Source organism: Ignatzschineria sp. F8392, assembly GCF_002252045.1.
GTDB lineage: Bacteria > Pseudomonadota > Gammaproteobacteria > Cardiobacteriales > Wohlfahrtiimonadaceae > Ignatzschineria.
In genome coordinates, this window is sequence record NZ_NEFF01000003.1 from 1 (window position 1) to 230,686 (window position 230,686).

185 protein-coding genes, 3 tRNA genes and 1 pseudogene (1 of these 189 cut by a window edge) are annotated in these 230,686 nt (G+C 42.9%); 85 read left to right on the top strand and 104 right to left on the bottom strand.

What is annotated here, in order from left to right; genetic code table 11:
• Positions 1-612 precede the first annotated feature (612 nt).
• On the bottom strand, positions 613-759 hold the full coding sequence (locus tag B9T19_RS10600) for a hypothetical protein (protein WP_158214363.1): 147 nt from the start codon (positions 757-759) through the stop codon (positions 613-615).
• A 103-nt stretch (positions 760-862) separates the two neighbouring features.
• Here B9T19_RS10600 and B9T19_RS06030 point away from each other — a divergent pair, with 103 nt between their 5' ends.
• Together B9T19_RS06030 and B9T19_RS06035 are read left to right on the top strand one after the other, a co-directional pair.
• Complete coding sequence (locus B9T19_RS06030; RefSeq protein WP_158214364.1) at positions 863-2,572, top strand: PhnD/SsuA/transferrin family substrate-binding protein; 1,710 nt, start codon at positions 863-865, stop codon at positions 2,570-2,572.
• Entirely contained in the window at positions 2,569-3,180 is a 612-nt protein-coding gene (locus tag B9T19_RS06035) for a response regulator transcription factor (protein ID WP_094567719.1), read from the top strand. The genes B9T19_RS06030 and B9T19_RS06035 overlap by 4 nt, the downstream gene beginning before the upstream one ends.
• Before the next feature lie 87 nt (positions 3,181-3,267).
• Here the strand turns inward: B9T19_RS06035 and B9T19_RS10605 are convergent, their stop codons facing one another.
• The gene (locus B9T19_RS10605; protein WP_158214365.1) at positions 3,268-3,420 is read right to left on the bottom strand and encodes a hypothetical protein; all 153 of its coding nucleotides are present in this window, start codon (positions 3,418-3,420) and stop codon (positions 3,268-3,270) included.
• 211 nt (positions 3,421-3,631) lie between these two features.
• Complete coding sequence (locus tag B9T19_RS06040) at positions 3,632-3,820, bottom strand: hypothetical protein (protein WP_094567720.1); 189 nt, start codon at positions 3,818-3,820, stop codon at positions 3,632-3,634.
• A 329-nt stretch (positions 3,821-4,149) separates the two neighbouring features.
• Here B9T19_RS06040 and recQ point away from each other — a divergent pair, with 329 nt between their 5' ends.
• Positions 4,150-5,979 (top strand): DNA helicase RecQ, encoded by a 1,830-nt coding sequence (gene recQ, locus B9T19_RS06045; RefSeq protein WP_233146809.1) that lies wholly within the window; start codon positions 4,150-4,152, stop codon positions 5,977-5,979.
• A gap of 76 nt (positions 5,980-6,055) precedes the next feature.
• Here the strand turns inward: recQ and B9T19_RS06050 are convergent, their stop codons facing one another.
• The 4 genes from B9T19_RS06050 to B9T19_RS06065 all read right to left on the bottom strand — a co-directional run bounded on the left by B9T19_RS06050 (position 6,056) and on the right by B9T19_RS06065 (position 10,014).
• Positions 6,056-7,312, bottom strand: coding sequence for a class I SAM-dependent methyltransferase (locus tag B9T19_RS06050; RefSeq protein ID WP_094567721.1), 1,257 nt, complete (start codon positions 7,310-7,312; stop codon positions 6,056-6,058).
• A gap of 29 nt (positions 7,313-7,341) precedes the next feature.
• Positions 7,342-7,608 (bottom strand): hypothetical protein, encoded by a 267-nt coding sequence (locus B9T19_RS06055; RefSeq protein WP_094567722.1) that lies wholly within the window; start codon positions 7,606-7,608, stop codon positions 7,342-7,344.
• 140 nt (positions 7,609-7,748) lie between these two features.
• A complete protein-coding gene (locus B9T19_RS06060) occupies positions 7,749-8,234 on the bottom strand; it encodes an aminoacyl-tRNA deacylase (RefSeq protein WP_094567723.1) in 486 nt (161 codons plus the stop codon).
• 202 nt (positions 8,235-8,436) lie between these two features.
• Complete coding sequence (locus tag B9T19_RS06065; protein ID WP_094567724.1) at positions 8,437-10,014, bottom strand: DEAD/DEAH box helicase; 1,578 nt, start codon at positions 10,012-10,014, stop codon at positions 8,437-8,439.
• Between the two features lie 208 nt (positions 10,015-10,222).
• Here B9T19_RS06065 and trxA point away from each other — a divergent pair, with 208 nt between their 5' ends.
• The 7 genes from trxA (at position 10,223) to B9T19_RS06100 (ending at position 19,306) form a co-directional block, all read left to right on the top strand.
• Positions 10,223-10,546 (top strand): thioredoxin, encoded by a 324-nt coding sequence (trxA, locus tag B9T19_RS06070; protein ID WP_094567725.1) that lies wholly within the window; start codon positions 10,223-10,225, stop codon positions 10,544-10,546.
• Positions 10,547-11,390: 844 nt separating this feature from the next.
• A protein-coding gene (prfB, locus tag B9T19_RS06075) for a peptide chain release factor 2 (RefSeq protein ID WP_233146810.1) occupies positions 11,391-12,492 on the top strand; the annotation gives its coding sequence in 2 pieces (ribosomal slippage) (positions 11,391-11,465 and positions 11,467-12,492; 1,101 coding nt in all).
• A gap of 343 nt (positions 12,493-12,835) precedes the next feature.
• A complete protein-coding gene (locus B9T19_RS06080; protein ID WP_094567727.1) occupies positions 12,836-14,161 on the top strand; it encodes an MFS transporter in 1,326 nt (441 codons plus the stop codon).
• 156 nt (positions 14,162-14,317) lie between these two features.
• Entirely contained in the window at positions 14,318-15,676 is a 1,359-nt protein-coding gene (gene radA / locus B9T19_RS06085) for a DNA repair protein RadA (RefSeq protein WP_094567728.1), read from the top strand.
• Between the two features lie 158 nt (positions 15,677-15,834).
• A complete protein-coding gene (locus B9T19_RS06090; protein ID WP_094567729.1) occupies positions 15,835-17,082 on the top strand; it encodes a sugar transporter in 1,248 nt (415 codons plus the stop codon).
• A 161-nt stretch (positions 17,083-17,243) separates the two neighbouring features.
• Complete coding sequence (locus tag B9T19_RS06095; RefSeq protein WP_094567730.1) at positions 17,244-17,870, top strand: LemA family protein; 627 nt, start codon at positions 17,244-17,246, stop codon at positions 17,868-17,870.
• Positions 17,871-17,965: 95 nt separating this feature from the next.
• Complete coding sequence (locus B9T19_RS06100) at positions 17,966-19,306, top strand: YgcG family protein (RefSeq protein ID WP_094567731.1); 1,341 nt, start codon at positions 17,966-17,968, stop codon at positions 19,304-19,306.
• A gap of 773 nt (positions 19,307-20,079) precedes the next feature.
• Here the strand turns inward: B9T19_RS06100 and B9T19_RS06105 are convergent.
• The 4 genes from B9T19_RS06105 to B9T19_RS06120 all read right to left on the bottom strand — a co-directional run bounded on the left by B9T19_RS06105 (position 20,080) and on the right by B9T19_RS06120 (position 24,859).
• Positions 20,080-20,523: a biopolymer transporter ExbD gene (locus B9T19_RS06105; protein WP_094567732.1), complete on the bottom strand. Its 444-nt coding sequence runs from the start codon at positions 20,521-20,523 to the stop codon at positions 20,080-20,082.
• Between the two features lie 8 nt (positions 20,524-20,531).
• On the bottom strand, positions 20,532-21,260 hold the full coding sequence (locus tag B9T19_RS06110; RefSeq protein WP_094567733.1) for a MotA/TolQ/ExbB proton channel family protein: 729 nt from the start codon (positions 21,258-21,260) through the stop codon (positions 20,532-20,534).
• A gap of 275 nt (positions 21,261-21,535) precedes the next feature.
• Positions 21,536-22,387, bottom strand: a complete 852-nt coding sequence (locus B9T19_RS06115; RefSeq protein ID WP_094567734.1) for an energy transducer TonB — start codon at positions 22,385-22,387, stop codon at positions 21,536-21,538.
• 252 nt (positions 22,388-22,639) lie between these two features.
• A complete protein-coding gene (locus B9T19_RS06120) occupies positions 22,640-24,859 on the bottom strand; it encodes a TonB-dependent receptor domain-containing protein (RefSeq protein WP_094567735.1) in 2,220 nt (739 codons plus the stop codon).
• Positions 24,860-25,300: 441 nt separating this feature from the next.
• On the opposite strand from B9T19_RS06120, the gene B9T19_RS06125 reads away from it, so the two are divergent.
• Positions 25,301-26,728, top strand: coding sequence for an MFS transporter (locus tag B9T19_RS06125; RefSeq protein ID WP_094567736.1), 1,428 nt, complete (start codon positions 25,301-25,303; stop codon positions 26,726-26,728).
• Positions 26,729-26,879: 151 nt separating this feature from the next.
• Here B9T19_RS06125 and B9T19_RS10610 read toward each other — a convergent pair whose 3' ends face one another.
• The 10 genes from B9T19_RS10610 to def form a co-directional block, all read right to left on the bottom strand.
• Positions 26,880-27,032: a hypothetical protein gene (locus B9T19_RS10610; protein ID WP_158214366.1), complete on the bottom strand. Its 153-nt coding sequence runs from the start codon at positions 27,030-27,032 to the stop codon at positions 26,880-26,882.
• Positions 27,033-27,307: 275 nt separating this feature from the next.
• A complete protein-coding gene (locus B9T19_RS06130) occupies positions 27,308-28,198 on the bottom strand; it encodes a prephenate dehydrogenase/arogenate dehydrogenase family protein (RefSeq protein WP_094567737.1) in 891 nt (296 codons plus the stop codon).
• Between the two features lie 212 nt (positions 28,199-28,410).
• On the bottom strand, positions 28,411-29,496 hold the full coding sequence (gene tal / locus B9T19_RS06135) for a transaldolase (protein WP_094567738.1): 1,086 nt from the start codon (positions 29,494-29,496) through the stop codon (positions 28,411-28,413).
• A gap of 536 nt (positions 29,497-30,032) precedes the next feature.
• Positions 30,033-31,199, bottom strand: a complete 1,167-nt coding sequence (locus B9T19_RS06140; RefSeq protein WP_094567739.1) for a lytic transglycosylase domain-containing protein — start codon at positions 31,197-31,199, stop codon at positions 30,033-30,035.
• A gap of 129 nt (positions 31,200-31,328) precedes the next feature.
• Positions 31,329-32,711 (bottom strand): argininosuccinate lyase, encoded by a 1,383-nt coding sequence (gene argH, locus B9T19_RS06145; protein WP_198959059.1) that lies wholly within the window; start codon positions 32,709-32,711, stop codon positions 31,329-31,331.
• Positions 32,701-34,887 (bottom strand): ATP-binding protein, encoded by a 2,187-nt coding sequence (locus B9T19_RS06150; protein WP_094567741.1) that lies wholly within the window; start codon positions 34,885-34,887, stop codon positions 32,701-32,703. Before B9T19_RS06150 ends, argH begins: the two co-directional genes overlap by 11 nt.
• Entirely contained in the window at positions 34,887-35,588 is a 702-nt protein-coding gene (locus B9T19_RS06155) for a DUF4390 domain-containing protein (RefSeq protein ID WP_158214367.1), read from the bottom strand. The genes B9T19_RS06150 and B9T19_RS06155 overlap by 1 nt, the downstream gene beginning before the upstream one ends.
• Positions 35,589-35,627: 39 nt before the next feature.
• Positions 35,628-36,962 (bottom strand): 16S rRNA (cytosine(967)-C(5))-methyltransferase RsmB, encoded by a 1,335-nt coding sequence (rsmB, locus tag B9T19_RS06160; RefSeq protein ID WP_094567743.1) that lies wholly within the window; start codon positions 36,960-36,962, stop codon positions 35,628-35,630.
• Positions 36,963-37,895 (bottom strand): methionyl-tRNA formyltransferase, encoded by a 933-nt coding sequence (gene fmt, locus B9T19_RS06165; RefSeq protein WP_094567744.1) that lies wholly within the window; start codon positions 37,893-37,895, stop codon positions 36,963-36,965.
• Positions 37,896-38,064: 169 nt separating this feature from the next.
• The gene (gene def, locus B9T19_RS06170) at positions 38,065-38,589 is read right to left on the bottom strand and encodes a peptide deformylase (RefSeq protein WP_094567745.1); all 525 of its coding nucleotides are present in this window, start codon (positions 38,587-38,589) and stop codon (positions 38,065-38,067) included.
• Between the two features lie 861 nt (positions 38,590-39,450).
• Between def and B9T19_RS06175 the strand changes: the two genes are divergently transcribed.
• From B9T19_RS06175 to B9T19_RS06190, 4 genes are all read left to right on the top strand, one after another.
• The gene (locus B9T19_RS06175; RefSeq protein WP_094567746.1) at positions 39,451-40,653 is read left to right on the top strand and encodes an acetate kinase; all 1,203 of its coding nucleotides are present in this window, start codon (positions 39,451-39,453) and stop codon (positions 40,651-40,653) included.
• A 45-nt stretch (positions 40,654-40,698) separates the two neighbouring features.
• Complete coding sequence (gene pta, locus B9T19_RS10905) at positions 40,699-42,375, top strand: phosphate acetyltransferase (RefSeq protein ID WP_094567747.1); 1,677 nt, start codon at positions 40,699-40,701, stop codon at positions 42,373-42,375.
• Between the two features lie 329 nt (positions 42,376-42,704).
• Positions 42,705-43,148 carry a type II toxin-antitoxin system RatA family toxin gene (locus B9T19_RS06185; protein ID WP_094567748.1) on the top strand — a complete coding sequence of 148 codons (444 nt, stop codon included), beginning with the start codon at positions 42,705-42,707 and terminating at the stop codon, positions 43,146-43,148.
• A complete protein-coding gene (locus tag B9T19_RS06190) occupies positions 43,129-43,497 on the top strand; it encodes an RnfH family protein (RefSeq protein WP_094567749.1) in 369 nt (122 codons plus the stop codon). The genes B9T19_RS06185 and B9T19_RS06190 overlap by 20 nt, the downstream gene beginning before the upstream one ends.
• Before the next feature lie 115 nt (positions 43,498-43,612).
• Here the strand turns inward: B9T19_RS06190 and B9T19_RS06195 are convergent, their stop codons facing one another.
• Positions 43,613-44,089, bottom strand: coding sequence for a tRNA (cytidine(34)-2'-O)-methyltransferase (locus tag B9T19_RS06195; RefSeq protein WP_094567750.1), 477 nt, complete (start codon positions 44,087-44,089; stop codon positions 43,613-43,615).
• 150 nt (positions 44,090-44,239) lie between these two features.
• Positions 44,240-45,868 (bottom strand): CTP synthase, encoded by a 1,629-nt coding sequence (locus tag B9T19_RS06200; protein ID WP_094567751.1) that lies wholly within the window; start codon positions 45,866-45,868, stop codon positions 44,240-44,242.
• A 283-nt stretch (positions 45,869-46,151) separates the two neighbouring features.
• Between B9T19_RS06200 and tkt the strand changes: the two genes are divergently transcribed.
• From tkt to B9T19_RS06230, 6 genes are all read left to right on the top strand, one after another.
• On the top strand, positions 46,152-48,122 hold the full coding sequence (gene tkt / locus B9T19_RS06205) for a transketolase (protein ID WP_094567752.1): 1,971 nt from the start codon (positions 46,152-46,154) through the stop codon (positions 48,120-48,122).
• A gap of 497 nt (positions 48,123-48,619) precedes the next feature.
• Positions 48,620-49,015, top strand: a complete 396-nt coding sequence (yajC, locus tag B9T19_RS06210) for a preprotein translocase subunit YajC (protein ID WP_094567753.1) — start codon at positions 48,620-48,622, stop codon at positions 49,013-49,015.
• Between the two features lie 120 nt (positions 49,016-49,135).
• Positions 49,136-51,985, top strand: coding sequence for a protein translocase subunit SecD (gene secD, locus B9T19_RS06215; protein WP_094567754.1), 2,850 nt, complete (start codon positions 49,136-49,138; stop codon positions 51,983-51,985).
• Positions 51,986-52,390: 405 nt separating this feature from the next.
• Positions 52,391-55,678, top strand: coding sequence for a DNA translocase FtsK 4TM domain-containing protein (locus B9T19_RS06220; protein WP_094567755.1), 3,288 nt, complete (start codon positions 52,391-52,393; stop codon positions 55,676-55,678).
• Positions 55,679-55,812: 134 nt separating this feature from the next.
• A complete protein-coding gene (locus B9T19_RS06225; RefSeq protein ID WP_094567756.1) occupies positions 55,813-57,204 on the top strand; it encodes a M17 family metallopeptidase in 1,392 nt (463 codons plus the stop codon).
• A gap of 361 nt (positions 57,205-57,565) precedes the next feature.
• Positions 57,566-58,894, top strand: a complete 1,329-nt coding sequence (locus B9T19_RS06230; protein ID WP_158214368.1) for a D-alanyl-D-alanine carboxypeptidase — start codon at positions 57,566-57,568, stop codon at positions 58,892-58,894.
• A 644-nt stretch (positions 58,895-59,538) separates the two neighbouring features.
• On the opposite strand, the gene B9T19_RS06235 is transcribed toward B9T19_RS06230, so the two are convergent.
• A complete protein-coding gene (locus B9T19_RS06235; RefSeq protein WP_094567757.1) occupies positions 59,539-60,528 on the bottom strand; it encodes an ornithine cyclodeaminase family protein in 990 nt (329 codons plus the stop codon).
• 404 nt (positions 60,529-60,932) lie between these two features.
• Complete coding sequence (locus tag B9T19_RS06240; protein WP_233146811.1) at positions 60,933-62,219, bottom strand: MFS transporter; 1,287 nt, start codon at positions 62,217-62,219, stop codon at positions 60,933-60,935.
• Positions 62,220-63,229: 1,010 nt separating this feature from the next.
• Here B9T19_RS06240 and B9T19_RS06250 point away from each other — a divergent pair.
• Entirely contained in the window at positions 63,230-64,699 is a 1,470-nt protein-coding gene (locus B9T19_RS06250; RefSeq protein ID WP_094567759.1) for a DASS family sodium-coupled anion symporter, read from the top strand.
• Between the two features lie 94 nt (positions 64,700-64,793).
• Here B9T19_RS06250 and ung read toward each other — a convergent pair whose 3' ends face one another.
• On the bottom strand, positions 64,794-65,474 hold the full coding sequence (gene ung / locus B9T19_RS06255) for a uracil-DNA glycosylase (RefSeq protein ID WP_255406350.1): 681 nt from the start codon (positions 65,472-65,474) through the stop codon (positions 64,794-64,796).
• Positions 65,475-65,568: 94 nt separating this feature from the next.
• On the opposite strand from ung, the gene B9T19_RS06260 reads away from it, so the two are divergent.
• Complete coding sequence (locus tag B9T19_RS06260; RefSeq protein WP_094567761.1) at positions 65,569-65,952, top strand: CrcB family protein; 384 nt, start codon at positions 65,569-65,571, stop codon at positions 65,950-65,952.
• Between the two features lie 762 nt (positions 65,953-66,714).
• On the opposite strand, the gene ychF is transcribed toward B9T19_RS06260, so the two are convergent.
• The 5 genes from ychF to B9T19_RS06285 all read right to left on the bottom strand — a co-directional run bounded on the left by ychF (position 66,715) and on the right by B9T19_RS06285 (position 72,658).
• Entirely contained in the window at positions 66,715-67,809 is a 1,095-nt protein-coding gene (ychF, locus tag B9T19_RS06265; protein WP_094567762.1) for a redox-regulated ATPase YchF, read from the bottom strand.
• Positions 67,810-67,833: 24 nt separating this feature from the next.
• The gene (gene pth, locus B9T19_RS06270; RefSeq protein WP_094567763.1) at positions 67,834-68,394 is read right to left on the bottom strand and encodes an aminoacyl-tRNA hydrolase; all 561 of its coding nucleotides are present in this window, start codon (positions 68,392-68,394) and stop codon (positions 67,834-67,836) included.
• Positions 68,395-68,431: 37 nt separating this feature from the next.
• On the bottom strand, positions 68,432-69,085 hold the full coding sequence (locus B9T19_RS06275; protein ID WP_094567764.1) for a 50S ribosomal protein L25/general stress protein Ctc: 654 nt from the start codon (positions 69,083-69,085) through the stop codon (positions 68,432-68,434).
• Between the two features lie 78 nt (positions 69,086-69,163).
• A complete protein-coding gene (parC, locus tag B9T19_RS06280) occupies positions 69,164-71,413 on the bottom strand; it encodes a DNA topoisomerase IV subunit A (RefSeq protein ID WP_094567953.1) in 2,250 nt (749 codons plus the stop codon).
• A 579-nt stretch (positions 71,414-71,992) separates the two neighbouring features.
• Entirely contained in the window at positions 71,993-72,658 is a 666-nt protein-coding gene (locus B9T19_RS06285) for a protein-L-isoaspartate O-methyltransferase (protein WP_094567765.1), read from the bottom strand.
• Positions 72,659-73,165: 507 nt separating this feature from the next.
• Between B9T19_RS06285 and glyA the strand changes: the two genes are divergently transcribed.
• Positions 73,166-74,425: a serine hydroxymethyltransferase gene (gene glyA / locus B9T19_RS06290; RefSeq protein ID WP_094567766.1), complete on the top strand. Its 1,260-nt coding sequence runs from the start codon at positions 73,166-73,168 to the stop codon at positions 74,423-74,425.
• 107 nt (positions 74,426-74,532) lie between these two features.
• Complete coding sequence (locus B9T19_RS06295) at positions 74,533-75,210, top strand: YdcF family protein (protein WP_094567767.1); 678 nt, start codon at positions 74,533-74,535, stop codon at positions 75,208-75,210.
• Here B9T19_RS06295 and B9T19_RS06300 read toward each other — a convergent pair.
• Positions 75,204-80,627, bottom strand: coding sequence for an SEL1-like repeat protein (locus tag B9T19_RS06300; protein WP_094567768.1), 5,424 nt, complete (start codon positions 80,625-80,627; stop codon positions 75,204-75,206). The genes B9T19_RS06295 and B9T19_RS06300 overlap by 7 nt on opposite strands.
• Before the next feature lie 256 nt (positions 80,628-80,883).
• On the bottom strand, positions 80,884-82,281 hold the full coding sequence (dbpA, locus tag B9T19_RS06305; RefSeq protein ID WP_094567769.1) for an ATP-dependent RNA helicase DbpA: 1,398 nt from the start codon (positions 82,279-82,281) through the stop codon (positions 80,884-80,886).
• 265 nt (positions 82,282-82,546) lie between these two features.
• Here dbpA and B9T19_RS06310 point away from each other — a divergent pair, with 265 nt between their 5' ends.
• The gene (locus B9T19_RS06310) at positions 82,547-83,122 is read left to right on the top strand and encodes a hypothetical protein (protein ID WP_094567770.1); all 576 of its coding nucleotides are present in this window, start codon (positions 82,547-82,549) and stop codon (positions 83,120-83,122) included.
• Positions 83,123-83,305: 183 nt separating this feature from the next.
• On the opposite strand, the gene B9T19_RS06315 is transcribed toward B9T19_RS06310, so the two are convergent.
• From B9T19_RS06315 to B9T19_RS06340, 6 genes are all read right to left on the bottom strand, one after another.
• Complete coding sequence (locus B9T19_RS06315; protein WP_233146812.1) at positions 83,306-84,145, bottom strand: MetQ/NlpA family ABC transporter substrate-binding protein; 840 nt, start codon at positions 84,143-84,145, stop codon at positions 83,306-83,308.
• 96 nt (positions 84,146-84,241) lie between these two features.
• Positions 84,242-85,501 (bottom strand): acyl-CoA dehydrogenase family protein, encoded by a 1,260-nt coding sequence (locus B9T19_RS06320; protein WP_233146813.1) that lies wholly within the window; start codon positions 85,499-85,501, stop codon positions 84,242-84,244.
• A 290-nt stretch (positions 85,502-85,791) separates the two neighbouring features.
• Complete coding sequence (locus B9T19_RS06325; RefSeq protein WP_094567772.1) at positions 85,792-86,466, bottom strand: methionine ABC transporter permease; 675 nt, start codon at positions 86,464-86,466, stop codon at positions 85,792-85,794.
• A gap of 4 nt (positions 86,467-86,470) precedes the next feature.
• The gene (locus B9T19_RS06330; protein ID WP_094567773.1) at positions 86,471-87,586 is read right to left on the bottom strand and encodes a methionine ABC transporter ATP-binding protein; all 1,116 of its coding nucleotides are present in this window, start codon (positions 87,584-87,586) and stop codon (positions 86,471-86,473) included.
• 18 nt (positions 87,587-87,604) lie between these two features.
• The gene (locus B9T19_RS06335) at positions 87,605-87,823 is read right to left on the bottom strand and encodes a hypothetical protein (RefSeq protein ID WP_094567774.1); all 219 of its coding nucleotides are present in this window, start codon (positions 87,821-87,823) and stop codon (positions 87,605-87,607) included.
• A 608-nt stretch (positions 87,824-88,431) separates the two neighbouring features.
• Positions 88,432-90,507, bottom strand: coding sequence for a bifunctional (p)ppGpp synthetase/guanosine-3',5'-bis(diphosphate) 3'-pyrophosphohydrolase (locus B9T19_RS06340; protein ID WP_094567775.1), 2,076 nt, complete (start codon positions 90,505-90,507; stop codon positions 88,432-88,434).
• 661 nt (positions 90,508-91,168) lie between these two features.
• Here B9T19_RS06340 and B9T19_RS06345 point away from each other — a divergent pair.
• Positions 91,169-91,513, top strand: a complete 345-nt coding sequence (locus tag B9T19_RS06345; RefSeq protein ID WP_094567776.1) for a hypothetical protein — start codon at positions 91,169-91,171, stop codon at positions 91,511-91,513.
• Between the two features lie 186 nt (positions 91,514-91,699).
• Here the strand turns inward: B9T19_RS06345 and tsaA are convergent, their stop codons facing one another.
• The 8 genes from tsaA to B9T19_RS06385 all read right to left on the bottom strand — a co-directional run bounded on the left by tsaA (position 91,700) and on the right by B9T19_RS06385 (position 101,588).
• Positions 91,700-92,557, bottom strand: a complete 858-nt coding sequence (gene tsaA, locus B9T19_RS06350; RefSeq protein ID WP_094567777.1) for a tRNA (N6-threonylcarbamoyladenosine(37)-N6)-methyltransferase TrmO — start codon at positions 92,555-92,557, stop codon at positions 91,700-91,702.
• Entirely contained in the window at positions 92,557-94,599 is a 2,043-nt protein-coding gene (ligA, locus tag B9T19_RS06355; protein WP_094567955.1) for an NAD-dependent DNA ligase LigA, read from the bottom strand. The genes tsaA and ligA overlap by 1 nt, the downstream gene beginning before the upstream one ends.
• Before the next feature lie 232 nt (positions 94,600-94,831).
• Positions 94,832-95,851 (bottom strand): cell division protein ZipA C-terminal FtsZ-binding domain-containing protein, encoded by a 1,020-nt coding sequence (locus B9T19_RS06360; protein WP_094567778.1) that lies wholly within the window; start codon positions 95,849-95,851, stop codon positions 94,832-94,834.
• Between the two features lie 143 nt (positions 95,852-95,994).
• A complete protein-coding gene (locus B9T19_RS06365; protein WP_094567779.1) occupies positions 95,995-97,146 on the bottom strand; it encodes an RDD family protein in 1,152 nt (383 codons plus the stop codon).
• A 76-nt stretch (positions 97,147-97,222) separates the two neighbouring features.
• A complete protein-coding gene (locus tag B9T19_RS06370) occupies positions 97,223-97,870 on the bottom strand; it encodes a UbiX family flavin prenyltransferase (protein ID WP_094567780.1) in 648 nt (215 codons plus the stop codon).
• Between the two features lie 201 nt (positions 97,871-98,071).
• The gene (modD, locus tag B9T19_RS06375; protein ID WP_094567781.1) at positions 98,072-98,923 is read right to left on the bottom strand and encodes a ModD protein; all 852 of its coding nucleotides are present in this window, start codon (positions 98,921-98,923) and stop codon (positions 98,072-98,074) included.
• Between the two features lie 189 nt (positions 98,924-99,112).
• The gene (gene hslO, locus B9T19_RS06380) at positions 99,113-100,009 is read right to left on the bottom strand and encodes an Hsp33 family molecular chaperone HslO (RefSeq protein ID WP_094567782.1); all 897 of its coding nucleotides are present in this window, start codon (positions 100,007-100,009) and stop codon (positions 99,113-99,115) included.
• Positions 100,002-101,588, bottom strand: a complete 1,587-nt coding sequence (locus B9T19_RS06385) for a TerC family protein (protein ID WP_094567783.1) — start codon at positions 101,586-101,588, stop codon at positions 100,002-100,004. The genes hslO and B9T19_RS06385 overlap by 8 nt, the downstream gene beginning before the upstream one ends.
• 339 nt (positions 101,589-101,927) lie before the next feature.
• Between B9T19_RS06385 and mutS the strand changes: the two genes are divergently transcribed.
• From mutS to B9T19_RS06415, 6 genes and pseudogenes are all read left to right on the top strand, one after another.
• On the top strand, positions 101,928-104,642 hold the full coding sequence (mutS, locus tag B9T19_RS06390) for a DNA mismatch repair protein MutS (RefSeq protein WP_233146814.1): 2,715 nt from the start codon (positions 101,928-101,930) through the stop codon (positions 104,640-104,642).
• Positions 104,643-104,720: 78 nt separating this feature from the next.
• On the top strand, positions 104,721-105,494 hold the full coding sequence (locus tag B9T19_RS06395; RefSeq protein ID WP_094567784.1) for an alpha/beta fold hydrolase: 774 nt from the start codon (positions 104,721-104,723) through the stop codon (positions 105,492-105,494).
• A 131-nt stretch (positions 105,495-105,625) separates the two neighbouring features.
• Positions 105,626-106,157 (top strand): annotated as a pseudogene (locus B9T19_RS10910) (TIR domain-containing protein).
• Positions 106,158-106,242: 85 nt separating this feature from the next.
• A complete protein-coding gene (locus B9T19_RS06405; protein WP_094567785.1) occupies positions 106,243-107,400 on the top strand; it encodes a toll/interleukin-1 receptor domain-containing protein in 1,158 nt (385 codons plus the stop codon).
• A 1-nt stretch (position 107,401) separates the two neighbouring features.
• Complete coding sequence (locus tag B9T19_RS06410) at positions 107,402-107,995, top strand: hypothetical protein (RefSeq protein WP_094567786.1); 594 nt, start codon at positions 107,402-107,404, stop codon at positions 107,993-107,995.
• A 1-nt stretch (position 107,996) separates the two neighbouring features.
• Entirely contained in the window at positions 107,997-108,704 is a 708-nt protein-coding gene (locus tag B9T19_RS06415; RefSeq protein ID WP_094567787.1) for a TIR domain-containing protein, read from the top strand.
• A 54-nt stretch (positions 108,705-108,758) separates the two neighbouring features.
• Here B9T19_RS06415 and B9T19_RS06420 read toward each other — a convergent pair whose 3' ends face one another.
• Together B9T19_RS06420 and B9T19_RS06425 are read right to left on the bottom strand one after the other, a co-directional pair.
• On the bottom strand, positions 108,759-109,625 hold the full coding sequence (locus B9T19_RS06420) for a toll/interleukin-1 receptor domain-containing protein (RefSeq protein ID WP_094567788.1): 867 nt from the start codon (positions 109,623-109,625) through the stop codon (positions 108,759-108,761).
• Between the two features lies 1 nt (position 109,626).
• Complete coding sequence (locus tag B9T19_RS06425; RefSeq protein WP_094567789.1) at positions 109,627-110,112, bottom strand: hypothetical protein; 486 nt, start codon at positions 110,110-110,112, stop codon at positions 109,627-109,629.
• 344 nt (positions 110,113-110,456) lie between these two features.
• Here B9T19_RS06425 and B9T19_RS06430 point away from each other — a divergent pair.
• Positions 110,457-110,540: transfer RNA gene (locus B9T19_RS06430), tRNA-Leu, on the top strand.
• Between the two features lie 159 nt (positions 110,541-110,699).
• On the opposite strand, the gene B9T19_RS06435 is transcribed toward B9T19_RS06430, so the two are convergent.
• Together B9T19_RS06435 and B9T19_RS06440 are read right to left on the bottom strand one after the other, a co-directional pair.
• On the bottom strand, positions 110,700-111,173 hold the full coding sequence (locus B9T19_RS06435) for a hypothetical protein (protein ID WP_094567790.1): 474 nt from the start codon (positions 111,171-111,173) through the stop codon (positions 110,700-110,702).
• Positions 111,174-111,177: 4 nt separating this feature from the next.
• Positions 111,178-111,714 carry a Panacea domain-containing protein gene (locus tag B9T19_RS06440; protein WP_094567791.1) on the bottom strand — a complete coding sequence of 179 codons (537 nt, stop codon included), beginning with the start codon at positions 111,712-111,714 and terminating at the stop codon, positions 111,178-111,180.
• A gap of 274 nt (positions 111,715-111,988) precedes the next feature.
• Between B9T19_RS06440 and B9T19_RS06445 the strand changes: the two genes are divergently transcribed.
• Entirely contained in the window at positions 111,989-112,393 is a 405-nt protein-coding gene (locus B9T19_RS06445; protein ID WP_094567792.1) for a type II toxin-antitoxin system HicB family antitoxin, read from the top strand.
• 114 nt (positions 112,394-112,507) lie between these two features.
• Here B9T19_RS06445 and B9T19_RS06450 read toward each other — a convergent pair whose 3' ends face one another.
• Positions 112,508-112,828 carry a hypothetical protein gene (locus tag B9T19_RS06450; RefSeq protein WP_094567793.1) on the bottom strand — a complete coding sequence of 107 codons (321 nt, stop codon included), beginning with the start codon at positions 112,826-112,828 and terminating at the stop codon, positions 112,508-112,510.
• Between the two features lie 163 nt (positions 112,829-112,991).
• Between B9T19_RS06450 and B9T19_RS06455 the strand changes: the two genes are divergently transcribed.
• Positions 112,992-113,324: a hypothetical protein gene (locus B9T19_RS06455; protein WP_094567794.1), complete on the top strand. Its 333-nt coding sequence runs from the start codon at positions 112,992-112,994 to the stop codon at positions 113,322-113,324.
• 123 nt (positions 113,325-113,447) lie between these two features.
• Here B9T19_RS06455 and B9T19_RS06460 read toward each other — a convergent pair whose 3' ends face one another.
• A complete protein-coding gene (locus B9T19_RS06460; protein ID WP_094567795.1) occupies positions 113,448-114,128 on the bottom strand; it encodes a PadR family transcriptional regulator in 681 nt (226 codons plus the stop codon).
• Between the two features lie 194 nt (positions 114,129-114,322).
• Between B9T19_RS06460 and B9T19_RS06465 the strand changes: the two genes are divergently transcribed.
• On the top strand, positions 114,323-114,742 hold the full coding sequence (locus B9T19_RS06465) for a RidA family protein (RefSeq protein ID WP_304441089.1): 420 nt from the start codon (positions 114,323-114,325) through the stop codon (positions 114,740-114,742).
• A gap of 749 nt (positions 114,743-115,491) precedes the next feature.
• Here the strand turns inward: B9T19_RS06465 and B9T19_RS06475 are convergent.
• The 3 genes from B9T19_RS06475 to B9T19_RS06485 all read right to left on the bottom strand — a co-directional run bounded on the left by B9T19_RS06475 (position 115,492) and on the right by B9T19_RS06485 (position 119,927).
• Entirely contained in the window at positions 115,492-116,688 is a 1,197-nt protein-coding gene (locus B9T19_RS06475; RefSeq protein WP_094567797.1) for an SGNH/GDSL hydrolase family protein, read from the bottom strand.
• Between the two features lie 230 nt (positions 116,689-116,918).
• On the bottom strand, positions 116,919-118,409 hold the full coding sequence (locus B9T19_RS06480) for an SGNH family hydrolase (RefSeq protein WP_094567798.1): 1,491 nt from the start codon (positions 118,407-118,409) through the stop codon (positions 116,919-116,921).
• A 9-nt stretch (positions 118,410-118,418) separates the two neighbouring features.
• Positions 118,419-119,927, bottom strand: coding sequence for an MBOAT family protein (locus B9T19_RS06485; RefSeq protein WP_094567799.1), 1,509 nt, complete (start codon positions 119,925-119,927; stop codon positions 118,419-118,421).
• Positions 119,928-120,580: 653 nt separating this feature from the next.
• Here B9T19_RS06485 and B9T19_RS06490 point away from each other — a divergent pair.
• Positions 120,581-121,303 (top strand): hypothetical protein, encoded by a 723-nt coding sequence (locus tag B9T19_RS06490; protein ID WP_094567800.1) that lies wholly within the window; start codon positions 120,581-120,583, stop codon positions 121,301-121,303.
• Between the two features lie 38 nt (positions 121,304-121,341).
• Here B9T19_RS06490 and B9T19_RS06495 read toward each other — a convergent pair whose 3' ends face one another.
• The gene (locus B9T19_RS06495) at positions 121,342-121,995 is read right to left on the bottom strand and encodes a HEPN domain-containing protein (RefSeq protein WP_094567801.1); all 654 of its coding nucleotides are present in this window, start codon (positions 121,993-121,995) and stop codon (positions 121,342-121,344) included.
• A 292-nt stretch (positions 121,996-122,287) separates the two neighbouring features.
• Positions 122,288-123,202, bottom strand: a complete 915-nt coding sequence (locus B9T19_RS06500; RefSeq protein WP_094567802.1) for a phospholipase D family protein — start codon at positions 123,200-123,202, stop codon at positions 122,288-122,290.
• A 358-nt stretch (positions 123,203-123,560) separates the two neighbouring features.
• On the opposite strand from B9T19_RS06500, the gene B9T19_RS06505 reads away from it, so the two are divergent.
• From B9T19_RS06505 to B9T19_RS06515, 3 genes are read left to right on the top strand one after another with little or no spacing between them, the layout of a single operon-like run.
• Positions 123,561-123,986 carry a hypothetical protein gene (locus B9T19_RS06505; RefSeq protein ID WP_094567803.1) on the top strand — a complete coding sequence of 142 codons (426 nt, stop codon included), beginning with the start codon at positions 123,561-123,563 and terminating at the stop codon, positions 123,984-123,986.
• Positions 123,979-125,580: a DEAD/DEAH box helicase gene (locus B9T19_RS06510; RefSeq protein WP_094567804.1), complete on the top strand. Its 1,602-nt coding sequence runs from the start codon at positions 123,979-123,981 to the stop codon at positions 125,578-125,580. Before B9T19_RS06505 ends, B9T19_RS06510 begins: the two co-directional genes overlap by 8 nt.
• 12 nt (positions 125,581-125,592) lie before the next feature.
• Complete coding sequence (locus B9T19_RS06515) at positions 125,593-127,368, top strand: ATP-binding protein (protein WP_094567805.1); 1,776 nt, start codon at positions 125,593-125,595, stop codon at positions 127,366-127,368.
• Positions 127,369-127,377: 9 nt separating this feature from the next.
• On the opposite strand, the gene B9T19_RS06520 is transcribed toward B9T19_RS06515, so the two are convergent.
• From B9T19_RS06520 to B9T19_RS06530, 3 genes are all read right to left on the bottom strand, one after another.
• Positions 127,378-128,208: a phosphoadenosine phosphosulfate reductase family protein gene (locus B9T19_RS06520; RefSeq protein ID WP_094567806.1), complete on the bottom strand. Its 831-nt coding sequence runs from the start codon at positions 128,206-128,208 to the stop codon at positions 127,378-127,380.
• An 11-nt stretch (positions 128,209-128,219) separates the two neighbouring features.
• Positions 128,220-131,423 carry a hypothetical protein gene (locus B9T19_RS06525; protein WP_143436863.1) on the bottom strand — a complete coding sequence of 1,068 codons (3,204 nt, stop codon included), beginning with the start codon at positions 131,421-131,423 and terminating at the stop codon, positions 128,220-128,222.
• 136 nt (positions 131,424-131,559) lie between these two features.
• A complete protein-coding gene (locus B9T19_RS06530; protein WP_157953537.1) occupies positions 131,560-132,492 on the bottom strand; it encodes a DUF4007 family protein in 933 nt (310 codons plus the stop codon).
• A 145-nt stretch (positions 132,493-132,637) separates the two neighbouring features.
• Between B9T19_RS06530 and B9T19_RS06535 the strand changes: the two genes are divergently transcribed.
• Together B9T19_RS06535 and B9T19_RS06540 are read left to right on the top strand one after the other, a co-directional pair.
• The gene (locus tag B9T19_RS06535) at positions 132,638-133,792 is read left to right on the top strand and encodes a cysteine desulfurase family protein (protein ID WP_094567809.1); all 1,155 of its coding nucleotides are present in this window, start codon (positions 132,638-132,640) and stop codon (positions 133,790-133,792) included.
• 154 nt (positions 133,793-133,946) lie between these two features.
• Positions 133,947-134,669, top strand: a complete 723-nt coding sequence (locus B9T19_RS06540) for a YoaK family protein (RefSeq protein WP_094567958.1) — start codon at positions 133,947-133,949, stop codon at positions 134,667-134,669.
• 169 nt (positions 134,670-134,838) lie between these two features.
• Here the strand turns inward: B9T19_RS06540 and B9T19_RS06545 are convergent, their stop codons facing one another.
• From B9T19_RS06545 to B9T19_RS06555, 3 genes are all read right to left on the bottom strand, one after another.
• Positions 134,839-136,155 (bottom strand): Na+/H+ antiporter family protein, encoded by a 1,317-nt coding sequence (locus B9T19_RS06545; RefSeq protein ID WP_094567810.1) that lies wholly within the window; start codon positions 136,153-136,155, stop codon positions 134,839-134,841.
• Positions 136,156-136,422: 267 nt separating this feature from the next.
• Positions 136,423-137,967, bottom strand: a complete 1,545-nt coding sequence (gene hutH / locus B9T19_RS06550) for a histidine ammonia-lyase (RefSeq protein WP_094567811.1) — start codon at positions 137,965-137,967, stop codon at positions 136,423-136,425.
• Between the two features lie 892 nt (positions 137,968-138,859).
• On the bottom strand, positions 138,860-140,026 hold the full coding sequence (locus B9T19_RS06555) for a mechanosensitive ion channel family protein (protein ID WP_094567812.1): 1,167 nt from the start codon (positions 140,024-140,026) through the stop codon (positions 138,860-138,862).
• A 354-nt stretch (positions 140,027-140,380) separates the two neighbouring features.
• On the opposite strand from B9T19_RS06555, the gene B9T19_RS06560 reads away from it, so the two are divergent.
• From B9T19_RS06560 to B9T19_RS06570, 3 genes are all read left to right on the top strand, one after another.
• Positions 140,381-141,361, top strand: a complete 981-nt coding sequence (locus B9T19_RS06560; protein WP_094567813.1) for a cytochrome c — start codon at positions 140,381-140,383, stop codon at positions 141,359-141,361.
• Positions 141,362-141,717: 356 nt separating this feature from the next.
• Positions 141,718-142,371 (top strand): NTP transferase domain-containing protein, encoded by a 654-nt coding sequence (locus tag B9T19_RS06565; RefSeq protein WP_158214369.1) that lies wholly within the window; start codon positions 141,718-141,720, stop codon positions 142,369-142,371.
• A gap of 164 nt (positions 142,372-142,535) precedes the next feature.
• A complete protein-coding gene (locus tag B9T19_RS06570; RefSeq protein WP_094567816.1) occupies positions 142,536-143,513 on the top strand; it encodes an XdhC family protein in 978 nt (325 codons plus the stop codon).
• A 663-nt stretch (positions 143,514-144,176) separates the two neighbouring features.
• Here B9T19_RS06570 and B9T19_RS06575 read toward each other — a convergent pair.
• The gene (locus tag B9T19_RS06575; protein WP_094567818.1) at positions 144,177-144,494 is read right to left on the bottom strand and encodes a hypothetical protein; all 318 of its coding nucleotides are present in this window, start codon (positions 144,492-144,494) and stop codon (positions 144,177-144,179) included.
• A gap of 33 nt (positions 144,495-144,527) precedes the next feature.
• Positions 144,528-145,466 carry a transglycosylase SLT domain-containing protein gene (locus B9T19_RS06580; protein WP_157953539.1) on the bottom strand — a complete coding sequence of 313 codons (939 nt, stop codon included), beginning with the start codon at positions 145,464-145,466 and terminating at the stop codon, positions 144,528-144,530.
• A 502-nt stretch (positions 145,467-145,968) separates the two neighbouring features.
• On the opposite strand from B9T19_RS06580, the gene aroQ reads away from it, so the two are divergent.
• The 3 genes from aroQ to accC all read left to right on the top strand — a co-directional run bounded on the left by aroQ (position 145,969) and on the right by accC (position 148,341).
• Positions 145,969-146,442 (top strand): type II 3-dehydroquinate dehydratase, encoded by a 474-nt coding sequence (gene aroQ, locus B9T19_RS06585; protein WP_198959061.1) that lies wholly within the window; start codon positions 145,969-145,971, stop codon positions 146,440-146,442.
• A gap of 61 nt (positions 146,443-146,503) precedes the next feature.
• Positions 146,504-146,971, top strand: coding sequence for an acetyl-CoA carboxylase biotin carboxyl carrier protein (gene accB, locus B9T19_RS06590; RefSeq protein ID WP_094567821.1), 468 nt, complete (start codon positions 146,504-146,506; stop codon positions 146,969-146,971).
• A gap of 14 nt (positions 146,972-146,985) precedes the next feature.
• On the top strand, positions 146,986-148,341 hold the full coding sequence (gene accC / locus B9T19_RS06595) for an acetyl-CoA carboxylase biotin carboxylase subunit (RefSeq protein WP_094567822.1): 1,356 nt from the start codon (positions 146,986-146,988) through the stop codon (positions 148,339-148,341).
• A gap of 113 nt (positions 148,342-148,454) precedes the next feature.
• Here the strand turns inward: accC and hemH are convergent, their stop codons facing one another.
• The 11 genes from hemH to B9T19_RS06645 form a co-directional block, all read right to left on the bottom strand.
• Positions 148,455-149,402, bottom strand: a complete 948-nt coding sequence (gene hemH, locus B9T19_RS06600; protein ID WP_094567824.1) for a ferrochelatase — start codon at positions 149,400-149,402, stop codon at positions 148,455-148,457.
• 68 nt (positions 149,403-149,470) lie between these two features.
• Positions 149,471-149,614 (bottom strand): hypothetical protein, encoded by a 144-nt coding sequence (locus B9T19_RS10615; RefSeq protein ID WP_158214370.1) that lies wholly within the window; start codon positions 149,612-149,614, stop codon positions 149,471-149,473.
• A gap of 602 nt (positions 149,615-150,216) precedes the next feature.
• Positions 150,217-151,197 (bottom strand): malate dehydrogenase, encoded by a 981-nt coding sequence (locus tag B9T19_RS06605; protein ID WP_094567826.1) that lies wholly within the window; start codon positions 151,195-151,197, stop codon positions 150,217-150,219.
• Between the two features lie 337 nt (positions 151,198-151,534).
• Positions 151,535-152,617, bottom strand: coding sequence for a phospho-N-acetylmuramoyl-pentapeptide-transferase (gene mraY, locus B9T19_RS06610; protein WP_094567827.1), 1,083 nt, complete (start codon positions 152,615-152,617; stop codon positions 151,535-151,537).
• 268 nt (positions 152,618-152,885) lie between these two features.
• Positions 152,886-154,247 carry a UDP-N-acetylmuramoyl-tripeptide--D-alanyl-D-alanine ligase gene (murF, locus tag B9T19_RS06615; protein ID WP_094567828.1) on the bottom strand — a complete coding sequence of 454 codons (1,362 nt, stop codon included), beginning with the start codon at positions 154,245-154,247 and terminating at the stop codon, positions 152,886-152,888.
• Positions 154,234-155,769 carry a UDP-N-acetylmuramoyl-L-alanyl-D-glutamate--2,6-diaminopimelate ligase gene (locus tag B9T19_RS06620; RefSeq protein ID WP_094567830.1) on the bottom strand — a complete coding sequence of 512 codons (1,536 nt, stop codon included), beginning with the start codon at positions 155,767-155,769 and terminating at the stop codon, positions 154,234-154,236. Before B9T19_RS06620 ends, murF begins: the two co-directional genes overlap by 14 nt.
• Before the next feature lie 86 nt (positions 155,770-155,855).
• Entirely contained in the window at positions 155,856-157,580 is a 1,725-nt protein-coding gene (locus B9T19_RS06625) for a penicillin-binding protein 2 (protein ID WP_094567831.1), read from the bottom strand.
• Between the two features lie 291 nt (positions 157,581-157,871).
• The gene (locus tag B9T19_RS06630; protein WP_094567832.1) at positions 157,872-158,192 is read right to left on the bottom strand and encodes a cell division protein FtsL; all 321 of its coding nucleotides are present in this window, start codon (positions 158,190-158,192) and stop codon (positions 157,872-157,874) included.
• Entirely contained in the window at positions 158,189-159,130 is a 942-nt protein-coding gene (gene rsmH, locus B9T19_RS06635) for a 16S rRNA (cytosine(1402)-N(4))-methyltransferase RsmH (protein ID WP_094567834.1), read from the bottom strand. Before rsmH ends, B9T19_RS06630 begins: the two co-directional genes overlap by 4 nt.
• A gap of 697 nt (positions 159,131-159,827) precedes the next feature.
• Complete coding sequence (locus tag B9T19_RS06640) at positions 159,828-160,253, bottom strand: hypothetical protein (RefSeq protein ID WP_143436864.1); 426 nt, start codon at positions 160,251-160,253, stop codon at positions 159,828-159,830.
• A gap of 194 nt (positions 160,254-160,447) precedes the next feature.
• Positions 160,448-161,023 (bottom strand): pilin, encoded by a 576-nt coding sequence (locus B9T19_RS06645; RefSeq protein WP_094567837.1) that lies wholly within the window; start codon positions 161,021-161,023, stop codon positions 160,448-160,450.
• A 212-nt stretch (positions 161,024-161,235) separates the two neighbouring features.
• On the opposite strand from B9T19_RS06645, the gene B9T19_RS06650 reads away from it, so the two are divergent.
• Positions 161,236-162,081, top strand: coding sequence for a M48 family metallopeptidase (locus tag B9T19_RS06650; RefSeq protein WP_094567839.1), 846 nt, complete (start codon positions 161,236-161,238; stop codon positions 162,079-162,081).
• A gap of 69 nt (positions 162,082-162,150) precedes the next feature.
• On the opposite strand, the gene B9T19_RS06655 is transcribed toward B9T19_RS06650, so the two are convergent.
• The 11 genes from B9T19_RS06655 to B9T19_RS06705 all read right to left on the bottom strand — a co-directional run bounded on the left by B9T19_RS06655 (position 162,151) and on the right by B9T19_RS06705 (position 171,724).
• On the bottom strand, positions 162,151-163,140 hold the full coding sequence (locus B9T19_RS06655) for a DNA polymerase III subunit (protein ID WP_094567841.1): 990 nt from the start codon (positions 163,138-163,140) through the stop codon (positions 162,151-162,153).
• On the bottom strand, positions 163,127-163,798 hold the full coding sequence (gene tmk / locus B9T19_RS06660; protein WP_094567960.1) for a dTMP kinase: 672 nt from the start codon (positions 163,796-163,798) through the stop codon (positions 163,127-163,129). The genes B9T19_RS06655 and tmk overlap by 14 nt, the downstream gene beginning before the upstream one ends.
• Positions 163,799-163,848: 50 nt before the next feature.
• Positions 163,849-164,907, bottom strand: coding sequence for an endolytic transglycosylase MltG (gene mltG / locus B9T19_RS06665; RefSeq protein ID WP_094567843.1), 1,059 nt, complete (start codon positions 164,905-164,907; stop codon positions 163,849-163,851).
• 16 nt (positions 164,908-164,923) lie between these two features.
• Positions 164,924-166,165, bottom strand: coding sequence for a beta-ketoacyl-ACP synthase II (gene fabF, locus B9T19_RS06670; protein WP_094567845.1), 1,242 nt, complete (start codon positions 166,163-166,165; stop codon positions 164,924-164,926).
• A gap of 255 nt (positions 166,166-166,420) precedes the next feature.
• Positions 166,421-166,654, bottom strand: coding sequence for an acyl carrier protein (gene acpP, locus B9T19_RS06675; protein ID WP_094567847.1), 234 nt, complete (start codon positions 166,652-166,654; stop codon positions 166,421-166,423).
• Positions 166,655-166,777: 123 nt separating this feature from the next.
• Entirely contained in the window at positions 166,778-167,512 is a 735-nt protein-coding gene (gene fabG / locus B9T19_RS06680) for a 3-oxoacyl-ACP reductase FabG (RefSeq protein WP_094567849.1), read from the bottom strand.
• A 280-nt stretch (positions 167,513-167,792) separates the two neighbouring features.
• Positions 167,793-168,509, bottom strand: a complete 717-nt coding sequence (gene zapD / locus B9T19_RS06685; RefSeq protein ID WP_094567850.1) for a cell division protein ZapD — start codon at positions 168,507-168,509, stop codon at positions 167,793-167,795.
• A gap of 206 nt (positions 168,510-168,715) precedes the next feature.
• Positions 168,716-169,399 (bottom strand): dephospho-CoA kinase, encoded by a 684-nt coding sequence (coaE, locus tag B9T19_RS06690; protein ID WP_094567852.1) that lies wholly within the window; start codon positions 169,397-169,399, stop codon positions 168,716-168,718.
• A 170-nt stretch (positions 169,400-169,569) separates the two neighbouring features.
• The gene (locus B9T19_RS06695; protein ID WP_158214371.1) at positions 169,570-170,253 is read right to left on the bottom strand and encodes an A24 family peptidase; all 684 of its coding nucleotides are present in this window, start codon (positions 170,251-170,253) and stop codon (positions 169,570-169,572) included.
• Positions 170,254-170,441: 188 nt separating this feature from the next.
• Positions 170,442-171,500, bottom strand: a complete 1,059-nt coding sequence (locus B9T19_RS06700) for a type II secretion system F family protein (protein WP_094567855.1) — start codon at positions 171,498-171,500, stop codon at positions 170,442-170,444.
• A gap of 139 nt (positions 171,501-171,639) precedes the next feature.
• Positions 171,640-171,724, bottom strand: a tRNA-Leu gene (locus B9T19_RS06705).
• A gap of 149 nt (positions 171,725-171,873) precedes the next feature.
• On the opposite strand from B9T19_RS06705, the gene B9T19_RS10620 reads away from it, so the two are divergent.
• A complete protein-coding gene (locus B9T19_RS10620) occupies positions 171,874-172,017 on the top strand; it encodes a hypothetical protein (protein ID WP_158214372.1) in 144 nt (47 codons plus the stop codon).
• Between the two features lie 615 nt (positions 172,018-172,632).
• On the opposite strand, the gene B9T19_RS06710 is transcribed toward B9T19_RS10620, so the two are convergent.
• The 3 genes from B9T19_RS06710 to tpiA all read right to left on the bottom strand — a co-directional run bounded on the left by B9T19_RS06710 (position 172,633) and on the right by tpiA (position 173,833).
• Positions 172,633-172,717, bottom strand: a tRNA-Leu gene (locus B9T19_RS06710).
• Positions 172,718-172,742: 25 nt separating this feature from the next.
• Positions 172,743-173,057 (bottom strand): preprotein translocase subunit SecG, encoded by a 315-nt coding sequence (secG, locus tag B9T19_RS06715; RefSeq protein WP_094567856.1) that lies wholly within the window; start codon positions 173,055-173,057, stop codon positions 172,743-172,745.
• 26 nt (positions 173,058-173,083) lie between these two features.
• A complete protein-coding gene (gene tpiA / locus B9T19_RS06720) occupies positions 173,084-173,833 on the bottom strand; it encodes a triose-phosphate isomerase (protein ID WP_094567857.1) in 750 nt (249 codons plus the stop codon).
• Positions 173,834-174,011: 178 nt separating this feature from the next.
• Here tpiA and B9T19_RS06725 point away from each other — a divergent pair, with 178 nt between their 5' ends.
• The 9 genes from B9T19_RS06725 to pckA all read left to right on the top strand — a co-directional run bounded on the left by B9T19_RS06725 (position 174,012) and on the right by pckA (position 185,023).
• Positions 174,012-175,064 (top strand): rod shape-determining protein, encoded by a 1,053-nt coding sequence (locus B9T19_RS06725; protein ID WP_094567858.1) that lies wholly within the window; start codon positions 174,012-174,014, stop codon positions 175,062-175,064.
• A gap of 123 nt (positions 175,065-175,187) precedes the next feature.
• Positions 175,188-176,045 (top strand): rod shape-determining protein MreC, encoded by an 858-nt coding sequence (gene mreC / locus B9T19_RS06730; protein WP_094567859.1) that lies wholly within the window; start codon positions 175,188-175,190, stop codon positions 176,043-176,045.
• Positions 176,029-176,523, top strand: a complete 495-nt coding sequence (gene mreD, locus B9T19_RS06735; protein ID WP_094567860.1) for a rod shape-determining protein MreD — start codon at positions 176,029-176,031, stop codon at positions 176,521-176,523. The genes mreC and mreD overlap by 17 nt, the downstream gene beginning before the upstream one ends.
• A 172-nt stretch (positions 176,524-176,695) precedes the next feature.
• Complete coding sequence (gene mrdA / locus B9T19_RS06740; protein ID WP_094567861.1) at positions 176,696-178,813, top strand: penicillin-binding protein 2; 2,118 nt, start codon at positions 176,696-176,698, stop codon at positions 178,811-178,813.
• Positions 178,810-179,946 carry a rod shape-determining protein RodA gene (rodA, locus tag B9T19_RS06745; protein WP_094567862.1) on the top strand — a complete coding sequence of 379 codons (1,137 nt, stop codon included), beginning with the start codon at positions 178,810-178,812 and terminating at the stop codon, positions 179,944-179,946. The genes mrdA and rodA overlap by 4 nt, the downstream gene beginning before the upstream one ends.
• Complete coding sequence (gene mltB / locus B9T19_RS06750; RefSeq protein ID WP_094567863.1) at positions 179,947-181,071, top strand: lytic murein transglycosylase B; 1,125 nt, start codon at positions 179,947-179,949, stop codon at positions 181,069-181,071.
• On the top strand, positions 181,071-182,123 hold the full coding sequence (locus B9T19_RS06755) for a septal ring lytic transglycosylase RlpA family protein (protein ID WP_094567864.1): 1,053 nt from the start codon (positions 181,071-181,073) through the stop codon (positions 182,121-182,123). The genes mltB and B9T19_RS06755 overlap by 1 nt, the downstream gene beginning before the upstream one ends.
• A 14-nt stretch (positions 182,124-182,137) precedes the next feature.
• Positions 182,138-183,307 carry a D-alanyl-D-alanine carboxypeptidase family protein gene (locus tag B9T19_RS06760; protein WP_158214373.1) on the top strand — a complete coding sequence of 390 codons (1,170 nt, stop codon included), beginning with the start codon at positions 182,138-182,140 and terminating at the stop codon, positions 183,305-183,307.
• 105 nt (positions 183,308-183,412) lie between these two features.
• Entirely contained in the window at positions 183,413-185,023 is a 1,611-nt protein-coding gene (gene pckA / locus B9T19_RS06765; protein WP_094567866.1) for a phosphoenolpyruvate carboxykinase (ATP), read from the top strand.
• 335 nt (positions 185,024-185,358) lie between these two features.
• On the opposite strand, the gene B9T19_RS10785 is transcribed toward pckA, so the two are convergent.
• The 4 genes from B9T19_RS10785 to B9T19_RS06780 all read right to left on the bottom strand — a co-directional run bounded on the left by B9T19_RS10785 (position 185,359) and on the right by B9T19_RS06780 (position 189,558).
• A complete protein-coding gene (locus B9T19_RS10785) occupies positions 185,359-185,493 on the bottom strand; it encodes a hypothetical protein (RefSeq protein WP_255406354.1) in 135 nt (44 codons plus the stop codon).
• A gap of 78 nt (positions 185,494-185,571) precedes the next feature.
• Positions 185,572-186,612, bottom strand: coding sequence for a methyltransferase (locus B9T19_RS06770; protein WP_094567867.1), 1,041 nt, complete (start codon positions 186,610-186,612; stop codon positions 185,572-185,574).
• Positions 186,613-186,614: 2 nt separating this feature from the next.
• The gene (locus tag B9T19_RS06775) at positions 186,615-187,343 is read right to left on the bottom strand and encodes a pseudouridine synthase (RefSeq protein WP_094567868.1); all 729 of its coding nucleotides are present in this window, start codon (positions 187,341-187,343) and stop codon (positions 186,615-186,617) included.
• A gap of 4 nt (positions 187,344-187,347) precedes the next feature.
• Entirely contained in the window at positions 187,348-189,558 is a 2,211-nt protein-coding gene (locus tag B9T19_RS06780; RefSeq protein WP_158214374.1) for an ATPase, T2SS/T4P/T4SS family, read from the bottom strand.
• A 205-nt stretch (positions 189,559-189,763) separates the two neighbouring features.
• Between B9T19_RS06780 and B9T19_RS06785 the strand changes: the two genes are divergently transcribed.
• From B9T19_RS06785 to B9T19_RS06795, 3 genes are all read left to right on the top strand, one after another.
• The gene (locus tag B9T19_RS06785; RefSeq protein WP_094567870.1) at positions 189,764-190,795 is read left to right on the top strand and encodes a PhoH family protein; all 1,032 of its coding nucleotides are present in this window, start codon (positions 189,764-189,766) and stop codon (positions 190,793-190,795) included.
• A gap of 3 nt (positions 190,796-190,798) precedes the next feature.
• Positions 190,799-191,326 carry an rRNA maturation RNase YbeY gene (gene ybeY, locus B9T19_RS06790; RefSeq protein WP_094567871.1) on the top strand — a complete coding sequence of 176 codons (528 nt, stop codon included), beginning with the start codon at positions 190,799-190,801 and terminating at the stop codon, positions 191,324-191,326.
• Positions 191,327-191,504: 178 nt separating this feature from the next.
• Entirely contained in the window at positions 191,505-192,005 is a 501-nt protein-coding gene (locus B9T19_RS06795; RefSeq protein ID WP_094567872.1) for a hypothetical protein, read from the top strand.
• Between the two features lie 54 nt (positions 192,006-192,059).
• On the opposite strand, the gene cmoB is transcribed toward B9T19_RS06795, so the two are convergent.
• The 5 genes from cmoB to cfa all read right to left on the bottom strand — a co-directional run bounded on the left by cmoB (position 192,060) and on the right by cfa (position 196,650).
• A complete protein-coding gene (cmoB, locus tag B9T19_RS06800) occupies positions 192,060-193,013 on the bottom strand; it encodes a tRNA 5-methoxyuridine(34)/uridine 5-oxyacetic acid(34) synthase CmoB (protein ID WP_233146819.1) in 954 nt (317 codons plus the stop codon).
• 64 nt (positions 193,014-193,077) lie between these two features.
• Entirely contained in the window at positions 193,078-193,848 is a 771-nt protein-coding gene (gene cmoA, locus B9T19_RS06805; RefSeq protein ID WP_304441092.1) for a carboxy-S-adenosyl-L-methionine synthase CmoA, read from the bottom strand.
• A 270-nt stretch (positions 193,849-194,118) separates the two neighbouring features.
• Positions 194,119-194,865 (bottom strand): Sec-independent protein translocase protein TatB, encoded by a 747-nt coding sequence (tatB, locus tag B9T19_RS06810; protein ID WP_094567874.1) that lies wholly within the window; start codon positions 194,863-194,865, stop codon positions 194,119-194,121.
• 67 nt (positions 194,866-194,932) lie between these two features.
• Entirely contained in the window at positions 194,933-195,184 is a 252-nt protein-coding gene (gene tatA, locus B9T19_RS06815) for a Sec-independent protein translocase subunit TatA (protein ID WP_094567875.1), read from the bottom strand.
• A gap of 320 nt (positions 195,185-195,504) precedes the next feature.
• Complete coding sequence (cfa, locus tag B9T19_RS06820; RefSeq protein WP_094567876.1) at positions 195,505-196,650, bottom strand: cyclopropane fatty acyl phospholipid synthase; 1,146 nt, start codon at positions 196,648-196,650, stop codon at positions 195,505-195,507.
• 769 nt (positions 196,651-197,419) lie between these two features.
• Here cfa and gpmI point away from each other — a divergent pair.
• The 9 genes from gpmI (at position 197,420) to B9T19_RS06860 (ending at position 210,206) form a co-directional block, all read left to right on the top strand.
• Positions 197,420-198,955, top strand: a complete 1,536-nt coding sequence (gpmI, locus tag B9T19_RS06825; RefSeq protein WP_094567877.1) for a 2,3-bisphosphoglycerate-independent phosphoglycerate mutase — start codon at positions 197,420-197,422, stop codon at positions 198,953-198,955.
• 348 nt (positions 198,956-199,303) lie between these two features.
• Positions 199,304-200,659: a S41 family peptidase gene (locus tag B9T19_RS06830; protein WP_094567878.1), complete on the top strand. Its 1,356-nt coding sequence runs from the start codon at positions 199,304-199,306 to the stop codon at positions 200,657-200,659.
• A gap of 181 nt (positions 200,660-200,840) precedes the next feature.
• Positions 200,841-203,669 carry an excinuclease ABC subunit UvrA gene (uvrA, locus tag B9T19_RS06835; RefSeq protein ID WP_094567879.1) on the top strand — a complete coding sequence of 943 codons (2,829 nt, stop codon included), beginning with the start codon at positions 200,841-200,843 and terminating at the stop codon, positions 203,667-203,669.
• Between the two features lie 468 nt (positions 203,670-204,137).
• Positions 204,138-204,263, top strand: a complete 126-nt coding sequence (locus B9T19_RS10790) for a hypothetical protein (RefSeq protein WP_255406355.1) — start codon at positions 204,138-204,140, stop codon at positions 204,261-204,263.
• 280 nt (positions 204,264-204,543) lie between these two features.
• Positions 204,544-204,795 carry a FeoA family protein gene (locus B9T19_RS06840; RefSeq protein WP_094567880.1) on the top strand — a complete coding sequence of 84 codons (252 nt, stop codon included), beginning with the start codon at positions 204,544-204,546 and terminating at the stop codon, positions 204,793-204,795.
• Positions 204,796-207,144, top strand: a complete 2,349-nt coding sequence (feoB, locus tag B9T19_RS06845) for a Fe(2+) transporter permease subunit FeoB (protein WP_094567881.1) — start codon at positions 204,796-204,798, stop codon at positions 207,142-207,144.
• Complete coding sequence (locus B9T19_RS06850) at positions 207,141-207,416, top strand: FeoC-like transcriptional regulator (protein ID WP_094567882.1); 276 nt, start codon at positions 207,141-207,143, stop codon at positions 207,414-207,416. The genes feoB and B9T19_RS06850 overlap by 4 nt, the downstream gene beginning before the upstream one ends.
• Positions 207,417-207,634: 218 nt before the next feature.
• The gene (dcuC, locus tag B9T19_RS06855) at positions 207,635-209,023 is read left to right on the top strand and encodes a C4-dicarboxylate transporter DcuC (protein ID WP_094567883.1); all 1,389 of its coding nucleotides are present in this window, start codon (positions 207,635-207,637) and stop codon (positions 209,021-209,023) included.
• A gap of 163 nt (positions 209,024-209,186) precedes the next feature.
• Positions 209,187-210,206 (top strand): MBL fold metallo-hydrolase, encoded by a 1,020-nt coding sequence (locus B9T19_RS06860; protein WP_158214375.1) that lies wholly within the window; start codon positions 209,187-209,189, stop codon positions 210,204-210,206.
• Positions 210,207-210,254: 48 nt separating this feature from the next.
• Here B9T19_RS06860 and B9T19_RS06865 read toward each other — a convergent pair whose 3' ends face one another.
• Both B9T19_RS06865 and B9T19_RS06870 read right to left on the bottom strand, forming a co-directional pair.
• The gene (locus tag B9T19_RS06865) at positions 210,255-211,349 is read right to left on the bottom strand and encodes an adenosine deaminase (protein WP_233146815.1); all 1,095 of its coding nucleotides are present in this window, start codon (positions 211,347-211,349) and stop codon (positions 210,255-210,257) included.
• Between the two features lie 405 nt (positions 211,350-211,754).
• Positions 211,755-213,401, bottom strand: a complete 1,647-nt coding sequence (locus B9T19_RS06870; protein WP_094567886.1) for a lactate permease LctP family transporter — start codon at positions 213,399-213,401, stop codon at positions 211,755-211,757.
• A gap of 415 nt (positions 213,402-213,816) precedes the next feature.
• Here B9T19_RS06870 and lldD point away from each other — a divergent pair, with 415 nt between their 5' ends.
• On the top strand, positions 213,817-214,959 hold the full coding sequence (gene lldD / locus B9T19_RS06875) for an FMN-dependent L-lactate dehydrogenase LldD (protein WP_094567887.1): 1,143 nt from the start codon (positions 213,817-213,819) through the stop codon (positions 214,957-214,959).
• A 179-nt stretch (positions 214,960-215,138) separates the two neighbouring features.
• Here lldD and B9T19_RS06880 read toward each other — a convergent pair whose 3' ends face one another.
• A complete protein-coding gene (locus B9T19_RS06880; protein ID WP_275665788.1) occupies positions 215,139-215,528 on the bottom strand; it encodes an iron-sulfur cluster assembly protein in 390 nt (129 codons plus the stop codon).
• A 263-nt stretch (positions 215,529-215,791) separates the two neighbouring features.
• Entirely contained in the window at positions 215,792-216,238 is a 447-nt protein-coding gene (sufU, locus tag B9T19_RS06885; protein WP_094567888.1) for a Fe-S cluster assembly sulfur transfer protein SufU, read from the bottom strand.
• Positions 216,239-216,567: 329 nt separating this feature from the next.
• On the opposite strand from sufU, the gene accD reads away from it, so the two are divergent.
• The 12 genes from accD to B9T19_RS06945 form a co-directional block, all read left to right on the top strand.
• Entirely contained in the window at positions 216,568-217,437 is an 870-nt protein-coding gene (accD, locus tag B9T19_RS06890; RefSeq protein ID WP_094567889.1) for an acetyl-CoA carboxylase, carboxyltransferase subunit beta, read from the top strand.
• A gap of 175 nt (positions 217,438-217,612) precedes the next feature.
• Entirely contained in the window at positions 217,613-218,920 is a 1,308-nt protein-coding gene (locus B9T19_RS06895; protein ID WP_094567963.1) for a folylpolyglutamate synthase/dihydrofolate synthase family protein, read from the top strand.
• Positions 218,913-219,644 carry an SPOR domain-containing protein gene (locus B9T19_RS06900; protein ID WP_094567890.1) on the top strand — a complete coding sequence of 244 codons (732 nt, stop codon included), beginning with the start codon at positions 218,913-218,915 and terminating at the stop codon, positions 219,642-219,644. The genes B9T19_RS06895 and B9T19_RS06900 overlap by 8 nt, the downstream gene beginning before the upstream one ends.
• Positions 219,645-219,783: 139 nt before the next feature.
• Positions 219,784-220,428, top strand: a complete 645-nt coding sequence (locus B9T19_RS06905; protein ID WP_157957419.1) for a CvpA family protein — start codon at positions 219,784-219,786, stop codon at positions 220,426-220,428.
• Positions 220,421-221,110: a bifunctional 2-polyprenyl-6-hydroxyphenol methylase/3-demethylubiquinol 3-O-methyltransferase UbiG gene (ubiG, locus tag B9T19_RS06910; RefSeq protein ID WP_094567892.1), complete on the top strand. Its 690-nt coding sequence runs from the start codon at positions 220,421-220,423 to the stop codon at positions 221,108-221,110. Before B9T19_RS06905 ends, ubiG begins: the two co-directional genes overlap by 8 nt.
• 135 nt (positions 221,111-221,245) lie before the next feature.
• Positions 221,246-221,968, top strand: a complete 723-nt coding sequence (locus tag B9T19_RS06915) for an SDR family NAD(P)-dependent oxidoreductase (RefSeq protein WP_094567893.1) — start codon at positions 221,246-221,248, stop codon at positions 221,966-221,968.
• A gap of 84 nt (positions 221,969-222,052) precedes the next feature.
• Positions 222,053-223,621 (top strand): pitrilysin family protein, encoded by a 1,569-nt coding sequence (locus B9T19_RS06920; RefSeq protein WP_094567894.1) that lies wholly within the window; start codon positions 222,053-222,055, stop codon positions 223,619-223,621.
• Positions 223,622-223,656: 35 nt separating this feature from the next.
• Positions 223,657-225,003 (top strand): pitrilysin family protein, encoded by a 1,347-nt coding sequence (locus tag B9T19_RS06925; RefSeq protein ID WP_094567964.1) that lies wholly within the window; start codon positions 223,657-223,659, stop codon positions 225,001-225,003.
• Between the two features lie 348 nt (positions 225,004-225,351).
• The gene (locus B9T19_RS06930; RefSeq protein WP_094567895.1) at positions 225,352-227,307 is read left to right on the top strand and encodes an ATP-dependent DNA helicase; all 1,956 of its coding nucleotides are present in this window, start codon (positions 225,352-225,354) and stop codon (positions 227,305-227,307) included.
• Positions 227,308-227,422: 115 nt separating this feature from the next.
• A complete protein-coding gene (gene plsY / locus B9T19_RS06935; RefSeq protein ID WP_094567896.1) occupies positions 227,423-228,025 on the top strand; it encodes a glycerol-3-phosphate 1-O-acyltransferase PlsY in 603 nt (200 codons plus the stop codon).
• Between the two features lie 151 nt (positions 228,026-228,176).
• Positions 228,177-229,817, top strand: coding sequence for a 23S rRNA pseudouridine(2605) synthase RluB (gene rluB / locus B9T19_RS06940; protein ID WP_094567897.1), 1,641 nt, complete (start codon positions 228,177-228,179; stop codon positions 229,815-229,817).
• A gap of 338 nt (positions 229,818-230,155) precedes the next feature.
• Positions 230,156-230,686 carry the 5' portion of an ABC transporter ATP-binding protein gene (locus B9T19_RS06945; RefSeq protein WP_094567898.1) on the top strand. The gene runs 414 nt beyond the window's last position, so only the first 531 of its 945 coding nucleotides appear in the window; its start codon is at positions 230,156-230,158; the stop codon falls past the right edge of the window.

Genomic DNA, 230,686 nt, shown 5'->3' on the forward strand with positions numbered 1-230,686 from the left:
GCAATGGTAATCTACGGCAACTCATCGACATTTATAAAGATAAAACAATTCGGGCAATCGAATGATTGCCCCCTGCCGGCGCGAGATTGATAAAAGAACGCGATGGTGAGGACCGGCAGCGTTCAGCCTCTTTTTTCAATCAATGATACTTAAGAAGGCTTTTTGAACGGCGGGAACCGACTATTTCACTCTTTTCGCCACTGCATGCCCGCCAATCGGCGCTTTCAGCACCGAGAATGATGTCGTTAAGGTAACGATTTTTGCCGGCATGCAAATTGTGAAAGAATGCAATGGTAATCTACGGCAACTCATCGACATTTATAAAGATAAAACAATTCGGGCAATCGAATGATTGCCCCCTGCCGGCGCGAGATTGATAAAAGAACGCGATGGTGAGGACCGGCAGCGTTCAGCTTTTTTTGTTTTAAAAAATAATCGGTGATAGAAGATCAGAGGAATCGATGGGAGAATCCTTATAACCTCGCTATAATAAAGAATCGATCCGCCATTTTTTGCTCAAACCCCTACCCCGATCATTCACACTATGAAGATATCTAAATTTCTATTCCCCCACCTCAAAGGAACTCGATTGTTTCCGAAATCACGTCGATTTCAATCCTTGAGATTATTGTGGGTCATGTTGAGTGCGATGAGCAAAGGCTTCACCATTTTTCTACTTAGCGTATCGATTTTAGGACAATGGAGTATCGCTTCTTCATCACTCTCCGATTCAGCTTCTGATTCGGCACCAAATTCCATATCTCATTCCACATCCCATTCAACATCTCCCCCTATCTCCCAAATAACCGCTAAAGATCAGACGCTTTCTGAGATATTTTCCACACCTTATCGCTGTTCGCTGATGACAGATCGCACCGATCGTGATCGCCTTCCTCGCGTGACAATCGGTGTCTTAGCCCCTTATGGCGATGTTGCTGCAGAGAAAGAGTGGTGCCCTTGGATTACAGCACTCAATCATGAGATTCCCGACCTTCATTTCGTCCTTAAACCCCTTCAACTCAATAATATTGAGTCTGAGGTTGCAAGTGGCGCGATCGATCTGCTTCTCTCCCATCAAGGAGTCTTTATGAATCTTCGCTCAAAAACCTCCATGCGCTGGATGGCGAGCCTTGAAGAGAATATCCACTTAGAAGAGAGCCACGCTAAGATTGGAAGTGCCATCTGGGTAAAGGAAGAGAGCCCGATTCAGACACTCAATGATCTTCGCGGTAAGAGAGTCGATGCGGTCAGTCAAAATGCATTGGGGGGATTTCTCCTCGCTTACCATGAAATGATTCAAAACTCACCAACATTAGCCAAAGAGATCGCCTTTCAATATCGCGGTTACCCAATAGAAGCGCTCTTTGACTATTTGGCAACAGATGAAAATGATGCCATTATTGTGCCGGCCTGCCTCTTTGAGCGCCTCGAACGGCAAGATATCCTCCCTGAAGGGCAGTTTCGCCTCATTAACCGAAAAGAGATGAATGATTTTAACTGCCAGACCAGTACCGCTTTGCTACCTAGCTGGTCTCTTGCAGCACTCGATAGTATCGATCAAGAGAGCGCTAAACGCATTCAGACCGCTCTTTTTCAATTTGATGATCCTGATCTTCCCTCCTGGCAACTCCCCTATACGCTTTCGGAGATCAATCAATTAGCGGCAGATATTAAACTTTATGAGGAGCGTGAAACCCTCTTTGAGACCCTCTTTCGCCTTGCAATCACCCATAAGATCTGGCTTCTCTTCTTTGCTCTCTTTCTTCTGATTCTTCTCATCAACCATCTTTGGCTGAGTTATGCCGCAACTAAACGCCGTAAAGCGCTCGATAGTGCCTATAAAACGATGCATGATTATGAGATGATGCTCTCAAAAGCAGATCGTATGAATATTTTAGGCGAGATGGCAAGCGGCATTGGCCATGAACTCAATCAACCCCTCTCTACCATTCGCAATTATGCTGAGGGGAGTATTATGATTCTTAAAAAGAGTGACCAACAGCATCCCCTCTTAACGCCGCTACATAAGATTAATGAGCAGGTCTCACAATGTCACAATATTATTAAGAATCTGCGCTCATGGGCAAAGCCGGAAGAGAATAGCATTCGAGAAGAGGTCAATCTCCGCACCTTTTTAGAGCAGATTATTGAGATCACCCGCCTGCGCATGCATGGTCATATCGATATTCAGGTGGATATTCCCGAGCATTTCAATATTGTAATAACGCCCTCTATTTTAGAGCAGGTGTTAGCCAACTGCTTGATGAATTCCGCACAAGCAGGTGCTACAGTGATCGATATTCGTCTTAAAATCTATCCGCAGTATATTAAACTCTTTCTCTTCGATAATGGTCCCGGCTTTACGCAAACAGAGATCGATGCCCCCTTTGTTCCCTTCCGCACCTCTAAAAAAGATGGTTTGGGTTTAGGCTTAGTGATCTGCCAACGTTTAATCGAGAGTTTAGATGGGAAATTACGTATCGATAATCGCCGTGATGGTGTAAGAGGCGCCGCGGTTCGATTGATTCTATCGAGAGAGCTTACCCCAACTGATCCCAAGGAGCAGCCATGAGTACTTTAACTGTCCATATTGTTGATGATGAACCCGATGTTCGCGAGTCATGCCAATTTTTAGTATCTGCGCTCAATTATCCGACCGCGCTTTGGGAGGATGGTCGCGCTTTTATTGAAGGGGTTGATCTTACCCTACCCGCTATTGCGATTGTCGATCTTCGAATGCCGAAAATGTCGGGAGATGCGGTCATTACGATGTTAAAAAATCATCAAAGCCCCATCGGAGCCATTATCCTTACCGGTCATGGTGAGGTTTCTACCGCGGTGAAGACCTTAAAAGAGGGTGCTGTCGATTTTTTAGAAAAACCGATCGATCTCGATACCTTAATGAATGCCCTTAAAAATGCAGAGAAAGTAGCGCTTGCGCGGGCAAAGCGTAATGAGCTACTCTCCCGATATGCGCGCCTCACAGAGCGAGAACAGCAGATCGCCGCTCTTGTCTATGAGGGGCTGACTAATAAGGAGATTGCCCAAAAAGAAGCGATCTCCGTACGTACAGTAGAAGTGCAACGTGCAAGTGCGATGAAGAAGTTAGAGACAGAATCTCTTGCGGAATTTATCTCTACCCTCAATGAGGTCGATAATCTCCTCAAGCCGAGTGAGTAAAAGAAGATCGCCCTCTGCCGGCGCGTAGTTTCTGGAAGAGCGAGATAGTAAGATCCGGCAGCCTTTAGCCTCTGTTGTTTGATTGTTTCAAGCAATAAGAGAGTCTGTAGAGCGGCGGGAGAGAACCATCTCGCTCTTATTACGACTGCACGCCCGCAGGTTGGCATCTTTGATGCCACGAATGAGTATCGATAGGGTAATAATTGTTAGCGATGATAGAAGATCATCATCTGCCGGCATACGATTTCTGACAGCATGCAGTGGTGGTCTCCGGCAACTCAGCAATCTCTTTTGTTGTCATCAATGAAATCAGATAATGTTTTCGGCGATAGAAGATCACCCCCTGCCGGCGCGAGATTGATAAAAGAACGCGATGGTGAGGACCGGCAGCATTCAGCCTCTTTTTTCAATCAATGATACTTAAGAAGGTTTTTTGAGCGGCGGGAGCCGACTATTTCGCTCTTTTCGCCACTGCATGCCCGCCAATTGGCATCTCTGATACCGAAAAGTCATCACTATTTATATTTAAAATACTATTTGAGAGATCATTACCGGCGATAGAGAGATCGCCCCCTGCCGGCGCGAGATTGATAAAAGAACGCGATGGTGAGGACCGGCAGCGTTCAGCCTCTTTTTTCAATCAATGATACTTAAGAAGGTTTTTTGAGCGGCGGGAGCCGACTATTTCGTTCTTTTCGCCACTGCATGCCCGCCAATTGGCATCTCTGATACCGAAAAGTCATCACTATTTATATTTAAAATACTATTTGAGAGATCATTACCGGCGATAGAGAGATCGCCCCCTGCCGGCGTGTGACTACATAGATTCAGACCGACATCTTTGGTGCTGAGAAGAGGTTACAAAACTCTTGATTGATAGATTTGTTACCTGCTTTTATTTGGAACTGCTATATACTTGATAGGGCAATTCTGCTACTGTTTATACGGTTTTATTGAGGGAGTATTTCATTGACTGCAACGTCATTGACACAAAAAGCGAAGGATGCGCTTGCAAAATATTTTGGCTATAGTGAATTTCGCCCTGGCCAACAGCGCCTTATCGAGGCGATCTTATCGGGCAAAGATGCTTTAGGTATTATGCCAACAGGCGGTGGGAAATCCCTCTGCTATCAGATCCCGGCACTGCTCCTTCCCCATGTGACCCTTGTGATCTCCCCATTAATCTCCTTGATGAAAGATCAGGTCGATTCTCTTACTGAGATCGGAATCCCGGCAACTTTTATTAATAGTACATTAGATGAAGAGACTTTTCTTGAGCGCCTAATAGCGATTCGACAAGGTCGCTATCAATTGATCTATATCGCCCCGGAACGACTCAATAGCCAGCTGATCCGTAACCTCTTCTCCGCCGTTAAAGTGAGCTTTATCGCCGTTGATGAAGCGCATTGCATCTCTAAATGGGGACACGATTTTCGCCCCGCCTATGGAGAGATTATCGATTTTCTTCACCAACTTCCCTATCGCCCTCCTGTTGGCGCCTACACAGCAACAGCAACAACCGATGTGATCGAGGAGATCAAAAATCTTCTACAACTCCAAGATCCCGTAGAATCGATTATCAGCTTCGATCGTAAAAATCTGATCTTTGAGGTCTTAAAGATCTCCAATAAACGCGATTATATCCTTAACTTTATTCGCCGATTCTACCCCAAAGATTCAGGCGTCATCTATTGTGCGACTCGGAAGAATGTAGAGCTACTCACCCAATTTTTACAAGATGCCGGCATTAATGCTTTAGGCTATCACGGAGGTATGAGTAGTGAAGAGCGAGAAAAACATCAAAATGCCTTTATCTATGATGAAGTGGAGATTATTGTTGCCACTAATGCTTTCGGGATGGGGATCGACAAATCAAATGTCCGCTTTGTGATCCACTACAATATGCCCCAAAATATGGAAGCCTACTATCAAGAGGCAGGAAGAGCAGGAAGAGATGGGGAGCCGGCACATTGCCTACTACTCTACTCACCACGCGATATCTCTAACCAGAAATATCTCATTGAGAATAATGAGTTTCTAATCGATCCTGAACGAAAACGAATTCTCTACCAAAATCTGCAATCACTCATCGATTATTGCCACTCTGAAGAGTGCCTGCGCGCTGAGATTTTACGCTACTTCTCTGAAACCCCCACTTTTGAAAGTTGTGATAATTGCGGCAACTGCACCAATACGACACCGAAGATCAATATCACTATTGAGGCGCAAAAGATCCTCTCTTGCGTCTATCGAGTAGAACAAAATTATGGTATTACAACGGTCACACAAGTCTTAAAGGGTTCGAAAAATCGCCAAATTATCGAGCGCGGTTTAGATCAAGTCTCCACCTATGGCATTATGAAAGAGTATCCAGAGCGAACTATTCGGGAGATGATTATGACATTAATCGCTCGAGGTTATCTCTATCAAACACCTGATGCGCGCCCTATTTTACGACTCAAATCGGCGGCTAAAGCGATCTTAAAGGGGGAGAAGCAACTCTTCTATCGACAAGATCTCATCAGCCATCGCACTGTTACCGATCCCGGCAGCCACTATAAATCCCCCTTCTATGAGCCGCTCAAAGAGCTCCGCCTCTCCCTTGCGCGCGAACGCGATATTCCGGCATATGCGATCTTTACCGATGCTACTTTACGGGAGATCTCAGAAAAGCGCCCTAAAACTCCAGGAGAGTTTCTCAATATTCGAGGGATCGGCATGAAAAAGCTCGATCAATATGGCTCGCTCTTTATCGAAAAGATCAAAGAGTTGGAAGCAGGTGAGAGCTCTGCAAGCTAATCTCTCAGCATGCGAATCTAGTTTAGCACTCACTAAAACTTAGCAAACAGCTTCTTTTAAGATATCTCTCTGTAAGTTAGAGATGGTGCGCATAATCGTAGAGTGCAAAACCTTGCAATGCTTCATCAAAGTTTTTCCCCACTGCTAATACCTTAAAGCGCTCTCCCATCTCTTCAGGATGAACTAATTGCTGCACCTTTTGTGAGAGCTCATACCAACCGATATCATTCTTATCGCTCTTTTCTGCCAAAGCTTCCTGCTCTACTTTAACCATCTCCTGCAAACCATTGCCCATCAAGAAGTAAGCTTGCGCGGTATATCCTAAAAAGTTTAATCCCATCTCCACAAGCAAGGTTGCCACTTGAGTAAAATTCACATTTGCGGTGAGATCTTGCAATCCAGGATAGAGATAGAACTCTTCATGAGCACGATGTTGATAGTGAGCAATCAGAGTACCGGTCGTTCGCTCGGGTCGATAATATTCTCGCTCGTCATAACCGTAATCGATAAAGAGCGCAACACCTTTTTCAAGATGTTCAAAAAGAGGTGGTAACCAACTCTCAAGAGCAGGACAATACTCTGTCTCGGTTCCTTCTAACAGGGTATAACCCTTATCGAGAAGCGATTGATAAAAGCGCTGTAATGCCGCATCAGCCGGTCGCAAGCGAGAGACAAAACGCACACTGCGATTCTCATCATCTAACTCAATATCGACATCGATATAGTGGGGTTTTCCCTCATGGATCTTAAAGCGTTCAACTGTTAGTGCATCGAGCACCTCATTGGCAATAATCACCCCATTCCACGCTGCTTGTGGCGGCGTATCGATCCATTCAACCTGATCGATATATTCCGGTAGACTCTCGGCAATTAAGGCTCGCTGCCGTGCTTTTAGATCGGGAGAGACCTCTAAAATCAGATAGCGTGAAGGAAGCTCATCCGTGGCTTTAAGTGCTAAAAGCAGATCTCGCGCCATTGTGCCATTACCGGCGCCGATCTCCAAAATATCAAAGTCTTGCGACTTGGTCTCATCCATTGATGCCATCAAAGTGGCAATCTCTCTGACTTGATTCGCTAATGATCGAGAAAAGAGATCAGAGATAAGTGGCGCTGTAATAAAATCGCCCGCCTCACCAAAAACGGCTTGTGGACCGGTATAGTAACCAAGCTGAGGATGGTAGAGTGCTAAGTTGAAGAAGCGAGAAAATGGCATCGGCCCCGATTCACGAATCTCATTGATGATCTCTAAGGCTAATTCTGTTGAGCGCGCTAACGCCTCTTCCGATGGAATCGGTAACTCTTCTTCAATCTTTTGATGACTAAAATGTTGCACCACGCTTCTCCTCTAACTCAATCAATCTACTAAAGTGCATCAACCTTACCAAATCCGCGACTATTGCGCTCCACTTTTACCATCTGACCTGGGAAGATCTCCACAGCGCCCGAAACAATAACCGGAATATGCCCACGATCTTCCGTCTCAACACTAATTTCGGAATCGCCTGCTTCATTGATCATGATAGAAGCAACACGTCCCTTTCCACGATAACTTCCCTGTCCATCATTAAGCCCTGCAGCACAGCCGGTCATCATTAAAAGAAAGCTGCATAATAGTCCTACTTTTTTCATTCTCTTTATTCCTTTCTGATCAATTTTTATCATTTTTCATCGTTTTGCATCGTTTTGCATCGTTTTACATTATTTTTAATAATAGTGAGTCGCTATCACCACCGTGATGCGACATTTTTACTATTTTGTCACACTTCCTACTATTTCGTTACCGAAATGGGCACAACCCCGATATGGGTCAAGAGCGCCGGAGTAATCTTAATATTCATCCCACGCTTTCCCCCATTAATATAGAAGCTCTCAAGCTGAAAGATACTCGCTTCGGCATAGATGGGAAGATCAGCCTTAATTCCAAAGGGAGAGGTTCCACCAAATTGATAGCCGGTCCATTTATGGGCATATTCATAGGGCGCCGGGCGAATACTCTTTACCCCTAAAATTTTCCGCAACTTTTTTGTATCGATTGTCTGATCGCCATGTTGCAATACCATATAGCCGTGATGCTTCTCATCCATAAAGACGATACTTTTAATCACCTCATAGGCTGGAACGCCCAGAAAGTTTGCCATAAACTCTGCTGTGCCCTCTATCTCTCCGGTGCATTGATAGAGTTCATAGGGTAATTGATGCCGATCTAGATAGAGCGTAGCCGGCGTCTTAACGCGTTCCGATTCTGCTCGTTTCATCGATAATTCCTCTAAAAGAAGAGATCTCTCCTATCCTGCCATCGGCCCGATAAGAGAGATCTAATTTGTATATCCCATTTCGTATATTTAACTTATAGCTCTAACTGGTTATTCTAACGGACAAATAACTGACAAATAACTGATAACTAACTGATAGATCTAGCGTTAAATAACTCAATAATCTAATTTGGAAGACTAACCGCTACTCACCTTGAGGTGCCAACGCATCTGCTTTCGGCGCACGATTAGAACGATTGCCACTATTGCGACGTGGACGACGAACGTTACGACGAGGGCGACGTTTAGGAGCAGAAGATTTCTCTTCACCACTATTAGCGTTCTCTGCTCCGGCAGCAGGTTGTGCGTTCTCTTTTTGAGGCGCTTTTTCCGCACTATTTTCAGGTGCTCTCTCCGCTACTGGTGATGGCGCTTTCTGCTCTTCATTGCGATCATTTCGATCAGAGCCTTTCTCCCCTTTCTCATCATCTGGACGACGGCGACGAGGTGTTCGACGTGCTGAACGATTATCCCGCTCATTGCGGTCACCGGTGCGACGATTATTACGCGGAGTTCTACCACGACGATCACGACGTTTCGGCGCTTCCACTTCTGGCGTTACTAGAAGCTCCTCTGTAATCACCGCAACAGGAATCTCCTCTTTAATATAATCTTGGATATCCATCAATGAGTAGACATACTCTTCACAAGCAAAGGTGATTGCCGTGCCTTCTGCTCCTGCACGCGCGGTTCTTCCGATACGATGAACATAATCTTCCACATCTTGCGGAAGGTCGTAGTTAAAGACATGAGATACATCAGGAATATGAAGACCACGTGCGGCCACATCAGTTGCCACCATGATGGAGAGCTCTCCATTTTTAAACTCTTCTAGGAGCTTCTCTCGGCGATTTTGTGGAATATCTCCTGAAAGAACCGCCGCTTTATAACCATTAGCATTGAGCGATTCAAAGACCTCATCAGCGGCACGTTTTGTATTAACAAAGACGATAGAGCGCTCTGCTTTCTCATGCTTTAAGAGCCCAAAGAGCAGTTTAATCTTCTCATCAGAAGCAACATGATAGAGACGCTGTGTAATACGTGAACCGGTCACCTGCTCTGACTCAACTTTAATCAGTTTCGCATCATTCATATGCTCATAAGCAAGCTCTAAAATTCGTTGAGAGAAGGTTGCCGAGAAGAGCATATTTTGGCGCTTTTCAACCTTCGGCATTTGACGCAAAAGGAAGCGAATATCATTGATAAACCCAAGATCAAACATTCGATCGGCTTCATCTAAAACAAAGACCTCCACATTGCGGAGATTGAGTTTCTTCTGCTTAAAGTAATCTAAAATTCGGCCAACAGTCCCGATCACAACATCAGGATCAGCATCTAATGCCTCATTTTGCGTTCCATAAGAGGCGCCGCCATAGAGCAAGGCATATTTCAGGCCGGTATAGCGTCCAAGCATCTCGGCATCGCTATGGATCTGCACTGCCAATTCTCGCGTTGGGGCCATAATAATGGCATAAGGGCCTTTCTTACCCTCTTCTACCGGCACTGTCATGAGGTGGTTTAAGGTCGCTAATAGGAAAGTTGCAGTTTTCCCTGTCCCTGTTTGCGCTTGACCGGTGACATCTTTGCCCGCTAATAGATCGGGGAGTGCCTTCTCTTGAATTTCGGTACAGTAGACATAACCGTTATCTTCCAAGCTCTCTTTCAGTGAATCATGTAAATTTAAATCTGCAAACTTCATAGAAGTTAATAGTGGTTTTCCCATAGGTATTGACCTGAGTCCTCAGTTAATCTGTTCTTCAATTAATTATTCAATAAATTATATTAATGACAGTGGTTGAAATTTTTATCACGTTCGAACCTTGTCATTTCCCCATTTTTCGGGTGTAATACCTAGGTATTATCATATTTTATAAAGAAAATTCCAAATCTAATTTTGGATATCTTGATCCATTTCTCAGGGGAGAGTAACAATGAGTAACTTAGTAAATGCAACTGATGCAACCTTTGAAGCGGAAGTTTTAAAAGCAGAACTTCCTGTTCTCGTCGATTTCTGGGCTGATTGGTGTGCGCCATGCCGTATGATTACACCTATTATTGAAGCAGCTTCAGAAGAGTATGCGGGCAAATTAAAAGTGGTCAAACTTGATGTACAAAACAACCAAGACACTGCTGTTAAGTTCCAAATTCGTGGAATTCCTGCATTAATGATCTTCAAAAATGGCGAAATTATTGGTCAACACGTTGGCGCGCTTAACAAAGCACAATTAGCACAATTTATCGACAGCCATCTCTAGTCGAGAACGATCTTACATTCTTCAGTAGAGATCTCGATTATCTCAATCGAACCTCTTACAACAGAAGAGTCTTTAAAAGCCGGTCAATGACCGGTTTTTTTATGGATGATTTTTTATTGATGATTCTTAAGAAGATTCATTGAACGGCGGGGCCGACTATTTCGTTCTTTTAACCTGTGCATGCCCGCCTACTGGCATCTTCGATACCTTCTGCCGGCGCGTGATTTGTGGAAGAATGCGATAGTAAGGATCGGCAACTCACCAGCTTTAATAAAGGGCAGTAATATTCCGGCAATCGAATGATTGCCATCTGCCGGCGCACGATTTATGGAAGAACGCGATAGTAAGGACCGGTAGCGTTCAGCCTCTTTTGTTTAATGGATTCAACCCATAAGAGAATCTGTTGAGCCGCGGGAGAGAACCATCTCGCTCTTATTACAACTGCATGCCCGCAGTTCGGCATCTTCAATGCCGAGATATCCTATTGAGATATTAATGATATCTACCGACGATAGAAAGATCATCCTCTGCCGACAATAGAAGATGCCCCTCTGCCGGCACAAGCTTGATGGAAGTACGTGATAGTAAGATCCGGCAGCGTTCAGCCTCTTTTGTTAATCAAAGCCTCTATAAAGATACTTTTCATTTATCAGTTATCCTTAAATCACGTATAATAAGTTCCTTTAAACATTTTTTATTACAAGCCTTTTAGTTAAGAGAATCCTTTTGCACCCTCCTCTTCATGATTCTTTATCTTAACAATGCTTGTATCTATTCCCCCTCACTACTGATCTACAAGCTGAAGGATCAATCAACTTATAAGATAGATGGAGTAATTATCTAGATGGAACTTATCAATACACTCAATCACACCATTAAAGATCTCTCCGAGAGAGCCGCTGACCTTCGGAGGTATCTTTGACTTCGATCTCAAGCAGGAGCGCCTCACTGAAGTCTTAATGGAGCTAGAAGATCCCAATATCTGGTCTGATAACCCTGATAAAGCACAAAAACTTGGGCAAGAACGCGCAACACTTGATGATTTTGTCAATGGCATGTTATCACTGCAAAGCGGTCTCGATGATGCCAAAGATCTTGTTGCTTTAGCAAAAGAGGAGAATGATGAAGAGACCCTTTTGATGATTGAAGCAGATCTGCTCGATTATCAGAAGCAGATTGAGCAATTTGAATTCAAGCGTATGTTTAGTGGTGAGATGGATGCAAGTAATGCATTTATCGATATCCAAGCAGGTGCCGGCGGTACCGAAGCGCAAGATTGGGCTTCGATGGTGCTTAGAATGTATCTGCGCTGGGGCGAACATCATGGTTTTAAAACAGAGTTATTGGAAGCCTCTCCCGGCGATGTTGCCGGCATCAAATCCGCAAGTATCCGCTTTGAAGGGGATCATGCTTATGGTTGGTTACGCACCGAAACAGGGGTTCATCGCTTAGTGCGAAAGTCACCTTTTGATTCCAATAATAAGCGCCATACCTCATTCTGCTCAGTCTTTGTCTCCCCTGAGATTGATGACAATATTGAGATCGATATCGACCCTTCAGATCTTCGAGTCGATGTCTATCGCGCCTCGGGTGCCGGCGGACAGCACGTTAACGTGACCGAATCAGCTGTTCGTATTACCCATATTCCCACCGGCGTCGTTGCTCAATGTCAAAATGAACGCTCGCAGCATCGTAATAAAGATGTCGCAATGCAACAATTACGTTCAAAACTCTATGAGTTAGAGATGCAGAAGAAACGAGATGCCGCAGAAGCACTGCAGGATTCCAAAGCGGATGTGGGCTGGGGAAGTCAAATTCGCTCCTATGTTCTCGATCAAGCGCGCATTAGAGATCTTCGTACCGGCCATGAGGTGGGAAATCCACAACCTGTCCTCGATGGTGATCTTGATGACTTTATCGAAGCGAGCCTGAAAATGGGGCTATAATGTGATTATTCACCATCACGATCGATAACAACTCCGGCAATTGAGACAAACAGTATTATATAGGTGAAACTATTCACCTAATAGCAAACAATTTCAAAAGGAAGATGCTACAATAGCCCCCGGAACGAAAAAGAGAAAGAGCAGTCTTACCCGCTGCTCTCTTTTTTCGACCATTATTATACTTTTTTATAGTATGTTTAATAAGAAATAATGACGTAACACTCAATCGATAATCGATCGATGGTCGATGATCTCTGATCGAAATGAATTCCGATATTCAGACTCAATCAGGAAAATAAGATAAACAAGATCGATAGAATCACTACTAGGAACTGTTAAAACGATGTCAAAAATAGAAAATCATGCTGAGAATCGAGACGAAAATCGAGAAAATTTTACGCCTCAACTGAAGAGATGGTATTACGGCTGGACCATTGTCATTGCCGCGGCACTCTTAACGATGTTTACCGTTGGAATGCGCATGAGTATCGGCCCTTTTGTGATTCCAATGAGTGAAGGATTAGGTATGAGTCGCAGCACTCTTTCAGCAGTGATTGCTTTTGGAATGCTGATCTATGGCTTTGGAATGCCCGTTGCCGGCTTCTGCGTCAATCGTTATGGGACGCGCACAACCTTAATCCTAGGGGCAATTATGGTCTCTATCTCACTCATCTTGACAGTCTATAGTCATAATATCTGGATCTTTGCCTTCAGTTATGGAGGGTTACTCTCCTTTGGACTGGCATTTACCAGCCCTGTTGCCTTTACTCAATTGATCAGTAGCTGGTTTATCGCTAAACGAACCATGGCGCTACTCTTTCTTTCCACCGGATCGATGGCGGGCATTGCGATTTTAACGCCCCTTTTTAGTCAGACTATCCAATCTTTTAGCTGGGAGAGTACCTTAATCGGCTATGCAGTTCTCTTCTCCATTGCCACCCTATTCGTTGCTTTTGCCATTATCCGAGGAACGCCACCGGAGTATGGTGATTTAACAACAGAACATGAGATTGAAGCGCATCAAGCCAAAATAAGTGCTCGACAAAAGTTGATGAAGGGGGAGAGTTATCGCTTACGAGAGGTCTTCTCAACCTACCCTTTCTGGCTCTTAGTGGTCGGCATCTTCGCTTGTGGTTTTAGTATGAGTCTTTTAGGTACTCATGCTGTGCCGATGTTGATCGATCATGGTTTTAGCCGCGATGTGAGTGCTTTTGGCGTTAGCCTTATTGGTTTAGTGGCAATCTTTAGCACCGTGATGTTAGGAAGAATCAGTACCCATGTGGATCATAAATATATGTTAGTGGCGATCTATGCTGTACGCGGTGTTGCCTTCTTTCTGTTAGTGATGGTATTAACGCCATGGCAGCTCTATACCGTCGCGATTGTTGGCGGACTTGTTTGGGCAGGAAATATGGGCATCTCTTCAGGAATGCTTGCCGATATCTATGGCGTTAAATTGGTGGGGATTCTCTATGGTCTCGCTTTTATCGGCCATCAAATTGGCGGGACATTAAGCTCTTGGTTAGGCGGTTGGGCTTATGAGACCTATGGCTCGCACTATATCACCTTCTGGCTAGCAGGATTCTTCCTCATTGTGGCGGCGATCGCTTCCATGATGCTCCCTAAAAAAGCACAATATGAGAGTTCCATCGCGAAAATAGCCCGATAAGATATGAGTAAAGATGCGAGAGAAAGTATAAGAGAAGATTAATCGGACTTAAGCGCTTATGTTAAACTCTCCCTTCTGATCCTGCTCCATCGTGATACTGCATCACTTTCTAAATAAGGGTCATGATAAGTTTCTAATATCTGTAAGGAGAAGTATATGAGCCGAGCTAAAACCCAATTTGTCTGTCGTGATTGTGGTGCGATCGCCCCTAAATGGGCGGGACAATGTTTAGAGTGCAAAGCGTGGAACTCCATTGAAGAGATGGTTGTGGAACAGACGCCGACGCGCCTATCGGGCTATTCAGGAACCGCCGGAGCCACCGGCGTACAGATCTTAACCGATGTGCAAAAAGAGAAGCTCACCCGCTTCTCCACCGGTCTTAATGAACTCGATCGCGTCTTAGGGGGCGGATTAGTCTTCGGCTCTGTTGTCCTAATCGGGGGTGATCCAGGAATTGGTAAATCCACCATCCTGCTCCAGAGCCTTATTCATCTGAGCCATCAGGGGAAAAAGGTGCTCTACGTTACGGGGGAGGAATCCCCGAGCCAAGTAGCATTACGTGCAGAGCGCCTTCAACTTGATGGCTCTAAATTACAGCTTCTATCTGAGACCAATGTGGAGAAGATTCTCCGTGTTGCCGAGCCGATGGATCTTGATGTTATGGTGATCGACTCGATTCAGACCATCTTTACAGAGCTCCTCAACTCAGCCCCCGGTAATGTGGGGCAAGTGCGAGAGAGTACCGCCCTACTTACGCGATTTGCAAAGCGAACAGGAACATCGATCTTCCTAGCAGGTCACGTGACAAAAGAGGGAGCAATTGCCGGCCCGAGAGTCTTAGAGCATATGGTCGATTGCGTTCTCTATTTTGAAGGAGAGGTCGATTCCCGCTTCCGTATTATGCGCTCCTACAAAAATCGTTTTGGTCCTCTCCACGAGATTGGTGTCTTTGCTATGACCGAAACAGGCCTTCGCCCTATTAGCAATCCTTCAGCCATCTTTCTCTCACGTCAACCAGATCGAAGTTCCGGAAGTGTGATTATGGTGACCCGAGAAGGTACGCGTCCTCTCTTGATCGAGATTCAATCTTTAGTGGATGATTCCCTCGGTGGCCAACCGCGACGCGTCACTTTAGGTTTAGAGCAGAATCGACTCACCATGCTCCTTGCCGTTCTCCATCGTCATGCCGGTATTGCCATGCTCGATCAAGATGTCTATGTCAACGCGGTAGGCGGTGTTAAAGTGACAGAAACGGCCTCAGACCTTGCGGTCATTGCGGCAGCTTATTCAAGCTTTCGTAATCTGATTCTCCCCTCTGATCTTGTCGTTTTTGGAGAGATCGGTCTTGCCGGCGAAGTTCGACCTGTTCCGCATGGTGAAGAGCGACTGAAAGAGGCAGCCAAGCATGGCTTTAAACGCGCTATCGTTCCAATAGCGAATAAACCGAAGCATCCTATCCCCGATATGGAGGTGATTGGTGTTACGAAGATCAATGAATTGATGGATCATCTCTAATCGATAAGTGGGCTGAATCAGATAAATAATTCAATCAATTGATTCAATCCCCCCTTTTCTTAACCCTCAACTATGAAGTGGGGTAAAATGGCGTTGTCAGAAACAGATATGATCTGTAGCGCTGATTTAAAATCACTCATAAAGGGAAGATCTCATATATGACAGCACCATCGACCGTAACGATAGAGCAGCAACAGAGAGAGAATCAACACTTCAATCTCGCTTGGATTCGGGTAATTGCCCTAGCAATCGCCGCCTTTGTCTTCAATACGACAGAATTTATCCCAATCGCCCTCTTAACTGATATCGGAGCAAGCTTCGATCTACCGGCAGAAAAGGTGGGGATTATGATCACCATCTATGCTTGGGTTGTGGCGCTCGCCTCACTCCCCTTGATGCTTCTGGTAAGCAACTTTGAACGAAAGCGACTCCTCACCTTTGTCTTTATTGTTTTTGTCATCAGCCATCTGGTGACCTTTATGGCCTCTAGCTTTACCATCTTAATTGTTGGGCGAGTCGGTGTTGCTCTCTCTCATGCGGTCTTCTGGTCTATTACCGCAGCACTTGCGATTCGTGTTGCCCCTTTAGGTAAAAAATCACAAGCTTTAGGTATTTTAGCGACAGGAACGGCACTTGCGACCGTTTTAGGTATTCCACTTGGGCGTATTATTGGGCAGTTAGTGGGCTGGCGCTACACCTTTTTAATTATTGGTATTGCCGCCCTAATCACACTCATTGTGCTCTACATCGTTTTACCCCGCTTACCTAGCCAAAATGCAGGCTCAGCTAAGAGTCTTCCGATTCTCTTTAAACGCCCTGCACTTGTAGGTATATTTATCTTAACGGCGATTGTCGTCACGGCACACTTTACCGCCTATAGCTATATTGAACCCTTTAGCGAAAGCATTGCTAAAATATCCCCCAATAAGATCACCATTTTGCTCTTAATATTTGGTGGCGCCGGCATTTTAGCGAGTATTATCTTTAGTAAACTGAATAATCAACATCCGCTCTCCTTTCTTCCGCTCTCAATTTTAGGGCTCTCTATCTCTCTATTTTTAATCATGCCGAGTACCTATCTGGCCGATGGACTCCTCTACCTCTCCCTCTTTTGGGGAATCTCCATGACCTGTATCGGCTTAGTACTCCAACTCAAAGTATTAGAGCTCGCCCCGGATGCAACCGATATCGCCATGTCGATCTTCTCGGGCATCTTCAATATCGGCATTGGTGGGGGTGCTTTAGTGGGAACTGTAGTCATTAGCCAGATGGGCCTTACAAGTCTCTCTTGGGTTGCTTTTGCCATCAGCCTTGTCGCTCTTCTCTTGACGCTCTTTCTCTTTATCCGTTATCGTGCGATCTTTATTAAAGCGAGTCAGACAACAACGGATGTCATTATCCACTGATAGTGATGATCGATGGTTGATCGATTGATGATTGATGATTGATGATTGATGATTGATGATTGATGATTGATTATCAATATTTGTTAAATTTTTAGATCTGTTAGAGATTATTAATATTCATACAACATTTTCATACAACATGAATGGGAACTTTACTTTAAATGAATGAGAATACGCCAACTTTAAAAAGCCGACGCCCTCTCAACTGGGCCTTTATTCCTATCACCCTAATCATTATCATTCTCGGCTTTGTCGGGGCGGGTTACTACAATAGTGTGCAGAATCTTGATGAAGAGCAGAAAGCGGCCGCCGCTGAAGTGATCAATCAATATAAACGCCGAGCTGATCTGATCACAAATCTCTCCAATACAGTCAAAGGATATGCTAAACATGAGGAGCAGATCTTTACCGATATTGCCAAAGCGCGTGCCTCACTCAATAAGATGGCGATCTCTCCGGCAGATTTAGAAGATCCTGAAAAGCGCATCGCTTACGAAAAGGCAGAAGCAACCTTAGGGACACAACTCTCTCGCCTCTTAATGATTGTTGAGAATTATCCAGATCTTAAAGCGAGTCAGCTCTATCAAAACTTGATGATTCAACTTGAAGGAACAGAGAATCGTATCGCCGTTGCGCGCAATCGCTATATTGATGCAATCCGCAACTACAACACTACAATTCGTCGCGTCCCTTATCTCTTTATTGCAAAAATCTTCGGCTATCGCCCGATTCCACAATTTAATGTGGATGATCCGATGATCGATCAAGCACCTGTTGTTGAGTTTTAATATATTTAACGATCCAATACCCACTAGAAATGCCCCTTAGGAATACTCATTAGAAATGCTCGTTAGGAATCCCCATTAGGATATTAGGTGATGTGATGTGTAATAGAATAGAAGCGATGCTCTCCCCCTCTTCTCATCATGATCAGAGCGGTCATGGTGCTCATGATATGTCCCAAATCGGGAGAAAAGATTCTCTCTCATCACCCTCATCACTCTTATCTCTCTTTCTGCATCTGCCGCTCTATCTCCTCTTAATCCTGCTTCTGAGTACATTTTTTGTACTACAACCGATCTCGGCAGAGGGATTATCCCGCTCTACCGTCAGCAAAATTGAGCAGAGCATTCCTCGCTTAGATGATGGGGTGATGGATTATGCCGGGCTTCTCTCTACAGCAGAGAGAGCAGAGATCAATCGTAAAATCTGGCAACTTGAGAAGCATTCCGGATCGCAGCTTGCCGTCCTTATTCTGCCCGATCTTCAGGGGAATGAGATTGTTGAATATGGCGTTGCGGTAATGGAAGCGTGGCAACTAGGAAGAAAAGGGGTTGATGATGGGGTTCTTCTTCTCATTGCGTTAAAAGAGCGCGCTATGCGTATTGAGGTAGGTTATGGCTTAGAGGGGGCTATTCCCGATCTTATTGCCGGTCAAATTTTAAATCAATATCTAACGCCGGCTTTTCGTGCGGGGAAGTTTGCCGAAGGGATTGAGCTTGCTGTCGATGCAATTATTGCCCAAATTGAGGGAGAGCCACTCCCCTCGCTCAAAGAGGTTCCTTTAAGTGCATCTTCAAATAGTGATGAGGTGGTCGATTGGGATCTGACGCTGACCATTATCATTATAGTCATAATGGTCTTCTCTCCCTTTCTTATTCCGCTGATACAGCGATTACAACAACGATCGAGAAGGGTTTCTAATGAGCAGAAAGGAGTTCTCTTTGAAAGTCGCGAACCTCATAATTCACCGATTAATCATTCTAGCGATCTGCAGCAAGATTCTCTTAAAACATGGGCAGATCATTATCGCTCTCAAAATCAGAAGCGCTCATACTCAAGCAGAGAGCCCTCTATCCCATCATCAAAAAGAGAAAGTAGACATACTTCCTCTAAGAAGGTTAAAAAAATCAGTTGGATGGAAGCTTTCTTCCGCTCACTTCCTAGTGCGATCTTCATCGGTTTTTTTACCTCTATCGCATTTCATCTTGCGATTGGGATCTTGATAGGACTTCTTCTCCTACTCTTTCAGACTGCGGGCCTTGCGCTAGGTTTTATTCGTGCGCCGATTAAAATTCAAGGTGGCCGAGGTGGTCGTGGCGGCGGAATGGGTGGAGGTTATCGCGGTGGAGGTCGATCAAGTGGCGGAAGTAGCCGAAGTAGCGGAGGCCGAAGCGGAGGTGGCGGTCGAAGCGGTGGCGGTGGCGCAACAGGGGGTTGGTAACCCTAATCTACGGCGAAAGAAGATCTTCTTATTTGTTGAAATAATATAAGCTGAACGCTGCCGGATCTCACTATCGCGCTCTTCCGCAAATCTCGTGCCGGCAGGGGGCAATCATTCGATTGCCCGAATAGTTTTTATCTTTATAAATGTTGATGAGTTGCCGGAAATGACCGCTACATCCTTCCACAGTTTGCATGCCGGTAAATATCGCTACTTTAGATATCATCCACGGTGCTGAAAGCGCCAAATGGCGGGCATGCATTGGTTAAAAGAACGAAATAGTCGGTTCCCGCCGCTCAATAAACCTTCTTAAGAATCATTCATCAAATTATTCATCAAAAGAGAAGAGGCTGAACTCTGCCGGATCTCACTATCGCGCTCTTCCGCAAATCTCGTGCCGGCAGGGGGCAATCATTCGATTGCCCGAATAGTTTTTATCTTTATAAATGTTGATGAGTTGCCGGAAATGACCGCTACATCCTTCCACAGTTTGCATGCCGGTAAATATCGCTACTTTAGATATCATCCACGGTGCTGAAAGCGCCAAATGGCGGGCATGCATTGGTTAAAAGAACGAAATAGTCGGTTCCCGCCGCTCAATAAACCTTCTTAAGAATCATTCATCAAATTATTCATCAAAAGAGAAAAGGCTGAACGCTGCCGGATCTCACTATCGTATATTTCCAAAAAACACGCGCCGGCAAGAGAGCTATTCCCATTGCCGGCGATCTAATTATCCCATATATCTACATATCCGCAGATTACAGATCATATTAAGGTTGGGCGCTTCCCTCTTCTGGAAGAGAGACAAAGCCGATATTGGCTAATCCCACCTTACTTAAAATTGTCACGATCTTTGCCACCTCTTGATAAGGGACTGAAGAATCGATATGTAACTGAATCATCGGTGCCTTTTCGCTTCCCTCTTTAATCGCTGTTAAACGAGGTAATGCTGACTCAAAGTCGATCGCTTCATCATTGATAAAGAGCTCATTATCAGCATTGATGGCGATTAGTACCGGCTTTTCTGGATCTTGTACGACCACTTCCTCTTTTAGATCCACCGCTTCTGGCAATTTTAACTTCACCGATTGAGTCACAAGAGGCGCTGTTAAAATAAAGATTACCAAAAGAACCAACATAATATCGATAAGGGGAACCATGTTGATCTCGGCTCGCGATTCGTAACCCTTATCTCTTAAACGTCCAAATGACATATCTCCCCCTACGCTTCACTATCGAGTGATGTTGTGGTTTGATTCGCTTTAGATTTTGTTTGAGGTGAGCGATCTAAGATCGAAAGAAGTTCAAAGGCAAAAGAGTCGAGATTTCCCATCTGTAGACGATTACGACGCACCAACCAACTATGTGCCATTACCGCAGGGATCGCGACTGCTAAACCTAATCCGGTCATAATAAGCGCCTCCCCAACAGGTCCTGCAACTTTATCGATTGTGCCGGCACCCGTTGAACCGATCTCAATCAATGCATGATAGATTCCCCAAACTGTTCCAAAGAGCCCAACAAACGGTGCGGTAGCCGCAATCGTAGCTAATATGGTAACCCCATTTTCAATGGTTAATTGAATCTTATCGAGCGTCACGCGCAAAATAGAGGTGAGGTACTCTTTCCGACTACTATTACTCTGGATATTATCGAGTCCTGACTGATATCGATGTAACGCCTGAAACCCCTCTTTAGCAAGAAGCTCCTGCGGTGTTGTGGGCTTAGAGGAGATCAATTTCGCAGCTTCATTGAGTGTCTTTGCATGCCAAAAGTCGAACAGAAACTTCTTCCCTTTTACGCGATCTACGATCCCTTGAAAAAACTTCAAAAAGATCACTAACCACGAAAGGATCGACATAATAATAAGGATCACAAAGAGTGTCTTTGTCACAAGATCACCCTGCTCAATAAAGCTGATAAATCCTAAATTTTCTACCACAGGTTCCATTTTATTCCTTTTCTGTCCACTTAATATCTATCAATGATTCTACGATTGATTATTTGCTGAATTTTTTCACTTAATTTTTTACTTAAGGATTTACTAAATTGTTTTATCTGACCATTTACTCAATCTTTTCTTGATCGATCTGATTTCATTCTTAATTTGTTACTTATTATAGGGAGCTTTCCCTAACCTTTCATCTTTTAAACTCAAAGCCCATTTAGAGTAATCCTATTTAGAGTCATGTTGAGGATCGATCAATAGCGCCTACTGTCGGATCTCTACATCTTAAAGAGATATTGAATCTTAACCTGAATAGGTGTTGCCACGCCGTTAATTCGATAGGGCTTTAGACGAATTCCTTGTGCCGCTTTAGTTGCCGCGTTATCGAGAAGATCATGCCCTGATGAACGAGCGATACGAACATTTTGTGCAGCGCCATCGGTGCCGATCGATACAATCAGATCGACCTGCCCTTGCATCTTCCGTTGCCGTGCTGCGCGCGGATAGTTTGGCGTTGGCTTACTTAAAACATTAACTTCACTCTCGCTATAGACCGCCTTGGCCTGCTGAACTGCTCGCGCATTCTCAGCTGCTTTCTGTGGCTTTTTCGCCACTTTAGGCGCTTCGCGCTTTGGCGTTGGTTTTGGACGGTTCTCAGCAACCTTCTGCACCTGCTTTTCTGAGCGCTCTTTTGTCGCAATCACAGGAGGTGCTTCTGGCTTTTGAATCGGCTCGGGAGTTACAACGGGTTCTGGCACTATCTCTGGCTCCGGTATAATCTCCGGCTCCTTCACCTCTTCAGGCTCAACTTTTTCCGGCTCAGGTGCTATCTCCTCATCAATCGGCTCTTCAATAACTTCTTCAATCACATCAGACTCAACTGCTTCCGCCTCAATGGCCGAATCTTCTGCATTTCCCTCTTTCTCATCGGTAATGCCGGCAAGTTGCACATTGTACATTGTCAACATCGTTGCATCGCCCTCTTGCATCACCATCTGCTGAGAGCTTCCTGCCGCCGTTAAGCCCATATAGACCCCAGCATGCACCAAGCTGACACAAAGTAGCGCCACAATTAATGTTATCTTATTGCCATTATTGATCATGTTTACTTTTGCGGTTGAATCAATCATTTCTCGATCTCATTGCGATTGAGGGAAGTTTTATTCTTACTAGAGAATTGCCCTCTCTATCGCCATGAAACAAGTGTAACGATTAAAGTGATAGAAAAATAGTGATCTAAAGGATTAGCCACAACTAAAAGATAAGCTAATTGGCGGCTGATCTTAGAGCGCCGATCTTGCAAAGGAGAGCAGAAGATCAGCGCCATTTTAAGATCACTTTAAGATCACGCCCTAAGAAGCCCTAGGTTCATCTAGGATCGTCTAAAACTCATAATTGAGTTTTAACCAGAGCTTACGCCCCTCTTCTACGCGAGCGTAGCGGTTTTGATACCCTTTTCCACGTAGACCATAAGCTTCCGGTTCCTGATAATCGATAAAGTTCTTATTAAAGAGGTTGTTGACGCCAAAGTTAATCGATAGATCACGCGCAGGCTTATAACTTGCCCCCACATTGACGAGTGCATAAGAGCGATAGAAGAGCTTCTTATCGAGGGCAAATGTAGTTGCCTTACCTTTTTCATTAACGCCATGGCCCATCTCTAAGCCTCGATACTCTTTGGCACGGAAAGAGGCCTCTGCCCAAAGACTCCATTCTGGTGTAATCTTCCAATCCCCTTTTAAATTGACCATATGACGGGGTGTTTTGCTAAAAGGAATACGACGTCCGGCATCATCACGATATCGACTCTCTGTATAGGTATAGTTCGCACTAAGAGCTACGTTCTCCAATGCTTGATAACGCGTACCTAACTCAATACCATATAATTTAGCGTTATCTAAATTTTGATATTGGCTAATTTTACCTGCATCAGGCCAATCACTCTTGAGCTTACTACAACGAGCGCTCGTATCATTTTTGCAGATCTCTATAGAATCGATTTTATCCTTAAAGCGGGTATAAAATACGGTCGCGTTGAAGTTAAAATCATCTAAATTGGTATAGGAGAAACCTAATTCAGCCGATGTTGAGGTTTCAGGTTTTAAGTTTGGATTTCCTAAAATAGGCGCTGTTCCCTGCCCTGTCACCATCACAACATCATCATGGAGTTGTTGAAGATCAGGTGCTCTAAAGGCACGACTCACGCCCCCTTTAACCTGCCAATTGTCATCAATATTCCAAACAAGGTAGGCACGCGGACTAAAGTGACTTCCAAAATCCTCATTTTTATCGTAACGAAGACCAAAAGTGGCAATAAGGTCATCATTAATCATCCACTCATCTTCTGCAAAGAGTGCCCATTGATACTGCTTAATATCTAACGGTGATTCTACTAATGTATCTTTCAATGCTTGATGACGATATTGCATACCGGCACTGATAAAGTGGTCCCCGAGACCAAACATCCATTTATTATCGAAGATGATATTGGTATATTTGATATCGCGCGGCAAGCCATCATGAGGTTTAGGCGACTTGGAGATGGGATTTAAACGCCCGATTGTTTTTGTTTGATCCCAGAGAAGTCCTGACTCCACAACGACAGCATCTAAATCAATTCTATGGGTAAGACCAACTCGATCCCGTGTGAAACGAAGATGATCGGAATACCCTCCTCCCGCATTTCCCGGCTTCACATCTTTATGGAGCGTTCCTAGCTGCCCTTCACTATTATCGTAACGCTGTACACCACGGTCATAGCTAAGAACAAATTCTTGATTCTCCGGTGTAAAACTTAAGCGTGCGCCATAATTAAAATTTCGACGCTCACCAAAGCCCCCTAATTTATAGAGAGGCGTATATTCATCTTTCGCAGACTGATAAGTCCCTTTGGCATTTCGTTGTGTCTGAAAACTTCCCATTAAGGCTAACCCTAAAAGATCAGTTTTTATCGGCCCACCGAGATAGAAAGAGGTCGTATTGCCGCCGGGATATTGACTATCTGTCGGCTCTTCGATCGCAACGCTCACCTGCCCTCCCCATTTATCGGGGACTTTTTTAGTGATCACGTTAACAACACCACCTAACGCATCTGAACCGTAGAGCGTCGACATTGGGCCTCTTACTACTTCAATACGCTCAATTGCTGAACTTGGTGGAATAAATGCTGAATCCACATCACCAAAGCCATTCGGACGAGCGCCCGATGTATTTTGACTCAAACGCTGTCCATCGATCATCATCAAGGTATATTTACTCTCTAAACCTCGAATACCGATATCAACGCCACCCGTTTTGCCACCGCGCGTGATATTCACACCTTCAATATCTCTCAACACATCCCCGATATTATTAAAAGGTTTTTCATTAATAACATCTTGACCAATCACAGAGATCGATGCCGGTGCATCCTTCACCTCTTGCGCAAAACCTGAAGCTGTGACAACTAATGACCCGAGATCGACCGCACTAGCTAACTCTGACTGATCGATCTTGCTCTGTTCGAGAGGGATTTCATCAGCTTGTGCTGTCCATATAAGTGTTGAGGTTGCCGCCATCACAAGTGCAAGGCGCAACCGTTGGGAGAGTATATTTCGACGCATGAATACCAATTCCTTATTAATTCATAAGATAAAACAGAATAAAACCACTAAACCTAATCATAAATTTCATAAAATTTTGTGTGAAAAGACGATTGAGCTCTTAGATCTTTTAGATCACTATGTGATGTTAATCATTATCATTATGATTACTATCAACGAGTGCTATCCTTTCACTAATAGGAATTATTATCATTCTGTTTCACATTGTCAATGCCAATGATAACTATTTTCAATTGCATCTAATAGCTGATTAAAATTCAGCCAAGATATGCGCTCTTTTTTTACATTTATCGATGATGCGTTATGATATAGGGGCTTGAAGTTACACCTATTTCTATCGAATGAGCCTTTTTCAAGTAGAAACATCCTTATAAGTGCTCAATTAATAATCAACAATCATGAATCCCTATCATGGATCTCCCTTCTGTAGAGCTAAAATTTATGCGGACAATTACCACATTCTCTTCTCTCTATCTCGCAACACTCTTCATGCTCTTTGCAAATGGTCTATTGACGACCTATTTAGCACTCGACCTTGAAGCGCGTGGCATCACCGATATCTTAATCAGTAGCCTCACCTCAGCCTACTATGCAGGCTTAGTCATTGGTGCAAAATTGGGGCATAAACTAATTGCGCGTGTGGGGCATATCCGTAGTTATGTCGCTAGTGCTGGTGTGACGGCGGCAACGGTTATTCTTATTGGTCTACTCGACTACATTGAGTTTTGGCTCGCTGCACGCTTTATTATGGGGCTGATGATGATGGTGCAATATATGGTGATTGAGAGTTGGCTCAATGATCAGGCAGAGCCGACACAGAGAGGAATCGTCTTTGGGATCTATATGGCGGTCAGCTCCTTAGGCGGTTTATTAGGTCAATTGGCATTAACGGTCATTGATCCGATCGATATTCGTATTTTGATGATTGTTTCGATGTTCTTTTCGCTCTGCCTTGTTCCTTTAGCGGTCACACGTGCTATTCACCCAACACCACTGAAAGCCGCACCACTCAATATCGGTTACTTTATAAAGACACTGCCACAAGTGTTGATTATCACGCTCTTTGCCGGCATGATGGTGGGTTCTTTCTATGGATTAGGGCCCATTTTTGCAACGCGTTTAGGGCTTGATACGCAAGAGGCAGGAAGTTATATGGCAATCGCTATTGCCGCATCACTCATTATTCAGTGGCCATTAGGACTTCTCTCTGATCGGATGAATCGTCTTCTTCTGATCACAATTGTGGCGATTCTACTTTTAACGCTCTCGATTTTGATCAATCTTCCCTGGATCACCAATCTCTATATCGGTCTTATTAGCTTCTTTGCTATCGCTCTGCAATTTACCCTCTATCCTCTCTCCGTTGCGATTGCCAATGATAATATTGATGAGGATAAGCGGGTCTCTCTGAGTGCTATTTTGTTGATGCTTTTTGGCGTCGGCGCTGCTATCGGTCCTTTGATCTCGGGCTATCTGATGGAGCGTTATGATGCAAGAGGACTCTATCTCTTTACCCTTGCTATAGCGATTGCCATCATCTGGATGAATCTTCTCAAGGCGAGTCGTCGTCTCAAAACCGATGTGGAAGATTCCCTTCCCCACGTTATTCTCCCCGATGGACATCTCTCCCCTATTGCGGCAGCAACTTTAGACCCACGTATCGATGAAGATGCCGTTATTGAAGCGATGCATAACGAAGAGGCTGAAGAGATTAAGGAAGCTTTAAGAGAGGAGATTGAGGCGGCTGAAATTGAGAAGAAGAAATCGAAAATCGAACGCAATGCTCTACTTCCCTTCGGTGAATATAGTTACGCGGCCTTCCTACAAGAGTATGGCGCACCTGTAACGCCTAAAGAGAATGATGAGTAGAGATTGCCAACTTGCCGACACAAGCTTTATAGAAGTATTTAGTAGTAAATATAATTTCCGGCGATTGAAGATCGCCCTCTGCCGGCGCGAAATTGATGGAAGTACGCGATAGTGAGATCCGGCAGCCTTTAGCCTCTGTTGTTTGATTATTTCAAGCAATAAGAGAAGCTGTAGAACGGCGGGAGAGAACCATCTCGCTCTTATTACGACTGCATGCCCGCAGGTTGGCATCTTTGATGCCAGAAATGAGTATCGATAGGGTAATAATTGCTACCGATGATAGAAGATCATCATCTGCCGGCATACGATTTCTGACAGCATGCAGTAGCGATCTCCGGCAACTCAACAGCTTTTATATCAAACAACAAGTATTAGTACCCGGTGATTAAAATCGCCCTCTGCCGGCGCGAAATTGATGGAAGTACGCAATAGTAAGATCCGGCAGCGTTCAGCCTCTATTGTTTAATTGATTCAACCCATAAGAGAATCTGTAGAACGGCGGGAGAGAACCATCTCGCTCTTATTACGAATGCATGCCCGCAGGTTGGCATCTTCAATCTGGCATCTTCGATGCCGTATCTACGGCTCTTTGTAGAAATTATCCCGAGCATGTTTAGCGCGAGCAAAAACCTTACGTAATAGTTCACGATCTTCATCTTCTAATGCATGGCGTAGAGCATCAATCTTCTTCTGATAAGCAACTAAGACTTCTAAGATCGATTCTCTATTTTGCAGACAGATATCTGCCCAAAGATCGGGATCTGATGCTGAGATACGAGTAAAATCTCTAAATCCTCCCGCAGCAAATCGGAAGATCTCGGCACGATCATCAAGATTCGCTAAGGTATCCACCGTTGCATAAGCTAATAGATGCGGAATATGAGAGGTAGCGGCTAAAACCTGATCATGATGCTTAACGCCCATCTCTTCCGTCATCGATCCCGCTGCTTTCCACATATCATGAATTGTTCTAACAGCATCGTGACTATTCTCTAAATGGGGAATCACCAATGTCCGGCGATTATCGAAGAGAGAGTCGAAAGAGTTCTCAACACCATGCTTCTCTGTACCGGCAATAGGATGCGCCGGCACAAATCGCTCTGGAAGATAACCGAGTTCCGCCTCAATACTCGCTAATACCGATCCTTTTGTCGAACCGACATCGCTTACGACGGCACTCTCTTTAAGATGAGGCGTAATCTCCTTCATGATCTTCCCCATCGCTGTAATCGGCGTTGCGAGGATGATAATATCGGCATCTTTTGTCGCTTCAACAGGATCAGTATAGATCTCATCTGCAACCCCTAACTCATAAGCACGCTGTAATGCTGCTTCATCGCGATCATAAGCAATAATCTTACCGACAGAGTTACTACGCTTTAACGCACGTGCAAGTGAACCACCAATGAGACCAATCCCCATGATGGTAATTCGCTCTTTAAAAAAAGGCTGAGAGAGTTCTATCTTCATACTGTCCTACTTTCCAAAAAATCATCAAGAAATCAACAAACTCTATGAGTCTACTCGATTTCTTTCAATATTACATCCTCACTTTACCCGGTAGACTAAGAATCCATCCAGTTTAGCGCTTATTATCTTATCAAAACTCCTCTTATCAAAATCCGATCAGGATAAGATTAGAATGAGATTAGAATCCGATTAGCGTCCGATTACGACGCTGTTTATAGGCGCTGCTTCTCAATGGTTGAGAGAAGTGAATCAAAAGCTGTCACAAACTGTTCAACACCCGCTGTTTCGAGCGATTGGCAGATCTCTTCAAGATCGATATCGAAATCTTTCAATTCAGCTAAGCGAATTTTTGCCATCTCAAGATCACTCTCAAGCTGCGGATAAGGTGTCACACTCTCTTCTAAAAATGCATTATAGGTCTTAGGCGGCATCGTATTGACCGTCCCTTTCCCCATCAGATGATGCACATACATTGTCTCTTGATAACTCGGATCTTTCACTCCTGTTGAAGCCCAGAGCAATCGCTGAGGTTGCATTCCCGCTTTTAAGAGTGATTTAACACGTTCATGCGTCATCTCTGTTAAGAAGTGTTGATAAGCCATCTTCGCATTATCAATCGCAATATGCCCTTTAAGATGGGGTGCTGTAGTCGCGATCTGACTATCGATTACTGCATCAATTCTGGAGATAAAGAAACTCGCAACAGAGGCGATTTGCAAAATAGGAAGCCCTACTTTCACTCGTGCTTCTAAACCTTTAAGGAAAGCTTCTAAAACTTCACTATACCGTTTAACAGAGAAGATCAAGGTTACATTGACATTGATCCCTTCGGCAATAAGTGCCTCAATCGCAATGAGACCTGCTTTAGTTGCCGGTACTTTAATCATTAAGTTAGGGCGATCGATCTCTTCCCAAAGCGCTTTTGCTTCAATAATTGTGCCATTGGCATCATTTGCAAGGTCAGGAGAAACTTCTAAGCTAACATAACCATCTCTATAGCGGGTCTCTTCATAGGTTGGGAGAAAAAGATCACAAGCGGATTGGATATCCTCGATCGCTAATTTAAAGAAGAGTTCACGTGCTGAAAGCTCATGATTGGCAGGATCTTGAATCGTAGGAAGATAGGCCTCACCGCCGGCAATTGCTTTTTCAAAAATGGCAGGATTAGAGGTCACCCCTAGTAATCCCTCCTTTTTGGTCATTCTTGCAAGCTCACCATCGTGACCTAACATCTTACGCTCAATATTATCAAACCATACACTTTGGCCTACAGCCGCTGCTTTACGAATATTTCCCATAACTGAATATGCCCTTATTGACCTACTTATTGACCTACTTATTGACCTAATTAACGACTAACTTCTCACGACTAAAATTGTAATCCGTTACTCAACTACTTACTACTCAATTGATTGCCATTTACACTCTCTTGAAACAGCTTATTGAGCTTCCATTGAAGTTCTATTGAACCTCTTATTTAATCACGACTATTTAACAACAGCTATCTTCCCTAGCTATATTCCTACTATTTATACAAATCAAAACAGAAGCTGAACGCTGCCGGATCTTACTATCTCATATTTCCATCAATCTCGCGCCGGCAGAGGGCAATCATTCTATTACCTGAATATTACTGCTCTTTAATAAAACTGATGAATTGCCGGAGATCACCATCGCACACTTTCACAATTTGCATGCCGGCAAATATCGTTACTTTAGATATCATCCTCGGTGCTGAAAGCGCCGACTGGCGGGCATGCAAGGGTTAAAAGAGTGCAATAGTCGGCTCCCGCCCCTCAATAAATCTTCTTAAGAATTATCTGTTGAAATAGTATTAAGGCTGAATTCGACTCGGTTGATAGAATCTTCCACGCATCCGCTTCATTGTTCCTTTGGGAAGCCAAATATCGTAATGACTTGGAATCTCCGCTCGATTGGTCTCTATATTACGTAACCATGCAGGATTGAGCTCAATTAAGGTCGCCTCCGAAACACCGGTCTCTTTTGCTAAATCACGCAAGAACATTGGCGTTAGAAGCTCAATCCCCTCAATACTACTCTTAGGATAACGGTAACGGAATCCGGGGAAATAATGCCCCGGATCTTCAGCAATCTTCTTCGCTGCTAAAAATTCGGCATAGAAATTGCGAGAAGCAAATTTAAAAGCACCCTCACTATAATTAAATACCACTAAACCAATATCATTCCCATATCGCTCCTGCGCTCGCATCGAGTGACCAACACCAGCATTATAAGCAGTGATGGCTAATGGCCAATAGGGAACTAAATTGTAGTTATAAGCCATCAATTTTACAGCCCCTTTTGCCGCATGACGAGGATCATAACGAGAGTCGATCACATTCGCTCGCATCGGCATAAAGCTTCGCGCCGTTGACGGCATAAATTGCCACATCCCTGCCGCTCCTACCTTCGATCTTGCCCCCATATTAAAGGAGGATTCTACATGTGGAAGATAAGCAATCTCCTCCGGCAATCCGGCATCTCTAAAGAGCTTTTTAAAGTAGACAATATAGGGCTCACTACGCTCTAATCCTCGGCGAAACTCCGATTTTAAACCTCGCTGTCCCCGTAATCGATCCGCAGCACCGTAAAGCGCCTCTTTTCCACCCGCTTTTAGAAGCATCTTTTTAATCCGCTCCTGATTTTTACTCAATTTCATCGGCGTATTGAGCGATGCTTCGATCGCTAAAAGATCATCACGAATCAACTCTGAGATGGTATCCCACGTCATGCGATCCCCTTGTCTGATCGGCGCTAACTCATAGACCACATCAAGGTAACGATTATCATGAAACGCGACAAGATTATTATCCCAACGCGCATAGACATGCACCCAAAAATTGACCATCGGCTCCAGTGCTTTTGGCTCATCAAAACCATTTTTAATACGAGGACCACCGGCACAACTGGCAATAAAGAGTATCAATGCAAAGAGAAAGGTGAGTCGTTTAAAACGGCTAAAAAGTGGGGATAGAAACATCTTAAAATTGCCCTATAAAGCGTAGGAAGGGAAAAGGTAGAGAGATGAGCGCTATAAAAGGAGAAGACGATAGGATTAATAATGCCTATCGCCTCTCACCTCTCAATAACGAGAACTAAACAATTAGTGCTAGATAATCGCTTTTGCTCGCTCAATCGCTGCTAAGACCTGTTTCGGTGCAGTACCACCGTAATGATTACGTGCCGCAACAGAACCCTCTAAGGTGAGATATTCAAAAACATCTTCATCGATTAGATCGGAGAATTGCTGTAATTCTGCAAGCATCATCTCTGAGAGATCTCGCTCTGTCTCAACACCTAAACGGACGGCATTTCCAACGACCTCATGCGCATTTCTAAAAGGCATCCCTTTACGAACAAGATAATCTGCTAAATCGGTCGCTGTTGAGAAACCTAATTTTGTCCGCTCATACATATTCTCTTTTTTACTAGAGATCGCCGGGATCATATCGGCAAAAGCACGAACAGAGCCTAAAACAGTATCAACGATATCAAAGAGTGGCTCTTTATCTTCCTGATTATCTTTGTTGTAAGCTAAAGGCTGGCTCTTCATCAGTGTTAAAAGAGAGAAGAGATGACCATAAACGCGCCCTGTTTTTCCTCTCACTAATTCAGGAACATCGGGATTTTTCTTCTGCGGCATAATGGAGGAACCGGTACAGAAGCGATCTGGAAGGTTAATAAAATCAAATGCCGGCGTTGCCCAAAGGACTAACTCTTCTGAGAAACGAGAGAGATGCATCGCTAAGATAGAAGCTACTGCCGCAAACTCAATGGCAAAATCACGATCAGAAACGGAATCGAGTGAGTTTTCAGAAGGCGCACTAAAGCCTAACAATTTTGCCGAAAGATGGCGATCGATCGGATAAGTTGTTCCCGCTAATGCCGCAGCACCTAAGGGTGAGATATTAAGACGCTTACGGCAATCTTGAAAACGCTCACGATCTCGCTTAATCATCTCAAACCAAGCCATCAAATGGTGACCAAAAGTGATCGGTTGCGCCACTTGAAGATGGGTAAATCCTGGCATAATGGTGTCATATTCACGCTCGGCAACAGCAAGAATTCCCTCTTGAAGACGTTTTAACTCAAGATCGATATGATCGAGTTCTTTACGTAACCAGAGACGAATATCGGTTGCTACCTGATCATTACGTGATCTTCCGGTGTGAAGTCGTTTGCCGGCAATCCCAATCTTTTCTGTTAAGCTCGACTCAATATTCATATGGACATCTTCAAGCTCAATCGACCAGGGGAAATCTCCCGCTTCGATCTCTGCTTTAACCGCAGCAAGCCCCTCTTTGATCAGATTGAAATCCTCCTCTGATAAGATACCTTGCGTATAGAGCATCTCTGCATGAGCAAGTGATCCGGCAATATCTTCGGCATACATTCTCTGATCAAAATCGACCGATCCTGTAAAGGCTTGAACAAATGCATCGGTACTCTCAGAGAAACGTCCGCCCCACTGTTTATTCACTTTATTCGACATTATCTTTTCCTTCTTCTAACTCTTCATAGAGAGGAAGCACCACTTCAACGCGTGTACCGATCTGCTCTTTACCTGAATAGATGGCGATCTTTCCGCTATGCTCCTCTACAATCTTCTTCACAACTGATAAACCTAATCCGGTTCCCTTCTCTTTTGTTGAGACATACGGCTCAAACATTCGATTAATTAAGGATTCATCAATACCGCTCCCATTATCGCTAACGGTTAAGCGTAGATGAGCTTCATCAAGCTTGGAGATCTCAACATAGACCTTTCCTAATAATTGATCCTTCTCCTCCTGACATGCTTCAATCGCATTCTTAATCAGGTTATGGAGTAGCTGCCTTAAACGAATCTCATCCCCATTAACATAGAGGATCTGTGCCGGTTTTTGTAAAATAACCTCAACACCTCGAACATAATCACTATAGAGGAAAGTAACCTCCTCTGTTAAAGCATTTAGATCGATCTTTTTCAGATGAAGCTTCGGCGCTCTTGCATATTGGCTAAAAGCATTAACCATCTTCTTCATCGCATTAACTTGCGTAATAATTGTCTGGGTCGATTTTTCAAGGAGGAAACGATCATCAACCTCCAATTTCCCTTGTAACTTAAAGGCTAATCGCTCAGCAGAGAGCTGTATCGGCGTTAAAGGATTCTTAATCTCATGCGCAAGTCGCCTTGCCACCTCACCCCAAGCCGCTTCCCGCTCTGAATTGATCAATTGGGTAATATCATCAAAAACAATAGCATAACCGCTAGGAAGACTGCGGTTCTCTAAGGGTTCTGAGACACGTACAGAGAGTATCTGCGCAATCCCCTTCTCAACACGCATCACCTCTAATCGATCGTTCTCCCCACGCTCTCGCTTCTCAAGATAGTTTTGTAGCGGTATAAAGAAGAAGTGAAGCGATTCATCAATTGTTTCAGGCGCTGAGAGTGAGAGCTTCTGCAATAAAATACGATCGGTCTTTAAAATCGAGAGTGCTGCCTCATTAAAGGTACGAATATTCCCATCATTATCGAGGACTAAAACGCCCGAGGAGAGATTCGCTAATACCGCCTCAAGATAGGATCGCTGTGCAACTAAGAGCCGTTGTGAAGCTTTCTCCGCCTCATTGGCTTGACGCAACTTAATAATCATCTCATTGAATGATTCTGTTAAAAATCCGATCTCATCATTCGATTTAACAACAATCTCCCGATCAAAATTCCCCTCTGAAACCGCTTTTGATGCGAGCGAAAGCCTACGAATCGGATTGACTAATCGTCTTGTGGCAAAGTAAGACCCCCCTAACGCTAAGAGAATCGCTAATAGTGAAACAAGTGTTAAGATGGCAATTAACTGCCCCTTGAGGGATTCTTGCAAGGTCTTATATTGCTTATAGCTCTCTACCGATGCTTGGGTCGATAACCCTAATTGCGTATAACGTTGCGGGATCTCATAGATTGCTTGTACGACACGAGGGATATCGGAATCGACTCGAATAATAACGCGCACCTGTAACTCATCATCCCCGACCGGCTCGAGCCAGACATAATCCATATCATTAAAGACACTCATCAAGACGATATCGTTGGGAAGCTCCGGAAGATTGACGGTGGTATTACTAGAACTTGTGGCTAAAATCCGTCCACGATGATCAAATACGGTAAGATCGAGCGCATTGGCATCAAAACGAAGATTCTCTAACTCATAAGCAAGATCGAGCGAGTTGAGATCTCCCACCCGCTGACCGATCGATTGGGTGATCTCCAAAGCATCTAAGCGGCGCGTCTCTAAGGCCGATTGAGCTAAGGTTAAGGCGTCATCGAAACCTTGATCGAGCGACTCATCAAACCAGCTATCGATTCCTCTTTGAATCATAATGCCGGCAAAGAGAAAGAGAATCACAATAGGAACGACCGATAAGCCGGAGAAGAAGATCATCATCCGCGCATTGAGCCTTGCGCCTAAACGCTTTTTCCGCACCCCTTGCAATAGCTGGATCAGAAAGTAGACCACAAGCGACATCAAAGAGAGAAAGCAGATGACGCCGGCAATAATGATCCAGGTATAGTAGCGTGAGTAGAGGACAGCGGACTCAATAGAGCGCACCATCACCCCCAAAATAATCACCAATAGAAGTGATAATAGTAGAAAGAGGGTAAAAGCATGTTTTCGAATAAGACTCATCACTTGATTAACTCCCACTGAAACCAATCGGAGCTTAACCACCAATTAGAAGAGAGATAGGCGGGAATGCGAAGAGGTGTTGGCAATGCTTCAATATCGAGCCATAATTTTGCCCTTCCCACATATGCTGCTAGATCAATCCCTTCACTACTCTTCATACTGATAATAATCTCCGCCGGCGTTGAGATCGATAACAGCGCTAAACTTAAGATAGGATAACTATGCTGTTTTTTTGTCTCTAAATCTCGCACCACAAATTGCTTTGAAAGCCCATGATAGAAGAGAAGATAACGCACCTCTTTCTGATAACTCTGCTGTGTAAAAAAGCCTCTCTTCTCAAGCCGAATATCGTAAACAAAGGTGAGAGGTATCCCATTGAGAAGCATCTGCTCTTGCTCATCACTCATTATAATCTGGCTCTTCACCTTCAAAAGAAGATCGATCGCTTCTAATTGACCGTTATTGAGAAGCTCCTGATCCCGAATTCGATCCATCTTTCTGCCGGGATAGTAATACTCATTTTTGATGCTTTCAATACTTAATGAGGAGGCGCGCTGCAATGTTGTTGCAAAAAGTGGTGTGGAGATTAGAAACATTATCAAGAAAAGAAGGGGCAATAAGCGTGAGCACCCCAGCGTTAAAAGACGCTGAGAGCGATTTCCGAATAATGTACGGTCTGTACAGTTCATAATCCGTTGCACCGCGATCTTTCCCTCCCCATACTCTTACACTATAACTGACTACTGCTTCTCTAAAAGAGCATAGTAGAAGCCATCTAGACTCTCTTCTGACTTAAAGAAGCGAGGCAAAATCTGAACACCCACATCACGTTGCTCACCAAAGGGGAGTGATAGAGCTCTCTCTTTCGCCTCAGGATGATTTTTTAAGAAGTGACGAATCTGCTGCTCATTCTCATCTTTGAGGATAGAGCAAGTTGCATAAAGAAGGCGTCCTCCTGTTTTTAAAAGGGTCCATGCATGTTCAAGAATCTCCCCTTGCAGCTCTCTTAACTTTTCAATATCTGAAGCTTTGCGAAGACGCTTAATATCGGGGTGGCGATGCATAATGCCGGTTGCAGAACAAGGAACATCGAGCAAGATGGCATCAAAGCATTGCGCGCTCTCATAATCTTGACAAGCGATTGCTTCAATCTCAACAAACTCCGGAATCGCTCCCATCACGCGCTCAATATTCTCTTTCACACGAAGTAAACGTTCTGCGGAACTATCGAGCGCCACCAAGCCCTTCATTTGAGGCATCGACTCTAAAAGCGCTGTTGTTTTGCCCCCGGGAGCTGAACAGGCATCAAGGAGATACTCTCCACTTTGAGGTGCTAAAAGTTGTGCTGCAAGTTGTGCCGAAGCGTCTTGAACACTCACCTCGCCCTCCCAAAACCCTGGGAGCTGATCAACACTCACCGGTTGATCTAAGACGATAGCACTCTCAACAAATTGATGTGCAACCGCCTCAATACCACTATTGGCAAGTTTCTCTAGATATTGCTCGCGACTTCCCTTTGTTAAATTGACGCGCAAAATCATCTCAGGATGGAGTTGATAGAAGGTACCAATCTCTTCTAAAGCCACTTTTCCCCATTGATTCTCAATTCGTTTAGCAAACCACTGAGGGAGATTGCTACGTCCGGCTACACTCTTTGCCGGTGGGAGTTTTCCACGCTGGATATTGCGCAAAATCGCATTGGTTAATCCCGCAGCCCAAGGCTTATCCATCGCTTTAATCAAATTCACCCAGTTATTGAGGATCGCATGCTCAGCAGTTGCCATCTCTGTGAGCTCATAAGCCGCTAAGATCTGGGCTACCTTAACTTCGATCTCTGAGTTTTTGATTGGTTTCGACAACATTTGTGAAAGCCGATCCTCAAGTGCGTCATATTGTCTCAAGGCGCCAAAGAGGAGATGCTGTGTAAAGCGGCGATCATTCTCATTGAGTCGCTCACTGCATCTTGGTAATGCATCGGTTAGCGACTCTCCCTCTAGTACAGAGCAGAGTGTCTCTACTGCGACAAAGCGGGGATCTTTCATTAATTTGGGATATAGCGCTTCATTGATGGCCATTTATTGTGCTACCTTCTGATCGATTTCATTACCTTTGATGAAGAGCGCGCTCTCCATTCTTCTTTTACCTGCAATCTGCAGCTCTAATACTTCTAATAGATGACCATCGCCGGCAGTGACATAGAGCGACTCATCTTCAACATGGAATGTTCCCGGTTTTGAATCACTCTTTCGATCGGTCTCTAAGACACGATAGAGCTTAAGGAGCACGCCCTCTAACTCCGTAAAAGCGCCGGGAAATGGATTAAATGCATGAATCTTACGCGCAATTGCCGCACAATTTTCATGCCAATCGATTCTCGCTTCCTCTTTACTAATCTTCTCTGCATAGGTAATACCCGCTTCCGGCTGTGGCGTTGGTTTACGCTCACCGGCAATCACTTCAGGAATCGTCGCTAATAGGAGCGATGCTCCCACCGCTTTGAGGCGATCGTGGAGTTCACCTGTTGTCATATAAGGGGTAATCGCAATGCGCTCCTCTCCCCAAACAGCGCCGGTATCTAAACCTACATCCATCTGCATAATCGCAACTCCACTCTCCTGATCTCCTGCCTCAATCGCACGATGAATCGGTGCGGCACCACGCCATCTCGGTAAGAGTGAAGCATGAATATTGAGACAACCATACTTTGGCATCTCTAAGATCGCTTTTGGCAAAATCAGTCCATAAGCAACAACAATCATCAGATCAGCATTGAGGGAGGCAAATTCCGCTTGCGCCTCAGGACCTCGTAATGAGAGAGGCTGATAGACAGGGATATCATGAGCAACGGCCACCTCTTTTACGGGCGTAAATTGCACTTTTTTTCCTCTTCCTCGCGGACGATCAGGTTGTGTATAGACCGCAACAACCTCATGTTCTGAATCGATCAATGCCTCTAACGTAGGCACTGAAAACTCCGGCGAGCCTGCAAAGATAACTCCTAAACCCATTATTTACCCCTTTCTCCTAAACTCTAAACCCTAGATTTTTAGATCCTAATACTCGCTAATACTCTACGCTAACACTCATTTTTCGACTATAGATTCACTAATAGATCCCTAAAATGCCGTAAAGTACCGTAAAATATCGTAATAATGCTGCATTAATGACGTTGCGGTATTACTGATTCTGCTCTAATTCACGCTCTTTGAGTACCTTCTCTAACTTCTTCAAGATTCGTTGCTGCTTTAAACGTGAGAGATAATCGATAAAGAGCACTCCTTCGAGATGGTCATACTCATGTTGAATACAGCGCCCTAAAAGACCATCTGCCTCAAGCTCAAAGAAATCACCATTAACATCTTGTGCGCGAACTCTGACCGCAACAGGACGAATCACCGGGCCGCTATAGAGTGTTGGAAGTGAGAGGCATCCCTCTTCTGCGGCATCGGTCTCTTCCGATACTTCTAAAATCTCAGGGTTGATAAAGACTTTAGGATCATTGCGCTCTTCAGAGCAATCCGCAACGAAGACTCGCTTTAAGACATTAACCTGATTGGCCGCCAAACCGACCCCTTTTTCGTCATACATCGTCTCTAGCATATCCTCAACAAATTGCTTCAACTCGGCATCGAAAGTGGTGACCGGCGCAGCCTTTTCACGCAAGGTAGGATGAGGAACTGTAATTACATCTAAGATTGCCATAAAACTCTCTCTTCTTTGATCTATCTTCTAAAATCATATCGCTATAAAAGAGGGCATTTTACACTAAATCGGGAGCGCTCGGTAGCTTTCCAAAAAATTTACTCTACGGCATAATTCCGCCTCCCTTTCTCTCTCAATCGACCAAAATGTTAACTACTTTATTATTGTCTCAAATCGATAAAGTCTCTCGACATCGTGGTTACTTTTTCAGCAATCTAAAGCATATAGATCAAGCCGAGTGCATCTTGTTCTCCCATAAAAGGGAATCCATGCTATAACAGGAATTTAGCCTAAATCAGATACTCAAGGGTAGATAGGGATGGTCGATAGGGATACTCGATAGAGTTAATTGAGAAAAATGCTTGAGAGAGGCAATTACTGCGACATTATCAGATTGTTACCTTAACTTTTGCTATCACATTCTCAAAAAAGATAAAAAGTTTTCAACTCTTTTTTTGGGTTTTTGCAATTTATAGGGTATTAATTAGAGAGGTATGAAAAATATTATCTATTCGATCTATTCGATCAACTCATTGATAAATGCTCGATATATTTCATTCGATCATTTTATTCAAAGATAAAGTCGATAATTGAATGAGTGATAAAAAAATCGTGATAAAAAATCGTGATAAAAAATTAAAACTAAAATAAATAGCGTTGGATTATGGCAGAAATGGTTAAGTTCTCCCTAGTACTTAATGATTTCAACTTAAAGCCCTCCCCTTACCTATCCTTATCAGGTGTCGTGAAATAAGAGTAGGCTTAGACCCTCACTACTCTTATGAGAGCTGAAAGAGCGATGATCCAATCAATAACAACAATATGTTCACCGAACATTGAAAGCTTAGGAGTCAAACAGTTATGTATGCTTTAGTCATCAATTGCGGAAGTTCCTCACTTAAGTTTGCGTTGATTCATGCAAAAGAGCGCAATACCGTTATTAGCGGGGGCGCAGAGCAGCTCGATACGCCCGACGCCACCTTAACGATTAAATACCATGGGGAGAAGATTAAGAATAAACTTGAAGATCCCACTCACCTAGGTGCATTTAAAGAGGCCTTCCAATTTCTCCAAAAAGAGGGTTATGCCGACAAGATCAAAGCTGTTGGCCATCGTGTTGTCCATGGGGGAGAGTATTTCCAAGAGTCCGTTGAAATTACCCCTGAAGTGATTGAGATCATCAAAAAATGTGCACCATTAGCACCGATTCATAACCCAGCGAACTTAACAGGGATTTTGGCCGCAAAAGAGGTTCTCCCGGAACTGCCACAAATTGCTGTATTTGATACCGCCTTTCATCAAACTATGCCTGAAGAGGCATATCTCTACGGCCTTCCACTTGAAATCTACGAAAAATATAATATTCGTCGCTATGGATTCCATGGAAGTAGCCACCGCTATATTACAGAACGCACCTCTCGCATTCTCGATATCCCCCTCGAAAAGCTCAATATTATCAGCTGTCACCTCGGCAATGGTGCCTCTATTGCTGCGATTCGTGGAGGAAAATCGGTCGATACTAGTATGGGATTGACACCGCTTGAAGGGTTAATGATGGGAACTCGCTCCGGATCGCTCGATCCTGGCCTTATCCCCTACCTTGTTGAATGTTTAGATTACGATATCTATGAGATGGATAATCTTCTCAACTTCGATAGCGGACTTCTCGGTATCTCCGGCGTTTCCAATGATTGCCGTACCTTAGAAGCTAAAGCAAAAGAGGGGCATAAACGTTGCCGCTTAGCACTTGATATGTTCGGTTATCGCGTTGCCAAAACAATCTCAGAATATCTCCCTGCACTACAGCGCCTCGATGCCATTGTTTTCACGGGCGGAATTGGTGAAAACTCAGCCTATGTTCGTGAACTCATTATGAGCCAACTAGCATTCTTAGGTTATCGCTTTAGCAATCCTTCTAACAGCTACTGTACCGGCGGAAAGGAGGGTGTTATCGCCACAAGTTCCAACTTCGGTAAAGCTTTAGTTGTCTGTACGGATGAAGAGGGAATGATTGTTCAAGATACCTTAGAAATTATTGCAAAAAAAGAGAAGCAGGCATCATAAATCGATCAAGAACGATTAAGACCGATCAAAAGGAACATTGTATCTATGAAAACATTATTTGTCGCACCTACTGGTGATATTAAGAGCTTAACCTCAATTTCACTGGCATTAGTTGAAGCGCTGCGCAAGGCGGGGTTAAGCGTTGGATTTGTTCGCCCTATTGGTGAAGATAATAATCGCTCTGAGCAGCTCTACCGTGAACTCTTCAATGATGAGTCCCCCTCCCCCATTTTGGAAGGAGAGGTGAATAATGCAATTCGCAATGGCAGCTATGATGATCTTTTAGAAGCTGTTGTCGGCAGAGCAACAGAAGCCGCTAAAGGGCACGATATTGTTGTCGTTGAGGGCTTAACCTATCATAACACGCGCCCCTATACGCACGATCTTAATGCCGATATCGCTCGCACACTCTGTGCGGGTGTCGTCTTTGCTGGAAACTCCCTAGCAAATACGCCCGAAGAGGTTGCAGCTCACTTTGACCTTAATGCCTATATCTATAGTGAATCCCATATCTGGCTTGCCGGTTATATTATCAACCATGTCAAAGATCCTAAAGCGATCGAAAAGACGGTCACTTTCTGCCAGACCGATTTCTGTCGCTCGCTCGATACTCTCGGTATTGTGCCTGAAAATGAGTCATTAAAGGATGATCTTGCTGCGATTCGTTTTATTGCACAACACCTTAATGTTGAACGCTTAGTAAAAGAGCTGAAGACACAAGGAACAGATCGCATGCCACCATCTGCCTTCCGCTACAAATTGATTCAGAGCGCGCAAAAAGCAGATCGCCGAATTGTACTTCCTGAAGGAGATGAACCCCGTACGCTTCGTGCCGCTGCAATCTGTGCTGAACGAGGCATTGCTCGCTGCGTACTTCTTGGTGATGTTGCGGCAATTGATGAGGTTGCCAAAGCACATAATATCCATCTGCCCGAGCATGGCATTGAGATCATCGATCCCAAAACATTGGTAGAGAGATATGTTCCCGGCTTTGTTGAGCGCCGTCAACATAAAGGAGCAACTGAAGAGAGTGCTCGAGAAGCACTGAAAGATAGTGTCGTAGTTGGAACGATGATGCTTGCAGAAGGGGATGTCGATGGCTTAGTTTCGGGTGCTGTTCATACAACTGCCGATACCATTCGCCCAGCATTTCAGCTAATTGGCACTGATAAAAACTCAAAACTGGTCTCAAGCATCTTCTTTATGTTGATGAAAGATCAGGTTCATGTCTATGGGGACTGTGCCGTTAATCCCAACCCGACACCGGAGCAACTCGCCGATATTGCGATTCAATCTGCTGAATCTGCCAAGATCTTTGGCATTGAGCCTCGTGTTGCAATGCTCTCCTACTCAACGGGAACATCAGGTGCCGGAGAAGAGGTCGAAAAGGTTGCAAAAGCAACAGAGATTGCCAGAGAAAAAGCACCCGATCTGCTCATTGATGGTCCCCTTCAATTTGATGCAGCTAGCGTCTTAAGTGTTGGCCAACAGAAAGCCCCCAATAGCCCTGTTGCCGGGCGTGCAACGGTCTTTATCTTCCCTGATCTCAATACCGGCAATATCACCTATAAGGCAGTTCAACGCAGTGCTAATGTCGTCTGCATCGGCCCGATGTTGCAAGGTTTAGCAAAACCAGTCAATGATCTCTCGCGCGGCGCTCTTGTCGACGATATTGTCTATACCATTGCGATTACGGCATTACAAGCAACACCCGAAGCTTAAAGAGCGGAATAAAGCGCAACTCCGGCGCATCTTCAAGAGATTGATTCTAGATTTGCGTTAGAATTTGATATAATAGCGAGCTACCTAAAACCGGTAGCTCTCTCTTTATCTATTCGCTTAATCTGTATACTTTATCGCTTTGTACTATCTCTTCATGTTATCTCTTTAACAAAACTTATCGGAAGAGACCGGCCAGTAGATAAAAGTTGATAGAGCGTCGATAAGAGGTCGATAAAAGATCAATAGAAGATCGCTAGAGAGCCCGCAGAGAGTAGAGAAGAATAGATTAATTCATTGAAGCAACAAATATTGATAAATTGAGGAATGCTGTGCCTGTCATACGCCGATCACAAAAAGAACCATTTTCTGCAAAACAGATGTACGATTTAGTCAATGATGTGGAATCATATCCTACCTTTCTTCCTTGGTGTAAAGGATCTCGCATCCTTAAATCGACACCAACTATGATGGAAGCCTCTATCTTGACTGCGAAAGGTCCGCTTAACAAGTGGTTTACTACACGCAACACTTTGGTAGAGAGTGAGAAAATCACCCTTAACCTAGTGGATGGCCCATTTAAGCATCTTCGGGGAGAGTGGCGTTTTAACGACCTTCCTGATGGTGGATCAGAGATTCATCTCATGATCGATTTCGATTTCTCTTTTGGTCCTGCAAGATTACTTTTGACTCCAATCTTTGAAAATATTGCCGGCAGTATGGTTGCCGCCTTTAGTGCTCAAGCAAAGGTGCGTTATGGAAAACTTCTCAGCTAATTCCCCCCATAATCGCGAGACAATCAAGCGCTATAACCGTACTAATGATCAATTTATAACGGTTGAATTTATCTTAGCGCTTCCCGATCGTCAGCCTACTGAAAAACAGAAGTTTCAAGAAGGAATCACCTTAAAAGATGCTCTTCCCTTCTTTGCACTCTATCATGAAGCCTGCAAGGTGATTGATTCTCCCCAATTTGGGATCTTTGGCATTAAAGTCGATCAAGATCACCCCCTTAAGGAGGGCGATCGAATTGAAGTTTATCGCCCCTTGATTATCGATCCCAAGCAAGCGCGACAAATTCGTGCCGCACGAGATCCTCGCTTCAAAAGAAAAGGGGATAGTTAAATCCCCTCTCTTAAATCCCTCTCATTTAAAACTTAGCTTCAAGCATTTTCCTCAAGGTACCTCTCTTCTTCCAAGCGCCCTCTTTTAAAAGCGCCCTTCGCTTCCCTCTATCTCTTTAATCACTTCCCTTAAACTCAAATTGTCGCCATGCCTCATAGATCGCAATCGCAACAGAGTTGGAGAGATTAAGGCTTCTCCCGGCATTCTCCACCATAGGAAGGCGTAGACGTTGCTCACCAGGGAGTGAAAAGATCAATGCTTCAGGCAATCCACGCGTTTCAGGTCCAAAAATCAGCGCATCTCCCGGCTCAAATTTTGCTTCAAAGAAATTTCTACTTCCCTTTGTCGTCATAGCATAGAGTCTATTAGGCGATACTGCCTCAAGGCACGCTTCTAAAGATGGCCAAACACTCATTGTTGCCCACTCCGCATAATCGAGCCCAGCACGACGAAGCGCTTTCTCCTCTAACGAAAATCCAAGTGGTTCAATGAGATGTAGCTCAGCACCACTATTAGCACAGAGCCGAATAATATTTCCGGTATTAGGCGGAATCTCTGGCTCATAGAGAATTATCGATAACTTCTGATTCATCTTCTAATATTATCCTTTATGGTTTTATCCTTTATAGCTGATAAAAAAGAACCTAGAGGGATCTCGCTATCGACCACACTCTAGGCTCTTTCTATATTCTTATATCTTCTATTGTTAGCCGCTATTGTTAACTGATACTCTTAACTTTGACTATTCGTCACTACCCTTCTCTTCTTGCACTGCTTTTGCAGCATTAACAAAAGCGATAAAGAGCGGATGCCCATCTCTAGGCGTCGATTTAAATTCAGGATGAGATTGCGTTCCAACAAACCAAGGATGATCTTTCAGCTCAATAAAATCGATCAATCCACGATCATTAGTACGACCTGAAACAACAAAGTTACCATCTTGCAATTGATCGAGATAATCAAGATTAACACCATAACGATGACGATGACGTTCATTCACATCAGCGCGCCCATACGCTTCATATGCTTTTGTCCCTTCAATCAAAGTTGCAGGTTGCGCACCCACCGTCATATAGCCTTTAAACTCATCTGTTTCGCTATCGCGCTGTGGATCTAACATCTTAATAACAGGATATTCAGAAGTAGGATCAACTTCGCTCGTATTTGCGCCATCAAGCCCTAACACATTACGTGCATACTCAACAACCGCTAACTGCATGCCTAAACAGAGCCCTAAGAAGGGGATATTATTCTCACGGACATATTGAATCGCGCGAATCTTCCCTTCCATTCCACGCTCACCAAAGCCACCAGGAATTAAGACAGCATCCATACCGGCAAATGCCGCAGATAGCTCCGTCTCATCCATATCTTCTAAGGAGGCAGCCTCTACATAGTGAAGCTTAATCTTTGTCTTTGTCTGAATTCCCGCATGAAATAGTGCTTCATTGATCGATTTATAGGTATCGGTCAATTCTGTATATTTACCAACGATCAAAATATTTGCCACACTATCAGCAGTAGCGATATTTTCTAATACCTGATCCCACTCAGAGAGATCGGCCTCTTTCGCTTGAATATTAAATTGCTCAAGTACGATACGATCAAGACCCTGATCATGAAGAAGTCCAGGGATTTTATAGATCGAATCAGAATCAACACAGGAGATAACTGCTTCTTGGGCAACAGAGGTAAAGAGTGCAATTTTGCGACGCTCTTCTGCTGGAATCGGCTCTTCTGTACGGCAGATCAAGATATCAGGTTGAATACCGATCGAACGCAACTCTTTTACCGAGTGTTGTGTCGGCTTTGTCTTTAACTCACCCGATGCACGTAAAAATGGTACTAAAGTTAAATGAAGGAAGAGCGCATTACGAGGTCCTACCTCTGTGCGAATTTGGCGAATTGCTTCTAAAAATGGGAGAGATTCGATATCGCCAACCGTGCCACCAATCTCGATCAGTGCGATGTCGGCACCCTGCGCCACATTGTAGATACGATGCTTAATTTCATCGGTAATATGAGGAATCACTTGAACAGTATTACCGTGATACTCACCTGCTCGTTCACGCTCGATAACGGTTTTATAAACACGTCCCGCACTGACGCTATTGCGACGGCTCGCCGTCATACGGATAAAACGCTCATAATGACCTAAATCGAGATCTGTCTCCGCGCCATCATCGGTCACAAAGACTTCGCCATGTTGAAATGGGCTCATCGTGCCGGGATCGACATTGATATAAGGATCCAACTTCATCATTGTAACCTTAAGTCCCCTAGCTTCTAAAATGGCACCTAAAGAAGCTGCCGCAATACCCTTGCCTAAAGATGAAACAACGCCACCTGTGACAAATATAAAATGTGTCATGAACCCACCCTGAAATTGATGTGAATAAAAAGTCTATCAGGGATCATATTTTAACTCATTTTCGAAAAAAGTTCGATAAATAATTATCGTGCAACGATCGTCTAATTAACGCACAAATAACACACAAGCATTGATTCTCTCACAATCATCCTTAGAGAGAAGTGACGGACACTTTTCAGTCAAAATGGGCGCTCTTTCCTATGGGATAAGTAAGATTTTTTATTGAAAGTTGAGTATAATTAGGGCTTCTATTTTCGAGTGCTTTAAAGGTTAATGAAATATTATGTCAAAGATGAATAAACAATGCGCAAACGCTATTCGTGCGCTCAGCATGGATGCTGTACAAAAAGCAAATTCTGGTCATCCCGGCGCACCGATGGGGATGGCAGAGATGGCGACAGCTCTCTGGGGGCTTAATCTCTCACATAACCCCAACAATCCCCACTGGATCAACCGCGACCGCTTTATCCTCTCTAATGGGCATGCATCAATGCTGCTTTATTCTCTTTTACACTTAACAGGTTATGCGCTCTCAATCGATGATCTCAAAGATTTCCGTCAACTCAATGCTAAAACAGCAGGCCATCCTGAATATGGTTTTGCAGATGGGATCGAAACAACAACAGGGCCTTTAGGTCAAGGTATTGCCAATGCTGTCGGTATGGCGCTTGCAGAAAAGATGATGGCGGGAACTTATAACACAGATCAACATACCATTATCGATCACTACACCTATGCATTCTTAGGTGATGGTTGCATGATGGAGGGGATCTCTCATGAAGCTTGCTCTCTTGCCGGTACCTTAAAACTCAACAAATTGATCGCACTCTATGATGATAATGGCATCTCGATCGATGGAGACATTCGTGGTTGGTTTACCGACAATACTAAAGAGCGCTTCTTAAGCTACGGTTGGAATGTGATCGGTCAAATTGATGGTCACGATATTGCAGCTGTTGATGCGGCGATCAAAGAGGCGAAAAAATCAGACAAACCAACACTTATTATCTGTAAAACTCTGATCGGTAAAGGTTCCCCCAATAAAGAGGGATCAGAAGCGACTCATGGTGCTCCTTTAGGCCCTGAAGAGATTGCGGCAACTAAAGCGAGCATTGGTTGGAACTATGGTCCTTTTGAAGTTCCAGAAGAGATCTACCAAGCTTGGGATGCTCGCGATACTGGCGATAAAATGGAAGAGGAGTGGAATAACCGCTTCGATGCTTATGTTGCGGATCACCCCGAAAAAGCCGATGAACTTCTTCGCAGAATTGCAGGTGAACTTCCCGATAACTTTGAAGAGATCTTTGCCGCAGCGCTCAAAAGCGTCAATGAGAAAGAAGAGAATATCGCAACACGTGTAGCGAGCAAAAATGCACTCGATCTTTTAGCGACTGATCTTGCAGAGATTGTGGGCGGATCTGCTGACCTTACCCCATCGAACAATACCTTCTTCAAAGGAAGCCGCGATCTCGATATCACAACCGGCGAAGGCAACTATATCCGCTTTGGTGTTCGTGAGTTTGGTATGGCGGCTATTATGAATGGTTTAGCACTCTATGGCGGTTTTATCCCTTATGGTGCAACTTTCCTCGTCTTCTCCGATTATGCACGTAATGCGATCCGCATGAGCGCACTCATGGAGCAACGTGTGATCTATATCATGACCCACGATTCCATCGGTCTTGGTGAAGATGGTCCAACCCATCAACCTGTCGAGCATGTTGAATCTTTACGCCTTATTCCTAACCTCTATGTATGGCGTCCTTGTGATGCGGTTGAGACATTAGTTGCTTGGGCAGATGGTCTCAAAGCTGAAGATCACCCCACATTACTCGCCCTATCCCGCCAGAATCTTCCTCACCAAACCCGAGATGCCGAGAGCTTAAAAAATATTGAGCGTGGTGGTTATACTCTTCTTGAGAATGATCAGGCCGAGATCACACTTCTTGCAACAGGTTCTGAAGTAGAGTTGGCGATGAAAGCTGCGAAAGAGCTTAATGCTCGTGTTGTTTCAATGCCGTGTGTCGAGCTCTTTAGAGAGCAAGATGAAGCTTATAAACAGGCTGTTTTAGGCGATAAGAAGATCCTTGCCATTGAAGCAGGTGTCACTCGTGGTTGGTATGAGTTTGCAGATGCTGTGATAGGAATCGATACTTTCGGGGCATCGGCGCCAGCCAAAGATCTCTCCCCACACTTTGGCTTCACAGTAGATCATGTGATCCAAAAAGCGCAGATGCTCTTAGCAAAAGCGTAGAAGAGTCATCAAAATAGTAAATTAGTGAGATAGTTAGTGAGATCGTTGATGATTTAGTAAAGTAGTTAAGAAATCTCATTAAACTACCGCTTACGAGAAATCGAGAGAAAGCCACCGGAAATCATCTTGTGGCTTTCTTTATACCTGTTAACATCACTTCTCCCCCTTTATTTCACAACACTCCTGCTTGCAAACTGATATGGGATCTTGAGTCATACCGTAAAAGTGGCATAATTGAATCGAATGAAGTACCACTGACAATGAGTGCCTCTACTTCGATCAAAATTTCGCTCAAATGAGTAGAAGTTTTAAGCGTTTGCAATAATATAGTGTTAGAATGATCAACTATTCATTTTTATAATTGTATTTTTATAGTTGCATTTTTGTAGTTACATTGTTGTAGTTATATTTTTGCAATTATATTTCTGCAATTACATTTTTATATTCATAAATTTTTTAATTTCGAATCATATAAATCATATTTAATGGGAGCATTTATGAAGCGTTTACTGATTGCTTTAACTGCCTTAGTTTCTCCAGCATTTGCACAAGCTCAAGAGCAAAGCATTTTTCCAACCCTAATTCTGTTTGGGGGAATGTTTGTTGTGATGTATTTCTTGATGATCCGTCCACAACAAAAGCGTGCAAAAGCACATCGCGAATTGATCAACTCACTTAAAGTGGGTGATGAGATCCTTTTAAGCTCAGGTTTTGTTGCAAGAATTCGTGCGCTTGATGAGAACTATGTGAGTGCAGAAATCGCTCCTAACGTTATTATCAAAGCACAACGTCAAGCGATCAGCTCACTTCTTCCAAAAGGAACTTATCGTGAGAAGCTTGATGCAACCCCTGAAAAAGTAGAGAAAACAGAAAAAGCAGAAAAAGCTGAATAATTTTAGAATCGATATTCAGATCGATCAATATGACAATAAATCGCCTTTCTGGCGCCGGCGCCTCTACTCTGTAGAGGCGTTTAGGCTTTTTGATTCACACACTAAAAGTAACCCAATATTATGCTAAATCGATATCCGCTTTGGAAAAATATTCTGATTTTTGGGGTCATTGTTCTCTGTACTATCTTAGCGCTCCCCAACCTCTTTGGGGAAGATCCATCTATTCAAATCTCCCCCACACGAGATACCCAGATCAACTCTGAATTAGTCGCTCGCGTGGATACTGTTTTGAAAGAGAACCACTTCGATGTTAAACGTATCGAAGAATCCCAAGATCAAATTCTTATTCGTTTTAAAGATACGGAAGAACAATTAAAGGCGAAAGACCTCCTTGATGGTGTTCTCCAAGATCAATACCTCACTGCCCTCAACCTTGCTCCCGACATGCCGGAGTGGCTCTCTTCACTTGGGTTACAACCGATGTATCTAGGTCTTGACCTGCGCGGTGGTGTTCATTTCCTCCTCGAAATTGATATGGAGGGGTTAATTACCCAATTGACCAATACCTATGCCGAGAGCATCCGGAGCCATCTTGCAGATAAGGGGCTCACGCCGCTGATCGATATTACAGACCCTCAAACAATTGCCATCAGTTTTGGGAATGCTAATGAAGCCAATCGTGCGCGTCAACTACTCTCAACCAATCAAGCCTTCTTAGAGCTCTCCTTTGATAGTAGTGGCAATCGCGTCATCGCTAAAATTAGCAATAAAGAGATCAATGAACGAAAAGCAAGTGCAGTGGTCCAAAATATCACCACGCTTCGAAATCGTGTCAATGAGTTAGGAGTTGCCGAGCCTATTATTCAGCAACAAGGACTAGATCGTATTGTTGTTCAACTCCCCGGGATTCAAGATACCACTCGCGCTAAAGAGATTTTAGGAACAACTGCGACATTAGAGTTCCGTATTGTTGATGATCGCTCCGCTACTGAAGCATATAAAGCGTTAGAGACGGGTCGTGCGCCATTAGGAACAAAGCTCTATCTGACTCGTGATGGAGTTCCCTACCTCTTAAAACGCCAAGTGATCTTAACAGGAGACTCTATCGTTAAGGCAACAGCAGGACTCAATCATGAGACTAACTTGCCGGAAGTCTATATCACGCTCGATTCGAAAGGCGCTGACCGCTTTGCTGAGGGTACAAAAGCCAATGTGAAAAAACCGATGGCGACCGTCTTTATCGAAAATAAGTTACAGACAACTTTTGATAAAGAGGGTAATGAGATTCGTAAAAGTATCACAACAGAAGAGATTGCCAACGTCGCAACGATTCAACAGCAGCTCTTCTCCAACTTCTCGATCTCAGGTATCAACTCACTTCAAGAAGCAAACAATCTTGCAATTACCTTAAGTTCAGGGGCATTAGCTGCACCCATCCATATTATTGAAGAGAGAACGATTGGACCGAGCGCCGGTAAAGAGAATGTTCAACGCGGTGTTGATGCATCACTCTATGGGCTCTTGATGGTGATGGTCTTTATGATCTTACGCTATCGTGGTTTTGGGATGGTAGCAAACGTTGCGTTACTCGCAAACCTTGTTCTGATCTTAGCGGTTCTTTCACTGCTTCAAGCAACTTTAACGCTCCCGGGGATTGCCGGTATTGTCCTCTCATTAGGGATGAGTGTTGATGCCAACGTCTTGATCAATGAACGGATTCGAGAAGATCTGCGAAAAGGCAGCACACCGCAACAGGCGATCAACAATGGGTTTGGGAAAGCATTCGGCACAATTATGGATGCCAACTTAACGAGCCTCTTCTCAGCTATCGCCCTCTTCTTTATTGGTTCAGGCCCTATTAAAGGCTTTGCTGTTACTCTCTCTGTAGGGATTATCACCTCTGTCTTTACTGCCGTTTACTTCAATAGAGCGATTATCAATCTTCTCTACGGAAGTCGTCGCACCATCAAGAAACTCTCTATCGGCGGTCGCGAGCGACTCCATATCTTCTCAGGAGAGACCACCTACAACTTTATGCGCTATGCTAAGCTTTGGATTGGCGCTTGTATCGTGGTCTGTATCCTTGCAGTAGGAATCTCTGTCACGAAAGGCTTCAAATTGGGGCTCGACTTTACAGGGGGAACGGAGATTGAGGCGGTCTATGAAAAACCGGTAGAGATCGATGCTGTTCGTGAGCAGTTAGAGGCGATCGGCTTTGATTCTGTCGTGGCACAACATTTCGGTTCAGCACGTAATGTCTTAATCAACATTCCTACGACCGATGATATTGAAGAGTCCACCACAATCACTGAGGACCTAACACTCGCCTTAACACTTCCTGATAATCCAATGACGATTCAAAAGATCGACTATATTGGCGCCAAAGTGGGGAGCGAATTAGTATCTGATGGGGTAATGGCATCAGCACTTGCGATCTTCCTAATCCTTGTCTATATCTGGTTTAGATTTGAGTGGAAGCTCTCTATGGGGACAATTCTCTCCACAGTCCATGATGGTCTCTTTGTGGTTGCGGCATTCTCTATCTTAGGATTAGAGTTTGATCTAACCTCACTTGCGGCGATCTTGGCGGTGATCGGTTACTCCGTCAATGACACGGTTGTTATCTTAGACCGTATCCGTGAGAACTTTAGACTCAATCGTACCGATACCCCTAAAGAGATTATCAATGCCTCGATCAATCAGACACTCTCGAGAACGGTAATGACATCACTGACCACCTTCTTAGCAGTCTTAGCACTCTATCTCTTTGGTGGCGAAGTGATTCACTCCTTCTCGCTCATTATGTTAATCGGTATCGTGATTGCGACCTACTCTTCAATCTTCATTGCCGCAGCAGGAGCCTACGTCTTAGGGCTTAAGCGGGAAGATCTTATTCCTCCGCCTGTTGCTAAGGAAGATGGGATCGTTATCGATGAGGGAGATAGTCAGAGCAACTCAACATTGCCCTAGAGTAGCACCCCCTTATCAACTATTTGATAGATCCCTATAAGGATCGCTAAAAAACCTTTACATCTCGCAGGTGTAAAGGTTTTTATTCATGGGGCAATTTGCTAGAATAGGGAGTCTTATGAATCAATGAGGCAAAATAGGTTCGGTTAGATCGACCGGCCATTAAATCACCGATTGAAGCATAAAACAGATTGTTATACAGATTGTTATATTAGATTTTTGTACTAAATTTTATACTAGATTTTTATAGTAGATTTGGTAGTAGATTTGATAGTAGATTATTAAATTGTAAATTCTTGAAGTTAACTCTCTCCAAAGGATCTTCATCAATCTCTAAGAGAGTTCCATAAAGTATTCACTGTTATTCACTGTTACTCACTTTATTTGCAATAAGGATGGCTCATCTTGCGGCAAGTTGTTCCCAAAAAACCGAAAGCCTCTACGCTTTTTCTGACGGCATTTTCAAAGACGGTAGGAATCGTACTATTTATTGCAACGCTCATTATTGCGCTTGCAATGTCACTGAGCTTCTACAGTTATCATCCCGATGATCCCGCTTGGAGTAGCGCAACCACTGCTGAGGTTGTCCATAATATTATGGGCGAGCGTGGGGCTTATTTCGCCGATATTATGCTCTCTGCCATCGGCAGCACCGCTTGGCTTTTCCCCCTTTTTCTGATCGGCTTTGGCTATCAGCTCTTCTTGAAAAGAAAGATCTTAACAGTCACCTTAGATAAGATCAGTTTTCGACTTTTAGGCGTCCTCATTACAATCTTCTCTCTCTCAGCACTACTCGATCTTCATAGTGGCAATGGTGGGATGATGGGCGGATTTATTGGGACAGAACTTATCAATATTCTCAGCACTGCTTTCTCCATCGATCCTGAGCTTTTAACCTATGGTACAAAGATCCTCTTTGCGATCTTAACCTTTATCGGCTTCTATCTTGTTACCGGCTCAGGCCCTATCGGTTGGATGGATTATTGTGGCGCCTTCATCCTGATGCTCTGGTTCTCTATCTTCCCCTCAAAAGAGGTAGAGGCAGATATTGTTAATCAACATCTCCCTGATCATGATGGCAATATTGAGCAAGAGACGATCGATCGCATGCTCAATGAGACTGAAGGACGCAAAGCACCAAACTTCTTCAATAAGATCTTTGCCGGTGCTGATGATGGCCTTGAGGGTAAACATCAAGATTTTATTGAGATCGATGAAACAATTCTCAAAGAGGAATCATATGAAAACTATGAATCTAATGCCGATTTAACAATGCCGAATACACCTCTCAAAGAGGAGGAGCTCAGTAGCTACCATTATCAACCTCTTGAGGAAGAGAACCAACCTGCGGAAGATCAAGACGAAATGAAAAAAGCACAAAACAACATCCCCCCTATTTTCCGTAACTTAAAAAAAAATCATAACGAACCCACCGCGACAGAAGAAGCAATCGTAGAAACAGCGAAAACAGCTGAAAGACTCGACATCAATCCACTAGAACCCAAGCTTGATGAGGTTTGGGATGATTTCATTCGTGCGCCCCAATCTTCACAAGAAGACGAGATAGTAGAGAGCGCTACTGATGAGGTGATTGAAGAGGAGGAAGAGAAGAAGAGTATCCCCTCTATCTTCCGTAATCTCTTTAAAGCGCGCCGTAAAACCAAAAAAGTGGAAGAGGACCTCCCTGTTAAAGTTGAACCTTCTCTCGATTCTCTCAAAACTGCGGCAGTAGTAGCGAGTGCCTCAGCGGATACGCTGCCTCATGAGCAAGAAGAGAGAGGGGGAGAAAGTGGAGAAGATATTGACGCTTTTACAGCACAAGCAGATCAAACAGAACAAATAGATAGTGACAATCAAGATCTATTAGAGAGCGATCCACTTCAATTTACCCCGCTTCAATTTGCCATCACTGATCCTTCAGAGGTACAAGATGAGAATCACCCAATGGAAGATCAGCCGACATTAGAGCATGAGGAGCGAGAGATTCAGCCGCTTGATCTCATCGTTGCAGATCTTGAGATAGAAGAGAGTGAGAATGAAGCCGTCGAGGTCATCGCACCGGCATTTGAAACACCGCAAGAGAAAACACCGACACCTGAGGCACCCAAAGAGCGCTATATCGGCCATGAGATCGACCCTAAAAGTGGTATGCCCATCCCCGTTAAAGCGCCTAAAGAGTTTCCGATGGCCGGTCGTCTGCCGGGATTAGATCTTTTAGGTAATCCCCCTCCTGTGACCGAAAGTTATGATGAAGCGGAGCTTGCAGAACTTGCCTCACTCATTGAGGAGCAGTTTAAGCACTTCAATATTGAGGTCTCTGTTGTCAATATTGAACCCGGCCCGGTAATTACTCGATTTGAACTCGATCTCGCGCCTGGTGTGAAGATTGCGCAGATCAATAATCTCAATAAAGATATTGCGCGAGCGCTCTCGGTAACGAGTGTCCGTATTGTCGATATTATCCCCGGAAAACCCTATATCGGTCTTGAAATTCCTAATAAGAAGCGACAAATCGTCTACTTTAAAGAGGGGCTCTATGCCGAAGCGTATCGCAATAGTAAACATCCCCTTACGATCTTGCTTGGGAAAGATGTTTCGGGCAATCAAGTTGTGGCCAATCTTGTTAAGATGCCCCATCTTCTTATTGCCGGGACCACAGGCTCAGGGAAATCGGTTGGACTTAATACCATCTTATTAAGCCTTCTCTATAAAGCTCGTCCGGAAGATCTTCGTCTCATTCTCATTGACCCGAAAATGCTTGAACTTTCGGTCTACGATAACATTCCACACCTTTTAGCGCCGGTTGTGACCGACATGAAAGAGTCTGCAAATGCGTTACGCTGGGCGGTGATGGAGATGGAGCGTCGCTATCTTCTGATGAGTAAACTTCGTGTCCGTAATATCGATGGCTTTAATCAGAAGGTGAAAGAGGCCATTGCTGCCGATAACCCTATTGCTGATCCACTCTGGGATGCATCGCGTGAGGTCTCTGACCATGCGACAGCACCGCTCCTCAAACCTCTTCCCTACATTGTGATCGTTATCGATGAGCTTGCCGATATGATGATGAGTGTAGGAAAAGCCGTTGAGGAGCTGATCGCACGCTTAACCCAGAAAGCACGTGCTGCCGGGATTCATATGGTTGTAGCAACACAGCGTCCATCGGTAGATGTTATTACCGGCTTAATTAAGGCCAATATTCCAAGCCGTATCGCTTTCCAAGTCTCAAGTAAGATCGACTCTCGTACCGTTCTCGACCAGCAAGGTGCGGAGAACCTTTTAGGTCATGGAGATATGCTCTTCTTCCCTACCGGTGCGCCCTTCCCTCAACGGGTTCATGGTGCCTTTGTCGATGACAATGAAGTCAATCGCGTCACCGATTTTCTCCGCTTAACAGGCGATACCGATTATGTGGATGATATCTTAAAAGATCCTACAGAAGAGATTCCAGGACTCTCAGAGAATGCCTCTGGCTATGTTGCTTCACCTGATGATGTGGAAGATGTGCTCTATGATGAAGCGGTGAAGATCGTTTTAGAAGATCAGCGCCCCACCATCTCCTATGTTCAACGAAAACTTCGCATTGGTTACCAGCGAGCAGCTCGTCTTATTGAGGCGATGGAGGAGCAAGGGATCATCTCTGCTCCTGCCGCAAATGGTAACCGAGAAATTTTAATTCATTATGAAAAATAGTCTTCTTATCTGAATCTTATAGCAATTTTGCCTCAATCAATTGTGAGGCAATTTTGTATCAACTTTATATCCATTTTATATCCATTGCTTATCAATTTTAGATAGATAGACTTTTAACAGGAAAGTGAGAAAACATGATGTTACAGACCGAATTAGATCATCTTTATAGTGAACAGGAAGCGGATGCTATCCCTCTCAGTTTTGCAAGCACTCTCTCTGAGATAACGCTAACAGATGCACAACGAACGCGATTAAAGCGAGAAAAGGAAGATGAGACAATTCATGCCGGAGAGATCATTCCGCTCTATGACGAGCAAGGAGAACTTAAAGAGGTGGTTGTCGGTTACAATGAGAAAGAACCTCTCTTCACCTTGGGCGATAGCTATCAAAAACTCCCTTTAGGCCACTACCGCCTTCCTGAAACATTGGGAGAAGAGGCGCTCTATAACCATCTCCTCGCCTTTGGTTTAGGGGCTTATCAATTCAATCAATATAAACAAGCAAAGCAACGCGCAATCTCCTTCTACCTTCCTGAAAATGTTGCAAAACGTGTTAAAAATGCTTTGAGTGCTCACTACTTAATTCGCGATTTAATCAATGAGCCAGCAAATACCTTAACCCCCGATAATTTTGTAACACAGATTCGTGCAGAACTCTTAGGGTTTCCCGTCACCATTAAAGAGATTGTGGGAAGTGAACTCTTAAAGCAGAATTTCCCACTGATCTATACCGTAGGTGCCGGCAGTAAATATCAACCTCGCCTTGTCGAAATTATTGCAGAAAAAGAGGGAGCCCCACAATTAACCCTCGTTGGAAAAGGGGTCACTTTTGATACCGGCGGACTCGATATTAAACCCTCTAATAGCATGCGTTATATGCAGAAAGATATGGGGGGTGCAGCGCATATGCTCGCGCTTGGAAAATGGATACTACAAGAGGAGTGGGATATCTCTCTTCGTATCCTCCTCCCGATTGTTGAAAATAGTGTCTCCGATCGCTCTATGCGCCCGGGTGATATTGTCAAAAGTCGTAATGGTATGAGCGTTGAGATCGACAATACCGATGCGGAAGGACGCTTAATTCTCTGCGATGCATTGACCTACGCATTAGAAAAACCATGTGATTTCCTAATCGACTTTGCCACATTGACTGGTGCCGCTCGCGTCGCTCTCGGTACGGAGATCCCGGCACTCTTTACCAATGATGATGCTTTTGCGCAGATCATGCAAAAGAGTGGTGAGAAGAATTGTGATACCGTTTGGCGACTCCCCTTCCATCAAGCCTACAATGAATGGATCGATGCAGAGACAGCGGATGTTAGTAACTCAGGAAGCGTCCCCTTTGCCGGCGCGATTACAGCAGCACTCTTTCTTGAACGCTTTACGAAACAGAGCAATGTTCCTTTTGCCCATGTCGATCTGATGGCTTGGAATATTCGTCATCGCCCAGGTCGCCCTAAAGGGGGAGAAGCGATGGGGCTTCGTGCGGCATTTGATGCCCTTAAAGAGCGTCTCAACTGTCAATAGGATCAGCCTAATAGATCGGCATAGTAGATCGGTCTTATAGATCGATCTGCTGGATCTGACAAGATCAATAAAGCCCTCTATTGAGTCGCAGACAAACAATGAAAACCATAGTATCTGGGGAGTTTTATAGAATCCCTTCTCATGACTATGGTTTTCTCAATTAAATAATTGTACACTGAAATAATAGCTCTTTTTTTGACAATGACTCTTCAATGGGAAACAATCTTATCATTGAGGATCAATATAAGAGATGGGGTTCAAGCTTTTTAATGATCTCTTTTGAAGTTAAAGAATCACCGAAGTTGACCACCTCTCATACCTCCTGACTATTTCCCTCAACCTAGAATCGTAAATTGCGCCAATGAAAAAGACACTCCGATATCTCCTAGCAGCAAATCTACTGATCTGCACGCTATTGTCTCTCGCCTTTGCCGAGACAGGGTTCTCCGCTTTTGTGGTTGATCATAGAACAGGTAAGCCACTCTATGAACATGATGTCGATGCAAGACGCTATCCGGCATCATTAACAAAAGTGCTAACGCTCTATATTGTCTTTGAGGATCTCGCAAAAGGTAAGGTCAATCTCAATACCAAAGTCCCCTTCTCCGCAAAAGCAGCGGCTCAACCCCCCTCAAAAATTGGTGGGAAAGAGGGAACCGCAATCACATTAGAGACTGCCATTAAAGCTTTAATTGTTAAATCCGCAAATGATGTGGCGCTAGCCGTTGCCGAAAAGATATCTGGTTCTGAAGAGGCTTTTGCTCGCCGAATGAATCAGACAGCAAAAAAATTGGGGATGCATAGTAGCCACTTTGTCAATCCTCATGGATTACCGAATGATAACCAATATACAACCGCTCGAGATATGATCAAATTAGGGATCGCGATTCATAATCACTTCCCACAATATTATCATCTCTTTCAGACCCCTTCATTTGAATATGCCGGCGTCACTTTCCGCTCCCACAACCGCGTTAATCGAGATTTCCCCGGTGCAGATGGGATTAAAACAGGTTATATTCGTAAATCAGGATTTAATCTCTTAACCAGCGCTAAACGCAACAACAATCGTGTTTTCGCTGTTGTTTTAGGGGGAAGAACCACACAGCTACGGGATGATTTGATGATCTCACTTCTCGATCAGAGCTTTAATGATGGTTATAAGGGACGCTCTATTCGTGAAATCTCCCCTTACATCACAAAAGATATGACCGTTCTCTTCACTCCCACAAAAACGAAACCGAGTGATAAAACGCAACTCTTCGATAGCAAAAAAGGGCGTCGAAGTGGTTCTACCGCAATCGTTAAAGCACCACCACCACCGAAAAAAGAGCAGGTCAAACCTGCTGAGGTTGTCGCGCCGATTCCGGCATTAGTTTTAGAATCCTCTTCCGATCAGATTATCGCCGGCACAGGAGATTACTCACCCGGCACCGCTCCCATCCGTGGGCCGATTGTGAGCGCTTCAGGACTGAGTCATGCGGTACAAGTAGGCGCATTTAAAGATTACAATGCCGCACGCAATGAAGCACGCAGTGCTTATGAAAAGGTGAGAAGCGGTACCGTTCAAGTCTTTAACACCGGCGAATATTATCGCGCGCTTCTCTCAGGATTTAATGAGAGCGAAGCAGAGAGAACCTGCCAAAGCCTACGACAGAAGAAGACCGATTGTTTTGTAATAGCGCTTTAAGTGTTATCTAAATCATCAGTAAAACAGTCTGAACGCTGCCGGATCTTACTATCGTGTGCTTCCACAAATCATGTGCCGGCAGATGGCGATTTTCCGACTGCCGGCGATTACATTTTAAATAGTAATGATTTTTCTGGTGTTGAAAGCGCCAAATGGTGGGCATGCACTTGTTATAAGAACGAAATAGTGGGCTCCCACCGCTCTAAAAACTCTCTTATTTGTTGAAACAATATAGGTTGATGAGTTGCCGGAAATGACCACTGCGCGCTTCCACAGTTTGCATGCCGGCAAATATCGCCGCTACTTCAGCAATATCATCCTCGGCACTGAAAGTACCGAATCGCGGGCATGCATCAGCTAAAAGAACGAAATAGTCGGCTCCCGCCGCTCAACAAATCTTCTTAAGAATGATTGATTGAGATAAAAATGGCTGAGCGCTGCCGGATCTTATCATCCCGTACTTCCACAAATCATGTGCCGGCAGTAAGCAATCATCCGATTGCCAAAATAGTTCTTATCTTTATAAAAGCTGATGAGGTGCCGGTTCTTACTATTGTGTGCTTCCATCAATCACGTGCCGGCAGATGATGATTTTCCGATCGCCGGCAAATATCGCGACTACTATGATCTAAAAAAGCTTAATCCTAAATCTCTACATCAACGCCCACATTTTCTGCTAATGCAGAGTGATAGACACCTTGCGCCACAGCTAGATCAAAGTAGGCGGAACCGACTGACTTAAAGAAGGTGATCGCGCTTTCGTCCTCTCTTCCGCTGATTTTACCGGCGATAAGATCTTGTAACTCACCTGAGATCTGATCGAAAGACCACCCCTCTTTTTCGACAGCATGGATAAACTCTCCAGCCTCTTCCGTTGCACCATGAAAATCATCAACAACAATCTGAGCAGTACGTGTAATAAAGTGAAAATCGACCTCCTGCATATCCGGTAGATAAGAGCCCACGCCATTAACATGAGTTCCCGGCTGAATATCCTTGCCATCAAATACCGGCGTTTTAGAACGTGTCGCACAATTGATAATATCAGCCTCTTGCACTGCTTTAGAGCGATCAAGTGCGATCACAATCTCAATATCCGAATTGATCGGATAATCTCGCAATGCTTGTGCAAATCGCTCTGCATTTTCAACCGTCGGATTCACAAGATTGATCTTAGTGATATTACGTACTTCCAAAACACCTAAAACCTGCTCAAAGGCCATCTTTCCCGTTCCAATCACCGTTAAAATATGGCTATCACGGCGAGCAAGATAATCGGTAGCAAGACCACTTAAAGCCCCTGTTCGAAGACGAGTTAGATAAGAAGCATTGAGTAGCGCAAGATGATCACCATTAGTGGCATCCGATAGCAGGATAACCCCTTGTGTCGTATTTTTTCCTTGCAATGGATTATTGGGAAAGATTGTCACTGCTTTCATACTCATCAATTCATTTTCTAAATCTGCACAAGGCATATAGAGAACGGAGGCGTGTTCCTCTGGGAATTCGATCACTGTACGAAGAGGATTTTCCACCTTTCCGGCAGCTTTCGCCTTCAATATATTAGCTACATCGCGTAGTGCTTCCGGCATCTTATAGGTTGCGGCAATCTCTCTCTCATTGAGAATTCTCATTATTATCTCCTCATATTTTATGGTGGATCTTCTCTGTTAAATCTAGCGGAAACAAACAATAAAACAAACAATATCTTGCTCCCTTAATATGGATATACAGACTCAGATTCAGATTTAGATTCAGATTTAGATTTCAAATTAATACACTACCTCAATAGTTTATTCTGATCTAACATCTCCTGACCTAACAGATAGAAGATCGCTCTTAAAAAATCTTACCGCCCTAAAAAGAGCGGTAATACGATTACTTCATAGTAAATGATCCTCTCTATATGTTCTATCTGTCAATGTTAGAGGGTAATCAGTCACCTTATATTTATTCAATTACTATTGTTATTCGATTACTATTGAAACAATTATTATTGAACCCACTCAATCTCCACAATAGAGATCTAGAATAGCGATTACGACTCACTAAATGAGCTCCTCTTATTCTTTGCAAAGGCAATCGCCACAAGCGAGATCACTCCCGTTAACATAATATAGATAGCAATAGGCACATAAGAATCAAAATAGCTTAAGAAGGTTACGGCAATAAGGGGCGCCGTTCCACCTGCAAGCGCCGCCCCAATCTGATAGCCTAACGTAACGCCGGTATAACGAATTTCAGGGGCAAAGATCTCCGAGAAGAAAGTCCCTAAAACGGCAGTAATCGGCGCCCAAATGATTCCCAATCCTAAGATAGTGGCAATCACCAATAAGATCACTGATCCTTGATTCACCATCCAGAAATAGGGGAACATATAGAGAATCATCACAATTGTCCCAACCACGTAGAGCTTCTTACGCCCAACTCGATCAGACAACGCGCCCATCATAGGAATTAAGATTGAGGTGATAACACTTGCAACCATTACGGCTGTTAAAGTGGTTGTCTTACTAAACCCTAAATTGATCGTAGCATAAGAGACGATAAAAGTACTGAAGATATAGAAAGGTGCCGTCTCTACAAATTTTGCGCCTATTGCGATCAATACCTCACGCCAATGGTAGCGGAGTGTATCGATGATCGGCATCTTAGGGACTTTCCCCTCTTTCTGCACCGCTTTAAATGCTGGCGTCTCATCGATCCCATTACGAATCCAGAGCCCTAATACCACTAAGAGCGCACTTAAAATAAAGGGTATTCTCCAACCCCACTCTAAAAATTGCTCATCGGGAAGTAGCGTCATCAATGAGAGGACTAATGTTCCTAAAACCATACCGATCGGAATTCCAACCTGTGGGACACTTCCGAAGAATCCACGTTTCTCCTTAGGCGCATACTCAACTGCTAAAAGAAGCGCACCGCCCCACTCTCCACCGATCCCAATTCCCTGAAGCAGACGAAAGAAGATCAGAAGAATCGGCGCCCAGATTCCAATCGTATGATAAGAAGGGAGAAGCCCGATCGCCATTGTTGCGATTCCCATCAAGCTCAATGTGAGCACTAAGGTCTTCTTTCGTCCGATACGATCACCAATATGGCTAAAGAGCACACCGCCAAAGGGTCGGATAAAGAAGGTGAGCGCAAAAGAGGCGTAAGAGAGAATAAGACCGATAGCAGGGTCATCACTTACGAAAAAGATCTGATTAAAAACTAAAGCGGCAACGGTTCCATATAGGAAAAAATCGAACCACTCAATAACACTTCCTGTCAGACTTGCGATCAAAATCTTACGCATCGTCTTAGGATCATGCGTATTCTCCATACTTCTCTCCTCTTTCTATTCTTATTATTTTGGTTATTTGGTGTTTGGTGTTTGGTTATTTTTATAATTTTTTATTTCTATCTTACTTCTATCGTGCTTCTATCGTGCTTCTATCTTGTTTCGTTATTCTTTTCCGATAATTCTGACAATTCTGAATAATCCTGATGATGCTGTTGATGCTGATGATCCTGATCTCTCACCTCGCTTCTTATTAAGGCGCTGGGCTCTCCTCTTGCCCTTATTACTCTTATTACTCTTATTACTCTTATTACTCTTATTACTCTTATTACTCTTATTACTCTTATTACTCTTATTACTCTTATTAATCTTATTGCTCTTATCGCTTTTCTAATACATTGAGAGTAATACCTTAAGAATAATGCCTTAAGAAAATTTGATCTCGATCGCCCCTCCTCTCTTTTATAAGCTAAATCACATAAAATAAGCAACCTAAAAAGTGATCTATAATTGCGCTACTTTTACCACTTTTACCAAATAACAACTAAAAAACGACTACAAAAGAAGATTTTACGCATAAGAGATCAAAAGAAATCTCTATGCCACAAAAGCGATAAAATATTATCAACCTCAAATCAAATAATCACTAATAAATCAAATAATAATCTATCTTAAAATCCCACACATAAATCAAGATCAATATCGATTCACTCATCTATTCACTCGTAAGTTTTGATAAATAGCTATTTTAGTAAAGAACTAAAGCGAGTACCTACTAGATAAAAGATATAAGTGATAAAAAGAGAAAATGGGATATTAAATAGCTATAAGTAAATACAATAGCGCCTTGAGATAAAATAGCGATAACAGACCCTCTATACTCTCTTATAATAGTAATGATATATATTAAAAATATATATAAGATATATGATGTATCTATGATGTATATGTGGGAGATCTATGAGGTATGTAACAAAATATCAAAGTAAGAGTATCGAGCAATATCTTAACGCTATCATTATCAAATAACTTAAAATAATTTAGGGAATAATATGATCACACTTAAGCCTGTCAAGCCAATACCGGGCGCTATCGCATTGGGTCTTACGCTTCTTATTTGGTTTGTTATCCCAACGCCTGAAGGGGTTCAAGAGAATGCGTGGCAACTTCTAGCACTCTTTATCGGCACAATTGCCGCTATTATTGGTAAAGCGCTCCCGATCGGGGCGATCTCTGTTATTGCAATCTCGGCGGTCGCTTTAACACAAGTCACCCATCCTGGCGATGCCACCGCAGCGCTAAATGATGCATTAAGTGGCTTCTCCAATAACCTAATCTGGCTGATTGGAATCTCGATGATTATCTCTGTCAGTCTCAATAAGACTGGTTTAGGGGCGCGTATCGGCTACTGGTTAATCTCTCTTTTTGGCAAACGCTCTTTAGGAATTGCCTATTCACTCACCTTTTCAGAACTTATCTTAGCGCCCGTAACGCCTAGTAATACGGCGCGAGGTGGCGGAATTATTCATCCTATTATGAAATCGATCGCCGATAGTTTCGATTCACAACCTGATGATCCCGCCTCTTCAAAGAAGATTGGCCGCTTCTTAGCACTTGTTAACTACAATACTAACCCCATCACATCAGCGATGTTTATTACGGCAACGGCCCCCAACCCCTTAATTGTTAATCTGATTGCCGAAGGATTAGGCGCTGAATTTCGCCTCACTTGGAGTGCGTGGGCGATTGCGGCGATTATCCCTGGGCTCTTATCACTTCTGATTATGCCTTTAGTGATCTATTTTCTCGTGCCCCCCACTATTAAAAAGACACCGAATGCACCACTCTTTGCAAAACAAAAAATGGCAGAGCTTGGCAAGATGTCCCTGCCGGAGATAATCACAGCGGGCGTCTTTATTCTTCTTCTTCTAATGTGGGCAGAAGTACCAGATCTTCTCTTCGGGTTGCAGATCAATGCCGCAACAGCTGCCTTTATTGGGCTCTCGATCCTTCTGATCACCGGCGTCCTTACCTGGGATGATGCACTTAGCCACAAGAGTGCTTGGGATACCGTTATGTGGTTCTCCGCGCTCATTATGATGGCAACCTTTTTAGGAAAGCTGGGGCTTGTCAAATGGCTCGCCTTAACGGTTAGTCACGGAATTGATGAGCTGAGCCTTGGCTGGATTCTCTCGATGCTCATTCTTGTGCTGATCTATGTCTATACTCACTACTTCTTTGCAAGCACAACAGCTCATATTACCGCTATGTTTGGCGCCTTCTTAGCTGCAGGAGTTGCTTTAGGTGCGCCGCCGATGTTACTTGCGCTCACATTAGCATTCTCCTCATCATTGATGATGTCACTAACTCACTATGCAACAGGAACCGCACCTATCATCTTCGGTTCTAACTACGCAACATTAGGTGAATGGTGGCGTGTGGGTTTTGTGATGAGTGTCGTTAACCTTGCTATCTGGTTCTATGTCGGTGGTCTTTGGTGGAAAGTACTCGGCTATTGGTAGTTGTAGCCGCACTAAAACTGCGACAATGAGCATAATAGGCTGGCATAACAGCAATAAATAGGAAGAGAGAGCGATACAACAGTGTGGCGACTTTTTAAAGTTGCCACTCAATCGCTCCCTTTCCTTTATCGAGGAGATATTGATTGCTCTTAGAAAAAGGCTTAGAGCCAAAAAATCCACGATAAGCCGAAAGGGGTGAAGGATGGGCTGCATCCAAGATTAGATGCCGATTTCGATCGATCGTTTCCCCCTTCTTCTGGGCATGATTTCCCCACAAAATAAAGACAAGATGTTGATAGTGATCTGCTAAATAATCGATCACTGCCGTTGTAAATTGCTCCCAGCCGATCTTCGCATGAGAATGCGCTCTACTCTCCTCAACGGTTAAAACAGTATTGAGAAGAAAGACGCCCTGCTCACTCCAAGCAGTGAGATCTCCCGTTTGCGGCGGCTCAAACCCAGGGATATCGGTTGTTAACTCCTGATAGATATTTCGCAATGAGGGGGGGATTTTAACGCCAGGTTGAACGGAGAAGGCTAAGCCATGGGCTTGCCCTAAACCATGATAAGGATCTTGTCCTAAGATCACCACTTTAATCTGATCGGGCGCAACTTGAAATGCGCTAAAGATCGATTCCATCGGCGGAAAGACACGAACGCCCTTCTCGATCGATTGGGCAATTCCCTGCTCTATTTGGCGAAAGTAAGATTTTTCCATCTCGCTTTTGATAAACTCTCTCCATTGCGGATCGATCTTTGTTAAATCAAACTTCACATAGACTCCTAACATGATTGCGTAATATGATGCTCATCGCCCTCAATCGTGCGATCAGGGTTAAAAGTCTCTATTGTAATAAGGCGCACTCAATATGCCAAACTTAATGCAAAATCTTCTTCTCGTCATGCTCGGTGCTTCCCTAGGGGGTGCTTGTCGCTATCTCTTTACCCTTATTGAGACGCAGCTTTCGACGCCGACCCAGATCTCAACCCTTCTTGTTAATATCATCGGTGGCTTATTAGCGGGCATCATTGCCGCTTATCTACTCTCTAAGCCCGATCAAGCGCTTCGTCTCTTCCTCATTGTCGGCTTTTGTGGTGGGCTCACCACCTTCTCAAGCTTCTCTCTAGAGGCGATGAAGCTACTACAAAATCGAGAATTTCTCACCGCTTTTCTTCTAATCATCTTTCACTTTATCGGCGCAATCGGCGCAACCTTTATCGGCTTTATCGTCACTCAACGTTTTATCTCCTAATTGCCACTAAAGTGGCGATATTTGCCGGCGCGTGATTTGTGGAAGAACGCGATGGTAAGATCCGGCAGAGTTCAGCCTGTTTTATTGATGAATGATTCTTAAGAAGACTTGTTGAGCGGCGGGAGCCTACTATTTCATTCTTATAACAAGTGTATGCCCGCCAATTGGCACCTTCATTGCCGGAATGAGAAAACTAAAGCGATGCCTACTGCCGGCGCGTGATTTGTGGAAGAACGCGATTGTAAGATCCGGCAGAGTTCAGCCTGTTTTATTGATGAATGATTCTTAAGAAGACTTGTTGAGCGGCGGGAGTCTACTATTTCATTCTTATAACAAGTGTATGCCCGCCAATTGGCACCTTCATTGCCGGAATGAGAAAACTAAAGCGATGCCTACTGCCGGCACGTGATTTGTGGAAGAACGCGATGGTAAGATCCGGCAGAGTTCAGCCTGTTTTATTGATGAATGATTCTTAAGAAGATCTGTTGAGCGGCGGGAGCCTACTATTTCATTCTTATAACAAGTGTATGCCCGCCAATTAGCATCTTCACTGCCGAATAAGCAAAAAAAATCACTGCAAAAGTGCAGTGATTCTTCTCTCAAATATGAAGGTAAACGAGGTTTTACCGTTTCACATAATGACTATTAGTAACTATCAATATCTATCAATATCTATCAATAACTATTCGTAAATAATCAGTCATTCATCACTAATAGCGAATAAACGTTGAAGCGTTAAACCTCAATATTGAATTTCAACGTTTAAACGTTGAAACGGAAGTGGATAATATCGCCATCTTGCACGATATAATCTTTCCCTTCAAGACGCATTTTACCCTTCTCTTTCGCACCATTTTCACCACCGAATTCAACAAAGTCATCATAGGCGATTACTTCTGCACGGATAAATCCATGCTCAAAGTCGGTATGGATAACGCCGGCGGCTTGTGGGGCGGTTGATCCCTTTTTAATGGTCCAAGCACGAACTTCTTTAACCCCTGCAGTAAAGTAAGTTTCAAGATCAAGAAGCTGATAACCACCGCGAATAACGCGATTTAAACCCGGCTCTTCAAAGCCCATATCCGCTAAGAACATCTCTTTATCTTCATCTTCTAATTGTGAGATCTCTGCCTCTATCGCAGCACAGATTGGTACCACAAAAGAGTTCTCCTCAGCGGCATATGCCTCTACCGCTTCAAGAAGGGGATTATTCTCAAAACCATCTTCATTGACATTGGCAATATACATCACAGGCTTCATTGTAAGAAAATGAAAATCTCTTAAGAGTAGACGCTCATCCGCATCTAAACCTAAAGAACGAAGACTTTTTGCCTCATTCAGTGTTGGAATAACCTTCTCTTTTAAGAGCGCGACTTGTGCAACAGCTATCTTATCGCCCCCTTTCGCAACACGCTCAAGACGCTGAAGACCTCGCTCTGCACTTGCAAGATCAGCGAGAGAGAGTTCTGTATTGATCACCTCAATATCATCAATAGGACTCACCTGACCGGAGACATGGACGATATCATCATTCTCAAAACAGCGGACAACATGTGCAATCGCATCCGTTTCACGAATATTGGCTAAAAATTGATTTCCTAACCCTTCCCCTTTTGAAGCACCGGCAACTAATCCAGCAATATCAACAAAGTCGATATAGGTCTGCTGTACGCGCTCAGGATTGACGATTTTCACCAAAGGTGCAAGACGCTCATCTGGAACATTGACTCGCCCAACATTGGGCTCAATGGTACAGAATGGATAGTTTGCGGCATCAATGCCCGCATTTGTTAATGCATTAAAAAGTGTCGACTTACCAACATTTGGAAGACCTACAATCCCACACTGAATAGCCATAAAATTTCCTTTAACTCAACTGTTCTATCGGCGATGAAGCTCATTCATCGCTTTCTCATATTCACCTGCTACAAATTGCGGCAGAACCGCTCGAGCAGCATCTATCGCTTGGAAGATCTCAGCTTCATCCTTCTCTGGCGTCTTTGTTAAAACATAGCTCGATACCAATGAGGCGTGTCCAGGATGCCCAATGCCAATGCGAAGGCGCATAAAATCACGAGAACCTAATCGCTCTATAATACTCTTTAAGCCATTATGTCCTCCATGACCGCCCCCTTTTTTAAAGCGAGCAACACCCGGCGCAAGATCGAGTTCATCATGAACTACTAAAATCTCTTCTGGCATTATCTTATAAAAGAGCGCAAGTGCAACTACAGCATCACCACTTTTATTCATAAAGGTCTCCGGTTCTAAAAGATAGACCTTTTGGGAACCAAAGAGTTGCTCTCCGACCAATCCTTTAAAGCGATTATTGAGAGAAAGTGGCGCATTTCGAATACTATCAATAAACCAAAAACCCGCATTGTGGCGGGTTTTTGCATATTGAAGTCCTGGATTTCCAAGACCTACAATCATTTTAATCATTATCTATTACTCAGTTCAAAGTAACAAGAGTGATGAATTACTCTTTATCTTCAGCTTCTTCTGTTGCTTCTTCAGCTGCTTCTTCGCCTTCTTCAGTTGTCTCTTCAACTGCAGCACGTGGCTCAACAATTGCAACAACAGGCTGATCATTCATCTCTTCTTCGTTCATGATATTAACGAACTCAACACCTGCGATCGCTGGAATATCAGAGATCATGAGGTGCTCACCAACATCTAAGTTAGCGATATCGATTGCGATCTCATGTGGAAGATCTTTCGGTAAACATGAGACTGCTAATGTCGCTTCATGAAGGAGAACGATACCACCGTTAACAACACCTTTTGCTTTCTCTTCGTTAAGAAGAACAACAGGGATATCAACAACAATCGCTTCATCTGCACGTACGCGCATAAAGTCTAAGTGAGTGATGATTGGCTTGTAAGGGTGACGTTGAACATCACGGAGGATCGCAGACTCTTTTTTACCATCGATAATCACATCAACGATTGAAGTGTAGATATCTTCATGACGGAAGCGCTTTAAAACTTCGTTATGGTTTAAAACGAGGCTTACAGCATCTTTATCTGCGCCATAGATAATTGCAGGAATATTACCTTCGCGACGTAGGCGGCGGCTCGCACCTTTACCCATATCCGAACGTACGGTACCTTCAAAATAGTAATTTGACATTGGTTAGCTCCAATTAAAAGTGTTTAAAATGTGTTACAACCGCGACCAGTTGTAACTATCAAGCCCGAAATTATAAGTCTATTCTGCTCTATTTGCAATCGTAATCGACTTTAACTTCAGATTAACGCGTAACTCTTCCCCTCTTTTTCCACGCTCATCGATCAGAGGCTGCCATTCACTTGGGGTTAACTTAAAGCGACGCTTACCATACTCCACCTCTAAAGTATCCTCATTAGAGAAGACTAAAGTGGCCACAAGGGAATCCTTCTTCGCCTTAAATTGTGCGCCGGGAATACCAATAATCTGATTACCCTTTCCTCTTGCAATTTGTGGCAATTCACGCAGAGGTACCACCAAAAAGCGTCCTTGTTCACTAACCGCAATCACCCATTGATTCTCAATATCTTCAATCTTTTGAGGCGGAAGCATCATCGCACCATCATTAAGATTGATCATCGCTTTCCCCGCACGCTGACGGGTTAAAAACTCACTATAACTGCCGATAAAGCCATAACCATTTGTGGCACTTAAGAGATAGTGACTCTCCTCTTTATCGAGGATAATTTGCTCAATCTTAGCACCATCTGCTAAATTGATCCGCGCGGTAATAGGCTCACCCTGCGTTCTAGCTGTGGGAAGTGTATGGGCCGGCGTACTGTAGCAACGACCGGTACTATCAAAGAGGACCAGTTGCTGATTATTCCGCCCGATACAGGCGGTCAAAAAGCCATCTCCTGTCTTATAACTTAAGCCTTCAGGATCGATATCGAGGCTCTTCGCCGCACGTACCCAACCCATCTTCGACAATACAACCATCACCGGCTCACTCGAGACTAATGTGGATTCATCAATCGCTTCCGCCGCCTCTCGCTCAACAACTTTAGAGCGTCGATCATCACCATACTTTTCAGCATCTTCCGTAATCTCCCGCTTAATCAAAGCATCGATCATCGCCGGATCATTAAGATGCGCCATAATCTCCTCTAATTTAGCTCGAAGTTCAGCCTCTTCCCCTTTAAGCTTCATCTCCTCTAATTTGGCAAGCTGACGCAATTTTGTCTCTAAAATATAATCTGCCTGCGCTTCACTGAGATCAAAGCGCGCGATCAATTCCGCCCGAGGCTCCTCCTCAAAGCGGATAATACGGATCACCTCATCGAGATTTAAGAAGGCGATTAAGAGCCCTTCTAGGAGATGTAGCCGTTTTTCAATACGATTTTTATGGAATGTTAAGCGACGAACCACCGTTCCACGACGAAACTCAATCCATTCCCGTAAAATGTCCACCAATGATTTCACTTTTGGCTTCAGATCGAGACCGATCATATTCATATTGACGCGAAATGACTTCTCTAAATCGGTAGTCGCAAAGAGATGATTCATCACCATCTCAACATCCACACGACTCGAGCGAGGAATCAAGACAATACGAACTGGCTCATCATGGTCTGATTCATCACGAATGTCTTCAATCATCGGCAATTTTTTAGATTGCATCTGAGCGGCGATATCTTGCTGAATCTTCTCACCGGAGACCTGATAAGGCAATTCATAGATAATGATCTCATCATTCTCAACACGGTATCTTGCACGAACGCGGATCGAACCACGGCCCTTCTCATAGATACTCAAAAGCTCCTCTTTAGGAGTGATAATCTCTCCTCCCGTAGGATAATCGGGTGCCGGAATAATCTTATGGAGTGCTTTGCCGGTAAGATCAGGATTGTCGATTAGTGCGCAGACCCCTTTCGCCACCTCTCGTAAGTTGTGTGAAGGGATATCGGTGGCCATTCCCACTGCGATCCCGGTTCCACCATTGAGGAGGATATTAGGAACACGTGCCGGCAGAAGTTTAGGTTCATCGAGCGAACCATCAAAATTAGGAACCCAATCGACCGTTCCCTCCCCTAGCTCTTTAAGGAGAAGCTCCGCATAGCGGGAGAGTTTCGATTCGGTATAACGCATCGCCGCAAATGATTTGGGGTTATCGAGCGAACCGAAGTTACCCTGACCTTCAACTAATGGATAACGATAGGAGAAGGGTTGTGCCATCAATACCATCGCTTCATAACAGGCACTATCACCATGGGGATGATATTTACCTAAAACATCCCCGACGGTACGGGCTGATTTTTTAGGCTTACTGGCGGCATTGAGGCCTAACTCACTCATAGCATAGATAATACGTCTCTGAACCGGCTTTAATCCATCGCCGATATAGGGGAGCGCACGATCCATAATCACATACATCGAGTAGTTTAAATAGGCCGTTTGCGCAAAATCGGCAACAGGTTGTACTTCAAAGTTTTTATTCGCTAGATGGCTCATAATCTTCCCATTTGTCCACATTAATCCACATTTATTCAATTCGCTCAATGGCTTCAATTGTGTCTTACAGCTCAAATAATCGATATATTTCAACTAATATATATCGATTGAGATATCTCAAATTAGATATCTCAACTTGATATCTCAACTGTATGTCTCAACTCTTTAAGAAGAGAACGCTTCCTTGTAGAGACAAGAAAGAAGTAGGTTTATATCATTTTATGACTTTTAATAAAGTAAAACTTGCTCAAATAGTGACTCAACAAACGCTTTAATAGTGCTGATAAAGCCTTAAAACCCTTTTAGGGCAGTCAAACAGATCAAATAGTCATAAGATCAAACTTCATTCAATAGACAATCTCAATAATCAATCTCAATAACCAATTAAAAACTGAGCGCTGTAATTGCATAGCGTGATAAAACAAAACCCATCTAATCCCAGAAGATAGATGGGTTTAGGGATACTCTATTTAAGAATCCATTCATGATCTGTTCATGATCTTGAATGATCTATTCATGATTTTTTATAAAGAGTATCTACTGTTAGATATTTCGTGACCTATTCTCTTAAATATCGACTTAAAACTCAAACTGAGGTTTATCCTCAAAGCCGATCAAGCGCTCTAAATCACGCTCATAGACAGGTTCGGTTCTAATTTCTCCGGCAACTTTAGTAAAGAGTGTTACATGCATCGCATTTTTCTGACCCACTGTTGCTAAGATACGTCCCTTCTCATTGAGAAGCTCAAAATATGCAGCTGGCATCTCAGGAAGTGAACCGGTAAAGATCACCACATCAAAAGCACCTAAATCTTGGTAGATATCGCGAATATCACCTGTTTGATAGGTGATGTTAGTATAACCAAGCTCACGGGTAATCGCTTCTGCATTGACATTGAAGCGCTCAACAATATCAACCGCAACGACTTCATTTCCTAAACGCGAAGCGCACGCTGCTAAAAATCCGCTACCACTTCCCACAATAAGAACGCGCTCATGATCTTCAATACGGATCTCTTGAAGAAAACGACCTTCATACGTAGGGGGTAACATCAAATGGATCTCATTGAGTGGAATTCTTGTCTCTGAAAAAGCAAGACCTTCATACTCTTTAGGGACAAAATGGTTACGGGGCACCACATCGAAAACCTCAAGTACTCGTTGATTGAGGATATTCCAAGGTCTCAACATCTGCTGAATCATATTTGTGCGAGCTTGTTGGATTTTAAGTTCGTTATCTAACATTTTTCCACCTTTCCAAAGCGAATAATCATCACCGAAATCTTCTGCGCAATTATTAACACGGTTGATCTGTTTTTTAATCTCTGTTGATAGCTTAATTCTTGATAGCTTAATCTTAAGAAAGCGACCGCTCTAAGCTACAACACTAAAATAGCTTTATAAGCCTCACATCATACCACCATTCAAAAGCTCATTGAAATTATTCAATCACAAATCGACATCCATCAACTTCTCGCACTCTTTATCTTCCTGTGTCTCCCTCATCTCTTCTTACTTCTCTTCTTACTTCTCTTCTTACCTCTCTTCTTGTCTCTCCTTCCAACGCCTCTTTTGATTCTCCCTTCCCTCTTCCATTCTCTTTAATGCAAGATATTTTCCCTAAAGAATAAACCTAAAGCGATGCCGGTAAGAATGCCCTTAGAGAATGACAATTAAGTTGCAAGCTTATGCCGGAAAAACTAAACTAAGAGCGCACCACATCTTTTGTTCTTAACCCCTAAGGAATGATTCATGTTTAAAAATATCTCATTAAAAGAGTTTGATCCCGCCCTTTTTGAGGCTGTTGAGCAAGAAAATAGACGTCAACAAGATCATATTGAATTGATCGCTTCTGAAAACTACTGCTCTCCGCTTGTGATGGAACTTCAAGGTTCACAACTGACCAACAAGTATGCGGAAGGTTATCCCGGCAAACGTTACTACGGCGGCTGTGAATTTGTCGATATCGCTGAAGATCTTGCCATTGAGCGTGCGAAAAAGCTCTTTGGTGCAGATTATGCCAACGTTCAACCCCATTCAGGTTCACAAGCAAATGGTGCTGTCTATTTAGCACTCTTAAATCCTGGCGATACCGTTTTAGGAATGAGCCTCGATCATGGTGGTCACTTAACCCATGGGGCGAAGGTTAACTTCTCAGGCAAAACCTATAATGCAGTCCATTACGGCGTCGATAACAATGGCTTGATCGATTATGATGAAGTGGAACGCCTTGCGCTTGAACATAAGCCTAAAATGATTGTTGCGGGCTTCTCTGCATACTCAAAAACTTTAGACTTCAAACGTTTCCGTGAGATTGCCGATAAAGTAGATGCTTATCTCTTTACTGATATTGCCCACGTTGCCGGTTTAGTTGCGGCAGGTCTCTACCCTAACCCGATCGATTATGCTGATGTGGTGACAACCACAACCCATAAAACACTTCGTGGTCCACGCGGTGGTCTCATCCTTAGTAAAAATCGCCCTGAACTTGAGAAGAAACTCAATTCAGCAATCTTCCCTGGAATTCAAGGTGGTCCACTGATGCATGTGATCGCAGCAAAAGCGGTTGCATTCCTTGAAGCGCTACAACCTGAGTTTGTTGAGTATCAAAAGCAGGTGATTGCCAATGCAAAAACGATGGCTCGCGTCTTCCAATCTCGTGGCTATAAGATTGTCTCTAACGGTACTGACAACCACTTAATGTTAGTGGATCTTATCGATCGTGGTTTAACTGGAAAACAAGCAGACGAAGCTTTAGGTCGCGCTAATATTACCGTCAATAAGAACTCTGTTCCTAATGACCCACAATCACCTTTTGTGACATCAGGTATCCGTATTGGTACACCGGCAATTACTACACGCGGTTTTAAAGAAGCGCAATGTGATCTTCTTGCTAACTGGATCTGTGATGTTTTAGATAATATCGATGATGATTCTGTGATTGAGCGCGTTGCAAAAAATGTCGTTTCACTCTGTGACAAATTCCCTGTCTATCCAGATTCAGTGGTATAAAGTCATCAGACGATAAAACGCAGCATTAGAAAAAAGGTTATCCTTCTTAGAGGATAACCTTTTTTATCAACCTTAAAATATCAATTAGCATTCAGACCAAAACCAAGATGCCAATCCAATCTTCAGCTAGACGCGCCCCTCTACGACTCTGCTCGCTTCGACGCGCGCGACTCCTTTTAGCGCTTCTCCTCTCTGCTCTCCTACTATTTTTTATCATCAGCAATATAATGATCGCCACTCAGAGCTCCCAATATCGGCAGTTAACCGCTGAGGCTGAAGAGAGAATCGATCTGATCCTTGTCCTCGGCGCTAAAATTGAGGGAGAGCCCCTCAGGCCGACGGAAACCTTGAAGGAAAGGCTCGATCTTGCCTATCACTATTGGCAACAACATCCGGAACTGCTCATTATCACTTCAGGCGGTTATCCCGATCAGTTAACAGAGAGTGAGGCGATGGTGATGAAACGCTATCTTCTCGCACGCGGCATCCCTGACGAGCAGATCTTTGTTGAAGAACAATCCACCCGTACTGCCGAACAATTTATCAATAGCGATCGGATCCTCCGGCAGCAAGGGATTGAGATTAAGCATCCACTCATTATTACCAATGATTTTCATCTCCCCCGCGCGATGATGTTAGCCCAACGAAGCAATCTCCCTTGGGAGACAATAGATGGCTTAGGAAGTGATACACCCTCAAGAGTAAAACCTTGGATCATCGCCCATCTACGAGAACCGCTTGCCTATCTGCACTCTTGGTTACGAGATTTTCCAAAGAGTCAGTAAACCCCCCATTCTTCATTTGACTCATTTGACTCATTCGACTCATTCGACTCGGTGGGTTCATTGGACTCAGTGGACTCATTAGGCTCACGCACTAGCTCAGTCTCTGTTGCTTTCGCGTGACGAGCCGCAGCTTCTGCTAGAGCCGCTTCATAACTCCAGTGATCTAGCGCATCAATAGCAAGTAGATCCCCATGTTCAGCGGCTAACAGTAGTAGACGATATGCCTCTGCAAAATCTTCAATGGTGAGATCCCGCAATAAACCACGATAGAGAATCTCCGCTTGCTTATACTTTGCTAAGGCATGATGGCTACCTGTGGCAAGATCGGTCTGATCGTAATAATCGAAAGCACGCTGATAATCGGGCTGAATTCCCTCCCTACCAAAATAGAGCAGATCGCCGGCAAGATGGGCAGTATTGCTATCACCTAATGCGGCACCCTTTTCAAAGTAGGCGAGTGCTTGTGCGTAATCTTGTGCAATACCATACTCCTCTTCCCAATAGAGATGACCTAGTCGATTATAGGCATCTGCAATCCCCGCTTCACCGGCTAACTGGTAGTAGTAGAGTGCCTTTGGAATATTCTGGCGCACATAACGCCCCTCTAAGTAGTAGCCCCCTAAACGGTAAGCGGCATGCAGATCCCCTTCATCGAAACTTTGAAGGGTCTCCATCACAACCCAACCATCAGAATAATCCCGAAGATCTTGATATCGCTGAGCAAGCTGCATTAAAGCATGCTTCTGTAACGATGTTAGCTTATCAAAGCGATCGTTATTCTGATTGAAATGATCCTGATCGAGCTTCCCTAATGTCGCACTATAGAGATAGATTTCACTTAAAGGGGCTAATAACCCTATCGAAAGCGCTCTGGTCGATTCATTCTCCTGCGTTCCTCCACTCGCTTCTACGCGTTGATATTCGTTTTCTGCCATCTCTAAAAGCCTTGTCACAATACGATCATCCACAGCAAATGCTAACGATTGCGCATACCAATACTTCACTTTTTGTGGATTACGAATAAAATCGACCCCATTCTCCTCCCAGAGAGCCGCTAACATAAGGCTCATCTCCGCCCGCGTACTATTATCAAGAACTCCTTCGATCTCATAGTTTTTCAAAAACTCACGATAAGCGCTTGGACCTACGGGATATGTCGGTGCAATGGCTAAATATTGCTGATAGAGAGCTTCTAAAGTATTAAGCTCCGCTAAACTGATTGTGTCATATGAACGGGGAAAGAGATGGCGGTAGAGACGAATCAACGAGATATAATCCCCCTCGTCGCCCGCTTCTTGCCAGAGTTGTAATGCTTCTTCTTGCGCCTCCTCCTCTCTAAACTGATAGAGCGTATCGGCAAGCACTCTCTTTAAGATGGGGAACTCTACACTATATTGCAATGCAAGTGCTCGGCTCTTCTCAAAATCGGGGGCAGATATAACCACTTCATCAACAACATACTCTCTCTGATAGAGAGTTAAGAGTTGTTGAAATGCGGCAATTCGTATCTTTGAGCTATTTTGAGGATCTATTGCAATCTTTTCTAATTGGGAGATGGCAAATTGCAGACGCGCTAAACTGATCTGATCACTCTGCATCAAGAGCATCTCTATAAGCCCCAATTGAAAATCGGGAGCTTGATACGCAGGATATGCCGCCTCACGCTGACTTCGATCGAGCAGATTCTCTAGATAGTGATGACGCGCTTCCCCCTCTAATAACTTTAATAACCCTAAATGAGCCTCAAGTACCCCGAGGGCTAAAGCCTCTTCATAATAACTTCTCGCCATTTTAAGATCATAAGGCTTTCCATAAGAGCGATACTCATTGAGATGAAGTTCCCCTAACGCTAAAATTGCCGTAGAATCGCCGGCAGCCGCAGGTTGATAGAGCGTTCGATAGCGTTCAACGCGATCTTCAATGGTCGCCTTAAAGCGAGGAGAAGCCGCTTCATACCATTTTAGGGCTAACTCCCAATCGGGAGCGATAATGATCTCGCCTGCCTCATCAATGATCCCTTCTTGCGCCATCACACCAAAATAGAAGGCCGCATCTCGGTCGCCACTCTCAGCGGCACGCTTTAACCAATGATATGCAAGCTCCTGATTCTCCTTAACACCGGCGCCATTACTGTAAGCCCGCCCAATTGTGAGCATTGCTTTGCTATTACCCTTCTCGGCAAGAGGCATATTTTTATCAAAGAGATCCATCTGTCGAAGATCGTAATAGGCGCTACTATCGGGATCATTTGCCATCGCAAATTGATAATATTCCCGCGCTTTCTTCCGACTTTCAGGAATACGATCCCCTTTCAGATAACGATCGGCTAACCGTTGAGTCTCCCAATCCCGATGGGTGAGATGAACATAGGCGATATGATAACGATTAAAACGTGCCAAGGTGGCCTCATCCATCTCCATTTCTGATACATATTGATCATAATAGGCACGCATAGCACCGATAGAACCCGCCTCTGCCGCCTCAATAAGGAGCTGATCTGCTCTTTGAAGATCGATCATCGCGCCATACTCACCATAACGATAGATCTGTGATTGTAGAAAGAGCGATTCGGGATCTTTTTTCGCAACACCTTGCTGAATCTCTTGATACCGCTCTAAGCGTGCTTTTGCCTCTTCTAGATGATATTTCGCAAATCGATAATCGGGATCGCTCAATTGTTGATAATAAGTGATTGCCAGACGATCACTCTCGCCCGGCGCTAACATTAAGGGAAGATCTTGATCATAATAGATCTCCGCTAAACGATAGATTGCTTCATCCTCTTTCAGTTGAGCTGCTTTTTCTAGCCAGAAGAGAAGATCTAACTGTGAGCCACCTAATGCCTCAATCAAGAGCGCATCCTCTTGTTGATAGCGATCTGCAAGAAGATAGATTGCCGGCAGATAATCACGCTCAGCCAATTCTTTTATTGTTGAATATGCCGTTAGAGCTCGCTCTGCCATTTCAGGCGCATTAGCATTAGTATTAGCATTACTTTGCGCTAGCGCTTCAAGTGCTAGATAATATTGGGCAAAATTAGGAATCTTGGCCGATTGAGCGACATAATATTGTTGAAGTGCTAAAAAAGCTTTCTGGTTGCCGGGCAGCAAGCGTTCACCATACCAACTTTGTAGCGATGGAAGTTCCTCCATAATCTGAAACAGACTCTGATAAGCACGTTCAGTCTCATCCCTATTGAGAAATCGAGAAGGATCATCAAAATGATTCTGAAGATCTAAAAAGGCCGCGTTAAGCTCTTCTTCTGTTAAAAGAAGTGTCTGAATCTGTTGTAGATTATGGCCTGCCGAACGCAAATAGGCTCTTTGAATCTCCTGATCGATACCTATGTGACCAGAGTCTAACAGCATCGGCGCATTGGCTAATGCAATCTCTGCTTCTGCCGCATGAAGATGAGCCTGCTCACTAAGATCAGAAGCCCCCCGATAATAACTTTTCGCTAACGCTAATGCCTCGTTTAACGCCTCCGATAGACTCGCTGCTAATGTTGGCTCCTCTTCAATTTGCGCTAACAATGCCCAATATTGCGCCATATAACGATCAGCCAAAAGATAGCTGTAACGTGACTCATAGCCCTCAATCCCAAGCAGAATTTCTAAGCGATCTAATAGATGCTCATAAAGCTGTGCTGAAATAGTAGCATCAACTAAAAGAGCGCCATCTTGCTTCGCGGCATATGTGACCTTATCGGTAAGCTCAGGCGTAAGCTCTACCTCAAAGAGCTCTAAGAGCATGAGGGGTGAAAGCACAATCGGTGAAAGATCTGCACCAACATTACCACCATCAACATTCCCATCATGATTAGCTAGAAGCGCTCGCTGAAAACCATCACTCTCAAGGTAGAGCGCTATCACACCTTCTAATCCTTGCAAAGTGCTATCGATCGCCTCTGATTGTAAGTAGTAGCCCATCGCAACGCTAGGATCTCTCTCTACCCCGAAACCTAAGCGATAATAATCGGCTAAATCGAGCAGCAATTGTTGATGAGACTCCACATTTTCAATCCCCTGTTGTAATGTCTTCAATGCCATCTCAGGATCTTTCGCAACACCTAATCCCTGCTTATAAGCTTCTGATAATTCAAGATAGGGTTGTGATTCATTCTGAGCTACCTGTTGCCACTGAATCAGCCAGTCGTAGAGCTCTTTCTCAATCATTGCAAGTGGTCGGCTACTCTCATTCCACCATCCGACATTAGATCGCTCATCATAGAGGCGATCAACCACCGCTTTGATAGAGCGTGAATCACCTAAATGAGCACCTTGCAGTTCATAAGTGGCAATGATCGAACTATCATCATTCCAACCATAGTTAAAAGAATCACTTAACCAATGGATTGCCGGCAGATAATCGCTCTCTGCGGCTCGTTGCATCGTCTGAAAGGCCAATGCGCTCTCCCCTTCTAGCTGCATTAACGCTAAAGCGTAGAGCGCCTCTCCCGTCCCTAAATGGGCTAACATCTCTTGATAGTGGCTGACTTTAAGGGGATCTTTTTCGACGCCTTCTCCTACCTCATAACGATAAATCAGTTGCAATAGTGCAGATACAGAACCTTCTGCCGCCATCTTCTCTAAACTTTTTTGATATTGCGCTTGTTGCTGAGGCGTCATAACGCGATAGTGAGAATGCTCCTTAGGGAAAAGATCGGAGATCTGCGCTAAAATCATAAAATTCTCTAATAAGATCGCTTCATAATAGGCGGCTTTAATCGGATCGGCTTCTAAGCCATATCCTCCCTCATTGTAGAGCGCGGCAAGCCCCATCACAGCTGGAATAAAGCCTTTCTCATAACTCTCCTCTAAGAGAGATACTGCGCGCAAGTAATCAGGTCCTGAGGGCTGAAAAGGAAGCGGATAGAGAAGCGTACTTGCCAAAACCATCCCTGCTAATCCTGCATTCTCCCCCTCGCCATTTGCGATCTGTGTCAATTGACTTAAGAGATGTAATGTCACCTCTTCTGTAAAAAATGTTTCCGGCATCCCCTCCTCTTCTAACAACTTAATCGCTAGGATGATCACTGCATCATCAATGCCGGCATGACTTGCCTCTAAAAGGAGCTCTAACCCCGATGCATCACCACTTGTCGCCGGAAGTTTTCTCTCCGCCCGAAGATAACCTAAGTTATAGAGCGCCTCCCCATTTCCTGCCTCTGCCGCTCTTAAGAGCCACGTTTCAGCCTGTTGATCATCTTGAGGAACACCGATCCCATAGTAATAGAGCATTCCTACGATAAAGGCCGCATTACTATCCTTTTTCGATTCTTTCACAAAAAGTTGGTAAGCCTTCTCCTTCTCGCCTACCACTAAGGCATCAAATCCCGAAGAGATTCCCCCCATTGCCGTCGGTGAAGAGAGATAGAGTAGTGAGGTGAGTGCAAGTGATAGGGTTAATTTTTTCATAAAGGCCTGATGATTGATCTGAAGTGATGAAGATGTGTGATAAAGATGTGTGATAAAAAAGGATGGATAAGTAGAAGAGATGAGAATAAGAAACGCAAAAAAATAGTGGGAATTATGACATAAATTCCCACTAAAATATCTAAGCCAAATGGCTAAAGTAAACTAAGATGATCTAGATCTTAATCTTAATCTTAATCTTAAAGCATCGAGCTAGTTCAACTCGTTAAACAAACTAATTAAACATCTAATTAAGCATCTAATTAAACGATCTTAAAACTCTTGCTCGACATTCAATCCCTTTAATCGGCCGACGCCAGATCTGATCAACAGCGACTTTAGCAAGCGGTGCCTTAATGGCAACATAGGCTTTCATCGGCAAAAGAGTGATCTTACCGACATCACTTCCACTAATAGCCTCATTCGCAGTTAATGCCCCTAAAATATCGCCGGCACTAATCTTCGCTTTCCGCCCTTCATTGATCTCAATAGTCACCATCTCTGCATGTAGCGGTGCGGGCGTTCCCTTCAGCTCTGTGGCTGAGATTCGTTGAAATTGCTGCTCTAATGCCGCTTCAATCATCTCTATTCGCTCCTGCTTATAGCTTAACGAAAAGGTGAGTGCGAGCCCCTCTTTGCCGGCACGCCCTGTTCGACCAATGCGATGGACATAGACTTCAGGATCGAAGGGAACATCAAAATTGAGCACTAAAGAGAGATCATCAATGTCGAGTCCTCTTGCCGCTACATCCGTTGCCACTAAGACAGGACAGCTTCGATTGCTAAATTGAATCAGAACTTGATCCCGATCTTTCTGATCAAGATCTCCATGGAGTGCTAAGGCATCGATTCGATGGCGCTGTAAGAAATCGGTAACTTCAATGGTCGTGGCAATGGTATTACAGAAGATCACAGAGGATTGTGGTCGATAGTGGTAGAGAATCTCCGCGGTTACTGCCGGCTTATCTCTTCCATCTTCTACGAGAACCACACTCTGTAATATTTTCGGGCGATTCTCCACTAAAGCTTCCACAACAACCTCTTTCGGTCGATGTTGAAATTGGCGGCTCATCCGACGAATATCTTCAGGAAATGTTGCTGAGAAGAGGAGTGTTTGCCGCTTTTTAGGGATATAACGAATAATCTCCGCCATCTCATCTGCAAATCCCATATCGAGCATGCGATCCGCCTCATCTAAGACTAAAACTTTAGTATAAGAGAGATCGAGCGTCCCTCTTCCTAAATGATCAAGAAGTCGCCCCGGCGTTCCCACCGCAATGTGAGGTGCATGTTGTGACAGTGAATGGATCTGATGCCGAATCGGCACGCCACCACAGATCGCAGAGATCTTCAGATTAGGAAGATAACGACCTAAGCGACGAATCTCCTGACGAACTTGTTCAGCAAGCTCTCTTGTCGGACAGATCACCAATCCTTGCGTTGTAAAATGCTTAAGATCGATCGATTCCAATAAGCCAATTCCAAAAGCGGCGGTTTTACCACTTCCTGTCTGCGCCTGACCGATCAGATCTCCCCCTTTTAAAATCGTAGGGAGAGAACTTGCCTGAATCGGCGTCATCTGGTGATAACCTAACTCCTCTAAATTTCGAAGTTGCGCTTTAGGAAGGGAGAGATCAGAAAAATGTAAAGTTGACACAGATAGGACTCACTTATCAATAGAAACAAAGAGAGATGATACTGAAATTTAGCCAGAATAACATCTCTTATTCCTCTCTCCTGCATCTCAAATCCCACCAAGCCCTCGATCCTGACCCTGATCATCAACCTTATGTAACGATAGTATGATTGACAACAAATAGATCGGCATAGGATCAATAGGTTATAATAATGATCTTTTAGTTAGCCCTCTCTAATCAAAATTTTGAAAAGAGAATCTGATATTTAAAGCGGAGAGAAGATCGATGGGTTCAATCAATAGTAATGGCATTCTACTTTTAATCACGATCTTTACCCTCATACCGATGATCAGCTCCCTATTTTCGCAGGAATATAATACTTTTCTTCGCCCGACTGCTGGCATCTCCATCAATGCCACTTTTGGCTTCTTTGCACTCATCTCAAGTGAGCTTCTCTTACTCTTTCTCATCCTGATCGGCTCTGCAATCGGATATTTTCTCTCGGTCTATATTATTGAAGTGGTCTATCATTATCGATTTGGAAATCCCAAAAAGCCCGAGCCACCCGCCGGCAATCATTCAGACTTACAAACCGAATTGGAAGAAAAACACTCTCCAGCAAAAGCAGTGAGAGAGATGCAACTACAACTCCCTGCGCAGCCGGCAACACCCCTGAAAAAATCGAGATCATCCCCTAAAAAGGGGAAAAAGGTAGCACCAGAAGTGAAAACCCTGATCGATATCATTGAAGAGGGATCAGTGAGTGAATATCTTCAACAAAGGCGAGAAGCACGACGGAAAGCGGTATTAACGAGAATCGAACAGCAACAGAAGCAGAAACAACAGCCGCAACAGAAATAAAAAAAGGGGTAAGTGAAAAGTAGAAAGTAGAAAATAAAAAAGAGTACTCATCACATGATAGAGACGTAAAAAAAGGGGCGATGCCCCTCTCATTCTCTGATGTAAGCTGATGTGATACTGATGTGATGCGGATACTAACGCTTAACTACATCCGATATCATGAAGCCTATGATCAGAGCAATCCTATCGCTCCCAGGCTTTTGGGAGAATAAAACCATCGAAAAGCGGTTCACTTTTAATATAACTCTCAAATTCCGAAGCTTCATAAGCTGACTTAAGTGCCTGCGCCCACGGTTTTTCTACATCATCTTCCCTAATAACAATAATGACAACATGTTCTGCCGGCGTCTTCTCAACAACCAGCCCATCACTAATTTTTAAACCAGCACTTGCAACATAGTTACCATTAATCACGGCATAATCCACCTCATCTAGAACACGTAAGCCTTGCGCTGGATCTAAAGCTATCACTTCAATACCATTGAGCGATTTAATATCATTGACACTAAATCTTGAGACATCATCATTTGTCACCTCAACCCAGCCAATCGATTCTAATATTCGAGCGGCTCTCTCTCCATTAACAGGATCATTAGGAATTGCAACTCTCATTCCCGCTCTAACCTCATCTAAAGATTGATATTTATTAGAACGTAAAGATTGTGGTGCGCTAGCAGTATCCGCAAGCTTTACCATATTCCCTTTAAGCTCCTGATTCATCTTCTTCATATATGCTTCACTCTGATGACCGGCAACATCAATATCTCCACCGATTAATGCTGGATTGATCTGCATATTTTGTGAAAAAATCTTCACACGAACATCATATCCCTCTTTCTCTAAAATAGGTTTTATCCCATACTCAAATTGCTCAGCATAAGTAGAGGGGCCGAATCCTAAAACGATCGTCTTCTCATCTGACTTTCCACATGCCATCACTAAGAAACCAATCACAATCACTAATGCCCATCGACTAATGTTCTTATAAAACTGTACCCCTCTTTTTGATAATCGCTTTCTCAAATACTCCGACCAGACCCTCATCTTTATTCCCCTTATTTTTATAATTACGTATATACAATTACATACAACTTCGATCAATTTTTGGCGATAATCGCTCTAGAACGCCAAAACATTCTTTGCCAGTTGGGTGTAGACCATATCTTCCATCGGCGGATTATGGAGACCGGCGCGGACATCACGATAAGCACGTGAAAGTGGATGGGATTGTGAAAGACTTCGCGCTCCAACAATTCGCATCGCTAAATCGACAACCTTTAAGGCATTATTCACAGTGGCGATCTTAACAGCACTCAATACTTCCCCCATCGTTGAACGCATTGCTTGATCCGCCTCATCCCACTCTTTGGCAACACCGAAGAGAAAATACTCCATCTCCAATAAAAGGACGCGAATCTCCCCGAGTTTCTGCTGAACTGTCGGAAAACTCCCAACCGGTGCCGGCATTGCATTTGAGCGATAGTGATTCGCAAAATAGAGTGCCTCTTCATAAGCTCCCGTTGCGATGCCAAAATAGACTGCCGGAATATGGAGTAGCCAACCTTGTGGTTGTTTCTCCCCGGGGATTAAGTATTGCGCTAAATCATCGGCATCTAAGAGAACATCCTCTAAAACAAGATCATGGCTGCCGGTAGCACTCATCGAGATCGAGTCCCAACTCTCTTCAATCGATACGCCGGGAAGATCTCTTCGTACCAGAAAGCTTGCAACCTGATCGCTCCCCTCAATTGAGGCACTGACGGCAAAAAAGTCTAAAACAGGTGAGAGCGTTGTAAAGGTCTTTCGTCCATTTAAGCGCCAATGATTCCCCTCTTTTACGGCTTTTGTCTCGGGTCTTCCTCCTCTTGTGGGGCTTCCGGTTGCTCTCTCTGTTGCCGCATTATTGATCAATGCACCTTGTGAGATCACCGCTTCTGCAAAATCGCGATAGAGCGACTCCTCCCAGAGCTTATTCTCCCCAAGATGCTTACTAATCCCCATATGCCAACCAATTGCAAGCCCTGTTGAACCATCATTTTTAGCAATCTCCGTTTGTAATCGAAGCATCTCTTCTAAAGAGATCCCGCCACCACCAAGTGATTTAGGAATCGTTAATGCCGGAAAATGGATCGCTCGCAATAACCGATAATTCTCAAAAGGAAAGGTGCCGGCTCGATCATGCTTCTCCGCATTCTCTTTAAAATATTGTGCAATTTTTGCCACCACCGCTAAGCGCTCACAGTGAGTTAATGTTAGAAGGTTGATCTCTCCATCAAAAGCCTTTTTAAGGAGTGGATCAGTTACTATTTCGGCTTGAGAGGGAATCTGTGATCCCTCCCCACATTGCTCTTTTACTTGCTGTCTCATTTGCTGAGTCATACTTTCTCCAAGATGAGTTGATCGAATGCACGCTAAAGAGCGCACAGCCATTAAGATTAAAATAGATGAAATTAAATAGAATTAAATAGAATTAAATAGAATTAGACCAGACTAGATGACCTTGTTGATGTTGTTAAACATGGTAATAAATATGCTCCCACCCTTCGATGCCTTCTATAAGACCGCCTCTTTATCTCATCCATCAATATCGATCTATAGATCTATATCTATATCGATAATAAAAAGAAAGCTACCAAAGAGCGGGATCTGAAATATTATCTAGAATCTTATTAGCGATAACGTTTTGCTAAAAAGTTCCCTAAAGATTGAATCGTCTGTACAACAACAATCAGGGTGATCACAGTGTAGAACATCGCCACATTATCATAGCGGTGATAACCGTAGTTAATCGCTAAATCGCCAATACCGCCGGCTCCTACAGCCCCAGCCATCGCCGTAGCGCCAATCAAGCCAATAATTGCGGTGGTAAAGTTTAAAATGAGTGAGCCACGCGCTTCAGGTAAGAGAAACTTCCATACCGTTTGAAATGTGGTTGCGCCCATTGAGTTTGCCGCTTCGATAATCCCTTTATCCACTTCAAGGAGTGAACTCTCCACTAAACGGCCAATAAAGGGGGAGATATAGACCACTAACGGTACAATCGCCGCTGGTGTTCCGATCGATGTCTGAACTAACCACTTCGTAAAGGGAAGAATCGCCACCAGAAGAATAATAAAGGGGAGCGATCGTGTAATATTGACTACCCAGTTGAGAACCATATAGATGCTATTATTGGGGCGAATCCCTCCGGGGCGCGTTAACACCAGAGTAATACCGATCAATGAGCCGATAATAATACCGATAAAGAGCGAAACACTCACCATAACAACTGTTTCCCAACAGGCTTGTAAAAATTGATCTAAAGTAATCTGCGTCGGGAATTTTTCTAAATACCACTCCAACATCTCTCTACCCCTCTACTCTATTTGTGGATTTTTTGCCTTGCGCTTTCTGCCCAAGATCATCACTATTTAAGACTCGCTGACTCATATTGATCGATCTTTTAGATCCTTCATGCGTTACACGAACCCCATGGAATCGGAGAAATGCAATCGCCTCCTCCACCTTCTCCGGCGCTCCCTTCATCTGTACAAAGGTACTTCCCAAAATATTGCCCTCAATCTCAATCATATTGGCAAAGAGAATATTGATCACCACATCCCCTTTTAAGATCAACTCATTGATCACCGGCTCCTGTGCAGAACGCCCTAAAAATTCAAATCTGTAGATATCTTTGATAGAGGGATCATCTAAATTCGCGAGCACGCGCTCTGGAATAGAATCGCCAATTACAGTACGAACAAAGCTCTTTGTTGTAGGTTGCTCTGGATTTCCAAAAAGATCGATGGTACGCCCCGTCTCAACAACACGTCCCTTCTCCATTACTGCAACCTTATTACATAGATATTCAACCACCTCCATCTGATGGGTAACCATCATAATCGTGACACCTTGCTCCCGATTGATCTTCTTTAAAAGATCCAAAATAGCGATAGTCGTTTGTGGATCGAGCGCTGAGGTTGCCTCATCGCAGAGAAGGATTTTGGGGTTATTCGCCAATGCCCGTGCAATACCGATTCGCTGCTTCTGCCCACCCGACAATTCCCGAGGATAAGCATGCTTTTTATCCGGAAGCTCAACAAAGTTTAAGAGTTCCTCAACACGCGCATCGATCTCCGCCTTTGAGTGTTTACCATTGAGAGTAAGTGGTAGCGCAATATTCTCAGCAACACTCTTGGTCTCTAAGAGATTGAAGTGCTGGAAGATCATGCCGATATTCTTTTTGGCTAAACGGAGCTCTTTCGGTGTATATGAGGCAAGATTTCGACCATCGACAATCACCTCTCCGCGTGTTGGACTCTCAATATCATTCACAAGACGAATTAAGGTACTCTTTCCCGCTCCGCTATAGCCGATAACACCAAAAATATCACCCTTTTCGATATGAAGATTGACATCCTTTAACGCTTCCGTCTCTACACCATTGCGCAGGTATGTTTTATAAATATTTTTAAATTGAATCACTGGGGTCTCTCCATTTTATTAACGAGGTGTAAAGAGAATTGAAATAAAGCCTGAAATAGGGATTGATAAAAATGGCAACAGCGTGCCATCGAGCAAAGCATTCGCGAAGTCATCATCAACCGAGGAATCATCATACTCATCGATAACACAACGAAATGCGCCACGCCAATAAGGGGGCCTACTCTTCTCAATAGCGGTCGCTCTATCTCTCCACTCATCTCTATTGTTCCTTTTCAATTCAATTAAATCGCTCTTTAGATGCAATCGTTCAGCTACTTCTATTAACGCTTTGACTAACGCTGTAACTAACGCTTTGCCTGACTCTTTGGCGGATTAATCCCACCTTCAACTTTCACCAGGTGATAAACTCAACGATTGCTGATCAAAACGATCTCACTCTACCCATTAGTGTCATCATCAAACTCGATGACAACCCACAATTATTCAATCTTTTACGTGAAAGCGCAATCTTCACGAGTACTCTTCTCACAGATGATTGTTTCTCAACTCTCAAAGAAGGCTTTGCCGATCTCCTCAATCAATGGTCGATTAATGTTCGATCAGAGTTCGATCACTGCTTAATAGGGATTCGATCAATACTTTTCGTTCATTCTTTTAGAGAGTCTCTATAATAAAACATACTTATCATATAAAAACAATAGGTGATTGGTTTTTTCCCACTTCTCTTCTACCGCTTAATCTATTTGCCAGTAGAGCCTAATAGATCTGCCTAATAGGAACTTTGATCCAAAAAAAAGAGCCTACTTTAAAAGTAGACTCCTCATGATCCCGTCAGCATCTCTTCTGATGCCGCATGACTGATTGAAGTGCCGATACTGCAGCAACTATTTTCGATACGCCTGTAAAACTGCGGGGATCTGATTGATTCGATCTAAGAGCCGGCTCAATTGATCAACATGATTGATCTCTAATGTAAAGCTGATCGAACGCGTATCATCGGCCTCACTCTTCATATTCATATTGGTGATCTTCAGATGCTCGGCAGAGACTAATTGACTGATCTCTTGTAAAAGATCGACATTAGCATAGGCCGTTACATGAATATCCGCCTGCACTACGCGCTCATCTGTTGAGCCCCAATCAACATCGATCTCCCTTTCTGGATGTTGTTCCAACATATTGCGATAGTTAACACAGTTAATGCGATGGATCGTCACACCACGATTGATTGTAATATAACCGCCAATAAGATCGGGAGGTGCAGGTTTACAGCAGGTCGCGATAGTGGTTAATAATTTCCCCATCCCTTTCACCTGAATACCACTTTGTGCCTTTTTACTCTGTGGGCGCACCATCAATTCTGGATCGAAATTATTCTTCGGCTTCTCCCCCGGCAGACGCGATAGAAGTTGCGCTATCGTGATCTCTCCGGCACCAATATTGGCATAGAGATCATTAAGGCTCGTGCAATGTAGACGGCTTGCCAGACGTCTCAACTCTTCATCACTTAAACGGACATTGAGGCGCGAAAGCTCCTTTTCCACCATCTGCTTGCCCGCTTGAAGATTACTCTCAATCTCTTGTGCTCTAAACCAAGCACGAATCTTAGAACGTGTTCGACTAGAGCCGGTATAGCCCAAATGGGGTGACATCCAGTCGCGACTTGGATTAGGGAGTTTTCCGGTTAAAATCTCAACGACATCACGATTTTGAAGCACGTAGGTGAGTGGAACAATAGCACCATTGACCTTCGCTCCTCGACAGCGATTCCCTAAACCGGTATGAATTTTATAAGCAAAATCGAGAGGCGTTGAGCCGGCAATCAACTCAATCGGCTCGCCGGCAGGGGTCATCACAAAGACATTCTCATTGAAGATACTCTCCTCTGTGATCTGCTCTTCCCCCTCTTCTAAAACGCGATCTAAGTGATCTCGTAACCAGTTAAGATCCGCTTGATCGATCGAAGTTCCGCGCCCCTCTTTATATTTCCAGTGAGCAGCAACGCCCTTCTCAGCATCATTGTGCATCTGATGCGTCCTGATCTGTACCTCCAAAGTACGATCTTCAGGCGCTAATACCACCGTATGGAGAGATTGATATCCATTAGGTTTGGGATTGGCAATATAATCATCAAATTCTCGTGGAATAGGGGTCCAAAGATCATGAATCATCCCCAATACGGCATAACAATCAGCGGTACTATCGACTAAAATACGCACTGCTCGGATATCATAGAGCTGCTCAAAAGCTAAATTTTTCTGCCGCATCTTCCGTGCAATACTGTAGATATGCTTCACGCGCCCGGTCACTTCACCTTCAATAGCGTGCTGCTCGAGAAGCTTTTCGATCATCTCGATCACATCAAGAATATATTGCTCTCGCACCTGACGCTTACCATCCAATTTTGAGGCGATCTCGCGATAAAACTCGGGCTCTAAAAAGCGAAAAGCGTAATCCTCTAGCTCCCACTTAATTTGAGCTAATCCTAAACGATTAGCGATCGGTGCAAAGATGGTATTGGTATTTTGGGCGATAAGACGCTGCTTCTCCTCTTGGGAATCACGCGCATTTCGCATCACAATCACCTGATAAGCGAGCATCACCACAATCACGCGCACATCTTCGGCAAAAGCTAAAAACATCTTCCGCAAAGTCTCAGGTGACTTCTCATGAGAGATCGCTCCTGATGTTAAGAAATTGACAACGCCGAGATATTGGATAAATTTTCGTGTGCCTTCAGGCTGCTCTTCAACAGGAACGCCTAAAACAAAGAGGATCAGAGCGACTTGCGGCATCGCCTCAATCTCTAACTGTTCCAGATAGAATGCCGTTTCTAATGCCATCTTAAAAAGAGGATGCTCCTGATGCTTGATACAGGCCGCATAATACTCCGGCTTCCACGTCGCTTCTTTACTTTGTAGCCACTCAAGGAGAGCGGTCAATGTAATTGACTTTGACACATCTACTTCTCCATCTCTATTTATTTTTATATCCAAAAATAGTAAGCAATTCGCCCGACTATTGCAATGATCCGAGAAATATTTAGCAGGGAGAATAGCGCACAAATGGGCGTTTTAGCAGAGTATCAACTCTGATCTTAGCAAAAGTATCGATATCACGCGATATTGATGCCCACATAACGTCGCTCAATCTCAATATTCAATCAAACAATAGAGTGGTCGATACGCTCTTCAATATGCTCTTCAATATACAATCGCTCGACCTATCATCAAGGCACGATAAGAGATATACAATCTCTCTTCAACACTATAATATAGATAATAGAAGAGATAAAAGATAATACCGATGAAAATCATGATTATCGGGTGATTGAAGGTGATTGAAGGTGATTGTAAGCGATTATCGCAGTGATGCTAGTAAGCCGTTATGATGAATAGTAACAATCAAAAACAATAACCCTTAATAATCAGTGACAATAATCAATATTATCAATAGAAAATTATCAAACAACATCACTCAATAATATTATTAAACAATATCGATGCATAATATATTTAATAATAGATCAGTAAGAGATGAATAAGGCGGAACAAGCGCCGATAAAAGCTCTTCTATTTCGTGGGGATCTCCCCTTTTTAAGCATTCCTATAAGGAGCTCATATGTTTAAATTAGTGATTCATATTAGTGATCTCGATAAGTGGCAAACAGTCATTAACAACATCAATAATAGTGTAAAAGGGTTACGCGAAAGCTACACCATCCATGTTGTTGCTAATGTGAATGCGATTCAAGGATATCTCGATCCAAAAATTCGTGAACAGATCACCGCAATTGATGATCCTAATATTCACTTCTTTGCTTGTAACAACTCCCTCATCGGACAAAATGTAACGCCTGAGATGCTCAACCCCGATACAATTCCCTCTAAAATCGGAATCGTTCCTGTAGGGATTATCTCCATTGTGGAAGATCAAAACAATGGTTTTGCCTATCTGAAACCTTAAGGCTTCACACCTCCCATATCACATATCACATCCTTCATATTGTGGCATCTGTCATAGACCTGATATCTCAGACAAGATGGTGATCACGACTAAAATCAAGAACAAAAAAAGACCCCTTAGGATCTATGGATCTTAAGGGGTAAACTACTCACTCAATAGGAATTAAAAAACGAAGTTCGCTTTCCGTTAAGTATCCTTCATTTTAGGATCAGCAATATTGATCTTTATCACTCTAAAGCCGATCGTTTCCCTATTTGGCTGATTTTTAGTCGTATATTCCAGATCTGATGCCATGTCGCCTTGAAGATCGATCTTCTGAAATTGAATATTCCAATGCAATAATCTTACGCCATAGATTCGAGAGAAATCATGATGAAATTGTGGCAGTGGATTTTGCGATACCACCTCGATAATCAATCTTTTCAGATCGGGCGCAAGCGGAAGAATTAATTGTAGCGCCGATTCCGCCTCATCACTAAAGAAAACAGGGTAACGTTCCGGTGGCATCAAGGCAAAATCGCTCTTTGCCTCAACAATCGCATCAGCAAAAGGGATATAAGGTTTAATGCAGTAGATCGGCGTCTTCTCTACAAGATCATGTCCTGAAACGGTAATTTTTCCCGCCGGAAAATCGATCGATTCAATCTTTACAGCAGATAAGCCCAAACCATTAGGTCGAAAAGAGCTACGCGTGGCAAAAACTCCCATTCGTGCATTGCCCCCTAAACGTTGTGGGCGAACGGTCCCCTTTCCTTTCCACTCATTTTGATGAAAACCAAAAGTGAGCCAAAGATGGCTTGAGAGCTCTAATCCTGTGAGATAGGTCTCATGATCGAAGGGAGGAATCAGATGAATCACCCCTTCTGCCGCTGGAACAATACCGGCTTGTCGCGGCACGCCAAACTTTTCAGGAAAACAGCTCTCCATCCACGCGATCGGCTCAATTGTGCGGCTATTTTCCCGGCGCCATGACTCCAGATCTACTCTCTTCTGATCTGCTCTCTTCCGATCTGCCAACTTCTGATCCTCCGATTCTAGACACATTACAATCCCTCAATCATCTCTAAGAAGCGTTCTTCGCTGATCACCTCAACGCCATTTTTTTCTGCTTGCGTCAATTTACTTCCTGCCTTCTCCCCGGCTAATAGACGCGTAGTCGATTTAGAGACAGAGCCGGTCACTTTCGCCCCGAGAGAGATCAACTTCTCCTTTGCCCCATTTCGATCAAAATGACTTAAAGTTCCGGTAATCACCCAAGTCTCCCCTAAAAATGGGAGCGCTGCATTCTCTGCTTGTGTCACCTTTTGTGGATATTGGATCTCAATGCCGGCATCTAAAAGCGCCGCAATTAATGCTTGATGATGCGGCAATGCAAAAAACTCGACAATACGCTGTGCCACAATCGGACCGATATCCTCAAGCTGCATCAACTCAACCTCGCTACTCTTCATCAGATCAGAAAGACTCTCATAATGATTGGCTAAGGTTCGTGCGGTCGCTTCCCCCACTTCACGAATGCCTAATGCATAGATAAAGTTGGCAAATGCCGGCCTCTTGCTCCCTTCAATAGAAGCGATCATCTTTTCTGCTGACTTTTCACCCATTCGTGGAAGCTCCAAGAGTCGCGCCTTTTCAAGATGGTAGAGATCCGCAATCGAATCGATCACTTTCTCCTGCAGTAGGACCTCTAACCAACGGCCACCGATACCATCGATATTCATCGCCGTACGGGAGACAAAATGTTTCAATCCTTCCAATTTTTGAGCATCACAGGTTAAACCGCCACTACAGCGAGCGATTGCCTCTCCTTCAAGGCGAATAATAGGAGAGCCACAAATGGGGCACTCAGTGGGGAAAAGAATCGGCTTGACCAATTCAGGATCACGATTCTCTAAGACAACACGAATCACTTTAGGGATCACATCGCCGGCACGATGAATCATCACCTCATCATTGATCATCACCCCTAAGCGTGCGATCTCATCTTGATTATGGAGTGTCGCATTTGCAACAACAACACCGCCCACTTCAACCGGCTCTAAACGCGCAACAGGCGTAATCGCTCCCGTTCGTCCTACCTGAAAATCGACATCTAAAAGACGTGTACGCGCCTCCATCGCCGGGAATTTTACTGCAATTGCAAAACGTGGCGAGCGGGAAACAAATCCTAATCGCTCTTGCAATAGAAGATCATCCACCTTAATCACGACACCATCGATCTCAAAAGGGAGCTGATCTCGCGAAGATTCAATTCTCTGATAATATCCAACAATCCCCGCTAAAGTATCAATCTTCTCATTGAGTGGGGAGATGGGAATCCCTAAAGACTCGACATAACTTAACCACTCCGAATGGCGAGTAATCTCTACCGGAAGCGCTTCATAGAGCCCAACACCATAGCAGTAGAAGCTCAATTGCCGGGAGGCGGCAATCTTAGAATCGAGCTGTCGAATTGATCCTGCGGCGGCATTTCGAGGATTTGCAAAAGGCTTCTGCCCTCTTTTAAGCTGCTGCTCATTGATCTTCTCAAAGACCGATTTACGCATAAAGACTTCACCACGGACCTCTAATCGAGCGGGGAAATCGCCCTTTAATTGATGGGGAAGACTGCGGATGGTACGAATATTTTCTGTCACATCTTCACCGGTAATGCCATCCCCCCGTGTTGCCGCTTGGCGCAGAAGACCATTTTCATAGATAATACTCACCGCTAAACCATCGAGCTTCGGCTCGGCAAAGTACTCAATCTCGGTCACCATTCCACCAAGACGCTCTAAAACGCGCTCATGAAAATGGGTGAGATCCTCGGCATTAAAAGCATTATCTAAAGAGAGCATTGGTCGCTCATGTCTAATTTCGGTAAAGCCAGAAAGAACGCGCCCTCCCACCTTCTCTGTCGGCGTATTGGGATCTTTATATTGTGGATATTGCGCCTCAAGATCCTTTAACTCATGAAAGAGCTGATCAAATTCATGATCAGGAATTAAGGTCTCATCAAGGACATGGTAGTTATAATTTAAACGATTGATGGTCTCTGTTAATTCAGCGATCCGCTCTTTGATAGACTCTTTGGTCGACTCATTCATTGACGCACTCATCGATTCCTTCTTCTCTGGGTTCATCTCTCTACTCATCTCTATCCTTTCTGCTCTTATCGATTCAATCGACTGCTTCTAAAATGATTCCTGGTTTCTAGTTTCTGGTTTCTTCTATAACCACTTCTTCTATTCATCTTTTCTGAAATGATTATAAAAAAAGTGCTGTTATTGTAACAGCACTTCCTCACTTTCGTTCTTTTGCAAAACAATTCACCGGCAATTAACGGCGGCGCTGTTCATACGCCTCATAAGCACGCTCCCACTCCTCATTATCGAGCTTATTCACCTTATGGAAGAGCTCAATCAGATCCTCACGACTCATCGGTCGCTGATGGGTATCTAGAATCGTCCCCCCTAATGCGGAGTTAAAGTGGTAGATGCCGGCAAGGAGCTGCTCAATCGTACTAATATCGGGATCAGGTCCAGGGATTTTGGAGAAGAAGATGAGTCCCGGCGTTGTATCATCAAGATGATGGCGCACAAGTTCCTCATCAAATACCCCTTCTCCCAATAGATGACCAATTGAGTACATCGGCTCATCCCCATAATGGGTGGTTGTTAGAAGTTGAATAAATCCACCATTCTCTACCCGAAGATCGAGCTCATGCGCTACTGTTAGGATCTCTTTAAAGGTATAAGGCTGATCAGGTGCGGCACTTAAAATCAGAGCGACAGTCTCTACCGCCGCAGGGCGCATCAAATTACCATCATCACTATAATCATCGAGCTCTGCACGATTGCCTCGGAAAAAGTCGGAGACTTTCTGTAAAAAACCACTCTTAGGTGCTTCATCATCTTGACGCAGGGGTGCATCGATCACCATCTCTTCATCTGCCACAAAAGTAGGTTCTGCACTCTCATAGCCACTCTTATTACCACCCTCATTGCCTGTCGATTGTCTCAATTCTATCGGATCGCTTTCCTCTACTGCCGCATCAGCACTCACAGCTTCAGTTCGCACGACAGACTCTCTAGCGAGATTATCACCCCGATCATCTCCTTTTGGACGATAGGAGAGATCATCATGATCGATTCCCGGCATCTCTTCAAAGGTGAGGTTTTCTACCGAAGGTTCTTTCATCTCAACCCCTTCCGCATTCTCACCATCGATAAAGAGATCCTTTAAATCAGGCTCTACTTTATCTGCAATTTCCTCTTTGACATTATTCCGCTCAAGGCGAACCCAATAGACGGCTGCCGCGATCAAAAGAAGCGCAATTAAGATATAGACAATGATCATAATAGTGATGACTTCCTACTAAATTAAGATGGCAAAGTAATAGCGATGTGCATTGCATCTCATATCAACACACAATTACTAAATATTACCCTATTTTTCATCCGATTACTCCCTCTCAGAGCGATTTTTGTGAAATATAGAGATTAACGACGCTCCTCTTGAGGGAGAGATCCTACAATGGTTCCGGCAAAGAGATCATAGAGAGTTCTTCTAAAGAGCGGATCTCTAGTTGCCCAGAGAAGCGTAAGCAGAAAGAGAATGCCACCAATGATCGGAATTGCTGTCAAGAAGTTGATGCCGATATAGAAGAGCATTGTTCTAAAGATCGCAATATTCCAACTCATCAATCCACCCGTTCTTAAACTATAGACACGCATATTGAAGAGTCGTTTACCTAGCGATGCGCCATAGAGCTTCTCTAGCAGAATAAAGTAGAGAACAAAGGTGAGGCTCACCCAGATAGAGAGTACCGACATCATCTCCTCTAAAACCGGTTGAAGCTCGGGATTTGCCATCAGATCTTCAACAGAGAGATGCCCTTTTGCTAGGGTAAAATACTCCTGAAAGGGTGCTGTATCAATCAGATTGAGCATCCCCAATAGATAGATCACAACAAAAGAGAGAAAGGAGATAATCAGGTAATCGAGAATAAATGCTAATGTTCTTCGCCCTAATCTTGCCGGCATAAAACCTGCAAGGGAGGGAGGAATCAACATCGCTTTCACTTGCGCGAACATCTTCTCAATATTCTCTTTACTCAAATCATTCAGATTGAGTTGCGGGATCCCCTGTTGCTGAGAGTTTCGATGCTCTTCACCACTCTCCTCTTGCCGACGAAGATCATCCTGATTGCCTTGCGCCTCCTGATGACTCGATGAATCTGCAACCCCCATCTCTTGTGAAGAAGATCTCTCTTCAGAGACGTGATCCGTTTGACGAGTGTGGGGAGTGTCAGAATCTGCTGCTGTTGAATGATCGTTCACAGAAGCTTCATGCACAGCGCTCTCATCGAGTTTGGGGCGTTCAACGTCAGTAGCACGATCACCAATAGAGAGATCGACAATCTCTAGACGCAACCCTTGCGCTTGGAAGAATCCCTCAAGCTGAGCCACCTCATCTGCGGAAGCCTCCTCCCTTAAGGTAACGCCACCAGGAACAAACCATTTAGAGATCTCTTCGGGTGCGACATTGTATGCTTTTGCAATCGCTAAAATGACCTGCTCTTTCGCAAATCCCGGTAATAGTTCGCCTGTAAAGCGAACCTGATACTTTCTACTCTTCTCTCTATTACTCATTGATCTTTTCCAATCTTATCTGTGTAATTTTATCTGTGTCATTTTAGCACACCTTCCAATAAGGTTTTAAAGTGCTCTACTCTCCCCAACGTGCCATCAATTGATGGGGTATATCGAGCTGATCTAAAATACGCGCCACCATAAAGTCAATAATATCTTCAACCGATTGGGGCCTGTGATAAAACCCTGGATTTGCCGGCATAATCTGCACATTCATCTGACTTAAGCGCAACATATTCTCTAAATGAATCTGATTAAAGGGGGCTTCTCTCACCACTAACATTAAGTTTCTACGCTCTTTAATCATCACATCTGCCGCTCTTTCGATCAGATTATTCGATTGCCCCGAAGCAACTGCCGCTAACATCCCCATCGAACAAGGGCAGATCACCATAGCATAAGAGGTATTTGAGCCGGAAGCTAAGGGCGCTGTCCACTCCTTTTCACTATAGAGCTGAATCAAGTCAGGGTCAGTGATCGAAAATCGCTGCATCAAGCGCTGCTTCTGCTCCGCCCCTCTACTGCCGAGGTGAATATCCATCTCCAATGCAAGGACCATCAATGCCGCCTGTGTTAAGAGGACATTGACGGGATAACCCGATTGTACTAAGACCTCAATCAGACGCAATCCATATTGCGCACCCGATGCACCTGAGAGCGCCACGGTCACGCGATCTCGCTCTCGATAAGGTTTCTCCGGGGCTTTATAGTAACGATCACCCATTTTCAGACGCTTCCCTTCCTGATTCTTAAGATTCTGATTCCTAAGATTATAATTTGATAAAACTGAATAAATATTCGACAAAAAATCGATAAAAGTTCGAGAAAACTCGATAGATAAAATTGTATAAAATTACATAGAATTACATAAAATGGCTTCAAAGAATACCTTCAAAGCACGGCTTCAAAGAATAACTCTGAAGCGTTATTTTGATGCTTCACACTCGATCTCCACCTTAATATCGAGCGCTTTAGCGTAATAGGGGGCTGTTGTAACGATACCATTCACCCCTGTCTGACAATATTGCTCAATATTACTCCCATTAATACCGCCTGCAGCTAAAATATGGAGATCGGGATAATGGATATGCAACTCCGCAACAGCCTCTTTTAACGCCTCAACAGAGAGCTTATCAAATTGAATAATATCAACGCCCATCTTCGCAAAACGACGCGCCTCTTCCATTGAATCAGCCTCAATCACAATTCGCTTCTCACATGCAAGATGGCGAATCTCGGCAATCTTCGCAGCTAATGCTTCATCACTACCTAAAAATTGGCGATGCTGTTTAAAGATCAAAATCGTCTCAGAGAGTCCTAAACGATGGGGAACGGCGCCGCCGGCAACAATCCCACTGATCGCTAAGGTTTTAGTGCCGGGGATACTCTTACGCGTCGTCAAAAGCGCAACCTTAGGAGAAGCCGCTTCACAGATATCCACCATTTTACGCGTCATCGTCGCAACGCCGGAGCTATAATCGAGAATATTTTGCCCCACTTTCCAGAGCGTATGAATATTAGCGCCACTTCCTCTTGCTTTAAGAAGCTCATCTCCCGCCGCAATCCTTGTGCCGGAACGCTTCATAGAGAGAAGCTCAATATCGAGATGACGGCAGAGCTTTGCCACAACCTCTGTACCGGCAACAACCCCATCCATCCGTGTAATATAGCGGATCTCTGCCGGTGCCTGATCAATCCCTAACAACTCAGATGTTAGATCGATATAGGGAATATCTTCTTCAATAAGACGCTCTATCGCGGCCGTTGTCACAAACATAGGTTGCTCCTCTCTCTTCACTGGCTCTCTTCACCAGCTCTCTTATAAAAAAGCGCTCTATGATGCTTCACAGAACGCTCTCACTATTGATAAATTTTGACTCATCATTTTTGCTTCAATCGATTAGATAGAAGTTTGATGTCAGTTTAATCTAAATTGGATGTCAATTTGATGCAAAATATTGCTCTTTTAAGCATCTAACTTCTGCTGCTCTTCCGGTGTACAGAGTGAGAAATCGATATCATTCTCACTAAAGAGATAACGCTTACCACAGAAACCGCAATCGACATAGACACTTCCTGATTGCTCTTCTAAAAGCTCCCGCAATTCACTCTCACCTAAATGGTAGAGCATCGTCAACGAGCGCTCTTTTGAACAATTACACTCAAAATGGAACTGCTCTGGTTCAAAGAGACGAACCGCAAGCTCCTCATCAGTCTCATAGAGGCGATAGAGTAACTCTTCTGTTGAGAGCGTTAATAACTCCTCTTCTGTTGCCGTCTCTGCAAGCATAATGGCACGATTGAAGAGATCTTCATTATGAATCTCTCCAGGAAGGCGTTGAATCATCAATCCCCCCGCCGCTTTAGGACCTGTTGCTAAGAAGAGGCGTGTCGGTAACTGCTCCGATGTCTCAAAGTAGTACTCGATCGCTTTTGCGATACTCTCCTCAGTCAGAGAGATCACCCCTTGATAGGGCTGTTTAAAGTGGGGAGCATCGATTGTAATCACCACTCTTCCTTCACCGCAGAGCTCTTTTAAGGTTGTTAACCCTTCAACATCGCCATCGATTTTAGCCGTTGCGCGCAAACCATGAAGATGGTTGACTTGAACCACTAAGAGACTGACAGGACCATTCCCTTCGATCTGTACCGTTAATCGACCTTCAATCTTGATCGTTGCCCCTAAAAGCGCTGTTGTTGCGATCAACTCACCCAATAACTTTTCAACATTCTTAGGATAGTGACGACGGACGAGATGCTCGCGCCAAGTATGCTCTAACAAGACGCGCTCACCCCGAATCGGTAATTTATCAAAGATAAAACGATCTAAATGATCCACACTCTTCTCTCTATTATTAATCATGCTCTTCCTCTATATTGTCACTGCTCTCTTCAAGCCGCTTTACATTGACCATTAAGATTCGCTTATCATCTACATCTGTCACCGCAAAACGGAAACCTTCGATATCTAGAGAATCGCCCTTTTCAGGAAGGCTATCGAATTGATCCACCATCAAGCCTCCCAGTGAGCTGTAATCACCATCTTCATCAACTAGCCCACGGATATTGAGTGTCTGCTCTACCAGTAATAGATCGCAGCCTGCATCGATATTCCACTCATCATCGGAGACCTTCTCAATTGAGAGCCCCTCATCTTCATCAGGGAACTCTCCGGCAATTGCTTCAAAGACATCTAATAGTGTAATAACCCCTTGAACACCACCAAAATCATCGGTAACGACAACCAGGTGCGCTTTACTCTCCCGGAAGATATCCATCATCTTCAAGACACTCGTTGAGCGGTGGGAGAAGATCACATGTTTAATCGATTCCTCTTGAATGCGCCCATGTTCGATAAGATCCATTACAATATCTTTCGATCGCGCGACCCCTTTCACATTATCTAAGGTGCCATCACAGATCGGAAATTGATTATGGGGATTCTCATTCATGCTTTCAAGCAGGCGCTCTTTAGAATCTTGGATATTGATCCAGGAGATCTCATTTCTAGGTGTCATAATAGAGCGAATCGTTCTCTCCCCTAATGTTAAGACGCCACTAACCATGTTGCGCTCATCCTCACCAAAGAGGATTGGCGTCTCTTCATCTTTCTTCTCTTCACTATCCTCTTCATCGGACTCTTCTGGCTGATTGCCTAATAGACGAAGAACAAGGTTCGCAGTCCGCTCACGGCGTGAGTATTGGTTATTAGCGCTCTCTTGCTTACGATTGATCCACTGATTGATCAACTCAATAAAGAGGGAGAAGCCGATCGCGGCATAGATATAACCTTTCGGTACTTCAAAGCCAAAACCTTCTACCACTAAGGTTAGACCGATCATCAAGAGGAAGCTTAAACAGAGCACCACAATCGTCGGATGCTTATGGACAAAGATCGTTAAGGCTTTTGCGGCAAAGATCATCATTCCCATAGAGATGGTGACCGCTAAAATCATCACCCAGAGGTAATTGGCAATACTTGTTGCCGTAATCACCGCATCAAAGGAGAAGACCGCATCAAGCACAATAATCTGTAGAACGATGGGCCAAAATTTTGCATAGGTTTTAGAGCGATTACTCAGCTCAATCTCCCCTTCAATTCGCTCATGAAGTTCCCGTGTGGCTTTTTGAATCAAGAAAAATCCGCCCAAGACCATTATAATATCCCTAAATGAGAAGGGATGATGGAAGATGGGATCAACAAAGAGTGGTTCTGTTAGCGTAATCAACCAGCTCATAATAGAGAGCAGAATGATGCGCATTATTAAGGCTAAGGAGAGCCCGATCACACGGGCTCTGTTACGCTGTTGGGGTGGAAGTTTATTGGCAAGAATTGCAATAAAGATTAGGTTATCAATCCCTAATATCACCTCTAATAACAGAAGGATAACGAGCGATACCCACACTGATGGATCAATCAACGATCCCAAAAATACTTCCATGATTCTCCTTCTAAGAATATATGGTATACAAGTTATGCAAAGAATGTCGCTAAGCATTAAGCATAACGCTTAGTCGAAATTAGATAACAGACAGTAGCGTTTATTTTACACCATTTTTAAAAAACTTAATAAGCGCAATCAGATTTAAGCCTGATTTTAGAAAATGAGATAAAAATGAGATAAAAGTGGAATATAAAAGCAAAATAAGAATGAAACGAAGAGTGATATGAAAGTCTGATACGAAAAGCTGATACGAAGGTCTGATACAAAAGACTTAATCAAGCGATTCATTAAGCAGAACATTTTGATAACTGATTTTAATAAAAAGAAGCAAGACGAATGACAGAGAGAAAGCAAGATCTAAAAGCACATACCCCGATGATGCAGCAATATTGGGAGATTAAAGAGCGCTATCCCAATATGTTGCTCTTCTATCGTCTCGGCGATTTCTATGAGCTCTTCTATGAGGATGCCAAAAAAGCCGCACGACTCCTCGATATCACCCTCACCCAGCGGGGTAACTCTGCCGGCGCGCCCATTCCGATGGCCGGAATTCCCCATCACTCCTCTGAGAGCTACCTTGCACGTCTTCTCAAACAGGGAGAATCGGTAGCGATCTGCGAACAAGTAGGAGAAGTGACGGGGAAAGGGCCGGTTGAACGGGATGTCGTGCGGATTTTAACGCCAGGAACCCTCACCGATGATTATCTTCTAGATGCTAAAAATGAGAGTATCACTGTCGCCCTCGATCAGGTCGATGATCAATGGCTTATTGCTTGGATCAATCTTGCCGCGGCTGAATTTGCTGTGATGCCACCTCTTTCAGAAGAGGCGATGACAGCAGAGTTACTTCGAATCAAACCTTCTGAAATTGTGGTGCGTGAATCGTTAACAGTTCCGGGTAAGATTCGCTCGCTCTGCCACTTCACCCCCTATCCCGATTGGCACTTCGATCAAGCGCGTAACTATACGCTACTTTGTGAACACTTTAAGACACAGAGCCTACAAGGCTTCTCCATTGCAGATCACGATTTAGGAACACAAGTTGCCGGCGCCCTTCTCACCTATGTGAAAGAGACGCAGAAAGATCCCTTAAATTATATTGATCAGATTACTCTCGAATCGATCGATGATGCGGTGATTCTCGATATGACAACGCGCCGTAATCTCGAAATTGAACGCACGCTCTATGGTGAGACCAATCATACCGTGCGCGCGCTCCTCGATGAGTGTCAAACGCCGATGGGATCACGCCTTCTCTCGCGCTGGCTCAATCGCCCATTGAGAGATCATCAAGTCCTCAATCAGCGCCTCGATCTAATTGAAGCATTAGAGGCAGAGAGAGAACATCAGACGATTTTAGAAGCATTGGCAGAGATTGGTGATCTTGAGCGCCTTGTTACCCGTATTGTCTTAAAAACCGCGCGCCCCCGCGATCTTACTCAGCTTCGTAAGATCTTACAAAATACACCACAGATTGTAGAAGCGGTCGCCAATAATGAGGAGATTACAAAAATCGATCCTCTCTGGCTCGATTGGCTCAAGCCTCAAGCTGAACTCTGTGATCTACTAGAGCGCGCCGTCGTCGATGAACCGCCTCTCTTAATTCGAGATGGCGGTGTTATCCGGGAGGGTTACAATAGCGATCTTGATGAGCTCTTAAATCTCAGCACCAAAGGAGATCAATACCTACTCAATCTGGAGACAGAAGAGCGTGAGCGCCTCAACATTCCCACCTTAAAAGTGGGTTACAACCGTGTTCATGGCTACTATATTGAGGTCTCCAAAGTTCATTCTGATAAAGTGCCGGCAGAGTATGTGCGCCGGCAGACATTAAAAGATGTTGAACGCTATATCTACCCAGAGCTCAAGGAGTTTGAGAATAAGATTCTCTCTGCTAAAGAGCGTTCCTTAGCACTCGAAAAAGCGCTTTGGGATCAGCTTCTCAATGAGATAGAGCCCTATCAGACAGAGCTCCGCCTCTTAAGTGATGCGCTTTCCCATATCGATATCTTTATCACCTTAGGAAAATTGAAGAATCGTTACAATTGGTGCCGCCCACAATTTAATAAAAAATTAGGAATCGAAATTGTTAAAGGGCGCCATCCGATTGTTGAGCGAACATTATCACGCCCCTTTATTCCCAATGATCTCACTATCAATCCAGAATCCAATATGTTGATTGTGACAGGGCCTAATATGGGGGGTAAATCGACCTATATGCGCCAGACGGCACTCATTGTACTGCTCGCACATATCGGTTGCTTTGTACCGGCAGAACGTGTTGAGCTCGGCCCGATCGATCGCATCTTTACCCGTATCGGTGCGCAGGATGATCTCAACTCAGAACAATCGACCTTTATGGTGGAGATGACAGAGACCGCCACTATCCTCAATGCCGCAACGGCGCAGAGCCTTGTCTTAATGGATGAAGTTGGGCGCGGTACTTCAACACTCGATGGACTCTCCCTTGCCTGGAGTAGCGCGGTCTACCTAACCGAAAAAGCAAAAGCGATGACCATCTTTGCCACCCACTACTTTGAGATGACAGAATTGGAAGAGCTCTATCCAACAGTGCGCAATCTCCATCTCGATGCGGTGGAGTATAAAGATGAGATTATCTTTATGCATGAGGTTAAACCTGGTGCCGCTTCAAAGAGCTACGGCTTACAAGTTGCCGCCCTTGCCGGCGTACCGAAAGTAGTGATCAATGCGGCAAAAGCAAAATTGGCAGAATTAGAAGAGAGCTTCCAAGCTGCGACTCAAAGGCATCAAAAAGCAGAAGATGCAGATAGCGCAGTAGATAGAGAAGCAGATAGAAAACAAGCCTCTTCAAACAGTACCAACGACAACGCGCAGAAGCTCAATAAATCCCCATCACAAACGAAAAAGAGTGCACCACAATATGAGAGCCCTCAAGCGGAGCTCCCTCTCTTTATGGAAACAATTCCCTCTGAAGTTGAAGAGGAGATCAAAAATCTCGATCCTAATGATTTAACGCCAAGAATGGCACTCGATCTGATCTATCAATGGCAAAAGAAGTTGCGCTCTTAATATGAAAAGTGATATTGAGGATCAGGTTAATACATCAAATCGACCTATTACAAAACAATCAGTAACAAAGAGAAGATAATGACACAACTACTCAACTATAAAATCACTCAACCAGAAGTGAAGAAGCATGAAACACCTATTCTGATCATGCATGGCCTCTTTGGGGATATGAATAATCTTGGAATGATTGCCCGTGGATTAGAGGAATATACGGTCATTCAGATCGATGCGCGCAATCATGGAGAATCCTTCCATAGCGATGAGATGAATTATGATCTTATGGCGCAAGATATCGTCACCCTGCTCGACCATCTTCAGATCGATAGAGTCATTCTTATCGGTCACTCAATGGGCGGAAAAGCGGTGATGACCGTCACGAAGTTAATTCCTGATCGCGTGGAGAAGATGGTTGTGATCGATGTCGCGCCGGTCGATTATCAAGAGCGCCGGCATGAAGATATCTTAGCCGCACTTAAAGCGGTAGAAGCAAGCGGCATTATCGATCGCCGAGAAGCGGCTGAACTGATGAAGGAGTATATCTCCGAAGGGGATTTTGTGATCCAATTTCTTCTCAAATCCTTTAGAAATGGTACATTTCGCTTCAATGTGCCGGTGATCGACAAACAATATGAAGAGGTTTCCGGCTGGAAAACAATTCCCACATGGCCCGGCAAAGTCCTCTTTATCATCGGGGGCGATTCCAACTATGTGCAAAAAGAGTATCAAGCAGAAGTAGAAGCCCAACTCCCCAATGCAACCGCCGTTATTATCGCCGGCGCCGGACATTGGGTTCACGCACAGAAGACAGACCTTGTCATAAAAGCAATTTTAACTTTTTTGGATCGGGCGTAAAAAAACTATTAATAGTATAATAATTCTTATCAATTTAACAAAACAATATACTTTAAAAAAGTAACTAAATTATAAATACATCAAATAATAAAACAACATACGGTATTTATGTGATAATTTAAAATAAAACAATTAATTATAATAATGTAACTTTAGGGGAGGGTTATGGTGAGAAAAGTTTTTTTAGCTTTCATTATCAACCTGATAATTGGAGGGTATCTCAGGTGAGAAATATTGGTGTAATTGAAGGTAACCAGCCAGCAAAAGATAATGATTGGGAGACAGTGATCGGCGGGGGTGATATTCAAATAAAAAAAATGGATAGCTGATCAAATGAAAGGTCGAACTTGTACCGTTATTCTTGCAGGTAAAAATACGGCTAATCGTAAGTGGATTAATCATGAAATTGTTGAATCTTGGAATAAAGGAAAGTGAGTTGTGGTGATTTATATTCACAACCTAAAAAACTCACAAGGAGAACAATCAAGCAAAGGAAAAAATCCTTTAGATTTTATAAATTATAGATTTACAGGGAAAAAATTATCTGAAATTGCTAAAGCGTATGATCCACTTTGTTCAACTAGCAAGTCTGCTTATGAGTATATTGAAAAACACATTGAAGGATGGATTGAAGAGGCTATAAAAATTAGGAATTCAAATTGACTTTTATAGTTGTAAGGCAGCTTTTCATGTAGTTTAAAGCTACTTTTAAAATGATTATTATTCTCAATAATTTTAGGAAAAATATATGGATCATGTCTATCAGCTTGTATTATTAGGAGATAAAGAAGGGTATGAAAAATCGGTTGTTAATCAGTTATTAAAGCAAACTAAAATTCTTGGTATACAGGATAAATTTATTAAAATTATTGACAACCTAAACTTTGACGAGTATTCGGCAAGCAATCCTACATATTGTTTATATTTTGCCTCATCCGATCTTGAAAAAGATTCTGTTTTCATTAATACCCTAATAAAAGATGCAACTTTAATATTACCCGTTATAGACGACCTTAATAAGTGCTCTGAACTAATCCCTAAATCATTAGAAGCTATTAATGTTTTTGAATTAGATGACACTACTATATTAGAGCCTTTAATTAGTCGTATTTTGGAAGGTTTTAGCCTTTTAAGAGAATCTAGAAGACTTTTCATTAGTTATAGGCGTAATGAATCAAGTCAAATTGCAATTCAATTATATGAAATATTAGAAAAAGCAGGGTTTGATGTATTTTTAGATACCCATAGCATTAGACCGGGAGAGCCTTTTCAAGAAGAGCTTTGGCACAGAATGACAGATAGCGATATTGTTATTTTACTCAATACTCCTAATTTTCTTGGTAGCCAGTGGACAATAGAAGAACTAGCTAAAGCAAGCGCAATGAGCTTAGGTGTTATTCAAATCATATGGCCTGATTGTAAACCTTTGAGTGAATCTAATCTTTTTAAAACTATTCAACTACAAAAAAAATCCATTAATAACCAAGGGTATCTTACCGAAACTATTATTAAACAATTAATCTCTGATACAGAAAGTCTACGTACAAGAACATTGGCTGCAAGACAAGATAATTTGACTACAGAATTTATTAATATCTGCCAAGATAAAGGACTAAAACCAACATTACATCCATATAAGTTTATTACGCTGACAATGGGCAATACCAATTATTTAATCATCCCTGCTGTTGGAGTTCCATATTCCTTAACTAGTCATGATATCTATGAACTAAAACAACAAATTCGAAAAGAGCCTATAGAAGAAATATTTCTCTTATATGACCATACTCATATCAGAAAAAAATGGTTAAAACATTTAGATTGGTTAAGTGAATATCTCCCAGTGCAATCATTAAAATTATTAGAGATAGAAAAATTTATTAATGCGCATAAGCAGGAGGCTTAATATGCGAAAAAATATATTTTTATCAGCAAGCATTCCGTTGCCAGAGCGAGATCCTAAATTCATTAATAGTGCTGATATTTCAGCTATACGAGATTCAATTAATGCATTAACCAAGTATGTTGTCCCTAAAGCTCATTTAGTTTGGGGAGGACATCCTTCTATAACCCCCCTTATTAAGTATACTTTAGATCAATTAGAATATGACGTGAAAAATCATGTAACACTTTATCAGTCTAGGTTATTTGAAAAACATTTTCCTAAGGATAACGACTCATTTGCAAATATTAAACTGATTAATAGTGTTGGTGATGATAGGGGAAAGAGCTTATTTGTAATGAGAAAGGCCATGTTACAAAACAAAAAATTTATCGCAGGCATCTTTATTGGTGGAATGGAAGGGGTTATTGAGGAAATGAAATTATTTCAAGAATATCATCCTGATACACCTATATTTCCAATAGCAACTACTGGTGCGGCAGCTCTTGAAATTTATAATATGAGTCCGACTGTTTATCCTGAAGTGTACAAAAATGAGCTAATACACAACTATGCTTATCTGTCATTATTTATTAAATTACTAGGAGATCTGATATAACATGGGTAAAAAAGTTTTTATTTCATATAAATATGGTGATACAAATGTTGCACCTTTGAAAGGCTTATTAGAGGAATGTATAGAACCAACAAAAGTTAGAGATTATGTAACTGAGTTACAAGAATTACTTGGTGGTGAAGAACATGTAAATAAAGGTGAAAGGGATGATGAAAGTTTAGAAGAATTTAAAGATGACACTATCCAAGGAAAACTAGCTAATAAAATTTTTGACAGCACGGTAACAATTGTTTTAATTTCACCAAATATGAAAGAGGTTCTACAAGTAGAAACTGATCAATGGATCCCGTGGGAGATATCCTACTCATTAAAAGATAAAAGTAGAACCGATAAAAGAGGGAATATTCAAAGAAGCCCCATGAATGCTGTTTTGGCAGTAGTTCTACCAGATAAACAAGGCAGTTATCAATATTATATTGAAGAAAACATTTGCTCTAAGTGTAATTGTATAACCTTAAAAACTAACATTTTATTTGGGATCCTTTCTAAAAATATGTTTAATATTAAAAAGCCAAGTTATTCTGATTGTTCAAATCATGATGAAAACTCTGTTTACATAGGTGAATCTTCTTATATTTTATCTGTTAAGTGGTGTGATTTTACTCAAAATGTTAATCATTATATTGATCGATGTCTCACAATTAGAAGTAATTATGAAAATTATAGTGTTGTCAAAAAGTTAAGCATATAAACAAGAGAACTCAATGGAATATTCTGCCATTTATTTTTTTTAAAATTACCTTTTTTATTGTCTAGGATTACCATTATTTTCTACCTCCTTATATAAACTATCAAGAAGTTTTCCAGCTTGTATTTTTCTTGAGTCCTCTATATTGGGTATAAATAATTCCCTACTATAATCAGTATGGTTACCGGGAAGAGTATTAAGCCAATTTTTAAAATTATATTGAGATAGTGAATAATCTAAATCTGGTTTATCATAGTCGAATTGAATAGGTCTACCATCCATTGCGATACTAGCACTCTCATTTTTATATGTTGATTCCTGAGTGATTGAAGTTCTAATTTTATCTTTTCGTTGAACTTGATTAGCAAACACCAACTCAGAATATATCCAAGGAGATCTTACTGATTCTTTGTTAGGACTATTTAGGACATCTTTAACTTTTACTGCTCTTTCTGAACCTAAGAATAAAAACAATTCACTTTGATCAATCATCTTATGAAGAGCTGTATTTAAAATCATATAGATATTTGCCGTTGTATGGTTTCTTTGATAGTAGTTGTATGTCTTAGATGATTCTTGCCAACAATATTCTTCATCAATTACTTTAAGTAAGTTACGTGCATTTTCCCACACTAGAGAATCAACAAAAACGTTTAATCCATATTTTTCTAGATAAATCGCTAATTTAATTACATCATCTTCATCCTTATGAGCATGTGAAAGAAAAATATTATTATCTTTAATTGTCGGGAATAGTTTTTCTTGTATTCTATCAGCACTAAAAATCTCATTAGAATCATCTAATAAGTATGCTTTTAAAGGCTCTAAATAAGCACTATCTATTTTTTCTTTATATGCGCGAACCTCTCTAGCCGCTATATATGGTGCATATGAAAAATTGCTAATTTGAATACTTTTATACATATTACTTTCCCCCTAAACAATAAAAAATCATAACTACAAAAACGATCATACATAAGGGTAAATAAAAAATAATGACTGAAGGAGAAAGCATTGCTCTTCCCATCTCTGTACAGCTTAAACATCCTTGTGATTGCCGACTTATTAAATATATATCATCTTTTTTGAGCTCACCTTTATGTAGTTTTCGTACAAATGAATCGTATATTTTTTTAAAACATCGTTCTAAGTAAAGGTAGTAACTGTCCAGTAAGAAAAAAACCACTATAGGAATACATGAGAGAAACATATACTTACTGCCATTTTCTAATCTCAGCGATAATAAAATGAAAGCAGAAGTTAATGTGATACACCAGTTTTTACATGTCGAGCTTTTGTCAGATAATCTTGAAATGATATCTTGTAAAAATCCCAAATGTGTTTGGATTGCTTTAGATTCAATATGTAAACATGTTTGTTTTGTGTCCAGATTTGCTCCATGTTCTTGCATGACTCTACCCCTATCCTCCAATTATTTATATTAGCTACGTGCTTCACTAAACAAAATACTAACATAGCATATTAAATATAAAGAATGATAATGTTAAATTTTGCTATTTAAATTATTTTTAATAATGCCATAATCGGCTTAGTTTGAGTACACTGAATCGAAGTAAAACAACTGTTACCATTGATTCAGGATAGTAAAACAAACTTACAGAAAAATGATTTTAACTATGAAAAAGCTTACCCTAAAGTTATAGCTGAACTTAAGCTTAGGTTTGATTTAATCAATGACTAAAATTTTCATTGACAAAAAAGACCTCAAGGTTCTAAAATAGTCCTCTTAATAGCGCCGAAGTGATGGAATGGTAGACATGAGGGATTCAAAATCCCTTGCCGAAAGGCGTAAGAGTTCGAGTCTCTTCTTCGGTACCATTTTTAATAAAAAGAAGCTTGCATATCAATAGCTTGCAAGCTTCTTTTTTGTTTTAGGGGATATAAAAGGGGCTATTACTCCAAAAAAACTCCCCCTAAAAACACAAACCAAAACTAATGATTTCTATCATCATTATCCTGATAGAAAAAATATAGCAATCAAAACTCATAAGAACACAAATTTAAGAAATCATTTAAGCTACTCGTAATCCTTTTTTTATTTATTGGAGCCATAACTGTCGATTCATTAATAGCAGCTATTACCTCTCTTACACTATTAGGAAGTAGCTCTCCTTTATATATCTCTCTATAGTTACTAACAACCATCTCTTTTAAATTAGTGATCTCATAACATTCGTGAGCATCTACACAATTTAAGTGCGAATCATATTTTAAAAAATCATAATCTTCGCTCTTTAGACTTACTTGACACCTTAATAACTCAGGCCTATTTGGTATAAATTCATGGATACGTGAATTTATCAAAAGTACTAATAATGGATCTATATTACAAATAACTTGATACTTATATTTAGGAGGAGTTGTAACGGGACAATAATAATATATCACTGCACCCGGCCTTAGTTTCTCCTCTTTCTTTTTATCTGATAAGAGACTACTAAATGGCGCCATTTACTTAACCTGCTAAATACTCCGATAACTCTTTTGGATTTTTAGAATAACGAATAACATCTTCAATCGAGATCTCATCATTCAATCTGGCAGTATGGTATAAGTCATCATGACTAAAAGCCTCTAACTCCGTAAATGAGAGATCCTTTATTTTTTCTATAGCACAATCTAAAGCAGTGATATCGCTTTGGCTAAGATACTCTAAGTTAGCGGGTCGCTTGGGAATCAGCCTATCGAGCTCTATCGGTGAGTTTCCTTTGATATATAGCAAACTATGCAAAATTTCATCTTGATTTTTAAACTGTTTATAACTATTTTTCCCGTTTCTAGCGAGCTTAATCATGTCATATATCGAAGATAATACCGGACCATTTTTCATTGCGATAATCTCATCATTCACAACAAATCGTCCATAATCTTCTAGATGATACCTGTTGGCAAAATAGATAATTTTTCCAACATGATACATCCACTCCACTTTTGAGGAGACATATAAAATAACCTCTAAAGCCTTTAGTTCATCAAATTTAGAAGAAATCATCTTATTACCTCTATCTTACTATTTTAGAATGATCTCATTATTCACGACAAATCGCCCATAATCTCTATAGTCTATAGTAATCTATCTATAAGAATCTCTAATTATAGTATACATTCTCTTCACTCATCACGACTCCAAACACTGATACTTCTTCAGATAATCTACTATAGTTAAGAAATGTCACATAAAGCTTACAAGAAAAATTCTGTATAAGAGCAGCTGGTATCTAACTTAATCTTCAAATGCTAAATATAATCTTACACAGGAGAAAACGATGTTATTTCACTTAGTCATTCATAAAAATGAAAATAGCACCTATGGAGTGACTATCCCCTCCTTAGCGGGTGTTTTTTCTTATGGAGATACACTAGAAGAAGCTGTATCGAACGCAAAAGAAGCGATCGAATTTCATCTTACAGGGATTCTTGAAGATGGTCTTGAACCTGAATTTAAACACTTCACATTAGATGAGATTAAGGCACATCCTGATTATCAAGGGGCGGATCTGATCTCTGTTGATATTGATACCTCTTCTTATACGCTTAAACCTGAGCGCTTCAATGTTAGTTGGCCGAAGTATCTAATTAGAGAGGTCGATCGCTATACCACTTTGCATCCTGATACTCGTTCGAGCTTTCTAGCTAAAGCGGCTAAGAAGTATATTGAGCAGAATACTTAATCGATAGCCCATAGATGCCCATAAATCTCCCATAAACCAGCCTTCAACTTGAATCGATACCCCAAAAATTAAGCAGAAATTTTGGGGTGTTTTCTTATCTTAGCGCTTTACCCATTACTCCAAACACTGATACTTCTTCACATAATCGATGATGGTCAGAGGCGCGTTCTCTTTTTTAGCGCTTTTATCGACACGCTGATCGATCAATCTCGCGCCCTTCATGCCCCAGCCTTGGCAGATTCTATTGGCTTCTTCATCAGCTTCTGTATCGGGAGCGGTGACTATCTTTTTAAAGCCTTCTACCCCTTCGGCATAGATCTCAACGATCGCTTCTGATCTGCTTGCATGTCCAACGCGCCATTCGACCTCTTGTGTTGCGCAGCCCATCAGTAATAAGAAGGTGACAATAGATAGTGGTAAGAAACGCTTTTTCATTCGATACTCCTCAACTCAAAGATCTGATTAAATAACTCGATAACTACCTATATACCTTATAAACTCATTAAGTAACAATTTAAAATGATAATGATTTTAGTAATCTCATTTTAAGTAATTTTTAGATGATTTTTTTAGGCAATTTAATTTATAAGGAACTCCTATGCATCACTATATTGATTCCGCCGATCTCGACATGCTGAAAGAGGGGAAAGCAACGCTCTCGATTCAGACAGAATATGACTATGAGGGAAAGGTCTACAAAAGCCCTGAAACAGTAGTATCTATCGACCAGAAGATGGATCTTGCATTGATCAATCGAACCATTAATGATATCGCTCATGTTATTGCCACAGAATCGATCGCGATGATTGATGCCTTAAAGATGGTCTCTACAGAACATCGGCTCACGCTCTTTCTGAAGGATGATGCCGGCGATTTATTGAAAGCCCCTACGATACATCCCCTACTGCTTTTAGCTTCATTTGGGAGATAATGGGAAAGATAATGGGAAAGATAATTGAGGGGATTGAGAAAGATCGAGAAGATAAAAAGGAAGCCTTAGAGCTTCCTTCTCTTTTTTAAAATATTTTTCGGTACTTAAGAAACTTAAAATAACTTAAAGTAGTGCTTTAATTTTAGCGATCGCCTCTTCTAAAATCGAATTGATCTCGGCCTCATGCTCGGCATTTTGATTCTCTTTTAAAAGTAGGCGGAGTTCTTTGAGTTTTGCTCGATGGGGGGATTCTGCGCTTCTTTGTTCTACCGCATATGCTTGCTCCATCGCATTGATCAGCTCTCCTTGTGCTTTGAGCCAAGAGAAGAGCACTTCTGCCTCATCAAGCTTTTCACTAATCTCCTCTTTACCCTTTTTCGTAAGGGAGAACTCTTTTTTAGAGCCATCCATCGTTACCTCAGCTAGCTCACTCTCTTCTAGATATGCTAAAAGAGGATAGATCATGCCGGGGCTCGGTTTGTAGAAGCCCTTTGAGCGTTCTTCTAGCTCTTTAATAATCTGATAACCGTGAAGTGATTGCTCTGACAGAAGCATTAAGACCAGTAGCTGTAGCTCTTCACTACTGATGCGTCTTCCGCCACCAAAGCGACCATGACCGCGCCCCCTTTCTCTTCTTCGTCCGCCACCGCGACCGCCCATTTCAAAGCGATCATCTCTACGGCAATGTTCTGAAAAATGATGGCGCCCCCTTCTGCCGGCACCTCTTCCGCGCTGATGGCCTCTTGCAGAGCGATCTCCACAAGCTAATAGATCATATTGCATTCTTGATAATTCTCTCATCATAGACTCCTTCTTGCTGATGATTTTATATCGTAAGATATAGTTGATATATGTATCTTAAGATATATCTTGAGATATGTAAACCATTTACTCTATTTATTCAGTGACCCACTCTCTCAATCTATTTCTTTCTCTTCAGTCACCCTTCGTTATAATCTCTTTTTACAATCTCATAACCATTATTGAGGAGTCTTATAATGCTTAAATTGATCAATCCCCCCACCGTTTTTAATAGCTTACAGTATGGTTTTAGTCAGGCTGTTTTAACGAAAGGTTGCCGGCAACTCTTTCTTTCTGGGCAAGTTGCTACCGATAAAGATCAAGTAACGATCGCAACAACAATGGGAGAGCAGACACGTGTCTGTTTAGAAAATATCGAAAAAGTATTAATCTCAGCAGATACCACCAAGCACTCAATTGCGATATTACGTCTCTATATCAAGGAGAGTGCCAATACGCCGGAGGCACAAGAAGAGATCTCAATGGCATTGAAAGCTTTCTTCGGTGAACAGATGCCGGCATCTTCTTGGATTGTGGTCACAGGATTAGCACTTCCTGAATGGTTGATTGAGATTGAAGCGCAAGCTGTGATCAATGATGAGGCGGATGTTGAATAGTTCTTCAGAAGAAGATCCTTAAGACGATTCATGGAGCGACCGGAACCAACTATTTCCCTCTTTTCACCTCTGCATGCCCGCCCATTGCATGTCTCTATTTGGCATCTTTGATGCCGAGACAATATCATTAAAGTAACGATTATTGACGATAGAAGATCGCCTATTGCCGGCGTACAGTTTTTGGAAGCATGCAATAGTGAGGACCGGCACCTCATCGGCCTCTTTTCTTTTGATGATTGATTCTTCAGAAGAAGATCCTTAAGAAAATTCATGGAGCGGCGGGAGCCGACTATTTCACTCTTTTCACCGGTGCATGCCCGCCTTTTGGCATCTTTGATGCCGAGGAGAATATCATTAAAGTAACGATTATTGACGATAGAAGATCGCCTATTGCCGGCGTACAGTTTTTGGAAGCATCCGATAGTGAGGACCGGCAACTCATCGGCCTCTTTTGTTTTGATGATTGATTCTTCAGAAGAAGATCCTTAAGAAAATTCATGGAGCGGCGAGAGCCGACTATTTCCCTCTTTTTACCGATGCATGCTCGCGGTTTGGCATCTTTGATGCCTACTGCCGGCGTGCAGTTTTTGGAAGAATGCGATAGAGAGGACCGGCAACTCATCGGCCTATTTTGTTTTGCTCTTTTGTTTTGATATAAAACAACAATATAAAATAACGATAAAAAAACCTCTCTATCCGTGAGGAGTAGAGAGGCTTCTATCATATTGACTTTCGAACTTTAACTTCGATTAATGACGTACATTTAAGAGTTGCATAAGGTCTTTATAGAGCATCTTCGCACTGAGACGATAGCCCGCGCCGGTAAGATGAACTTTATCCTTGCCGGCAAGGGATTCTGCTTCCCATTGATCGATACTGCACTTACCGCCCATCGCCATCTGCCAATCCCAATAGAGCGTATGTTCTGAGCGCGCCACAGACTTCTGCACCGCTTTAACGATCTTATAAGATGGAGGCTGACGATCGACACATTTACCGGAAGCATCACGTAATAGCGCATCGCCCGGTCCGACCATTAAGATCACGGCATTTGGAAGACGCTGACGTATTTTACGAATACTCGCCACTAAATTTTGACGATAGAGATTCTTATCGAGTCGATCATTAAAGGCTTCATTTGTACCATACTCTAAAATCACAAGATCACTCTCTGTTGCCGCAAGCTCTGCTGTCCATTCAGGGGACCAACGATTCCAGATTGAAAGCTGCGCACCATTGGTCGCGATGGAAGAGACAATCGCGCCGGGACGATTCGCTCGCTGTAGCCAAAATCCGCCCACTTCGATCCCCTTCTCGCCGGCAACTAACTTAAAGGGTAATACACCCTTCATCTTTACGATCTGCCAGCTATTACTTTTCAGCGGTAAGGTGATATTAGTCCGTCCAAAAGTGCTATAGAGAGAGAGCGATTCCGGTACCTCTTCACGCACAACCATACGAATATTCCACGACTCATGTGGGCTCATACTATTGCGCGGTAAGAGATCAATATAACCGCCGGCCTTAGTGGAGCGCGCTACATAGCCACCCATCGGATAAGCGGGATGATCGTCGGTTCGGCTATTGATCAGCTGCCAATTTTGTGAGCGCCAAGTCACCTCTGCATGACGTTGACCTCTTACATCCATCGGTGTTACCCAACCGATACCGGCATTTCCAAAGCGTGCTTGTAATTGTGTCCGAAGCTCACCGGTGAAGAAATCTGCAGCCGAGTGGGAATCCCCAAATTGTGTGACCGATAATACTTCATGACCGCCGGCAGCAAGACGCGAAACTTTCTGCTGTAATAGAGAGAGATTCGCCTCACCGTAATTGGTAATCCCGGGGCCAATCTCTCGGCGATAATCACCAATGCCGGCACTACTACACCCAGCAATAATGATCATCATTAGGGCACCGAGTGCCCAGTTTTGTAATTGTTTCATTCTTATTTTAAACCTTTCTTAAACATCTTTTAAACATCCCTTCAACATCTTTTGTCGATCTTCTGAATATCTTTTAAATATCTTTTAAATATCTTTTCAATATCTTTTCAATAGACTTCAAACGCTGTTTAAAGGTCTGCTATCAATATCTCGTAGCGCTGTTCACTCACCGATTTTAAACCTTTTAACATTTAGCGTACTAAATTCTTCACTTCTATCGGTGAAATAGATTACTCGGTAGGCTCAATAGGTGATCCATCCGCCCATTCCCATAGGAGCACTTCCGGTGTTGTCCCCTCGCTCTTAAGAGGCTTCTCAACACTTTTCTCCCTCTTTTTCTCTGCTCGTTTCTCTACCGACTTGTCTACCGATTTGTCTATCGATCGCTCCGATCGGCGCGGTGAATATTCTCTTTCAAGTTCAATTTCCGGCGCACTCTGTAGCTGTAATGGTGGTGCAATATGCTGACTTTCAAGCTTTTTATCCCCTTGCGCGGGCTTTACGGTCGATTTTTCTGCTTTTGGTGCGGCAGAAGTTGTGGCATTTCGCCCATTTTTCTCCGCTTCTCCCTGCGCTCTACTCTCTTTCACCATCTTCGCTTCTTTCACTTCTTTCAGTTCTGAAGATGCGGATTCAGTGACTGACTCATTCACTAATTCTTGATTCTCTTCCGCTTCATCTAACGCCTCTTGAGGATTAATGGAGAGAAGATCGATCACACGATTCCCCACCATTCGTTGTCCGGCAACGGTAAAGTGGATTCCATCATTGGCTCGCACCCGTTGCTGCCCTTTATCGGTCACCACATGTGCGGCATAGCCGGCATCACTACAGCCTAAAATCTCACTCGTAGGGAGATAGTAACCATTAAAGCGCTCCACTTCTGCTTGATAGAGGCGATTGAGATAGATCATATCATTATGCAATTTATCTTTACGCATACAGGGCGCACCAAGCCAGATCACCGGAATATCATGCGCCTTCGCAGATAAGAGAATCTGACGAATTCGCGAACGATAAGCGCGTTCCCACTCTGCTGATTTAAAGCGAAGATACTGCTTGCGCCCCGGCACCGGGAAATCCCAAGGATCATTCGCCCCAAGATAGACCACCATCACGCGGATATCTTGGTCTTTCGCTAAGGTCTCCTCAACCACTTTAGGCCAGTTGTAGAAGTTAGGATAGGAGAGACCGGTACTCTGCTTACTCAGATCAACGCCATCAATCCCCTCTTTCTGATAGAGCGCTTGCTTAATACGTGGCGCTACCCCCTGCATCATCGAATCGCCCACAAAGAAGAGCTTATCGCCGGCACGAACCTCTCGATCTCCCGGCAGTTGCGGAAATTGAGGACCAACAAACCCCATCACCAGCACCTCTTCAGCCTCAGAAATCTCTACTTCCGGCGCCGCTTTCGACATCTCTTTTGACACCTCTTCCGGCACCGCTTTCACTATCTCCTGCTTGGCTAAATCTTGCTGACCGGCAGATTGCCCTGCTAACAGATCGTAATCGCTCTCCTCTCGCGCATCTGCTTCCTCATCCACTTCTGCGATAGAATCGACAAATTCGGGCTTCTTGCCGGTGATCCAGCGTTCAATCTCCATTAGAGGAGAATCTTGATGATAGCTCTGCATCCAGTAGGTATTGACCGACTCTCTAAAGAGAAAGAGCATCCCGGCAACGGTAATTATTAAGATATAAGCGACTTTAGCTCTCATATTCACTCCTTAGAAACTGGCATAGATAAATTGCGGAATGCCTGATGGCGCTAAATAAATCGCTCCCCATAAGATGAGAATATAGAGGATCGGCAATAAAAACCAAGGGATTCGGCGACTTAGACGCACAAATTGTGCCGGCACTTTCACCAAAATAGGATAGAGAAAGAGCGTCACCGCTAAGATCGCTAAGAGAACGCCAAGCGAATGGTATGGAAAAGCTTCCAACGTAAAGTTGGCAAAGAGAGATTGCAGATAGCTAAGCGAATCCTCAAAGGTGACACTCCGGAAGAAGATCCACCCTAAGCAGACATAATTGAAGGTTAAGAAGCGATTAAAATAGGTGCCATACGTCACACGACCATTCTCGCGAAAATGTGCCCGAATCTCGGTACGACTCAATCCCGCCGCCGCTAAGCGCTTCTGCCGATAACGATCTTTAAGATTTAAGAAGACCACGCCGACACCATGGATTAAACCCCAGATAAGGAAATTGAAGGTCTCTCCATGCCATAGACCAGAGAGCACCATCGCAATTAAGACATTGATCTGCGTGCGCGTCACCCCTTTACGACTACCGCCGAGGGGAATGTAGATATAATCTTGAATCCAGCGCGAAAGGGAGATATGCCAACGATCCCAAAAGTGTTTTAAATTAGTTGCCAGATATGGCGCTCTAAAGTTTCTCGGCAGTTGAAAGCCTAAGAGAATCGCAATCCCGGTCACTAAGTTGGTATAACCGGAGAAGTTGAGATAGAGCTCTGCAGCATAAGCATAAACACCAAGGAGAAGATCGACCGTATGCATCGATTGTGGCGTATCAAAAGCAGGTTTTACCCACGCTTGCGAGAAGTAACTACTCAACCAATAGACCTTAATAATCGCCAATAAGATTAGCGCAAAGGCACGGTGATACCCCACAATCTCACGCGCGGTTGTTCGTTGAATTTGAGGAAGAAAATGATTCGCACGATTGATTGGTCCTGCAATCACACTCGGAAAGAAGGCAAGAAAGAGTGCAAAATCGAAGAAGCTGATCGGCGCCATACCTCGCCATGATTGTGGCTCGAGTGGTTTTTGACGCTGATCGACGGCGCGCTCATAGAGCGATACAAGATAACTGATTGAATGAAAGGTATAAAAAGAGATCCCGATCGGGAAGATAATCTCCGCCACCGGTAGTGAGAGATCGATCCCCCATTCCGAAAGTCGATAGACAAATTGTGGCGCAAAAAAGTTAAAGTATTTAAAGAGCGCTAAGTTCCCAACACCCACGACAATAGCGCTGATCAGCCAAAACTTTGGGGATCGCCCATAAATAATACCGGTTGAGAGCAGATAGATAACGGTGGTATAGCCCCCTAAAATCAGGGCGAAATCGACACTAAATAACCCGATAATCCAATAACTTGCCACCAAAAGCAGGCCATTTTGGATCGCCACGCTCCGTCTAAATAGCCAATAGAGAAGAAAGAAGAGAATAAAGACAACGGCAAACTCTATAGACAGATAACTCACAATCCAACCTTACATATCGATTTTAATTTTTATAGCGCTTGAGGAATGCTCTACCGCTGATTCTTTCTTATTTTAACACGCTTAAGCTCTACTCAATGCGCTCAATCAAAGCGTTTTATTCTACGTGTTTATCAAGGAGATTCAAGCTTCCGCATTGATTTTAATATCGATCTTTTTTCTCCCCCGCTTCTCCAAAGAGACGATAGTAACGCGCAATGATTATCACAATCCTTGCCAAGGGGATTACAAAGCAGATAGATCGAAATTTTCTGCAAAGAAATACTCCTCTCCCCCTCTGCCAATATCGCCGAATTGGTGCTATATTGTGCTGGTTGTAACGATTAAAACGATAAGCATCAATATAACCATGCCGATACTCACATCACAGTCGCTCCCTCTTCCGCTTGAGAATCGTTCAGCGAAGGGATAAAGCAGACTAAGAGATCGCAATCAAGGTTATATCGCCCCAATCTCCTTCAATATTCGCCGGTTGCCACTTTAAAGCATCGCTCCTCTATTGCGTCTGCTTGAAAGTGCCGTTGTTGAGGATGAAAGTTGAAATAGTGAGATTGAGATCGAGTTGTATTGTACAAAAATCATGCTCATTGCGAGTACGTTTAGATATTATTCGATTCCGTAAAGGAAATTTCACCATGGTAAAAAATAGATTGAGAGAGAAACTTCTACCGCTTATCAGCGCGTTGCTCCTGATGCCTAGCTTCACTTTTGCCCAAAAGATCACCGTCGAGGAGATCTTCACCCCCGACTTTATCGGTGCGGATACCGCTTATCTAGAATATTTTACCGGCCCTGCTCGCGTCACACGGGATAATGGTAAAGAGTATCTTCTTGCCGGTTGCCGCATCAATACCTACACCGCTAATGGTTCGATCCGCGCGTTAGAACTCACCCTTTCGCCCAAGTGTAGCTTCGATCTTAATAACTTTATCGCCCACAATGAAGAAAACCCGGCACCATGGCCGGCTAATCGTCTAAAGTTTGGGGAATTACCGGCACCCACCACCTACTTTGCAGATTGCTTCGGCATCGCCTGTGGTAATGCCTTCGATCCGGTGATCTACGAGCATTATAGTGGTTCGCGCGTGGAGAATTTTATCGAAGTCTTAGCAAGCTCCACCCAAGCCTCTTATGGCTGGACCTCTCAATGGGCGGCGGCAATGGCAGAAAAAGAGGGGGAAGATTGGATGATGTATGGCCAATACAATTGTGATCCTTACAAACATCGCAAAATCGCCGAGCGCTATCTCACGCCCGATCCGATCGATAAAGTGATGATCGGCTACGATCTGATTCTCTTAAAAGATCTCCAACAAGATTGTAGCGAAACCAGCTTTGATCTAGGAGAAACGCGCTAACCTGCCGGCAACCCGCCACAGAGCCGATCACAAATAGATTAAGCTTCGGTAATATAGGGGTAGTAAGGTCTGCCCCACTCCTTCTCACAAGGATCATCTAAAATCACCTGCAGAAAGAGCTCGGTATAAACAGTGAGAAGATTACAAGCATTCTTCAACGCCGGACGATTCGCCCGACTGTTATAAGTCGCCCCGCCGTGAAAAACCTGATTCCGCAATGTATAGATTCGATTAAAGAGCATCACTAAAAGATTAGCCGAATCTTGCTGCTCTAAAGATCGCTTCACCTGCTCTCGCTCCTTCTCTAAATCCTCTTTCAATGCCGCTTCACTAAAGAGCCCATTGTGATAATCCCAAAAGGATTGGAAGACATAGCGATTATTAAGAAAGACCCGAATATCCTCCGGATACTTCTCCCACGTTAAACGATAGAGCTCATCCCCCGCGCGCAGATTAATCAGATGCAGAAATTGACGAAATGCCGACTTATCGCTCTCCACAAAGGTGAGATCTTTCGCATAGATCGCATTAAAGGCGATCCAGAGCGAGATAAAACGCACATCAAGATCCTCCTCCGACGCTTTCGCTTTCTTCAACCAACTCAAACAACGATAAGCCCGAAGATTCACCGCCGTAGGGATCTCATCCTTAATAAGATTAAATCGTGATTCAAGATGGGTAAGATTGGACATCTTTAGCTCCTTTAATTATCAGAATGATTATTCCGCCCTCGATCAGATTATCAAACACCCCGAAGATCGATCCGCAAAGCGACTAAATGCTCTCTGATAATGATAAATCAAAGAGCATTTATAGTTTCTATTATTTTTAAAGCAATTAACTCATCAATAATATTCAATTTTTATAAATATTCCTATTTATTTAGTGGAAATAATGACTCAGGAGATGATTTATTGGGGATGGATAGGTAAGAGGTTATTCTGATAACTTTAGAAAAAGTGAGACTAGATCTCCCAGAGCAAATTACAACTCTAATTTAAGACTTTCAGTATACCTATATCGTTCATAATTAAGAGGAAGACACTTCTTGTCTCTATAGTAAGAAAAAATATTTTTTGTAGTCTCTTTTGCACAAGGCTCATCTAAAGATAATTTTTCCATCAATAAGTTCTTAAGCTCGCCAAACCTTATCAACTGCTTTCCTTCTCCACGAGCTAACACTTCTTTGACTAAAAAATGATGAAGTGTAGAAGTTATAAATAATGAGCGATCGAATGTACCATCCTCTTTTAATCCAAACAAAAGGCTATCATGAAAATATTTTTCTTTATCTTGAGTCAAAATGGGAATAGACAGATCACATTTTGGTAAAACAGAATAATTTAAATGACTTATATAATCCTCTATATCCCAAAAAGACCAATCTATAGAGTCAAGATTCTCTGGTTTTATCTTAGTTAATTGAAAGTTCGCAAGAGATTCCTCAATCTCTTTTATAATCCTATCAGTAACTGCTACCGAGTAATGTAAGACCTTATTTAGCTCAACAATATAGTTATCAATACAATCTGCTTTATATAAAACTTCGATATTACTTGATGCTGATATAGATAAACCATTATTTGTTAGATTCGCACTGCCTATATAAATCTCCTTATCATCAAAAATATAAGCTTTTATATGAAGATTACGAACTAAATAACATTTAACGCCTAATTTATATAGCTCTTTGATCGTCTTTATACATACTATGTTATTAAAGAAATCTTGTTTGTTCCCTCTAAAATATAAAGATATATCTTTAATTTCGATCTCTTCTTTATTAAAGACTGTAAATACTCCTGAAGTTAAATAAGCTGTAATAAGTTTAATGCTTGAAGCGCTCTTGAAAGAGCGCTTCAAATGTATAGGAATTTCTCTATCAAAAATTAATCCCACTCAATATCTCCCCGTAAAATCCAGAAGTAACGCATTATAAATCTGCTAAAAGAAGCCTTTTAATTAGCAATTACTCCTACACCTTTCTCAACTTATCAATAAATAAGTTTTCCAATAAAGTATTTGAAACAAGTTCAAAAAACATACAGCCACTCCACTAACAATATCTCAAATTTAATAGTTTTTTCTATTTTTTACATAAAATTAAATTTTAATTTCAATGCCACCTACAAATTAAAAAAATATAATATTGAATAAACTTGATTAAAACCTTTAAACAATACTGATCATTTGGTTTACGGCTAAATATCAATTATCATAAATGCTTTAAACATCTTAAATTATCACAACAGCACATATGGATAGAGAAATTTTTTACATTAATTATATACTTCAAAGTAGCAATGAGAGACTCACCACTGGCGATATCTCAAAAAAAATTTTTGAGATTTTTGAACATAAAGTATCAAAAAAAATTGTTCAAAATTATCTCTGGAGTTTTTTTAGAAATGAAATAAATTATAATCCTAATGATTACTCTTACGAGCTAGCAAATAAATCAGAAAAATCGAAAATTCTAAATGATATTTCTATAAAAAGCATTCCTGAACTACCAAGAGCTATAAATGTCGAAGTCCGAGGGACAAATATCATTATCGAATATAACTCTACCCTCACCCTTGAAACAGTTCTCAAATCATTAGCTGATATCTATATTCATGGATTTAACAATAGACATGATCTAATAAAAAATTTAAACAGGGTAATCAACTCATATGAATAAAGATATCGTAAAACTATTAGACTGCTTACCTCAAGGTAAAAAACACTCTTATTTTGATAGAACCTACATTACAGGCTTAACAAATTTTTTTGATGCTCATGATGAAGTAAATGATATAAATTTAGATTATATTCTTGCATATAGCTTTAATGAACTATTAGATAAGGAAGTTTTTCTTAATGATATAAAACTTTTTTATAATCAGCATATACTCAACATAATGAATTGCGATGAGAATGAAATTCTTGAGCTATCATCAGAACAAATGCAAAAAAGAATAAAATCTGCATTCAATATTATAGAACCCCATGATCAAGAAGCTGAAACTAAACGTTCAAAAAATGTAAGTATTTCCACCAATTGTGAATATAAACTTCACCCATTCCAAGAAAGAATGAGAAAAAGGGTTGTCAATTTAATTTTTAATAATCAAAAAAGATTTCTAATTCATATGCCAACTGGATCTGGTAAAACCAGAACAGCTACAGAAATTATTTTAGACTTTATTAGGCTTTCTGCGGCAAAAGCTCTTCTCAACGAAAACTATAAAATTTTATGGATAGCACAATCTAATGAGTTATGTGAGCAAGCTTATGAAACGTTTAAGTATATTTATGATAAAAAAGGTACTGAAGACATACAGATTCAACACTTTTATGGAAATAATAACTTAACTGATGATATAGAGAATCACCCGGCCATTATCTTTTGTGGAATTCAAAAACTATTAAAAAACTACTCTAAAGATAGCGTGTGGCAAAGAATTAGGAATAATAATTACTTAGTCATTGTTGATGAAGCTCACCGATCTGTTGCTTCACAATGGAAAAAAGCTTTAGATTTTTTTGTAGATAATTCTTCTACCTATCTATTAGGCCTCACGGCCACTCCTGGATCAGGAAGTATAGATGATCAAACATCTGGCTATACACTAGCTAATTACTTTGATAACAATAAATTAACTATAACAGATGAGCTATATAAAGATATCGAAAAACCGATTCATTATCTAATATCGCAAGGATTTTTGGCTAAAATAAAAAGAAAAGAAATTGAGTCTGAATATATAAATTCTAACCTCTCAATTAAATCAGTATCACAAGGATCTTTTGACTTTTCTAAAGAAACACTAAAAGAATTATCTATTAATCCTAGAAGGAATAAATTCATTTTAGATATAATAACTGATAATTTAAAAAAAGATGGAAATAATAAAATACTCGTCTTTAGCTGTGGCATTGAACACAATAAAATCTTGCAATCGTTATTAAGTTTTTATGGCATAAAAAGCGATTATATCGATGCAAAAACAAAAAATAGAGATTTAATTATTGATGAGTTTAAACACGGTGATTTAAGCGTATTATTAAATTTTGGTGTATTGACGACAGGCTTTGATGCACCTAAAACAAACATTTGCATAATAGCTCGCCCAATTAACTCAATAGTAATGTATTCTCAGATGGTTGGAAGAATTCTGAGAGGCCCTAAAAATGGCGGAAATACTGAAAATATCTTATATACAATAAAAGATAACTTCAATCATGGCGATTATGATGCAATGTTTAATTCTTTTAATGATTTTTATAATTAGGTAACAAGCTATATGACAACTAATAGACGCCCATTAATGGGTACTAGTAATATTTTACAACTACAAGATAATGGTTATAAAAGTACTGTTTCAGCTATTTCTGAAATTATTGATAATTCCATTCAAGCTAATGCAAAAAATATAGATGTAATATTAATAAGAAATAATACTAAAACATCATCTGAAGTTATAGAAGAAATTCTTATTCTGGATGATGGCGAAGGCATGGATCAAGATGTTTTCGATAAAGCTCTTCAAATGAGTAGTGGCACACGAAAAAATGCTAAATCAGGCTTAGGAAAATATGGACAAGGTCTACCAAATGCATCAATTTCACAGACAAAACGAGTAGAGGTCTATACCAAAGCAAAAAACTCCCCCCTTCTTTTTAATTATATAGATTTACAAGAAATCTATGAAAGTGGCGAACCGTTTTTACCAAATGTTACTAAAGTTTCAGAAATCAATATCCCTATCTTTAAAGAGAAATTATTAAATTTCCCGGAACATGGAACAGTTGTAAGATGGGTAAATCCTAACAAAGTCCGCCCTAAAACAGCGAAAACATTAGGAACTCATATTGAAAGAGTTGCTGGACGAACTTACCGATATTATATTCAGGGATTTCAAGATAAAAATGGGATGGAATATAAATGTAACATCAATATTCTAGTCTTTGATTATAATGGGGAAAAATATTCTAAACATGATTTCCTCTGCAAACCCAAAATCAAAGCTTTTGACCCGATGTTCTTAATGAAAGATACCCAAGCTGGTTCAAAGCCGACAAGTCTATTATTTTCAGAACCAGCAGAAAGAATCTTTACAGTAGAATACGATAATCAAGAAATAGAAACTGAAGTAACTATAAAGATATCTTACTGCCCTAGATCTGAACGTAACAAACATGGTAGAAATGCTGGGAGTAGCGACTTTGGAAAAATGTACTTACAAAGAAATCTTGGCAGTGGTAATGACTATAAAAATATATCAATAATTAGAGCGGGGAGAGAAATAGATACAGGAGGATTTGGCTTTGTACGCGATGTTTCTGATCCAAGAGAGCGTTGGTGGTCTGCTGAAGTAACAATAGAGCCAATTATTGATTCAATAATTGGTATTGATAACAAAAAACAACAAGCATCTAATCTTAAGTTTTTAAATAGTGAAGAAGTTTCTGAACAAGATCATCATGAGATTCTCCACTGGATCAGTACTTGTTTAGAACAAAATATAAAAAGTGTTAAGAATACTATTAAAGCCGATGATGCGACAGGGGCTAATGGTGGCACTTCTGATAATCCTGAACCTAAACTTCCAGGAGGAGGGGTTTCAGAACCCGGTACTCCAGCATCACCAGAAAAACCTAGCAATCAAGAACTAGAAGGCGCACTAAAAGAATTAGTTGACTGGATAAAGCCTCGCTACCCTGATTTAAGTGACGAAGAAATGAGAAGAGAAGCAGAATATGCATTATCTTTACGAGACAACCATATCTTTGTTAAATCTGATTTAGGTGATACTGCGCTCTATGATTTTAAAGTATTTGGCAATAAAGTACTGATTGAAATAAATGTGATGCATCCTTTTTATGATAAATTCATGAGGTCTTTTGAAGAAAAAGAAGACTATACTTCTGAAAGAGCCATTCGCCTTTTAATAGGTGCAATGGTAAATGCAGACATCCAAGTTCAAACAAACGATAATAAAATTATTTCAGACAGAAAAAAAGTCAAAAATAGAATGTTTGAAACCTTAGATGACTACATCACAGATCTATATAGCTAGTTAATGGAGTTACTTATGACAGGCCAAACAGCCCTTAGATGTTCCATATAGTTCATCAAGGTCTATTACTTCATTTTCTTGGAGCGGGTTAGCAATTCTTCTTGCTTTAGCTCGCTCCAACCTTCTTTCATAGTCGGCTTTAATCTGAGCGATTCTTTCTGGCTGAGCTAATTCCTCTAAAGATTCTCTTTCAGACCAAGTAAATGGGCTTTGGTTTTCCATAGCATGTTTTTCATATGCTTTCGCTTCTTCAAACGCTTCCGGATGACGCTCTAATAGCCCTACCCACTCGATCTTTCTTTGGAAGAAACAGAAAGTGCAACCACTTCGAGAGCGCCATTTATAATAATCTGGCATTCCTAATCCTGAATACTCCAGGATATTAATAATATCTTGTTTATCTAAGCCATCCTCGCGAAATGGAAGCTTAACGTATAAGTTATCTTGCTTAGCTCGATATCCCTCTCGATAATCTTCATCCCCTCTAATAGCGACATAAGAATAGACGGTATAACCATCATCTAAAAAAGGTTTTACCCAATCCTCAAAAGGCTTTAACTTCATTTTGATCGTACACCAACGCGCCTGTGGTGATGGCAGATAGTTATTATGTTGCATTAACCAAAAATCAAAATCTCGATCAGGATTAATCCTTAAAATAGGTTTTCCTAAATACCCCTCTAATTTAGAGAGGTATTCATAAACTTCAGGAAGCTCTTTACCGGTATCTGTAAAAAAGTAGTCTATATCAATATCTGGATAGTTATCACGCATATAAACCGCTAAAGCAGCACTATCTTTTCCGCCCGAGATACCTAATACATGTTTAACTTTTTCCATTTTAATATTCCCTATTTTTCTTCAGATAACTCTAAACTCAGCTCCAATAGAGCTGCTCTTAGGACATCAATATCATACTTATCTACTAGCTTTTCTCTCACTGCCTTTTTGATTGTATCAATAGCTGGTACAGCTTCAGCAGGTAGTGAAAAATCAATATCTTGTTGAATATCTTCACCATTAAAAGAAGACATAACAACAAATGAACGCCGGCTACTCGGACGTCCTTTTAAGTGGGTATAGAGCTCTGCTCGCTTAAAGCCATCACATAATACCCCAAGCTCTATAACCGCTCTTTCAACATCTAAATCGATCCAATCTCTAATTGGCTTATTTGCCGCTAAACTCGCAATGCCGGCAATATCTTCTCTATTATTAGGATCAAAAACTGATAAGCGCGATGCTAACGCATCAATTCTAAAGTCTCCTGTAACATGATTAACACTTTCAGCCCTTTGATGTAATGCTTCTAAATCAATCGAGTCAAGATCAATCTGCAAAGCAGTATAAAGAACTCCTGACAGATTATTAATCAAATTAGGATATGCATCTTCTAACTCTTTTAAAGAATCGATCAATGGTCGTAGACCTTCTTTATCTAAATTATCTATCGGTAAATTATAGAGATTAGCAATATCTTCAAAAATGAGTTTATTCGGATCGCTCGCACCTTTTAAAAGATCTCTTAATCTCATCGTCGGACGTGTTAACTTCTTAGTACGCATAATCCATGGATTAAGATTATTAATGAAAGCAACTAACTTCCGCGAGATATCTAATGTATTGGGCTGACAATATTTAAATGACTTAAACTCTTTACTTAAATCATGATGCAACTGTCGCACATAATCTTGGCGACTTTCACTCATATCGATATATTTAATCTCTACATCATTTGATTCTTTAATTAAATAATCGACAAAAAGCTCTGAAATCTCCGGCAAATACATACCTTGTAAATAAGCGGCAATATTTCCTTCTTTACTGAGGATATAAGTTAGAAATAGAGATGAATGTAATCCCTTTTTAATGCCGTACGGAGACTGCTCCCAGAATTTGTAAATCTCTTTGACTGTACATTTATCCCTCTCAGCAAGGAAAAGATCTGTATCATCCCACAACTGTAATAATTTAGAGTCTTTAGGCATTCCTAATAGATAATACTCACTACCATACTGTTTCTGATAAATTCCAGTCTGCTCTAAAAGGATCTTATAGAGTCCCCACTCTGCCGGATATTTACCTTCTTCAAAGCCGAGATCCTTCTCCCCTCTATTAAGCACCATTCGTCTTAACAAGGCATTTACTGCTCCATTAGCACTTCCTGATGGCTTATTATTGTTAAGAAGCTCTGTATGAATTGATAAAGACTTACTGAAAGCTTCAGTTGCCAAATCAGATGCAACTCTACTCATAGAAGCATCACTAAGCTTTCCAATTAATTTGTCAGTATACCACTCAGTTTCTCTCTTTAAGTCTGCAATAATTTCACGTATCGCAAGACTCAAATGGCTCTTTCTATTTTCAATTTCATGACGCGCAATTCGGTCACCAATCAAACTTGGAGTATTCTTTTCAATCCATTCAAGCGCAAGCAACTCTTTTGCATAATTATTAATAACTTCAAAATATGGAGTTAAACTTAAAACAATAGGTTGTGTTTTATTAAAGTTATCACGTTCTTGGAGTGCTAATTTTGCAACATCATATTCTGTTTTAGTTTCTGGAATAAGGATAATCCAAGCACCGAATTTCGTATTATCGAGCTTAGCTTCTATCTTCCCTTTCTGCTCTTGCCAAACATTAAATGGGATTAAAGAGAGTTCCATCCAACGCATTGTCCCGGTTTCGTGATAATGTTTTTTAGCAACAATAGGCTGAAAAGATGCAATCTTATTTAACTTCACATAATCAACACTAACAACCTGTTGTAATGCATCTGTAAGAGCTGCATCAATATCAAAGTCACTACCATCGAACAGAACATAACCGCTCTTATCATAAGCCTCTCGAATTAATGAGAGATCACACAATTTTTCTAATGTTTCATCAATGTCACTGCTACTTAAACTAAAAAGATCATTCTCATCTTTCTGATTTGAGATAAAGAGAGATCTAATAATCTTATTAGAAGCAACTAAACCTGTATTCCCTCTGAAGATCTCCAATAAAGAGATAAGCTTTAAAATAGTAGCGGCTAACTCAACATCAATCTTTGATACTGAAGCCTGAGCATACAGTTTATCGAGAACCTCTTGAGCTAAGATCCAACGTCGAGAATCTGCCGATCTAGAGAGAACAAAGTCGAAATTACTCTTAATGTACTCCCAAAAGCGATCAATCCCATAGAGTTTATTTTCACTATAAGGCGTACTATTTAAAAAGTTTTGGAAACTCCCCGGCTCTTCTGAGCTTAAGAAAGTAAAAATACTTCTCTGGTTTTGGCCAAAGCTCTTTAGTGAAAGTGGCCCTAAAAGAAGCGCTATGATCGGATTTAAAGGCCAACATGCAGATAAAAGCTCTTTGTAACTTATTTCATTGATAGGTCTATTTTTCTTGATCGTCTCGATTGTTGCTTCAGTTAAAGCTGAATCGAGATTCTTTGGCTTCTCTTTATAAGTAATTGTCTTACCAATGAGGTCTAATTTCTCCTCATTTGAAGTATCAATAACTAAATCTGAAAAACGCCCATGAATTTTATACCACTCATCTTGAGTGTTTTTATTAAGGCCTGATGCATACTCAATAAAACTTTGATGCAAAATGCCAATAAAGATAAAGCGACCATCGCTATTATTAGCTAATTCAGCAACCTGTTGAAATAGATAGATATCATGATGAGAATCTAATGTACTATGTTCTAGCAATTTCCCCATCTCATCCACAATTAGAATAAAACCATCATCTTTTGCGATACGTTGACGAATATCTTCTAAGATTGCGTGAGATGTCGGCTCACAGCCTAAAGCATTAGATAAAAGCAATAGCGGCGAAATTGGCTCGCCCACTACCGGTATAATAGTTCTCTTCTTAGAAGATGAAATATAAGAATTTTTTTGCAAATCCTTATTAGTAATCTTCTCATAACAGATCTTATAAGCTTCTTTATTACTTGAAGCTAATAACTCACTTAAAAAGAGCGCAAAGCTCGATTTCCCTGAGCCATAAGGTCCTGTAAAAGTAAATGCGCCCTGCCCGTTTTGGGTAGCGCTCACAATATACTCTAAGTTTTCTTGATTCGAGGGGGAAAGGATAAAGTCCTTTAAGAATAAAGTATTTCCCTTATCATGGCTTAAGTTTGTTGATTTTTTGAAGTTCTCATTAATCTTCACATACTTATTAAAAAAGTTCTTAGATTCCATCTCTATATACTTCCCTTACTAGCTCATCACACTTCTCAATCAAATGCTCTAATTGAGTTCTCCCTTTTAGTGCCAATTGGCGTAGTCCCGCAGTCTCTGACCACTCAACCTGATCTTTAAAAAGATCTGAAGTTTCATAGATATAACTGACAATACTATTCTCATCTAACAGGAATACTCGACCTGGACTTAATGGCTCATATGCTAAAACACTCAAACTTAAAGTTTTTTGATTCTCATAACGAACCTTCCAACACTGGAAAACAGCAGACCAGAAAAGTACTGCCGGCAATGTTGGTTTTGCACCTCGATTACTCGCAAAGAAACCTTGCTTATGAATAGGAACAATCAAGCTTAATTCAGTTAAAGGAGATTCAACCGCATTATCTGTATTTTGCGAAGCTCGATACATATAGAGACGAATAATACACTCAACATCACGTTTCAATGTTGTTGCTGAAGGAACCGTATATCCTTCTTTATTACAATAATTAACAACCTCATTTTGTAATGTTTTACGATCTAAATTCAAAGAGTTATTAATATTAAAATACCAATAATAGGTTACTAATTGCGGATTAGTTGCGAGTGTATAATGCAAAATCCATAACGTCATAGGATTTTCTAAAAAGGGATCAAAACCATTATCGTCAAAAATCTCTTTTGCAAAATCAGTTAATACATTATCATCGACTAATCCTGAAACATTGCACCAATGTCGCATAGAGCCGACCATATTTTTTCCTACCCCAAATTGTGCAATTGCTTCATTTGCAGAAAAAACATCTTTTGCATTCTCTCCTCGTTCTTCCGCATTTTTCAATGCATCAAAGCTTTTTTTAAGCCATCCGTAACGCATAGGAAAGGTTTCATGCCCTGAAAATATAGGGCGCTTTACATCTTGTTGAGGTATTCTTAACATTGAAACTACCCGTTCTAAAATCAAAATCATAGCAAAATTACTAAATGTCTCTTTTCTGGAACTCCGTTCCAGAAACTCAATATTACATTAAAAAAAATTACTTTTCTGTAATTTTAGTTATTTATACAGCAAAAGGTTATGAATCATGATCTATCTAGATAACAATGCAACGACCCCTTGCGACCCTGAAATAATCGAGCGAATCAATGCCTTACTATTAGATCGGTCTATCGCAAACCCCTCTTCTAATCATGCTTTTGGTTGGAAAGCTAATAAAATATATGAAGAGACGAAAGAAAATATCGCAACTATCTACAATGCCCTTCCTAACGATATTGTCATTACATCAGGAGCAAGTGAGGCTAATAATCATGCGATTATGGGGACGATTCAATCTGCTGTATTAAGTTCTAATAACAGAAAAAAAATATTAATTTCAGCAATTGAACATAAATGTGTTTTAAATACAGTACAGTTTGCAAAAGAACTATTTAATTATGAAGTAGAGATTATCCCAGTTAATGAAGATGGAATAATCGATCTATATACATTAGAAGCAATGCTTTCAGAAGATGTTCTTATGGTTTCAGTAATGGCCGTGAATAATGAGATTGGAACTATTCAACCGATATCAAAAATAGGAGCTCTCTGCCGAAAATTTGGCGCAATATTTCATGTCGATGCTGCACAAGCTGGATATGAAAAAATTGATATTATTGAAAGCAATATTGATCTACTCAGCATCTCAGGGCATAAGATATATGCACCGATTGGCGTTGGTGTATTAATCGTCGACTCAATGTTAACAATGAAGCCTACCCCTCTTATTCATGGTGGCTTGCAACAGGAAAATCTCCGCTCAGGTACTATCTCTCCCCACTTATGTGATGCGATGGGTCTTGCTATCGCTAAAATGGATTACTTGCGGGAATCAGAAAAGATAAAACTAGAAAACCTAAGAACCCTTCTAATTAGTGCGCTTCATCAAGAAGGTATCTCTTTTGCGATTAATGGATCGATGCAACACCGACATCCCGGAAATCTTAATATCTCTCTATTGGGCTATTCTAATGATCTTGTTGTCCAAAAATTGCAGCCTGATTTTGCAATTTCTACCGGTTCAGCCTGTAACGCCGGCGTCATTCAATCATCTTATGTTCTTGAAGCATTAGGTCTTTCTGAAGAACGAATCCAGAGCGCGATTCGTATCGGTATCGGTAGATTCAATACAGAGGAAGAGATTCTTCTCTTTGCTCAAAGGCTTGCTGAAGTATTAAAAACAATGCCCTCTATCAATTAAGCTCAAGACAAACTGCCGATACTATCGATGATCAATTATTGGGATCTATTAAATCCGATATAATGGCAATCATAATCTGATATGGTCTTTTAATAGAGATTGCCGGCGCGGTCGATTTTCGATCTTGCCTATTTGATAGAGGATGGCACTGAAGATGCGTTTTGAAAAGATACTCAACCCCATTAGAACGCCAAAGACGCCGGTGGTGGAATCGCCGATGATGGCGTTTATTTTGGCGCTGATTGCGGGCTGTTTAAATGGATATACCTACCATAAAATTAAGGCATTTAGCACACTGCAATCGGGAAACTTTATTCTCCTTGGAGATAGTGCGGCAACGGGCGATTGGGAGCAGTTTAGGCGGATTATCTGGGTTGGGATCGCTTTTGGATTGGGCTCGATGACAACTGCGTTTATCGCCTATCTGGAAGAGGAGCGCCGGAAGACTTGGGCTTTTGTGATTCTCTCTTTTGAGGTATTGCTTCTGACGATCTTAGGGACCGGCATTTTAGATGGCTACCTCACCATTACCCATATCTGCCTTATTATCTCCTTTATTGCCGGCATGCAGGGAAATGCCTTTCATAAAGTGGATGGCATGACCTACGGTAATGTCGCTATTACGCCGGTGTTGCAGGAGGCTTTTAACTTTTTAATGCTAACGCTAGTCGGGCGCCTTCATGCATTGATCAAGAGCTTGATCTTCTTCTATGTGATTGCCGGCTTTGCCCTCGGCGGATTTATCGGCACCATTGCTACCGCGCACTTTAATGAGAAGATGCTCTTCTTCCCGGCATTGGTCCTTCTTTTGGTATTGATCTATCTGCTCTATGCTAAAGATGATGAGGGAGAGCCGATCGATTCTCACTATAGTTAGGATCTGATCATGAGTAGCGATCTTTAGGATTGGTCTTTAAGATTGGTCTTCAGCCGGCGCTGCCATCAATACTATAAAATAAATCTTCAAACAGAAAAGCCTTAGCAGGTGACTTTTAAATTGATCACATTGCTAAGGCTCTTTTATTGCTCTTTGGTAATGATACTTTCTACATAAAGAACATCACACCTGCTAATCCCGCGATAATTAGGGGAATATTGTAGTGTAAAAATGTAGGTACACAGGTATCCCAGATATGGTTATGTTGACCATCGGCATTCAATCCGGCAGTAGGACCTAAGGTAGAATCTGACGCAGGTGAGCCGGCATCGCCGAGTGCTGCGGCAACGACAATCAGCATCGTTGTTGCTTCTACAGAGAATCCTAACGCGATACTAAAGGGAACGTAGATAGTGGCAATGATCGGAATTGTCCCAAATGAGGTTCCAATCCCCATGGTGACTAATAATCCAACAATCAACATCATCGCAGCGCCCCAGAATTGGCTACCGCCTACAAGATCTTTAGAGACCTGAACGATATGATCAACTCCACCGGTCTCTCTTAAAAGATGCGCATAACCCGATGCGATTAACATCACAAAGGCGATAAAACCCATCAATCTTACCCCATCTAAAATCGCACTATCTTGCGCTTTAAATGGAATCGCTTTAAAGAGCACCATAACCCCTAAACCGATCAATGCACCTAACGGTAATGAACCTGTCCAGAGCTGTACAACAAAGGCACTGAGCGCCCCTAAAATCGCGCCGAGATGTTGTAGCGTGAAGTGATCCGTCACGGCTAATGCCGACTCTTTTGAAGCAATAATGGGAAGATTTTTATAATTACGCTTTTTACGATAGCTGATAAAGATCGCGATCAATAAGCCGACCACCATACTCAATGCGGGAATCCAAACATATTTCCACACTTCGGTATTGGCCACTTCCATCCCATTGAGCGTCATATTCTCGGCAACAACACCGTGGAAGATAAGCCCAAAACCAAGGGGTAATGCAACATAAGGAGCTTTAAGCCCAAAAGTTAAACAGCAAGCTGCCGCCCGGCGATCCATCTTAAGATCATTCATCATCTTCAAAAGTGGCGGAATCAAAATGGGGATAAAGGCGATATGGACCGGAATCACGTTTTGAGAAAGACACGCAACACCCGCTAAAATCAGTAAGAAGATCTTACCGCGCTTTCCAACGACTCGCTCCATCTTATTGGATAAAATGGTGGTCAAGCCTGTTTGGGCAATACCTCCGGCAAGCGCACCGAGCAAGACGTAACTCAAGGCGGTATTCGCCTGCCCTCCCATTCCTGAGACGATCAGATCCATCGTCTTACTGATATCGAATCCACCGACTAAACCACCGACGATTGCAGAGATCATAATCGCTAATAGAATATTAACGTTAATCAAACAGAGAACAATCATCAAAACTACTGAAATAAGAACTGGATTTAATAAAATTTCCATATTCTCCCCCTCCTTAAATTTTCATTTCGCTTCGAAAAGCGTTCGATTATTATAATTTTTTTACATATGAAATTGGTTGAATTTATTGGAATTGCTATCTATTTATATTTTCTCTCGATCGATACTTTTCTCCTTATGCGACAAAAGAGTGCCGATGCCACTGGTTATCTGCATTCGGCGATCTCTTAATTAAATTTAAGTCGAATTTAAATGGATGTTCTGAATCTGATTCAGGTTCAGATTCAGGTTCAGAGGAAAAAGCTAGAATTAATCTAGCTTCTTACCCAATGTTGTCTCCACCTGAGCGATCAAATCCTCACTAATAAGATCGATCACACGATGCATATCAACATAAGCGATACGATCTTCCGCTAAAGGTGCAACTTGCTTGCGAATCGCTTCATAGGCAACTTGCGTCCCTTTTCCGAGCGCTTTGCCGGCATCACGCTGATTGAGATCGATCGCCTGACATGCGAGCATCATCTCCATTCCTACAACAGATTTTGCATTGAGATAGATATCACGCGCTTTACGTGCCGCAATGGTTCCCATACTGACGTGATCTTCCTGATTGGCAGATGATGGGATCGAATCGACACTTGCCGGATGTGCTAAGACCTTATTCTCAGAGACGAGAGAAGCCGCCGCATATTGCACAATCATATAGCCGGAGTGTAATCCCCCCTGCTCTGTTAAGAATGCCGGAAGATCATTATTGAGAGCTGGATTCACAAGACGCTCAATTCGGCGCTCACTCACATTGGCAATCTCTGCAAGAGCAATGCCTAAGAAGTCGAAGGCGAGAGCCATCGGTTGCCCGTGGAAGTGGCCGCCGGAGATCCCCATTCCCTTATCACGCAGAATGATAGGATTATCGGTTACGGAGTTGATCTCGATCTCAACGCGCTCTCGCACATAGTTAAGCGCATCGTGACTTGCACCTTGAATTTGGGGGGCGCAACGCAAAGAGTAAGCATCTTGAACGCGCAGATCCCCTTGATGTGTTGTTCGCTCACTGCCGGCTAAAAGGGTGAGAAGATTAGCGGCAACGCGCTGTTGTCCGGGATGTGGACGAAGGGCATGCAATTCTGGAATAAAGGGATCGGTAATCCCATTGAGCGCTTCAATCGTTAAACTTGTGGCGATATCGCTCGCTTTAAGGAGCGTGATGGAATCGAAGACGGTTAAAGCGCCGACCGCAGTCATCACCTGTGTCCCATTGATGAGCGCTAATCCCTCTTTTGAGGTAAGCTCAATCGGCTCAATCCCTGCACGCGCCATCGCTTCACGACCGGCAAGCATCTCACCCTCATATTCTGCTTCCCCTTCCCCAATCATCGGTAGAACCATATGAGCAAGCGGTACTAGATCGCCACTTGCGCCGAGAGAGCCCTTCTCATAAATTTTGGGATGAACGCCTCTATTGAGCATCTCGATCAACGTCTGCAGAGTACTTAAACGGATGCCAGAGAAACCTTTGGCAAGATTGTTGATGCGCAGTAACATAATCGCACGCACCACTTCACGGCTAAAGCAGTTACCAATCCCGCAAGAGTGGCTAATGATCAGATTCTTCTGCAGATCTTTCGCTTCCTCTTTGGAGATATGGACAGTACTAAAGTTACCAAAGCCTGTGGTAATGCCGTAAACAGCTTCGCCCGATTCAACTAACTGATCGACAAATTGACGTGACTTTTCCACCTCTTCAATGGCTGATGCACTCAATTCTATCGGCGCATCTTCCCGCGCAACACGGACAATATCCTCTAACGTTAAACTATGACCATCAATCTTGATATATTCTTGTGACATACTCTTCTCCTTCTATTGAGAATTGTTAAGAAGCTCGAGAGATTTGTGTAATAACTTCACGCCCCTATCTCGATTCTTTTCCTCATTCTCATCTATTTATATTTGTTGTTTTATTAGTTGTTTATTAACGGTTTATGGGCTGTTTATTAGTTGTCTATTAGTTGTTTATGGATTTTTTATCGGTTATTTCATTATCTCGATACAACTTTGATGCATTTGCGACATTGCAGTGCCGCAATAAGATCCATTTAGAAGGTCAGAAGGAGAATCTCGATCGATCGAGAGCGATCCACAATATTGCTTAGTCAACAGATGACGATATTGCCGAATGAATTGCCTGACGAATTGCCTCACAAATTGTCTAGTCAATTTCTATCTCCTCCTATTACTCCATCTAAAATGAACGCTTCGATTTCTCTTTATTATTTAATTCGCCATCAACAGACGCTAAAATCAATGTGTTACATCTTAATAGTGTGATCTCTTCTTATATTTTCTTTATCGTTACTTTATCGTTACTTTATCGCTATTTGTATAGACATTTATAGATCACCCCATCACTTAATCACGATTCAAAAATTACGGCAACATTTTTTCGCAAATTTTAAGGACAAAAAAGAGGAGAAAAGAGAATTTATATCGTTAAATCAATCGATTAGAGAAAAAGAGGACTTTTAAAAAAAGTGACCAAAAGGCAGAAAAAAGGAAACACTTTTCAAAAAATAGCGTTTAATATCAAGCTATTACACTACTATAGCAGTACAGCAATACAGCCCTTGAGAAGCAGATTTTGGGGAGATAACAAATAACCCCATAAAATCACTTTATGGGGTTATCACTTACTGGAAAAGAGCGACTTTAGTATTATCGAGTATCATCTCGCTTTATCACTTTAGGATTTTGGCGTAGCTGCCGGCGTACTATCAACCTTGCTCGCTACTGCATCTGCCTCTGGAAGAGGAGCTGCCGGCATCTCTGGTTGCTTCACCTCAACTTTCAACGCGCCCTCATTATTATCAAGATAGAGAAGCTGTGTCGTATCGGCAAAATCAGCACCATTTTTATGGACGATCTCAATAATCTTCAGATAGACCTCTTGTTGCGCCTCTAACCACTCTGCCCATTTTACCGTCTTGGTAAAGCAGTAGATCATAATATTGAGGGAAGATTCCCCAAAATCATTAAAGTAGACTAATAGCGTCTGCGTTAGATCGATCTTAGGATTCTGCTGCAACATGGTTCGGATATCATTCACCACCGCATCCATCTTGTCGGCATCTTCATAACGCAGGCCGATCTCCGTATTGATCCGGCGATTGGTCATTCTCCCGGGGTTCTCAACACTAATTGAGGAGAAGAGCGCATTAGGAATATAGAGCGGACGATTATCAAAGGTCATAATCTTGGTACTGCGCCAGCCGATCTCTTTAACAACCCCTTCAATCTTACGATCTGGGGAGTTGATCCAGTCACCGATATTAAAGGGGCGCTCAAAGAAGAGCATCACGCCGGAGAAGAAGTTACTTAAGACATCTTTACTCGCAAAACCGATCGCAATGCCACCAATGCCCCCAAAAGTCATCAATCCAGAGAGACTCAAGCCAAAATGCTCGCCAAAGAGAAGCAGAACCACTAAGAAGATTGCAATCTTTAAGACGCGGGTAATGATCTTTGCCGAGGTTTTATCCGCCCCCTTCTCAATCTGCGAACGCTCTAAACTATTAACCATAAAGAAGAGCGATTGAATCAGAATTAATCCAATTAGAATCATCTGTACAATCACAACCATCTTCGCCGTGATCACCTTGATGTGGAAGTCGATCAATGCCATCTGCAGATATTGGGAGAGAACAAAGACAGCAAAGGCTAAAACCCCGCCCAAAATAAAGTGACTTAAGATGCCATTGGTGGTCCAACGCTTTTTACGCACAATAAAACGAATAATAAAGTAGATAAAAAAGAGGAATAATAGTATCCCCAAACCGATCCCATATTTAATCACCAAGGGGTTGCCTAATATCTCTTCTATACCGAATGGATCTGTTAATGTCTCTTTCATATTCTTTTACTCCTAACTATCGACCTTCATAGTGTACACCGAGCCTCCCATAATCCCAATGGAGAAATCTACGCTTTATATATGCTTCAGATAACAATTGAGTTTCTCAAAAACGAAACTTTAACGATCTCTATTTAGATCCTAGTCGATCTTGTCGATAATACTGAAACGACATAAGATATGTTTTATATTATTAATATTTAATGTAAATTATTGACACAGGCAATAATCGTATAAAAAAACAAGCAACGATTGTAAATTGATTAGTCAATAGATGCTTCTAACATATATAATATATTAACTATATTTCACAGTAACTAACAATACTGAATGAGCTCGCGCTAGGAGTTAATCATGCCTCAAAAAAAAGAGAAACCATTATGGCTGAGGATTTTAGCTATATTCACTCTAATTTCAGTCATTATAATCACTCTCTTAACATTACAAGAGAACCGTACGCCTACTAAGCCAAAACAATTTTATCTTCCTTCAAAAGCGAATATTGAGCAAGGTCGCTATCTAGCTATTCTAGGAAACTGTGCTACTTGTCACACAGCAGATAAAGCACATCCTTTTGCCGGTGGAGTCCCCATTAATATACCGATAGGGACAATTTATGGCAGTAATCTTACCCCCTCTGCAGACTTTGGAATTGGCCGTTGGAGCGAGAGTGACTTTTTCAATGCCATGACACACGGAATCGCACCCCCCTCACGAAATCTCTATCCCTCAATGCCCTATCCTTACTTTCAAAACCTCACACGCACCGATAGTAATGCACTCTATGCTTACTTTATGACGCTTCCTGAAGTCAATAGTGCGCCGCCTCAAAATAAAATTCGATTCCCCTACAACCAACGTCTTCTCTTAAAACTATGGAACCTCTTCTTTCTCAAGAGTCAGCCATTGCCGACACTTTCAAAGGGTACATCAAAATCATGGAAGCGAGGAGAATATCTGGTCAATACCGTCAGCTATTGTGGTATGTGCCACTCACCGAAAGGAAAATTTGGCCAACTAGATCGGGATCACTATCTCGAAGGAGGTAGCTTTAATGGCATTGATGCACCCAACATCACACCAGAAGCGCTAACTAAAAAGGGATGGAACCTTGATAATCTAGAGCGCTATCTACAAAGTGGCGTTGCCCCACAAGGGGTAGCATCAGGACCGATGGCACAAATTATTAAAGAGAGCACATCTCAAATGAAGCCCTATGATCTTCATGCAATTGCCACATTTTTACTAGGAGAAGAGGAAGATGAGGAAAATGAGGAAGATCCGGAAAAAGAGATAATACTCGATTTAAATAGTAGCGAAAAGCATAAAATTTGAAGCAAGAAGCTTAACAACATCCTCTCGATCATCTCCTTTCGTAATAGTGGGAATGTGCGTATTCAGCCTTTTAAGAAATAACCTAATCTTCCTTTATCAATTCGTTATAAATTTAGCATCCCAAAAGGTTGTTCCTTACATGGCTACAGTCTATATTGATGCTATTGATGTACTATCTCTAAGCAGTGCTCTTCTCTTTAATCATTGAAGCCTGCTTCTTGCTCTTACTCCATCTGAATTGCATCTTGTTACACTTTAAGCTATCTAGATCATCGCTAATGATAGTGAGTGATATCTGGTTATCTAACGCTATCATCAATTTTGCTGAGCGCCTCTCTGCAAAAGGAGTCTTATCTATGGCTATTGGTATCTTTATTATGGCTGCCGGCATGAGCCGTCGCTTTAAAGCAGAGAGTAATCAACATAAACTGCTCGTATCGCCCCCGCTATTTGAAGAAGCCCTTCTTACGATCACCTATAATCGTGTTAAAGGGGCCTTTAAAGGGGAGGAGATTGCGATTATCACCAATCATGCAGAGCCGGAAGTCACAGCGCTCGCCCGCTCATTGCATCCCCAGATCCTCACCATCGAGAGTGATGGTTTAGGCGAGAGTATCGGTTTAGCGGCCAAAGCGCTACTGCTTGCCGATGATGCTCCTTTTAAAGCATTAGAGGGGATCTTTATCCTGCCGGCGGATCTTCCCTATCTCTTAACAGAGACACTGATTCTACTCAAAGGGTATCTTGAAAAGTCGGAGCATCCTATTATTCGCCCGCTCTTTGATCATATGCCGGGGCATCCTGTTGGCTTTAAAGCGATGCTCTTTCCAGAATTAGCACAACTCTCCGGCGATCTAGGCGCACAAAAGCTGCTAAAACCGGAGATGACTCGAAATATCTCCGTCTTCGATCCCGGCGTTATTTGGGATATCGACACCCCGGAAGATCTACTCACCAAACCAGGCGATCATCAATGGTATACAGCGCCCTATCTTCGGGTGAATCGGTAATTTTAAGATAATTTTATAAATGGGAGAGAAGGTAATCTCGCATCTATAGAATGTAGAAAATAATATAACAATCGCTACAACGATCACTATAAAGATTACTATAAAGATCATGGCATCAGATCCCATCTACAGATCATCAAAAAGGAATCATCACGGAGGAGAGAATGAAACAACTCGATCTACTTGTCATTGAGACGGCGGAGATGTGGCTTACTCAAGGAGAGACAATTTGGCTCTGCACGGTACTTCGCACCTATGGCTCTGCACCGCGCTCTCCGGGTGCGCTCTTTGCCGCTAATAGTCGGGGGGAATATGTGGGTTCTCTCTCCGGCGGTTGTATCGAGGAGGATCTCCTTGCCAAAATTAAGCAAAATTGGTTTCAACAGCAGAGTGAGCTCATTATCTATGGTGAGATGAGTGATCATTTTCGCCCTAATCGACAGCTTCCCTGTGGTGGGACGATCGATGTACTACTTGAACGGCTTACACCCACATCTACAAATCGAGCCTATCTACAAGCGATGTCTCGCGCTTTTACCGGCAAAGAGAAGCTGATTAAAAGGGTTATATTGGGGGAGTCGGCACAATTATCAGATCACTCTGATGAAGCTTCTTCGCAGATTGAAGAGATCGATGGTGTAATTACACTTCCTTTAGAGGCTGAGAATCGAATCTTTATTGCCGGTATCTCCGCCGTGGCCCTCTACACAATCGATTTTGCCACGACACTAGGCTTTAAGGTAATTGTAGCCGATGATCGGCAAGAGGAGCTTCGACAATTAGAGAGCTCTCCTCTGCTTGAAAGGATAACGCTATTGAAGACCTTTCCAGCGACTTATCTTGAAAATGAGGGTGCTTCGGAGCAGACGGCGATTCTTTCACTAACACATGATCCCCGCATTGATGATTTTACAATGATCGCCGCTTTAGCAACGCCGGCATTCTATATCGGCGCAATGGGGTCAAAACGCAATAGTACTCATCGTTTAGCACGTCTACGGGAATGCACCGATTATCAAGAGCATGATCTCGCTCGAATCCACGCCCCAATCGGTCTTCCTATCGGCAGTAAAACACCGGCAGAGATCGCCCTTGCCATCGTTGCAGATATTGTTCGCGTAAAAAATGGGATCTCCCTCTAAGAAGATCCCTGATCTTGTTTGTAACAGAGATAGAAGCTGAACGTTGCCGGTCCTTACTATCGCGTACTTTCACAAATCACGCGCCGGCAGTAGGAGATCTTCTATCGCCAATAACTTTCTTATTTTTTTGAAATAACATAGGTTGATGAGTTGCCGGAGATTACCATTGTATCCTTCCATAATTTGCATGCCGGCAAATATCGCTACTTCAGCAATATCATCCTCGGCACTGAAAGTACCAATTCGCGGGCATGCATAGGCTAAAAGAACAAAATAGTCGGCTCCCGCGGCTCCACGAATTTTCTTAAGAATGATTGATTGAGATAAAAAAGGCTGAACGTTGCCGGTCCTTACTATCGCGTACTTTCACAAATCACGCGCCGGCAGTAGGAGATCTTCTATCGCCAATAACTTTCTTATTTTTTTGAAATAACATAGGTTGATGAGTTGCCGGAGATTACCATTGTATCCTTCCATAATTTGCATGCCGGCAAATATCGCTACTTCAGCAATATCATCCTCGGCACTGAAAGTACCAATTCGCGGGCATGCATAGGCTAAAAGAACAAAATAGTCGGCTCCCGCGGCTCCACGAATTTTCTTAAGAATGATTGATTGAGATAAAAAAGGCTGAACGTTGCCGGTCCTTACTATCGCGTACTTTCACAAATCACGCGCCGGCAGTAGGAGATCTTCTATCGCCAATAACTTTCTTATTTTTTTGAAATAACATAGGTTGATGAGTTGCCGGAGATTACCATTGTATCCTTCCATAATTTGCATGCCGGCAAATATCGCTACTTCAGCAATATCATCCTCGGCACTGAAAGTACCAATTCGCGGGCATGCATAGGCTAAAAGAACGAAATAGTCGGCTCCCGCGGCTCCACGAATTTTCTTAAGAATGATTGATTGAGATAAAAAAGGCTGAACGCTGCCGGAGATGACCACTGCGAGCTTCAACGATTTGCATGCCGGCAAATATAGCTACTTCAACAATATCACCCTCAGCGCTTAGTTCGTTCCGTATGCTAAGGTTGCAATCTCTTTGGGCATAATCATCACTGAAGAGCCATCTTTTGTATAGAGATCACTTGGATTGAGATACTTGATGGTATGCTCTTTTAATCCATAACGACGTGCAGCTTCTAAGAGCTCTTTTTTATTGGGGGATTTCACCGCAATAATTTCCGGGATTGATTCGACCGGCACTTCGAGTTGCGATTTCTCTAATGCTAATTGTGAAAGCGCTAAAACACGAGGAATATAAGCTTTAGTGATGGGAGGTAGATCTAAATTCCAGAAATTCACCGGCTTGCCTGCTGCACGATTCTTCTTCATACTCCGAAGAACTCGCCCTTCCCCAGCATTGTAAGCAGCTAACGTCAAGAGCCAATCCCCATCAAAACGGCGATTAAGGTATTCTAGATAATCGAGCGCGGCCTCTGTGGCACGAACGAAGTTTAAACGCCCATCTGACTTTTGTGAAATCTGAATACCAAAAGTCTTTGCTGCCGCAGGGCCTAATTGCCAAAGCCCAATATGTTGACCATTACGCGCATTAGGACGATAACCACTCTCCACTAAAGGAACAAAAGCAATCTCAAGCGGCAAACCACGTCGCGCTAACTCATCAACAACATAATTGAAGACCACAAGCCCATCACCATCAAGATGCGTGAAGACTCCGGCATTTTTTGTCTCATAATTTTGGATCATGGCACGAACGCGGGCGTGATCTTTATCTCCCATTCCCATTCCATTGTTGAGTTTTGTGGTAAGGAGTAGATCCGGTTCGTAAAGTTGTGCGCGCTCTCGCCCAGAAGCGAAAGTGAGGGTGAGCAGCGATGCCATTAGGCAGAGTGTCAGAAAAAATAGCTGCAGTGAAACCCGGCGCCAAGAGGTGATACGACCTAAATAATCGATTGAAAAATAACTCTCTTTTTTAGTCATCCCATTCATTCTATTTGTTAAACAGAAAAGGAGTATAACTGAGATTGATCAAAAAAACCGCTTTATTTTTTTTATCAGAACGATTTTATACCTATAGTTAATCCTTTTTTAATCCTTTTTAAATCTTTTTTCATAAGGCTTAAAAAGGTGATAGAAGGTTATTAAAGAACGCTTGAGGCGCGATGAAGAAATGGTTAAAAAAACATTTAAAACCCCCAGCTAAACGACTTTAGCTTCTAACTTTCCTCTAACTTTAATGTCTATTTGTAATATCTATTTACGACTATTTTGCCTATCTGCGTCTATTTATGCCTATTTATTAGCCGACTGAGCCATAGATCTCGCTGTAATAGAGGGTAGATGCCCCTCTCTCTTAAATTTAAGATGCATTCTAAGTAGCGCGAAAGAGAGATCTTTAAAATAAAATATGCCAAATGAAAAGCCTTAATGGTATAAAGGAATATTTAGGCACTCTTAAAAATTATGCGGTAAAATGTCACTTATGATAAATCAAGAAAAGCACAAAAAAATCCTTCTGATCAATGGAGTTAACTTAAACCTCTTAGGAATGCGTGAGCCTGAAATTTATGGCCACACAACACTTGAGATGCTTGAGTCGCACTTAGTTGAGTGCGGGAAGGCGTGCAATATCGATTTAATCACAATGCAGAGTAATCGCGAATATGAGATTGTCGAAGCAATTCATGCAGCAAAGCAGAATAATATTGAGGGCATTATTATCAATCCCGGCGCCTTTACCCATACAAGTATCGCCATTCGTGATGCTTTTCTCGGCGTAGAGATACCCTTTGTAGAGATCCATATCTCAAATGTCTTTAGGCGAGAGTCTTTTAGACACACCTCTTACCTATCAGATATCGCTAGCGGCGTCATCGTCGGATGTGGTCTTTATGGCTATGAACTTGCACTACTCAATATTACGAATATAATCTCTAACAAATACTCGAACAAATAGATCGAAATAAGGAGATTCCTCTATGGAATCTCCTTATCATTTTACATAGGAGCTAATCTTAATGGATATTAAAGAAATTGAAAAACTCGTAGAACTCATTGATAACTCATCCATCGATGAAATCGAGATTACAGACGGTGAAGAGTCACTTCGTATTAGCCGCTTTCCAAAAGAGACGCAGGTATTTACCGGTCAGATGCCAATGATGCAGCCACAAGCTGCGCCTCAAACAAATGTGCAGATGCCATCCGTAGCGACAACTTCAGCGCCAGAAGCAGCTCCTGCTGAACTCTCTGGAAAAATTGTTCGTTCACCAATGGTGGGAACATTCTACCGTGCAGCTTCCCCTACGTCAGACCCATTCACAGAAATCGATGCGCAAGTTAATGTTGGCGATGTTGTCTGCATTATCGAAGCGATGAAGATGTTTAACCAAATTGAAGCGGAAGTTTCAGGAAAAGTTGTGAAATTCTTAGTAGAAAATGGTGAGCCTGTAGAGTTTGATCAGCCTCTCATGATCCTTGAATAAGGAGCTATTTAGAGATGTTAAAGAAAGTATTAATTGCAAACCGCGGAGAGATCGCGCTGCGAATTCTAAGAGCTTGTAAAGAGCTTGGAATACAGACAGTTGCCGTTCACTCAACCGGTGATAAAGATCTTAAGCATGTGCGCCTTGCAGATGAGTCTGTCTGTATCGGTCCACCTGCGCCAGGTCTGAGCTATCTCAATATTCCGAGCATTATTGCTGCTGCTGAATTAACCAATGCCGATGGTATCCATCCCGGTTACGGTTTCTTAGCAGAGAATGCTGATTTTGCAGAACGTGTTGAGAATTCTGGATTTACCTTTATCGGCCCTACTGCAGAGACAATCCGCATTATGGGAGATAAAGTTTCCGCCAAGAAAGCGATGATTGAAGCAGGGGTCCCTTGTGTTCCCGGCTCTGGCGATGCTTTAAGCGATAATAAAGAAGAGAACCTCCGTCTTGCACGTGAAGTTGGCTATCCGATTATTGTTAAAGCTTCCGGCGGTGGCGGTGGTCGCGGGATGCGTGTTGTAGAGTCTGAAAAAGATCTACTTCGCTCTATCGAATTGACTAAATCAGAAGCTCTTGCTGCTTTTGGGAATCCAGAAGTCTATATGGAGCGCTACCTTCAAAAGCCTCGCCATATTGAGATCCAAGTTTTAGCAGATGGCCAAGGCAATGCGATTCATCTCGGTGAGCGTGACTGTTCATTACAGCGTCGTCATCAGAAAGTATTGGAAGAAGCGCCAGCGCCTGGTATTACGGCAGAAGAGCGTGCACGCATCGGTCAAGCGTGTGTTGAAGCGTGTAAACGTATCAACTATCGTGGTGCAGGAACTTTTGAGTTCCTCTATGAAAATGGTGAATTCTTCTTTATTGAGATGAATACCCGTATTCAAGTTGAGCATCCTATTACAGAGATGATTACAGGGGTTGACCTTGTTCGTGAGCAACTTAAAATCGCAAGTGGTATGCCGTTAACCTTAACGCAAGATGATATTAAGTTTGAAGGTCATGCGATCGAATGCCGTATCAATGCGGAGCATCCTGAGACCTTTATCCCATCACCGGGCTTAATCACCAATTATCATCCACCAGGTGGTCCAGGGATTCGCATCGATACCCATATCTATGCAGGTTACACTGTTCCGCCCTTCTACGATTCGATGATTGCAAAAATTATCTCTTACGCACCAACGCGTGATATGGCAATTGGTCGCCTTAAAAATGCGCTTCATGAGCTCATTATTGAAGGAATCAACACCAATGCTGAATTGCATCTTCGTATCTTAAATGATCCTGTCTTCCTTAAAGGTGGCATGGATATTCACCATCTTGAGAAGATGTTGAAAGAGAGCAAAGTAGAAGCATAATAGGATCATTACAGTCAAAATAGAAAGAGAGCGATCGAATTAAACCGATCGCTCTCTCTTTTTGTCGCTTATACTTATATTCTTCAAGCCCTATTCAAAGCTCTGTTCAAGCTCTATTTAAGAACCTCATCCTTCATCATCTCGATATGGAGATCATCACTATTGATGCAAGGGATAAAGGTATAGGCTTCCCCGCCTGACTCCATAAAGAGTTCATAATTCTCCATCGCCATCTCTTCTAATGTCTCTAAGCAATCGGCACTAAAGCCGGGGCAGAAGACGGCAATCTTGGTAATAGCATTGCCGGGCGCTTCTTCAAAAAATTGTGCGGCATAAGGTTGGAGCCACTCTGCACGTCCAAAGCGTGATTGGAAAACGGTCTCAAAGCGCTCTAAGGGTTCTCCCATTCGCTCTGCGATCAGGCGAGTTGTCTCTAAGCATTGATCATAATAGGGGTCACCATCGAGATAAGTTTGACGAGGCATACCGTGATAAGAGAAAACATACTTATCGAGCTCAAGACCTTTTGTCGATTCGCGGATACGTTCAACACAGGCATCGATATAGTATGGGTTTTGATAATAGGCACCCAAGACTCGTAATGCGGGGAAATAACGAAGCTCTCGTAGTACCTCGCCAACCTTATCCATCACAGATGCTGTCGTTGCTGCAGAATATTGAGGATAGAGGGGAAAGATCACGATCTCATCGACCTTATCGGCAATCAACTTCTTAATCGCCGATTCGATCGAAGGGTTGCCATAACGCATCGCAATTTCAACTTGGTAATTATTCGGCAATAATTGCGTTAACTTCTCCGCTTGCGCCTTTGTAATATTGAGTAATGGCGAACCATTATCCCAAACCTCTAGATATTTCTCCGCCGACTTTTGTGGGCGAGTATTGAGGATAATCCCGTAAAGAATGGGATACCACTTCCATTTAGGCTCCTCAATCACGCGAGGATCTTTCAAAAACTCTTCAAGATAGACCTTCAGCGCCTCTTTTGTAGGAGCATCGGGAGTCCCTAAATTTGTTAATACAACACCAATTTTCTTCATTCTTAAATCTCTACTTTATCGTCGTGAATTTTATGTGAATCATTGCATCAATAAAAAGGGGTATCCCCTTACGGCATCATCTCTTCTACGTCATCGGTTATCATCGATATCATCAATGTTTCGATCTCTCTAGCACTTTTGAGATAACACATTACATAATTCTCTATTCTAACAGTAGCAGCAAGAAGTTGGCTAATGATTCTCATCATCATTTTCAATCACCCTCTTTCAGATATCCAATTGAGAGTTCGCTACTTGCCGATACCTCATCAGCCTATTTTTTCATGAAGATTCTTAAGAAGGTTCATGGAGCCGCGGGAACCGACCATTTCGTTCTTTTCACCTCTGCATGCCCGCTGTTCGGCACTTTCAGCACCAGGATGATATCGCTAAAGTAACGATATTTGCCGGCATGCAAATTTTGGAGGGATGCAATGGTCATCTCCGGCAACTCATCAACCTATATTATTTCAAAAAAATAAGAAAGTTATTGGCGATAGAAGATCGCCAACTGCCGGCGTGCGATTTATGGAAGTACGCAATAGTGAGGACCGGCAGCGTTCAGCTTTTTCTGTCTCACTTTTTTATCTCAAACAATGATTCCTAAGAAGGTTCATGGAGCCGCGGGAACCGACCATTTCGTTCTTTTCACCCCTGCATGCCCGTAAATTGGCATCTTTGATGCCGGCACTAAAACTACATATTACCTACGAAAATATCCATAAAAAAAGCTAATGTGATCTGATCGATCATCATTAGCTTATTTAATACTTGATATTTTAGGACGCCGCTATTAGCAACGCATCAACATTGATTAACCTAAAAGTGATTTAACTGCTTCTGCTTCTTCACGAAGTTCTTTCTCAGTTGCATCCATCTTCTCACGTGAGTAGTCAGAGATCTCAAGACCTTGAACGATCTCAAAATCACCATCTTTACAGATACATGGATATGAGTAGATGATTCCTTCTTCGATACCATATGAGCCATCAGCAGGTACTGCCATAGAGACCCAATCGCCCTCTTTCGTACCTAATGCCCATGAACGCATATGATCGATTGCAGATGATGCCGCAGATGCCGCTGAAGATGCACCACGTGCTTTGATAATCGCTGCACCACGTTGTTGAACTTGTGGAATATACTCGTTTTCATACCAATCACGCTCAATTAACTCAAGCGCTGGCTTACCATTAATAGTTGTAAAGGTAAGATCAGGATATTGTGTTGAAGAGTGGTTGCCCCAGATTGTCATCTTTTTGATGTCATTGATGTGTGAACCTGTCTTCTCTGCAAGAAGGCTTAAACCACGGTTATGGTCTAAACGTGTCATTGCATGGAAATGACGTGGGTTAAGATCTGGTGCATTCTTCATTGCGATCAATGCGTTTGTATTTGCTGGGTTACCAACAACTAATACTTTAACATCACGGCTTGCGTGATCATTAAGCGCTTTACCTTGTGGACCAAAGATCGCACCGTTTGCTTCAAGAAGATCTTTACGCTCCATACCTGGACCACGTGGACGCGCACCAACGAGCATCGCATAGTCAGTATCTTTAAATGCAACGTTAAGATCATCTGTTGCGATGATATCTTGCACTAATGGGAACGCACAGTCATTGAGCTCCATCACAACACCTTTAAGCGCTTCTAACGCTGGGGTGATCTCTAGAAGCTGAAGGATAACAGGCTGATCTGGACCTAACATATCGCCTGCTGCGATACGGAATGCCATTGCATAACCGATATTACCTGCTGCACCTGTGATGGTTACTCGTACTGGTTTTTTCATATTTGCTTCTCCTCATAAATAGAATGCACTGTCATTAAAAACTTTTGATAAAACTTTTTGATAAAGCTTTTGAGTAAAGCTTTTTAATCTGTGTCGAATGAATGTTTGTAGTGAATATGTAATTTTTCTATTATACGCCATTCAGTCGTAATGTCTTCTCTATTGTCTATCACTTTTATAAAAGTAATATCACAATCAATGTCTCAACTAATGTCTAAACTAATGTCTAAACTAATGTAGCAACAAATGTTAACGGTACTGTAAATTTTTTAAAATCTTTCAAGGAAATAGTTCAAAGAAGTCTTTCAGAAGATTTTAAAGGGCATTGAAGGAGATATTAGCGAAGCTTAATCGAAGCTAAACCGACCAATACTAGGATAAAGGTAAAGATCCAGAATCGGACAATCACGCGCGGCTCCGGCCACCCTTTTAATTCAAAATGGTGATGAATCGGTGCCATTCTAAAGAGACGCTTTTTGCGCAACTTAAAGGATGCAACCTGTAGAATTACAGAAAGTGTCTCCATCACAAAGAGCCCACTCATAATAAAGAAGACAAGCTCTTGACGCACAATAACCGCAATGACTCCTAATACGCCCCCCAATGAGAGCGCGCCCACATCTCCCATAAAGACCTGAGCGGGATAGGTGTTAAACCATAAAAAGCCCAAGCCCGCCCCCACAATCGCAGCACAAATTACTAATACCTCTCCTGCGCCTTCCACATAAGGGAGCGAGAGATAATCTGCAAAGACCATATTGCCGGCAATATAAGCAAAGATCGCTAATGCCCCGCCTACCATAATGGTCGGCATAATCGCTAAGCCATCTAAGCCATCGGTCATATTGACCGCATTACTCGCACCAACAATAACAAGATAGGTAAAAGGGATAAAGAGAATCCCTAAGGGGATCGCTAAATCTTTAAAGTAAGGGATTAAGAGATCGGTATCTGAAGGTGCTTCTGCCGTAAAGTAGAGCGCACATGAGGCAAGTAACCCTGCGGCACTGAGATAGAGATACTTCTCTTTTGCCCGCAATCCTAAGGATTGCTTCTTCACCACTTTACGATAATCATCCAGGAATCCAACTGCACCAAAACTGAGCAACACAAAGAGCACGACCCAGACATCAAAATTGGTCAGATCTGCCCATAAGAGCGTCGAGATCAGAATTCCAAAGATAATGAGGATTCCCCCCATTGTCGGCGTTCCCTGCTTAGAGAGGTGACTCTCCGGGCCATCATTACGGACAAATTGACCGATCTGCTGCTTTTGAAGATAACGAATAAAACTTGGGCCAAAACCGATACTAAAGACAAGCGCCGTCAAGGCCGACATAATTCCGCGCATCGTGATGTATTGAAAAACACGTAGCGGCGACCAGTAATCAGCCAAGAGAGAGAGAAGCGCATACAACATAGTGGTGAATCCTTTAAACGAACTATTCTAATGAAGTAGTGAGTGGAGTGTAACTTGAGTTACTATTTGAGTTACTATTTGAGTTACTATTTGAGTTACTATTTGAGTTACTATTTGAGTTACTATTTGAATTTCTAATTGGGTTTTTAATTGAGTTATTAGTTAGGCTCTTAATTGAATGATTAATTGAGCTCTTAATTGAGTTATCAATCGAAGGATAAGTTCAACTCTTCTAGCATGATTCATGGTTCCATGAGTCATTATGCAATTACTCATCATCGCGATACTCACGCTCCCGGAGAAGCGCTTCATAAAAGTATTGCATATTCATGCTATTAGAACCTTTTAGAAGTATCGTTAAGAGCGTTGAGTCCTCATAAGTTGCAATCGCCTCTTTAAGCGTATCAAGCAATGATTGATGATCGGGAAAACTGATAGCGCCATCGCCAAAACCTTCAACACTTGCCTTAGTCAATTCCCCTAAGGCAAAGAGCTGGCTAAAACCTGCCTCTTTCGCATAGTGGCCACATTCACGATGGATTGCGATCTCCTCTTTTCCTAATTCTCGCATATCCCCTAAAACTAACCAGCGAACGCCGGCATTACAGGCATCAATTCCTGCTTTTAAGGAGTTAGGATTTGCATTGTAGGCATCGTTGACTAGTTGCACATTCTCTTTGAGCTTCACAACTTGTAATCGCCCTTGAACAGCTTCTAAGCGCTCAAGCCCTTTCTGAATCGTGGTGATCGACTCGCCGGCGGCAACTGCAGCGGCAGAGGCGGCTAAGGCATTGAGAATATTGTGGCGTCCTAACAATTTTAATTCGATCTTCCGCTTCTCATTGAGGGGTTTTAACTCTAACTCAAAAGAGCGTCCTTCAATCTGATGCGCCATCACATCGGCGGTCGATTTAATACCAAATGTGAGACTCTTAAAATCGATCACATCTTGTAGCCACTTCTCCGCAAACGCATCATCGGCATTGATAATTGCCGTTCCCTCTTTCGCAAGACCTAAAAAGATCTCCGCCTTTGCTTCAGCAACACCTTCAAGAGAGCCAAATCCCTCCAGATGACAAGCACCGGCGTTATTTAAGATCGCAATATCAGGCTTTACAATCTTTGTTAAATACTCAATCTCATGAGGATGATTCGCCCCCATCTCGATCACGGCATGCGTATGATGTTTATTGAGGCGAAGTAGCATCAATGGACAACCAACATGATTATTGTAGTTGCTCTCCGTTGCTAAAACATCGTGGTTCAGTGAGAGGATCGAGGTGATCATCTCTTTCAGTGTGGTCTTACCATTCGATCCCGTTAAGGCGATCATCGTTCCTTGCCACTCTTTACGCCAAGCTTTGGCAATTTTCCCTAAAGCTTTTTGGCTATCTTTAACAACAATCTGTGCAATCTGTGCGGAGGGGACAAAGCGCTCAACAACGGCACCAATCGCCCCATTGAGTTCAGCGCTCTCTAAATAATCGTGAGCATCAAAGCGATCCCCTTTCCATGCAAAAAAGAGCTCACCCGGCTTGAGTTTACGCGTATCACTTGCGCCTCCAAAGAAGTAGGCATCCTGCCCGATCAGCTCACCATTCATAATTTTAGCGGCATCAGATAGCTTCATACGATAACTCCTCGTTATTCTTCTCTACTTCAGCAAAGTCGGAGAAATAGATCTCTCTATCTCCTAAAATTTGGTAATCTTCATGCCCTTTTCCGGCAATCAGAATAATATCGCCCGGCGCACTTCTCTGAATTGCAGTTGCAATTGCGGCCGCTCGATCTGCTTCAATCAATATATTTTCACTTGTAGGATCGCTCAATCCCGCCTGAATATCCTCAATAATTGCCATCGGCTCTTCGAAGCGAGGATTATCACTCGTGATAATGATCTTATCGGCATGCGCCTCTGCAATCGCCGCCATCAATGGCCGTTTTCCTTTATCACGATTGCCGCCACAACCAAAAACTACAGAGAGCGAACCCTCATCGAGATGATCTCTTAAGGAGATAAGCGCCTGCTTTAACGCATTGGGTTTATGGGCATAATCGACAACTGCAACCGCCCCATTTTTAAGATGGAGCATCTCCATACGCCCTTTTACATGGGTAATATGGGGAATAATCTCCACAACCCACTCAATACGGAGACGAAATGAGAGAAGAACCGCGATCGCTGCTACTAAGTTATAGGCATTAAAAGCGCCATAGAGCGGACTTGCAATCGGGTAAGCCGCGCCCTCAAAGTTGAGCGTAAAGCGCAGCCCTTCCGCATGAAGCTCTAGATTCTCAATATGGAGGTAGCGAGGATCATCAACAGGTTTCGTCCCAAAAGGGAAGAGTCGCACCTCAGGACGTTCCTGCTTTAAGCGCTGATAGAGTGTCGCTCCAAAGGGATCATCGAGATTGATAACACTATTTTTTTGAGGATACTCTAAAAAGAGGCGAGCCTTTGCAGCACCATAAGCCTCTAATGTGCCGTGATAATCGAGGTGATCACGATTGAGATTGGTAAAGACAGTGGTCTCAAAAGTTAATCCCTCTACCCGCTTCTGATCGAGCGCATGTGAGGTAACCTCAAGCGCGATCGGCAAGCGCCCATCGATCAAGACACGAACATTATCATTCTGATCGATCTCTGCGAGAGATTGATAGAGCGCTAAAAGGTCGGGCGTTGTATGGGTATTCTCCTTTAAATTATGGAGAAAGCCGATGCCATTTGTTCCGATTAAACCACAATCGATATTGAGTGCTTCAAACGCTTTCACAATAAATTGGGTCACCGATGTTTTTCCCTCAGTGCCGGTCACACCGATTAGTGCAAGCCGTGCTTGTAACTCTTCGTAGTAGCGAAAGGTGAGAAGACGCATCAATTGATCGACCGATGCCACTTTAAAGGCGGGAATCGTTGTGGGATGAGGGATCGTTCCGTGAGGATCTTCATAAAAAATCGCAGCAACACCGATCGTTTCAAGTGCCGGGAGATAATCGAGGCCGTGACTGCTCTCCCCCTGCTTTGCAAAAAAGAGATCACCCTCTGCGGCATAACGGCTATCCGATGCCAAACCAGCAATCTCAAGGGTTAAGAACTCGGCAGGAATATCCCCGATGATGTTGGTTTCTTCTAAAAGTGCTGCTAATTTCATCCATCACTCCTCTGCTTAAAATTCACTGCTACTTCACTGCTACTTCACTACTATGCAACTGCTAAGATCGCTCTTCACCCCTCGCCCTACTTCGCAATGAGCTTAATATTGGGCTCATCGAGCAATGCATCAGGTTTAGTTCCCATAATTCTTAAGGTGCTGCGCATCACATCACTAAAGATGGGCGCCGCTACTAAACCACCGTAATAACCATCTTTTCGAGGCTCATCAATCATCACTGCCACAACATATTGAGGATCGGAGATCGGTGCGACACCCACAAAGAAGCTACGATGGTGCGTACTACTATATTTACCATTGACGATTTTACGAATCGTTCCCGATTTTCCACCTACTCTAAAGTTAGGTACACGCGCACGCCAACCGCCGGCTCCTTTCGATTTATCTGTTGCGGCTTCCAACATTAAGAGAACCTCGCCTGTAACGCGAGGGCTAAAGACCTCAACCGTTTCAGGATAGTAATCATTCTTCACAATACGAAGGGGTCGATATTGCCCCTCATTACCGAAGACGGTATACATCTGCGCTAATTTTAAGGTATTGACACTGATGCCATAACCATATGCTTTTGTGGCATATTCAAAGGGATCGACTTGCCAACGACGAAGGGGACCGAGTCGCCCCGCCTCTTCACCGGTTAAGCGCAATTGGCTCTTTTGACCGATACCGATTTTGTCATAGATATTGTAGAGAATTGAGGGTTCAAGTGTCTCGGCAATGCGTACAACACCGATGTTACTCGACTTCATCAAGACCGTCGTGACATCCATTGAATCTGAAGAGGAGACATCGCGAATCACATTTTTACCCACGCGATAACCACCACGCCCTGTCTTTACAATCGAATTGGGGCGCCATTTACCAGATTCTAAACCTGCGGCAACGACAAAGGGTTTAATGGTCGACCCCGGCTCAAAGATATCGGTAATGACCCGATTTTTCAGAAGCTCTGCTCGGCGTTCATCTAAACGATTGGGGTTTCCTGCGGGTTGATTCACCATCGCGAGGATATCCCCTGTTCGCATATCAGCAACAATCACTGCGCCGGCAACCGCTTCATGCTTAATCATACCTGTCTTCAATGCGCGATAAGCAGAGATCTGAATACGGCGATCGATCGTCAAGGTGAGATCTTTACTCTCACGGAAATTATCCATATCGATAATCTCCTCGCGCTCGATCACACGCCCTTTCGCATCTTTTAAGATTCGCGTTGTTGTATCATCCCCTTTAAGCCAATCTTGATAGGAGAGTTCTAACCCTTCGATCCCATCATCATCAATATTGGTAAACCCTAAAAGGTGAGAGGTGATCTCCGCATCGGGATAGTAGCGTTTATACTCCACCTGATCGTAGACCCCGGGGATTTTAAGATCCATTAAGACTTGTGCTTCATGGGGAGGAAGTTGACGCTTTAGCCAGTAGAATCGTGATTTTTGACGAGAGAGGATGAGCTGTTTAATCTCCTCTTCGGAGCGCCCTAAAAAGTAGGCCAGCTTAGGAATTTCATGGAGGTTTTGACTTAAGATACTCGGATCGATCCAGATGGAGCGAACCTCAGTTGAGAGTGCAATCGGCTCTCCATTTCGATCATAGATGGTGCCACGAACAGCAGGATTCTTTACATGGCGAACAAAACGATTATCCCCCTGCTCTAAGAGGAAGTCAGTCATATAATATTGAAGATAGAGGGCTCTCGCTACAACGGCAAACGCTATAAGTGTAAAAATCCCTAAGACGAATATTTTCCGCCAATTACGCTTCTTTAGCGATTTCAATACGCTCTTCATTCGTTCTCTTTTACTCGCTTTTTTTATGCTCTATTTTAAGTTGTATCGATCTAGATCTGATGCCTGATGTCTGATGCCTGATGTCTATCGAGTGAGGAGTATTTTTCATAGAGTTTATAATATAATTTATAACAAAAACTCACAATAAAACTCATATTTTAACATCCACAATAGTATATTTACAACAGTAATACCCTACTCACCTATTCACAATGAGATATTTACATTATAAAAAACAGAATAGAAAGACCGGCACACAAAGCGCCGGTAACTTCCTCACTATCATGATACTTATTGTGCATTAACCCCTTTAGGGTCAAGTCCAACATATTTCACATCGGTATTGGTCTCAATCACATAGACAATAGCGCTCTCATCAGGAACTACCATCTTCAACTGCTCTCTTGTCTCGCTATCGAGAAGCGCTTCTGTAATTAACATGCTCTCTTCTAACTGCAAGCGACCATACTCTTCACGTAGCGCGATATTCTCCCGCTCGATCTTATCGATCTCATTCCACAGTCTGTAGCTCTGTTGAATCGTCACTGAACGATAGATGCCCAATGCAACAACCCCAACCATAACTGCAATAATTAACTTATCTACTCTCATAGAACCCTCTCTGCAATCCGCAAGATTGCACTTCTAGAACGCACATTTGCCCGGCACTCTTCATCGCTTGCTTTAATTGGTTTCCCAATCACTTTCAGCGCCGGTTTACCTGTACTAATTAAGACAGGAAGATCTGGATAGAGATCTTTCACTCTCGATTGATCCCGCATAAAGTGTTTTACAATTCGATCCTCAAGGGAGTGGAAGCTAATAACGGCTAACCTTCCCTCATGACCTAATATCTCCACTGATTGGGCTAATGCAGCTTCTAACTGCTCAAGCTCTCCATTAACTGCGATACGGATTGCTTGAAAAACCCGCGTTGCCGGATGAATACGCCCCTCTTTAAAGGGCATTGCATCACTAATAATATTGGCAAGCTGTAATGTTGTTGTGATGGGCGTTTCTGCTCTCTCTCGCTCAATTGCTCGGGCGATTCGATGGGAGAAACGCTCTTCACCATATTTCTTAAAGACTTCGGTCATCTCTTCCACGCTTGTTTGGGCCACCCAAACTTCGGCGCTTAGCTCTGCTTTTTGGTCCATACGCATATCTAAAGGCCCCTCTTTCATAAAGCTAAAACCACGTTCTGCCTCATCAAGTTGGGGGGATGAAACGCCAATATCCATTAAGATACCGTCAACCTCTGAGATTCCGATCGATTCTATAAGCGCCGCTATATTTCCCATCTCTCCGCGTAGAAAACGAAAATTCTCATATTGCGAGAAATGCTCATTGGCATAAGCCTGTGCTGTTAAATCTCTATCGATGCCGATTAACAACCCTTCACTGCTCAGATGTTTTAAGATCTCACGGGAATGTCCTCCGCGCCCAAAAGTAGCATCTACATAGACTCCATTGGGTTTAATATTGAGTGCAGTGATCGACTCTTCTAAAAGAACCGAAATATGTTTATCCGTTGGGTTGCTCACGATCATCCTTATATCTCTATCATTAGAGCAAATATTACACTTTCTATAAAATATTTTCCACTTTTCGCCACTTTTCTCCACTATTTTGTTTTTATGTCAATATTTGTCGGTCTTAATCTGCTCTTTTCCAAATAAAATAGCGCTCTCCACGCAACTTAAGTTCATCTAAAAATAGATATGATTTTGATAATAAAATGCCGGCGATTTGGAATTAATTATTTTCTATCGGCGTGGGATTTGTGGAAGCACGCGATAGTGAGGACCGGCAGCGTTCGGCCTATTTTTATAAATGATTCTTAAGAGAGGTTGTTGAATGGCGGGAGCTGACTATTTCATTCTTTTTACAACTGCATGCCCGCCTACTGGCATCTTTGATGCCTACTGCCGGCGCGGAATTTGTGGAAGCACGCGATAGTGAGGGCCGGCAACCTTCGGCCTATTTTTTATAAATGATTCTTAAGAGAGGCTGTTGAATGGCGGGAGCCGACCATTTCATTCTTTTTACCGGCATATGCCCGCCTATTGGCATCTTTGATGCCTACTGCCGGCGCGGAATTTGTGGAAGCACACGATAGTGAGGACCGGCAGCGTTCAGCCTATTTTTTATAAATGATTCTTAAGAGAGGCTGTTGAATAGCGGGAGCTGACCATTTCATTCTTTTTACCGGGATATGCCCACCTATTAGCATCTTTGACGCCGAATCTATCGACGACATTGTAAAGGGGTGATCGGCATCGGGAGATCTCCTCCACGGCACTCCACATTTCCCCGCGTTAATTGGTCGAGGGAGTTAAATGAGAGCTGTAATGTCCTATTCGGAAGATTGATCAACATTGGAGAGAAAGTTACCTCAAGATAATTTCCCGGATAGATAATAATGTCCGCAATATTGGAGGTACGCTCTGCTAAAAAGGCATTTGAGACAGCAAGAGGCGTTGTCATCTGCTCAATCGTCAAACTCAGCGCGACCTCTGATATTAAGGTCTTCGCCTCCTCTAATGCTTGGTCAATACGACGACGCTCCATAATGTCACGCGCAATAATCGCCACTAAAGCCAAAACAATTAGCCCTAAAATTAGGGTGATCATCCATTCAGGTTTTACTCTACGCAATAGCAATGTCTTCACAATTAACGGCTCTATTATCAAAAATGATCAACACAATAAAAGAGATAACCGATCAAAAATAATCACTATTCTCGATCGGTTGCCAATATCATTTCTCTCAATCCCTACTCTTAAAAGGCGAGCTATTTCTCACCTATTAGGGAGATTTAAGAAGAATTATATCATACCCCTAACGCAATGCCTCAGAGAAGATATTATTGAGGAAGACACTCTTTCGGAAGATGATCTTTCGCAATATTGTCACTCTGACATTGCCAATAAATCGATCCGCCTCTACTCTCTGCCGTTAAGAGCAATTTTGCCGAATCGCCCCCTTCTCGACGAATCTCATCATTGTAAGTAATAGTGATCTGATTCCCATCAAGCGCGATCGATTCCACACTATTCCCTCGATAACTCTCCGCTTTGTCTAATCCTAAGAGATCATGAGCATTCTCTTTTGGCCAATCCCCATTGAGAGCATAGTAGAGCTCAGCCTCTAGTTGAATACCTTTTGCTAAAGTGAGACCTTCTGTAATCTTTGCTCGTTGCAGGTAGTTACTGTAGACCGGAATCGCAATCATACTAATGGTCGCAATTAAAGCTAACACAATTAGAAGCTCCATCAGGGTAAAACCGCCCTCTGCCATCATGCGATCTTCCACCATACAATCTTCTCTCGATCGTCCCTCAATGGTCTGCCTCTCTTCCGGTGAACCCACAATCGCCTCCGCTACAAAAGTCACGCAGGATAAAAACCATTCTCTAAAAAAGTTGATCATCGATCTCATGTAACCTCCTACTATTTTCTAGCGCTTTTCAATAAGATCGCCCCTAAAAGTAGTACAATAGATCCATTTACGGTGAAGGGTAAGATGCCGGAAGAAAAATCTCCCATTGAGCCGATCAACTGCTGATTCTCAGCTCATAGTAGAGATAGCCAACCAAAAAACCAATAGGTCAAAGCATCGAAGAATATAACTTGTTTAGGAGCGTAGAAGCGATGAAGATTAAAACGATATTGAGGCAGATAAGAGCCGTTATTCCCTCTCAGAGCAATCAACAGAAGAAATTATTCTCCATTGTGGCGGCAACATTAATTATCACTGCTTGTGCAAGTAGTACTCACGCAGGATTAACGGGTGTTACGCGCTCACAACTACAATTGATTCCGGCCGCAGAACTCAATGCGCAATCGAAACAGGCTTATCAAGGGATGATTCTTGATGCTAAAAAATCTGGCGCAGTCGATCATAATTCCCGCACGGCACAACGCGTTAAGGGTGTTTTTAAACGATTAGTACCCCATACGCAAAACTTCCGCCCCGATAGTGATCAATTTGAGTGGGAGATCAATGTGATTCGTAGCAATGAGCTCAATGCTTTTGCCATGCCAGGTGGAAAGATGGCGGTCTATAGCGGTATTGTTGAGCAACTCAATCTTACCGATGATGAGATTGCCGCAATTGTAGGGCATGAAATGGCTCATGTCTTGCGAGAACATAGTCGTGAGAAAGCCTCCCAAGCATTAGTCAAAACTTCGGGGATCTCCATTATCGCCTCCGTATTAGGTGTTGGAGAGATTGGCAATGAATTGATGCAACAAGCAGGAGATGTCGCCTTCTCTCTCCCCTTCTCCCGAACGATGGAGAGTGAGGCAGATATTTTAGGATTGGAATTGATGGCGCTTGCCGGCTATGACCCCAATGCGGCGGTCACCCTCTGGCAGAAGATGTTAAATGCCTCCGGCGGTAGTAGTAGCTCTATTCTCTCTACCCATCCATCAGGACCGGAAAGAATCACAACACTAAAATCGCAGATTCCTAAAGTGGCCCATCTAGTTAACTAAGAGAGAAGGAGAGAGAGGGAGAGGGGGAAGAATAGGCGTTACCGGCACCTACAGAAACCGGCAATGAGACTAGCCAAAGAAAGAGACAAACCAAGCCTCTAATGCCCAATCGGTTCGTGTCTGCTCCTCTCGCAATCGATTAATCTCAACTAATTGCTCATATTGCGTTAAACGAAATTGGGGCGAAAGACGCGCAAGATAGAGAAAGAGCGGCTCTAATGTAGGAAAACGCTCTCCCGCGGTGGGATCAAAGGAGTTTCGAAGAAGAAAAAAGAGAAAGCCAAAGGTGAGCGCTTCTGTCTCAAGAAGAAGCGTTAACTCTCGGCTTGGGAGCGTCTCGCCTAATAGTAATCGCTCGAGACTCTCTTGCAACGGCTGTAGCTTCTCAATATAGCCCTGTTGTAGATAGTTGAGCGCTAAAAAAGGCGCATCAAAGGTCACCGCTAAGAGCAACCGTAAATGCTCCTCTTTTAGGGAGTAATGCCCTGTAATCTGCTTCTGTAGATAGCTGAGAGAATCCTCCTCTGAAGGGGACTCTACAAAATAGAATTGGCACCGACTTCGAACGGTGATCGGTAACTTCTCCGGCTCACTACTCTCTAAGAGAAAGAGCAGATCGTGAGGCGGCTCTTCAAGCACCTTTAAAAGACTATTAGCGGCATTCAGATTCATTCGATCCGCCTGCTTAATCACCACTACTTTCCGACCGGTCTCCGGCGTGAGTTGCGCAAAATGGTGAATTTTACGAATATCATCCACCTTAATTTCACTCTCGCCTGCGATGATATAGAGATCGGGATGAAACGCCGATTGCAGCCAGCGACAACTTTGACACACGCCACAAGCATGCCCATCCTGAGGATTCTGACATAAAATCCGATTAACAAGCGCATCCACCAGATACCGTTTACCGACGCCGGACTTTCCATAGATCAAGAGCGCATGGGGTGGATAAGGGCTTTCGATTCGCTGCATTAAATCGAGATAACCTGCCTGAAGCCAAGGGATCTCTTTAAAGCGTATTAAGTCCATCATCTCTTTTTGTTCATCTTTCATCATCTCCTCCTCGTGCTTGATAAGCGGGGAGACTCTCAATCTTTTTCAAGATCGCATCGGTAACCTGATCGATCGGCGCCATTGCATCAATAACGCAAAACTGCGTAGGTCTTGCTTGAGAGAGTGCCTCAAATCCGGCAGATACCTTCTCAAAAAAATGAATATTTTCCGCCTCAAAGCGATCCTTCTTGCCACGAGATTGAACGCGCTTCATCCCCTCAACTACAGGAAGATTGAACCAAAAGGTACAATCAGGGCGAAGATCCCCTTGTACAAGTTGTTCTAAGGCCTCAATATCGCTCAAGGGGAGACCACGCGCATAACCTTGATAGGCATAACTCGATTCGGTAAAGCGATCACAGAGAACCCATTTTCCTGCCTTCATCGCCGGCAATATCACCTTTGCAATATGCTCTGCTCGCGCTGCAAACATTAAGAGCAATTCTGTCATCTGGGACATCTCCTTTGTGAGGAGTAACTCTCTGACCGACTCACCTAGAGGCGTACCTCCTGGCTCTCGTGTTGTGACAACATCGATTCCCTGCGCCTCTAAAAATGCTTTTACATATGCAATCTGCGTACTTTTTCCGGCACCTTCAGTTCCTTCAAATGTAATAAAAGAACCCCGAACGGGGCTCTTATTCTGAAGGGAGTTTTGTATAGATGACTTCACTTCCGGTCTCTCTGCTACTTTCTCTTGCTTGATCACTACTATTTCCCTCTCATTCGATCGCGATACTGCTTGACCGCTCGATTATGCTGATCTAATGTCTCTGAAAAGAGATGTTCACCAGAACCATCCCCCTTTGCGACAAAGTAGAGCGTCTTACCCGGTTTTGGATTTGCCGCCGCATAGATCGCCTCTCGACTTGGCATCGCAATTGGCGTAGGGGGAAGCCCATCACGAGTATAAGTATTGTAAGGGGTATCACGTTGAAGATCGCTCTTATAGATTACACCACGATATTGATCCCCTAAACCATAGATAACGGTCGGATCAGTCTGTAGACGCATCCCCTTCTGGAGTCGCCGCACAAAAACACCGGCAATCTCTGGTCTTTCACTGGCAACTCCCGTCTCCTTCTCCACAATAGAAGCTAGCGTTAAGAGCTCCCCCTTATTTTTAATAGGGAGATTCGGCTGACGCGTCGCCCAAGCCTTATCGACCACCTCATTCATCGCCGCGTAACTACGCTTCAAGAGTTCAGCATCACTATAATTTTTAGGAAACAGATAGGTATCGGGGAGAAAATAGCCTTCATAAGGTTTTCCCTCTAAACCGATCGCTGCCATCACCTCTTCATTACTTAAACCCTTTAAGGTCTGATTGAGATGGGGGGATTTCTCCAAAGCTTGCCGTAGCTGAGAGAAGTTCCACCCCTCAATAATGGTAAAGTTATATTGCAAGACACGACCACTGGTAATAATTGAGAGAAGTTCAAGAGGATACATCTCCGGTAAGAGCGCATATTCCCCGACCTTCAACTTACTCGCATCACCGGTAAATCGGGCATACCATTTAAAGTAGAGAGCATTGCGAATAATATTTTTACTACGCAATATCCCAACAACATCATCAATCGTCATCCCCGGCTTAATCTCAAGAACGATCCCATCTTCCGGCAAATTCACAGGGGTCTGCAAAAAGTCCTCTAGATCTTTAGAGACAACAAAGAAGCCGCCTAGCAAAATAATTAAGAAGATAATAACGCTTACTTTCGATAGAAGATAACGAAAAAAGGTCTGAATAACTCTACCCAATAATCTCAAAAGAAAACCTCTTCACTTAATCTATTTTTTTAAAGATCAGGCTACCATTTGTCCCGCCAAAGCCAAATGAGTTAGAGAGAACGACCTTCAACTCTGCCGGCTCTGCCTTATTGGCAATGATACGATACTCTGCCACTTCTGGCTCGGGATTATCTAGATTGATCGTAGGAGGAATGATTTGATCTCTCATTGCAAGAATGGAGAAGATCGCCTCGATCCCACCGGCAGCACCTAAAAGATGACCTGTCATCGATTTAGTTGAACTGATCGCAACATCTTTTGCCGCATCACCAAAACTGTTTTTGATCGCTTTGAGCTCCATCAGATCGCCGACAGGGGTTGAGGTTCCATGAGCATTGATATAATCGATCTCAGATGGATCAATTCCAGCATCTTTAATCGCTGCATTCATACAGAGTGATGCACCTTCACCATCGGGAGAGGGGCTTGTAATATGGTATGCATCTGAACTCATTCCAAAACCGATCAACTCACAGTAGATATGTGCGCCTCGGGCTTTAGCATGCTCATACTCTTCTAAAACGATCACACCGGCACCATCCCCTAATAGAAAACCATCACGATCCACATCCCATGGGCGAGATGCTTTTTCCGGGGCGTCATTACGACGGGAGAGTGCTCTAGCTGCAGCAAATCCTGCAACTCCTAATGGCGTTGTTGCCATCTCCGCACCACCTGCTAACATCACATCCGCATCCCCATGCTCGATTAAACGCGCCGCAAGACCGATCGAATGTGTTGCAGAAGCACAAGCAGTAACTGCCGCAATATTAGGTCCTTTCAATCCCGTCAAGATCGAGATCTGTCCTGATACCATATTCACGATCGACCCAGGTACAAAAAAAGGGCTCACCTTATTGGGCCCACGATCGATTAATGTTGAGTGATTCTCTTCAATTCCTGGCAATCCACCGATACCTGATCCAATTAAAGCACCAACACGCTCTGCATTCTCTTCTGTAATTTCAAGTCCAGAATCTGCTAAAGCATCTAAGCCAGCAGCAATACCATACTGAATAAAGAGATTAAGTCTTCGCGCATCTCTAGGAGAGATATATTTCGATATATCGAAATCTTTTACAGGGGCAGAAAATGTTACAGGGGAATTACTCACATCAAAATGGGTAATCGGTGCCGCTCCACTCTTCCCTGCTAAAATATTTTTCCAAGACTCTTCATAACTATTTCCTACAGGCGTTACTGCTCCTAGCCCTGTAACAACCACTCGTCGTTTCATTTAAAGCCCCCTTGTCTGTCAGCTTTATCTATATCCATCAAGTAAATCGGTATTATCTGTCAATAATCTACAGTTGAAAGTTTTACAATTAAAATTTCTACAATTAAAAATTCTACACTGAAAAACTATCGATAAAAAAAAGCGACTGTATAGAGCTTAATATAAGTCCTAAACAGTCGCTTCTATTTACATATGCATTTGAGCAGAGGCTTGTTTCCTAACATCTACCCAAAATCACATTCTGTAAATCAACTACTATAGGTTAGCATTTACGTAGTCGATAGCCTGCTGAACTGTAGTAATTTTTTCTGCTTCTTCGTCTGGAATATCGCAGTCAAACTCTTCTTCAAGAGCCATTACTAACTCAACAGTATCAAGAGAATCTGCACCTAAATCGTCTACGAAAGATGCTGAATTCACAACTTGCTCTTCTTTAGCATCAAGTTGTTCCATAATTACTTTTTTGACTCGTGCTTCGATGTCGCTCATAACTTTAAATCCTTAAATTATTATAACAAAATGGCTCGTGCCAATTCTGTACTAAAAAAACGACTGTTGAATTAACAGTTCACCAAAATTAATACAATGGCAATTATAACTAATAAAAAATCATTAGTCCATCAACATACCACCATTAACATTGATGGTTTCGCCTGTAATATAGGCAGCAAGATCGGAAGCTAAAAAGGTGACCGCCGCTGCAATCTCTTCAGGTTCCCCAAGTCTACCAGCGGGAATATTGGCTAAAAGAGACTCTTTAACAGACTCTGGTAAATCTTTAGTCATATCGGTATCGATAAAGCCTGGCGCCACGCAATTGACTGTAATTCCACGTGATCCTACCTCTTTTGCCATCGATTTTGTAAAACCAATCACACCTGCTTTTGCCGCCGCATAATTCGTTTGACCGGCATTACCTGTAATACCAACAACAGAGCTGATGTTAATAATTCGACCATATCTCGCCTTCATCATCGGACGAAGAAGCGCTTTTGAGAGTGCATAGACACTTGTTAGATTGGTTAAAATAACATCATTCCACTCATCATCTTTCATTCGCATTAAGAGTTGATCGCGGGTGATGCCGGCATTATTCACCAAAATTGCAGGAGATCCCTTCTTTTCAGTAATTGCTTTTAAAACTGACTCAATGCTCTCTTGATCTGTAACATTGAGTACTAATCCTTCACCTGAATCTCCTAAATAGGTGGAGATTGTTTCAGCCCCTTTCTCTGATGTTGCCGTACCAAAGACATAAGCGCCTTCACGGGCAAGACTTTCGGCAATCGCCTTTCCAATACCGCGCGTTGCGCCGGTGACTAATGCAATCTTTCCATCTAAACTCATAAATACCTCATTAAAATAAAGGAATTAACGACTCAACCACTCCTCTTTTAAGCGATTGAACATAAAATCATAAAATTCTATCCGGTCTACCTGATCTTACCTAATCCTACTTGATCTTCCTGATCTCTCTGGTATCAAAAGCTATCCAACATAAATGATGAACGATAAACAATAAACGCTCATATACCATCAACATCTTAGATCACCCCGAACAATCAATCTCTAATAATCAACCTCTAATAACGCTCAAAATAGACTTAAATAGACTTAACGCAATAGGTTAAGCACCACAAATTTCCACCTTCAAGGTAATATCTGTATCCACTTGACGAGGAGGCTCCCAAGGTGTTGATTGCGCCACTAATCGAATACTCAATTGATGACGGTTCCCACTAAATTCTGGAAAGAAATCATAACCATCGGTATTGAGGCGCAGTAGCCCTGCCTTCCACTTCACCGATCGATAGTAGAAGCCATGCTTAAAGACACACTCCTCTTCAATCATCTTGCTACGAAGATGCTTTAAGACAAAACGGACGGCATGCATCACATTGTCGATTACAGACATCCATTGATAAAAGTGCTGTTTCCGTAGCTCGAAGGGCATATTGAGCCAATTATGCAATACAGGAAGATCAAATGCACAGATCCCACCAACAATGACAAATCGTTGGCGCAATGTATTGAGGAAGACATTCTCCTTAACATCATCATAAGCACGAAATGATTGCCGGCTTAAGATATTCTTGAGCTCTACAGCTTCAAGCTGATCATCCCCTTCAAGCTTATTCATAGAGATCATCTGATCGAGCTGTTTGATCAACTCAATTTTTGTATCATTTTTAGAGACCAGCGTGACGAGATCTAACAATGCGCGAACGGCAGCGATAGTACTATATTCTGAATCATGCTCAATATAGACCACTGCCTGCTCTGCTAACATCTCGATTCTTAAAAAGCGTCTGATACCTTCTGTTAATGGAAACTCGTAAATCATTCTGATCCTTATCTATTATTTCACTATCTCGCTCTGGAATATTGCTAATAACCCTCACCGCATCAACTCCCACCAGCTCTCATTTTGACCACTTTTAAGCAGTTACATGATCTGCCATTGCGCTATTGCATCATTGCATGAATGCATCATTCAACTACTTAACTGTATAACTGTATAACTGTATAACTGTATAAATTATTACCCTTTCAAGTTAGAGCTACAGGCTCTCGATAGTACAGGTGAAGTTTATCAAGTTGCCGTTCCACAAACTGGTTGTTTTCATTGATGATAATATGATTACCTAGCTTTCGTCGATCTAAACGGGAGATTTGCGCATTAATAATCTTCTCCGCTAAATCTTTATCAATACTATCACGAGCCATTAAGCGCTGTAACTGTAATTGATAAGGAACCTCAATTACTAACACATCATCACACAACTCTAAATAGGGGGAATTTTGGTCAATCACAGGGACAACCACCACAATGTAGGGCGCATGGTGAGATTGATTGATCTGCTCCTCAACTGCACTACGAATACGCCCATGCAAAATAGCCTCTAACTGTTGCTTCGCTTTTTCATCATTGAAGATCAACTCACGCATCTTTGGGCGATCAAGCTCACCCTTCGCGGTAAAGAGCTGATCACCAAAAGTATCCCTAATCTCGGCAAGCGCTGCTCGACCACGAACATTACTGCTTTGCGTCAACTGCCGGGAGATCTGATCGGTATCGATAATTATCGCCCCTTTTGAAGCAAGATAGTCGGAGACAAAGGTTTTACCACTTGCAATTCCTCCGGTCAAAAGCAGACGCCTTGCTCTTTGAGCCAAATCTCCCTGCTCATCACCTTGATCTACTCTCGCTTTATCATCTAACGCTTCGCCCATCTTCTCCCCCTGCGATATTACACCACAACGCTCCACATATTCACTACATTACAAAACTATGCAATAATCCATACACAGTAGCGCTCATCACGCCCATCTCTTACCATTTTTATACAACCCAATAAGAGAATGCACGCCAATTGATGCGATCAATCCTCTCTCTTTTTCGTTCAATTGCCGAAAATTTGTAGGTTAAAGTAGAGAATTATACCTGAAAAACCTAATGCCGGCGCAAAGGGTATCACTTTATCCCCCAAATTTTTGGCGATTTTCACCTCTAACGCTCGCTTTAAACTCCCCTCTAATTTCTCAGCTCGCCTCTGCAATAGAATGCCTTTTAGAGTGATAAAGAATCCATATCCCAATCCTAATAGCGCACTTAATAGCAGAAGTTGCGATAAATTTTGTACCCCAACCCAGGCTAAAAGTGCTGCAAAGAGTTTAATATCTCCCCGCCCCATAATCTCCCTTCTCACAAAAAGTACCCCACTCCAGTAACAGACCTCAAAGAGAAGATATCCACCCATAACGCCTAAAAGAGCAGATTCGAGCGCAACAGGCCCTAACTGCAAAAGAGAGAGGAGAATACCGCACCATAGTAGCGGATAGAGAAGCGGATCAGGGATGAGATAGTAGCGCAGGTCAAAGAGGATCAACGGCATCAAAAGGAGAAGAAAGAGGCGGTCCTGCCACTGAAGTTGATAATTGAAGAGAAGAGATAAGCTCAGCGAAAGAAGGAGTTGTAGAGAGAATAAAAATAGAAAAAATCGCAGAAAAAGCCTTAAGAGAGTACCAAAAGAGAGTATCTCTTCCCCTCTTTTATAAGATGGAGAGAAAAGTAATGACAAAAGCATTGAAAACGTTCCCTGCTGAAAAAGGAACAAGTGCCGATTACTCAGATTCCGAGGCAAATGACGATTAAAATGCAAATTATAGATCCCTTTACGAATCCACCAAAGCCAAGCGTAGAGAAACAGAATCCCTAACGCAACCAATGCCGACAAGAGTAACTCTTTTACCATCATTTTCTACCATTTTAACTTTAGAGCGCAGCACCAATATTGAAAAGGGGTAGATAGAGTGCTATCAAAATAACTCCCACAAGCGTCCCGATCAATAGCAAAGAGAGGGGATCGATCAGCGCAATCAATCCTTCGATACGCCCTTTAAGTCGCGCGCTATGATAATCAGCAATCCGCCTCATAATGATCTCTAACTCCCCACTCACCTCACCAATCGAGATCATGGTTAATGCAACATCACTCATCAATCCACTCTTCATAGCGCTTTGATGGAGAGAGTTTCCGGCGCTTAGACCCACAATCATCGCTTCTAACCTCTCTTTTTGGTAACAATTCTCCACACTATTTGCAAAAAGCTTCATCGCATTAACTAGCGTGACACCACTTTGCAACATCAAATGGAGTACAACTGCACAACGAACAATCAACCCTTCCTGTAGAATTGAGCCTAAAAAGGGGATCTCTAAAACCATTCGATCAAAAGCGTATCGAAAGCGTCCCTGGGCATGATAGAGACGAACAATACCCCAAAAAAGGATTAAGAGTAATGTGATCCCATAGAGCAATTGGGGAGAGAAGAGAAAGTGGGAGAAATCGATCACCTTTTGTGTCAATAGAGGGAGCGGCTCACCACTTGCGCGATAGATCGACTCAAATGTGGGAACAATTGCCGTCAGAATAAAGAGAAGAACCCCTAAAGCGACAATAAAAACCGTTAGAGGATAGCGTAATGCTTTACGAATCATCATGCCTCTCTCCCTCTCAGTCCGCTCTAACGATTCAAGATAATGAAAAATAGCCGGCAACTGTCCTGACTGTTCACCAACACGGATTAGAGCAAGATAGAGATGTGAGAAGCTTTTGGGAGCTTTTGCCAAAACGGTAGAGAGTGCTCGCCCTGCCATCACGCTCTTTTCCAGCTCTTGAAAGAGAAACTGCAATCGTCGGCGCTGGCTATAGTTTGCCAGTAGTTGTAATGCTTTCGTTAAAGAAATTCCGGCATCTAGAAGCAGTGCCATCTGTTCGGTAAAGAAATGTCGCTCCTGCCAGCGCAGCTCCAATCGCTCTAAAGTTTGCATATCTTACCCCCTATCATTCCAAGCAAGCATCGTTAAGCTTAGTGAAGTGGAGAAATTTTCGGGAAGCGATAAGGTGAGGTACTGATAAATAACAGACAAGAAAAAAGCTCTAGTATCTCTACTAGAGCTTCTCTTTGTATGGTACCGACGCCCAGATTTGAACTGGGACGCAGTTACGCACTACCACCTCAAGGTAGCGTGTCTACCAATTCCACCACGCCGGCATTGCTCAATCAACTTTTTTAACTGCTTGCTGAATTGAGGAAAACAATATTACAACCCTTCCAACAAGAAAACAAGTATGTGAGAAAAAATAGTGCAAAATATCGCTATATTAAGATAACTCTATATTAAGGTAACAAGAGCTGTTGAGATGCCGGATCTTACTCCTGCACGCTTTCATCAATCACGTGCCGGCAGTGGGCATCAAAGATACCAAACCGCGGCATGCACCAGTAAAAAGAATGCAATGGTCGGCTCCCGCCATTCAACAGCCTCTCTTAAGAATCACTTATAAAAAAATAGGCTGAACGTTGCCGGTCCTCACTATCGCGTACTTCCGGAAATTGCGCGCCGGCAGTAGGCATTAAAGATGCCAAACTGCGGGCATGCAGTGGTGAAAAGAGTGCAATAGTTGGTTCCCGCCGCTCAATGAATCTTCTTAAGAATCATTCATCAAAAAACAGGCTGAACGCTGCCGATCCTCACTATCGCATATTTCCATCAATCTCGCGCCGGCAGAGGGCAATCTCAATTACCGGCAAATATTTGTTAGATAGAAAATATTCCCGGCACCATCGATGCCGAATGGTGGGCATACACTAGTTAAAAGAATGAAATAGTAAACTCCCACCACTCCACAGATTTTCTTATTTGTTGAAACAACATAGGCAGATGAGTTGCCGGTAATTAGCGATACTTTATCATCGGCAATGAAAGCGCCGATTGGCGGGCATGCAGTGGTGAAAAGAGTGCAATAGTTGGTTCCCGCCGCTCAATGAATCTTCTTAAGAATCATTCATCAAAAAATAAGCTGAACATTGCCGGTTCTTACTAAAAATATATTCAACAAAATGTATTTAATAGAAAAATAAAAAAATCCTAGATAGCTTTCACTATCTAGGATCTCTGTTGGTACCGACGCCCAGATTTGAACTGGGACGCTGTTAGGCACTACCACCTCAAGGTAGCGTGTCTACCAATTCCACCACGCCGGCATAACTTTTAAAATCTGCTGCAGAGTTACTTCGTTACAGGCTCACTGCCACCAATCACAGGAACTTCCTGAATTGGGAGTGAATCGATCACACTACTGCTAGCGCTAATCTTACCTGAATTAAACATCATTACAAGACTTGTAATGAAAAAAAGCGCAACCATCCACTTCGTAAGACGTGCGAGAAAGTTCGCTTTCCCCGCCGCACCGAACACCGTACCTGATGCGCCCTGTCCGAAAGAAGCACCTATATTCGCGCCCTTACCTTGCTGTACAAGTACTAATGCAATAATAATAAGACATACTACAACATGAAGAACATAAATTAGATTTTCAAGCATCTTTCTTACTCTACCTTATCCTAAAATTAGGCTAAAACAATCTTTGCAAACTCTTTAGCTTTCAACGATGCGCCTCCAACGAGAGCCCCATCAATATTCTCTTGTGCAAAGAGTGATTCTACATTTGATGCATTCACGCTACCGCCATAAACCACTCTTACAAGGTTCGATATTTTATCATCGTAACTTTTTAAAGTACAGAGAATAAAATTATGAACACTCTCCGCCTCTTCTGGCGTCGCTGTTTTACCTGTACCAATTGCCCAAACAGGTTCATATGCAACAATTGCTTCTTTAAAAGCTTCAATGCCAATAGCATCGATAACAGAGGTTAACTGCTGCTTAATCACCGCTTCTGTTCTGCCCGACTCACGCTCTTCTAACGTTTCACCAACACAGATAACAGGAATCAGACCTGCATCAACAACTGCTTTCATCTTCTTGGCAACATCTGCATCTGTTTCGCCATAGAGCGTTCTCCGCTCTGAATGACCAATTAAGACATAACGGCAACCAAAATCTTCAACCATCGCAAGAGAGATCTCTCCTGTAAAAGCCCCTTTTGCTTCTGCCGAAACATTCTGAACACCTACTTTAATATTACTGCCTTCAGTAATAGAAGCGACCTGCTGAATATAGATCGCAGGGGGGAATACCACCACTTCCGCATCAGCATCTTTCACAAGCTCCATCAGCTCATTGAGAAGCTCACGATTCTCCGCAAGTGATCCATTCATCTTCCAGTTACCGGCAACAAACTGCTTTTTACGATCCATCTAATTCTCCTTCAAGACTCGATAACAATAAAAATTTTCTAAATATTTTAATCATCTGGCGCCATTAATTGCTATAATCGTACCTTATTTTCTAGGAGCCTGCCTACTTTATAAAAGATTCATAGAAGATTGATAGGTAGGTTAATAAAGTCAACCGAATTCACATTGAGTATTAATTATGATCCCAAAACGTTTGAAGGCTTTTTTTTCCAGAGATCTCTCCATCGATCTTGGTACGGCAAACACTCTGATTTATATGCGCGGTCAAGGGATCGTGTTAAATGAACCTTCTGTTGTCGCCATTGAGCGCGATCTTAAAACGGGTCGTCCGCGTCTCTCAGCGGTAGGTCAAGAGGCAAAATTAATGCTTGGTAGAACGCCTGATACGATCGAAACAACACGCCCCCTTAAAGATGGGGTTATTGCCGACCTTCCTAAAACAGAGATTATGCTGGAGAATTTTATCAACCAAGTTCTCAAACGCAATATTCTCTTAGGTCGCCCTAATCCTCGCGTAATCGTCTGTGTTCCATCCGGCGCAACCCATGTTGAACGTCGCGCCATTAAGGAAGCAGCTGAAAGTGCCGGAGCGCTTGAAGCACGCCTCATTCCAGAACCGATGGCAGCCGCATTGGGCGCCGGCATTCCTGTGCATGAAGCGACGGGATCGATGGTTCTCGATATTGGTGGGGGAACCTCTGAAGTTGCCGTCATTTCCCTAACAGGAATTGTTTACGCTAACTCAGTTCGTATCGGTGGAGATACGTTTGATGAGGCAATTATCAACTATGTTCGCCGCAACTATGGGATGTTGATTGGTGAGCCGACAGCAGAACGAATCAAAAAAGATATTGGAACGGCATTCCCCACTGCTGAGGTTCTTGAAACACAAGTGCGTGGACGTAATTTAAGTGAGGGCTTACCGCGTACCTTCTCTCTCACCTCGAATGAGATCTTAGAAGCCTTAATGGAACCGCTACAAGGAATTGTAAGTGCCGTACAATTAGCACTTGAATCAACACCTCCTGAACTTGCCGCTGATATCTCTGAAAGAGGCATCGTCATTACCGGTGGTGGCGCACTACTTCGTAATATTGATCAATTGATCTCTGAAGAGACCGGATTAGATGCACTTATTGCTGATGATCCTTTAACCTGTGTTGTTCGTGGTGGTGGAAAAGCACTCGAACTTCAAGGGGTCTATGGCTATAACGCCTTTGGCTTAGAGTAGAATTTAATAAGCGATAAAACCCCTATCTTGAATCACTTCTCGGTAGGGGTTTCTCTATCATCCCGCCTTCATCGGCACCTCACCTTTTACCATTTTTTTGCAAAGTAGACGGGCTAATATTTTATGGATAAGCAAGATAAAGGGCAGGAACAATTTGAGTTCCAAAGCTTTGGCCTTAAAGGAAAGACGATTCTTTTCTGCTTGCTCTCGATCGCGCTGATGTTTCTCGATCATCGAACGAGCTATCTTCGCCTCCCTAAATATTATCTAGAAGAGATTATTCATCCTCTCTCACTTATTGCAGAAGCCCCCTATCGCGGTATTGAGCGGCTCAAACAGTGGTATACCGAAAAAGAGGAGCTTCTACAAAGAATCGCAACATTAGAAGAGAAAGAGCTCTATCTTGCTTACGAAACGCAACAGATGGCGGCATTAACCGCCGAAAATAGACGTCTTCGCCTACTACTACAATCCTCCTCAAAGCTTGATCACTCCACCATTATTGCGCAACTGATCAATATTAACTCCGACCCCTATCGCCATATTGTGCTTCTCAATCGCGGCGCGAATCAAGGTGTAGAGGAGAATCTTCCCGTCTTAAATAATCTTGGAATTGTTGGGCAGACGGTCTCTGTCTCCCCCTCTTCGAGCAAAGTGATTCTCATTACTGATCCTCACCACTCACTTCCGGTTGAGGTCAATCGTAATGGCATTCGAGGAATTGCTAATGGAAATGGAAAGCTCAATGAGATTGAGATCTCCAATATCGCTTTTGATGATGATGTAAAGGTGGGCGATCTTCTAGTGACATCAGGGTTAGATGAACGCTTTCCGCAAGGCTACCCTGTTGCTGTCATTAAGACAATTACCGTCGACTCGACAGGATACTTTGCTAAAATTATCGCAACCCCCACTGCAAAATTAGATCGGATTCGTGAGGTCTTAATCTTAACGCCGGGAGAGTATGATGACCTTCCTTAAACGATTGATTATTATTTTAATCACTTTTGGTATCTCGATCGTATTAGATACCATCTCAATGCCCAATTTTTTTGAGGCGATTCGTCCTAACTGGACCACAATGACAATGCTCTTTTGGGCGGTCAAACTCCGAAAACACTTTGGTGTTGGTTCAGCATGGCTAATGGGGCTGCTACTCGATATCTCTAAATCCTTTGTCTGGGGTTTACATGGTTTTACCTTTGCCCTGCTCTGTTATATTGTGAAGCGCTACTATCCTCGAATAAGGTCCTTTACATTGCCGGAGCAGACAATTCTTATCCCCTTTCTTTTTGCTGCCCAATCACTCATTACAATCTGGGTGAATGGTATTTTAGGCAACTCAACCCCTAGTTTTACCCACTGGGTCATGCCCATTGTCGTCTCAAGTCTCTTCTGGCCTATTCTTAATATTCTTCTCAATGAGATCTGTGAAGTTTTTGGTATTAACGATAAGTAAAAACAGAATATTCTACAGAATATCTGAGAAAAAATATCTGAGAAAAGGATCTGAGAAAAATATTTAAGAAAACGATAAGAGAGGGACGATAGAATCAATGGTCATAGAATCAATAGTCAATACCCCAACAAAAAGCTAAAACCATCGAATGGATAGATGAATCGATAGACCTATGAATGTAACGAGCAATAAGAAGAAAACAAATAGCAACTCTCTCTTTTTAGGGCGAGCGATCTTATGCGCTATCCTGGTTCTCTGTGGCTTTCTCTTTCTGATTGGTCGCCTCTTTCACCTTCAGGTGATCGAACATGAGCTCTATACCACTCGCTCCAATGATAATCGCATTAAACTTCTCCCACTCCCACCCACTCGAGGACAGATCTTCGATCGTAATGGGGAGGTTTTAGCGACCAATGTGCCGATCTACAATCTCGAGATTGTCCGGCAAGATCTCACTCTCCCCCTCGATCAGGTACTCGAAGAGATCAATGCGCTTGTACCGCTCACAGAAGAGGAGATCAAACAGTTTGAGCGGGGACTTCGCAGAGCTAACCGGCAGGAGAGTGTTGTTCTAAAGAAGGGGCTTACTGAAGAGGAATCTGCCCTTATTGCCATCAATCTCCATAAGCTTAATGGTGTCAATCTTCAAGCTGATCTAGTTCGTATCTATCCTTATAAGAATCGTGCTGTCCATGCTATCGGCTATGTGGGAAGAGTCGATACTCGCGATCTCAAAGAGATTGAGGAGCAAGGCTTGCAACATGAATATAGTGGCATCACTCATATCGGCAAAAGAGGCGCCGAGAAGAGTTTTGAACATATTTTACGAGGCTCCATGGGTTTTGAGACGGTGGAGGCAAGCTCTTCAGGCCGAACGGTCCGCAAAATCGATGAAGTCCCTCCTGTGCCGGGGAAAAATATCTACTTAACTCTCGACCTGCGTCTGCAGATTCTGGCAGAAGAGGCGCTAGAAGACTATGATGGCGCTATCGTTGCGCTTGACCCTCAAAGTGGGGATGTCCTCGCCTTTGTCTCAAAGCCAACCTATGATCCCAATCTCTTTGTCGATGGAATCACCCATAAAGATTTTAATGAGCTCAATAATGATCCTTCCACCCCTTTTCTCAATCGTGTTATGCAGGGACTCTACCCCCCTGGATCGGTGATTAAACCCCAGATCGGTCTTGCCGGCCTTGAGAATGATTTTATTACAGAGAATACCATCATCAACTGTAAAGGATATTTCTCTGTTCCCGGCAATAATCATAAATTTAGAGATATGGGCTACTATGGTCCCTCTGATCTACGAAAATCGATCGAGCGCTCCTGCGATGTCTTCTTCTATGAGTTAGCCTACAATATGGGCGTGACCATTATGACTGATTTTCTAAAACCATTTGCACTTGGAACCCCCACCAACATCGATCTCTTAGGAGAATCGAAAGGGGTTGCACCAACGCCGGAGTATAAACGTCAACGCTTTAAACAACCTTGGTACACCGGAGATACCATCACTGCCGGCATCGGTCAAAGTTATTGGCTGACAACGCCACTACAGATCGCACAAGCTACCGCCATTGTCGGGATGCGAGGTGAGGCTTTCGAACCCCATATTTTAGGGGCAACAGCGATGCCTCCCTCTAATCAGAAAGAGTTTGTGATCCCCAATCCTATCAAACCGATCGTCCTTAAAGATGAGAAGTATTGGGATGTGGCGATCGATGGAATGGTCGCTGTTGTTCATGGCGCTAAAGGAACAGCAAGAGCAACAAAATCAGATCGCTATAAAACAGCGGGAAAAACAGGAACGGCACAAGTGAAGACAATTGCCCAAGGGGCGAAATATGATGCCAATAAACTCGATCGCCGTCATCGAGATCACGCTTGGTATGTCGCTTTTGCGCCGGTAGAGTCCCCTAAAATCGCTATTTCAGTGATTGTTGAAAATGGTGGGTCGGGCTCTCGCGTTGCCGCGCCGATTGCTAAAAAGCTTCTAGATGCTTGGCTTCTCGACTTTGATACACCTTATGCCAAAGAGACTCTCGCTCGCGTTAAAGCGGAAGAGGGGGCATTTGCCCATGAAGAGGAGATGGCGCTTCCTCTCTTAGAACTTGAATCGATGCCCTATCTCGAAGAGATTCCTACAGAGAAGCAAGAGGAGAATTCATCTCCTAATCAACAGATGCCCGACCTTAAATCATTGATGAATATTCGCTTAGGTTCAAAAACTCCCAAGAACAATCTTCTCTTAGAACGAAGTGAACCTTATCAGAAGGAGGATGAGCTATGAGACATGAAGAGCTCTACCATACCATCGAGGTGAAGCCAAAAGGATTACTCGCCTTCTTTCATCTCGACACTGTTTTAACCTTTCTTATCTCTATGTTAGCGCTCTTTAGTATTGCGGTTCTCTGGAGTGCATCAAACCACAATACAGCCTATATCACCTCCCAAGCGCTCAAAATCGCAGTTGGCTTTGTGATTATGGTATTTATCGCCTTTCTTCCCCCTGAGCGACTTAAGCAATTGACCCCTATTATCTATATTGTCGCGCTTCTCCTCCTGCTTGCCGTGATCTTTATCGGGATTGAGGCCAATGGCGCCTATCGTTGGATCGACCTTAAGCTCTTTCGCTTCCAACCCTCCGAGATTGCCAAGTTAGCTGTTCCCATGATGGTGGCCTACTATCTCCATAAACGTAAAATTCCCCCAACCTTTTTTAATGTTGTCGGTTCACTCCTTCTCATTGCGCTACCGGTCGCTCTAATCTTCCTTCAGCCCGATCTTGGAACGGCCATTATCGTGCTCTTCTCCGGCATTATTGTGCTCTTTTTAGGCGGATTGCAGTGGCGCTATATCTTAATCGCTTTTGGATTAATTGCGATCGCACTCCCCTCTCTCTGGTTTTTTGGTATGAAGGAGTATCAGAAAGATCGAGTGGAGACATTTCTCAATCCAGAGCTTGATCCGCTCGGCAAAGGATATCAGATTATTCAATCGAAGATCGCTATCGGCTCTGGCGGCATCTATGGGAAAGGTTGGGAGAATAGTACTCAGGTCTCACTTCAGTTTCTTCCTGAAGCGACAACAGATTTTATCTATGCCATTATTGGTGAAGAATTTGGGCTAGTCGGTTCTGTTCTTCTCTTAATCTGTTATCTTATGATCATTTGGCGCGGACTCTATATCTCCTATCATGCTCGAGATAGTTTCTATCAATTAGTGGGGGGAGCGGTCTGCCTCGTGTTCTTTTTCTATGTCTTTGTTAATACCGGAATGGTCAGTGGTGTACTCCCTGTTGTAGGTGTCCCACTGCCCTTTATTAGTTATGGAGGGACCTCAATTATGACTCTCTTTATCTCCTTTGGTATATTAATGAACATCTATTCACATCCCGCATCTATTACAAAGAGGATTCAATAAATGAGATTACGACTTTTAACAGTAACATTGATCAGCGCAATGACGCTCTCTGCCTGTGCATCTAATAGTGTGAAAGAGAGCAATTTATCGCAATCTCAAGCGAGCGAACCAGCCCATATCCAAAGATCGATGCAACAATCTGCCCCCAAAACAGCGGCAGTGACAAATAACAGCACGCTTCCTGAAAAGAGTAACTTAGCAAATCGTACTGATGTACAAGAATTTATCAATAAAGTGAGCCGGGAACAGAATCTCGACCCACGCTGGATGAGTGAAATCCTCGATCATACCAACATTCAACCAAAAATTATTGCAGCGATGAATCGACCGGCAGAAGGGGTGATGAATTGGGGCAAATATCGTCCGATCTTCCTCACTGAGAAGAGAATCAATGATGGCATTAAATTCTATAATCAATATAAAGATGCCTTCTTACGCGCAGAAGAGATCTATGGGGTCGATCGCTTTGTGATTGCCGCTATTATCGGTGTTGAGACCGGCTATGGACAAAATAAGGGATCGTGGAAAGTTGTCGATGCGCTCTCGACACTTGCTTTTGAGTATCCAAGACGCGCGAGCTACTTCTCTGGAGAATTAGCAAACTTCTTTAAGATCCTTAATGAAAATGGTGGCGACCCCTTCAGCTATCGCGGCTCTTATGCCGGCGCTATGGGATATCCACAATTTATGCCATCGAGCTACCTTGCTTATGCTGTCGATTTTGATGGGGATGGCAAACGTGACTTATGGAACAATCCTGTTGATGCTATCGGTTCTGTTGGAAATTATCTAATGAAGAGCGGTTGGGTAAGAGGTGGCAAGATCGCAGAAGAAGTTCAGGTCAGCAAACAGAATCTTGCTTATCAACAATTGAAACAGAGTGGCCGTTTAACGCCCCCTAAAGAGAACATCCAGACGTTACGTAATGCCGGCGTGATCATTCCTAACGGAACACCTAACGCTAAAGTGACACTCTTTGAATTTGAAGTCAGTGCAGAACCTAAAGTAGATGAGTGGTGGATCGGTTACCAGAACTTCTATGCCATTACCCGCTACAACCACTCTAAACTCTATGCGCTTGCTGTCTATCAAGTCGCTGAAGCAATTAGAAGAGGGGTTCGTTAATGCAATTAGGGAACTTAGGCACTTATCGAAAGATTGTTTTGGGCTCGCTGCTACTTTTAGTGGTTGCGAGCTGCTCCTCAACAGGTCATAAGCGATATCGAACCACGGTTAAAGGGGCAACTCCTCAAGAACATCCTTTGAGTAAATCGGGCAATCCTGCAAGTTATGTCGTCTTCGGAAAGACCTATCGTGTACTTCCCACCTCCAAAGGTTATAAAGAGAAGGGAATGGCCTCTTGGTATGGCGATAAGTTCCATGGAAAACCCACTTCAAGTGGTGAGCCCTATGATATGCACGCTTTTACAGCAGCTCATAAAACGCTCCCAATCCCCACTTATGTTATTGTCACCAATACCGAGACCAATAAATCGATCACGGTATTAGTCAATGATCGTGGCCCTTTTGTTAAAGGACGCATTATCGATCTCTCTTATGCTGCGGCAAAAGAGCTTGATGTGGTGAAAAATGGTACTGCACCAGTTCTTGTTGAAGCCATTGGACCTCACCAATATCTTGACCCTTCTAAAAAACCGAAAAAGAATCCCGTTGCAATGGTTGAAGTCGGAGGAGCCGATACCGGAAGAGGTGGTACGCCACAGACGGCAAAATTGGAAGAGAGTACAATCTCCTATAAAGGAGAGCCGATTGAAGTTGTCTGGCAGGAACCGGCAGGGTCAATATCCACGTCACCAATAGATCCGTCATCAATGGATCCGTCATCAGTGGATCAATATCCAACACCACAATTTATAGAGAGCAGCTATCAGCACCAAGATTATGCTCTCACCAATTCACACGCTCCGCAAAACACCCAAAATAGTGCTACATTTACCCCTCAAGCGCCAAGCTACCATATTCAACTAGGCTCTTTTGGCAGTGAGCAAAATGCCATCAATTTCCAGCAAAGTATGGCAAATAGGCTACAGCAACCAACAGAAGTAAAGTATGATAAAGGGCTCTATCGAGTCTATATTGGAAACTATCGTAGTCGAGAAGAGGCAGGAAATGTTGCCTTCTCTCTCCCTGTATCCACAACTGTTATCCACTTTTAAAAATGAAAACAACTATGTTTAAAAAAATCTTTAAATTTTGCGCAATAGCGGTGACAACTGTTTCACTCTCCTTTGCGCAATCACCTAGCACATTACAGCTTCCTGAGTATGCCGTAAAATCTTGGATTATTATGGATTACGATACCGGTGCCGTATTAGCAGAATATAATAGTACTATTCAATTTGAGCCTGCGAGCATCACAAAAGTGATGACTGATTATGTGATCGCTGATGCAATCGATAAGGGAATCATCAGCCATGATGACCAAGTGCTCATCTCTTCAAAATCTCGCAATATGCCAGGATCGAGAATGTTTGTTGAAGAGGGGACACTCGTCTCTGTCGATAACCTTTTACAAGGCTTAATTGTTCAATCGGGCAATGATGCGGCTGTTGCGCTTGCAGAACATGTTGCGGTCTCTGAAGAATCATTTGCCATGAAGATGAATGAGAAAGCGGCTGAACTGGGGATGAAAAAGAGCCACTTTAAAAATGCAAGTGGTCTCCCCGATCCGGAACATATCACAACCGCTTATGACCTTGCGATTCTCTCTCGCGCGCTGATCAACAATTTCCCTGAACACTACAAATATTACTCCCAAAAGAGCTTCACCTGGAATAATATCAAGCAGAATAATCGCAATACGCTACTCTGGGAAGACCCTTCTGTTGATGGAATTAAAACGGGCCATACCAACAGTGCCGGCTACTCTCTTGCATCGAGTGCAGAGCGCAATGGTTTTCGTGTAATTGTCATTGTTATGGGAGCGGATAGTGAAGCCTATCGTCAACGCGTTTCTCGTGAACTCATTAACTTTGCATTTAATAACTTTGATCGCAAACAGCTCTATAGCGCCAATGAAGTGATTGCTGAGGCAAATGTCCTTCACGGCATTGAAAAGAGTGTTCCTGTCGGTGTCAGCGAGAGCATCACAGCGACCCTGCCCCGCGTTCAGTATGATAATCTTAAAGCACAGATCCATGTTAACCCCGGCTTAGAAGCGCCCATTACGAAAGGGGAGCAAGTTGGAAATTTAGAGTTCTATATCGATAAGCATCTTCTCTACAGCTTTCCCGTTATTGCGCTCGATAATGTAGAAAAAACAGGCATTTTCCATCGTCTATGGAATAGCTTCTTAATAAAACTCAACAATAAAATCAATAAGTTCAAAGAAGCGCTCTAAATTTAGCCACTTTTTTGTAGTATTTTTGTAGTTTATTAGTTATCATACTTCCCCATAAACAAGGTGTGTTTATTTTTTGAATTAAATTTTTAGGAAACGAGAGACATGTCACAACAGATTATTGACGATCTAAAAGCACAAGGTATTACCGCAACAGAAGTTATATACAATCCAAGCTATGATGTTCTTTTCAAGGAAGAGACTGATCCAAGCCTTACAGGCTATGATAAAGGAACTGTCACAAACCTAGGTGCCGTCGGTGTAGATACTGGTATTTATACAGGTCGCTCGCCTAAAGATAAATATATTGTCCGTGATGAAACAACTAAAGATACCGTTTGGTGGGCAGATTCCGGTAAAGGAAAAAATGACAATAAACCTATTACTGAAGAGGTATGGGCACAATTAAAAGAGCTTGTTCTTGATCAGTTATCAGGCAAACGCCTCTTTGTTATCGATGGTTTCTGTGGTGCTAACGAAGAGACTCGCCTTGCAGTTCGCTTTGTGACTGAGGTTGCATGGCAAGCGCACTTTGTTAAGAACATGTTCATTCGCCCAAGCGAAGAAGAGCTTAAAAACTTTAAGCCTGACTTTACCGTTCTCAATGGTGCAAAAGTGACCAATAAGAACTACAAAGAGATGGGTCTTAACTCTGAAACTTTCGTTGCGTTCAACTTAACTGAGAATATGCAGTTAATTGGTGGTACATGGTACGGCGGCGAGATGAAGAAAGGTCTCTTCTCTGTTATGAACTACCTTCTCCCATTAAAAGGCATCGCTTCAATGCACTGCTCTGCAAACGTGGGTAAAGATGGCGAAACAGCGATCTTCTTCGGTCTTTCAGGAACAGGTAAAACAACTCTCTCAACAGACCCTAATCGTCAATTAATTGGTGATGATGAGCATGGTTGGGATGATGATGGTGTCTTCAACTTTGAAGGGGGTTGCTATGCAAAAACAATCAACCTCTCAAAAGAGCATGAGCCAGAGATCTACGGTGCGATTCGTCGTGATGCGCTTCTTGAAAACGTTGTCATCAAAGAAGATGGTTCTGTCGATTTTGATGATGCGTCAAAAACAGAAAATACTCGTGTTTCATATCCGATCTACCACATTGAAAACATTGTAGAGCCTGTATCAAAAGCAGGTCCTGCGAAGAAAGTTATCTTCTTAACTGCAGATGCTTTCGGTGTTATCCCGCCGGTATCGAAATTAACACCTGAGCAGATGCAATACTACTTCCTTTCAGGCTTTACCTCTAAACTTGCAGGTACTGAGCGTGGTATTACCGAGCCAACACCAACTTTCTCAGCATGTTTCGGTGCAGCATTCCTTCTTCTTCACCCAACACAATACGCTGAAGTATTGGTAAAACGTATGGAAGAAGCAGGTGCATCAGCATACTTAGTGAATACCGGTTGGAATGGTACAGGTAAACGTATCTCACTTAAAGATACACGTAACATTATCAATGCAATCTTAAGTGGTGATATTGATAAAGAAGAGACAGAGATTATTCCAATCTTCAATCTCGAAGTGCCAAAAGCAGTTGCAGATGTTGACTCAACAATCTTAGATCCACGTAACACCTACGCAGATCCAGCTGAGTGGACAGAGAAAGCAGAAAAACTTGCTGAACTCTTTGAGAACAACTTTGACAAGTATACCGATACAAAATTAGGTGCTGAACTTGCTAAAGTGGGTCCTAAGAAGTAATTAAGGTATCAGTTATATAAGATCTATCTTTCACAGATAGCATCAAACTAAAAAGCAGAAGCCCGAAGATAAACACTTCGGGCTTTCTTTTATCCTCAATTTCCCCCAACATCATCGGTGCCAAACTGGCAGGCATGCAGTGGCGAAAAGAACGAAATCTTCACGGCATCAAGGATGCCAAATGGTGGGCATGCACCGGAGAAAAGAACAAAATAGTGAGCTCCCACCGCTCCACAATCTCTCTTAAGAATCATTTATCACAACAAAAAAGCTTGGACGCTGCCGGATACAACCATCGCGTACTTTCATCAATCACGCACTGGCAGTTGCCGATCTTAATCGCCGGCAACAATATCATCTGTTAGATAAAAAACTTCCTCGGCATCAAAGATGCCGAATGGTGGGCATGCAGTGGTGAAAAGAACGAAATAGTAAGCTCCCACCGCTCCACAGACTCTCTTAAGAATCATTTTTCACAACAAAAGAACCTGAACGCTGCCGGATACAACCAGCGCGCTCTTCCTGTGCCTCTCTTACGTAAGTGAGGACTATTTTACCCGCTCTAGCTTAAGAATCTTGAAATGATTATTAGAGGCGATCTCTGTTGCTTTCACATATTGTGCATAGCAGACCTCCTCTATGGCTAAAAATTTATTCACTACAAAGTAGGCAATACCTCGGCGACGTAAGAGTCGCTTACTATTCTCAACGAACTTGACCGTTAGCTCTTTAGAGGTACCAAATCCTTGATGAAAAGGGGGATTACAGATAATCCGATCAAAACTACGATCTTCTAACTCTGAGCCACAATCATCGAGCGTTACGAGCGCCTCAATCCCCATGCTCTCAAGATTGTGCGCTGCAAGTTGAACGGCAGCAACATTACAATCGGTTGCCACCAACTGTTCAATCTTGCTATTTTTACCAACAGATGCAGCGAGATAACCATAACCACAACCGAGATCTAATACTTTCCCTTCTAACGCAAAAGGATCGTTATTGAGAGTCTCTGCTAAAAAACGGCTTCCTTCATCAATCTTTTTATAACCATAGATTCCGGGCTTACTGATAAAGGTGAGATCTTGCACTTCATCTCTAATCTCTAAAAATTGACGATACTCATCCCCTTTGAGATCGAGAGTTTTTCCACCCTCTTTGATAATTCGCGCATAACGAAGCCCTTTCCCTAAAAGTTCAAGCTCCGCTAATGCCCCCATCTTTTCAGCATGCTTTATAACGCTCTTAATCCCTTCCTGATTATTACCCGTTAAAATGAGGCTTCCCCCAACTTTTAAGATGCGTGCCGCAGATTCTAAAAGATAGTGCGTTAAAACTTTCGCCTTATTGAGTCTAAAGAGAATAAAATCAAAATATTCATCAGGCGCACTCTCTAACTCAAAATCACTCAAGTTACCATCAAAACCAATCACTTCGAGCGCATGATCAATATCCTTACGATTGGTGATGTAACGAATATTATCCCGCGCACTGATGCCGGAGAGCTCAAAACTCTCATCTGCAATCAATAACCCCTTCCCCTCACCTATTAACGCACTATCTCGAAAGAGCGCAATACTTGCTTCAGCCATCTCTAAAATCCTTTAATCTCTGCTTCTGTCAAAGGGCGATATTCACCCTCTCGTAATCCATCTAATGTTAGATGACCAATTTGTGATCGATGCAATCTCTCAACATGATTTCCCACAGCGGCTAACATCCGCTTGACCTGATGATAGCGCCCTTCAGTTAAGGTTAACTCTATCTCCCGCTCAGAGAGAAGCGCTACCTGTGCCGGCTTTGTGATCTCATCATCCCCCCGTAATGCAACGCCTGTTTCAAGCTGATCAATCATCTCAGATGTCATCGGACGCGCAAGCTCAATCTTATAAACCTTCTCAATATCCTCATCCGTGCGATGTGTTGGATGAGTCACACGATGAGACCATGCGCCATCATCGGTGATTAAGACCATTCCTGTCGTATCGGCATCTAAGCGACCGGCGATATGAAGCCGCTCAAGCGAATGTTCTCCCTCTAATAACTTAAAGAGCGAGATATGACCATCATGACGATGACTTGAGACATAGCCCGCAGGTTTGTAGAGCATAAAATAGCGAGGTTGACTGCTATAGAGAAGAGGCTCACCATCAATCTCTACTCGATCCGATTCCGTGACCTTAAAATTGCGCTCTCTGATCTCCTCACCATTCACACTAATCCAACCATTGCGAATGATCTTTCCTGCCTCTTTGCGAGAAACCTCCATCGCTAGCTGGAGATATTGATCGAGACGATAGCTCTCTTGCACTTTTTCTACCATCTCACTACTCCGTCGTCACCCGTAAAATCTCTTCTAATGCGGTTCTACCAGCTAACACCATTTCAATGCCGGCAGTTCTTAAATTCTTCACCCCTTCGCGCTCCGCTTGTTTTGCAATCTCTAAAGGAGAGGCGCCCTCTAATAAGAGTTGTGAAACTCGCTTTGAAACCGGCATCACTTCAAAGATCGCAAAACGGCCACGATATCCATCATGACACTCCGAACAACCACTCGCCCGATAGAACTTACTCGCCGCTTGCATCGGAGTGAAGCCTAATGTCTCAAGATAGGCAGAATCAACAATATCCTCCTCTTTACAGTGACAGAGCTCACGCACTAGACGTTGAGCAATCACGAGATCTACCGTCGAGGCGATATTATAGGGTTCAACTCCCATATTTTTGAGACGAACAAGACTCTCTACAGCACTCTTCGTATGAAGCGTGGAGAGGACAAGATGCCCTGTCTGTGCTGCTTTAATGGTAATATCAGCCGTCTCATAATCACGGATCTCACCGACCATCAAGACATCGGGATCTTGTCGTAAAAATGCCCGTAAAGCTTCAGCAAACGTTAAGCCAATTTTAGGGTGTACCTGAAGCTGATTGATCCCCTCTAGATTGATCTCTATCGGATCTTCTACCGTTGCAATATTGCGCGAAACATCATTGAGGTAGTTGAGGCAAGCATAGAGCGTTACGGTCTTACCAGATCCGGTAGGACCAGTAACCAATATCAAGCCTTGTGAGCGCTCAATCGCCGATTGCACCACACTCTTTTGTGCCGAAGTTAAACCGATTTTATTAAGGGAATAATTGATCTCCGAATTATCGAGCAGACGGATTACCACCTTCTCTCCCCATAAAGTGGGGATCACCGAGATTCTCGCATCGACCTCTTCCTCTTCTAAACAGAGCGTAATATGTCCATCTTGAGGTAAGCGCTTCTCAGCAATATCGAGCTCCGCCATTACCTTTAAGCGCGAAGCTAAAGTATCGCGATACGCTTCTGGCACCACATAGACCTTATGGAGAATGCCATCGATACGAAAACGGACACGATAACTCGACTCATAAGGTTCAAAATGAATATCAGAGGCTTTCTGTGTAATCGCATCGAGGAGCACAAAATTGAGATAATCAACAACGCCATCACTCTCTTCAATGGCTAATTCTGTCGCTAGTTGCGACTCTAGAGAATTCTGACCCTCTAGCTCTATCGCTTGTGCCACCTCTTCTTCTGTCTCTCGTCCTGTCTCTTGTTCTGTCTCTTGCTGTATCTCAGCAAGAACCGATTCTAAAATCTCGGTTGAATCTTCTAGTACCGGCGTCGCCTCATCGGATATCGATCCATCGGGCACTTCTGCCATAGGCGCAATAGAGGAATGGGGAGTAGCGGACTCCTCTAATGCGGCGAGTGATACCATCTCCTCGAGTTCTGATGATTCATCCTCATCATCGGCTTGCGACTCAATCTCAGAAAGATCGAGTGCAGAATCACGTAACACCTCCGCACGCGGATCATCCTCTTCCGTTTGCGAGAGTTGATCGGACATCAACGCCATCTCCGCTTCAACCGCGGTATCAATTTGTTCTAAGTTGATACGATTGTCGATCACAAAAGATTGATCATCGCCTGCCTCACCCCCATCAAGAGAGTGAGATAAAACCTCTTCTACCGCTGTTTCTTCTACCTCAGCCCCCGCTTCTAACGCTTCATTTTCTATCTCTAGAGCAGGCACTTCAGGCAAGAGTGTCTCTTGTTCCGGGAAAGTGAGGAGATCAATCATCGCTTTAATCTGATCGCTATCTCCTAACCAATACTCAATTCTGCCAGGATAACGAAGTGCTAAAGTATCGAAAAACTTCTCATTTCCGGGATCTGCTGTAACGACAACCAAACGATCAGGAAGTAGAACCAAAGGGACCCCATATTGCGCTAAGAGCTCCTCTTTAGTTGCAAAGCCGACAAAGTCAAAATTCTCAATAGGTTGAAAATAGGCTAAATCCACAACAGGTAACGGCTCCTCTAACGCGCTATTTGCCGCTAATGCCGCCTCAAAAATTGCCTGACTCGTCAGTCCATGAGCTCTTAACTTCCCAACCACTGAACGTTCATTTTCATACATCTTTGCTGAAAGAAGGGGGATCGCCTCTTTAGCCATCCACTTCAACTCAATAAGCCCCTGAATCAACGGATTATGTTCCAATTTCACACGTAACCTCTGCATTAAATATTGAGCAACTTTATCATTCGTCTTACACTTCAACACAAATATAGTTGCGCAAATACCTTGTATTATCGCTTTTCGCCCCAAAATTGTAGCTATTATAACACTACTTCTTGAGTCTATAGAGCTCATAATGATAGAGTTATAAAGCATTTTTTCCGGATTTCGATAGAGGATAATAGAAGAACGAATGACTACAATCACACTCGCCTTTGAGGGCGATAATGAGCGCTTATCAAACCTGTGCGGCAATCTTGATGAGCATCTTCGATTAATTGAGAAGCGCGTAATGGTTGATATTGGCAACCGTGGTGCTGAATTTCAGATCGCCGGCAATGGAGATGATGTCAAAAGTGCGAAAGAGATCTTAGAGGAGCTCTATCGTCAGACAAAAGAGAAGTGGTTAGAACCGAATGATGTTCACCTTGTCATTCAAGAGTTTGGCCCTGAGTTTAAAACGCTCAAACAGGATAAAAAAGATCGTGTCATTAAGACAAAAGCGGGCTTAATTAGAGGGCGAACGCCGGCGCAGAAAGAGTATCTCTACAATATGGGCAAGCACGATATCAACTTTGGGATCGGCCCTGCTGGTACCGGTAAGACCTTTCTTGCCGTCGCTTCTGCCGTAGAAGCGCTTCAAAAAGATGAAGTTCGCCGTATTATCCTTGTCCGCCCTGCTGTTGAAGCGGGAGAGAAGTTAGGCTTTTTACCTGGTGATTTAACGGAAAAGATCGATCCCTATCTTCGTCCTCTCTACGATGCACTCTATGAGATGCTCGGTTTTGAGACCGTCAATAAATTGATCGAGCGCCACACCATTGAGATCGCTCCGCTCGCCTTTATGCGTGGAAGAACCCTCAATGATGCCTATATTCTTCTCGATGAGGCACAAAATACAACAATCGAGCAGATGAAGATGTTCCTTACTCGAATCGGTTTTGGTTCAACAGCGGTCATTACCGGCGATGCATCACAGGTAGATCTACCGCGCCACGTAAAATCGGGGCTAAAACATGCGCTCGATATCTTAGAGAATGTCGATGGAATCTCTATCAGTCACTTCTCATCGGTAGATGTTGTCCGTCATCCGATGGTGGCAAAGATTATTGATGCCTATGAAAAGGCCGATAAGATCGAACGAGAGAGAGCCGAGATGAAAGCCGTAATTAACGCGGCAAGAGATGCCGAAAAAAGTAGTAAAGCAACCGCTGAGGAGCAGTAGCAGATGACAGATACAAATACAGATACAGATACAGATACAGATACAGATACAGATAATCTACAAGATAGAGAACTCTCCCTCTACACCGAGCGCGTAACCACAATCGATACCGCAAGTGATGAGCAGTTACAACATTGGATCACCACTGCACTACTCCATGCCGGCTACCAAAAACCTGCCGAGATCAATATTCGCTTTACCGATAATGAGGAGATTCAACAACTGAATCGTGATTTTCGGCAGAAAGATCGCCCGACAAATGTGCTCTCTTTCCCCTTTGAGGTCCCCGATTTTCTAGAGGAGGAGATCTTCACCTTAGGAGATATTATTATTGCGATGCCGGTCATTGAATCAGAAGCACAAGAGCAAGAGAAGCAGATTGAGAATCATCTAGCCCATATGGTCGTTCATGGAACACTCCATCTCTTAGGATTTGATCATATCGAGGATGAGGAAGCGGAGGAGATGGAAGCCCTTGAGATCGCAATTTTAGCAAAGCTAGGAATCGATAATCCCTATCAAGAACGTTAAAAATCGGTATAATTGTGAAACCCCATAACCTTTTTCTCTGCTTTTATTTTCCGCTTTTATTTTCTGCTTAAAAAAAGGGGGGCCGTGGGCAAGTCACCATCACTGATGAGCTCTTCACTATTTTATCGAAATTTATCGCTATTTTATCGATATTTGCTAACTGAGTAGATGAGTAATTATGACAAATACAGTACAAAAAAATAATCGCACCGCAATCTTTATTGTTGCGTGGATTGGACTCTTTATCTTTAACTTTCTCTTTACTCGCTTAACGACGATGGTGCCGGTCTCCGTCATCTCGATCTTTATGTTTTTTACTGCCGGCGCTCTCTATAAAGATAATCCTACTCTACGCCCCTTTGCCTTAATCGGCATTGTGATCGGCATCCTCTTTATTGCATTGACCTATTTTGGCACCATCTGGTTCCGTTATGAGGTTGTCAGCCTTCTCGATATTCGAGGACCTCAAGCATTTCAAATTGGTTTCTACCTACTCGCTTTCCTCAATGCCGCCGCCTTTACCACAATCGGCCTTGCGCTCTTTAAGGCGCTACGAACAATGCGCGGCATGATCATCACCTTTCTCATCACGGCGCTGATCTATTTTCTTATCAGCTACCTCTCAATGGATCTGATCAAGGTGATTATGGAGATGTCAGCACAGATCCCACAAGGTTAAGTCAATAGGAATTAACAGTAGAAAAGAGAAAAACATAGGTAAGCCCCGTCATTATTAACGGGGCTTTCTTGCATGGATCACCGCACGAATCGGTGCAGGATGCCCTTCTATCGTTCGAGAATCATCTTCCGGATCTAAAAAATCGGGTAAGGAGAGATAATCCATCCACTCGGTAGTTCGTTGCTCCTCGATCGTTGTCTTTGCCAGATCAACACACTGGACATCGACAAAGCCAACACGCTCTAACCAGAGAATTAGCGCTTCAACAGAGGGAAGGAACCAGACATTACGCATCTGCGCATATCGATCTTCCGGCACTAAAACCTGCTCCTTATCTCCCTCAATAACAATCGTCTCTAAGAGAAGCTCACCGCCGGGGCGCAGTGTTCCCTTTAATTGATAGAGATGGTCGATCGGTGATCGGCGATGGTAGAGAACACCCATAGAGAAGACTGTATCGAAGAGCTCAAGCTCTTCTGGCATCTCCTCTAATGTCATCGGTAGTTGCCAAATGGGTGCTTCCGGCAGATACTTTCTGATAGCTAAAAATTGGTAGAGAAAGAGCCAATTAGGATCGATACCGATCACACTCTTCGCTCCGGCACCTAACATACGATAACCGTAATAACCATTTCCAGAGCCAACATCGAGAATATTTTTATTTCTCAAATCGATATGTTGACTCACTCGATTCCACTTAAAATCAGAACGCCATTCAGTATCGATATAGGTATCACAGAGCTGAAAAGGTCCTTTTCTCCAAGGCTTCAATCGTTTTAAGGCATCTTGTAAGATCGCTTCATCACACGCTCCTTTTAAGATCACCCCCGATGCTAGATCAGCTGTGAAATCTTCAATCTCAGGAAGATCTAAAAGCGCATGCTCCCAACGTGGGCTATCACCATGTTTTTTTCGGAGGCGCTCCGCTAAAAATGAGGGCAATGTTGCGCTAAATCGCTCCATCTTCTGCCCTTTAAAATGATTGAGTAATTGATCGAGATAAATCATCTTATCCATATTCTCTCTTCTATCTGTTGTCTGTCTGTTGTCTGTCTGTTGATCATCTATAAAGCTACTTAATAGCTAAAATTGAGGAGAAGTTCATACATTGAAACCAGAGGTAGACCTCACTAAATCCCGCTTCCAATAACCGAGCTTTATGGGTTTCAAAGCTATCGATCTTCATCACATCCTCCAGAGATTCTCGCTTTTGAGCAATCTCTAACTCGGAATAACCTTGGGAGCGCTTAAATTGAATATGGAGGTTATTGAGCATCTGATGCTCACTCGGATCACTAAAGCTCAACTTCTCCGACAGAAAGAGCGCACCACCCGGCAAGAGCGCATCGGAGATCTTTTGCAAAAGTGCAAGCCGCTCTTCTCGCTTAATAAATTGGAGCGTAAAGTTCATCGCAAAGAGAGAGGCCTTCTCAAAGGGATAATCGGTAATATCTGCCTCAATAACCTCAATAGGGAGCAGAGATTCGATCATCATCTCCTGCGCTTTGAGATATTCTCGTGATTTCTCCACCATTGCTGATGAGTTATCGATAGCGACAATAGAGGTGTTAGGCGTCTTAATTGCACTTCGCAATACCATCGATACTGCACCAAGCGAACTTCCAAGATCATAGATTTTACTATTCTCCTGCGCGAAGAGCGGTGCTAAATTCCCAATATTCTCTACAATCGTCGTATATCCCGCCGCTGAGCGCCGAATCATATCGGGGAAGACTTTTACCACCTCTTCATTAAAGGTGAAACGATTACAAGGACGCTTCTGAGCATAGATCGCGTCTGCTTCTGATTGCTCAAAAAGGTATTGAATAGATCGATCATTCACAAATGTATCTCCTAAAACAGCAATAGATCTAGGGGCACAGCCCCGATTCCATCTGAATCTGCGGTGCCACTAGATCTATCGATAATATTGAAACAGTAATTAAAACAATAATTGAAACGGTAATTACAATGATAATTTAAGCGATAACTTGAGTGATGTAATGCTTAAATATAATTGTATAATTGCATATAACCGAATATAGCCAAATATAACCTTTAGCGTTAACGAGTCTTAATCGTAACGAATCCTATTGATAAGTCTCAATAAACTCTAACGATTCAACTCTAACTGCCGCAAGGTCATTCGGCGACGGATCTCCTCTTGACTCAAGAGATTTCGTGCCTCTTTTGCTTCCATCAGCGCAAATTGTAATGCGACCTTATCGCTCTCTTGCGCGGCAATCTCTGCTTGACGCATCCGCACAATACGCGCAATTAAAGCGTGACTATCGAGCTCATCACTAGGAGATGCCACAAGACGTTGCCCATAATTTTTAGGCGGTGCAGTCATAACGGCACCCTCTGCTGCATCTGCAATATACTCAGCTTCTGTTTCTAAAAAGGCATCATCTAACTCAAGATCAAAGAGCTCCTCATCATCGATCGTATCATCTTTAATAACGGGCTTTTTCGCGCTCTCTTTTGCCACACTTTCTGGCTTTTCTGAGATATCAAGATAGCGATCGACCTTCTTCACCTCATTCTCAACTTGAGATTGGGTATCAAGAACGGTGGATTCAACCTTTTTCAGAGATTGAGTCAACTCGCTCTTTGTGCTATCGATCTCACTCTTTAACTTCTGCAACTCAGAGCTCTGTTTAAGCTCCTCAATTGAGCGCTTAATCTCATCAAGCTCTAACTCATTGGTCAGATCATTCTTAATACTTCTCGTGAAGTGTTGAATCTTCCCCACCCATTTACCAACGGTGCGAATCATCTCCGGCAATTTTTGCGGACCAATGACAACAAGCGCGATGACGAGAATAATGAGAAATTCCGTGCTACTAATTCCAAACATGCAGCATCCTTCCTCTTACCTGCGCCAATCACGCTTTAAGATTGATGAGAAGCTTGTGAGAAGATGATTACTCCACACGACTATTCTTCTGCTCATCAACAACGGTCTCATCCTTCACTTGAGTATCTGCTTTTTTATTCTCTAAATTTTGGGGTGTAGCGTTCTCTTTCGCCTCTTTCTCCCCATCTTTAACTGCATCTTTAAAGCCTTTTACTGCACTTCCAAGATCTTTTCCTGCATTTTTTAATTTTGCAGTACCAAAGACTAAAAGTACGACAACAAGAAGAATCGCCCAGTGCCAAATACTAAATGAACCCATAATTACATTTCCTCTAAGAGTGTACGAGTATTAAATAATTTCTCCCTAATGATACTCTAAAAACATCGCTTTATATAGCCCATTCTCCGCTAATTTTTAAGAAATGACCCACGAATACCCTATGAGTGATTAACGAATGAGCGAGCGTGAGCGCGATAAGTAACGAAGTATTTTCATAATCAGAGCATCACTTAAGAAGATTTCTATTTCCTATGACAGATTCGATCGACTGACTTAACATCTGCCGAACTACTCTAACAGAGTAATATGACAATATTGTCACACACAAAAAGAGTCTCAATTACCTCGTATGCCCCCCATTAACGGGCAACGCGAATCCCCCCTTCAACGCCCAATGGACTCCAGAGAATTTGCCATAGCTGAATACTTCTTGCTCTAAATGCGCCAGCACAAGCCATAAGGTAGTAGATAAACATTCGCTTAAAACGGGGAGAATAGTTGGCTTCTAACTCCGGCCAATGCTCTAAAAATCGCTCTGCCCATGCCATTAAGGTACGATCATAATCTGCACCAAAATTATGCCAATCTTCCATCACAAACTTGCCTTGACTCGCATTTGCAATTTTTTGGATCGAGGGAAGCTCACCATTGGGGAAGATATACTTCTCAATCCATGGATCAACATTGTATTGGTTGTTATTAGAACCGATAGTATGAAGAAGAAAGAGACCATCCTCTTTGAGATTACGGTGGGCAACTTCAAAATATTTACGATAGTTTTTAGGGCCGACATGCTCAAACATACCGACGGAAACAATCCGATCAAACGCGCCATTGAGATCGCGATAATCTTCTAAAATAATCTCAACATCGAGTGATTGACAACGCGCTTGCGCTAACTTCTGCTGCTCTTTAGAGATCGTCACTCCCGTTACAGAAACGCCATAGTGCTCTGCAGCATAAGCAGAAAGACCGCCCCAACCACAACCGATATCAAGGAGCTTCATGCCCGGCTCAAGTTGTAACTTTCGGCAGATCAGATCTAATTTTGCCTGCTGTGCCGCTTCCAAAGTTGTCGCTTCCGCCCAATAGCCACAAGAGTATTGCATATAAGGATCGAGCATCGCCGTAAAGAGATCATTTCCCAGATCATAATGCTCCTCTCCTACAATCCAAGCACGCTTTTTACTCTGTAAATTGCGTAAACGCGCGAAGAGGATCTTTAAGATATCTTTAAAACTACTCGGCAACTTTTCATCGAGTTTTGCACGCATCACCTTTGTAAAGAAAAGATCGAGCTTCTCACAATCCCACCAGCCATCCAGATAGCTCTCTCCGAGGCCAATAGATCCCTCTTCCAGGACTCGCTGATAGAAATGATCATTATGGATCTGAATATCGTAGGGACGACTTCCATTAATCTCGATACCCGCCTGATCTAGTAGATCTTGAGCGATACGTTTCCATTCAGTAAGATTACTCGCTTTTTTCTTAATGCTGCTCATTTCACTCCTCAAATTCGTTTTTAAATGATTCGTCTTAAGTGATTCTTTTTAAACAACTCTTTAAAGTAGCTTCACAGTATAAAAGGAGAGTCCATTGCTCAGGAGACTCCATTATCTCAGGACAACATTGCTAGGAATAATTATAAACAAACAATGCTATTTTATATATACATTTTTACATACTATTACATATTTACCACCCATCAATTACTTATTCATTAATCACTCTATTATTTTCAATAAATAGACAAAATAAAAGATCGTAATAGATCGTAATAAATATCAATGAACATCAATGATGTATCTATGAGTATCAGTGAGTATCAGTGAGTATCAGTGAGTATCAGTGAGTATCAATAAATATTGAATACTATTATCTTATTATCCTAACGATCTATTTTAGAGGCTGAGATTATGACCGACAACGAATATCTCGCGACTTCCCTCCTTCTCATCTCTTAGTTTCTCGCCCCCTAATCTCTCACCTCCCTTTTTCTCATGCTTCCTTTCTCACGCTTCCTTTCTCATACTTACTTTCTCATGCTCCTTTTTATACCCTGCTCTCTGCAAAGAGAAACTCAATGAAAGGTTTTCTCCCCGAGATACCCTTTTTCGCTATAATAGGAGAGATCATTAAAGAGCCCTCATACTCAACAATGCTCTTTATACAGTCTTTATACAGTCTTTATACAGATATGCTTTAAAGCATTTTCAAACACCTTTAAACTCTTTTAAACACCTTTGAAACATTTCAGACAAGGAATTACGCATAATGTCTAGACCTAAACCGATTGTGCTCACCATTCTTGATGGCTGGGGATTTCGTAACGAAGTTGAAAATAATGCCATTGCAGCAGCAAACACCCCGCATTGGGATCATCTACGGGAAGTGGGCGCCGTCACTTTCATTAAAACCTCAGGGGAAGCGGTGGGATTGCCCGATGGACAAATGGGTAACTCAGAAGTGGGCCATATGAATATCGGCGCTGGGCGTGTTGTTAATCAAGATTTCACCCGCATTACACAAGATCTCCGTAGTGGTGAATTTGATAATAACCCCATCTTCAATGAAGTGATGGAAGATCTTGTGACTCAAGAGCGCGCGCTCCATATCTTTGGACTACTCTCTCCCGGTGGCGTTCACTCTGATGAGAAGCATATCTTCGCGCTGATTCGTCTTGCGGCAAAACGGGGCGTTGAGAAGATCTATCTCCATGCCTTTCTCGATGGTCGCGATATGCCCCCACAATCGGCAACCCCTTCTCTTGAAAAAGCAGAAGCGCTCTTTAAAGAGCTTGGTCGTGGTCGTATTGCAACAATCATTGGCCGCTACTATGCAATGGATCGTGATAGTCGCTGGGATCGTGTTGAAAAAGCTTACGATCTGGTAAGTCAAGGGATTGGCGAGTACCAAGCAGCTACGGCTGAAGAGGGATTACAAAATGCCTATGCCCGTGGTGAACATGATGAGTTTGTCAAGGCGACTGTTATTCAAGATGCGGTCAAAATGGTCGATGGGGATGCCGTAATCTTTATGAATTTCCGCTCAGATCGTGCGCGCGAATTGAGTTATCCTTTTGTAGAAGATGATTTTGCCGGCTTTACCCCCAAGTATCGCCCTAAACTCTCACATTTTGTCTCTTTGACACAATATAAAGAGGGGCTCAATACAGAGATTGCCTATCCCCCATTAGAACTCAATAATGGTCTTGGAGAAGTCTTAGCAAAAGAGGGTTATACCCAGCTACGTATTGCCGAGACAGAGAAGTACCCACATGTCACCTTCTTCTTCAATGGTGGTGAGGAGAAAGTCTTTCAGGGAGAAGAGCGAATCTTAGTGAACTCTCCTAAAGTTGCAACATATGACCTTCAGCCTGAAATGAGTGCGCCCGAGGTGACAGAACGACTTGTCGAGGCGATCGAATCTGAGAAGTTTGATGTGATCATCTGTAACTATGCAAACCCTGATATGGTGGGTCATACCGGTGTCTTTGAAGCAATTGTGAAGGCGATTGAAGCGGTTGATACCGGCTTAGGCAAGGTTTATGAGGCAGTTAAAAAAGTAGGGGGCGAGATGTTAGTGACCGCCGATCACGGTAATGCTGAACAAACATGGGATGAGAAGACTAATCAACCACACACGGCACATACCACAACGCCGGTGCCACTCATCTATGTTGGCCGTAAAGCAACATTAGAACCCGATGGTGCGCTCTGTGATCTTGCGCCAACGATTCTCTATCTCCTAGGTGAAAAGCAGCCTAAAGAGATGACGGGGAAAAACCTGATCCATTTCCAATCATAGTGCCCAATTATGGCGCCGGGTCACATCAAGCGAGATTGAATCAATCAAAATTAGATCACGCAAAATTGAAATAAAATTGAAATAATAAGCGTGAAATAATCAGCGCAAGATTAAGAGAAGCTCTTATCGGGATACTCTTATCGGCATCAAGACCGGTAAGCGCTCTCTTAATCGCTTAGCTTGCCCAAAGTAGCTCAACTCCAACATCGATTCGAGGGCCGACTCAAAGACGCAACCATTTAAAAACATCAACAAAAGTATCATCGACAATCACATCGATAAGTTCGCTAGCCCTCTCTCTGCCCATTCCTCTGACATTCTCAGTGATATCATTTAAGGAACCTATTTATGAAAAGAGCGTTCTCCCATCCCCTTCTCCTCTCAACTCTCCTGTCCCTTAGTTTGAATCCCCTTGCTTACGCAGAGCCGAAAGTCGCTCAAGAGCAGAGAGAATCGATGGAGCCGATCGATCTGATCTCCACACCGGCAGAACCCACCATTCCGGTAGATGATCTACGCCGGTTTATTGAGGTCTTTGATGAGCTTAAACGCAATTATGTCGATGAGCTGAGCGATGCCACATTGATTCAAAATGCAATTATCGGCATGTTAACGAACCTCGATCCTCATTCAAAATATTATAGTGCCGAGCAGTTTCAAAAGATCAAAAATGAGACCTCTGGCAAAGAGAGCAGTATCGGTATCACCCTTCGCGCTGAGAGTCGAGATGACCACGATACAAAAGGGGCGATGGTGATTAAAACAATTGCCCCCAACAGTCCGGCAGAAAAGGCAGGATTGCAGATAGGGGATCGCATTGTCACAATCGATCAAACACCGACAGATCAACTCACAGTAGCGCAGGCAGAGCAACGGCTGCAAGGCAAAAAAGGGAGCCACGTTCAGTTAGAATTCTTTCATAATGGAGAGTTAAAAGAGCGCCAGATTGTCCGTGCCGATATTGCCCTCCCTAGTCTGGAAAAAGCGAGACGATATGGGCAATTTGCCTATCTCTCCTTAAGCCGTTTTCAAGAGGGGAGCAGTGAAGAGATTGCAGATGCCCTACTCGCCCTTGAGATTGAATCTAAAACAGCAAATACCCCGATCCAAGGGATGATTCTCGATCTCCGTAATAATCATGGCGGACTTCTCTCCGCCGCCATCGATGTTGCTGATCTCTTCCTGACACAAGGTGTGATCACCTATACTACCGGTCAAGCAACTCAACATCAGAAGCAATATCTTGCCACTGAACGTGAGCTGATTACTGAAATACCACTCATTATTCTGATCAACCAACAGAGCGCCTCGGCGGCAGAGATTGTTGCCGGCGCACTTCAAGATCATCAAAGAGCATTAATCGTCGGGGAGAATAGCTATGGAAAAGGTTCCGTTCAATATGCCGTTCCCCTCAACAATGGCGATGCGATTCGCTATACCATCGCGCGCTACTACACCCCTGATGGCAAGAGCATTCAAGATGAAGGGATTTCCCCTGATATCTTCATCCCTGACCTTAAAGTCAGCCCTAAAACAGACAGAAATGGAATCGATAAAAGATCCCATTCGCACGTGGATCACTTCACACAGCAGAAGCGTTATCTCCTAGAGAATGATTATCCCCTCTACGAGAGTATTCTACTCCTCGAAGGGATCACACGCTATCCACAACTCAATAGTGCTAAAGAGAATAGAGATATATAGAGGTAAGATATATAGCGGTGAGATTGAGAGAGATAAGATCTAGAGAGAGAATCCCCCAAAATCACTCTCAACCTTGAAATCTCTAAAGATCACCCTATATTCTCACATAGTACAAAAAGATCATTTAAGGGAGTCGGTATCTTATTACCGCTCTATCCCCTACCTCCTATCTGAAGGTTTTATGGAAGATATAATTATTCAAGGTGCGCGTACGCACAATCTTAAAGATATTAGTTTAACCCTTCCCCGCAATAAACTTGTGGTCATTACAGGGCTCTCTGGCTCTGGGAAATCATCACTTGCTTTCGATACACTCTACGCTGAAGGGCAACGTCGCTATGTGGAGTCACTCTCCTCTTATGCGAGACAATTCCTCTCGGTGATGGGAAAGCCTGATGTTGACCATATCTCAGGTCTATCGCCGGCGATCTCTATCGAGCAGAAATCAACATCCCACAATCCACGCTCAACAGTGGGAACGGTCACCGAGATCTACGACTATCTTCGTCTGCTCTTCGCCCGTATCGGTACGCCGCACTGCCCGACCCATCATCTCCCGCTCAATGCGCAGACCATTCCACAGATGGTCGATATGACGATGGCGCTCTCTGAAGAGCTTCGACTGATGTTGATAGCCCCTATTGTTCGCAATCGGAAGGGAGAGCATCTCAAACTCTTTGAAGAGCTTAAAGCACGAGGATTTCTGCGTGTTCGTGTTGATGGAAAAACCTATGAGATCGATGAGTTGCCGGAGATCAACCCGAAACAGCATCACGATATCGATGTTGTTGTCGATCGCTTCCGCGTGCGAGATGATATTCGTATCCGTCTTTCAGAATCACTAGAGACGGCGCTCGATCTAACCAATGGTTTAGCGGCAATTGTCGATATGAAGAGTGAAGAGACTCTCCTACAATTTTCGGCTAACTATGCCTGCCCTGAATGTGGCTTTACCATTGCCGAGTTAGAACCGCGTCTCTTCTCTTTTAATAATCCTGAAGGCGCTTGTCCAACTTGTGATGGTTTAGGGGTTAATCAATATTTTGATCCTGATCGCGTTATTGCCGAACCTTCTCTATCACTAGCTAGTGGTGCTATTCGAGGCTGGGATAAAAATTCTAGCTACTACTTCTCCATGATCGAATCTTTAGGGAGACATTACGGCTTTAACCCAGAAACGCCTTTTGAAGCGCTTCCGAAAAAGATTCAGAAGATTCTACTCTACGGATCGGGTGAGGAGGAGATAGAGTTCCATTATCTGAGTAATCGAGGACAACGCTCCATCCGCATCCATCCATTTGAGGGGATCTTAAATAATTTAGAGCGTCGTTACCATGAGACCGACTCACAAATTGTCCGTGAAAGTTTAACGCGATTTTTAGCGATGCGTGTCTGCCCTGACTGTGAAGGAAGTCGCCTAGGTCCTGCTGCGAAAAATGTTCTTATCGAAGGCGAAGCGATCCATAACATCACCGCCCTACCGATCAATGAGGCCTTAAAATGGGCTGAAGAGGTGAAGCTCTCGGGCGCTAAAAAAGAGATTGCCGATAAGATCTTTAAAGAGATTCAGGAACGACTCGGCTTTTTAGTCAATGTCGGACTCGACTATCTCAACCTCTCTCGTTCAGCAGAGACACTCTCTGGAGGTGAAGCGCAACGAATTCGTCTTGCCTCCCAAATTGGTGCCGGCTTAATGGGTGTTCTCTATGTGTTAGATGAACCCTCAATCGGTCTTCATCAACGAGATAATGATCGTCTCTTACAGACCCTCTTCCATCTGCGCGATCTTGGAAATACCGTCATTGTGGTAGAGCATGATGAAGATGCCATTTTAGCCGCGGATTATATTGTCGATATTGGCCCCGGTGCCGGCGTTCATGGAGGCTCTGTTGTTGCTGCAGGAACCCCTCAATCGGTACTGAAAAATAAGGATTCTCTCACTGCCGATTATCTCTCTGGACGCAAGAAAATAGAGGTGCCGAAAGAGCGAACGCCACGAGATCCTAAGAGAGAAATTAAGCTGATTGGCGCAACAGGCAATAACCTCAAAAAAGTGACCGCCTCCTTCCCGCTCGGCCTTCTAACCTGTGTGACTGGCGTTTCAGGCTCAGGAAAATCAACCCTCGTGAATGATACGCTCTACAGCGCTATCGCACGTATTTTGAATAAAAACAATAGCATCGAAGTTGCACCTTATCAGAAGATTGAAGGATTAGATCAGATCGACAAAATCGTCAATATCGATCAGAGCCCTATCGGCCGAACACCTCGATCCAATCCTGCGACCTATACCGGACTCTTCACCCCGATTCGAGAGATCTTCGCCAATACGCCAGAAGCACGCGCACGAGGCTATCAGCCAGGGCGTTTTAGCTTCAATGTGAAGGGAGGACGTTGTGAAAATTGTCAGGGAGATGGTCTTATCAAAGTTGAGATGCACTTCCTTCCCGATGTTTATGTCATGTGTGATGAGTGTCAAGGAAAGCGTTACAATCGCGAAACCCTCGATATTCTCTATAAAGGAAAGTCGATCAATGATGTTCTCAATATGACGGTGGAAGAAGCGTATCAATTCTTCGATGCCATTCCAGTTGTTCATCGTCGACTCGAAACACTGATGGAAGTGGGTTTAAGTTATATCACCTTAGGTCAAAATGCGACAACACTCTCCGGCGGTGAGGCTCAACGAGTGAAACTCTCCCGGGAGCTTTCGAAACGAGATACCGGCAAAACGGTCTATATTCTCGACGAGCCAACAACCGGCCTGCACTTCCACGATATTGCACAGCTCCTTAAAGTGATTCATACCTTACGTGATAAAGGGAATACCATCATTATTATCGAGCACAATCTCGATGTTATTAAGACAGCGGATTGGCTCATCGATATCGGTCCAGAAGGGGGAGCGAAAGGTGGAAATATCATCTTTGCCGGCACTCCCGAAGAGATCGCTCAATGTCCAGAGAGTTATACCGGAAAATATCTTAAACCGCTTTTAGAGAAAGGATAAATATCGGTTACCAAAATCGATCGATATCAGCCATCACCTTAAATGGATGATGGTTTTTTTATTCATCAAAAAAAGCTGAACGCTGCCGGGTCTTACTATCGCGTACTTCCATCAATCTCGTGCCGGCAGTATGCAATCATTCGATTGCCGGAATAGTTCTTATCTTTATAAAAGCTGATGAGTTGCCGGATCTTACCACTGCGTACTTCCATAATTTGCATGCCGGCAAATATCGCTCTTTTAACGATATCGTCCCGGTGTCGAAGATGCCAAATGGCGGGCATGCAGTAGTGAAAAGATTGCAATAGTCGGCTCCCGCCGCTCAATAAATCCTCTTAAGAATCATTCGTTCAAAAATAAGCTGAACGCTGCCGGGTCTTACTATCGCGTATTTCCACAAATCTCGCGCCGGCAGATGGCAATCATTCGATTGCCGGAATAGTTCTTATCTTTATAAAGGCTGATGAGTTGCCGGAGATTACCACTGCGTACTTCCATAATTTGCATGCCGGCAAATATCGCTCTTTTAACGATATCTTCCCGGTATCGAAGATGCCAAATGGCGGGCATGCAGTAGTGAAAAGATTGCAATAGTCGGCTCCCGCCGCTCAATAAATCCTCTTAAGAATCATTCATCAAAAACTGAACAATAAATTAAAAAAATATATTGATATGGATCAAATAATATAAAAAGCTCAATTGATAATAGATCTCAAAAGCGATAGATTTCTATTATCTGTTTGATAATGATTCTTTATGAATGAATGATGATTTCAATAACGCTATTGATCATCACTCACTTCTCTAATCATTTTATTAACTTCTTTTTTATCTACTTCTTCTATTTACCTCTCTTGTCTTGGTGACCGCTACAATGACAACTATGAAAATGCTCTCTCTCGATCAGGTCAATATCAATGAACCGGTGATGATTAAACAACTCAATACGCCGGAACCGAGCTATCGTCATAAATTGCTCGCGATGGGCGTTACCCCTGGTTGTGAAGTAACGGTGATTCGAACAGCGCCACTAGGTGATCCGATTCAGGTGATGATTCGAGGTTTTCAACTCTGCCTACGTAAAAAAGAAGCTGCTTCCATTATTGTTGAGAAGAGAGCGCAATAGATGAAACGTACCATTGCCCTACTTGGAAATCCAAACTGTGGAAAAACGACCCTCTTTAATGCTCTGACCGGCAGTCAACAGAAAGTTGCTAACTGGCCTGGAGTCACTGTCGATAAGAAGAGTGGCTTCTTTACAATCAATGATCAGCAGATCGATGTGATCGATCTTCCCGGCACCTACTCTTTTGAAAATAGTGAGGATGATACCTCGCAAGATGAATTGGTGGTCAGAAACTATCTTCTCAATGCAAAAGAGACACTGATCATCAATGTGATCGATGCTTCTAACTTACAACGAAGCCTCTATCTCACTTTCCAGTTACTCGATCTAAAACAGCCTATGATGATTGTCCTCAATATGATGGATGTCGCAAAATTAGAAGGGATCGAGATCTACACTTCACTTTTACAAGAGAAACTCCACTGCCCTGTCGTAGCGATCTCTGCCCGTAAAAATCAGGGGATCGAAGAACTCAAAAAGATGATCCTCGCCTATGAGCCAGGACTTTACCTCGATCATGAAGAGACCTTTCAGACACAAGGTCCGAGTGTGATCGATGCGATCCAGAAGGAACTCAATCCGCTCCCCTTAGATTCAGCACTCAAACAGCTCTCTCCCTGGCTTCTTTTAGAGACAATCAAAGGTAATTATCAAGATCCACGCTTTCTTCCGCAAGAGAAGAGAACGATTGAAACTATACGAAACAATATTGAAGCACTCTCCGATTGTGAGCTCGATATTATTCTCGCTAGTAGCCGCTATGAAGCGATCGATACCTTGGCAAAATCGGTCATTAAGACCAGTGGGGTTGCCAGCGGTAAGCTCACCTATAAGATCGATGAGTGGGCATTAGGACGATGGAGTGGTATCCCCATCTTTCTCTTAACAATGTTCTTAATGTTTGCTATCGCTATCAATGTGGGCTCCGCATTTATCGACTTTTTTGAGATTCTCTTTGACGCTATATTCGTCAGTGGGCTCGCTTCCCTTCTCTCCACACTACATGCACCTGAGTGGGTTATTACCTTCTTTGCAAATGGCATTGGCGAAGGGATTAAAACTGTGGCGAGCTTTATTCCAGTTTTAACGATGATGTTTTTCTGTCTCTCACTGCTCGAAGACTCCGGCTATATGGCACGCGCCGCAATGGTAGTCGATCGTGGTATGAGGGCGATTGGCCTCCCGGGAAAAGCCTTTGTGCCGATGCTTGTGGGATTTGGCTGTAATATTCCGGCAATTATGGGAACACGCACCTTAGAGAGTGAACGCGATCGCCTGATGTCTATTATGATGATCCCCTTTATGTCGTGTGGCGCAAGATTACCTGTTTATGCACTCTTTGCCGTAATCTTCTTCCCCGGCAATATTGGGATGATTGTCTATCTTCTCTATCTCTTAGGGATTGCTGTCGCCATTCTTACAGGACTTGCCCTAAAATTCTCTATCCTAAAAGGTCCCAACACCCCTTTTATTATGGAACTTCCGGCCTACCATATCCCAACATTAAGAGGCATTATCTTAACAACATGGGAGCGACTTAAGAGCTTTATTCTGCGTGCGGGTAAAGCGATTATTATTGTGGTGACCGTTTTAGGATTACTCAACAATATTGGAAGTGATGGTAGCTTTGGGAATGCCAATAGTGAAAAATCGCTCCTCTCCCATGTAGGACAAACTATTACCCCCGCCTTTAAACCGATGGGATTAACAGAGGAGAATTGGCCTGCCACTGTTGGGATCTTCACCGGTATCTTTGCCAAAGAATCGGTAATTGGAACACTCAATGCCCTCTACTCACAACCTGAAGATCATGATGATTTTGAGTTCTGGCCCCAAGTACAAGAAGCCTTTGCCTCAATTCCTGAGAACTTAGCGGAATTACCGGCATTGTTACTCGACCCACTCGGAATTAATCAACAGGTCGCCGATGGGGAGATCGAATCTATTCAAGAAGCGAATGATGTAGATGATACAACGATCTCTGAAATTGAGCGCTACTTCACCTCCTCCGCATCGGTGATCGCTTACCTTATCTTTATTCTGCTCTATACCCCCTGTGTTGCAGCACTTGGCGCAGTCTATCGAGAAGCTGGCATTCGCTGGACGCTCTTAGTTGCGAGCTGGACCTTTATTATTGGCTGGATCTTAGCAACCGGTTATTTCCAACTCCATCTTCTCTTCACCGAAGGCGGCGTTACACCTATTATTTGGTTAGGATCCCTACTTGCTGCACTTCTTGCGCTCTTCCTCTTATTGCGTTATATGGGGAAAAAGGAGATCTTTACAGAGAGTAAAGAGTTTATTCAAAAGAGCCATAAGAAGGGTTCAAAAGGGAGCTGTTGCCAATGATTTTATTAGAGATGAAACGCTATATTGAAGCGCGTGGGGAGGTTCCCTTAACCCACCTTGCTCATGCCTTCAATCTCGATACCAATACCGCAGAGATGATGATGTCGCAATGGGTCAAACGGGGAACAATTGAGAAATTAGAGAATCAACCCTGCCCAAGTCTCAACACTCAATCCCTCTGTGGTGGATGCTCCGGCAACTGCCATACCTCCTCCCTCATTCATCAATCTATCGGCACTCGGCAGGTGATTTATCGGATGAAGATCTCATAAGTAGGCTCTTGCAGTCCTGTTTAAAAAAACTTACTAAATCTCCTAAAAATTATCCACTTTCACAATTAAAGTCATACTATCTCCTACAATATAACGCTTGTTATTGGACTTAGATGGTAGATATGATCTCTTTTATACTCTTTTTATAAATTGTAACGATCAAGAAAAAACCATCGTACAATAGCCTCCTTCCCTCTTTTTCATGAGCTACTTTAACGATGTTAGAAATTATTATCAGCATTCTCTTCTTGATTGCGGTGGGCTATTTTGTTACTAAAAATTACGATGCCAAAATTGTTCTCTTTCTTGCCGCATTCCTCCTCCTCTTCATTTCGGTCTTTTTAGGCCATACTATTGAGACCTCAACACCGACAGGATCTATCTGGCTCGATCCTTTTGCAAAAGCGACCGATGTCTTTAAGATGCAGATGGGTATTGTTGGGCTTACCATTATGATGCTCTTCGGTTTTGCTGCCTATATGAATCATATTGGTGCGAATGATGCGATGGTTGCCGTCTTATCAAAACCGATTCAAAAAATCCGTTCAGTCTATATCTTAGTGCCGGTGGTCTTTCTCTTAGGAAATGCGCTGCAGATGGTGCTTCCAAGTGCCGCCGGACTTGCCATTCTATTGATGGCGACGCTCTATCCTGCACTAAGAACGGCAGGTATGTCCCCCTTAACTGCCGGCGCCGTTATTGCCACAACAGCAACTATCACACCGACACCGCTCGGTTCTGATAATGTCGTTGTCGCTCAACATCTTGGGATCTCCTCACTCGACTATGTGCTTAAGTATCATGCAAAAGTCTCTATTCCGGCGCTTCTCATTATGGCGGTTGCTCATCTTTTCTGGCAGCGTCACCTTGATCGTCGTGCCGGTACTGTACATGTTCCCTATCAACCAGAGCATAGTGAAGCAGAAAAATTAGCACAATTAAAACCGGCACCTTTATGGTATGCCATCTTTCCGATTGTACCGATCTTGCTACTTCTTCTCTTCAATCTTGCCTTTATCAATCCTGAAACTGGAAAACCGCTCTTAAAGATGGGACTTCCAGAAATCACACTGATCTCTATCTTAATTCCCTTACTCATTGAATTGATTCGCAAAAGAAGCTTTCAAAAATCGATCAAAGATTTCAACCTCTTCTTTGAAGGGATGGGACAAGGATTCTTTCAAGTGGTTTCACTCATTATTGCCGCCGGACTCTTTGTGGAGAGTTTAAAAGCGATCGGTATTATTACCACATTAACCAATAGCCTTAATGATGTTGAAGGTGCCGGACCGATTTTAATGTTCTTCTTCTCAGGAATGGCTGCCTTGATCGGTTTCTTAAGCGGTAGTGGCATCGCTGTGTTTCACTCCTTTATCAAAATTATTCCAGAGATTACGACGCAGATGGATGTCAATACCGTTCTGGTGGCGCTACCGATGCAGTTGACGGCCAATCTTATTCGCTCCGCCTCTCCTGTTGCTGCCGTGATTATTATTGTTGCTTCAGTCTTGAAGGTAAATCCGCTGGTGATTGTTAAACGGACATCGGTACCCGTCTTTGTTGGAATCTTCACCTGTTTAGCGCTCTCTTACTACTTCTATGGGTAGTTAGCGTAAAGTGATAAAATCCATGATAAAATAGAGAAGTATTACAACGTTATCGATCACTATCAGAGCATCTAGAGCAACCTTTAGATGCTCTTTTTTATCCAGCGACCATATTACTGAGCCTTACAAATTTTAAGAGAAGCGCTCCATGATGGAGATGAAGATGTTAAAAAAGCAGCTATTTAAAAAACGGATCAATCCCCATTACAACCCCGAAAAAGCCCATCATCGCCCTTATGGCTTTGAAAATATTCCCCCAACAAAGATTGATTGGCGAGATCTTCTTCGCTGGACGCAAGAGCGCCGGCAGAAGAGACTGCCTCAAGCTCCCTCTACGGGATATGAAGACTTTATTAAGAAGAATATGGTGCCGCTCCACTTTCCCGAAAAAGAGGCATCAACATTCATCTGGTTAGGACACTCTTCGATCTATATCTCAACACCTGAAGTATCGATTGTAACCGATCCCATCTTCTCTCACCGTGCCTCTCCCCTCTCCTTTCTCGGCCCGCTTCGAAAAACACCGGCAACGTCAGTAATTGAATCGATGCCCCGCTTAGATCTGATTTTAATCTCCCATAATCATTATGATCATCTTGATGAGAGAACGATTTTGGAACTCTATCAAAAATTCCCAAACCTTCTTGTCATTGTCCCCTTAGGACTTAAACCGTGGTTTTTAAAACGGGGAATTGAGCAAGTCATTGAACTTGATTGGTGGGATTGCGAGAAGCTCTCTTTTTCACAAGCACCTATAGCGATCACCGCCGTTCCCGCGCAACATTGGAGCAAGCGAGGATTTTTAGATCGCAATGCCTCTTTATGGTGTGGTTATATTATTCAATTAGGGGGAAAGACACTCTATTTTGCCGGCGATACAGGTTTTACCCCTCTTCTCCAAGAGATCGGGGAACGCTTCTCTATCGATATTGGCTTCATACCGATCGGGGCTTATGAGCCACGTTGGTTTATGGCGCCGCAACACATTAACCCCAAGGAAGCGGTCGAAATTCATCAAATGTTAAACATTCAACAATCGATCGGCATCCATTGGGGCGTCTTTGAGTTAACAGATGAAGCGCTCGATGAGCCACCTCGTTATCTGAAACAATCACTTCAAGAAGCAAATTGTCAGGAGTCTGAATTTATTACATTGGCAATCAATGAATCTCGTCCATTTTAGGACTTTAGGACTTTAGAGATTCTTCTCTCTGAAATTTACCTCTCTTTCCTATTTCAATTGGTAAGGAGTGTGAAATTCAGGATCAAATGTTGGCTCTTTAGTAAGCTCTGAACGCAGCTGATCAAATTCAGCAAGCCACTCCTGACGCCACTCCTCTTTCACCGACTCAGGTTGCCATGCAGCATCGATACCATTTTCAATACATTGACGTACACCGTCGAGATCAAAGCCGAAATTCTCAATCATCACTCGGTAACATTTTTCTCCATCGGTGTTGTGCATATGCCAATCATCCGTTGCCGGGATAATCACCATACCTGCCTTCGCCATCTGTCGAATAGGATGCTTCATCTGCCACTCTTCTAGATTAGGCCACTTTTTTAAGAAAAAAGTATTACTCGGCACAACGGTAAAGGGAATACGCTCATCAACACAACGCTGCATCAGCTCGGGATTCTCAACAACCGTATAGCCATGATCGATACGCTCAAGCCCAATCAGATCGAGCCCTGTCTCCACATTTCGCCAATGAAGCCCAAACTCTGAGCAGTGTCCCGTTAAGCGAAGATTATTCTCTTTTGCAAGACGATACGCTTTCCAAAACTTTTCAATCGGTGCATCATCTTCTCGATAATCGATACCGATCCCTAAAACGCGAGGATGGGGGTAAGCGATCATCCATTCGACCATCTCCACCGCTTCTTCAGGACTCTTCTCACGATTAATGGAGGGAATTAGATAGGCACTGATATTCCACTTTGCTTCTGCTTCCTCAAAAACTGCCGATAAAGTATCCGTTACAACTTGATAAGGAAGCTCAGTATCATTGGGATTCCAGAAGAACTCCACATAACGAATACCACTATTTTTTGCATCTTCTAAGATCTCATATGCAACACGCGCATAATCTTCCGGCTCACGAAGAAGAGGATAGAGGAAGTTAAGAGCAGCAATTCCCCCTTTCATGACCTCATTCTCATGCGCATAAGCGCGATAATAAGATTTTGCTTCTTTCTCCGTCAACGGAACATCATATTTATGGGCAAGATCGAGCATCGTTTCTAGACGTACGCCCCCTAAAAGATGGTAGTGCAATTCTGCTTTAGGAATTTTTTTCAAAAATTGAGAGAGAGTTAAAGACATAAAAGATCGCTCCATATACGGTATAAAGCTGTTTCAGGCTTTGATAAAGATTATCGATAACCATCATCGAAATCATCAAAGAGTAAAAGTCCGGTAGTCGATCAATCGATCGACCAGTAGATTGAAAATAATAGGTTCAATAATGAAGGGTTACCTTAAAATAAGGTCCACTCTATTTTAGCGGATTGGTCGTAAAAAAGGGGTCGATTTTTGGAGAAGACAATCACTTTCCTCTATTTTTTGTTTTGTTTCCCTATCTCAATAGCAAATTATAAAGCCCCTCAATCCAGACGCATAGATTATTTCCATAAATTATTTCCATAAAAAATACCCAAAGATCATTACAACCTTTGAGCATTTTTAATCTAGCTCTAGAAAGTATTTCTAAAGCCTTTGGATTTCTCACTATTTATTGAAAAATATTAATGTCCAAGGTAATAGATAGGCTTGTGTAATTGTAATCAGTCCAACAAATGTACAAAAAATCAAACTATGTTTTACAGTAAACTTAAAAAGATCTGACTCCTTACCAACCATGCCTGTTGCCGCTGTTGCTACTGCTATTGATTGAGGTGAAATCATTTTCCCCGTCACCCCACCTGTTGTATTAGATGCGACTAAAAGCTCTGGTGAGACATTGATTTGGTGAGCTACATTGGCTTGTAAAGAACTGAAGAGCGCATTTGATGAAGTATCTGATCCTGTTAAAAACACACCTAACCAACCTAAAAACGGCGCAAAGAAAGGGAAAAACACTCCTGTCTGAGCCAATAAAAGTGCTAATGTTGAAGAGAGTCCTGAATAGTTTGCAATAAATGCAAACCCTAAAACAAGACCGATGGATAAGATTGGAAACCTTAATTCATGAAGCGTTTCTTTAAACGTTATTAGTGCATCAATAACGCGCATTTTTAATATTATTATTGAGCATATACAAGCGATAAAAATCGATGTTCCAACAGCACCTAAAATATTAAAAGTATAAATAGCCGCATAAGGGGCATCTTCAGGAACAACAGGCGCTGTTTTAATAACATTATTATGTAGTAGTGGCACTTCAAATTTAAAAGTAGCAAAAGTCAAGAATTGCTGTAAATCCTTCAAGCTCCAAAGAACTACCATGGTTGTTAAAATAATAAACGGAGACCATGCAAGAGATAATTGTTTTAAGGTATAACCACTACCTACTCTTTTTACATTTTTATCCACCTTTTTTTGACCATCGAATGTGAAAATTTCTTTAGGGCGCCACACTCGTAAAAAGAGTGTTAAGCAAATTAAGCTTACTAAAGCGGAAGTAATATCTGGTAACTCAGGGCCAATAAAATTTGCGGTTAAAAACTGCGTCGTCGCAAACGAAACACCACAAACCAAAATTGCTGGCCAAGTTTGTCGAATTCCTCTGAACCCATCCATCATTGCAATTAACCAAAAAGGTACAATGATTGATAATATTGGCAATTGCCGACCCGCTACCTGTCCAATATGAAATGCATCTAATCCTGAAACTTCTCCAGCGACAATAATGGGTATCCCCATTGCGCCAAAAGCCACTGGTGCCGTATTTGCAATAAGACAAAGCCCTGCAGCATAAAGCGGTTTAAAACCAAGCCCGACTAACAATGCTGCAGTAATCGCAACAGGGGCACCAAATCCGGCAGCACCTTCTAAAAAAGCACCAAAAGAAAAACCCACAAGCAATAATTGCAGGCGTTGATCTTCTGTAATTGACATAATTGATGCCCTAATTATATCGAACTGTCCTGTTTTAACAGATATTTTATAAAGATAAACGGCTGTAATAATAATCCACGCAATGGGCCAAAGACCATAAAGAAATCCATAGCCTGATGCGGCTAAAGCCATAGTAATCGGCATTTTATAGATGAAAATCGCTACCAAAATAGCAAGCGTTAAAGTTAAGAATCCGGCAACATGGCCTTTGAGTTTAAAAATAGTCAGACTTAAGAAAAAAGCAACAATGGGAATTACAGCAAATAATGATGAAACTCCTAAATTAACTAACGGAATATAATCCTGTGTCCAAGTCATAAATAGCATCTCCTCCATAGCAGTTATGATTAATTTTTATTAAAAAGCACTTCAACTCATTAAAAACATCAATAAAGTATCTCCACATTCGATCAGATGTAGATCAAAAAAGAACTTTAAAAGTAAAATTAAACTCTTTCGCCTCTCTTAAATTGATTATTCTTATTTAGGCTCTTCTTGCTTACTGCCTACCTTTCATTGAATAGGTTTCAGTAAAGTTGTTGTTTTGAAGTTTTATTAGAGTCCAGTTTTATCTAGAATTATTGTGCTCCTACCTCTAATAAATATACTTTTTATCACATAAAGTAAATATTATCTTTTAATATATGTGAAAAAAAGATAGATTGTCCTTGGATATAAATATTAATATCTTAATAATCAAAGATAGAAAACAAAAATTAAAAAGGAGATTTGGATGATTATTTCTGCACCTACCGATTATCGCAAAGCGGCAAAAAGGACTCTTCCGCCATTTCTATTTCACTATATTGATGGGGGCGCATATGCAGAGCATACACTCAAACGAAATGTTGAAGATCTTGCTGAAATTGAGTTAAAACAACGAGTACTGAATAATATGGAGAATATCAGTACCGAAACGATACTTTGGGATGATAAGTTAGATATTCCTGTAATTTTAGCACCGGTTGGGCTAACAGGAATGTATGCTCGAAGAGGAGAAGTACAAGCAGCAAAGGCCGCTGCCAACAAGGGAATTCCTTTTACGCTTTCATCGGTCTCTGTTTGTCCCATAGAAGAGGTTGTTCCCGCAATAGATCGACCAATGTGGTTTCAGCTCTATGTTCTTAAAGACCGCGGATTTATGAAGAATGCGCTAGAACGCGCAAAAGAGAGTGGCGTGAAGACACTTGTTTTCACCGTTGATATGCCAACACCAGGCGCACGTTACCGGGATGCCCACTCTGGCATGAGTGGTCCCTACGCAAATATTCGTCGAGTATTGCAAGCAATGTATCATCCGAAATGGGCATGGGATGTTGGAATTCATGGAAAACCTCATGACTTGGGAAATATATCCAAATACCGGGGTGAGCCAACGCACTTAGAAGATTACATTGGTTGGTTAACTAAAAACTTTGACCCATCTATCTGCTGGAAAGATCTCGAATGGATTCGAGATTTCTGGGAAGGCCCAATGATTATTAAGGGCATTCTAGATCCAGATGATGCAAGAGATGCTGTAAAATTTGGTGCTGATGGCATTGTTGTTTCTAATCATGGCGGTAGACAATTAGATGGAGTTCTCTCCTCCGCAAGAGCATTGCCAGAAATTGCCGATGCAGTTAAAGGTGATATTAAAATATTAGCTGACTCAGGCATTAGAACCGGTCTTGATGTTGTCAGGATGATTGCACTTGGTGCTGATAGTGTAATGATTGGTCGCTCTTATGCTTATGCATTAGCAGCACAAGGACAAAAAGGAGTTGAAAATTTACTCGATCTCTTTAAAAAAGAGATGCGTGTTGCAATGACCCTTACCGGCGCGAATAGTATTTCAGAAATTACTCGAAACTCTCTAGTCAGCAATGGTCTTTAAATCATCCTTAAAATAGAAACAACCTGTTTGTAGCAAATCATTTTAAATATAAAAGCCCTCAAAAGATAACGATAAGTCGCTCTTTTGAGGGCTTTAGATATATAACATGTGGGGCATGGGTTCATGGGTCATGGACATACTCAATAGAGGCCTTGATGCCAGCCATATCTCTTCTATTTTTAGAGCATATTGAGCTCAAGTTTTGCCCGAAGAGACATTCTTTGTGGCGTCCAGAAGGGTTCCCACACAAGATCAACCATACACTCTTTGATTTCAGGAATTGAGTAGACGGCATTCGAAACCCAACTTGGCATCTCTCCGGCAACAGGACATCCTGGCGCAGTTAAAGTCATATCGATCCGGATGCGAATATTATTCTCCGTCAGATCGAGAAACTCAATCGCGTAGATTAAACCTAACTCATAGATATCTACGGGAATTTCAGGATCATACACCTTCTTAATGGCATCGATAATCTCTTCAATTAATTGATCTACTTTCTCATCCGGCGCTACACCCTCTGCAAAGAGAATCTGCGGGAAATTGGGTTCATCGCGATTCATATCCATTTAAATCTCTATCCTTCTAATAATTAATCTAATTTATTTATCTAATTTATCTATCTAAACTGTCTATCTAAATTGTCTATTCAAACTATCTAGTTAAAGTGCCTACTTAAAGTATCTATCTGATTTACTGTCTCAATCTAGCCTAAGGTTTCACTGCTAAATATCTTACTAGGTGCCTTATATGACTCACTCGTATATTACTCATTCAAGTTACTCTTTAGTTACTCTTTAGTCACGCTTGATAAGGCACTCATTTAAGCATCCTATTCCGTCTGGGCAATCTCATCTTTTGCATGAATTGCTGAATAGAGCGCATGCCACGGTAATGTGGCGCACTTCACGCGAGTAGGATAATCCCGGACTCCCATTAAGATTTCTAAAGAACCTAAATCCCCACTATCGACATCTTCTAACGTTACCGCATTATGAAAACGTTGAAAGAGCGCTTCTGCCTCAGCAATACTCTTCCCCTTTATCGCCTCTGTCATCATGGAACTTGAGGCTGTTGAGATGGCACACCCCTCACCTTGAAAGGCAATATCTGTAATAATGCCCTCTTCAATATTGAGATAGAGCTCAATCTGATCACCACAGAGCGGATTATGCCCTTCTGCATGATGAGAGCATGGTTCAATTTTATGGAAGTTTCGAGGATTACGATTGTGATCTAAAATCACCTCTTGGTAGAGCGCTTTAATATCAAAACTCATGGTAAATATCTTCAACCTTAAATTAGCACTAAATTCGTACTGATTATAACGGATCAAAATTCCATTTACGAGCATTGATTGATTGCTGTGACTATTTCTATCGAATATCGTCCTGCGATTACGTGGGATGCTTTTGAGGTGAGCTTCCTAACAACGGCCGAAAATCCTCATTGGCTATTTTGCTGTTTTATGAGAAAATTGAGTATTGATCTCGAAATCTTCATATTTCGAAACCTAACACATTGATGAGCATAAGCGAAAACCTCAAGGTAGAACCGCTTATGCTTCGACGATACTAAAGAATATATTAAAAAAAGGATGGTTATAGAATGAACTGGTTTGAGCGTATAATTCCAATGATCCGCACAACGAAGAAGGAGAATACAGTTCCTGAAGGTGTCTGGGCTAAATGCCGTTCTTGCGATGCCATTCTCTATCAACAAGAGCTTGCGGCAAACCTTGAAGTCTGCCCTAAATGTAATGCTCACATGCGCATCGATCCTCGTACAAGATTAATAGCATTTTTAGATAAAGACTCAACAACTGAAATTGGTGCCGATATCGAATCAGTTGATTTCTTAAACTTTAAAGATAGCCGTCGCTACCGTGATCGTCTCGTTGATGCCCAAAAATCAACAGGTGAGACAGAAGCATTAATCGCAATGTCGGGCACACTTAAAGGTATGCCAATTGTTGCCGCTTCTTTTAACTTCAACTTCATGGGCGGCTCGATGGGCTCTGTTGTAGGAGAGCGCTTTATTCGCGCGGTCAATCATAGCCTTGAACATAAAGTTCCCTTAGTCTGTTTTATGACAAGTGGTGGCGCACGTATGCAGGAAGGTTTAACTTCATTGATGCAGATGGCGAAAACATCAGCGGGAATTGCGCGCCTTAATGAAGAGCACTTACCCTTTATCTCTGTTTTAACAGACCCTACATTTGGTGGTGTCTCTGCTAGTTTAGCGATGTTAGGAGATATCAATATTGCTGAACCTTATGCGCTGATCGGTTTTGCTGGTCCTCGTGTTATTGAACAGACCGTTCGTGAAAAACTCCCTGAAGGCTTCCAACGCTCTGAGTTCCTCCTTGAGAAAGGAGCCATCGATATGATCATCGATCGCCGTGAACTTCGAAATGAGATCGCAAGCCTTCTTGCAAAACTCACCCATCAAGGAAAACCTTTAGAAGAAGTGGGCTAGCTGAGCAAACTCCTACTCACTGAAGAGTACTTACTGACATTCTTATTGACATTAAATAGTAATATTTCCCAATAATACTTCACATGCTCTCGCAGGTTGAATTCAAACTGATATAGCGGCTGAAGATATTGGGAATATTATTGTTTATCAGATTCTATTAAGGGCAGAGATGACCATGGCTTCGAATCGTTCCCTTCAATCTTGGCTAACCCATTTAGAGAGCATTCATCCTCTATCAATGGATTTTAAACTAGAGCGTATTAAAAACGTTCTAAAAAATCTCAACCTTGGCAAAATAGCGCCCCTAATCATTACCGTTGCCGGCACCAATGGAAAAGGCTCCACATCCACAACAATCGCAAGCCTCTATCATGCTGCCGGATTACGCGTTGGACTCTTTACCTCTCCCCATATTTGGCGCTTTAATGAACGCATTCGTATCAACTTAGAAGAGGCGGAGGATCATGATATTATCGCCGCCTTTGAGGCAATTGAGGTTGCCCGTGGCGAGATCACTCTCACCTACTTTGAATTTGCAACATTAGCTGCATTCTATCTCTTTAAGGAGAAACAGGTTGAAGTTGCCGTTCTTGAGGTGGGATTAGGCGGTAGGCTCGATTCAACAAATATCATTGATGCCGATATCGCGGTGATCACCCCTATTGGTATCGATCATACTGCGCAACTCGGGAATACCATTGAAGAGATCGCTCGAGAGAAAGCCGGCATTATCAAAACACATGCACAGGTCATTACTGCAGAAACAGCACCGAATATCTCGATCTTAACCCAAGTAAAAGAGATGGAGGCAACCCTCTACCAAAATGGGCGAGACTTTCACTATCAACGCCTCGAATCTGGCGAATTTAGCTATCAGTTTAAAGAGGAAGCGCGCCTTACTTTGCCGGCACCTAAGCTAAAAGGTCTCCATCAATATCAGAATGCGGCAACAGCAATTACTGCGCTCTATCTCGGTGCTGAAAAACTGAAGATCACACCAACAGAAGAGAGTATCGCTAAGGGCTTAAGCGCTGTAACATTAGAGGGGCGCTTTCAGCAACTCACAAGAGCTAATAGCCCAACAATCTATCTTGATGTGACACATAACCCTCAAGGAGCGCATGTGTTAAAATCATTAATTACGGATCTTCGATCTGAAAAGGGGGAGGATTTTGAGATTATCGCCCTTTTAGGAATGTTAAAAGATAAAGACTCCGTAGCATTAGCAACTCCCCTTAAAGATTCGATTCAATCATGGGTTACGGCAACAATCGATGATTGTGAACGCGGTCAATCAGGAGAAGCTTTGGCAACAAAGATTCAACCTATTATTCAACAAACTATTCTTGTGGCACCCTCTATTGCGACAGGTTGCCAACGGGTGCTAGAAATGGCACAGCCACAAGATATTATTATTGTTTTTGGCTCATTTCATATGATGGCAGATAGCCTCAACTGGTTTAAAGAGAATCAATATGTCTAATACGCTAACAAAATCGCTATTACAACGTCTTATCGGTGGGATATTTCTTCTCGCTCTTGTCGGGCTCATTGCTGTACTGTTATTGCAGCCTTCAGATAAACTTCCAACGACAACACCACAAGCTAATAACGTGCAGAAGCCGGCAATTAGCATCACTTCTACAGGGAAAAAAGAGCCGCAAGAGATTGCACCTCCCATTATTCTTGAGAGCCAATCGGGTAAAGAGATTGTCAGCAATGCACCGGGAGATATTGTGGGTGAAGAGCTATGGCAAAGTGTTGAACAAGGTCATCAGATCAAAGAAGAGAATGCGATTATTTTAGCAAGCATCGAACCGCCTAAAGTAACTCCTCTTCCCAAAAAAGAGATTGAGAAACCAAAAGTAACCCCAAAAAAAGAGCCGGCGATGCCCAAAATTGAATTGATCGCCGATAGCGAAAAGAGCGCAGCAAAGGCGCCACAAAAAACGCAACCGGTACAACAAGCTCCTAAAGCAACAGCACAAGGCCATTGGTATGTGCAACTAGGTGCTTTTGGCAACAGTGCCAATGCACAAAAACTGATGAATGAATTTAAGCAGAAAGGCTATAACGTCCGTATCTTAAGAGATAACAAGTTAAATCGTGTTCAAATTGGTCCTTATGCTACCAAAAAAGAGGCGGAGCAAGTACAATCTCGTACAAGGAGCGGATCATTAAAGCCCTCTGTTGTACAGGCTAAATAAACCAACGCAGAATCATGCAATATGCATCTTCCTTCTTTTAAAAAGAGACCTTCAAAGAGCGATCTTTTTCAAAAGAGTGAAGGATCAGTATCAGCACTATCTGCCCATAAAAAAACAGTTAGACTAGGAGCTCATTAACGTGGATATATCAACCATTATTGATGCCGTTATTATTGCCATCATCGCTATTTCAGTCATTGTGGCATTCTTTAGAGGCTTTATCTCAGAAGCGCTCTCATTGATCGTCTGGGTATTAGCATTTATGGGAGCCGTCTTCTACTATCAAGATGTCGGCAAGATGCTCCCTAATCTCTTTGGTGGCAGCGCCAATGCTTTAAGTGGTGATGAGTCGATCTTTGGCGATCTTATCAGCTTTGCAATCACCTTTATTGCCCTCTTGATCATCTTAGGTTTAGTCAATCTTCTTATCACTTTTGTACTGCGAAAATTGAGTATCTCCTGGCCTGATCGCCTCCTTGGTACGATCTTTGGTCTTTTAAGAGGGATCTTTATTGTTGCCGTTATCTCCCTTTTTATTATTGAATCGCCTTTTAAAGAGAGTGAGTATTGGAAAAATGCGAAGTTTTCCGGCATGGCCTCTTCTTGGGCGGAAACACTAGCATCAATGATTCCTGAGAATTTTTTAGAGAGCATTAACACCACTGTGATTGAGCCCGCCAAAGGGGCCGCTCAGCAAAACAGCAATAGCATAAAAGAGGCTGCGCAAAAAGCAGCGATCGAACAGATGACGCGCCTACGCGAGGAGGCTACCCGTAATGAGTAATGTATCACACGAAGAAATTGAGAAGTTTAACGATCAAGATTGGTGGAATCGTGAAGGAGAATTAAAGACTCTTCATGACATCAACCCTACCCGTTTTGAGTTTATTGAGCAATTTGTTGATCTTGCCGGCATTAAAGCACTCGATATCGGCTGTGGTGGCGGCATCATCGCTGAAGGTTTAGCAAAACGACATGTCAAAACGACCGGCATCGATATGGCACCTAATGCCATTGCTGTCGCTAAAGCGCATGCGAAAGAGAATCATCTTAAGATCGATTATCGAGTAATCACGGCTGAAGAATTTGCCGAAGAGCATCATGAATCTTTTGATCTCATCACCTGTCTTGAGATGCTCGAACATGTCCCTACCCCAAGCGCTATTATTGAAGCTGCAAGCAAAATGTTAAAACCAGGTGGGCATATCTTCTTCTCAACCATCAATCGCACCTTAAAATCGAGAGCCTTAGCGCTCTTCGCCGCAGAGAGCATCCTCCGCATTGTTCCAAAGGGAACCCATGACTATAACAAGCTCATTACCCCTTTAGAGCTCTATGAGATGTGTGAAAGCTATGGTTTAACAGTTAAAAAGATTGAAGGAATGAGTTACAACCCTTTCACTCGCATTGCAACACTTACCGATGATGTGAGTATGAATTATCTGCTCTATGCAACGAAAGCGTAACTCATCATTGGTGAGAAAGATGACCGCATCTTGAAAGTTGCAATAGCGCTAATACCGAACGCTAAAATTAAATCAGGTAACAATTTAATAAGAGATTTAATAGATTTAATCAAGGGATTTAATAAGGATTTTTATATGTCAAAACCATTAACAGGTCGTGTCATTTTAGTAACCGGTGCTTCTGGCGCAATTGGGAAAGAATCAGCACTTCGTCTCGCTGATTTAGGTGCGACCATTATCCTCATGGGCCGAAAAGAGGAGAAGCTCAATCCCATCTATGACATTATTGTCAACCGAGGGGGAGCAGAACCTGCTATTGTGACAATGGACTTTCTAAAAGTAGAAGATCTTGATTACTACAATCTTGCTCAAAACTTAGCGTTAGAGTTTGGAAAGCTCGATGGTATTGTGCATGCGGCAATCAATCTCGGTTACTTAACTCCCCTTGCCCATACCAGCCCTGAAAAATGGCATCATGGGCTCAATATTACTCTCAACGCACCCTACTTCCTAACACATGCCATGTTGCCACTTCTTGATCAATCAGATCGCGCTTCTGTCATCTTCTTTACCCATGATGAGGTTGCCAAAGGGGATCGTGCCTATTGGGGGAGCTATGCCATTGCTAAAGCAGGGTTAGAGACCATGATGAAGATCTTTGCACTTGAGAATGAGTCAGAAAAGAAGATCGCCTTCAACTCGATCGATCCTGTCTGCATCAACTCTGCCCTTCGAATGAGTGTTATGCCGGAAGGAGCGCCTAATCCTAAAGAGTTGCGTAAGGTGATCGATCTTGTATGGCAACTTAATGATCCCGAACAACCCTTTGTAACAGGAACAACCTTAACCGTTGAGTAAATAGTGTTGCAGTGTTGGGCAATCTGCCCATCCCATTAATCATCAATCTCAATTTTTAATCCAATCTTCTATTAGGAGGAGACGATGCAAAAAGTACACCCTCTCAAAAAAGCGGCAACTCTCTTTATTGCCGCTTTTTCTTTTTCCTCAATCATCGCTATTGCCGAAACAGCAACCGAAAGAGTACGTATTATCGATAACACCTATGAAACTGAGCTCGATAATGGTTTAAAAGTGATCGTCAGAGAAGATCATCGTGCACCGGTTGTCACTTCGATGGTCTGGTATAAAGTAGGATCGGTAGATGAACCCCGTGGTTTAGGCGGCATCTCCCATATGTTAGAGCATATGATGTTCAAAGGAACCGACACTTTAGGTCCTAATGAGCATTCGATGATTATTGCTAATCTTGGTGGGCGAGATAATGCTTTTACCTCTACTGACTATACCGCCTACTTTGAAAATCTGCCGGCATGGGAGCTTGAAACAGCGCTCAAATTAGAAGCTGATCGCATGCAAAATTTAGAGTTACGCGCTGAAGATTTTGCCCCCGAGCGACTTGTTGTTGCAGAAGAGCGTCGTCAACGCACCGATAGCAATCCTCAAGCACAACTCTATGAAGCTTTTAATGCGAATCTCTTTACCACAAGTGCATATCGTAATCCGGTGATCGGTTGGATGCCGGAGATTGAAGGATGGACCTTAGAAGACCTTGCGAATTGGTATCAACAATTTTACGCACCCAATAATGCAACGGTAGTGATTGTCGGCGATGTGGATCCAGAAAAAACGATCGCACTTGTTGAGCAATATTTTGGAGAGATTCCACCGAGTGAAAATATTACTCGTCCTTACAACTTTGAAGTTGCACAACAGGGTGAGAAGCGGATCGACCTTGCGATTCCCGCTAATATGCCCCTTCTCTTTATGGGGTATAAAGTCCCTAGTATCAATGAAATTGATGCCACAGAGAATCAAGAGGCCGATGCTCTTCTCCTTGCCTCACTCATTTTAGATGGTACCTCCTCATCCCGCCTTCCTAAGCGTTTAGTCCGCGATGAGCAGATCGCCTTAGAAGCAGGTAGCTACTACAACTATGGAGCGCGCTATACAACACCCTTCACCTTTGTAGCGGTTCCGGCAGAAGGGATCTCTCTTGCACAAATAGAACAGGCCTTAAAAGAGGAGATTGCACTTCTTCAAAATGAATTAGCCTCAGAAGAGGAGATTGAACGCATTATTGGCCTCTATGAAGCAGGTAATATCTACAGTAAAGATTCTGTTGCATCCCAAGCGATGTTAATTGGACAAGCAGAGACAACAGGTGAAGGTTGGCAAAATGCAGAGAATCGTGTTGAGCGTCTCAAAAAGGTAACACCAGAGATGATTCGACAAGTGGCCCAAAAATATCTCAATGAGGAGCAAGCCACGATCGCAACGCTCCATCCGCAACAAACGACGATCAAAAACTCGCCAGCAAAGAGAGATGAGAGATCCGATGTAGAGATATCCGATGTAGAGACATCTGATAGGGCGATATCCGACGGGGCGACGCCTGACAGGGAGATCAACATTAAAACGGTCGAGAGCGCTGAAGAGAATTCACCTTCAGAGAAGAGCAAAACTCAAGAGACTCAAGAGACCGCTATCTAATGCTGCTTTAGAAAGGAATGATAATGAGAAAGATTATGAGAAAGTTAATAACAACCCTCCTCGTCACAGTTGCGCTTTTTAGCACCGTAATCGCGCAGGCTGCAACTGATGTTGAGACTTGGCGTACCGATGAAGGTGCTGAAGTCTACTACCTTCATGCACCTGAAATTCCGATGGTGGACCTAATCCTCTCACTAGAGGCAGGATCGATTCGTGAAGGCGATAGCTATGGTTTAGCAGCAATGACTGCCAATATGGTCACCTCTGGAACACAATCGCTCGATGAGGAGGCGCTCCTATTAAAACTCGATCAGTTACAGAGTTCGATAGACGCTTCAAGCTCTACTTACCACACCCTCTTCTCGCTTCGCTCATTGAGTCGCGAGCAACAATTTAACTCAACATTAGAGATTCTCTATGAGATGTTGCAATCTCCCCGCTTTGATGAAAAAGTCTTCAAAAGAGAGGTTGCCCAAGCGATCGATAGTCAAAAAGCACGCCTTGATAATCCCTCTGCGATTGCAAATGAGCTCTACTACGCGGCGCTCTATCCTAATAGCGTGATTGGTGCAACATCAGAGATGTTACAAAATGCTCTTGCAAAGATGAGCCTTGGTGATGTGAAAGCCTTCCAGGAACAATATTACGATGCGCATGGTGCAAAGATTATCTTTGTCGGGGATATCTCTGAAGAGGAAGCGAAGAAAATTGCCGCAAAAATTAGCCAAATTTTAGGTTCTGGTGAGATTCATCCTGCTATGGCACAGATTGAGCCCGTCACTATGGATCTCACCTATGAGCAATATTACAATAGCCCGCAGACACAAGTGATGATGGGCCAGCCCGCTATCGATCGTTTTAGCCCCGATTATCTCCCTTTAATGATCGGTAACCATCTTTTAGGTGGCAGTGGCTTAACTTCGCTCTTGATGACCACAATTCGAGAAAAAGAGGGGTTAACGTATGGTATCTATAGCCGCTTTGCACCCAATTTTTACGAAGGACCTTTCACTATTAGCTTCTCCACTAAAAATGAGAGCGTTGAAGAGGCGATTACTCAGACGAAAGCAGTCGTCAATCAATTTATCAATGAAGGTCCGGATGCAGAGCTATTAGAGCGTGCCAAAAATAATTATATCGGCTCTTTAGTTCTCGATCTCGATAGTAATCTTAAGTTAGCCTATGCCATCTTAAATCTTGCAACTTATGGGTTACCACTCGATTATTATGAGACTTTACCAGAAAAAGTGAGAGCAATTACACCTAAAGAGATTCAGGAAGCCTTTAAACGTCATGTCAACCCCCAGGAGATGACCACTGTGATCGTCGGTGGATATGTCGCTCCCGATAAAGAGACAAGAAAACCCTTTAACGACCAGTAATATTGAGGCTTTAGAGGATTTTTATTAACAAAATAGGGTTATCCCCTCTTATCCCCACAAGCTGTGGATAAGTTTTGGGATAGCCCTATTATATTGTTAACCCTCCCCATAAGAATGCGCCTCTCGGAAATTGAGTAATAATAGCTCAGCACAAAGAGTAACATTGTTCTATATTGATTAGTTCCCCCCAATATTTATCTTCACATCTTCTCTCTCTCTGCATGGTGCTATCCCAATCGCTCGATTGAACTTCTCCTCCTTTGATAACTACCTCCCGCTTCCCAGAAAAAAACGTTACAATAGTTTCCTCTTATCCTCAGATCAAACCTACGGTAGAGTCAAAATCTTATGAATAGAGATCATATTACCCAATTTTTCGCCCAAGATGGGGCATTAAGCCGCGTGATTGATGGCTATCAGCCTCGTGATGAGCAGATTGAGATGGCAGAAGCGATTGCGCTTGCCATTGAGGAGCAAGATACTCTAATCGTCGAAGCGGGAACGGGAACGGGGAAAACTTTTGCCTATCTCGTCCCTGCACTTCTCTCTAAAAAGAAGACCCTCATCTCTACCGGAACGAAGCATCTTCAAGATCAGCTCTATGAGAAGGATATTCCACTCCTTAAAAAGGTGATTAAACACCCTATCTCCACAGCTCTCTTAAAAGGACGCAGTAACTATCTCTGTCTCTATCGAACAAAGACACTACGCGCACGCGGTCGCTTTGAGAATAAGAAGCAGGTTGAACAATTTTTCCGAATTGAGCGTTTCTCCCAACAAGATCCTATCGGCGATATCACACAGCTCTCCGGCATTACAGAGAATGAATTATGGTCTCAAGTCACTTCAACCACTGAAAACTGCCTCCATAATGAATGTCCTGACTATGAGGAGTGCTTTGTCTTTAAAGCGCGTAAAAAAGCGATGGACTCAGATATCGTCGTTATCAATCATCATCTCCTTTGTGCCGATTTAGCACTGAAACAGGATGGTTTTGGGGAGCTTCTTCCCGAAGCGGACATTATTATTATCGATGAAGCCCATCAACTTGCAGAGACTGCCGGACTCTTCTTTAGCACCCAGATCTCTACGAAACAATTTCATGATTGGATTGATGATCTCAATAAAGCCATTGCGGTCGATGCTCCCGATTTCAGTGGTCACGATACCGCTGCGGATGCGCTCTTTAAAGCGCTTACTGAACTGCGTAAAGCACTGCCACAATATAATCAGCGTTATGCTTTAACTGAGTTTTCAGATAATCCCATCATTACCAATCTCTACCAAGAGATCTATGAGATTCTTAAAACATTATTACAGATTGTTGATCCTCTCAAAGTTCGGGCACAGATCTTTGCTAAACTGATCGATCGCTTAGAAGAGCTAACAATGACCTGGAAAATTCTCCTTTTAAGTGAGAAGACCCCTGATTCTATCAATGCGATTAACTGGCTTGAGACCTACACATTCAATATTACATTTCATTCAACGCCACTCGATATCTCTGAACAGTTTCGGAAAAATAGTGGTCTACTCAATGCTAGCTGGATCTTCACCTCAGCAACATTAGCGGTCAAAGATGATTTTAGCTATTTTTGCCGCCCATTAGGTTTATCGAAAAAGAATACACTCAAGTTAGAGAGCCCTTTCGATTATCCTCGAACCTCCCTGCTCTACCATCCTGATCATCTTCCACTACCGAGCGATCCACGCTTTCTCCCAGAGATGATCGATGCCATTATTCCCATTTTAGAGGTCACTAAAGGGCGAGCATTTATTCTCTTTACAAGCTACCGAGCGCTCAATGAAGCGAAAGAGCTATTAGGTCGCAAGACCGATTATCCTCTTTTTGTACAGGGTGATCTCCCTAAAATGCAACTCATTGAGGAGTTTAAAGAGTCCGGCAATGGTGTTCTTTTAGGAACAATGAGCTTCTGGGAAGGGGTCGATGTGAAAGGAGATGCGCTCTCCTGCGTTATTATTGAGAAATTCCCCTTCGCCTCTCCCGGTGACCCCATTGAGCAAGCAAAGATGGATCTCATTCGTGAACAAGGTTATGATCCTTTCAATACTTATCAGCTTCCCAAAGCAATTATTGCGCTCAAACAGGGTGTTGGGCGCCTTATTCGAGATCACGATGATTATGGATTACTGGTGATTGCTGATCCCCGCCTCTCTAAGAGTCGCTATGGAAAACGATTCCTCGATAGCCTTCCTCCGATGACAAAAACCTTAAAACCGGAGAGAATCTCCCGATTTTTTGATTATATCGAAAGTAGAGATAAGGATAAAAAAGGAGGATAAAAAGGAGATTAGAAGAGAGAAAATAGACCAATAGACCAATAAATATTACCGATAGTTATTACTGATATCACCCCATTATCGATATTACCCCCTTTTCCCATAGAGGTTTCATCCCATGAATATCACATTTCTAGGACTCTTCCTGATTGTTGCCGGCTATCTTATCGGCTCACTCTCATCGGCCATTATTCTCTGTAAACTTGCAGGTCTTCCCGACCCTAGAACAGAAGGATCAGGTAATCCCGGCGCAACTAATGTCATGCGCATCGGAGGTAAAAAACTTGCCGCACTAACGCTTTTAGGAGATCTCCTTAAAGGTTTAATTCCGGTCTTGTTAGCAAAAATTTTAGGACAATCTGCGATCGTTATCTCATTGGTTGCCGTTGCTGCCTTTTTAGGACATCTCTACCCGCTCTTTTTCGGCTTTAAAGGGGGTAAAGGGGTTGCTACAGCATTTGGAGCAGTTTTAGGGCTCAATCCATTTGTCGCACTCTGCGCTTTTGGCGTATGGCTACTGATCTTCTTTATCAGTAAAATTTCCTCCCTCTCGGCATTAACCGCGGCAATCTCTGTTCCTTTCTTCCTCTTCTTTTTTAACGCACCAACAGCGATCGTTGGGGCGGTGATCTTTATGGATCTCTTTTTAATCTACCGCCACAAAAGCAATATTGAGCGCCTGTTAAGAGGTGAAGAGGGGAAACTTAAAGCTAAAAAATAGCTCAAACAACTCTCAAGAGAGGTCAAAATAGAATCAACAGAGAGTGTAAGCGCCAAAGCTGACCGGAGAGAGAAAATGATTACTATAAATCAGCCGCTCTATCGGCTATAATAAGACCTATTTAATTGAAAATTCCTATTTTAAGGACAGCATGAAAGAACGTTTACAGAAAGTTTTAGCGAACCTAGGATTTGGTTCACGCCGGGAGATTGAGGGTTGGATTAGCGAAGGCCGCATTAAGGTGAATGGCGAAGTCGCTGAACTCGGTTGCCAAATAGATGGGACAGAGAGTGTCCACCTAGATGATCGCCGAATTTCTATCGACAAAAGCGAACAAGAGCGCCGTGTCTTAATCTACTACAAACCTGTCGGTGAGATTACAACGCGCCATGACCCTGAAGGTCGCCCCACAATTTTTGAGAGTCTTCCCTCTATTCGCGATGGCCGTTGGATTACGGTAGGACGACTCGATATTAATACACAAGGATTGCTCCTTGTGACCAATGATGGTGAGCTCGCGCACCGTTTGATGCACCCCTCTCATGAATTAGAACGTGAATATGCCGTACGTGTGATTGGTGAATTTACCGATGAGATGGCTGACAATATGCGTAATGGTATCGAATTTGAAGATGGTATCTCTAAATTTGAAGAGATTCTCTGGTCAGGCGGTACAGGTGCAAACTTCTGGTATCACGTCACCGTCAAAGGAGGGAAAAACCGTGAGGTTCGTCGCCTTTGGGAATCCCAAGGTTTGATGGTCTCTCGTCTTATCCGTATTCGCTATGGCAATGTGGAGTTACCACCGGGATTACGTGAAGGCCAATTTATCGATATCGACCCAGAAGTCTTAAAAGAGTTAGTTGAGTCTGTCGGTCTTGAACATCAACACGTTGTTCTCGATGAGAAGCAAGAGCGTCAAAGAACAAAAGCACGCCGTATCGGTAGTGTTCAGGAGCGCCGTCGTGAATTGAGTCGCAGTCCGCGCCCAAGAAGTGATGAACGTGGCGAGCGTAGTGATCGCGGTGAGCGCAGTAACTTCGGTCGTAGCAATGATCGTTTCGAGCGCCGTAATTCATCTGATCGCCCTGATAATCGTGGAGATCGTACCAATCGTGGCGAGCGTAGTGATCGCGGTGAGCGTAGTAACTTCGGTCGTAGCAATGATCGTTTCGAGCGCCGTAATTCATCTGATCGCCCTGATAATCGTGGAGATCGTACCAATCGTGGCGAACGCAGTGATCGCGGTGAGCGTAGTAACTTCGGTCGTAGCAATGATCGTTTCGAGCGCCGTAATTCATCTGATCGCCCTGATAACCGTGGAGATCGTACCAATCGTGGCGATCGCGGTGAGCGTAGTAACTTCGGTCGTAGCAATGATCGTTTCGATCGCAGATCATCTGATCGCCCTGACAATCGCGGAGATCGCGCAGGTCGTGGTGAGCGCAGTGATCGTGGTGAGCGTAGTAACTTCGGTCGTAGCAATGATCGTTTTGAGCGCCGTAATTCATCTGATCGCCCTGATAATCGTGGAGATCGTACCAATCGTGGCGAGCGGAGTGATCGCGGTGAACGTAGTAACTTCGGTCGTAGTGATAACCGTGGCCAGAGAGATGAGCGCGATAATCGTAGCTTTGGATCACAAGATTCGCGTCGCCACAATCGTTCAGAAACACGCTCTTTTAACCACGACCGCAACGAAGGTCAACGCGGAGCAGGAAGAGGCAGAGATTCTGGTCGAGACTTCAAACGGGATGGGAATCGCGATTCTGACCGCCGATCTCGCTCATAGCCCCAGATAGCGGGAATATCTTATAAAGATCTTTTGCATTGCAGGAGGTCTTTATTTATTTCTAGCGCTCTCTAAGTTTCAAAGTTTTAAATTTCAAAGTTTTAAGTTTTGAGAAGAGATCTTAAAAATATCTAATAGAATGATCTCTCAAACATCTACTCACCTATAACAATCGATGAGATAGTGCGATTTTAACCGATAAGCATCAGATCAGTCGCCCTCGATAACAATATTAATATTAGCCTTAGTGTTACTATTAATAGCAAAATTGGTATCAAAATTGGTGTCAAGATCGGTATCAAGATCGCCATCATCGAACAAACTAATGAGGATCGTTTATGTCAACGCCATTAGCACTCAAGATAACAGATCTAAAAAAACAGTATCAAAATGGGAAAGTCGCCCTGAAAGGGATCAACTTAGAAGTTAAAGAGGGAGATTTCTTTGCGCTATTAGGACCGAATGGCGCCGGAAAATCCACCACTATCGGTATTATTACCGATCTGGTACAACCTACTTCTGGCCATGTTGAGGTATTTGGGATCGATACCCAAAAAAATCGCAATCTAGCAAAGTCGATGATCGGCTTAGTACCACAAGAATTTAACTTCAATCCCTTTGAACCTTGCGAAGAGATTGTTATCAATCAAGCGGGTTATCTAGGCATTCCTCGCAGTGAGGCAAGAAAACGTACTGCAGAGTTACTCAAATTATTAGATCTTACGGATAAAGCCAAAGTGATGGCGCGAGAACTCTCAGGAGGCATGAAGCGCCGTTTGATGATCGCCCGAGCATTAGTCCATAATCCTCGTCTTCTTATTCTTGATGAGCCGACTGCCGGCGTTGATATCGAAATTCGAAGACAGACC

Excerpts from the sequence above, each read along its gene's own strand:
- B9T19_RS06630 (WP_094567832.1), bottom strand. The coding sequence starts at position 158,192 with ATGAGAGTAGATAAGTTAATTATTGCAGTTATGGTTGGGGTTGTTGCA.
- B9T19_RS06480 (WP_094567798.1), bottom strand. The coding sequence starts at position 118,409 with ATGAGAGCTAAAGTCGCTTATATCTTAATAATTACCGTTGCCGGGATG.
- B9T19_RS06830 (WP_094567878.1), top strand. The coding sequence starts at position 199,304 with ATGAAAAGAGCGTTCTCCCATCCCCTTCTCCTCTCAACTCTCCTGTCC.
- ligA (WP_094567955.1), bottom strand. The coding sequence starts at position 94,599 with ATGAATGAGTCGACCAAAGAGTCTATCAAAGAGCGGATCGCTGAATTA.
- parC (WP_094567953.1), bottom strand. The coding sequence starts at position 71,413 with ATGAGCCATCTAGCGAATAAAAACTTTGAAGTACAACCTGTTGCCGAT.
- B9T19_RS06560 (WP_094567813.1), top strand. The coding sequence starts at position 140,381 with ATGCCTCAAAAAAAAGAGAAACCATTATGGCTGAGGATTTTAGCTATA.
- B9T19_RS10785 (WP_255406354.1), bottom strand. The coding sequence starts at position 185,493 with ATGATTCTTAAGAGAGTCTGTGGAGCGGTGGGAGCTTACTATTTCGTT.
- B9T19_RS06920 (WP_094567894.1), top strand. The coding sequence starts at position 222,053 with ATGCAAAAAGTACACCCTCTCAAAAAAGCGGCAACTCTCTTTATTGCC.
- B9T19_RS06620 (WP_094567830.1), bottom strand. The coding sequence starts at position 155,769 with ATGAAATTAGCAGCACTTTTAGAAGAAACCAACATCATCGGGGATATT.
- B9T19_RS10600 (WP_158214363.1), bottom strand. The coding sequence starts at position 759 with ATGGAATTTGGTGCCGAATCAGAAGCTGAATCGGAGAGTGATGAAGAA.
- B9T19_RS06200 (WP_094567751.1), bottom strand. The coding sequence starts at position 45,868 with ATGACACATTTTATATTTGTCACAGGTGGCGTTGTTTCATCTTTAGGC.
- B9T19_RS06540 (WP_094567958.1), top strand. The coding sequence starts at position 133,947 with ATGCGTTTTGAAAAGATACTCAACCCCATTAGAACGCCAAAGACGCCG.
- B9T19_RS06865 (WP_233146815.1), bottom strand. The coding sequence starts at position 211,349 with ATGTCTTTAACTCTCTCTCAATTTTTGAAAAAAATTCCTAAAGCAGAA.
- B9T19_RS06795 (WP_094567872.1), top strand. The coding sequence starts at position 191,505 with ATGACAAATACAGTACAAAAAAATAATCGCACCGCAATCTTTATTGTT.
- B9T19_RS06565 (WP_158214369.1), top strand. The coding sequence starts at position 141,718 with ATGGCTATTGGTATCTTTATTATGGCTGCCGGCATGAGCCGTCGCTTT.
- B9T19_RS06130 (WP_094567737.1), bottom strand. The coding sequence starts at position 28,198 with ATGAAGATAGAACTCTCTCAGCCTTTTTTTAAAGAGCGAATTACCATC.
- B9T19_RS06110 (WP_094567733.1), bottom strand. The coding sequence starts at position 21,260 with ATGGAACCTGTGGTAGAAAATTTAGGATTTATCAGCTTTATTGAGCAG.
- B9T19_RS10605 (WP_158214365.1), bottom strand. The coding sequence starts at position 3,420 with ATGCCGGCAGATGATGATCTTCTATCATCGCTAACAATTATTACCCTA.
- B9T19_RS06655 (WP_094567841.1), bottom strand. The coding sequence starts at position 163,140 with ATGATGAAAGATGAACAAAAAGAGATGATGGACTTAATACGCTTTAAA.
- radA (WP_094567728.1), top strand. The coding sequence starts at position 14,318 with ATGAGCCGAGCTAAAACCCAATTTGTCTGTCGTGATTGTGGTGCGATC.
- B9T19_RS06345 (WP_094567776.1), top strand. The coding sequence starts at position 91,169 with ATGTTTAAATTAGTGATTCATATTAGTGATCTCGATAAGTGGCAAACA.
- B9T19_RS06235 (WP_094567757.1), bottom strand. The coding sequence starts at position 60,528 with ATGAGAATTCTCAATGAGAGAGAGATTGCCGCAACCTATAAGATGCCG.
- tatA (WP_094567875.1), bottom strand. The coding sequence starts at position 195,184 with ATGGGTTCATTTAGTATTTGGCACTGGGCGATTCTTCTTGTTGTCGTA.
- B9T19_RS06785 (WP_094567870.1), top strand. The coding sequence starts at position 189,764 with ATGACTACAATCACACTCGCCTTTGAGGGCGATAATGAGCGCTTATCA.
- B9T19_RS06490 (WP_094567800.1), top strand. The coding sequence starts at position 120,581 with ATGGTAAAAAATAGATTGAGAGAGAAACTTCTACCGCTTATCAGCGCG.
- mrdA (WP_094567861.1), top strand. The coding sequence starts at position 176,696 with ATGAATGTAACGAGCAATAAGAAGAAAACAAATAGCAACTCTCTCTTT.
- B9T19_RS06900 (WP_094567890.1), top strand. The coding sequence starts at position 218,913 with ATGTCTAATACGCTAACAAAATCGCTATTACAACGTCTTATCGGTGGG.
- B9T19_RS06225 (WP_094567756.1), top strand. The coding sequence starts at position 55,813 with ATGATGTTACAGACCGAATTAGATCATCTTTATAGTGAACAGGAAGCG.
- mreD (WP_094567860.1), top strand. The coding sequence starts at position 176,029 with ATGATGACCTTCCTTAAACGATTGATTATTATTTTAATCACTTTTGGT.
- B9T19_RS06860 (WP_158214375.1), top strand. The coding sequence starts at position 209,187 with ATGTTAAAAAAGCAGCTATTTAAAAAACGGATCAATCCCCATTACAAC.
- B9T19_RS06060 (WP_094567723.1), bottom strand. The coding sequence starts at position 8,234 with ATGAAACGAGCAGAATCGGAACGCGTTAAGACGCCGGCTACGCTCTAT.
- plsY (WP_094567896.1), top strand. The coding sequence starts at position 227,423 with ATGAATATCACATTTCTAGGACTCTTCCTGATTGTTGCCGGCTATCTT.
- B9T19_RS06080 (WP_094567727.1), top strand. The coding sequence starts at position 12,836 with ATGTCAAAAATAGAAAATCATGCTGAGAATCGAGACGAAAATCGAGAA.
- B9T19_RS06555 (WP_094567812.1), bottom strand. The coding sequence starts at position 140,026 with ATGAAAGAGACATTAACAGATCCATTCGGTATAGAAGAGATATTAGGC.
- B9T19_RS06095 (WP_094567730.1), top strand. The coding sequence starts at position 17,244 with ATGAATGAGAATACGCCAACTTTAAAAAGCCGACGCCCTCTCAACTGG.
- coaE (WP_094567852.1), bottom strand. The coding sequence starts at position 169,399 with ATGGGCGAAGCGTTAGATGATAAAGCGAGAGTAGATCAAGGTGATGAG.
- B9T19_RS06295 (WP_094567767.1), top strand. The coding sequence starts at position 74,533 with ATGCCAATCCAATCTTCAGCTAGACGCGCCCCTCTACGACTCTGCTCG.
- B9T19_RS06930 (WP_094567895.1), top strand. The coding sequence starts at position 225,352 with ATGAATAGAGATCATATTACCCAATTTTTCGCCCAAGATGGGGCATTA.
- B9T19_RS06605 (WP_094567826.1), bottom strand. The coding sequence starts at position 151,197 with ATGAAAAAACCAGTACGAGTAACCATCACAGGTGCAGCAGGTAATATC.
- mltB (WP_094567863.1), top strand. The coding sequence starts at position 179,947 with ATGAGATTACGACTTTTAACAGTAACATTGATCAGCGCAATGACGCTC.
- B9T19_RS06760 (WP_158214373.1), top strand. The coding sequence starts at position 182,138 with ATGTTTAAAAAAATCTTTAAATTTTGCGCAATAGCGGTGACAACTGTT.
- tsaA (WP_094567777.1), bottom strand. The coding sequence starts at position 92,557 with ATGTGTCTAGAATCGGAGGATCAGAAGTTGGCAGATCGGAAGAGAGCA.
- B9T19_RS10610 (WP_158214366.1), bottom strand. The coding sequence starts at position 27,032 with ATGCCGGCAGATGATGATCTTCTATCATCGGTAGCAATTATTACCCTA.
- B9T19_RS06475 (WP_094567797.1), bottom strand. The coding sequence starts at position 116,688 with ATGAAACAATTACAAAACTGGGCACTCGGTGCCCTAATGATGATCATT.
- B9T19_RS06230 (WP_158214368.1), top strand. The coding sequence starts at position 57,566 with ATGAAAAAGACACTCCGATATCTCCTAGCAGCAAATCTACTGATCTGC.
- rodA (WP_094567862.1), top strand. The coding sequence starts at position 178,810 with ATGAGACATGAAGAGCTCTACCATACCATCGAGGTGAAGCCAAAAGGA.
- B9T19_RS06455 (WP_094567794.1), top strand. The coding sequence starts at position 112,992 with ATGCATCACTATATTGATTCCGCCGATCTCGACATGCTGAAAGAGGGG.
- cmoB (WP_233146819.1), bottom strand. The coding sequence starts at position 193,013 with ATGATTTATCTCGATCAATTACTCAATCATTTTAAAGGGCAGAAGATG.
- B9T19_RS06035 (WP_094567719.1), top strand. The coding sequence starts at position 2,569 with ATGAGTACTTTAACTGTCCATATTGTTGATGATGAACCCGATGTTCGC.
- secG (WP_094567856.1), bottom strand. The coding sequence starts at position 173,057 with ATGCTTGAAAATCTAATTTATGTTCTTCATGTTGTAGTATGTCTTATT.
- B9T19_RS06530 (WP_157953537.1), bottom strand. The coding sequence starts at position 132,492 with ATGTTAAGAATACCTCAACAAGATGTAAAGCGCCCTATATTTTCAGGG.
- B9T19_RS06695 (WP_158214371.1), bottom strand. The coding sequence starts at position 170,253 with ATGCTTTTGTCATTACTTTTCTCTCCATCTTATAAAAGAGGGGAAGAG.
- B9T19_RS06325 (WP_094567772.1), bottom strand. The coding sequence starts at position 86,466 with ATGTTGGAGTGGTATTTAGAAAAATTCCCGACGCAGATTACTTTAGAT.
- rsmB (WP_094567743.1), bottom strand. The coding sequence starts at position 36,962 with ATGGCCATCAATGAAGCGCTATATCCCAAATTAATGAAAGATCCCCGC.
- B9T19_RS06360 (WP_094567778.1), bottom strand. The coding sequence starts at position 95,851 with ATGATCATTGTCTATATCTTAATTGCGCTTCTTTTGATCGCGGCAGCC.
- B9T19_RS06190 (WP_094567749.1), top strand. The coding sequence starts at position 43,129 with ATGGAAAACTTCTCAGCTAATTCCCCCCATAATCGCGAGACAATCAAG.
- B9T19_RS06370 (WP_094567780.1), bottom strand. The coding sequence starts at position 97,870 with ATGGGTGATCGTTACTATAAAGCCCCGGAGAAACCTTATCGAGAGCGA.
- B9T19_RS06625 (WP_094567831.1), bottom strand. The coding sequence starts at position 157,580 with ATGAAGAGCGTATTGAAATCGCTAAAGAAGCGTAATTGGCGGAAAATA.
- rsmH (WP_094567834.1), bottom strand. The coding sequence starts at position 159,130 with ATGATCGTGAGCAACCCAACGGATAAACATATTTCGGTTCTTTTAGAA.
- B9T19_RS06300 (WP_094567768.1), bottom strand. The coding sequence starts at position 80,627 with ATGAAAAAATTAACCCTATCACTTGCACTCACCTCACTACTCTATCTC.
- B9T19_RS06570 (WP_094567816.1), top strand. The coding sequence starts at position 142,536 with ATGAAACAACTCGATCTACTTGTCATTGAGACGGCGGAGATGTGGCTT.
- acpP (WP_094567847.1), bottom strand. The coding sequence starts at position 166,654 with ATGAGCGACATCGAAGCACGAGTCAAAAAAGTAATTATGGAACAACTT.
- B9T19_RS06105 (WP_094567732.1), bottom strand. The coding sequence starts at position 20,523 with ATGTCATTTGGACGTTTAAGAGATAAGGGTTACGAATCGCGAGCCGAG.
- B9T19_RS06065 (WP_094567724.1), bottom strand. The coding sequence starts at position 10,014 with ATGGGAAAACCACTATTAACTTCTATGAAGTTTGCAGATTTAAATTTA.
- tpiA (WP_094567857.1), bottom strand. The coding sequence starts at position 173,833 with ATGGATCGTAAAAAGCAGTTTGTTGCCGGTAACTGGAAGATGAATGGA.
- B9T19_RS06895 (WP_094567963.1), top strand. The coding sequence starts at position 217,613 with ATGGCTTCGAATCGTTCCCTTCAATCTTGGCTAACCCATTTAGAGAGC.
- B9T19_RS06240 (WP_233146811.1), bottom strand. The coding sequence starts at position 62,219 with ATGGAGAATACGCATGATCCTAAGACGATGCGTAAGATTTTGATCGCA.
- tkt (WP_094567752.1), top strand. The coding sequence starts at position 46,152 with ATGTCAAAGATGAATAAACAATGCGCAAACGCTATTCGTGCGCTCAGC.
- B9T19_RS06510 (WP_094567804.1), top strand. The coding sequence starts at position 123,979 with ATGAATAAAGATATCGTAAAACTATTAGACTGCTTACCTCAAGGTAAA.
- B9T19_RS06535 (WP_094567809.1), top strand. The coding sequence starts at position 132,638 with ATGATCTATCTAGATAACAATGCAACGACCCCTTGCGACCCTGAAATA.
- feoB (WP_094567881.1), top strand. The coding sequence starts at position 204,796 with ATGAAACGTACCATTGCCCTACTTGGAAATCCAAACTGTGGAAAAACG.
- B9T19_RS06435 (WP_094567790.1), bottom strand. The coding sequence starts at position 111,173 with ATGGCGCCATTTAGTAGTCTCTTATCAGATAAAAAGAAAGAGGAGAAA.
- B9T19_RS06115 (WP_094567734.1), bottom strand. The coding sequence starts at position 22,387 with ATGATTGATTCAACCGCAAAAGTAAACATGATCAATAATGGCAATAAG.
- B9T19_RS06310 (WP_094567770.1), top strand. The coding sequence starts at position 82,547 with ATGGGTTCAATCAATAGTAATGGCATTCTACTTTTAATCACGATCTTT.
- B9T19_RS06420 (WP_094567788.1), bottom strand. The coding sequence starts at position 109,625 with ATGTATAAAAGTATTCAAATTAGCAATTTTTCATATGCACCATATATA.
- fabG (WP_094567849.1), bottom strand. The coding sequence starts at position 167,512 with ATGAGTTTAGATGGAAAGATTGCATTAGTCACCGGCGCAACGCGCGGT.
- B9T19_RS06700 (WP_094567855.1), bottom strand. The coding sequence starts at position 171,500 with ATGCAAACTTTAGAGCGATTGGAGCTGCGCTGGCAGGAGCGACATTTC.
- B9T19_RS06840 (WP_094567880.1), top strand. The coding sequence starts at position 204,544 with ATGACAACTATGAAAATGCTCTCTCTCGATCAGGTCAATATCAATGAA.
- B9T19_RS06120 (WP_094567735.1), bottom strand. The coding sequence starts at position 24,859 with ATGCGTCGAAATATACTCTCCCAACGGTTGCGCCTTGCACTTGTGATG.
- hutH (WP_094567811.1), bottom strand. The coding sequence starts at position 137,967 with ATGTCACAAGAATATATCAAGATTGATGGTCATAGTTTAACGTTAGAG.
- B9T19_RS06140 (WP_094567739.1), bottom strand. The coding sequence starts at position 31,199 with ATGTTTCTATCCCCACTTTTTAGCCGTTTTAAACGACTCACCTTTCTC.
- trxA (WP_094567725.1), top strand. The coding sequence starts at position 10,223 with ATGAGTAACTTAGTAAATGCAACTGATGCAACCTTTGAAGCGGAAGTT.
- cfa (WP_094567876.1), bottom strand. The coding sequence starts at position 196,650 with ATGAGCAGCATTAAGAAAAAAGCGAGTAATCTTACTGAATGGAAACGT.
- secD (WP_094567754.1), top strand. The coding sequence starts at position 49,136 with ATGCTAAATCGATATCCGCTTTGGAAAAATATTCTGATTTTTGGGGTC.
- B9T19_RS06260 (WP_094567761.1), top strand. The coding sequence starts at position 65,569 with ATGCCAAACTTAATGCAAAATCTTCTTCTCGTCATGCTCGGTGCTTCC.
- B9T19_RS06450 (WP_094567793.1), bottom strand. The coding sequence starts at position 112,828 with ATGAAAAAGCGTTTCTTACCACTATCTATTGTCACCTTCTTATTACTG.
- ubiG (WP_094567892.1), top strand. The coding sequence starts at position 220,421 with ATGAGTAATGTATCACACGAAGAAATTGAGAAGTTTAACGATCAAGAT.
- B9T19_RS06425 (WP_094567789.1), bottom strand. The coding sequence starts at position 110,112 with ATGCAAGAACATGGAGCAAATCTGGACACAAAACAAACATGTTTACAT.
- fmt (WP_094567744.1), bottom strand. The coding sequence starts at position 37,895 with ATGGGTTTAGGAGTTATCTTTGCAGGCTCGCCGGAGTTTTCAGTGCCT.
- murF (WP_094567828.1), bottom strand. The coding sequence starts at position 154,247 with ATGAAGCTATCTGATGCCGCTAAAATTATGAATGGTGAGCTGATCGGG.
- B9T19_RS06175 (WP_094567746.1), top strand. The coding sequence starts at position 39,451 with ATGTATGCTTTAGTCATCAATTGCGGAAGTTCCTCACTTAAGTTTGCG.
- B9T19_RS06580 (WP_157953539.1), bottom strand. The coding sequence starts at position 145,466 with ATGACTAAAAAAGAGAGTTATTTTTCAATCGATTATTTAGGTCGTATC.
- tatB (WP_094567874.1), bottom strand. The coding sequence starts at position 194,865 with ATGTTTGGAATTAGTAGCACGGAATTTCTCATTATTCTCGTCATCGCG.
- tal (WP_094567738.1), bottom strand. The coding sequence starts at position 29,496 with ATGGGAAATATTCGTAAAGCAGCGGCTGTAGGCCAAAGTGTATGGTTT.
- B9T19_RS06415 (WP_094567787.1), top strand. The coding sequence starts at position 107,997 with ATGGGTAAAAAAGTTTTTATTTCATATAAATATGGTGATACAAATGTT.
- B9T19_RS06150 (WP_094567741.1), bottom strand. The coding sequence starts at position 34,887 with ATGAGTCTTATTCGAAAACATGCTTTTACCCTCTTTCTACTATTATCA.
- ybeY (WP_094567871.1), top strand. The coding sequence starts at position 190,799 with ATGACAGATACAAATACAGATACAGATACAGATACAGATACAGATACA.
- B9T19_RS06030 (WP_158214364.1), top strand. The coding sequence starts at position 863 with ATGACAGATCGCACCGATCGTGATCGCCTTCCTCGCGTGACAATCGGT.
- B9T19_RS06440 (WP_094567791.1), bottom strand. The coding sequence starts at position 111,714 with ATGATTTCTTCTAAATTTGATGAACTAAAGGCTTTAGAGGTTATTTTA.
- B9T19_RS06645 (WP_094567837.1), bottom strand. The coding sequence starts at position 161,023 with ATGAGATCGATGATCAACTTTTTTAGAGAATGGTTTTTATCCTGCGTG.
- B9T19_RS06925 (WP_094567964.1), top strand. The coding sequence starts at position 223,657 with ATGAGAAAGTTAATAACAACCCTCCTCGTCACAGTTGCGCTTTTTAGC.
- zapD (WP_094567850.1), bottom strand. The coding sequence starts at position 168,509 with ATGATTTACGAGTTTCCATTAACAGAAGGTATCAGACGCTTTTTAAGA.
- sufU (WP_094567888.1), bottom strand. The coding sequence starts at position 216,238 with ATGAGTTTTGATATTAAAGCGCTCTACCAAGAGGTGATTTTAGATCAC.
- B9T19_RS06850 (WP_094567882.1), top strand. The coding sequence starts at position 207,141 with ATGATTTTATTAGAGATGAAACGCTATATTGAAGCGCGTGGGGAGGTT.
- B9T19_RS06250 (WP_094567759.1), top strand. The coding sequence starts at position 63,230 with ATGATCACACTTAAGCCTGTCAAGCCAATACCGGGCGCTATCGCATTG.
- B9T19_RS06515 (WP_094567805.1), top strand. The coding sequence starts at position 125,593 with ATGACAACTAATAGACGCCCATTAATGGGTACTAGTAATATTTTACAA.
- pth (WP_094567763.1), bottom strand. The coding sequence starts at position 68,394 with ATGATTAAAATGATTGTAGGTCTTGGAAATCCAGGACTTCAATATGCA.
- fabF (WP_094567845.1), bottom strand. The coding sequence starts at position 166,165 with ATGAAACGACGAGTGGTTGTTACAGGGCTAGGAGCAGTAACGCCTGTA.
- argH (WP_198959059.1), bottom strand. The coding sequence starts at position 32,711 with ATGTCGAATAAAGTGAATAAACAGTGGGGCGGACGTTTCTCTGAGAGT.
- pckA (WP_094567866.1), top strand. The coding sequence starts at position 183,413 with ATGTCACAACAGATTATTGACGATCTAAAAGCACAAGGTATTACCGCA.
- def (WP_094567745.1), bottom strand. The coding sequence starts at position 38,589 with ATGGCAATCTTAGATGTAATTACAGTTCCTCATCCTACCTTGCGTGAA.
- B9T19_RS06320 (WP_233146813.1), bottom strand. The coding sequence starts at position 85,501 with ATGACTCAGCAAATGAGACAGCAAGTAAAAGAGCAATGTGGGGAGGGA.
- B9T19_RS06100 (WP_094567731.1), top strand. The coding sequence starts at position 17,966 with ATGTGTAATAGAATAGAAGCGATGCTCTCCCCCTCTTCTCATCATGAT.
- hslO (WP_094567782.1), bottom strand. The coding sequence starts at position 100,009 with ATGATTAATAATAGAGAGAAGAGTGTGGATCATTTAGATCGTTTTATC.
- yajC (WP_094567753.1), top strand. The coding sequence starts at position 48,620 with ATGAAGCGTTTACTGATTGCTTTAACTGCCTTAGTTTCTCCAGCATTT.
- B9T19_RS06725 (WP_094567858.1), top strand. The coding sequence starts at position 174,012 with ATGATCCCAAAACGTTTGAAGGCTTTTTTTTCCAGAGATCTCTCCATC.
- mreC (WP_094567859.1), top strand. The coding sequence starts at position 175,188 with ATGGATAAGCAAGATAAAGGGCAGGAACAATTTGAGTTCCAAAGCTTT.
- glyA (WP_094567766.1), top strand. The coding sequence starts at position 73,166 with ATGTTTAAAAATATCTCATTAAAAGAGTTTGATCCCGCCCTTTTTGAG.
- uvrA (WP_094567879.1), top strand. The coding sequence starts at position 200,841 with ATGGAAGATATAATTATTCAAGGTGCGCGTACGCACAATCTTAAAGAT.
- B9T19_RS06395 (WP_094567784.1), top strand. The coding sequence starts at position 104,721 with ATGACACAACTACTCAACTATAAAATCACTCAACCAGAAGTGAAGAAG.
- B9T19_RS06275 (WP_094567764.1), bottom strand. The coding sequence starts at position 69,085 with ATGTCAAATTACTATTTTGAAGGTACCGTACGTTCGGATATGGGTAAA.
- B9T19_RS06405 (WP_094567785.1), top strand. The coding sequence starts at position 106,243 with ATGGATCATGTCTATCAGCTTGTATTATTAGGAGATAAAGAAGGGTAT.
- B9T19_RS06055 (WP_094567722.1), bottom strand. The coding sequence starts at position 7,608 with ATGAAAAAAGTAGGACTATTATGCAGCTTTCTTTTAATGATGACCGGC.
- B9T19_RS06755 (WP_094567864.1), top strand. The coding sequence starts at position 181,071 with ATGCAATTAGGGAACTTAGGCACTTATCGAAAGATTGTTTTGGGCTCG.
- B9T19_RS06650 (WP_094567839.1), top strand. The coding sequence starts at position 161,236 with ATGAAGATTAAAACGATATTGAGGCAGATAAGAGCCGTTATTCCCTCT.
- lldD (WP_094567887.1), top strand. The coding sequence starts at position 213,817 with ATGATTATTTCTGCACCTACCGATTATCGCAAAGCGGCAAAAAGGACT.
- B9T19_RS06770 (WP_094567867.1), bottom strand. The coding sequence starts at position 186,612 with ATGGCTGAAGCAAGTATTGCGCTCTTTCGAGATAGTGCGTTAATAGGT.
- B9T19_RS06195 (WP_094567750.1), bottom strand. The coding sequence starts at position 44,089 with ATGAATCAGAAGTTATCGATAATTCTCTATGAGCCAGAGATTCCGCCT.
- B9T19_RS06410 (WP_094567786.1), top strand. The coding sequence starts at position 107,402 with ATGCGAAAAAATATATTTTTATCAGCAAGCATTCCGTTGCCAGAGCGA.
- dcuC (WP_094567883.1), top strand. The coding sequence starts at position 207,635 with ATGTTAGAAATTATTATCAGCATTCTCTTCTTGATTGCGGTGGGCTAT.
- B9T19_RS06125 (WP_094567736.1), top strand. The coding sequence starts at position 25,301 with ATGCGGACAATTACCACATTCTCTTCTCTCTATCTCGCAACACTCTTC.
- B9T19_RS06465 (WP_304441089.1), top strand. The coding sequence starts at position 114,323 with ATGCTTAAATTGATCAATCCCCCCACCGTTTTTAATAGCTTACAGTAT.
- accC (WP_094567822.1), top strand. The coding sequence starts at position 146,986 with ATGTTAAAGAAAGTATTAATTGCAAACCGCGGAGAGATCGCGCTGCGA.
- B9T19_RS06495 (WP_094567801.1), bottom strand. The coding sequence starts at position 121,995 with ATGTCCAATCTTACCCATCTTGAATCACGATTTAATCTTATTAAGGAT.
- mutS (WP_233146814.1), top strand. The coding sequence starts at position 101,928 with ATGACAGAGAGAAAGCAAGATCTAAAAGCACATACCCCGATGATGCAG.
- B9T19_RS06870 (WP_094567886.1), bottom strand. The coding sequence starts at position 213,401 with ATGACTTGGACACAGGATTATATTCCGTTAGTTAATTTAGGAGTTTCA.
- B9T19_RS06775 (WP_094567868.1), bottom strand. The coding sequence starts at position 187,343 with ATGGTAGAAAAAGTGCAAGAGAGCTATCGTCTCGATCAATATCTCCAG.
- B9T19_RS06545 (WP_094567810.1), bottom strand. The coding sequence starts at position 136,155 with ATGGAAATTTTATTAAATCCAGTTCTTATTTCAGTAGTTTTGATGATT.
- B9T19_RS10615 (WP_158214370.1), bottom strand. The coding sequence starts at position 149,614 with ATGATGATGAGAATCATTAGCCAACTTCTTGCTGCTACTGTTAGAATA.
- B9T19_RS06880 (WP_275665788.1), bottom strand. The coding sequence starts at position 215,528 with ATGGATATGAATCGCGATGAACCCAATTTCCCGCAGATTCTCTTTGCA.
- B9T19_RS06520 (WP_094567806.1), bottom strand. The coding sequence starts at position 128,208 with ATGGAAAAAGTTAAACATGTATTAGGTATCTCGGGCGGAAAAGATAGT.
- B9T19_RS06090 (WP_094567729.1), top strand. The coding sequence starts at position 15,835 with ATGACAGCACCATCGACCGTAACGATAGAGCAGCAACAGAGAGAGAAT.
- B9T19_RS06365 (WP_094567779.1), bottom strand. The coding sequence starts at position 97,146 with ATGAGTAATAGAGAGAAGAGTAGAAAGTATCAGGTTCGCTTTACAGGC.
- ychF (WP_094567762.1), bottom strand. The coding sequence starts at position 67,809 with ATGGCTATTCAGTGTGGGATTGTAGGTCTTCCAAATGTTGGTAAGTCG.
- B9T19_RS06285 (WP_094567765.1), bottom strand. The coding sequence starts at position 72,658 with ATGTTAGATAACGAACTTAAAATCCAACAAGCTCGCACAAATATGATT.
- aroQ (WP_198959061.1), top strand. The coding sequence starts at position 145,969 with ATGATAAATCAAGAAAAGCACAAAAAAATCCTTCTGATCAATGGAGTT.
- B9T19_RS06915 (WP_094567893.1), top strand. The coding sequence starts at position 221,246 with ATGTCAAAACCATTAACAGGTCGTGTCATTTTAGTAACCGGTGCTTCT.
- accB (WP_094567821.1), top strand. The coding sequence starts at position 146,504 with ATGGATATTAAAGAAATTGAAAAACTCGTAGAACTCATTGATAACTCA.
- B9T19_RS06445 (WP_094567792.1), top strand. The coding sequence starts at position 111,989 with ATGTTATTTCACTTAGTCATTCATAAAAATGAAAATAGCACCTATGGA.
- B9T19_RS10620 (WP_158214372.1), top strand. The coding sequence starts at position 171,874 with ATGCCGGATCTTACTCCTGCACGCTTTCATCAATCACGTGCCGGCAGT.
- mraY (WP_094567827.1), bottom strand. The coding sequence starts at position 152,617 with ATGTTGTATGCGCTTCTCTCTCTCTTGGCTGATTACTGGTCGCCGCTA.
- pta (WP_094567747.1), top strand. The coding sequence starts at position 40,699 with ATGAAAACATTATTTGTCGCACCTACTGGTGATATTAAGAGCTTAACC.
- accD (WP_094567889.1), top strand. The coding sequence starts at position 216,568 with ATGAACTGGTTTGAGCGTATAATTCCAATGATCCGCACAACGAAGAAG.
- B9T19_RS06460 (WP_094567795.1), bottom strand. The coding sequence starts at position 114,128 with ATGATGAGAGAATTATCAAGAATGCAATATGATCTATTAGCTTGTGGA.
- B9T19_RS06385 (WP_094567783.1), bottom strand. The coding sequence starts at position 101,588 with ATGGAAGTATTTTTGGGATCGTTGATTGATCCATCAGTGTGGGTATCG.
- hemH (WP_094567824.1), bottom strand. The coding sequence starts at position 149,402 with ATGAAGAAAATTGGTGTTGTATTAACAAATTTAGGGACTCCCGATGCT.
- B9T19_RS06505 (WP_094567803.1), top strand. The coding sequence starts at position 123,561 with ATGGATAGAGAAATTTTTTACATTAATTATATACTTCAAAGTAGCAAT.
- rluB (WP_094567897.1), top strand. The coding sequence starts at position 228,177 with ATGAAAGAACGTTTACAGAAAGTTTTAGCGAACCTAGGATTTGGTTCA.
- modD (WP_094567781.1), bottom strand. The coding sequence starts at position 98,923 with ATGTTTGTGACAACGGCCGCGATAGAGCGTCTTATTGAAGAAGATATT.